The organism is Agromyces archimandritae (assembly GCF_018024495.1).
GTDB lineage: Bacteria > Actinomycetota > Actinomycetes > Actinomycetales > Microbacteriaceae > Agromyces > Agromyces archimandritae.
This window is the reverse complement of the sequence record NZ_CP071696.1, coordinates 2445230-2672561: the sequence shown is the minus strand read 5'-3', so window position 1 is coordinate 2672561 and position 227332 is coordinate 2445230. Positions and strand designations below refer to the sequence as shown.

Sequence of the window (227332 nt, the reverse complement as noted above, 5' to 3'; positions counted from 1 at the left end):
GGAGGGCCTGGATGCCGCTTCCGGTTCCGAGGTCGAGGGCGCTGCCGACCGGCTGCTGCAGCACCTGCCCGGCGAGGGTCGCCGAGGCGCCGCCGACGCCGAGCACGTGCCGTTCGGGCAGCGCGTCGCCGAGCTGCAGCTCGCCGAGGTCCGAGGCGACCCACCAGGCCCCCTCCCCCACGGCGTCCGTGAAGGCGTAGGGGCGTACGTCGATCGCGGCCCGCATGCCGCCGGCGACGGGCTCGACGATCCCGAGTGCGGATGCCGCGGCGCGCCCGCTCCGCGGCAGCGCCGCATCCAGTTCCCGCTCGTCGAGCGTGTCGCCGAGCAAGAACAGTCGCGCGAGCAGCGCCGCCGGCGTGCGGTCGTCGTGCAGCAGCCGCATCGCGGGCACGCGGGAGCCGCGTCGGAGCGCCGCACCGGCATCCACCCCCGTGGCCTCGTCGCGAAGCAGGTGTTCGAGCCCGTCGACCGTGTAGCCGGCTTGGGCGAGATCGGTGCGGAATGCGGCGAGCCCGGCCGCGGGCACCGAGCCTGCGTCCACGCCCCAGATGTCGGCGAACCCCATGCTTCGAGGGTATGGCACCGCCGCGCCGTATCCGTACGAGGCGTCGTCATCGGGCGCCATGCACCCGTAACCCCCATGTCACATGTTGCGCGTAGCGTGACGAACGCCGAGACTGGCGGAGGGGAGGTCGCATGGGGACCACGGTTCTGGAGCAGCTCAGGCGCGAGGCGCGCGACGAGCTCGCCGCGCTCATCGATCTGCGTTGCCGGCTCGGCGAGGATCCGTGGTCGTTCCTGCCCGACCTGCCGTCGGTGGACGAGCAGGTCGTCGCAACCCTGCGCGAGGAGCGCCTGCAGTGGGCCGAATGGTCGAACGCACGGGCACGGGCGTATCATCCGGCCGCCCGCGACGGCGAGGCCGAGCGGTTCGAGTTCGAGCTGCTCCGCGGTATCGCCACCGAGCATCCCGAGCTCAGCCCGGCCGTGTGGTCGTTCCTGGACCGCGTGCCCTCGCCCTGGTGATCGTCAGCCGGCCGCCGCAGCGCGCAGACCGGCCGCGTCGGTGACCGGCAGACGGCACACGAAATCACGGCACAGGTAGGCGGTGCTCGCTCCCCCGACGGCGCCGCGCCCGGCGAAGAGTTCGAAGCCGGCATCGGCCCATGCGCGCGCCTGCGCCTCGTCGACGACGGCCGCGATGGATGCCGTGGCGCCCCGCGACGCCCGAACGAGTTCGCCGCCGGCCTCGCCCTCCGCCGCCGTCACCGTCACGAGCTGCACGAGGGGTTCGGCGAGCCGGCGCGCGACCGCGAGGATCGCACCGTACGCGGCGGGCCGCTCGAGCGCCGGCGCCGTATGCGGCGCGATCGTCCGTTCGGCGGCATCGCGGAAACGTTCGCCGGCACCGAGCGCCCAGAGGCGGTAGGCCGCATCCGCGGCGGCGGCCGCCCCCGAGGGCACGGCCCCTTCGACGGCATCGTCCGCTCCGGCGATGCCGTGTGCGGCGAGCACCGGGTCGCGGCCGCCCCGCAGGCGCCCGTCGGTGCCGATCGCTCCGTCGAGCAGGCTTCGCGCCGTGACCGCGTGGCGCGGTTCGCCGCTCGCAAGCGCGAGGCGGATCAGGCCGCCGGCGAGCATGCCGGTGTCTTCGAGGGTCGCCGGCGCCGCCGAGGGCCGGCCGTCGAGGCTGGACCGGACGAGCGTGCCATCCTCCCGGAGGTGTGCGTCGAGGACCGCTTCGGCGGTGCGCCGGGCGATGACGAGGAGTTCGGGGCGCTCGAGCGCGACGGAGGCGTCGGCGAGTGCGCCGATCGTGAGTCCGTTCCAGCCGGTGAGCACCTTCCGGTCGAGTTTCGGCGACGGTTGCTCCGCTCGTTCCCGGGCGTTCAGCCGGTAGTAGCCGCCCTCGCTCGACCGGCCGTCGACGAGGCTCTCGGAGTCCTGGGCGCTCGCGAAGCAGCCTCCGGGCAGCCGCATGGTGGTGGTGAGGAATCCCGCGATGCCTTCGGCTGCGGTGCGCGCCCATTCGGCGCCGTCGCTCGCTGCGGGCAGCAGCAGGGCGAGGAGCTGCGCATTGTCGGTGAGCATCCGTTCGTAGTGCGGTACCGTCCAGTCGGCTCGTGTCGCGTAGCGGAAGAAGCCGCCTTCGACGGGATCGCGGAGCTCCGAAGCGCTCATGGCCTGGAGGGCACGGTCGACGGCGGCGCGCGCCTCGTCTCCCGAGCCGGCGAGGAATTCGAGCATGGGTGCGGCCGGGAACTTCGGGGCGCCGCCGAAACCGCCGTGCGCGCGGTCCTCACCGGCGAGGAGCCGCCCGGCGGCCGCGTCGAGCTGCTCTGCGGCGGGAAGGGCGAATGGTCCGGTGCCGGCTTCGGCCGCCTTCCGCAGCGCCTCCTGAAGCCCGTCGGCGGTTTCGGCGACCTCGTCGGGGCGTTCGGTCCAGGCTTCCCACACGGCATCCAGGACATTGCGGAACGAGGGCATGCCGTGCGCGGCACGGGGCGGAAAGTAGCTGCCGGCGTAGAAGACGGCGCCGTCGCCGTTCGCGAACGCGGTGAGCGGCCAGCCGAGCTGCGAGGTGAACGCGCCGGCGGCGGCGAGGTACGCGGCGTCCACTTCGGGGTGTTCCTCGCGGTCGACCTTGATCGCGACGAACCGTTCGCCGAGGAGCGCGGCGATCTCGGGGTCGGAGAAGCTCTCCCTGGCCATGACGTGGCACCAGTGGCACGTCGCATATCCGATGGAGACCAGCACGGGGACGTTGCGCCGCCGTGCTTCCGCGAATGCGTCTTCGTCCCACGGCCACCAATCGACGGGATTGTCGGCATGGGCGAGGAGATACGGGCTCGTCGACCCGCGAAGTCGTTCGGCCATGCCCTCAGCCTACGGCTGGGCGACCGGTTAAATGCAGAACGGGCACCCGACCTCGGGTGCCCGTTCTGAGAAAAGTTGTCCGGCGGTGTCCTACTCTCCCACAGGGTCCCCCCTGCAGTACCATCGGCGCTGTGAGTCTTAGCTTCCGGGTTCGGAATGTGACCGGGCGTTTCCCTCACGCTATGACCGCCGTAACTCTTGCCACCACCACACCTGTGTGTAGGTGAAACTTTCGTTACCACACCCACCCGGACCTGGTCCGGTATGAGTGTTTCACTGTTCTCTTGTATTCAACACTATTGTGTTGTTCCCTGTTCGTCTATCGGGAACCACAGAGTGGACGCGAGCAACCAATGCCACCCATCAAGCCTTTTGCAAACACTGATGAATGTAATGATTATCAAGTTATCGGCATATTAGTACCAGTCAGCTGCACACCTTGCGGTGCTTCCACATCTGGCCTATCAACCCAGTCGTCTGGCTGGGAGCCTCTCACCCCGAAGGGTATGGAAATCTCATCTCGAGGCCGGCTTCCCGCTTAGATGCTTTCAGCGGTTATCCATCCCGAACGTAGCTAACCAGCGGTGCTCCTGGCGGAACAACTGGCACACCAGAGGTTCGTCCAACCCGGTCCTCTCGTACTAGGGTCAGATCCTCTCAAATTTCCTACGCGCGCAGCGGATAGGGACCGAACTGTCTCACGACGTTCTAAACCCAGCTCGCGTACCGCTTTAATGGGCGAACAGCCCAACCCTTGGGACCTACTCCAGCCCCAGGATGCGACGAGCCGACATCGAGGTGCCAAACCATGCCGTCGATATGGACTCTTGGGCAAGATCAGCCTGTTATCCCCGAGGTACCTTTTATCCGTTGAGCGACAGCGCTTCCACAAGCCACTGCCGGATCACTAGTCCCGACTTTCGTCCCTGCTCGACCTGTCAGTCTCACAGTCAAGCTCCCTTGTGCACTTACACTCGCCACCTGATTGCCAACCAGGTTGAGGGAACCTTTGGGCGCCTCCGTTACTCTTTAGGAGGCAACCGCCCCAGTTAAACTACCCACCAGGCACTGTCCCTGAACCGGATCACGGTTCGAAGTTAGATATCCAGAGTGACCAGAGTGGTATTTCAACAATGACTCCACCGACACTAGCGTGCCGACTTCACAGTCTCCCACCTATCCTACACAAGCCACACCGAACACCAATACCAAGCTGTAGTAAAGGTCACGGGGTCTTTCCGTCCTGCTGCGCGTAACGAGCATCTTTACTCGTAATGCAATTTCGCCGAGTTCGCGGTTGAGACAGCTGGGAAGTCGTTACGCCATTCGTGCAGGTCGGAACTTACCCGACAAGGAATTTCGCTACCTTAGGATGGTTATAGTTACCACCGCCGTTTACTGGGGCTTAACTTCTCAGCTTCGCTCCGAAGAGCTAACCGTTCCGCTTAACCTTCCAGCACCGGGCAGGCGTCAGTCCGTATACATCGTCTTGCGACTTCGCACGGACCTGTGTTTTTAGTAAACAGTCGCTTCCCACTGGTCTCTGCGGCCTTCACGCCTTCGGCAGCAAGTGCCTACAACGATCCGGCCCCCCTTCTCCCGAAGTTACGGGGGCATTTTGCCGAGTTCCTTAACCACGATTCTCTCGATCTCCTCGGTATTCTCTACCTGACCACCTGAGTCGGTTTGGGGTACGGGCGGCTAGAACCTCGCGTCGATGCTTTTCTCGGCAGCATAGGATCACCCACTTTTCATCCGCGTCACGTCTCAGCCTGTATGAGTCGCGGATTTGCCTACGACTCGGCCTACACGCTTGCCCCGGGACAACCATCGCCCGGGCTGGGCTACCTTCCTGCGTCACACCTGTTAATACGCTCACTCCACCAGACTCGGGTCCCACGCTCCCCACACGGTGCCCTCCCGAAGGAGAACGGTGCATGGTTCGGATGGTTAGCATTGCTGGATTCATGTGGGCGGTTCTTCGCCGGTACGGGAATATCAACCCGTTGTCCATCGACTACGCCTGTCGGCCTCGCCTTAGGTCCCGACTTACCCAGGGAAGATGAGCTTGACCCTGGAACCCTTGGTCTTCCGGAGGACGGGTTTCTCACCCGTCTTTCGCTACTCATGCCTGCATTCTCACTCGTGTGCCGTCCACGGCTGGATCACTCCGCCGCTTCACCCGGCACACGACGCTCTCCTACCCATCACCACGACTGGACCACGAAGGCCTATCGATAATGGTAATGCCACGACTTCGGTGGCGTGCTTGAGCCCCGTTACATTGTCGGCGCGGAATCACTTGACCAGTGAGCTATTACGCACTCTTTCAAGGGTGGCTGCTTCTAAGCCAACCTCCTGGTTGTCTGTGCAACTCCACATCCTTTCCCACTTAGCACGCGCTTAGGGACCTTAGTCGGTGGTCTGGGTTGTTTCCCTCTCGACGATGAAGCTTATCCCCCACCGTCTCACTGCTGCGCTCTCACTTACCGGCATTCGGAGTTTGGCTGACGTCAGTAACCTGTTGAGGCCCATCGGCCATCCAGTAGCTCTACCTCCGGCAAGAAACACGCAACGCTGCACCTAAATGCATTTCGGAGAGAACCAGCTATCACGAAGTTTGATTGGCCTTTCACCCCTATCCACAGCTCATCCCCTCCATTTTCAACTGAAGTGGGTTCGGTCCTCCACGACGTCTTACCGTCGCTTCAACCTGGCCATGGATAGATCACTTCGCTTCGGGTCTAGGACCTGCGACTGAATCGCCCTATTCAGACTCGCTTTCGCTCCGGCTCCCCCACACGGGTTAACCTCGCCACAGATCACTAACTCGCAGGCTCATTCTTCAAAAGGCACGCTGTCACCCCAACAAGGAGGCTCCAACGGTTTGTAAGCAAACGGTTTCAGGTACTATTTCACTCCCCTCCCGGGGTACTTTTCACCTTTCCCTCACGGTACTTGTCCGCTATCGATCATCTGGGAGTATTTAGGCTTATCAGGTGGTCCTGACAGATTCACACGGGATTTCTCGGGCCCCGTGCTACTTGGGATACCTCTCCGGGCCGCCAGGCATTTCGACTACGGGACTCACACCCACTCCGGTTCGGCTTTCAATCCGATTCGTCTATACCCGACGCGTCACCGTGGCTGTCCGGCAGAACAGCCCGAAAGGTCCCACAACCCCGACCATGCAACCCCTGCCGGGTATCACACATGACCGGTTTAGCCTCATCCGCTTTCGCTCGCCACTACTCACGGAATCACGGTTGTTTTCTCTTCCTGTGGGTACTGAGATGTTTCACTTCCCCACGTTCCCTCTACCCGCCCTATATATTCAGGCGGGAGTCACCAGGTCACTCGAAAGGCCTGGCGGGGTTTCCCCATTCGGAAATCCTCGGATCACAGCTCGTTTATCAACTCCCCGAGGCTTATCGCAGATTACGACGTCCTTCTTCGGCTCCAGATGCCAAGGCATCCACCGTTTGCTCTTAGAAACTTGAAAATCACATGAGTTTTCAGAAACCACCAACCCCGAAGGGCCGGCGGTGACCAATGATTAGTCCAGACACCCAAACCCCGAAAGGCTCAGGCATCCAAGAACAAATCTTGTGACCAACACCCCAAAAAAGGGCGTCAATCTAAGATGCTCGCGTCCACTATGTAGTTCTCAACAGACGAACAGCACCCCCGCACCACCAACCAAACCAGTCAGCACCACGAAGGCCTGCAAGAAACCAACCCACACCCGAAGATGCGGCGTCCGGTCCCTCAGGACCCAACAGCGTGCACGCACCACCCCCGCAGAACCCCACCGTTCCAACCGTTCCCGGCGTACTAAATGCTGTCCCTCGAAGACGATGCCTATGTCAATGTTCCACCCATGAGCCACCGGCAGACACGTTCGGTCTGACCCGGCACTCCTGGAAGACCCGAAGATCTCCAGTGCTCCTTAGAAAGGAGGTGATCCAGCCGCACCTTCCGGTACGGCTACCTTGTTACGACTTAGTCCTAATCACCGATCCCACCTTCGACGGCTCCCTCCAAAGGTTGGGCCACCGGCTTCGGGTGTTACCGACTTTCATGACTTGACGGGCGGTGTGTACAAGGCCCGGGAACGTATTCACCGCAGCGTTGCTGATCTGCGATTACTAGCGACTCCGACTTCATGAGGTCGAGTTGCAGACCTCAATCCGAACTGAGACCGGCTTTTTGGGATTCGCTCCGCCTTACGACATCGCAGCCCTTTGTACCGGCCATTGTAGCATGCGTGAAGCCCAAGACATAAGGGGCATGATGATTTGACGTCATCCCCACCTTCCTCCGAGTTGACCCCGGCAGTCTCACATGAGTTCCCACCATAACGTGCTGGCAACATGCGACGAGGGTTGCGCTCGTTGCGGGACTTAACCCAACATCTCACGACACGAGCTGACGACAACCATGCACCACCTGTAACCGAGTGTCCAAAGAGTCCCCTGTTTCCAGAGTGTTCTCGGTCATGTCAAGCCTTGGTAAGGTTCTTCGCGTTGCATCGAATTAATCCGCATGCTCCGCCGCTTGTGCGGGCCCCCGTCAATTCCTTTGAGTTTTAGCCTTGCGGCCGTACTCCCCAGGCGGGGCGCTTAATGCGTTAGCTACGACACGGAAACCGTGGAAAGGTCCCCACATCTAGCGCCCAACGTTTACGGCGTGGACTACCAGGGTATCTAATCCTGTTCGCTCCCCACGCTTTCGCTCCTCAGCGTCAGTAAGTGCCCAGAGACCTGCCTTCGCCATCGGTGTTCCTCCTGATATCTGCGCATTCCACCGCTACACCAGGAATTCCAGTCTCCCCTACACCACTCAAGTCTGCCCGTACCCACTGCAGGCGCGAGGTTGAGCCTCGCGTTTTCACAGCAGACGCGACAAACCGCCTACGAGCTCTTTACGCCCAATAATTCCGGACAACGCTCGGACCCTACGTATTACCGCGGCTGCTGGCACGTAGTTAGCCGGTCCTTTTTCTCCAGGTACCGTCACCTTGCGGCTTCTTCCCTGACAAAAGCGGTTTACAACCCGAAGGCCGTCATCCCGCACGCGGCGTTGCTGCATCAGGCTTGCGCCCATTGTGCAATATTCCCCACTGCTGCCTCCCGTAGGAGTCTGGGCCGTGTCTCAGTCCCAGTGTGGCCGGTCACCCTCTCAGGCCGGCTACCCGTCGACGCCTTGGTGAGCCATTACCTCACCAACAAGCTGATAGGCCGCGAGTCCATCCCAAACCGAAAAAACTTTCCACCCCGCACCATGCGGTGCAAGGTCCTATCCGGTATTAGACGTCGTTTCCAACGCTTATCCCAGAGTCCAGGGCAGGTTACTCACGTGTTACTCACCCGTTCGCCACTAATCCCCCAAGTGCAAGCACCCGGGATCATCGTTCGACTTGCATGTGTTAAGCACGCCGCCAGCGTTCGTCCTGAGCCAGGATCAAACTCTCCAAAAAAAAATGGTTCCAGACACCCCCGAAGAGGCATCCAGGAGTTCAATCTCCGACAGAGAAACAACTGACTAAAAAATCAAATTGTCCATCAATCAAAGGAATCCCACCAACCGAAGCTGGTCGGGGTTCAAAAAATTGGCATTGAACATAGTGCACGCTGTTGAGTTCTCAAGAAACGGACGCACCGGGGTTGCGGCCTCGCGGCCTGCCCCCAGGGCAACCTCTTTACCTTACCACCTCTCAGACCGGCCGGGAGACGAAGCTCCACGTGCTGGGCTGATTCTCAGACTCCGGGCCGTGGCTCGAGAGCCGACCCGCTGGGTGAGGTGGGAAGTTCCATCCTAGGCTTGAAATCACCGAGTCGCAATGCGCCTTCGAGGTTATTTGGCTAGGATCTTCGTCGTCCGGCTGCGGAGCGCTTCTCGCTTTCTCCGGCTCGCCGCGGCGACATGTAAGAACTTACGCGGCCCCGGCGCCCCGGGCCAAATCGGCTCTGCATCCCGGGCGTGTCGCCGCAGGTCGGCGCGGCGCTCCGCGACGCGCCTCCTGCGGCAAGGCGGAGCAGGAGCGGGGCGACGCATCGCGTCGGACCGCGTCGCACCGCCCGCTTGACCGTCACTGGACCCCGAACCACCGGTGGGTACCAGCGGCGCTCCGCGACGCGCCTCCTGCGGCAAGGCGCCTCAGTTCACCTCGTCCGGGTGCGATCCCACGCGCCCGTCGCGTTCGAGCGCGGTGATGGCATCCATCTCGGCGTCGCTCAGTTCGAAGCCGAAGACGTCGAAGTTCTGCTCGATGTGGGCGCGGCTCGAGGCCTTCGGGAAGACGATGTGTCCGCGCTGCAGGTGCCAGCGGATGACGACCTGCGCGGGCGAGACGCCGTGGGCGGCGGCGGAGCCGGCGACCTCGGGCAGTTCGAAGAGCGGGTATTTGCCCTGGCCGAGCGGCCCCCAGGCTTCGATCGCGATGCCGTGCCGTGCCGCGAAGTCGGCGACGGCCGGCTGCTGCAGGTACGGGTGGAGTTCGATCTGGTCGACGGCCGGCACGACGTCGGTTTCGGCGAGAAGGGTCTCGAGATGGTGCACGAGGAAGTTCGAGACGCCGATGGATCGGGCCCGGCCGCTCTCCCGGATCTGCTCGAGCGCCTTCCACGAGGGCACGTAGAGGCCGCGTTCGGCGACGGGCCAGTGGATGAGATACAGATCGACGTAGTCGAGTCCGAGGCGATCGAGGCTGGCGTCGAAGGCGTCGAACGCGCTTTGCGTGCCCTGGTCGTCGTTCCAGAGCTTGGTGGTGACGAAGAGCTCTTCGCGCGGGATGCCGGAGGCCGCGATCGCGCGGCCGACGCCCTGTTCGTTCGCGTAGATGCGGGCGGTGTCGAGGTGCCGGTATCCGACGTCGAGGGCGTCGGCGACGATGCGATCGGTCTCGGCGGGGTCGACCCGGAAGACGCCGAAGCCGAGCTGCGGGATCGTGTTGCCGTCGTTGAGCTGGATGCGGGGAACGTTCGTCATGCTCTCATCCCACCACGGTGCGCTCAGGCGTGCACGAGCGCTTCGGCGAGCGAGGCTTCGAGGATGTCGAGGCCCGCTTCGAGTTCGGCGTCGGCGATGGTGAGCGGCGGCGCGATGCGGAAGACGCCGCCCATGCCGGGCAACTGCACGATGTTCATGTGCAGCCCGCGGCGCAGGCATTCGTCGGTGACGGCGGCGCCGAGCGCTTCGGCGGGTTCGCGCGTGCCGCGGTCGCGGACGAGTTCGATGCCCTGCAGCAGCCCCCGCCCGCGCACGTCGCCGATGACGTCGAACCGTTCCTGCATGGCGAGGAGGCGTTCGCGCAGCACGCCGCCGAGCACGGCGGCCCGCTCGACGAGTCCGTCGCGCTCGATGACGCGCAGGACGGTGCCGGCGACGGATGCGGCGAGCGGATCCGCTCCATGGGTCGTGAAGAACAGGTAGCCGAGCTCGTGCGCGCGTTCCTCGATCTCGGCGGAGGTGACGAGGGCGGCGACGGGCAGGCCCGCGCCGAGCGTCTTCGAGAGGGTGAGCATGTCGGGCACGACGCCGTCGCGCTCGAAGGCGTACATGGTGCCGGTGCGGCCGAGGCCGGTCTGCGCTTCGTCGAGGATCAGCAGCATGCCGCGCTCCTCGCATTTGCGCTTGAGCTCGGCGAGGTAGCCGAGGGGGAGGTCGATGATGCCGCCCGAGGAGAGGATCGGTTCGACGAGGCAGGCGGCGAGGCTGCCGCTGGACTGCGCGTCGATCAGCGCGAAGCCGTAGTCGAGCTCGCTGCGCCAGTCGTACGAGCCGTCGGGGTGGCGGAACGGCGAACGGTAGGCGTTCGGGGTCGGCAGGGTCAGGCTGCCGGGGACGGACGGGCCGTAGCCGTGGTGGCCGGCGGAGAAGGTGAGCGAGGCGGCGCCGGAGGTCATGCCGTGCCAGGAGCGGTCGAAGGCCACGACCTCGTAGCGGCCGGTGACGAGCTTGGCCATCTTGATCGCGGCCTCGTTCGATTCGCCGCCGGTGCTGAGCAGCAGCGTCTTGGAGAGGGCCGGCGGCAGGGTGGCCGCGAGCCGGGTCACGAGGTCGACGACGGGTTCGCTCAGCATGCCGCTGTAGAGGTGATCGAGCGTGGCGATGGAGTCCGAAACGGTGCGCACGATGTCGGGGTGCGAGTGGCCGAGCACGGCGCTCATCTGGCCCGAGGTGAAGTCGAGGATGCGGGTGCCGTCGGCGTCGATGACGTGGGCGCCGGATGCGCCCGTGATGATCCGGGGCGTGAATCGCGGGCCGTAGCGGACCAGGTGCCGATCGGCGTTCGCCCAGAACTCGGTTACGTCCATGTGTGCCTCCTTGCCGCCGGCGCGGCGCGCCGTTTTCGGCCCAACTCTATAGGCCGTTTATTTCGCGCCGGTAAACGTCCGTCCGGCACGATGTTCGCGCACGACCTCGCGCACCATCCGCACCGAGGCCGCATCGAGCACGTTGCCGTACTCGAGCACGCGCACCCGGCCCTCCAGGCGCCGTGCGAGGGCCGGCGATTCCGTCGGGACGACGACGAGCTCGACGCCCTCGAGCTCCGCGTCGTCGCCGGTCGTGAGCACTCGGAGATCCGTCACCCCGGCCTGGGCGAAGGAGTCGCGGACGCTCACGGCCTGATCCTCGCTCGTCCACCACACGCCGACGACACGCCCCTTGGGCAGCTGCGCGATCTCGACGAGCGTGCGCAGATGCGGGGCGACGACGATCGCGATGACCTCGGCGCCGGTGCCGCGGAAGCGGCGGCGCACCTCGGCGAGATGGAAGAACGTCGTGAGCACCAGCTCCGAGGAGACGCCGCCCGCCTCGAACTCCCCGAGCACGAGCGGGTCGACCGGCACGGCGAGTTCGGCGGCGAGCGCCCCGGCGAAATACTCCGCCCGGTCGCGGTTGCATTCGACGAAGGAGATCTCGGGCGCGGGCCCGGCCCCCGGGCCCGCGGCGCCGCCGAGCAGGGCCCGGATGTCGTCGTCGCCGAGGCCCAGCTCGCGGCAGCGGCCGACCGCCTCCTCGAGGATGCCGCGCCCCCGTTCGCGCGCCGACGACGCGGCCCGGGCCCGTTCGGCGCCGCAGACGACCATGCCGTTCCGGCCGCGCGGTTCGACGAGGCCGAGATCCCGGAGCTCCGCATAGGCGCGGGCCACGGTGTTGCGATTGATGCCGAGGTTGGCGGCCAGAAGCCTCGCCCCGGGCAGCCGGTCGCCGTCGAGCAGACGCCCGGCCTCGATCGTGAAGGCGAGCTGCGCGACGATCTGCCGGTAGACCGGCGTGTCCGAATGACGGGCGAGGCTGATCTCGGGTGCGGTCACGGGCGCCTCGCTCTCCGGCCGCGCACGAGCGGCCCGGCGAACAGCCTATTCGGCTGGGCCGATTCCGGCGGCGACCCCCGGTCGGCAGACACCGCACCGGCAGCCGGCCGGCACCGCGCCGGCACCGCGCGGGCGCCCCGCGCGGCCTACGATGGAGGGCTATGCCTTCCGCGATCACCTACCCGCCCGAGCTGCCGGTCTCCGCGCAGCGGGACGAGATCGCGCGCGCCCTCGAAGCGCACCAGGTCGTCGTCGTCGCCGGCGCCACCGGCAGCGGCAAGACGACGCAGCTGCCGAAGATCTGCCTCGAGCTCGGGCGCGGATCCATCGCCCACACCCAGCCCCGCCGCATCGCGGCGCGCACGATCGCCGAACGCATCGCCGACGAGCTCGGCGAAGAGGTCGGCGGGCTCGTCGGCTATCAGGTCCGCTTCACCGACCGGGTGAGCGAGTCGACGCGCATCAAGGTCATGACCGACGGCATCCTGCTGAACGAGATCCACCGCGACCGGCTCCTGCGCCGCTACGACACGATCATCATCGACGAGGCGCACGAACGCAGCCTGAACATCGACTTCCTGCTCGGGTATCTGAAGCGGCTGCTGCCGAAGCGGCCGGAGCTGAAGCTCGTCATCACGAGCGCGACGATCGACCCGGGCAGCTTCGCGGAGCACTTCGCGGATGCCGAGGGGCGGCCGGCCCCGGTGATCGAGGTCTCGGGGCGCACCTTCCCCGTCGAGATCCGATACCGGCCGCCGGCCGGCGCCGACGACGGCGACGAGGATGTGGATGCCGCACGGCCGGCGGGCGCGCGCGGGCGCGGCGGCGCGGACCGCGGCGAGGACGACCCGACGGATGCCGTGCTCGCCGCCCTCGACGAGCTCGACCGGGAGGCGGCGGGCGACGTGCTCGTGTTCTGCTCGGGCGAGCAGGAGATCCGCGACGCGGAGGAGGCGGTGTGCGGCCACTACGCCGGCCGCAGCGCCGGCTACGGCACGACGCAGGTGCTGCCGCTGTACGGCCGGCTCTCGGCCGCCGACCAGCACCGGGTGTTCGAGCCCGGCCGGGAGCCCGGCATCCGCCGCCGCATCGTGCTCGCCACGAACGTCGCCGAGACGAGCCTGACGGTCCCCGGCATCCGCTACGTCGTCGACGGCGGCACCGCGCGCATCAGCCGCTATTCGACGCGGGCGAAGGTGCAGCGGCTGCCGATCGAGCCGATCTCGCAGGCCTCGGCGAACCAGCGATCGGGGCGTTCGGGGCGCACGAGCGCGGGCATCGCGATCCGCCTCTACGCCGAGGACGACTTCGAGCGGCGCCCCGAGTTCACCGACCCCGAGATCCTGCGCACGAACCTCGCGAGCGTCATCCTGCAGATGGCCTCGCTCGGCCTCGGGCCGGTCGCCGACTTCCCGTTCCTCACCCCGCCGGACCCGCGGGGCGTGCGCGACGGCCTCGAGCTGCTCGCGGAGCTCGGCGCCCTCGAGGAGGGGCCTGCCGCCGACGCGGGGCCCCGCCTCACGCGCATCGGGCGGCAGCTCGCGCGCCTGCCGATCGAGCCGCGTTTCGGGCGGATGGTCGTCGAGTCGCGCGTGCACGGCGTCACCGAGGAGGTGCTCGCGATCGTCGCCGGGCTCACGGTGCAGGACCCGCGCGAGCGGCCGCTCGACAAGCGCGAGCAGGCCGATGCGATGCACGCCCGCTTCGTCGACCCGACGAGCGACTTCGTGACGCTGCTGAACCTCTGGAACCACCTCGAGGAGCAGCAGCGGCAGCTCGGTTCGAGCGCCTTCCGGCGGATGTGCCGCACCGAGTTCCTGAATTACCTGCGGGTGCGCGAGTGGCAGGACCTCGTGCGGCAGCTGCGGCGCGCGGCGAAGCCCCTCGGCCTGGGGGCGGGCGGCGAGCGGGGTGCGGATGCCGCGGGGCGCGCGGCCGGAGCGACGGGTGCGGATGCCGCGAGGCGCGCGGCCGGAGCGACGGGTGCGGATGCCGCGGGGCGCGCGGCCGGAGCGGCGGCCGACGGCATCCACCGCTCGCTGCTGGCCGGCCTGCTCTCGCACATCGGCCTGCGGGACGACCGCGCCGCCGCATCCACCGCGAAGAACCCGAAGACCCCGAAGGGGCCGCGGGCCAGGCCAGAGTTCCTCGGGGCCCGCGGCACGCGCTTCGCGATCTTCCCGGGGTCGGCGCTTGCGAAGAAACCGCCTCAGGCGGTCATGAGCGCCGAACTCGTCGAAACCAGCCGGCTCTTCGCCCGCATGAACGCCGCGATCGACCCCGCCTGGGCCGAAGCGCTCGCCGGCCCGCTCGCCAAACGCAGCTTCTCGAACCCTCGCTGGGACGAGAAGCAGGGCTCCGCCGTCGCCGACGAGAAAGTGCTGCTGTTCGGGCTGCCGATCGTACCGAAACGGCGGATGCGGCTGGCCCGGGCCGACCCGGAGCTCGCGCGCGAGCTCTTCATCCGCCACGCGCTCGTGCAGGAGGAGTGGGACTGGTCGAAGCTCGACCGGCGCGTCTTCGCGTTCATCGCCGACAACCGCCGCACCCGCCGCGAGCTCGGCGAGATCGAGGAACGCACCCGGCGCCGCGACATCCTCGCCGGCGACGAGGCGATCGTGCGCTTCTACGAGGCGCGCGTGCCCGGGCAGGCGACGGATGCCCGCAGCTTCGAACGCTGGTGGCGGGAGGAATACCGCACCCGGCCGGAGCTGCTCACCGTCACCCGTGCCGAACTGCTCGGCGAGGAGGCGGGCGCCCCGGACGCCGACGCGTTCCCCGAGCGCTGGCGGCAGGGCGATCAGGAGTACCGGCTCGCCTACCGTTTCGAGCCCGGCGCCGACGACGACGGCGTGACCGTGGTCGTCCCGCTCGTGCTGCTGCCGCGCCTGGACCCCGCGGGCTTCGACTGGCAGGTGCCCGGCCTCCGCGACGAACTCATCCAGGCGATGCTGCGCACCCTGCCGAAGGTCATCCGCCGCCAGGTCGTGCCCGCCGCCGAATGGGCCGCCAAGATCGCCGAGGAGCTGCCGGCCGGCCCCGAGGGCGGGGCGGAACGCGGACCGTTCGCCGCCGTCGTCGCCGCGATCGTCAAACGGCTCACCTATGCGCCCGTGACGGCCGAGGACTTCGACGCCTCGCGCATCCCAGGTCATCTGACGATGACGTTCCGCGCGGTGGATGCCCGTGGCAAGACGCTCGGAAGCGACACCGATCTCGGCGCCCTGCAGGCGCGCCTGGCCGAGCGGACGCGGGAGGCCGTCGCCCGCGCGGTCGGCGGGCCGGACGGCGGCCGCGCCCCGGGCGGCGGGCGCGGGCGAGGCCCGGGCGGCCGGCGCGGCGGGGCGGCATCCCCCGGCGACGTCGCGGCGGCGACCCCGACGGGCGGGCTGCCGGAGCGGAGCGGCATCACGGCATGGGAGTGGAACGAGCTGCCCGAGCACGTCGACCGCACCCAGGCCGGCAACACGGTACGCGCCTACCCGGCGCTCGTCGACGACGGCGACGCGGTGTCGCTCCGGATGCTCGCCACGGCCGCCGAACGCGACCGTGCGACGCGCCGCGGCATCCTGCGCCTGCTCGTGCTCGCCACCCCGACGCCCGTCGCCTACGTGCAGGAGCACCTCTCGAACGAGGAGAAGCTGACGCTCGCCGCGAGCCCCTACCCCGGCCCTCGAGCCCTGCTCGACGACTGCCTGCTCGCCTGCATCGAGGCCGAGCTGCGGGCCCGGCACCCCTCCGGGGTGCTCCGCACCCGCGCCGAGTTCGAGGCCGTGCGCGATGCGGTCTCGGCCGGCATCGTGGATCGCATGTTCGACGTGGTCCGCACCGTCACCTCCGTGCTGCGCGAGGCGCGCACGGCCGAGAAGGCGATCTCGAAGGCGTCGAGCCTCGCGCTCATGGCCGCGCTCGCGGATGCGCGAAGCGACCTCGAAGGACTCGTCCATCGCGGCTTCATCCGCGACACGGGGCTCGAACGCCTGCCGCGGCTGCCGCGCTACCTGCAGGCGATCACCGCGCGCGTCGCCGATCTGCAGGAGAACCCCGGGCGCGACCGGCAGCGCATGAACGAGATCGACGAGGCGCGCGAGGCGTACGAGCAGGCCGGGGGCACGATCCCGATCGACCCGGACGCGGACCCGCGGCTCGTGCGGGTGCGGTGGATGCTCGAGGAGCTCCGCATCGGGCTGTTCGCCCAGCGCCTCGGCACCGCCGAACCCGTCTCGGTGCAGCGCATCCGCAAAGCGCTGGCGGCCTGACCGGGCGGGCGCGGCATCCGCACCCGCCCGACCCGGCTCAGCTCGCCTCTGCTCGGCTCGCCCTGGCTCAGAGCACCTTGGAGAGGAACGCCTTCGTGCGCTCGTGCTGCGGGTCGGCGAGCACCTCGCGGGGGGCGCCCGACTCGACCACGACCCCGCCGTCCATGAAGACGAGCGAGTCGGCGACCTCGCGGGCGAAGCCCATCTCGTGCGTGACGACGATCATCGTCATGCCGTCCTCGGCGAGCTCGCGCATGACGTCCAGCACCTCGCCCACGAGCTCGGGATCGAGCGCCGAGGTGGGCTCGTCGAAGAGCATGAGCTTCGGTTCCATCGCGAGCGCGCGGGCGATCGCGACGCGCTGCTGCTGCCCGCCGGAGAGGTGGGCCGGGTAGTAGTCGGCGCGGTCGTCGAGCCCGACGCGGGCGAGGAGCTCATGCGCCTTCGCCCGCGCGGCGGCCTTCGACACGCCCTTGACGAGCACGGGCGCCTCCATGACGTTCTCGAGCGCCGTCATGTGCGGGAACAGGTTGAAGCGCTGGAACACCATGCCGATGTCGCGTCGCTGCTTGGCGGCCTCGCGCGGATGCAGCTCGTAGAGCTTGCCGCCAGACTCGCGGTAGCCGACGAGCAGGCCGTCGACCGTGAGCCGGCCGGCGGTGACCTGCTCGAGGTGGTTGATGCAGCGCAGGAACGTCGACTTGCCCGACCCGCTCGGCCCGAGCAGGCACAGCACCTCGCCGCGCTGCACCTCGAGCGAGACGCCCTTCAGCACCTCGTTCGAGCCGAAGCGCTTCGTCACCTGCTCGGCGCGGACCATCGGCTCGGCTCGCAGTGCGGCGTTCATCATGGTCTCGGTCATGGGGTTCGCCCTCCGCTCGGCTCCGGGCTGACGACGGCATCGGGCCCGGCGGGTTCGCCCGGCCGGCGCCGGGCCTCGGGCCGTTCGCCGATGCCGCGGCCGAAGCGCTTCTCGAGGAAGTACTGACCGACCATGAGGATCGAGGTGAACAGCAGATACCAGATCGAGGCGACGATGAGCAGCGGGATCGGGTTGAAGGTCTCGGCGGAGATATCGCGCGTGCGACTGTAGAGCTCGAGCGAGAACGGCACCGCGGTGACGAGCGAGGTCGTCTTCAGCATCGAGATGACCTCGTTGCCGGCCGGTGGGATGATGACGCGCATCGCCTGCGGCAGGATGACGCGGCGCATCGTCTGCCACCAGCTCATGCCGAGCGCCTTCGACGCCTCCTCCTGGCCCTTGTCGACGGCGAGGAGGCCGGCGCGGACGATCTCGGCCATGTAGGCCGACTCGTTCAGCGACAGGCCGATGACCGCGAGCCAGAACGGCCCGAAGACTTCCTTGGTCTCGAACGAGGCCCACGGTTCGGCGAACGGGATGCCGATGTCGATCGTCTGGTAGATGATCGCGACGAGCCCCCAGAACACGAGCTGCACGTAGACGGGCGTGCCGCGGAACACCCACAGGTACACCCAGGCGATCGACGTGACGACCGGGTTCGGCGACAGCCGCATGACGGCCAGCACGACTCCGAGGATGATCGCGATGATCATCGAGAGCACGGTGAGCTCGAGGGTGACGAGCGCCGCCTGCGAGACGCGCTGATCGAAGAGGTACTTGCCGACCGTCGGCCAGTCGTAGGCCGGGCGGCCGGCGGCGTCGATGATGAAGAGCGCCGCGACGGCCAGGAGCACGACGGCGAACACGTTGCGCCACGGATGCCGCAGGCGCACCGCCTTGATCGGCTCCCGGGACACGGCCGACGCCGGCACCGGGGCGACGCCCGGTGCCGGCGGGGTGGTGCTGGGATCGGGCACGATCAGTTGCTGCCCGCCGCGTTGATCGTGATCTCGTCGATGCCGCCGTCGGCGACGCCCCAGGCCTCGAGGATCTCGCCGTAGGTGCCGTCGTCGACGAGGGCCTGCATGGCCGCCTGGATCGCCTCGACGAGGCCCGAGTCCTTGCCGACCGCCACGCCGTAGGGCGCGACGTCGAACGACTCGCCGGCCGCCTGCAGCTTGTCGCCGGTCTTCGAGATCGCGTACAGGGTGACCGGGGAGTCGGCGCTCATGGCATCCACCTGCCCGAGGGCCACGGCGTTCGTCGCCTGGTCCTGCGTGTCGAACTGCACCTTGTCGATGGCGGGCTTGCCGGCGGCCACGCACGCCTCCGACTTCGCCGGCACCTCGTCGGTGTCCTCGTAGGTGGTGGCCTGCACGGCGACCTTCAGGCCGCACGCGTCTTCGGGGTCGACGTCGTTGCCGGCGGCCGAGGCCCACATGATGCCGGCCTCGTAGTAGTTGACGAAGTCGACCTGCTCCTCGCGCTCGACCGTGTCGGTGAACGAGGACATGCCGATGTTGAACTTGCCGCCCTGCACCGAGGGGATGATGTTGTCGAAGCTCGCGATCTGGATGTCGGCCTCGAGGCCGAGCTTCGCGGCGAGCGCCTCGGCGAGCTCCACGCCCCAGCCGGTCGGCTCGCCGTCGGCGTCCTTGTACTCGTTGGGCGGGTAGGCGCCGTCGGTGCCGACGATGAGCTTGCCGGACTCGGCGACCTCATCGGGCAGGAGGGCGGCTGCGGCCTCGTCGACGGTGACGGATCCGTTCGCGGCGGGCTTCTCGGACGCGTCGCCGGCCCCCGCGGAGTTGTCGACGCAGCCGGTGAGCAGCAGAGCCGCCGCGGCCAGGGCGGCCGGCACGGCGAGGAGACGGGTGTGACGCATGGGCACTTCCTCAGGGGTCATGGGACAGGGCGGCCGGCGAGACCCCGCACCCCTGGACGTCACCGACACGCCGAGACTAATACAGAGCCGGCCGAATGACGTTTCCGGCGGATAACGATTCGGGTGCGCCCGGGTTCGGCCGACTCACGGCATCCGCTCGCTACAGTTGGGGCAAGTGAGCGCTTACTCGGACATCCTCAAATCGCCCGGCGTCGCACGCATCGTCGCCGCGCAGTTGACCGCGCGGTTCCCGTCGGGAATGCTCTCGCTGGCGTTCCTCCTGCATGTCGAGCAGCAGACGGGTTCGTACGGCCTCGCGGGCCTCGTGCTCGCGGCCACCTCCATCGGGCAGGCCATCGCCGGCCCCTTCACGAGCCGGCTCATGGGCATCCACGGCATGCGTCCGGTGCTCTGGATCACCCTCGCCGTCTGCTCGGTCGCCGTCGTCGTCATCGGCCTCATCCCGCCGCTCATGCCCGTGTACCTCATCGTGGGGTTCATCGCCGGGCTGTCGTCGCCGCCCGTGCAGCCGGCCGTGCGCACCATCTATCCGAAGATGGTCAACTCCAAGCAGCTCACCCCGCTCTTCTCCCTCGACGCGAGCGCGCAGGAGATCATCTGGGTGCTCGGGCCCGTGGTCACGACGTTCGTCTCCACCCAGGTCGGCACCGTCTGGGGCATCCTGCTCGCCGCGGTCATCATGATCGGCGGCGGCCTCTGGTTCATCTCCTCCCCCGAACTCGGGCTCGTGCGCATCCCCCGCTCCAAGCGGCGCTTCGGGGTCGTGCTCGCCCGGCCCGCCGTGCTGCTCGGCACGATCATCGGCTTCCTGCTCGTCGGTGCGAGCGCCGCGATCGAAGCCGGCGTCGTCGCCGTCTTCGGCCACGGCGGCGCGGAAGCGGGCCTCGTCCTGGCCGTCTTCGCCGTCGGCAGCCTCGTCGGCGGCCTCTCCTTCGGGCACCTGCCGATCGGCCCGTGGGCCATGGCCCGGCGCATGTTCATCATCTTCGCCGGCACCGCCCTCGCCGCCTTCGTCATGGAGTTCTGGTGGCTGGCCGCGACCCTCTTCATCGCCGGCGTCGGCATCGCCCCCGTCTTCGCCGTCATCTTCGCGACCGTCTCGTCGAGCGTGAAGTTCTCCGACACCGCCGAGGCGTACGGGTGGGTCGGCACCGGCCAGCTCATCGGCGCCGCCATCGGCTCGGCCCTGGCCGGCTTCCTCATCGACGGCTCCGGCGCCGTCGGCGCGTTCTGGGTCGCCGCGGGCTTCGCGCTCGCCGGCTTCCTCGTGGCCCTCGGCGGCCGGCCGTGGACCCCGGACCTGCGCGGCCGCGACGCCGGGCCCATCCCCGACACCGAACCCGTCTCGATCCAGCCCGGATGACGCCGGCGCGGTGCGGATCCGCGCGCCACGGCATCCGCACCCGGCACGAAGGAGGACGACATGACCGCCCCGCTCCCGCCCGCTCCCCTCCTGCCCCTGGCCGACGGTGCCGTGATCCCGCAGATCGGCTTCGGCACGTACAAGATCCCGCCGGCCGACACCGCCCGCCTCTGCCGCACCGCGATCGACGCCGGCTACCGCCACCTCGACACCGCCGCCCTCTACGGCAACGAGGCCGAGGTCGGCGAGGCCGTCCGCACCTCGGGCCTGCCCCGCGACGAGCTCTTCGTCACGAGCAAGCTCTGGAACGACGACCACGGTTACGAGCGGGCCCTTCGCGCCTTCGACGCCACGATGGAACGGATCGGGCTCGAACGGCTCGATCTGTACCTCATCCACTGGCCCGTGCCCTCGCAGAGCCTCTTCGTCGAGACCTGGCGGGCGCTCATCCGGCTGCGGGACGAGGGCCGGGTCCGATCCATCGGCGTGTCGAACTTCCACCCGCACCATCTCCGCCGACTCATCGACGAAACCGGCGTCACCCCGGTCGTGGACCAGGTCGAGCTGCACCCGTGGCTGCCGCAGGACGAGGTGCGCGCCTTCGGCGACGCGCACGGCATCCGCACCGAGGCATGGTCGCCGCTCGCCCGCGGGCGCATGCTCGCCGAGCCCGTGCTCGCCGGCATCGCCGCCGACCACGACCGCAGCGTCGCCCAGGTCGTGCTGCGCTGGCAGGTGCAGCTCGGCAACATCGCCATCCCGAAAGCGTCGAGCGAGGCGCGCATCCGCGAGAACCTCGACGTCTTCGACTTCGCCCTGACGCCCGAGCAGATGGATGCCGTCGCCGGCCTCGCCAACGGCGAGCGGACCGGCCGCGACCCCGATCTGGACTGAGCGCCGACTGGGCGCCGGCGGCGGTTCCGGCCCGGCCCGGCGGCGTCGGAGGCCGGGCGTAGGCTTTCGACCATGAGCGCAGCCACGCCGGAGTCCCTGCTCGACGACGCCCTGCTCGACCGCATCCGCGAACGGGCGCCTCGATACGACCGCGAGAACGCCTTCTTCACCGAGGACCTCGCCGAGCTCGAGGCGGCCGGGTACCTCCGCGCCCTCGTCCCGGCCGAGCTCGGCGGCCACGGCTGGCGGCTCGAAGACGCCGTACGGGCGCAGATGCGGCTCGCCGGGGCCGCCCCGGCCACCGCGCTCGCCGTGAACATGCACCTCGTGTGGCTCGGCGTCGCGAAGGTGCTCCGGGATCGAGGCGACGATGCGCTCGAGTTCGTGCAGCGCGAAGCCGCCGCCGGCGAGGTGTTCGCCTTCGGCATCAGCGAAGCCGGCAACGACCTCATGCTCTTCGGCTCCCGCACCGAGGCGACGCCCGAAGAGGGCGGGATCCGCTTCCGCGGGCGGAAGATCTTCACCTCGCTCTCGCCGGCATGGACCAGGCTCGGCACCATGGGGCTCGATTCGACGTCGGCGGATGCGCCGAAGATCGTCTACGGCTTCGTCGACCGCGGCGACCCCGGCGTGAAGGTGCTGGACGACTGGGACACGCTCGGCATGCGCGCCAGCCAATCGTGCACGACCGTGCTCGACGGCGCCTTCGCACCCGCCGACCGCATCGTGCGGCGCCTCGACCCCGGCCCCAACGCCGACCCCTTCATCTTCGGGATCTTCGCGAGCTTCGAGATCCTCCTCGCATCCGTCTACGCGGGCATCGGGGCGCGCGCGCTCGAACTCGCCGTCGAGGCGGCGCGCCGGCGCACCTCCATGAAGACGGGCGCGAGCCTCGCCGACGACCCCGACATCCGCTGGCGCATCGCCGACGCCGCGATCGCGCAGGACGCCCTCGAACCACAGCTGACCGCCCTCGCCCGCGACGTCGACACGCTCGCCGACCACGGCGGCCGGTGGTTCGCCAAGCTTTCGGGGGTCAAGATCCGCTCGACCGAAACGGCCAGGCAGGTCGTCGACCAGGCGATCCGCGTCGCCGGCGGCGGCAGCTACTTCGCCGGAAACGAGCTCGGGCGGCTGTATCGCGACGTGCTCGCCGGCATCTTCCACCCCTCCGACGACGAATCCGCCCACGCGACGGTCGCGAACGCCTGGCTCGGCCCGGTCGGCGAGGCCCCCGCTCGATAGACTGGGGCGAGCCCGTCGAGGTGCGCCGGGCGGAAGGGCATCCCGCATGAACGCCGTACTCTTCGTGATCTCGCTGGCGCTGTTCGGCTTCGGCATGTGGCTCTTCGGGGTCGCACCGGGCGTCGCCGGCGCCGAGACGATCGTCTTCATCGCCGGCATCCTGTGCGTCACCGTCGCGCTCATGCTGCCCATCAACGTCTACGGCCGATCCGACCACTCCTGATGACGCTGCCCGCCGCCGACACCCGCGTCGTCTACCCGGCCGGCGAGCTCACCGCTCGCGCCCGGGTGCTGCACGTCGAGCCGCTCGGCGACGGCCGTGCCGCCGTGCTCACCGACGTCACGAGCGTGCATCCGCTCGACCCGGCCTGGCCCGACCAGCCGGCCGACCGGGCGTGGTTCGAGACCGCGGGCGGCGAGAAGATCCCCATCGTGGATGCCGTGGTCGCGGCCACCGACGGCCTCGCCCTCTTCGTCGGCGACGCCGTGCCGGTGCGGAAGGGCACCGAGAGCTGGGCGTTCGTCGTCGCCCACCTCGTGCCCGAGGACGCCGGGATCGCCGAGGGCGACGAGCTCACGACCGCGGCCGACGAAGCGTTCCGCGACGCCGTCTCGGCCGGGCACACCGCCTGCCATCTCGCCGCGCTCGCCCTGAACGCCGCCGTCGCCGAACGCTGGACGAAGGAGCCGCGACGCGACAGCCTCGGCAGCCCCGACTTCGACTCGGCCGCGAACTCGCGCTCGACGATCCTCGAATACGGCTCGCTCGACCGCTACCGGCTGAACAAGTCGCTGCGACGCGCCGGCTTCGACGCCGCCGGCTTCCTCGACGCCCTTCAGGGCCTCGACGCCGACGTCGAAGCACGCCTGGCGATCTGGGTCGGCTCGGCCGCACCCGTCCGCGTCGAGTGCGAGGGCGAGGGCCTCACCGACCGCCGCACCTGGGTGTGCGAACTGCCGGAGGGCACCGCGCGGATCCCGTGCGGCGGCACGCATGTGCGCGCGCTCGGCGAATTCGGCGGCATCCGCACCGGGTTCTCGGTCGGCGAGGAGGGCGGATCGACCGTCGTCGACATGTCGACGGCGGTGACGATGCGCTGACGCCCCCGCCGTCGATCGGGCTGCCGCCCGCTCAGGCGGCGAGGCCGCGCCCGGCGACGATGCCCTCCAGCTCGCCCCGCGAAAGCTCGCGGCCGAAGACGGGCCCGCCGGGCTCCAGCACCCGGCCGGCGGCGAGCGGCCCGGCATCCACCGGGTCGAAGCCGATCGCGTCGATGATCTCGGCGACCGCCGCGCGTGCCTCGGCGTCGTCGCCGGCGACGGCGAGCGCCCGCCGCAGGATCGACCCGGCCGGCAGCGCGTCGTCCTCCATGTCGTGGTAGCCGAGATGGTTCAGCGACTTCACGAGCCGCGCCCCGGGGTTCAGTGCGGCGTGGATCTCGCTCGTGGAGCGCGGGTCGGCATCCACCGCCTGGATGTTGCCGTCGACGGGCGGCCAGTAGTTCATGGCGTCGACGACGATCTTGCCGCCGAAGAGCGCCCACGGCACCGTCTGCGCCTTGCCGAACGGCACCGCGATGATGACGAGGTCGGCGGTTTCGGCGAGCTCCTCGGCCGAGGCGACCGTGGCACCGGGGGCGACGACGCCGACGAGGAGTTCGAGGGCGGTCTGCCTGGCCGAACCGGTCATGCGCACCTCGTAGCCGGCATCGTTGAGGAGCCGGGCGAGCGCCGTGCCGACCTTGCCGGCCCCGTAGATGCCGATGACGCTCACAGTGCTCCTCGCTCCTTCACGCGCCCTGGCGGGCGCATTCGAGTGGTGCAACGCCGGGCGCGGCCAGGGCATTCCCGCCCCGCTCCCCCGGGCGGATGCCCGGGCGCGGCCCGCCCGAGGGCATAGTCTCGGAAGGGACGCACACGGAACGGGGGACGCGCCATGCCGCAGTCGATCGAGTTCGGCCTCGACACCTTCGGCGATGTGACCAGGGGGCCGGACGGCGAACTCCTGAGCCACGCCCGGGTGCTCCGCAACGTCGTCGAACAGGGGGTCGCCGCCGATCGGCTCGGGCTCGACTTCTTCGGCATCGGCGAGCATCATCGCGCCGAGTTCGCCGTCTCCTCCCCCGAGGTCGTGCTCGCCGCGATCGCGGCACGCACCGAACGCATCCACCTCGGCTCGGCCGTCACCGTGCTCTCCAGCGACGACCCGGTGCGGGTCTTCCAACGCTTCGCGGAACTCGACGGGCTCTCGAACGGGCGGGCCGAGATCATCCTCGGGCGTGGATCGTTCACCGAATCGTTCCCCCTCTTCGGCTACGACCTCTCGCAATACCAGGAGCTGTTCGAGGAGAAGCTCGCCCTGTTCGCCGCCCTCATCACGCAGGAGCCGGTCACCTGGTCGGGGCGGCTCCGGCCCGCCCTCACCGAGCAGCTCGTATACCCGCCCGTCGAGCACGGGCGCCTGCGCACCTGGGTCGGCGTCGGCGGCAGCCCCGAATCCGTGGTGCGCGCCGCCCACTACGGCCTGCCGCTCGTGCTGGCCATCATCGGCGGCAGCCCCGCCCGTTTCGCGCCCCTCGCCGAGCTCTACCGCAAGGCCCTCGCCCAGTTCGGCAAGGATCCGCAGCCGGTCGCGATCCACTCGCCCGGCCATATCGCCGACACCGACGAGCAGGCCCTCGACGAGCTCTGGCCAAACTACCGCACCATCATGGACAGCATCGGCCGCGAGCGCGGCTGGGGCCCCATCACCCGCGAGCACTTCGCCGACGAGGCCGGCCCGCACGGCGCCCTCTACGCCGGATCCCCCGAGACCGTCGCGCAGAAGATGGCAGGCGCGATCCGCGCGATCGGCGCCGCGCGCTTCGACCTGAAGTTCTCGAACGGCACCCTGCCGCACGAACTCATGATGCGGAGCATCGAGCTCTACGCGACGAAGGTCGTGCCCCGCGTGCGGGAGCTCCTGGAAGACGACGCCGGCTGAGCTGCCGAACCTGTCTGGATCGCCGACGGCTTGCCGCCGCATGAAGCGCGACCGGCGGGCCGCGGCGGCGGGCTTACAGTTGACCTCATGCCCGCCCGCCTCACGGTGCGCCCCGACGTCGCCGACCGCCTCTCCCGCATGGTGCAGCTGCCCACCGTCTCCGCCGAGCTCGAGACGCGCGGCGCCGCGCCCTTCGAAGCGTTCGCGGAGCTCATCGGCGAACTGTACCCGCGGGTGGCCGCCGGGCTCGAACGCGAGCGCATCACCGACTTCGGGTTGCTGTACCGCTGGCGGGGCACAAGCGATGCCGCCCCCGTCGTGCTCATGGCGCACTACGACGTCGTCCCCGTCGACGAGCACGACGAGTGGACGCATCCGCCGTTCGCGGGCGTCGTCGACGCCGGCCGCGTGTACGGCCGCGGCACCCTCGACGACAAGGGGCCGCTGGCCGTCATCCTCGAAGCCGTCGAGAACCTCCTCGGCGCCGGCTTCCGGCCCGCCCGCGACGTGTACCTCTCCTTCGGGGGCAACGAGGAGAGCTACGGCGAGGCCGCGGCACGCATCGCCGACGCGTTCCGCGAGCGCGGCATCACCCCGTGGCTCGTGCTCGACGAGGGCGGGGCGGTGGTGGATGCCCCGCTGCCGTTCGTGCGCGTGCCGGCCGCGATGGTCGGCGTCGGCGAGAAGGGCGTCATGACGGTGCGGATGACCGCCCGCGGCGACGGCGGGCACGCATCCGCGCCCCCGAAGACGACGGCGGCAGCGCGGATCGCAGGCGCGGTCGGGCGGTTGTCGCGGCATCCGTTCCCGGTGCGGATGCCGGCATCCATCCGCTCCATGCTCGCGGGCTTCGTACCCCACACCCGCGGCCCGGCGAAGCTGCTGCTCGCCGCGCTCGCGGCACTGCCGCCGGTCACCGCCCGCGTGTTCGTGCGCATGGGCGGGGAACCTGCCGCACTCGTGCGCACCACGGTCGCCCCGACGATGCTCGCCGGCGGCACCGCCCCGAACGTGCTGCCCTCGCAGGCGAGCGCGACGCTCAACCTGCGCATCGCGCTCGGCGAGACCGTCGACGGGGCGATCGGCCGGCTCCGCCGCCGCGTCGCCGACCCGGGCATCGAGTTCGAACTGCTCGAGGGCAGCGAGCCCTCCCCCGAATCCCCCGTCGACACGGCGCAGTTCGCGGCGATCCGCGATGCCGTCGCCGTCGCCTACCCCGAGGCGATCACGGCCCCGTACGTGATGATGGCCGCCACCGACTCGCGGCACTTCCACCGCTTCGCGCCGGCCGTGTACCGCTTCGCGCCGCTCGCGATGGACGCGCGCCAACGGGCATCCATCCACGGCGTCGACGAATACGTCGAGATCGACAGCCTCGAACGGGGCGAACGTTTCCACCGGGCGCTCCTCGAAGCGCTCGTGGCCTGAGGAGCACCACCATGAAGCATTCGAATGCCGCCCGCCTCGGCACCGTCGCCGCCGTCGTCGGCTTCCTCGCCTTCGTCGAGTTCACCAGCGGCATCCTGCAGGGCTACTACACGCCCGTGCTCACCGATATCGCACGCCATCTCGGCATCCACGACGCCGACGTCAACTGGCTCGAAGGCTCGCAGCTCATGCTGTCGGCCCTCGTCGTGCCGGCACTCGCGAAGCTCGGCGACATGATCGGGCACAAACGCATCCTGCTGGTGTCGACGGCGATCACAGCGGCCGCGAGCCTCGTGCTGCCGTTCACCGACCAGTTCTGGGTGTTCCTGGCGGCGTGGGCGCTGCAGGGCTTCTACGTCGTCTGGCTGCCGCTCGAAGTCGCCCTCATCTGGTCGCGCAGCCGCACCGCCGAACGCCCCGCCGCGATCACCGCGAAGGCCGCCGGCCTCCTCGTCGCCGCCCTCGAAGCGGGGGCGATCACCGGCGCCCTGCTCGGCGGGGCGCTCATCGACGCGCTGCCGCTGACCGTCGTGCTCCTCATCCCCGCACTGGCCGTGGTCGCGTGCTTCGTCGTCGTGCTGTTCGGGGTGGAGGAGTCGCCCGATCTCGCCGGCGGCCGCCTCGACACCGTCGGGCTGACGCTCATCACCCTCGCCCTCCTCGCCCTCACCGGCGGTCTCAGCTTCATGCGGCTGAACGGGCCCGGCGACTGGCTGTCGTGGTCGCTCATCGTGCTCGGCGTGCTGGCCGTGTGGCCGTTCGCCCGCTGGGAGCTCCGCCACCCGGACCCGCTCATCGACGTGCGCCTGTTCCGCTCGCCGGCGCTGTGGCCCGTGTTCCTCACCGCCGGCCTCTTCGGGGTGAGCGTGCTCGGCGCGCAGGCACCGCTGTCGACCTTCGCCCGCACCGACCCGGCCGTCGCCGGGTACGGCCTGGGCACGACGGGGTTCGCGACCTCGCTCATCATCGGGATCTACCTCATCGGCATGATCTCGGGCGCCATGCTGTTCCCGTTCGTCACGCGCTGGGTCGCCCCGCGCATCGCGCTCGTCGGCGCGAGCGGCCTCGTCGCTGCCGGGTTCCTGCTGTTCCTGCCGTTCCACGACGCCTACGGGCAGGTCATCGCGAACATGGTCGTCGTCGGCCTCGGCTCCGGCGCGCTCGTCGCGGCCCTGCCGGCCGCGGCCGCCGCTGCGGCCCCCGCGCACCAGACGGGCGTCGCCACGGGCCTCACGAACACCGTGAAGACCGTCGGCGGCGCGGTCGCATCGTGCGTGTTCGGCATCGCCCTGCTCTCGCATGCGGGTGCGGATGCCGCGGCCTCCGCCTCATCGACGGCCGGCTCCTTCACCGGCTACGTCACGGTGTGGCTCGTGTGCGGGCTCACCGCGGCGGCCGCCGCGCTCGCCCTGTGCCTCGTGCCGAAGGGGGCGTTCTCCGACGGTTCGCGGGCGGATGCCGGCGCGGGGCATCCACTCGGGGAAGACGCCGCTACGACGCGATGACCCGACGGAGCCTGCGCCGGGACGTCAAGTCGACGACGCCGATCGCGAAGGCGATCGCGACGAGCACGGCGACCGCGGCCATGCCGATGCCGTAGGCGTGGTGGTAGACGGTGAGATCGGGCTCTCCGTCGGCCTCGCGGAAGATCGTCGCGTAGAACAGCGAGAGCGTCACCGCCGTACCGACCGCGGTGCCGATCCGCTGCCCGAGCTGGCTCACCGATCCGGCAAGTCCGCCCTGCCGCACCGGCACATCCGCCAGCTGCAGCGTCTGGTTCGGGGAGATCACGAGGCCGCCGCCGAAGCCGCCGACGATCATCGCCGCCGCCATCGCCCAGGGCGTCACCTCGGGCGGCATCGTGAGGGCGAGCAGCACCAGAGCGCCCATGCCGACGAGCACGAGCGCGAGGCCCCAGACGACGAGCGGCCGGCCGAGGCGGTCGACGAGGGTGCCGCCGAGCCACGAGGAGAATGCGCTCGTCAGCGCGAAACCGATCGTCACCATGCCGGCGAAGACCGGTTCGAGACCGAGGCCGTCCTGCAGGTACAGGGTCGTCAGCAGGAACGACGACGGCATCGCCGCGAAGTACACGGTCGCCAGCAGCGTCCCGTTGCGATACGAGGTGATGCCGAACAGGCCGAGCGGCACGAGCGGATCCTTGCCGCGACCGGCATAGCGGCGTTCCCAGACGATGAACGCCGTCGCCGCGAGCACGAACACCACGAGCAGCCACCAGCGGGCCGGGTCGTCGCCGGGCGAGCCCGTCGTGAACAGGAACGGCCACATGAGGGCCACGACCGTGACCGCGAACAGGGCGATGCCGACCGGGTCGAGGGAGACCTTGCGGCTCGAACGCGTGCGGGTCTCGGGCAGCAGCCATACGGCCAGCGCGATCGCGGCGAGAGCGAGCGGCACGTTCATCCAGAAGATCCACCGCCAGCCGTCGCTCGGCCCGCCGAGCGCGATCGCAAGCCCCCCGAGGGTCGGCCCGAACGCGGTGGCGATCCCGATCGTGGCCCCGAACAGGCCGAAGGCCCGGCCGCGTTCGCGCCCCTGGTACAGCTGCTGGATGAGGCCGAGCACCTGCGGCATCTGGATGCCGGCCGCGACGCCCTGTACGAGACGGGCGGCCAGGAGCACCTCGACGGTCGGCGCGAAGCCGGCGACGAGGCTCGTCAGCGTGAACAGGCTGAGGCCGACGACGAAGAGCGTCTTGCGGCTGCGCTGGTCGCCGAGGCGGCCCATCGGCACGAGGAACAGGCCGAAGGTGAGCACGTACCCCGAGACGATGAGCTGCAGCTCGGTCGAGCTCGACCCGAAGGCGTGCTCGATCGCCGGCAGTGCGACGTTGACCTTGGAGAGGTCGAGGATCGTGAGTGCGGCAACCGAGACGCATACCCAGAAGGCGCTCCGTTTATGCTGGGGGCTCAGCGGGATGTCCTGGGTCTGCGGTGCGGCGCTCACTCGGTTCAGCCTACGCCCGAGCCTTCCGTGCCTTTCGCGGCTCCACCATCCGCAGATACTTGCGGAGCACCGCGCGGTACTGCGCGACCTGTTCGAGGTGGACCATGTGCGTGCCGCCGGGGAAGACGGCGAGGGAGCTCTTCGGGGCCATGGATGCGAACCGCTTCAGGGTCGTCGGCCGCACCTCGTCGTCGCCGCCGCCGAGCCACAGGCTCGGCATGTCGAGCCGGCGGACGGCGTCGGTGCAGGAGACGCCGCGGAGGGTCCCGGTCGGTGCGAAGTCGCTCGCACCCCACATGACGCGCTGCGAGGCATCGCCCCGGTGGGTCATGGCGCGTTTCAGCGGCTCGGGCCGCGGAATGCTGCGGCAATAGTGCCGGCGGGTGTACTCGGCGCGAGCCGTGGCGAATCCGGGATGCCGGGGGCCGGCGCGAAGGGCCTCGCGATGCCGCGGCGGCAGGGCCGCGACGAGGGATGCCGCGTCTTCGCTCCAGGCCTCGGCGTCGACGAGCGGGCTCGCCATCAACAGGGAACGGACCCGTTCGGGGTACCGGTCGGCGTAGGCGAGGGCGAGCATCCCGCCCCAGGCATGGCCGAGCACGTGGAAGCCCGTGACCCCGAGGTGCTGGCGCACGAGTTCGAGCCGGTGCACGAAACGGTCCAGCTGCCAGGCCGAGTCGTCGCGGGCCGGCTCGGAGAGGCCGCAGCCGATCTGATCGTAGAGGATGACGAGGCGCTCGTCGGCGAGACCGGCGAGCGGTTCGAGGTAGTCGCTCGGGACGCCGGGGCCGCCGTGCAGCAGCAGGAGCGGTGCCGCCCCGGGCCGGGCCGATCCGACGGTGCTGCCGCGGATCCATCCGTCGCCCGTCGGGACGGCGAATCGGCGGCGGGAGGAGAGGATTTCGGGGTGCATGGGGGCCTCCTTCCAATGGCGGGAGGTCATCCTGTCACGAAATGTTTCGGCCGCGAACTCCACCCCCTGAACGGGGTTCACACGCGAATTTCCACGGTTCGACCGCCGTCGAATAGCGAGGTCCGCCCGCGAATATCCACGGTTCGACCGCCGTCGCCCCGGCCCGTATGCACCGCAGTGATCGGCCTCGGCTCAACCGGTCAGCCGAGCCGTTCGCCCGCGAGATGCCGACCGAAGTTGGTGAGCGCCTCGTCCCAGCCGTCGTACACGAAGCCGTCCCCCGGCGTCCCGTCGTACCCGCGTAGATGGAGGACGAATTCGGTGCGATCGCCGTCCGGCAAGAACGTGAGCGTGATGACGGGCGTGCCCTCGACGGGGGCGTCGGGTTCGCCCCACGTGAAGACGAGCCGGTCGAACGGTTCCACTTCGAGGAACTCGCCGCCGGTCGGGAAGCGTTCGCCCGTCTCGACGTTCGTCATCGTGTAGCGGTAGCGGCCGCCGACCCGCACATCGAAGGCGATGCTGTCGGTCGACACGCCGAACGGGTGCAGCCACTGGGCGAGTTCGGCCTCATCGGTCCAGGCCCGCCACACGAGTTCGCGCGGAGCGTCGAAGCTGCGGGTGATCGAGAACTGCGGGATCGCGGTGTTCATGATCCTTCCTCCTTGTTCGTTTCGGATCCGGTCTTCATGTGCTGCAGATGCGATTCGAGGGCGTCGAGACGCTGGTTCCATTCACGTCGGCACTCCACCACCCATGCCGATGCCCGGTCGAGGGGCCCGGCCTGCATCGAGAGGGTTCGCCACTGAGCCTGCGTCGTGCGCGTGACGAGCCCCGCACGCTCCAGCACCTTCAGATGCTGGGAGATCGCAGGAGCGCTCATCGGGAAGGGCGCGCCGATCTCGCCGACGGTCGCCGGCCCGGCCGCGAGCCGCGAGAGGATCTCGCGGCGCGTGGGATCGGCAAGCGCGGCGAATACGAGGCTCAATTCGTCGGAAGCAGGCATTTCATGATGTCCTTAATTAGGCTATTACTTCATTAAGGCACGGCGGGAACGCGTCGTCAAGGATCCCGAACCTGATGTGCAGGGAGACCCATGGACGGACGCGCCTGGCAGGTCACCGCCGACGCAGCAGACCCGACGTCGCAACCGAGAGGTTGATCAGCCGCCTCCCTGCCGAACGCGGCCGACACAACGAAAGAACCCTGCCCCGCGATGCGGGGCAGGGTTCGAACGGTGCAAATCGGTGGACCCAGGGGGATTCGAACCCCCGACCTTCTCATTGCGAACGAGACGCGCTACCAACTGCGCCATGGGCCCGAGCGACAACGAGCCTATCATCCCGGCGGGGGTGGTCATGACCATCGAGCGGACGCCCGATCCGACGCGACTGCAGGCTCAGCCGGCGGTGCGGCGGCGGCGCAGCACCGCATCGAGGTCGTCGATGCCGGGCTGCGCGTCGCCGACGATGCCCATACGCGCGTAGCGGCTGTCTGCGGCCGGGGCGGGGGCGGGGGCCTCTGCGGCTTCGGCGTTCTCCGCGACCGCTGCGGCTTCGGCGCGGCGCTTCTCGTCGAGACGCGGCAGCTCCGGTTCGAGGGCCGCGGCGCGCTGGGCGAGCTCCGCGTCGGCAGCGGCCCGCTTCAGGCGCTCGGCCTCCTCGATGGATGCCATCACCGTCGCGGCGATCGTGCCGCGGGAGAGGGTCAGCGGCTTGGGCAGCGGCTGCGGGGTCCACGGCACCGCCTCGGCGGGCGGCGCCTCGAACTCGATCGGTTCGAAGGGCTGCGACTCGGCGGGCGCGACGGCCGCCGGGGCCGCGGCCGGCTTCACCCCGGCGAGCGCGACGAGACCCGAGCATGCGGCGAGCATCGCGACGCCGCCGCCGACGGCCATCCACACGCCTGCACCCGTGCCGAGCAGTGCGAGGCCGACGACGAGCACCACGAGCCCCACGAGGAAGGCGAGGGTGCAGGTGCCGCGAGCACGGCGGACCCGCTTCACCCGGGCCCGGGCCTGCGCACCGAGCGGGGCCGGGCTTCGGGGGGCCGCAGGCTCCTCGGGCTCGGCGATCGCCTCCGGCGCGGCGACGGCGCGGGCGGCCGCGACCGCATGCGCGGCGGCGACTTCGGCGGCCTCGGCCGCGACGAGCGCTTCGGCGGCCTCCTCGGCCTCGCGTGCCTCGGCCTGCCGCAGCTCCGCCTCCCGCGCGAGCTCGCGCTCGCGGGCGATCCGCTGCTGGCGGGCGACTTCGCGCGCCGTGACCTCGACCTCGACGGTCTCGGGCGTCTCCGACGTCTCGGCGATGACGCGCAGCGCCTGCTGCAGGCGCACGACGTTGCGCTCCTCGGCGAGGTACTGCCGACGGCGGAACCAACTCGGCAGCAGGTACGCGATCCACAGCGCCGCGGCGACAGCCGCGAGCACTCCCCCGCCGATCACGTCCATGGCCCAACGCTACGAGGCACCGCCGACACCCGGCCGTTCCGCCGCGGGCGTGTCAACGATCGGGCAACCGCAGCGGGAAGCCCGCGGCGGCCCGGTCCTCGGCGTTCGGCACGGCGACCGACTCGTCGACGGCGCCGACACGCCAGCGATGCAGCACGCCGCGCGGCACCTCTTCGGCGACGAGGGCGAAGGAGTAGTGATCGCGCCACTCCCCGTTGATGTGGATGAAGCGACGCCTGAGCCCCTCGTATCGGAACCCGAGTTTCGAGACGACCCGGAGCGATGGGCCGTTCTCGGGGCGGATGCAGATCTCCATGCGGTGCAGACCGAGCTCGAAGAAGCAGTGGTCGGTCGCGAGGGCGACGGCGGCCGGCGTGATGCCGAGGCCGGCGAAGCGCTGCGCGACCCAGTACCCGATCGACGCGCTCGACAGGGATCCGTAGGTGATCGACGAGACGTTCAGCTGCCCGGCGAGTTCCCCGCGGTATTCGACGAGGAAGGGAAGCGCGGTGCCGGCTCGCGCATGCGAGAGCAGATTGCGGATGCTGCCGCGGGCATCCAGCACGGAGGAGCCGCCCGGATAGCTCGCCTCCCACTGCCGCAGCCACCCGCGATTGCCCTGCAGCTCGCGTTCGAGGGCCCGCGCGTCTCGCAGCCGCACCGGCCGGAGCACGACGTCCTCGTCGCGGAGGGTGGGCAACGGGTAGACCGGCACGGGCCTATTCTCGCTCGAAGCCGGCGACGAATCCGCTGAGCCACGCCCGCAGATCCGGGCCGAGGTCCTCACGCTCCGAAGCGAGCTGGATCGTGGCCTTGATGTAGTCGAGCTTGTCGCCGGTGTCGTAGCGGCGGCCGCGGAACACGACGCCGTACACGCCGCCCGTGCCGGCCACGTCGTCGGCCATCTCCATGAGCGCGTCGGTGAGCTGGATCTCGCCGCCCTTGCCCGGCTCGGTGCGCTCGAGCACCTCGAACACCTCGGGGCGGATGACGTAGCGGCCGATGACGGCGAGGTTCGACGGCGCGGCCTCTTTCGCGGGCTTCTCGACGAGGCCCGTGACGCGCACCACGTCGGGGTCGTCGGTGGCCTCGACCTCGGCGGCGCCGTAGAGGTGGATGGAGTCGGGGTCGACCTCGAGGAGGGCGATGACGGTCGCGCCGCGCTTGTCGTGCTCCTCGATCATGCGCGTCAGCAGCGGATCTCGCGCGTCGATGAGGTCGTCGCCGAGGAGCACGGCGAAGGCTTCGTCGCCGACGTGCTTCTTGGCCCGCAGCACCGCGTGCCCGAGCCCCTTCGGGTCGCCCTGGCGCACATAGTGGATGTCGGCGAGGCCGGTGGATTCCATGACCCGCTCGAGCTTGGTCTCGTCGCCCTTCTGCACGAGGGTCTGCTCGAGCTCGGCGACGCGGTCGAAGTGGTTCTCGAGGGCGTTCTTGTTGCGGCCGAGGATCATGAGCACGTCGTCGAGGCCGGCGGCGACGGCCTCTTCGACGACGTACTGGATCGCCGGCTTGTCGACGACCGGCAGCATCTCCTTGGGCAGGGCCTTCGTCGCGGGGAGGAATCGGGTGCCGAGACCGGCCGCGGGGATGACCGCTTTGGAGATACGTTTCGCCATGCGGACAGCGTAGCCGCAGCCGCCGACGGCATGCGGATCCGGCCCGGCGCCGTGAACCCTGAAGACGGGCCCCGGCAGGCCCCATAGGATGTGTGCCATGCCCGAGGACCTCGACGTCGAAAAGCGCATCATCCGTGCGGAGCTGCGCGAACGGCGCAAGAACATGTCGGCGCTCGAACGCGAACAGGCCACCGCCGGCATCACCTCGAACCTGCAGGACCTCGTCACCAGGTCGGAGGCGGGCTCGATCTCGGCCTACCTCTCGATGCCCGACGAGCCGAACACGCGGCCGTTCGTGAACTGGGCCGAGGAGCGCGGCATCCGCGTCCTCTTCCCCGTCTCCCGCGAGGACGGGCTGCTCGACTGGACCGTCGGCGAGGAGCACGAGGAGGTCGAGGGCCCCGTCGGCGCCCCCGAGGCGGTCGGTGAACTGCTCGGGCCGATGGCGATCAACGACGTCGACCTCATCATCGTCCCGGCCGCGGCGATCGACCGCACGGGCGTACGGCTCGGCTGGGGCCGGGGGTATTTCGACAAAACCCTCGGTTCGATGGAAAAATGTCCTCCGGTGTACGCCGTCGTCTTCGACGGCGAACTGCTCGAATCCCTGCCTCAGGAGATCCACGACCAGCCGGTGAACGGCGTCGTGACCCCGACCCGGGTGTTCGAGTTCTGATCACCGCCTGATCCACCCCGGGCACCGTCGCCCGGCTCCTCTTCCTTTCCACGGAGATGCTGTGCCCACCTACTCCTACCGCTGCACGCAGTGCGGCAACGCCTTCGACATCCAGCAGTCGTTCACCGACGACTCGCTCACCGTCTGCGACTCGTGCGGCGGATCGCTCCGCAAGCTCTTCACCTCGATCGGCGTGACCTTCAACGGCTCCGGCTTCTACCGCACCGATTCGCGAGCGGCGAGCGGCAACGCGGGCGGGGCGGCAGGCGGCTCCTCGGCCGCTTCGGCGAGTGGATCCGACTCCGGCTCCTCGGGCAGCGGGTCCAGCGGCTCGTCGTCCTCCTCCGGCTCGGGCTCGAAGCCGTCGGCGGCCTCGGCTAACGTGGCGTAGGTCGCGCGGGCCGCGCGGCCTCGCCACCGACCCGAGGGGGATTCGTGCTCAAGGGCTTCCGGGATTTCATCGCACGCGGCAACGTCATCGACCTGGCGGTCGCGGTCGTCATCGGCGCGGCGTTCACCGCCGTCGTCACCTCGATCGTCGAGAATCTCATCAATCCGCTGATCGGCCTCGTCTTCAACGCCGAGAGCCTGAACACCGCGCTCATCCTCGAGATCGGCTACGCGAAGTTCAAGTTCGGCGCCATCATCGGTTCGCTCATCAGCTTCCTCGCGGTCGCCGCGGTCGTCTACTTCGTGTTCGTGTATCCGATGAACACGCTCCGCGAGCACCAGGAGGCCCGGGCGAAGACCAAGGGCGCCCCCGAGGAGGATGCGCCGCCGCCGAGCGAGGCGCAGCTGCTCACCGAGATCCGCGACCTGCTCGCAGCCGATGCGCGGCGGGGGCGCGGCACGGGCGACTGACCCGCGCCGTTCCCTTCCCCGAGTGGATGCCGGGGTGCCGGCTCACCAGTGCGGAGGCCGCTCCCGGGTGATCCGTTCGTCGTCGGGCGATGCGGGGCCGCGCGAGCCGCGCCGGCCGTCGTCGCCCGGAACCTTCTCCTCGGGGCTCGGATCGCTGCCCGGTGCCGGCGTCAGCCGCGCGCGGCGTCCGCGCTTCGCGCGCTCCACACGCTGCCGCGGAGCCTCACCGGGTTCGCCATCGCCGGCATCCGCACCCGAAGCATCCGGAGCCGGCGCATCGGCGTCCGACGCGTCCTTCCCCGGCGCATCCGCGCGCCCCGCGCTCATCGCCGGGCTTCGATCGGCCCGGTCTCCTCGGCGGCGACCGGCGGCTTGCCGAGCAGCGTCGCGACCCGGTCGGCGACGCCCTCCGGGTCGCCGAACAGCTCGAAGCTGTGCACGCGCAGATAATGCCAGCCGAGGCGGCGCAGCACCTCCGGCCGCAGGCGGAGGGATTCGCGCAGGCTGAGGCCCCCGAAGGCGCGGTCGGTCTCGACGACGACGGCTTTGCCGGCGTGCGCGGCGGCCAGCGGCAGCTTGCCGCGGTGCCCGATCGTGACCCGGATGCCGCGGCGCCCGAGGCGCGAGGCGAGGTCGAGCAGCATCGCCTCGACGGGGGCGTCGGCGGGCCGGGCTGCCTCGCGTTCAGCGGTCGCGGTGAGGATCTCGGCGAGGGCCAGCACGCCGTGCCGCTGGCGGTCCCCGTCGATCTCCTCGGGCCGGAAGGCGACGACGATATCCATCGACCGTCGCGCCCGGGTCATGCCGACGGCCAGCAGCCGATCCCCGCCGGGTTCGCCGAGGGGGCCGAAGTTCGACAGGAGCCGCCCGTGGGGGGTGCGTCCGTAGCCGACCGAGAAGATGACCCGGTCGCGGCTCTGCGCGACCGCCTGCTCGAGCGTGAGCACCGTGAACGGCTCGGCACGGTCTTTCAGGATGAAGTCGGTGAGGTCGGTGCGTTTGGCGAAGGCGGCGAGCACGGCCTGGTAGACGCGTGCGGCGTGCCGCTGGCTCGCGGTGATGACCATGAGCGACTCGCGGGGCCGTTTGACGGCGTGCTCCATGACGAGTTCGACGACCTTGACGAGTTCGGCGTCGACGGATTCGACGGTGCCGGTCACGGCGTCGGGCAGGCCGTTGCCTTCGACGTAGTGCATGGCGAGGCTGCCGTGGCCGAGGAAGCTGCCGGCCCACGGCAGCGAGTCGATGCGTCCGCCGTAGAAGCGGTGGTTGACGAGTTCGGCGAGGTCTTCGCCGCCGGCCCGATAGCTGCGGGTGAGGGTGAGCGTCGGCAGCAGTTCGCCGAGGCGCGAGAGCGCCGAGTCGGCGTGCATGGCGTCGACGCCGAGCTCGGTCGCGACGGCGGATCCGCTGCCGCGGACGGCGATCTCGAAGTCGGACGGGGTCTGCGTGACGGGGTCGCCGAAGGCGACGACCTGCTTGGCCCGGCGGATGGCGCCGAGGTTCTCGGCGATGGTCGTCGCCCCGGCATCCACCAGCACGACCGTGTCGAAGGCGATGCGGTCGTCGATCGCGGGCAGTTCGTACGGCGAGGCCAGCCAGACGGGTGCGAGTGTGCGGAAGAGGTGCGGTGCGGCCTCGAGCACGGCGGTGGGGGTGAGGCGGTCGCCGCGCAGCACCTGTTTGAGCCCTGCGGCCTCTTCCGGGTGGTCGACGAGGCCGACGTGCCAGTTCTCGGCGAGCCGCCAGGCGAGGGCGGGGCCTGCGGCGGACGCATGGGCATCGTCGACGAGTCGGAAGTCGGCTTCGAGGCGGTCGAGCACGCCCGTGTTCGCGCCGAGCAGGGCGCGCTCCTCGGCGAGCATGAGTTCGAGCACCGACTGCCACCAGGCGAGCTCGAGTTCGGCGGCGACGCGCTGCTCGGGCACGTGGCGTTTCGAGAGGTCGACGAGCAGGGGATCGAGGCCGAGGTCGCGGAGCCGGCCGAGCACGGCGGTGCGCTCCTGCAGGTTCTGCAGCACCTCGGATTCCTCGGCGAGGCCGGCGAGCATCGTGGCGAGTTCGGCGAGCGGACGGTGCGCGAGCTGCCTCGGCGTGCCGGCGATGCCGAGCGGGGCGTCGAGGGCGGAGAGATCGCTCGTGACCTGCTGGTAGGCGACGTGCACGTCGTCGATGCCGACGGGCACGCTCGGGATCGCCCCGGCCTCCGAGTAGCGCTGCCAGAGGGTGCGCTGCTGCTGGATGCCGCGGAGCGCTTCGTTCAGGTCTGCGACGTGGACGCCGGGGCGCACGTATTCGAGGGCGTGGCGGCGGAGCCGGCGACGGTTGGCCCTGGTGATCGCTGCGGCGTCGCGTCGGGAGCCGGTCGCCGCGATGAGTTCGCCGAGAGGCCGGTCGTAGACGGAGGGCTGGAAACGGTCCAGGGTGTCTCGGATGTCGAGGAGAAGGCGGAGGAAGACGCCGAGTTCGGCGATGGATTCGAAGGGCCGCAGGCGGGTCTGCGCGATGAGGGCGCGGGCCCGTTCGACGAGCCGGGGCACGCCGGCCGCGTCGAGGCGCTTGGCGAGGGCGTGGGCTCGGTCGGCCTCCTCGGTGGAGGTGAAGGATGCGCCGTACCACGGCGAGTCGCCGGGCCCGTAGCGGAACTCGCCGAGTGCGGCCGCGCGCACGAGGTCGGCGGCCGCGGCCTCGCGGTCGGCGGCGAGCCGCACGAGGGAGTCGCGGCCGAGCCTCGAGGTCGTCGAGGGCGGGTCGGGCAGCAGGGCGAGGCGGGCGAGTTCGCCGAGGGCGTCGAGGGCGCAGACCCCGAGCTCCGGTTCGGCCTGCGTCAGTGCGGAGCGGTAGTCGAGCAGCACCTTGCGGAGCCGGACGAGGGCATCGTCGACGTCGGCGGTGCGGGGCCGCGCGGCCTTCTCGTTGCGCGAGATGGATTGGATGAGATCCCGCCGCAGGGTCTTCGTCGTGACCGATGCACCGCCGAGGCCGACCTGGGCGAGGCGATGCGCGATGCCCTCGAGGCTCGACCGGCGGGAGCCTGCGACGAGCACCCGGCGGTCTTTGGCGATGAGGGCGCCGATGGCGTTCACGATGGTCTGGGTGCCCCCGGTGCCGGGCAGGGTCTGCACGACGACGGATGCGCCGGCCTCGATCTCGGCGATGACGCGTTCCTGCTCGGGGTCGGCGTCGAGGAGGAGGGTGTCGGTGGACGGCGGCCTCACGTCCTGCTCGGCGAATGCGGCGGGCTCGCGTTCTGCGGTCGCGGCGGCCCGTGCGGCCGGGAGCCCGGCGATCGCGTCGATGACCGGGTGCGAGAGGTCGACGGCGTCGGCGGCGAGCGCCGGCCCGACCTCGGCGAAGGCGGAGACGACGAGGCGCGGGGCGACCGCGAAGGACGGCAGGTGGCCGGTGAGGCCTCGCAGCCGGTCGATGACGGGCTGCGGTTTGAAGACGCCGTTGGTGATGGCCAGGGCGACGAAGGCGTCGGCGTCGAGGGCGATGCCGAACTGGGCTTCGAGCTCGCGCGCGAGGGCGGGGTTCAGGAAGGGCTGGCCTTTCAGCTTCAGCTCGTAGTCGCGGCCGTAGCGGCGGATGGCGAGGGGCCGCAGGAGCACCGGTGCGAGGTGGTCCGTGCCGCCGTGCTGCCAGCGTGCGAGGCCGATGGCCAGGTGCACGGCGTCGATGCCGCGGACGCTGCGCAGTTCGATGCCCTTCTGGGTGATGGCGGATGCGGCGAGCTTGGCGCTGCGCAGGGCGAGGTCGTCGCGGATGAGGCTGGACAGCAGGGTGGATTTGCCGGTGATGAACTGCGGCAGTCCGCCCGGGTGGGTGGTGGAGAGTTCGATGCGGGTGCGGGGGTCGTCGTCGAAGCCGACGAGGGGCGAGCGCCCGCCGATGGCTGCGAGCTCTTCGCGCCAGCGCGACCGGGCGGGCTCGGCGACGCTGCCGGCGACGAGCTTGGGGTCGCCGGTGCTCACGCTGCCCGGGTCGGCGTGCTCGCCGCCCGCGGCGGGCAGCGCGGGGACGGCGTCATCCGACGGATCGGGCATGCCGTCCGCCGGGTCGTCGTGCTTGTCGAGCCTCCACACATCGACACCCTACGTCGCCGGGGCCCGGATGCCGGGCAGCAGCGCCGCGTTCGGGCGAGGTCGGCTGCGGCCCGGCATCCGCTCAGGCATACCCCAGGGGGTTTCGCTAGGCTGGCGTCATGCCCCACCCGAACCGCTCGAACCGCTCCGCCCGCACCGTGATCGTCGGCGGCGTGGCCGGCGGCATGTCCGCCGCCACGCGCCTGCGCCGCCTCGACGAGTCGCGCGAGATCGTCGTCGTCGAACGAAGCGGCGCCGTCTCCTTCGCCAACTGCGGCCTGCCGTACCACGTCTCCGGCGACATCGCCGAGCGCGACGCCCTCGAACTGCAGACCCCCGAACGCCTCGCCGAGCGCTTCCGCATCGACGCACGCGTGCGCACCGAGGCCGTCGCGGTGGATGCCGCGGCCAAGACCGTCACCGTGCGGAACCTCGACGACGGCCGCACCGAACAGCTCGCCTACGACGAGCTCGTCCTCTCCCCCGGCGCCGCGCCCCGCCGGCCGGCCGCCGACCCCGGCGCCCCGCTCTTCGCGCTGCGCACCCTCGACGACCTCGACCGCATCATTGAGCGCCTCGGCCAGCCGGGCGGCACCGGCCCCGCCGTCGTCGCGGGCGGCGGCTACATCGGCGTCGAGATGGCCGACGCCCTGCACCGGCGCGGCATCGCCGTCACGCTCGTGCAGCGCGGCACGAGCCTGCTCGGCCTCGACCCCGAGATGTCGGCGCCCGTCGCCGACCACCTCGCCGGCGTCGGCATCGACCTCCGCCTCGGCCGCGCCGTCGCACGCGTCGGCACCGATCACGTCCTCCTCGACGATGGGGAGCGCCTGCCCGCCGGGCTCGTCATCGCCGCGATGGGCGTCGTGCCCGAGACGGCGCTCGCGGCATCCGCCGGCCTGAAGCTCGGCCCCGCAGGCGGCATCCTCGTCGACGACCGGCACCGCACGAGCGACCCGTCGATCTTCGCCATCGGCGACGCCGCCGAGAAGGCCCACGCCGCCGGCGGCTCCCGGCTCGTCACGCTCGCCGGGCTCGCGAACCGCCACGGCCGCCAGGTCGCCGACGTCATCGCCGGGCGCCGCGTGCACGTCGCCCCCGCGCTCGGCACGGCGATCGTCGACGCCGCCGGGCTCACCGTCGCCTCGCTCGGCCTCGGCGAGACGCAGGCGCGCGCCGAAGGCCGCGCCGTACGCATCGTGCACGCGCACCCGCTCTCGCACGCCGGCTATTTCCCCGGCGCCCGCCCGATGTCGCTGAAGCTCGTGATCGACGCCGACGACGACCGCATCCTCGGCGCGCAGGCCGTCGGCACCGACGGCGTCGACACCCGCATCGACGTCATCGCGACCGCCGCCGGCGCCGGCGTCACCGCATCCGGCCTCGCCGACGTCGAGCTGGCCTACGCACCTCAGTACGGTTCCGCGAAGGACCCGGTGAACATGCTCGGCTACATCGCCGGCAACCTCGCCGACGGCGAGGACCGCACCGTGCAGTGGCACGAGCTCGACGGCGAGATCGCCCGGGGCGCCGTGCTGCTCGACGTCCGCGCCGAGGGCCAGCTCGCCGAGGGTACGATTCCCGGGGCCGAGTGGATCCCCGTCGAGCGCCTCCGCGAGCGGCACGCCGAGTTCGCCGGGCGGCCCGTCATCGTCCACTGCCGCGTCGGGCAGGGCGCGCACACCGCCGCACGCCTGCTCACCGAACTCGGCCACGATGTGCGCAACCTCGACGGCGGCTACCTGAGCTGGCGCGACGGACGCCGAGCGACCGAACTCGCCGGCGAAGCCCGCCGCGCGGCCTGACCACGACCATCCACCCCCGAACGGAGCACGACATGCAGCACATCACCCCCGCAGACGTCCACGCCAAGGGCGAGGACGCGCTCATCCTCGACGTGCGCGAGCCCGTCGAACTCGCCCAGGCCCGCCTCGACGGCACCCTGGACATCCCGCTCGGCGAACTCGTCGCGCGCCTCGGCGAGGTGCCGACGGACCGCACCGTCCACGTCCTCTGCCACTCCGGCGGCCGCAGCGCGCAGGCCACCGAGTTCCTCGCCGCCCAGGGCGTCGACGCCGTGAACATCACCGGTGGCATCACCGAATGGCACCGCCAGGGCCTGCCCGTCGTCATCGGCGGCCGCGAATGAACGCCCAGGCGCCCGACCGGCGCGTGCTGAACCGGTTGAAGCGCGCCCGCGGGCAGCTGAACGCCGTCATCGACGCCGTCGAGTCGGGCGGCGAGTGCCGCGAGGTCGTCACGCAGCTGGCCGCGGTGTCGAGCGCGCTCGACAAGGCCGGGTTCGCGATCATCTCGCAGGCGATGCGCGACTGCCTCGCCGAGCCCGCAGCAGACGCCGACGACGCAGTGGATGCCGGGCACGAACGCCTCACGGTCGACGAGCTCGAGAAGCTGTTCCTCACCCTCAGCTGACGGGCGCGGCGGCCGGCCCGGTCACAGCACCGCCTCGACCTCCAGCCCGTGCGCCGCGGCGACGCCCGCGTTCGCGATCCGGCCGCCGGATGCGTTCAGGCCTTTGGCGAGCGCGGGGTCGGCGGCGAGCGCCTCGCGCCAGCCCGCGTCGGCGATCTTCAGCACGTAGGGCAGGGTCGCGTTCGTGAGCGCGGGCGTGGAGGTCACCGGCACCGCCCCCGGCATGTTCGCGACGCAGTAGTAGACGGCGTCGTGCACCCGGAACGTGGGCTCGGCGTGCGTCGTCGGCCGTGTGCCCTCGAAGCAGCCGCCCTGGTCGACGGCGATGTCGACGAGCACGGCGCCCGGCCGCATCGCGGCGACCATCTCGTCGGTGACGACTTTGGGTGCCGCGGCGCCGGGGACGAGCACGGCCCCGATCACGAGGTCGGCGTCGCGCAGCTGCCTGGCGATCTCGTAGGGTGAGGAGGCGAGGGTGCGGATGCGCCCGCCGTAGCGGGCGTCGAGCTCGCGCAGACGCGGCAGGGAGATATCGATCACGGTGACGTCGGCGCCCATGCCGAGCGCGCCCGCCGCCGCCTGCTCGCCGGCGACGCCGCCGCCGATGACGACGACCTTCGCCTTCGCGGTGCCCGGCACGCCCGCGAGCAGGATGCCGCGGCCGCCCCGCTCCGAAGCGTGCAGCTGCGCAGCCCCTTCGAGGGGCGCGAGCCGGCCGGCGACCTCGCTCATGGGGGTCAGCAGCGGCAGGGAACGGTCGGCGAGCTGCACGGTCTCGTAGGCGATCGCGGTGACGCCCGACTCGAGGATCGCGCGCGTGAGGGGCAGATCGGCGGCGAGGTGCAGGTAGGTGAAGAGGGTGAGGTCGGGGCGGAGGTAGCCGTACTCGGGCCGGATCGGCTCCTTGACCTTGAGCACGAGCCCGGCCGCCCAGACGTCGCCGGCGTCGCCGACGATCTCGGCGCCGGCGGCGGCGTACTCGGCATCGAGATAGCCGGATCCGGCACCGGCGTCGTGCTCGACGAGGACGCGGTGGCCCCGGGCGGTGAGCGAGTGCGCACCGGCCGGGGTGATGGCGACGCGGAACTCGGTGTTCTTGATCTCAGCGGGCACGCCGATCAGCATGGTGGTCTCCGAACGCAGGCTGGGGTGGATGGCTTCATCGTGACCGGTCGTTCGTCGTTTCGGAAGACTCACCGCATAGAATTCGGTATGGATGCCTCCTTCGCGGCATCCATTCGGAACGGAGGCCGATGATGCCCGCTCTGCCGAACGACGACGCGCCGGCCGCACCCGCACAGCTCGACGCGATCGACCGCGAGATCATCGCCCTGCTGCACGAGAACGCGAGGATCCCGAACGTCGAACTCGCCCGCGCCGTCGGCGTCTCGCCCTCGACCTGCCTCGCCCGGGTCCGCTCGCTGCGCGAGCGCGGCGTCATCACGAGGTACACCGCCGAGATCGACCCCGCCGCCCTCGGCTTCACCCTGCAGGCGCTCGTGAGCGTGCGCATCCGCCCCGGCGCCAGGCACCTCATGGAGCAGATCTCCGACGAACTGCGCCGCGAACCCGAGGTCGCCCAGTTGTTCTTCCTCGGCGGCACCGAGGACTTCCTGATCCACGTCCGGGTGCGCGACAGCGCGCATGTGCGCCAGTTCGTGCTGAAGAACCTCTCGGCCAATCCGGCCGTCGCACTCACCGAGACGCACCTCGTCTTCGAGCATCACACCGCCCTCTCGGCGGGGCTGCGCACCCCGCTCTGAGACGAAACCGCAGGCCCGGCGCGATTCGGCGCGCGGCCCTGTCGGATGTCGGCGGTCTCGCCTAAGGTCGATAGCGGCCGGTCTCAGTGTCGAGCCGTCCATGAGGAGATGCGAATGCCCGAGAACGAGATGACGCGCGCCCGCCGACAGGCGAATGCGATCCACGGAGGCCCCCGATGAGCACCACGCTCCCGAGCCGCGACGCGCTCCCCCACCGGATCCCCGAACCCGTCCTGCCCTCCGTCGGCACCTGGTGGCCGGCCCTCGACCGCGAACTGAAGCGCGAGATCCTCGCCGACCTCGACGCACCCGTGCGCAGCGGCACGATCCTCCACATCCGCGAGCTGTGCGGCCTGCCGCCCGTGCCCGTGCCCGGCCGCGGCGTGCACCTCGGCCCGAACGACAAGGCGTACATCGCCGCCTGGCAGCGCGCGGCCGACTTCTCCTGAGGAGCCCGGCCGCGCAGCGCCCGCGTCGTACACTCGCCCTATGGGGGCGGCGATGTATCGCTACGCGCGCGATTCGCTCGAGTACGGCCGGGCGGTCGCCTTCTTCGACGCCGCATACGCGTTCGCCCTGACCCTGCTCGTCGTCAACGTCGAACCTCCTCCGGCCTCCGCCTGGGGTTCGCTTCCCGCACTGCTCGATGCCGGCCTCGGCGGTCATCTGCTGGGATTCGCCATGAGCTTCCTCGTCGTGGCCGTGTTCTGGCGCCTGAACCATTGGCTGCTTTCGGCCATGGCGGGGCTGACGACCCTGCTCATCGTCGTGAGCTTCGTCGCCCTCGCCTGTGTCGTCCTCATCCCCTTCACGACGCAGGGGCTCAGCGACCCTGCCACGTCCGGGACGCCACTGGCCGTCGCCCTCTATGCGATCGACGTCTCCGCGGCAGGCATCGCCAATTCCGCGCTCTACTGGTGCGCGCGGGCACAGGGCATGTTGCGGGTCCGGCTGTCTCCGCGGATCGAAATCCTCCGGCTCTTCGATGCCGTGTGCGCCGTCGGCGTCTTCCTCGCCTCGATCGGCGTCGCCTACATCTGGGGTGCGGATGCGGCGCGGTGGTCGTGGCTGACCCTCATCCCGCTCGCGGTGCTCTCGAGCGCCCTGCGCCGCCGCGAGGCGCGCCGCACCGCCCCGGGCGCATGAGCGCCGCCGAGGGCTGAGACCGGACCCCTACTGCACGAGCACGGTCGGCGCGACCATGTTGGTGAGCACCCCGTGGCTGACCGAGCCGAGGAACAGCCTGGCGATCGCCCCGCGCCCGTGCGTGCCGACGACCAGCAGCGCCCGCTGCCCGGCCGCCTCGGTGAGCGCGACGACCGGGTCGTCCTGCACGACGACCTTGCGCACATCCAGGCCCGGGTGGCGTTCGGCGAACCCCTCGAGGGCCGCGTCGAGCTCGGCCCGCGCCCCCTCGTCCAGGTCCTTCGCGTAGTCGGCCGTGTACGCGTACTCGAAGCCGTAGTTGTAGTCGGCCAGCAGCGGGATGGTCCAGGCATGGATCACGATGAGCGGGCCGCCGCGCCGCTCGGCCTCGCCGGCCGCGAACTCGAGCGCCCGCTGGGCGATCTCGGATCCGTCGACGCCGACGACGACGCCGGGTCGTTCGCCGACCTCGATGTCGGGCACGATCGCGACCGGCACGTCATGGCTGGTCGCCGCGAACCGCAGGCTCTTCGTGCCGCGTGTGGTGGGCCGTTCGCCGCCCGTCCAGTCGCTGCCGACGACGAGCAGCGACGCATCCTCCGCATGCTCGCCGATGATGCGGAACGGATCGCCTTGCTCGATCTCGGTCTCGATCGTCGCCTCGGGCGCGATGGACCGGGCGATCGCGACGGCCTCGTCGATGAAGGTGCGCGCCGCCGACTGGGCCGCGAGCAGGAAATCGGCATTGCCGGTCGCGCGGATCGCCTCGTCGACGACGTGCACGAACTCGAGGCTCTCGCCGGTCTCGGCCGCGCGGATCGCGGCCCACCTCGCGGTGCGCCGATCCGCGGGCGACCCGTTGACGCCGATGACGATTCGTGCGGACATCGTTCCCCCTCCGTGCCGCGCGCTGCGGCATCCACCCCCCAAGCTACGCCCTGGAGGCGGGCAGGTCGATGCCCCCGCTCGCGCGTCACCGCGCCGAAGCTGCGAAGTCCGGCGCTGCGGGGCGGCCGCTCCTATTCGCGGCGGCGGCGGTGGGTGGCCGTGGCGACGGCCGCGGCGACGAGCAGGATGCCGACGCACCACGCGAGGGCGATCCACAGCTCGGACCCGACCGGCTGCCCGGTCATGAGCGCCCGGACCGAGTCCACGATCGAGGTGACCGGCTGGTTCTCGGCGAACCAGCGCACCGGGGCCGGCATCGATTCGGTCGGCACGAACGCCGAGCTGATGAAGGGCAGGAAGATGAGCGGATACGACAGCGCGCTCGCCCCGTCGACGGTCTTGGCCGTGAGGCCGGCGATCACCGACACCCAGGTCAGCGCGAGGGTGAAGACGAGGAGGATCCCGCCGACCGCGAGCCATTCGAGCACCCCGGCGCCCGAGCGGAACCCGAGGAGCAGGGCCACGAGCACGACGAGCACGACCGAGACCGCGTTCGCCACGACGGAGGTCAGCACGTGCGCCCACAGCACCGACGATCCGGCGATCGGCATCGACCGGAAGCGGGCGAAGATGCCGCTCTGCCGGTCGAGGAACAACCGGTACGAGGTGTATCCGACGCCCGTGGCGATGGTGATGAGCAGGATGCCCGGCAGCAGGTACGCGATATAGGGCACGTCGCCCGCGTCGATCGCGCCTCCGAAAACGAAGACGAACAGCAGCATGATCGCGATGGGCGTGACCGCGGTCGTGATGACGGTGTCCATGCTGCGGGTGACGTGGCGCAGGGAGCGCCCGGTGAGCACGGCGGTGTCGCCGATGAGGTGCGTGGTCATGAGCGTGGTTTCCTTTCGGAGTCGTCGGCCTCGGCGCCGCGTTCGCCGGATTCGGGGCCGCGGGCGCCGACGAGGCTCAGGAACACGTCCTCGAGGCTCGGCTGCTTCTCGACGTACTGGACTTCGGCCGGCGGCAGGAGGCGCTTGAGCTCGGCGAGGGTGCCGTCGACGCGGATGCGCCCCTCGTGCAGGATCGCGATGCGATCCGCGAGCTGTTCGGCCTCGTCGAGGTACTGGGTGGTCAGGAGCACGGTGGTGCCGCCCGCGGCGAGCTGCCTGACGGCGTCCCAGACTTCGAGGCGGGCCTCGGGGTCGAGGCCCGTCGTCGGTTCGTCGAGGAAGATCACCGGCGGGTCGCCGATGAGGCTCATCGCGATGTCGAGCCGGCGTCGCATCCCGCCCGAGTACGTGCCGGCGCGACGGTCGGCGGCATCGGCGAGGGAGAATCGCGCGAGCAGCTCGGCCGCGACGGCCGCCGGCTCGCGCACATGACGGAGCCGGGCGACGAGCACGAGGTTCTCGCGGCCGGTGAGCACCTCGTCGACGGCCGCGAACTGCCCGGTGAGGCTGACGGACTCGCGGACCCGAGCGGGCTCGTCGGCGACGTCGAAGCCGTGCACGAGCGCGGTTCCGGCATCCGCATGGATGAGGGTGGCGAGGATCTTCACGAGGGTCGTCTTGCCGGCCCCGTTCGAGCCGAGCAGGGCGAGGATGCTGCCCGGTTCGACGTTCAGGTCCACACCGCGCAGCACGTCGAGCGTGCCGAAGGCCTTGGTGATGCCCGTCGCGGCGATCGCGGCGGTGTGCGAGGCGGTCGTGGTCATGGTCTGCTCCGTTCTTCGGATGGTTCGCCGCGTCGGCCGCTCAGTCATCGGCCCGGTGGATGCGCACATCGCCCCAGGTGGATCGGGCGCGGATCTCGAGCGGTTCCGCCTCGTCGGCGGCGGGCTGATCGGCCGCTTCGAGGCTGCTTCGCACCTGGCCGTGTTCGGAGGCGATGTCCAGCCACGTCGGGGTGCCGGCCGCGACGCCGACGCCGATCGAGCCGTAGGAGGTCTCGAGTCGGAGCTGCCCGCCGTCGGCGCGTTCCACGGTGATGCTTCCCGAAGCCGTCTTGGCGGTGACCCGGCCTCGTGCGCGGAGGATCTCGACGGCGGCGTGGGCGCCGTTGACGGTGAGGTCGCCGTCGCTGCGCCCGATGGAGGTCTGCCCGTTGGCGTTCTTCACGGTCGCTTCGCCGGCGAGTTCCCGGGCGCGGATGGTGCCTGCGGCCGAGGAGAGGGCGATGCGCCCGGTGGCCCGGCCGATGGCGATCTCGCCGGCCGCGGCGTGGAGGGTGAGGCCGTCGGCGCGGTCGATGCGCAGATTGCCGCCGCTCGAGCGGACGTCGACGGTGCCGAGCTCGCCCTCGGTTTCGAAGAAGCCCCAGCGCGTCGCACCCTGCACGCGGGATCCGGCGGGCACCTCGATCTCGATGTCGACGTGCTGGGATCCGCCGCCGAAGATGGCCGCGGAACGCCAGGTGCCGGCGCTGGAGACCCGGAGGACGCCGTCGGCGAAGGAGACCTCGGCGCGCTCGGCGGCCTGCACGTCGCCCTTCTTGGCCGGGTCGGCGGGGCGGAGCCCGACGCTTGCGCGGTCGCCGTCCGGTACGGCGACGATGCGGACGTCGCCGGAGGCGATGTCGAGCACCACGCGTACGGGGCCGTCGTGTGGGAATGCGGGCATGATGACGCTCCTCTGGGGTCGCTCGCGCCCCGGCGGGGTCCGCCGGTTCGTGCGAGATGTTCGGTGCGGTGTCGCCGGGTGCGCCTCAGCGCACCCAGCCGGTGAGATGCTGCCCGCGGCTCTCGCGGGGCGCTGCGCGCCGGTTCGAGGCGGGCTCGAGGGCGGCGGTGACCGCGCGCACGAGCCAGGTGTTGACCGAGAGGCCCTCGGCCGCCGCGGCGGATTCGACGCGGGTCTTGACGTGGTCGGGCAGGCGCAGGGTCGTGCGGGTGGTGGTCGCCGCGTCGTCGGCCTCGATGGATGCCGTGGGTGCCGCGGCGAGGGCGGCGGCCTCGGCCGAGGCGAAGTCGGGGCCGGCCGGCATGGTGACGACGAACTCGGGCTCGCGCCCGCGCAGTCGCACGTCGACCGAGCCCGGTGCGAGTTCGGCGGTGATCTCGCCGGCGGCCGCGGCGAGGGCCTCGAAGAGCACGAGCCGGACGGCAGCGTCGAGCGGTTCGCTCAACCGTCGGGCGAGGTCGCGGGCATCGTCGCCGCCCATGGCGGCCGCCGAGGCGAGTCGCTGCTGGAGGTCGTCGACGTATCCCGTGAGGTCCATGACACCATGGTGACACCATTCTGGTGTCACGTCAAGCATTCCGGTGTCATATCGACACCACCCGACACCATTCGGTGCCCCTGGAGGGACTCGAACCCCCAACCAGCTCCTTAGGACGGAGATGCTCTTCCATTGAGCTACAGAGGCTGACCGGTCGAGTCTAGCCGCTCGTCACCCCCGCACGGGGTCCCGTCCGGCCAGGCTCCGGTAACGTGGCGGTGGGGCGGGCGAGCCCCGGACCGACGCCGGCGAAGGCCGGCACGAGGCGGCCGAGCCGCAGGAAGTCGAGCGGACATGACCGAGGGCACGGATTTCTGGATCGGCGCATCGACGGCCGGCGTGCTCGGCGGCGTCGCGGCCGGCATCCGCCCGCTCGCCGTCGAAGCCGACGGCACCTGGTCGATCGGCGAGGCCACCGACGTCGGCCCCAACCCCATGTACCTCGAATGGTCCGAAGGCGTCGGCGTCCTCACCATCGTGCACGAACAGGCCGAGGGCCTCGTCAGCGCGTGGTCGCTCGGCGGCGGCGTGCTCCGCCCGATCGACGGCCCCGGCCGCACCGCGGCCGGGCCCTGCCATCTCCTCGCCGGCCCCGACGGGCAATGGCTCTTCGTCGCCAACTATGCCGGCGGCGCGCTTACCGCCCACTTCCTCGGCATGCAGGGCGCCGGCGACGCCGCCGTCACCGTCGCCTACACCGGTTCCGGGCCCGTCGCAGACCGCCAGGGCGCCCCGCATCCGCACCAGTGCGTCGTCGACGCCGCCCGCGGCACCCTGCTCGTGCCCGACCTCGGAACCGATCGCATCCACGTCCACTCCCTCGACGCGATCCCCGACTCCCTCGCCGACTACCGCGACATCGTCATCCACCCCGGCGCGGGCCCCCGCCACCTCGTCATCGACGGCAACCTCGCGATCGTCGCCAACGAACTCGACCGCACCGCGAGCATCGTCGACCTCGTCCGGGGCGAAGAACTGTGGTGGGGCTCCATCGGCGACGCCGAACCCCGCGGGCTCGGCTGCTCCGGCATCCGCCAGACCCGCACCGGCGTCGTCCTCATCGGCGACCGCGACCACGACGCGATCCGCGCGTTCCGACTCGTCCGCGATGCCGCAGGGCCCCGCCTCGAAGCCCTCGCCACCCTCGCCACCGGCGGGCGCCACCCGCGCGACCTGCAGTTGACCGAAGACGAGCGGTACCTGCTCGTGGCCGACCAGGGCTCCGACTCCATCGCGATCCTCGCCCTCGACGAAGCCGGCGTGCCCGTCCGCGTGCACGACACCGTTTCGACGCCGGCCCCTGCCTGCGTCATGCGGATGCCCTGGTGAACCCCGGCGCTCAGCCCGGCGGATAGAGGTAGAGCGCCTCGCCGGCCGGGATCGTGCGCACATGATACGAGTGGTCCGAGTTCTGGTTGTACTCCTCGATGACCACCGTGCCGTCGCCCGGCACCGATTGCACGTAGGCGACATGGTTGTACGGGAACCACGCGATCGAACCGACCACCGGCTCGGACGAGGTCGGCCATCCGTTGCCCGCCCACGCATCCGCCCACGAATACGCGCTGCCCGCCCCGCTCGACGACCAGCTGAAACGCCACGGCTCTCCCGTCGCGCCCGCATCGCGGTTCAGGCGCCAGGCCGCGAAGTCCACGCACTCGCGGAAGTAGTAGCCGAGCGGCGAAAGCCCGCCGCCGTAGTCGTCGGGCGTCTGATCCCACCACGGGTAATCGTCGCCCTCGGCCTGCACCGTCACGAGCGCATAGGCGCCGACCCCGCCGCGGGCCGCGAGCTCGGCACGCTCGGCGGCCTCCGCATCCAGACGCGCCTGCTCGATCTCGGCGGAGGTCACCACCGCATACCCGTCCGCCGAGATCGCCCGGTCGGTCACCCGGGCCGACACGTCCACGTCCTGCGCCTCGGCCGCGGCGAAACGCGACGCGGCCGGCCACCCGTCGCCGGCCGCGAACCCGTAGGCCGGCAGGGCGACCGTGGCGACGAGGGCCGGCACCGCGAACACCGCACCGAACACGCGGATCGGCGCCCGTTTGCCGTCGAGGGAACGCTCGCGGGCGCGCCGTTCGATGGCGGCGAGGCGGGCATCCACCCGCGCAGCACGGTCGGCTCGAGCTCCGGTCACCATCGGTTCATGCGGCGAGGTACGCCCCCCACTCGGGCAGAGGCCGCTCGAAGCCCCCGATGATCCAGCCTCGGCCGCCCGGACGCGTCGGCGCGCTCCGCAGCTCCCAGCCGAGCTCGGCGAGGGTCGCATCGCTCTTGCGGTTGTTGCAGCGCAGGCAGCAGGCCACCAGGTTCTCCCAGCTGCCGGCTCCCCCGCGCGAGCGCGGCACGACGTGGTCGATCGTCGTCGCATGCGCACCGCAGTACGCGCAGCGGTGCTCGTCACGGCGCAGCACGCCGCGACGCGTCACCGGAACCGGGCGGGTGTGCGGAGCCCGAACGTAGCGGTGCAGGAGGATGACGGATGGCCGCGGCCACTGCCCGCTCGCCGCGCACACCGGGTGCTCCTCGTCCTGGGCGAGCACGGCCGCCTTGCCGTGCATGACGAGCATCACCGCTCGCCGGAACGAAACCACCGCGAGCGGTTCATAGCTCGCATTGAGCACCAAGGTGCGCATGTGCCGCCTTTCGATCGAGACTGGATGGCTTCCAGCCGCGTGAAGGTCAGGTGTTGCGTGTCGGGTTCAGGCTAGAGCACGAATGGCGTGCCGGACGGATCCGGCACGCCATTCGACAGGCTCTGGGCTTGGCTCAGACGCCGATGCGCACGATCTGGTAGTCGCTCGTCCACAGCGGCTGGACTCTGACCGACGCCCCCTCGTACGGGGCGTGCAGGATCATGCCGTTGCCGGCGTAGAAGCCGTCGTGGCCGTCCATGATGACGAGGTCGCCGGGTACCGCATCGGCCTCGGAGATGACGCTGCCCATTGCGGCCTGGCCGGTCACCGAGTGCGGCATCGAGATGCCGAACTGCGAGAACACGTACATCACGAATCCCGAGCAGTCGAAACCGGCCGGGGTCGCGCCCCCGTACACGTAGGGAACGCCCTGGTACTGCGCGGCGACGTCGTAGACGCTCTGCAGGTCGTAGGCGGGGTACGGCGGGTTCGCGAGGTACTCCTCGACCGACGGGCCCTCGTACGAGGCGGCGTACGCGGCCATCTCGGCCTCGGCCGCCTGCCGGGCCGCCTCGGCCTCCGCCGCTGCGGCGGCGGCCTCGATCTCGGCGCCGCTCACGGCCGCATAGCCGTCGGAGGAGACGGTGGCCTCGATGACGTCGCCGTCGACGGCGACGGACTGCGCGCCCGTGCGGGTGGCCTTGCTCGCATCGGTCTCGCCGAACTGCGGGCCGCCGGAACCGGGAGCGAACGCGTACGCGGGCAGGGCGAGGGTCGCGACGAGTCCGGCGGACGCCGTCATCACGAGGACGTTGGCGACGCCACCGCGACGGAGCGGGCGGATCGAGGCCAGTTTCGCCGGGGCCGCGGCCGTGCGATCGGTGATGCGCCGCTCGGCCGGGGCGACAGCCCGGGTCTGGGTCTTGCGAGTGCGGTGGCGTCGGGTTGAAGCCAAAACAGTACCTCCGGCGCCCCGCAGCACTCGTCGCTGCTCCGTCTCCACGCACGTGGCGCATATGCGGGTCCCGGATCGAGAGACGGACAAGGAGGCGGCTCGATCCCGGGTTCCTCGGCTCGGGTGGTACTCCGAGGAACGGGATCGAGACTACGACAGCCGCCCGCGCTTGTCACACCCGATTTCACGTGAACGCGAGGAGTCTGTGAGGATTCTCAGGATTCGGCGGCGGCCGCGGGGGTCTCGATGAAGATGTGCGCGGCGACCTCTGCGGGCAATTCGAGGCTCGTCTCGGCACCCTCGACCTCGACCCGGACGAACGCGCCGGCCGCGGAGAACCGGGCCGTCGCACCGGGCATGACGCCCGCCGCCTTCAGGTCGACGAGCAGCTCGGGGTCGAACTGGACCGGCTCGGCGAGGCGCCGCACGACGGCGGTCACGGGCCCGTCGGCGGCCTCGACGGCGTCGAGGATGCCGATGACGCCCTCGAGGAACGGCGCAGCCGGTTCGAGGCCGAACTCCTCGAGGGCCGGGATCGGGTTGCCGTACGGCGACTCGGTCGGCCGGCCGAGGATCTCGATCAGGCGGCGCTCGACCTGCTCGCTCATGACGTGCTCCCAGCGGCAGGCTTCGTCGTGCACGTACGCCCAGTCGAGGCCGATGACGTCGGAGAGGAGCCGCTCGGCGAGCCGGTGCTTGCGCATGACGTGCACGGCCTTCATCCGCCCGGCCGGGGTGAGTTCGAGGTGCCGGTCGCCCGACACCACCACGAGGCCGTCGCGTTCCATGCGCGCCACCGTCTGCGAAACGGTGGGGCCCGAGTGCCCGAGGCGCTCGGAGATGCGCGCGCGCAGCGGCACGATGTTCTCCTCCTCGAGGTCGAGGATCGTCCGGAGATACATCTCCGTCGTGTCGATGAGATCGGTCAACCGCGTTCCCTCCGCTCGCCTGCTGCGCCGCACCAAGCTTACCGGCACCCGGCGACACGCCGGGGATCGCGGGCCGATCTAGAATCGATCCATGCCGAGCCTCGAGATCCCCTCCGCCCTTCTGCCCGCCGACGGACGCTTCGGCTGCGGCCCGTCGAAGGTGCGTGCCGAGCAGCTCGCCTTCCTCGCCGGCCCAGGCGCGGAGATCATGGGCACCTCCCACCGGCAGGCCCCCGTGAAGGACCTCGTCGGCCGTGTGCGCACCGGGCTCTCCGAGCTCTTCGCGCTGCCCGAGGGGTACGAGGTCATCCTCGGCAACGGCGGCTCGACCGCGTTCTGGGATGCCGCCGCCTTCGGCCTCATCGAGCGCCGCGCCCAGCTCGCGGCCTTCGGCGAGTTCGGGTCGAAGTTCGCCAAGGCCGCCGCAGCTCCCTGGCTCGAGGCGCCCGATGTCCGCCGCGCCGAGCCCGGCACGAGCGCTTCGCCCGAACCGCTCGCCGGGGTCGATCTCTACGGCTGGCCGCACAACGAGACCTCCACCGGCGTGCAGACCCGCATCGAGCGGGTCGCCGGCGACGAGGGGGCCCTGACGGTCGTCGACGCCACGAGCGCCGCCGGCGGCATCATGGTCGACCCCGCCCGGTTCGACGTCTACTACTTCGCGCCGCAGAAGAACTTCGCCTCCGACGGCGGCCTGTGGTTCGCCCTCGTCTCGCCCGCCGCCGCCGAGCGAATCGAGCGCGTCGCGGCGAGCGGCCGATACATCCCCGAGTTCCTGAGCCTCGCGAACGCGCTGGCCAACTCGCGCCTGAACCAGACGCTGAACACTCCGGCCCTGGCCACCCTGCTCCTGCTCGAGAACCAGCTCGAGTGGATGAACGGCAACGGCGGCCTCGCGTGGACGGATGCCCGGACCCGCGAGTCCAGCGGCGTGCTCTACGACTGGGCGGCCCGCACGGAAGGCGCGACGCCCTTCGTCGCCGACCCGGCCGACCGCTCGCAGGTCGTCGTGACGATCGACTTCGACGAGGCCGTCGACGCGGCCCGGATCGCGAAGATCCTGCGCGAGAACGGCATCGTCGACACCGAGCCGTACCGCAAGCTCGGCCGCAACCAGCTGCGCATCGCGACCTTCGCCGCGATCGAGCCCGACGATGTGCGCGCGCTCACGGCATCCATCGACTGGGTGCTCGAGCGCCTCGACTGACCACCACGCGAACAGGCCGAAGGGGGACGACGGCATGAGGTTCTGGCTGAGCGAACAGGAGCGACGGCCCGATCCCGAACCGGTGCGTGCGGATGCCCGGAAGGCGGTCGTCGCCGGCACCGTGCTCTGGCTCCTGGCGATGCTCGCCTGCTGGATCTGGCGCGAGCCGCTCGCCGAGGCCGGACTCGGGTGGTGGTTCACGACCTCCGCACTCGGCGTGGCGCTCGGCGTCGGCGGCTTCGCCGTCGTCCAGTGGCGGCGCCGCGAGGAGATCGCCAGGACGGCGGAGGCCGCAGCCGCAGCCGAGGCCCGCGACGAGCCGGACCCCGACGCCGGCTAGTCAGCCCGCTTCCGGCGCCTCGGCGTCCTCGGGCGCGGGGCCGCGCTCCGCATCGTCGGCATCGCTCGCGTCCTCGTCGGGCTCGCCTGCGTCGTCGTCGGCATCGTCGTCCGCATCCGCATCCGCATCGGCGTCGTCGGCGTCGTCCGCGTCGTCGGCGAGGGCGTCGATGTCGATGCCGTCGAAGCCCTCGTCGGCGTCCTCGTCGTCGTCGTCGAACTCGTCCTCGCTGTGATCCGCGTCGACGTCCTCGGCGTCCTCGTCGTCGGTGTCCTCTTCGGCGTCGTCGTCCGAGGCCGCGGCCTGCGCCTCCTGGGCGGCGCGGTAGTCGGCCATGCGCTCCGACCACGGCACCCAGTCGGGTGCGAGCAGGGCGCCGGCGGCCGGCATGAGCTCGGTCTCCAGCACGGTCGGCTCGGCGTCGCCGTCGGCGCGCGCGAGCGTCACCGTCCAGACCCAGCCGGGGTAGCCCTCCATGAGGGAGTGGAAGCGCAGCGTGAGCGCGTGCTCGCCCTCGACGGAGAAGCCGGCCTGATCGCCGATCGTGGCGGCCGGGGTGATCTCGAGCAGCGCCTCGCGCGCGAGACCGGCGGCGGCCAGCAGCACCGGATCGGCGGCCGGCGTCGGCTCCTCGGGCACCGGATCGGCGGCCGGGGTCGGTTCCTCGGGCATCCGCTCGTCAGGCATCGAGCTCGTCCGCGACGCGTCGCAGCAGCGCGGCGACCTTGCGCGCCTGCTGCCCCTCGGGGTACCGGCCCCGCTTCAGGTTCGTGCCCATGCCGTCCAGGAGCTTCACGAGGTCCTCGACGATGACGGCCATGTCGTCGGCGGGCTTGCGCGAGCGCTTGGCCATGCTCGGCGGCTGCTCGAGCACGCGCACCGAGAGGGCCTGCGGGCCGCGCTTGCCGTCGGCGATGCCGAACTCGATGCGGGAGCCCGCGCGCACGCTCACGCCGTCGGGCAGGGCCGAGGCGTGCAGGAAGACCTCCTGACCGTCGTCCGAGCTGATGAACCCGAACCCCTTCTCGTCGTCGTAGAACTTGACCTTGCCAGTGGGCATCGCAAACCTCGCTCGCATCGTTTCCGACGGCGCGGATGCAGCGCGCCGCCTCCCCCAGTCTAGGGCGGCGGGCCCCGGCGCACAGGGCCGGATCCGGCCGGTATCCTTGCAGGGTGGACGATGCGACCCCGATGACCGACAACCGTGCCGAGCGCGTGCTCGCGTACATGGTCGCGGCGACCATCGGGCTCTCGATCGCAGCCTTCCTCGCCGTGCTGATCGGCACCATGGCCGGCGCCGGCGCAGACGACGGCTTCAGCCAGGGCGTGTGGCCGTACGTCCTCATGCTGCCGATCTTCGGACTGCCGATCGGTTTCGTGCTCATCGTCGTGCTGCTCATCGTCAATATGACGCGTCGCCGTCGCGAGGGCGGGCCGGCGCGCGAGCGACGCTGAGCGAGATCCGCTCACTATCTTCGCGGCGGCGGGGTTAGTCTGGTCCAATGGCCCCCGACAACCCCCCGGCATCGATCTCCGGCTGATGCTGGGACTCGCCGCGCACCTCGACGCGCTTCCCCGGGAAGCGCTGCTCGACGGCCTGCGCCGGCGCAGCTTCACCGCGACGGGTGCAGTCGACGTCTTCGACCTCGCCGACGCCCTGCTCGCCACGGACGCCGTCGACGCCGCCCTCGAACGTCTCGGTCGGCCGACGCTGGCCGTCCTGGCCGCTGCGGCGCGTCGGGCGGATGCCGCAGGCGCCGCCACCGTCGACGGCATCGCCGCAGAGCTGGAAGCCCTCGGGGCCGGCTCCGCGGTGCGCGACGGGCTCGCGGCCGCCCTCGGCCTGCTCGAAGAGCTCTTCCTCGTCATCGGCACCGGCGGCGACGCGCTGCTCGTGCCGCCCCTGCTCGCGCGCCGGGTCCTCGACCGGCTGGGCGACTCGCTGCCGACGGCCGAAGCCCTCGCCGCATCCCCCTCGCCCATTCCGGTCGCCGGCCCCGACGGCGTCGACCGCCGCCTCGCCGAACGGCGCGCAGCCGAGATCGCCCACGCCACCGTCACCGGCCTCGCCGAGGTCATCGTCCAGCTCTCCACCCAGCCGGCGCGCGAGCTCGCCAAGGGCGGCCTCGCCCTCCCCGACGCCCGGCGGCTCGCCGAAGCCGCCACGATGGAGCTCGAGCAGCTGCCCGAGCTCGTCGGCATCGCCAAACGGGCCGGGTTCATCGTCCGCGAAGGCTCCGAATGGCTGGAGACGGATGCCGGCGCCGACTGGCTCCGCCTCGGCAACGCCGCCCGGTGGCGCGAGCTCGCCGAGATCTGGCTCCGCGGCATCCGCCCGCAACTGCTCGAACTCACGAACCGCCGCGGCGACGCCGTTACCGCCGAAGCCCTGCGCGAAGACGTCGCGTGGTTCTATCCTGCCGGGGGCACGCGCCTCCGCGAGGCCGCCGAAGCCGTACTCCGCGAGGCCGAGGCGCTCGGCATCACCATCGCCGGCGACCCCTCCGACGCCGGCCGCGCCGTGCTGGCCGGCCGCCTCGCCGAGGCCGAATCGGCGATGGCAGCGCTGTTCCCCGAGCAGGTCGACCGGGTCTACGTGCAGCACGACCTCACGATCGTCGCCCCCGGCCCGCTCGAGCCGGCGGTGGATGCGCAGCTGCGCGGCTTCGCCGACATCGAGGGGCGCGACCTGGCATCCAGCTACCGCGTCACGCCCGCCTCGGTGAACCGGGCTCTCGCAGCCGGGCAGACGGCCGATGCGATCCGCGCCTTCCTCGACCGGGTCTCGCTGACCGGCATCCCGCAGCCGCTCGAATACCTGCTCGCCGAGTCCTCGGAACGCTTCGGCTCGATCCGCGTCACCGAGGCGACCGCCGACGACGCGCCCGCGCGGAGCGTCGTGCGGGCCGACGACGCCGCGGTGCTCCGCACCCTCGAGGTCGACCAGGGGCTCGCGCCGATCGCCCTCATGCCGCTCGGCGACGATCGGCTCGGCTCCCGCTTCCCGATCGACATCGTCTTCTGGGCGCTCTCCGACGCCCGCTACCCGGCGGCGGCCGAGGACGCCGAGGGCCGCATCGTCCGCCTGCGCCGCAACCGGCTCGGCCGCATCGCGCAGCCGAAAGCGACCGTCGACCCGCTCGAACAACTCGTCGACCGCGTGCGGGAGGCCTCGGGCGAGGCCACCGAGGCCGGCTGGCTGGCCCGCCAGCTCGAATCCGCCGCCCGGTCGAAGGAGACCCTGACGGTCAGCGTGCGGATGCCCGGCGGCGAGGTCTCCGACTATCTGCTCGCCCCGTCGAGCGTCGCGAACGGCCGGCTTCGGGCGCGGGATCGCCGCACCGACATCGAGCGCACCCTGCCGCTTTCGGCGATCGCGGCCATCGCGCCGGCCATCGCGGAATAGCGTGCGCTTCCGGCCGCCGTGCGGCCTGCGGATGTAGACTGGGCGGTCATGTCCGACGGCCCCCTCATCGTCCAGAGCGATCGCACCGTGCTGCTCGAGGTCGCGCATCCCCTCGCGGAAGACGCGCGGCACGACCTCGCGGTCTTCGCCGAACTCGAACGCGCACCCGAGCACATCCACACCTACCGCATCACGCGGCTCGGGCTGTGGAACGCGCGCGCGGCCGGGCACAGCGCCGACGACATGATCGGCACGCTCGAGCGGTACTCGAAGTTCCCGGTGCCGGCGACGGTGTCGGTCGACATGCGCGAAACCGTCGGCCGATACGGGCGGCTCGTGATCGACCGCACCGACGACGGCGCCCTCCGGCTCCGGAGCGACGACGTCGCCGTGTTCACCGAGGTCACCAACGCCAAACGCATCGCCCCGCTGCTCGGCGAACCGATCGACGCCGGCAGCCGACTCGTGGCGGCGTGGGCGCGCGGGCAGCTCAAGCAGGAGCTCGTCAAGCTCGGTTGGCCGGCCGAGGATCTCGCCGGCTACACGCCGGGCACCCCGCATCCGATCGAGCTCGAGGAGGACGGCTGGCAGCTGCGCGACTACCAGCAGCATGCCGTCGACAACTTCTTCACGGGCGGATCCGGCGTCGTCGTGCTGCCCTGCGGCGCCGGCAAGACCCTCGTGGGCGCCGGTGCGATGGCCACGGCGAAGACGACGACGCTCATCCTCGTGACGAACACGGTCAGCGCCAGGCAGTGGCGCGACGAACTGCTGCGGCGCACGTCGCTGACGCCGGAGGAGATCGGCGAGTATTCCGGGCAGCTGAAGGAGATCAAACCCGTCACGATCGCGACGTACCAGATCCTCACCGCCAAGCGGAAGGGCGAGTACGCGCACCTCTCCCTCCTCGACGCCCTCGACTGGGGCCTCATCGTCTACGACGAGGTGCACCTGCTGCCCGCTCCCGTCTTCAAGCTCACCGCAGAGCTCCAGGCACGGCGCCGCCTCGGGCTCACCGCGACGCTCGTGCGCGAGGACGGCCGCGAGGGCGATGTGTTCAGCCTCATCGGACCCAAGCGTTTCGACGCGCCCTGGAAGGAGATCGAGGCACAGGGCTATATCTCCCCCGCCGCCTGCTACGAGGTGCGGATCGACCTGCCGCAGGGCGAGCGCCTGCAGTACGCCGCGGCCCCCGACGACGAGCGCTACCGCCTGGCATCCACCGCACCGGCGAAGCTCGGCGTCGTCAAGCGCCTCGTCGAACGCCACGCGGGCGAGCGGATCCTCGTCATCGGCCAGTACCTCGACCAGATCGAAGAACTCGCCGGAGCCCTCGGCGCCCCGCAGCTGACCGGCTCGACCCCCATCGAGGAGCGCGAACGCCTGTATCAGGAATTCCGCGACGGCACGACACCGGTGCTCGTCGTCTCGAAGGTCGCGAACTTCTCGGTCGATCTGCCCGAGGCCACCGTCGCGATCCAGGTTTCGGGTTCCTTCGGCTCGCGGCAGGAGGAGGCCCAGCGCCTCGGCCGCCTGCTGCGCCCCAAGGAGTCGGGCCTCTCGGCGAACTTCTACACCCTCGTCTCGCGCGACACCGTGGACCAGGACTTCGCGCAGAACCGACAGCGCTTCCTCGCCGAGCAGGGCTACAGCTACACGATCATGGATGCCGACGCCCTCGCGGCGTGAACCGCGTCGCCTCGTTCAGCCCCGCGCGTAGCGGGTGAAGAGCAGATCGCCCGCCGGCAGCGCGTGCACGAGCGCGAGCCGGGTGTCGAGCTCGGGGGCGCCGCGCAGGATGCGGCCGGCGGCGCCGCCCACGAGGCGCGGCGAGAGCGTCAGGCACAGTTCGTCGACCGCATCGGCTGCGGCGAGGGTGCCGAAGAGGTGCGGCCCTCCCTCGCAGAGCATCTGGGCATGGCCGAGCCCGGTGAGGATGCCGACCAGCCGCGTCGCCTCCACGGCATCCGCACCGCCGTCGAAGACGTCGGCGACCTCGGCGAGCGCCGCACGGCGTTCCGGGTCGGCCCGCTCGGTCGTGACGACGATGGCGCGCACGGGCGCCTCGGCGAACAGCGCGGCGGCCGGGTCGAGGTCGAGGGATGCCGAGACCACTGCGACCGGCGGGTGCGGCGCCAGCCCGGCATCCGTTCGCCATTCGGCATCCTCGTCGCTCAGCCTGAGCGCCCCGTAGCCTTCGGCGCGGATCGTGCCCGCCCCCACGATGACGACGTCGGCGAGGGATCGGAGCACCCCCATCAGCCGCTGGTCGTCGGGGCCGCCGATCCCGCCGCTCCGGCCGCCGACGGTCGCGGCGCCGTCGAGGCTCGCGATGAAGTTCGCCCGCAGCCGGGGCGCTGCCCGGTCGGCGACGGCGTAGGCCTCGCGCATGGCGGCGATGTCGAGGCTCACGGGTTGGCCTCGCCCATGTTGTGGCGGAGGTATGCGGGTTCCCGCCACCCTTCGATCGCCTCGATCATGCGCATGGCGTCGACGGTTTCGCGCACGTTGTGCACTCGGACGATGCGGGCGCCGCGCATGACGCAATACACGGCGGCGGCCAGCGAGCCGGGCAGCCGGTCCTCGCGTTCGCGGCCGAGGCTCTCGCCGATGAAGTCCTTGTTCGAGAGGGCGACGAGCGTCGGGTGGCCGAGGGAGGCGATCTCGCCCAGCCGGCGGGTGAGTTCGAGGCTGTGCCGGGTGTTCTTGTTGAGGTCGTGGCCGGGGTCGACGATGATGCGTTCGGGGGCGACGCCGTGGGCGAGGGCGAGGGCGACGCGTTCGGCGAGGAAGGCGCGGACCTCGGCGACGACGTCGCCGTAGGCCGGGCGGGGGTAGACGGTGCGCGGGGCGGCGAGGCTGTGGGTGACGACGATGCCCGCGTCGTGGCCGGCGACGACGTCGGCCATCTCGGGGTCGTGGATGCCGGTGGTGTCGTTGATGATGCTCGCGCCGGCTTCGAGAGCGGCCCGGGCGACGGCGGGATGGAAGGTGTCGACCGAGATCGCCGCACCTGCGCCGGCGAGGCGTTCGACGACGGGCACGACGCGGTCGATCTCCTCGCCGACGGGGATGGGCGGGCCGGGGGCGAATTTCGCGCCGCCGACGTCGATGATGTCGGCGCCTTCGGCGATGGCGCGTTCGGCCTGGGCGACGGCGGCGTCGAGGGCGAAGGTGGCGCCGCGGTCGTAGAAGGAGTCGGGGGTGCGGTTCACGATCGCCATGACGGCGATGCGCCGTTCGAAGTCGAAGTCGCGACCCCCGATGCGGCGGATGCCGGGGCGGGCCCGGGCCTCCGGGGCGCTCACTCGCCCTCGAGCAGCGATTCGAGGGGGACGTCGGGGTCGGTGAGCCGGTCGCGGTTCACGCGCCGGCCGGAGCGGATGAGCTGCTGCACGGTGTCGTTGACCTCCCACACGTTGACGTTCATGCCGGCCACCACCCGCCCTTCGTCGAGCCAGAAGCCGATGAACTCGCGGGATGCGAGGTCGCCGCGGATGACGAGGCGGGCGTGCGCCGCCCGTTCACCGTACCCCGAGTACTCCATGCCGAGGTCGTACTGGTCGGTGTAGAAGTAGGGGATCTCGTCGTAGGCGATGCGTTCGCCGGCCATGGAGCGGCCGGCGGCGTAGCCGGCGTTCAGGGCGTTCGCCCAGTGCTCGACACGGATGCGCCGGCCGAGGGTCGGGTTCAGAGTGCTCGCGGCATCGCCGACCGCGAAGACCTCGGGCGCGCTCGTGCGGAAGGCGGCGTCGGTCGCGATCCCGTCCTCGATGGTGAGCCCGGCGGATGCTGCGAGCGCCGTATTGGGGGCTGCGCCGATGCCGACGACGACGATGTCGGCCTCGTGGATCGCGCCGTCGGCGGTGAGGACGGCGTCGACGGCGCCGTCGGCTTCGCGGAGCCGGTCGACCTCGACGCCCATGCGGAGCTCGACGCCGTGTTCGCGGTGCAGTTCGGCGAACATCTCGCCGATGGTTGCCCCGACGGCGGCTTCGAGCGGGATCGAGCCGCGCCCGAAGACGGCGACCTCGTGGCCGTGGTGGCGGGCGGCTGCGGCGACCTCGAGGCCGATCCATCCGGCGCCGATGATCGCGACCCGCTTCGGCTCGCCCTCGAACGCGGTGCGGAGGGCGACGGCGTCTTCGATGCGGCGCAGGTGGTGGACGCCGCGGAGGCGGCCGCCGGGGCCGGGGAAGCGCCGGGGGCTCGCGCCGGTGGCGATGAGCAGGCGGTCGTAGCGGATGCGGCGGCCTTCGACCTCGACGCTGTGCGCGTCGGCGTCGAGCGCGGTGGCGAGGCTCGCGAGGTGGAGTTCGATGCCGTGATCGGCGTACCAGGCTTCGTCGTGGGGGAAGACGACGTCGAGTTCGTCGTCGCCGAGCAGGTAGCCCTTGGAGAGCGGCGGTCTCTCGTAGGGCAGTTTGCCCTCCGCTGCGACGAGGGCGATCGAGCCCTCGTATCCGGCGTCTCGAAGCCCTTCCGCGGCGCGGGCTCCCGCGAGTCCGCCGCCGACGATGACCGTCTTCCCCAGCTCAGACATGGTGCGAGTCTGGCACAGATCCGAGCTGTTCTCAGGAAAGACACAGGGCATACGCAGAGACTGTGATCATGAGCGACGGACCACGCATTCTCATCGTCGATGACGAACCGAACATCCGCGACCTGCTGACCACGAGCCTCCGGTTCGCAGGTTTCGCCGTCCGCGCCGTCGCCAACGGCGCGCAGACCATCTCCGCGGTCCTCGAAGAGGAGCCGGACCTCATCATCCTCGACGTCATGCTGCCGGACATGAACGGCTTCGGCGTCACGAAGCGGCTGAGGTCGGCCGGCTACACGGCCCCGATCCTCTTCCTCACCGCGAAGGACGATACCGAGGACAAGATCACCGGCCTCACGGTCGGCGGCGACGACTACGTCACGAAGCCCTTCTCGCTCGACGAGATCGTCGCGCGTATCAAGGCGATCCTGCGCCGCACGATGCATGCCGACGAAGACGCGGTCATCCGCGCCGGCGAGCTCACCATGGATCAGGACACGCATGAGGTGCTCGTCGGCGACACGCCCGTCGAGCTCTCCCCCACCGAGTTCAAGTTGCTGCGCTACCTCATGCTGAACCCCAACCGGGTGCTCTCGAAGGCGCAGATCCTCGACCACGTCTGGGAGTACGACTTCAACGGCGACGCGGGCATCGTCGAGAGCTACATCTCGTATCTGCGCCGCAAGCTCGACCAGCACTCCTCCGAGCCGCTCATCCAGACCAAGCGCGGCTTCGGCTACATGCTGAAGACGGCCAAGGCCTAGCCCGCGCCGGCACAGGCCGGATCCAGACTGCCGGAGCTAGACTCGCCGAGCCATGCATCAGACCCTGTCCGAGCGGTGGAACCGCATCTCGCTGCGCTCGAAGATCACGGGCGTGACGGTGCTGATGCTCACCCTGGGGCTGCTCGTCTCGGGCATCGGGACTGCGGCGATGCTGAGCTCCTGGGTCGAGCAGCAGCTCAAGCAGAAGCTCGTCACGATCGCCGACTCGAGCCTGGAGGAGTACTTCACCGACCTCGACGGATTCGACGGCCGCGAGATCCGGCAGAATGCCGCCGACGACGTCCTCGTCGTGCTGTACAACCCCGAGACGGGGGCGCCGGTCACGCATAACTGGGCGAATCGGCCGCGCGCCGAATGGCCGCAGTACCCGTTGAAACTCACCGTCGCCGAGGTCTACGGGGCGAACGCGAACGGGTATCGCGTCTTCTCGATGCCCGACGCCGACGGCGAGGCGAGTTTCCGGGCCGTCGCTTCGCTCGTCACGAGCGACAACAAGGGCAGCGTGTCGCCGGTCATCATCGCGATCTCGGCGCGCGACACCCAGCAGCTGCTCGCGGCGTACCTCACGATCTTCCTCGGCTTCGGGATCGGCGTCATCATCGTCGGCGCCCTGCTGACCCGGATGCTCGTCACGTCGACGTTCACGCCGTTGCGCGACGTCGAACGCACGGCCGCGGCGATCGCCGAGGGCGACTTCAGTCAGCGCCTCGGCGGGGCGACCCCGAACACCGAGGTCGGGCGGCTGAACCGCTCCCTGAACACGATGCTGAACCGCATCGACCGCGCCTTCCGCGACCGCGCGCGCAGCATCGAGCAGATGCGGCGCTTCGTCGGCGATGCCTCGCACGAGCTGCGCACCCCGCTCGTCTCGGTGCGCGGCTATGCCGAGCTGTACCGCATGGGCGCGCTGCAGAGCTCCGAAGACGTCGCGCAGGCGATGGACCGCATCGAGAAGGAGGCCATCCGTATGGGCCTGCTCGTCGAGGACCTGCTGACGCTCGCGCGCCTCGACGAGACCAAACCGCTCGAGCTCACGCCGGTGGATCTGGTGCCGCTCGCCCGCGACGCCGCCCTGGACGCGATGGCCGGCAATCCGGGCCGCACGGTGACGGTCATCAGCCCCGACCTCAGCGAGGACGTGCCCGGTGCCGCGCCGGCCGAGGTCGAGGTCGCCGAGACGGCCGGCGCCGACGAGACCGAGGAGTCCGTCGCACAGCCGGAGAAGAACGGCCGCTCGATCACCGGCCCGCTCTCGTTCGCGGGAGCCAGGCTGAGCCGCCTGCGTCGCCGCTCGAAGGACTCGGGCCCGACCCCCGTGGTGGATGCCGCAGGCCGCGGGCGCGGGCGGAACGGTGCCCGCACGGGCGCCGAGCCCGCCGCCCCGGCGCCGGCCGCGCCGGCCGACGCGCCCGTGACCGGCCCGGTCCGCGTCGTCGGCGGGCCGCACGATGCGGTCGTGCTCGCCGAAGAGAACAAGATCCGTCAGGTCATCACGAACCTCATGGGCAACGCCATGCGTTTCACCGCGACCGAGTCCCCCATCGAGATCCGCGTCTCGGTCGACGAGGCCGCCGAGCGCGCGGTGCTCGAGGTCATCGACCACGGCGAGGGGATCCCTCCGCAGATCCGGGAGAAGATCTTCCAGCGCTTCTGGCGGGCCGACACCTCCCGCACCCGCGAGACGGGCGGCACGGGCCTCGGCCTCGCGATCGTCTCCTCGATCATCGCCGCCCACAATGGCGTCGTGGATGTCGTCGAGACCCCCGGCGGCGGGGCGACGTTCCGCATCGCGCTCCCGCTCATGGGTTCGGCCGCCGCGCCGCAGCCGGTCGCCGCGCCCGAGTCCTGACCTCTCCTCCACACGCGGGTCGCCCGCCGGCGTTCTCCACGGCTTCGGGGAACGGGCCGGATCTCCGCCCGGCCGCCGCGTAGCGTGACGGCATCCGTCGCACCGGGCGACGGCGAACGCCGAGGAGGCAGCCATGACGAGATTCCAGGTCGACAGCATCGAGGTGCAGCAGGCCTCCCAGACCACGCGCGCCACGATCGACCGGATCCAGGCCGACGTCGGCTCGCTCATGGGGCAGCTGAACGCCCTGCAGGGCAGCTGGACGGGTCAGGCGGCCACCGCCTTCCAGGCCGCCGTCTCGGACTGGCGGGGGCTGCATCAGCAGGTCGAGCAGCAGCTCGCCCGGCTGCACGGTGCGCTGGGCATGGCGGCCACCCAGTACCTCGAGGCCGAGCAGGCGAATGCGCGCCTGTTCATGCGGTGACGCGATCGGGTCGACGACCGGCGGACGCCTGATGCGGACGGCCGGGCCGTCGGCCCGCGGAACGGCGAAGGGCGCCTCCCGGAACGGGAGACGCCCTTCGCGTCGTGCGGGGTCGGACTCAGAAGTCCATGCCGCCGGTCGGGTCGGCGACCGGGGCCGGGTTCTTCTCCGGCTTGTCGGCGACGACGGCCTCGGTGGTGAGGAAGAGGCCCGCGATCGACGCGGCGTTCTGCAGCGCCGAGCGGGTGACCTTCACCGGGTCGTTGATGCCGGAGGCGAGCATGTCGACGTACTCGCCGGTCGCGGCGTTCAGGCCCTGACCGGTCGGCAGCTCGGCGACCTTGGCGGCCACGACGCCCGGCTCGAGACCGGCGTTCAGCGCGATCTGCTTGAGCGGGGCCTCGATGGCGACCTTGACGATGTTCGCACCGGTCGCCTCGTCGCCCTCGAGGGAGAGCGTGGCGAAGGCCGTCTTGCCGGCCTGGATGAGGGCCACGCCGCCGCCGGCGACGATGCCTTCTTCGACGGCAGCCTTCGCGTTGCGCACGGCGTCCTCGATGCGGTGCTTGCGCTCCTTGAGCTCGACCTCGGTGGCCGCGCCCGCCTTGATGACGGCGACGCCGCCGGCGAGCTTGGCGAGGCGCTCCTGCAGCTTCTCGCGGTCGTAGTCGGAGTCGGTGTTCTCGATCTCCTGGCGGATCTGCGCGACCCGGCCGGCGATCTGCTCGGGGTCGCCGGCACCCTCGACGATGGTGGTCTCGTCCTTGGTGATGACGACCTTGCGGGCCTGGCCGAGCAGGTCGATCGTCGCGTTCTCGAGCTTCAGGCCGACCTCTTCGGCGATGACCTGGCCGCCGGTGAGGATCGCGATGTCCTGCAGCTGGGCCTTGCGGCGGTCGCCGAAGCCGGGGGCCTTGACGGCGACCGACTTGAAGATGCCCTTGAGCTTGTTGACGATGAGGGTCGCAAGGGCTTCGCCCTCGACGTCCTCGGCGATGATGACGAGCTGCTTACCGGTCTGGATGACCTTGTCGACGATCGGCAGCAGGTCCTTGATGTTCGAGACCTTGGAGTTCGCGATGAGGATGTACGGGTCCTCGAAGACGACTTCCTGGCGCTCGGGGTCGGTGACGAAGTACTGCGACAGGTAGCCCTTGTCGAAGCGCATGCCCTCGGTCAGCTCGAGCTCGGTGCCGAAGGTGTTCGACTCCTCGACGGTGACGACGCCCTCCTTGCCCACCTTGTCGATGGCCTCGGCGATGATCTCGCCGATCTGCGGGTCGGCGGCGGAGATCGACGCGGTCGCGGCGATCTCGTCCTTCGTCTCGACCTCCTTGGCGGCGGCCAGCAGCGCGTCGGTGACGGCGAGCGTCGCCTTGTCGATGCCGCGCTTCAGCGTGATGGGGTCGGCGCCGGCGGCCACGTTGCGGAGGCCCTCGCGCACGAGCGCCTGGGCGAGCACGACCGAGGTGGTGGTGCCGTCGCCGGCGACGTCGTCGGTCTTCTTCGCGACCTCCTTGACGAGCTCCGCGCCGATCTTCTCGTACGGGTCCTCGAGCTCGATCTCCTTGGCGATGGACACGCCGTCGTTGGTGATCGTGGGCGCGCCCCACTTCTTCTCGAGCACGACGTTGCGACCGCGCGGGCCGAGGGTCACCTTGACCGCGTCGGCGAGCGTGTTGAGGCCACGCTCGAGGCCGCGCCGGGCCTCCTCGTTGAAAGCAATGATCTTTGCCATGTGTGTTTCTCGTCCCTTCCCGGACGTCCGAAGAACCGTGGGGTTAGCACTCGAGAGAGCGGAGTGCTAAAGACGATTCTGGCACTCTGGGCACACGAGTGCAAGGCGGGCGCCGGCGCCCGCGCTCACCCCGAGAACGCGACCTCGCCGTTGTCGGGCACCAGCTCGACCCAGGTGTTGCCGGGTGCGAGCGGAAGCGCCCGGCCGTCGTCGGCGGTGAGGACGATCCGCCCGTCGCGGTCCTTCTTCTCCCACGTCCCGTGGGCCGTGCGGCCGGCCGACGACACCCACGCCTCTCCCGAACCGACCATCACCGTGCGCGGAACCTCGCCGCTCGTGTCGATCTCGACTCTGAGCGTCACGACGTTCACGGCGCGCACCCGGTCGCCGGACGCCTCGGCATCCGGCTCGCCCTCCTGCGAACGCAGCCACACCCCGGCGTCGGCGTCCCAGCCCCAGCTCGGGTAGCGGGCCGCCGAGAAGACGAGGTCGATGCGGTCGGTCGCAGCGGCCTCGAAGCGTTTCGCGGCCAGCGGATCGGCCGAGCCGTACCGGAACTGGATCGGCGGCGGCGCGAGATCGGCGTTCGCCGCCATCGCGGCCGGAGCGTCCAGCACGACGTTGTGGGGCGCTTCGCGGTCGTCGACGCGATGGAACAGGCCGCTCGTGTCGGTGTCGAAGGCGAGGTTGACGACCGGGGCGTCCTGCATCATCTCGACGAACTGCGGCTGGCCGCCCGAGTAGGCGATCATGCCGCCGAACGGCGAGACGATGTCGGGGTCCATGGGCCGGATCGAACGCACCGGCCCGATCTCCTCCGGCACATCCGAATGCCAGACGACGAGGTAGCGGGTGATGCCACCCTCGACGAGCTCCTCGAAGGCGATGTCGCTGCGATTCAGGGCGATCTGCGGGCGGGCGGCGCCGTGGTTGTCGATCTTCGCCGCGAGCGAGGGGCGCGCGAGGCTCCCGGGCTCCACGATGCGCCCGGTCAGCGGCGCGACGGCCACGGCCACCGGCGGCGCCGGGTCGTCCGGCACCGGTCGATCCAGGTCGGCGAGCGAGGGCCCGCAGCCGGCGAGCAGCAGCGCCGAGGCTGCGACGACGGCCGCCGTGGCGAGCCGGTGGATCCCCCTGATCCCCATGCAGCCAGCCTAGGCGGCTCGGCGGACATGCGCGAGGACGCCGTCGCGCGCGGCGACGACGTCCTCGGACGTTCCTGGCGGTGCCTAAGCCGGACGGACCGACTCGGCCTGCGGCCCCTTCGAGCCGGAGCCGACCTCGAAGACGACCTGCTGGCCCTCCTCGAGCACCTTGTACCCCGCCATGTCGATTGCGGAGTAGTGGACGAAGACGTCCTGACCCCCGCCGTCGACGGTGATGAATCCGTATCCCTTTTCAGCGTTGAACCATTTGACGGTTCCGTTCGCCATGCGTTGCTCCCATATTGCCGTGGTTCGATCAGCACGAGCCTGTCGCTGTACCGGGCCCCCTCGTTCGCGCTGACATGGACCCGCCTGAGCGGCGCCGCGAGATCACACGGGAATGAGCGACCAGTTCCAGATAGTAACGAGCCAGGGATTTCGCACAAGGGGCAGATCGGAGCGAATGGTCGCGAAATGGTCACGATTCCGCGATTCCGCGATATTCACGGCGTTTCTGTTCAGCCTCCGACGGCGGTCGCGTAGTCTCCGCCGAGCACCACGACGATCTCGGCGCCCATCTCGGCGAACGACTCCGCGTGCTTCACCTCGGACTCCGGCAGCAGCCCCGCGACACCGCGAGCGGCCCCCTCCAGCTCGGGGCGGACGTAGTAGACGACGGTCTCGGCGATGTCGCTTTCGTCGGCGTTGGCCGTCGAGGCGATCGTGATGCCCGAGCCGCCGAGCACCTCGGCGGCCTGGGCCGCGAGTCCGGCGGTCTCGGTGCCGTTCAGGACGATGACGGGCACGGCCGCGTCGATCGTGGGCTCGACCGTGGGCGAGGGGGAGCCGGTGCTCGCCGCCGAGGGTTCGGCGATGTCGAGCCGGTCGTTGAACATCATGACCGCGACGATGCCGGCACCGGCGAGCACGACGGTCGCCGCAGCCGCCCAGACGAACCCGACCCAGCCGCGGCGCCGGACCGGCGCGCGGTGCGCGCCGACCCGCTCGATGCCGCGCGGGACGGAATCGAATCGATCGCGGGGGAACTCTGGTTCGGCCATGGGTCCTGTCGATGGTCGGGGCCGAGCTCAGACGAGCGGGCGGCCGATCTGGAGCGTTCGGCGGTCGCGCGCGGCGCGACGGTCGTCGCGCATGCGCTGCAGCCGGTGGATGAGGATGGGGTCGTGGCGGAGCGCGGCCGGCTCGTCGAGCAGGGCGCCGAGCACCTGGTAGTACCGTGCGGAGGAGAGCCCGAATTCGTCTCGGATCGCCTCGTCCTTGACGCCCGGATGCTGCCAGGCGCGACGCTCGAACTCGAGGATGCGCGCGGAGCGGTCATCCAGGTCGTCCATCCCCGCACCTCCTGTCCTGCAACGGCCATTGCACATCCTAGGACGGCCTGCCCGAGAGGCGGCCGAGCGCGACGGCGCGCCTTGCGGGCGGCCCCGGGAACAGCCGGCGTCATCGTGACGTTGTACGGTTCGTCGGCGGAACACCGGCACGTAGGATGAACGGCGGAAGGGAGCATGCGATGGCCTACGAGGTATCGAAGTCCGAGGAGCAGTGGCGCGAGGAACTCGGGTCCGAGCAGTACTCGGTGCTCCGCGAGGCCGCGACCGAGCGCCCCTGGACGGGCGAGCTCCTCGACGAGGAGCGAGCCGGCGTCTACACCTGCGCGGCCTGCGGCGCAGAGCTCTTCAAGAGCGGCACGAAGTTCGATTCGGGATGCGGGTGGCCGAGCTTCTACGAGTCGGTGCGCCCCGAAGCGGTCGAACTGATCGAAGACACCTCGCTCGGCATGGTGCGCACCGAGGTGCGCTGCGCCCGTTGCGGATCGCACCTCGGGCACGTCTTCCCCGACGGGTTCGGCACGCCGACCGGCGACCGCTACTGCATGAACTCGGTCTCGCTCGGGTTCACGCCCGAGGCCTGAGGGCCGGCAGCACGCTCACGCCCGGGCGCGCCGGGGTGCCCATGAGCCGATCGCGACGGCCGCGAGGGCGAGGATCGTTCCGGCGATCGTGGCCGGTTCGAGGCCCTCGCCGGGCAACGGCGCCGCGAGGTCGAGCACGAGCGCGCCGAGCAGCTGGCCGGCGATCGTGGCCAGACCGAGCAGCAGCACGCCCGTCGAGCGGACGAGCACTGCGGTGAGCGCGATGAACACGCAGCCGATCGCACCGCCGAGATAGAGCCACGGTTCCGCAGGCGGCGGCGCCGGCGGGCCGACGATCGCCGCATGCACGATCGTCGCGACGACGAGCGCCGCGGTTCCGACGGCGAAGTTCACGAAGGTCGCCGTCAGCGCGCTGTCGGCGGCGAGGCGGACGCGGCCGTTCACGGCCTGCTGCCAGCCCATGCCGAGGCCCGCGAGCAGCGGCAGCGCCACCGTCCACCAGGCGGTGCCCGCGGCGAACTGCCCCGATACCGACCACACGACGGCCGCGAGGGCGACGGCCGCACCGAGCACGCGCGTGAGGGTGAGCGGATGCCGGCCGCTCGGCCCGAGCCCGATCCGATCGATCACGAGCCCCGAGACGGTCTGCCCGGCGACGATCGCGACCGTGAACAGCGCGACGCCGAGCGAGGCTGCCACGAGCCCCTGTGTGAGCACGAGGTAGGCGCCTGCGGCGCCGCCGCCCAGCATCCACCAGCTGAGCCGGCCCTCGCGCAGGGCGCGGGCGACTCCGGCGAACCCTCGGCGCCCGCGACGGGAGGCCGCGAGGCAGACCGCGAGGATGACGAGGCCGACGCCGAAGGAGACGACGGCCGCGGCGAAGCCGTCGTGCATGCGCTCGCCGAGTTCGCCGTTGATGCGGGCCTGCAGCGCCATCAGCGCGCCGCAGCCGGCGGCGACGACGAGGGCGAGCCAGACCGGGAGGTGGGGTGTCCTTCTGCTCATCTCACAAACACGAGCCGGCTGCGGGACTCGAACCCGCAACCACCGCTTTACAAGAGCGGTGCGCTACCAATTGCGCCAAGCCGGCCGGACGTGCGTCCAGTCGCCCATCCTAGCCCGCGCGTCAGCCGGCGGGGGTTTCGGTGGGCGCGGGCGACTCGGTCGGAAGCTGCTCGGAGTAGCTCGCGGCGGCGGCCTGCTGCACGAAGGAGCGGAACTCGTCGGGGTCGGAGATCGAGCCCTGGTACGGGAGCCCGTTGACGAGCACGGTCGGGGTGCCCGACAGGTTCTCGTCGGAGTTCGGCAGCTGCTCGGTCATCGCACGCGTGGTCGCGTCGTTCACCCAGCCTTTGAAGCGCACGTCGTCGATGCACGATTCGATCTCGCCGAGGGATCCGACGCCGGCGTCCTTCGCCCGCTGCTTGAGCTGGTCGTTCGTGAGGCCCGTGGAGAGTTCCTCGGGCTGGTCGGCGAAGAGCGCCTCGTTGAAGTCCAGGAACGAGGTGGGGTCGTATTCGGCGACGCAGCCGGCGGCGTTCGCGGCGCGCAGCGAATACTGGGTGCCGGCGGACTTGTTGTTGAGCATCGCGATCGGGTGGACTTCGACGGTCGCGGCGCCCTCTTCGACCATCGTGCGGATGGTGTCGGCGTTCGCCTGCTCGAACTGACCGCAGTACGGGCACAGGTAGTCGATGTACATGACGATGTTGGCGATGTCGCCGCTCGTGTCGGGCTCGGAGGGCGTCGGCTTCTCGCCGGCGGGGATCGCGGGGGTCTCCACATAGCCGACGCCGCCATCCTCGCCTGCGGTGAGGACGATGCCGTCGCTGGCCATGTTCTTCGGGCCGGGGCCGGCGGGCTTGACGCTCTGCATGATGAGCGTCACGACGAGCGCGGCGACGACGACGACGGCGACGATGATCCCGCCCTGCAGGAGGACCTTGTTGCGGCGCTCGCGCTTCTTCTGCTGCTCGCGGAGGGCGCGCGCCTTCTCACGGGCGGCATCGCGGCGCTGGTTCCGCGTGGGGCGAGGCTGATTCGGTCCGCCGTACGTCATGCTGTGGTCACTCCGGTCGACAAGGGTTGCGCGAGCATCCCAGGCCCGCGCCTCCACGATAGTAGGGCCGGTGTCTGGGAATCGTCCAAGGCGGAGCGGGCGGTGTTCGGATGCACGGCGGATGCTCGGCGAGAGCCGCCCCGGCCCGCCCCGACACGGTTGCACGGCCCACCAGGGATGGTGGCATACTGAGGGTCGCGTCGCCGATGGCGTCGGCGCAGATCATCCATTCACTACGGATCGTCCGGCACGTACCTGCCGGTGAAGGAGAACCCGATCATGGCATCCGTCACGTTCGACCACGCAACCCGCGTCTACCCGGGCGGCACCCGCCCCGCCGTGGACCAGCTGAACCTCGAGATCGCCGACGGCGAGTTCCTCGTGCTCGTCGGCCCGTCCGGCTGCGGCAAGTCGACCTCGCTCCGCATGCTCGCCGGCCTCGAGGAGGTCAACGAGGGCAATATCTTCATCGGCGACCGCAACGTCACCGATGTGCCGCCGAAGGACCGCGACATCGCGATGGTCTTCCAGAACTACGCGCTCTACCCGCACATGACGGTGGCCGAGAACATGGGCTTCGCGCTGAAGATCGCCGGCGTCGGCAAGGAGGAGCGGGCCGCACGCGTGCTCGAGGCCGCCAAGCTCCTCGATTTGGAGGACTACCTCGGCCGGAAACCCAAGGCCCTCTCGGGCGGCCAGCGCCAGCGCGTCGCGATGGGCCGGGCGATCGTCCGCCAGCCCCAGGTGTTCCTCATGGACGAGCCGCTGTCGAACCTCGACGCCAAGCTCCGCGTGCAGACCCGCACCCAGATCGCCTCGCTGCAGCGCCGCCTCGGCGTCACGACCGTCTACGTCACGCACGACCAGACCGAGGCCCTCACGATGGGCGACCGCATCGCCGTGCTGAAGGACGGCGTGCTGCAGCAGGTCGGCACCCCGCGCGACCTGTACGAGTCGCCGAACAACGTCTTCGTCGCGGGCTTCATCGGCTCGCCGGCGATGAACCTCTTCCCGGCCGACATCGCCGACGGCGGCATCCGCTTCGGCGAGGCCGTCGTCCCGGTCGAGCGCGAGGCGCTCGCGGCCACGAGCGCCCCGCAGGTGACGGTCGGCGTGCGCCCCGAGGACATCGCGGTCTCGACCACCCCCGGCACTGGCCTGGAGGTCAAGGTCGACCTCGTCGAGGAGCTCGGCGCCGACGGGTACCTGTACGGTCACTCCGAGGTCGAGGGCAAGCGCACCGACATCGTCGCCCGCGTCGACGGCCGCGCCCACCCCTTCGCCGGCGACACCGTCTACCTCGCGCCGACCCCGGGCCACGTGCACGTGTTCGACGTCGAGTCGGGCGAGCGCCTGGGCGGCAAAGTCGTCGCGGCGGCCTGATCGCACGCATCGCATGACGGCGGGCGGCTCCTTCGCGGGGCCGCCCGCCGTGCGGCATCCACCGGGGAGGACGGGATGAGCGGCTCGCTCTCGATCACGGCGGCGACGGTGGACTCGGCCCTGCTCGACCTGCCGTGGGATGTGCCCCTCGAAGCTTGGCCGAGCGAAGCGATCGCGGCCCTGCCGAAGGGCATCTCCCGCCATCTCGTGCGCTTCGCCCGCCTCGGCGACCACGTCATCGCGGTCAAGGAGACGACGGCGGAGCTCGCGCGCGGCGAGTACGAGATGCTGCGCGCCCTGCAGCGGCTGGAGATCCCCTGCGTCGAGCCGCTGGCGGTGATCACGAACCGCAGCGACGCCGACGGCGATCCGCTGAAACCCGTGCTCGTGACCCGGCACCTGCGGTTCTCGCTGCCCTACCGCGCCCTGTTCTCGCAGACCCTCCGGCCCGACACCGCCACGCGCCTGGTCGATGCGCTCGCGGTGCTGCTCGTGCGGCTGCATATCGTGGGCTTCTTCTGGGGCGACGTGTCGCTGTCGAACACGCTGTTCCGGCGGGATGCGGGTGCGTTCGCCGCCTACCTCGTGGATGCCGAGACCGGCAAGCTCTACGAGCACGGCCTCTCGGACGGACAGCGCGAGCACGACCTCGAGATCGCCCGGGTGAACATCGCCGGCGAGCTGCTCGACCTCGAGGCCGGCGGGCGGGTCTCCGACGAGCTCGACCCGGTGCGGATCTCCGACGGCATCCTCGAGGCGTACCGCAGGCTCTGGCAGGAGCTCACGGGCTCGGAGTCGTTCCCACGGGCCGAACGGTGGCGGATCGACGAGCGGGTGGCGCGGCTGAACGAGCTCGGCTTCGACATCGAGGAGCTGCAGATCAGAACCGACGACACCGGCTCGACGGTGCGCATCCAGCCGAAGGTGGTGGATGCCGGCCACCACCAGCGCCGGCTCATCCGCCTCACCGGGCTCGACACCGGCGAGAACCAGGCGCGCCGTCTGCTGAACGACCTGGACTCGTACCGCGCCGCCTTCGAGAAGAACGACCTCGACGAGGAGGTCGTCGCGCACGAATGGCTCGTGCGCGTCTTCGAACCGGTCGTGCGGGCGGTGCCGGTGGAGCTGCGCGGTAAGCTCGAACCGGCCGAGGTCTTCCACGAACTCCTCGACCACCGACGCCGGCTCTCGCAGGAAGCCGGTCGCGACGTCCCGCTCGCGGAGGCCGTGACGAGCTACCTGTCGACGGTGCTCGCGCACCGCCGCGACGAGGCGGCGATGTTCAACCCGCCGACGGGCACGGTGACGACCGCGCTGGACGCGATCGCGCCGGCGACGGGCACGGTGCCCGTCGACGACGACGACGAAGACGACTGGCGTTCGAAGGTCTGAAAGACCGGCCGCCTATTCGGAAGCGGCGGCCCGCAGCTTCGCGATCTCGTAGAGGGTCACCGAGGCGGCGATGCCCGCGTTCAGCGACTCGGTCGAGCTCTCGATCGGGATCGACACGATCGCGTCGCACGTCTCGGTGACGAGGCGCGAGAGCCCCTTGCCCTCGCTGCCGACGACGACGACGAGCGGCCGTTCGGCCCAGTCGAGGCCGGGCAGGCTCACGTCTCCCCCGCCGTCGAGGCCGAGCACGAACAGGCCGCGCTCCTTCAGCGCCTTCAGCGTCTGCGTCAGGTTCGGCGCCATCGCGACGGGCACGCGCGCCGCCGCACCGGCCGAGGTCTTCCACGCCGAGGCCGTCATGCCGACCGAGCGGCGCTGGGGCACGATGACGCCCTGGCCGCCGAAGGCCGCCGTGGAGCGGATGATGGCGCCGAGGTTGCGCGGGTCGGTGACGCCGTCGAGGGCGACGAAGAGCGGGGTCTGCCCGCGGGCGACGACCTCGTCGAGGAGTTCGACCGGGTGCGCGTACTCGTACGGCGGCACCTTGAGGGCGATGCCCTGGTGCACGCCGCCCTCGCCGGCGAGGCGGTCCAGTTCGGGGCGCATGACCTCGAGGATCGGGATGCCTCGGTTCGCGGCGATCTTCGAGGCCTCCTTCACGCGGTCGTCCATCTCGATGCGTGCGGCGAGGTAGAGGGTCTGGGCGGGGATCTTCGCCCGCAGCGCTTCGACGACCGAGTTGCGGCCGGTCACGATCTCGGACTCATCGCCGCTCTTGGCGCGCCGGGACGCTCCGGACGCGCCGCGCGGCGCCTGCCGGCTCCCGCCGCCGGGCTTGCCGCTGCCTCCTGCGGCGCGGTAGCGCTCGGCCGCGGCCTTGCGCTTGCCCGCGGGGTGCCAGGCGCGGTCCTCGGCCTTGGGCGTGGGCCCCTTTCCCTCGAGGGCCTTGCGGCCGTGCCCGCCGGTGCCTGCCTGCGAGCCCTTCTTCGTCTTGCGCACGGCTCCCGCGCGAGGCTTTCCGCTGCCCTTCATCCGAGGCTCCAATGCGTTCCGGTCTGACTGTCTTCGATGGCGATGCCCGCGTCGGCGAGCTCGGTGCGGATGCGATCCGCGGCCTGGTAGTCCTTGTCCTCGCGGGCGAGGCAACGTTCGGCGAGCAGGCGTTCGACGAGCACGCCGAGGGCTCCGGATGCCGGCCCGGCATCCGCCGCACGCCAATGCTCGTCGCGGGGGTCGATGCCGAGCACCTGCACCATGGCGCCGACGGCGCCGTGGGCCGCGGCGGCCTCGTGCAGCTCTTCGTCGTCGAGGGCCTGGTTGCCGGCGCGCACGGTGTCGTGCAGCACCGCGAGGGCCTGCGGCACGCCGAAGTCGTCGTCCATCGCCCGGCCGAACGCGTCGGGAACGACGGGGGCGCCTGCGCCGTCGAAGCGGGTGCCGGCCAAGCGGCGCTCGACGCGTTCGAGGAAGGAGGCGATGCGTTCGACCGCGGCGGCGGCTTCGCCGAGCGCGGCCGGGCTGTAGTCGATCGTAGACCGGTAGTGCGCGGCTCCCAGCAGGTATCGGACGGCCAGCGGCGTCTCGAGCGAGAGCAGTTCGGCGGCGAAGACGGAGTTGCCGAGCGACTTCGACATCTTCTGCCCGCCGACGTTCACGAGGCCGTTGTGCACCCAGTACCGCGCGTAGCCGTCGCCGGCCGCGGCCGACTGGGCGAGCTCGTTCTCGTGGTGCGGGAAACGCAGGTCGAGCCCGCCGCCGTGGATGTCGAACTCGGGCCCGAGGTAGCGGGTCGACATCGCCGAGCACTCGATGTGCCATCCGGGGCGGCCGTCGCCCCACGGCGAGGTCCAGACGGCTGAGGCGGGCTCGTCGGCCTTCCGCCCCTTCCAGAGCGCGAAGTCGCGCGGGTCGCGCTTGGCGCGCGGGTCGGCGTCGGCGGCGGCCTCCATGTGATCGCGGGACTGCCGGGTGAGCTCGCCGTATGCCGGCCAGGATCCCGAATCGAAGTAGACGTCGCCCGAGCCGTCGTCGGCGACGTAGGCGTGGCCGCGATCGATGAGGCGCGCGATGAGCTCCTGCATGCCGGGAACGGATGCCGTGGCGCGCGGCTCGTAGCTCGGCGCGAGGATGCCGAGCGTCTGGTACGCCGCGGTGAACTCGAGTTCGACGCGGTAGGCCAGCGCCCACCACTCCTCGCCGGTCTCGGCGGCGTTCAGGAGCACCTTGTCGTCGATATCGGTGACGTTGCGGATGTAGGTGACGCGCAGGCCCCGGTGCTCGAACCAGCGCCGCATGACGTCGTAGACGAGGGCGCTCCGCAGGTGCCCGATATGCGGGCTCGACTGCACCGTCGGGCCGCAGACGTAGATGCCGACGGCACCCTCCCTGAGGGGCACGAAGTCGCGCAGGGCCTGGGCCTTCGAGTCGTAGAGGCGGATCGTCACCCGTCAAGCCTACCGGCGGCGGCTGCGGCGACCCGCGGTGTGACGCGGGCGATGCGATCGCGAGCGGCCGGCGGTCCGGGCGGGCCCCCGGCCGCGAGCCGGCGACGGATCAGGCCGCGTGCACGATCGCGGTGGCGATCGCCGCGAGGCCCTCGCCCCGCCCCGTGAACCCCAGGCCGTCGGAGGTCGTCGCGGCGACGCTCACGGGGGCGCCGAGGACGCCCGAGAGCAGCGCCTCGGCCTCGGCCCGGCGGGTGCCGAGCTTGGGGCGGTTGCCGATCAGCTGCACGCTGACGCTGCCGACCCGGAAGCCGGCCTCGCCGACGACCCGGAGCGTCTCCCGCAGGAAGACCTCGCCATGGGCGCCGGCGAAGGCGGGGTCGGCGGTGCCGAAGATCGCACCGAGGTCGCCGCGGCCGGCCGCCGCGAGCAGGGCGTCGCACATCGCGTGGACCACGACGTCGCCGTCGGAGTGGCCGGCCAGGCCCGTCTGCCCCGGCCACTCGAGGCCCGCGATCCACAGGGGGACGGAGTCGTCGTCGGCGAAGGCGTGCACGTCCACGCCCGTGCCGATGCGGGGGGCGGATGCCGCGGGGCCGCCGAGCAGGCGCTCGGCCCGCTCGAGGTCGGCGGGGGTCGTGATCTTGAACGCGATCTCCTCGCCGGCGACGGCGCGGACGGTGCCGCCCGCGGACTGCACGAGGGCGGCGTCATCGGTGTGCTCGGCGCCGGCGACCGCAAAGGCGTGTTCGATCAGCTGCCGCGGGAAGCCCTGAGGCGTCTGCACGGCTGCGAGCTCGGAGCGGTCGACGGTGCCGAGGACGGCGCCTCCGGCATCCACCCGCTTGATCGTGTCGACGACCGGGAGCACGGGCACGACCCCGTCGCCGTGCTCGCGGACGGCCGCGGCGACCCGCGCGAACAGGGCCGTCGGCGCGAGCGCACGGGCGGCGTCGTGCACGAGGACGGTCTCGATGCCGGGCGCGACCGCCGCGAGCCCCGCGGCGACCGAACCCTGGCGCGTCGCGGCGCCGGCCACGACGACCGCGCCCTCGGTTCCGGCCCGGGCGGCGACCGCCCGGGCCTCGCCCAGCCGCTCCTCGGGAGCGACGACGACGAGTTCGACGGGCTCGGCGAGGGCTGCGACGCTCGCGCATGCCCGCTCGAGCATGGTGCGGCCGGATAGGTCGACGAAGGCCTTCGGCGCGTCGGCGCCGAGCCGGGTGCCGGAGCCGGCGGCGACGACGATCACGGCGAGATGGACGGTGCTCACCCTCCGAGGGTAACCGGCCCGCGAACCCCGCAGACGACGAACGGGCCGGCCACCGGCCGACCCGTTCGCGAGCTGCAGACGATTACGAGGCGAGCACCTCGTCGAGCAGGCCCGCGGCCTTCTCCTCGTCCGTCTTCTCGGCGAGGGCGAGCTCGGACACGAGGATCTGACGTGCCTTCGCGAGCATGCGCTTCTCGCCGGCGGAGAGCCCGCGATCCTGATCGCGGCGCCACAGGTCGCGCACGACCTCCGAAACCTTGATGACATCGCCCGAAGCCAGCTTCTCGAGGTTCGCCTTGTAGCGGCGCGACCAGTTGGTCGGCTCCTCGGTGAAGGGGGCGCGGAGCACCTCGAACACCTGGTCGAGGCCCTCCTTGCCGATGACGTCGCGGACGCCGACGAGGTCGACGTTCTCGGCCGGAACCTCGATGACGAGGTCGCCCTGGGTGACGTTCAGCTTCAGGTACAGCTTCTCTTCGCCCTTGATGATGCGTTTCTTGACCTCGGTGATCGTTGCAGCACCGTGATGGGGGTAAACGACGGTCTCGCCAACCTCAAAAAGCATGAATCGTTGTCCTTTCGGCAACTTTCAGGATACCACAGCGGCTTCGTGCTAAGGTTTGCGACCCTCGCCGGCGCGCGCCGCCGGGTAGGCTAGACTCGCTTCGTTCCCACCGTCGTGCGCCGATGTTCCGTGCGCCGACGTCCGTGATCTTGGAGGTTCTGTGAAGGCGCGTTTCGCGGCATCCATCGCTCTGGCAGCAGGCATCGCCATCGGCGCATCAGGGTGCACCTTCATCACCCCGCAGGCGACGACCGAGCACTATGCCGCCAGCGACGGCATCAACGCCGACATCGGTTCGGTGCACGTGCGCAACGCCCTGCTCCTCACCGATGACGGCGAGTCCGCCGCGCTCGCGATGACGGTGACGAACCCGACCGACGCCGACGTCGACCTCGCCGTGCAGTACGAGGACGCGACGGGCGAGCGCGTCACGCAGACGCTCCTCATCCCCGCCGGCACGTCGATCGTCTTCGGCGGCGCCGACGAACCCGCACTGCCGATCGCCGACCTCGGCGTCGCCGCCGGCGACTTCTCGGCCCTCTACTTCCAGTACGGCACCGCAGAGGGCGGCGAGCACCTCGTGCCCGTCCTCGACGGCGCCCTGCCCGAGTACGCGGCCGTCCTCGAGGCCGTGCCGGAGCAGACGCCCGAGCCGACCGCCGACGCGGACTGAGCCCCGCGCCGACTGGCCCTGCGCCGACGGGCCTCGCGCCCGGCCGTGGCTACCCGGAGACCGCTCCGGCGTACCCGGCCATGAAGCCGATCACGAACATCACGGCGGCGACCACGACGGCCGCGACGCACACGATGATGGCCGCGATCGCCGGCCACCGCGGACCCCGTCGTGAAAACGCCACGATCGTCACCGCGAACGCGGCGATGAGCAGCACCCCGCCGATGAGCTCGACGAGCATCCACGGCAGGGCGACGCCGACCAGGGCGACGACGGCCAGACCCAGGCCGATGAGGCCGAGCATCGGCGATCCCGCCTTCGCCGGAGCCTCTGCCGCCGTGGCGACCGAGGCTTGCCCGGGGTCGTCGACGAAGCGATCGGTCCACGCGGCGCCGTCCCAGTAGCGGGTGCGTCCACCCCCGTCGTCGTACCAGCCGGCCGGTGCGTTCGAAGTCATGCCTCGATGCTGGCCCGCCCGGTCCTGCGGCGCAAGGGCGAGGCGCCTCAGGCCTCGAACCGGTAGCCGAGCCCCCGCACGGTCACGAGCTGCACCGGCTCGGAGGGCACCTGCTCGATCTTCGCCCGGATGCGCTTGATGTGCACGTCGAGCGTCTTCGTATCGCCGAAGTAGTCGGCGCCCCACACCCGGTCGATGAGCTGGCCGCGGGTCATGACCCGGCCGGCGTTGCGCATGAGCAGCTCGAGCAGCTCGAATTCCTTCAGCGGCATGGGCACCGTCATGCCGTCGACCTCGACGGCATGACGGTCGACGTCCATGCGCACCCGGCCGGCCTCGAGCACGGCATCGCCCGCATCCGCCGCCTCGGTCCGCCGCCGCAGCACGGCGCGGATGCGCGCGAGCAGTTCCCGCGTCGAATACGGTTTCGTGACGTAGTCGTCGGCGCCGAGCTCCAGACCGACGACGATGTCGATCTCGGAATCCTTCGCGGTCAGCATGATGATCGGCACCTGCGAGTGCGTGCGGATCTGCCGGCACACCTCGGTGCCCGGCATGCCCGGCAGCATGAGGTCGAGCAGCACGAGGTCGGCGCCGCCGCGTTCGAACGCGGCGACCGCGGCGGGGCCGTCGCCTGCGATGCCCACCTCGTAACCCTCGCGTTCGAGCAGGAAGGCGAGGGGCTCGGAGATGGCCGTCTCGTCCTCGACGAGCAGGATACGGGTCACTGGCGGGTCTCCTCGGGTTCTGCGGCGGATGCCGGGTCGGATGCCGGGTCTGCGGGTGCTTCGGCCTCCGGCGGCTCCTCGGCCTCGGGCAGGCGGACGGTGAAGGTCGAGCCGCGGCCGGGCTGGGACCACACGCGCACATCGCCGCCGTGGTTCTGCACCGTGTGCTTCACGATCGCGAGCCCCAGCCCCGAACCGCCGGTGTTGCGGGCCCGGGCCTGATCCACCCGGTAGAAGCGTTCGAACACGCGATCGAGCTCGGCCGGCTCGATGCCGACGCCCTGGTCGGTGACGGCGATCTCGACCGCGCCGCCCGAGGCGGTCACCCCGACGCCTACCCGGCCGCCCTCCTCGGAATACGCGATCGCATTGGCGACGAGATTGTGCACGGCCACCGACAACAGCGCCGGGTCGCCGTAGACGCGGGCGCCGGTCTTCGCACGCACGGCGACCTCGACGTGCTTCGCCCCGGCCACGACGCGGTTCTGATCCACCGCAGCGGCCACGACCTCATCGACGTCGACGAGGCGCGGTGCGTTCACCGCCTCGCTGGCCTGCAGCCGCGAGAGCTCGATGACCTCGTTCGTGATGCGCGCGAGGCGCCCGGCCTCGGCGCCGAGCCGCTCGGCGAAGCGGCGCACCTGCTCGGGATCGTCGGCTGCCGAGTCGATCGCCTCGGCCAGCAGGCTCACCGAGGCGATCGGGGTCTTCAGCTCGTGCGAGATGTTCGCGACGAAGTCGCGGCGCACCTCGTCGAGGCGCTGCGCTTCAGTGCGGTCCTCGGCCAGCAGCAGCACGAACCTGGTGCCGAGGCGGGCGAGCTGCACGCTCAGCAGCATGGGCGCATCGGCGAACGGCCCGCGCGCGAGCTGCAGCTCCGCGTTCTCCGGCTCGCCCGTGCGCCGCACCCGGTCGACGAGTTCGAGAAGCTCGGGATGCACGACCGCCTGATTGCGCACGATCCCCATCGCGAGCGCCCCCGGCGATGCGCGCAAGACGTTGTTCGACGGGTCGAGCACGAGGCCGGCGGAGTCGAGCGCGTCGAGCACCTGATCCACCCCATCGGGCACCACGGGGTTCACGACCTTCACGGCATTGCTGCCGCGCAGCTCCGCCATGTGCAGCACGACCACGAACGCGGAGCCCACGAAGAGGCCGAGTGCCAGCGCGGCCAGCACCAACCAGGTGGAGTCCATGGCTCAACCATAACCAGGCGCCCTGCCCGTCACCGGCCGGAAAGGCCCCGTCCGGCGCTACGTTAGACAGTGTTCGCCATCCCGGCACCCGCTGTTCACCTTGCGCCGGGAGGATGGCCGGACCGCCCCGTGCGGGGCTCGACCGCGCCGCGGAACGGAAGAAGGACGTGAGAGACGATGCGTGAAGTGTTCCAGCAGGAGCTCGCCGAGGTGCAGGAGCGTCTCGTCGAGATCGCCGAACTCGTGGCGAACTCGATCGACAAGGCCACCCGCGCCTTCAACGAGTCCGACGTCGGTCTCGCCGAGGAGGTCATCGCCGACGACGACCGCATCGACGCCCGGGCCGTCGCCCTCGACGAGCTCGCGATCACGATCCTCGCCAGGCAGCAGCCCGTCGCCCGTGACCTGCGGATCGTCGTGAGCGCGCTACGCATCAGCGCCTCGCTCGAGCGCATGGGCGACATGTCGACGCACATCTCGCAGCTCGCCCGGTACCGCTTCCCCGACAAGGTCGTGCCGAAGACGCTCAGGCCGACCTTCGCCGAGATGGGCCGGCTCGACGTCGAGATCGCGCGCAAGCTCGTCGAGCTGCTGCGCACCGAGGACGTGAAGCTCGCCGAGGAGATCCGCAACGAGGACGACGAGATCGACGCCCTGCACCTCGACGTCTTCGACAAGGTGCTCGGCGAGACCTGGAAGGGCGAGGCCGTCGACACCGTCGACGCGACCCTCGCGAGCCGCTACCACGAGCGATTCGCCGATCACGCCGTCTCGATCGCGAAGAAGGTGCAGTACCTCGCGACCGGCGACTGGGTGCCCGACGACGCCTGAGCCGGCTGGGCGGATCGCGCGGCGCCCGGGAGCGGGCGCCGCCGACCCCTACTTCTCGCCCTGGGCGGCGACCGCGGCTGCGCCGGCCGCAGCGGCCTCGGGGTCGAGGTACCGGCCCGGGCCCTCGGGGCGGAAGTCGTCGCCGAGGCGGTAGACGAGCGGGATGCCCGTGGGGATGTTCAGCTCGGCGATCGCCTCGTCGGAGATGCCGTCGAGGTGCTTGACGAGCGCGCGCAGCGAATTGCCGTGCGCGGTGACGAGCACCGTCTTGCCGTCGGCGAGGTCGGGGATGATGTCGTCCTGCCAGTACGGCAGGAGCCGCTCGATGACGTTCACGAGCGCCTCGGTGCGGGGCAGCTCGTCGTCGGAGAGCAGCGCGTAGCGCGGGTCGCCGGCCTGGGACCATTCGCTGTCGTCGGCGAGCGGCGGCGGGGGCGTGTCGAAGGAGCGCCGCCAGGTCTGGAACTGCTCGGGGCCGTACTTCTCGAGCGTGTCGGCCTTGTCGAGGCCCTGCAGGGCGCCGTAGTGCCGCTCGTTCAGCCGCCACGAGCGCCGCACCGGGATCCACGCCCGGTCGGCGACGTCGAGCGCGAGGTTCGCCGTCTGGATGGCCCGGGTCAGCACCGAGGTGTGCAGCACGTCGGGCAGGAGGCCCGATTCGGCCAGGAGCTCGCCGGCACGCTTCGCCTCCTCCACCCCCTGCTCGCTGAGGCGCACGTCGACCCAGCCGGTGAAGAGGTTCTTGCGGTTCCATTCGCTGTTGCCGTGGCGGAGCAGCACGAGGGTGTACGACATGCTCCCAGCCTATCGGCGCGGCCGCTTCGGCCCCGCGCCCGCGTCTCTTCAGGAAACGTTCGGCGGCCGCTTGTGAGAATGCTCGGATGCCCATCGGCCGACTCACCCGCGGAACGACGAACACGAATCGTCTCAGACGCGTCGACCGCTGGATCGCCGACTCGGCCGTGCTGCGCCGGGCCGACGACCCCTTCGTCGTGGATCTCGGCTACGGGGCGAGCGCCGTGACCGTGCTCGAACTGCACCGGCGGCTCGCGCTCCGCCGTGCGGACGCGGAGGTGCTCGGGCTCGAGATCGACCCGGGTCGCGTCGCCCGCGCCCGCGAACAGCTCGCCCTGGTGCGCGAGGGCGGCACGGGCTTCGCCGCCGACGCCGCCGTTCGGTTCGGCCTCGGCGGCTTCGAACTGCCCACCGGCGGGCGGCGGCCGGCGATCGTGCGCGCCTTCAACGTGCTCCGCCAGTACGAGGAGCACGAGGTGCCGGCCGCGTGGGAGCGGATGACGGCCGCCCTGCAGCCGGGCGGGCTGCTCGTCGAGGGCACCTGCGACGAGCTCGGCCGGGTCGCCGCCTGGGTTGCGGTGACCGCCGCCGGCCCGCGCGCGCTCAGCGTGAGCCTGCGCCTCGAGGGCCTGGAGCGCCCCTCGATCGTCGCCGAGCGGCTGCCGAAGGCGCTCATCCACCGCAATGTGCCCGGCGAGGCCGTCCATACCTTCCTCACCGCCCTCGACCGGGCGTGGATGCATCACGCGCCGCTCTCGGTGTACGGCGCCTCGCAGCGGTGGATCGCGACCGTCGACGCGCTGCGCCGCGAGGGCTGGCCGCTGCTCGGGCCGCGCCGGCGCGCCAGGCTCGGCGAGCTCACCGTCGCGTGGTCGGCGGTCGCGCCGGGCTGATCGCGTCAGAGCGGGGCGAGCCGCCCCCTGGCCTCGTCGATGCCGAGGCCGGTCGCCTGCAGCAGGTCGACCGTGTAGGGCCGGAGCGCGTGCACGACGTTCTGCTCCGCGATCGCCTCGGCCGGCAGCATGCGGCCCGGGTCGAGGTGCTTGGCGATCTCGGAGAGCGACTGCCGGGCAACGGCCGCGAGCGAGACGTCGTCGAGGGAGTCGGCGAGGATGCCGGCGACGAGCCCGACCCGGCCGACGAGGTCGCCGAGTTCGGGTTTCGGGATTCCCTCGCGCGCCGCCCAGGCGGATCGGCGGGCGACCACGCGCAGATTGCGGGTGGCGAGATCCATCGCCGTCAGCATGCCGCGCTGGCGTTCGAGGTCGAAGCGGCGGCGCCTCGCGAACGGCGACACCCGGGCGATCGCGATGCCGGAATCCACCGCCGTCCGCCATGACTCGACCGCGGCGTCGATCGTGCGGGCCCGTTCGAGCACCGCTTCGACGGCGGGCGCGTCGCCGTGCGCCAGGGCATCCGCGAGGGCATCGAGCACCGCCGCATGCTCGCCGATGAGCCGCCGGCCGGCTCGCATCGCCGCCCGTCCCGCATCGCGCGGGATGAGGGCGGTCGCCGCGAGGGCCGCCGCACCGCCGATCAGGGCGTCGATCGTGCGCGTGAACGGCCCCCCGTCGGGCGCCGGCATGATCATGACGAGGGTGCACTGCACGGCCGCCGAGATCGCGAAGCCCGGCGTCGCCGAGACGAAGCGCGCCACCGAAAGGGTGAGGACGAGCGCGACGGCGTACTGCACGACGCCCGGGCCGAAGGCGATGAGGAGGAGCTCGGCGAGGGCGATGCCGAGGGTCATGCCCGCGACCGTCTCGAGCACGCGCAGAGGCCGCGTGTCCGCGACGAAGCCGAGCGCGGTGATCGCGACGACGGCCGCGATGATCGGGTACGGATGGCCGAGCACGTAGTGTGCGAACGCCCATGAGGCCAGCGCCGTCACCGAGATCTGCACGATCCCCGGGGTCGATTCGACGAGACGCCGCCACCCGGACGCGAGTGCGGGCGCCGGGCTCACGCGCCTCACGCCCGCGGGCCGAGGCGCGGGATGCGCGGCACGTCGACGGCCGATGCCGCGTCGGCCGGGACGATCTCCTGCTGGGCGGCGGCGACGTCGACGCCGTGCGCTTCGACGATGAGTTCGAGGCCGGCGGGCACGGCGCGCTTGACGACGGCGAGCGCGATCGGCCCGAGTTCGTGGTGCATGCCGGCGCTCGTCACCCGGCCGACCGTGCGCCGCTCCGGCTCCCCGTCGCCCTGATCCTTCAGCGCGACGACCGCGTCGCCCGGCTCCGGCAGGATCGTGTCGCTGCCGTCGAGGTGCAGCATGACGAGCCTGCGCGGCGGCCGGCCGAGATTCAGCACTTTCGCGACGGTCTCCTGGCCCTTGTAGCAGCCCTTGCCGAGGTCGACGGCGCTGCGCAGCCAGTCGAGCTCGTGCGGCACGGTCTTCTCGTCGACCTCGGCGGCCAGGCGGGGCCGCCACGCGGCGATCCGGAGCGCTTCGAGGGCGAGCGTGCCGGCGAGCCGCACACGCCCGGCCGCGGCCTCGGCGGCGAGCCCGTCGAGCGCGGCGGCGGGGACGATGCGTTCGCGCCAGCGCCATGCGGATGCCGGATGCTCCGCCTCGCGGGCGTACTGGTGGCCGCCGCGCTGCAGCGCGGCCCACGGGTCGGCCCAGTCGGGTGCGGCCCCGGCCGGGGCCTGGGCGAGGGCGTCGCCGAAGCCGCCGATCACGGCGAACTCGGCGCTGCGGTCGGCGACCTCGACGCGCAGCATGAACCGCATCCGGTCGAGGAAGCCGGCGAGCGCCGCCGCTTCGGAGCCTTCGACGACGAGCCAGGCGGTCTCGCCGTCGTCGACGAGGTGCACGGCGTGCTCGACGTGCCCGTTGGCGTCGAGGAAGAGCGCCTCGGCGCTCTCGCCGGGCGCGAGGTGCTGGAGGGCCTGGCTCGCCATGGAGTGCAGCCAGCCGAGGCGGTCGGGGCCGCTCACGGCGACGACGCCCCGATTCGAGAGATCGACGATCGCCCGCCCGGCCTCGAGCTCGCGCTGTTCGACGAGCGGGTTGCCGTAGTGGGCGGCGATGCCGGCGTCGCGACCCTCGGCGGGCACGGCGCCGGGGACGGACAGGAGCGGGGAGGCGGTCATCCGGCGGCCTTCGCGAGGCGGGCGGATGCGTGGCTGACGAGCGGGTTGCCGAGCGCGGCCATGTCCCACGCCCACAGGAGATGCCCGTCCACGAGGCCGTAGAGGCGGCTGGCCGCCGCGTACTCCTTCGCACCGGGGGCGCGCATGACGGCATCCGTCGCCAGGTCGATGCGCGGGCCCTTCACCTGGCCGAGGTACAGCTCGCCGACCCCGCCCGGCTGGACGATCTGCACCTGGAGGTCGAAGCCGCCGTCGGCGTTGCGGAGCCGCTCGACCGACTCGGCGTCGGGATAGGGGCGCTCGCCGCGGGCGGGGAGCATGCCGGGGCCGGGGTCGCCGGCCTCGAGCGGGCGGTCGAGGCGCCAGTACCCCGTTTCACCGCCGAGGGGCTCGGGCTCGGCATCGGCGCCGCCCTCGCCGTCGGCCGGCAGCAGCCAGGCCGAGGAGGTGTAGTTCAGATACGGCAGACCGTCATGGCCGAAGCTCAGCCGCTGCCCGAACTCGCGGGTGACGTGCACGCCCTCGTCGATCGCGTAGTCGATGACGCCCGTGCCCTCCCACACTCCGATGAGCCAGGAGAGCGGGACGAGCTCGGCCGGCAGATCGACGGGCAGCTCGATCATCGCTTAGCGCTGGCCCCGGAAGAGCTTGTAGACGACCACGCCGCTGATCCAGAGGATGGAGAGGGTCGCCAGGCCCAGCAAGCCGATGAAGAAGAGTTCGAGCGCGACGAGGGAAGACATGCTGAGAGTCTATCCCGCCGCGGACTACGCCGCCGCGAGGGCCGCAGGGGCCAGCGCGATCGCCCCGACCGCGATGATCGCGACCGAACCGCCCACGCTCGCCGTCGCCCGCAGCAGGTAGCCGGCAGGGCCGGCGACGAGCTGGACGAGGAGGGCCAGCAGCACCGTGATCGCCAGGACCACGCCGAGCGCCCCGTACATCCCGAGGTCGCGACCGGCGGCGATCCACTCCCCGCCCGCATAGGAGACGCCCACGACGACCGCGGCCCCGGCGAGCGCGAGCGCCCACACCAGCCCCGTCGCCAGCCGCCCGCCGCGGGGCGCTGCCGAATCCGTCGTCGTCACCCCGCCATTCTCCCATGCGGGGCGGGGTGCGTCTCGTACCCGCCCGTGCGAGGCGCGGCCCGCGCGTTCCCGTAGTATGTTCCCCACCTACCAGCTGGAGGTTCGCGTGGCGCAGTTGCTGATCCTGACGCCGGCCGCGAACAACGACGTTCTCCCGGCCCTGTCCCTGTTGACGCACCGGGTGCGCGTCATCCCCGCCTCACCCGAGCAGCTGGTGCGCGCCCCCGAATCGGATCTCGTGCTGCTGGATGCCCGCACGAACCTCGCCGGCATCAAGGCGCTCGCCCAGATCCTCCGCACCACGGGACTCTCGGTGCCGCTCGTCCTCGTCGTCACCGAGGGGGGCCTGACCGCGGTCACGCCCGACTGGGGCGTGGACGACGTCATCCTCGAACAGGCCGGCCCCGCCGAGATCGACGCCCGCATCCGCCTCGCGATCGGCCGCACGCAGACCGCGCCGCACAGCGAACGCATCCAGACCTCCGGCGTCGTCATCGATGAGGCTAGTTACTCCGCGAAGGTGCACGGCAAGCCCCTCGACCTCACGTACAAGGAGTTCGAACTGCTGCGCTTCCTCGCCGCCCACCCCTCGCGCGTGTTCACCCGCGAACAACTGCTGAGCGAAGTGTGGGGCTACGACTACTTCGGCGGCACCCGCACCGTCGACGTGCACGTGCGACGGCTGCGCGCGAAGCTCGGCGAGCTCGAGAGCCTCATCGGCACCGTGCGCAACGTCGGGTACCGCTTCAACGTGCAGGACGACGACAAGGTCGGCACCGCCTGAGGCGCGGCGCGCCCCGGCATCCGCACCCGCCGAAGACCCCTGCCGATGTCGGCGGGCCGCTGGCATGATGAGTGGATGACCGCCGACTCACCGCTGACCGAGGAACGGTCGTCGAGCGATTTCGACGACGACTTCGAGCCGCTCGACGAAGAGGGCGCGCCCGAACTCGCCAGCGACCGCTACCTCGACCGCGAGCTCAGCTGGCTCGCCTTCAACCAGCGCGTGCTCGAACTCGGCGAGGACGAGACGGTACCCGTGCTCGAACGGGCCAACTTCCTGGCGTTCTTCGCCTCGAACCTCGACGAGTTCTTCATGGTGCGCGTCGCCGGGCTGAAGCGCCGCATCGACACCGGGCTCGCCGTGCCCACCAACGTCGGCCGGGCTCCCCTGGACGTCCTCGCCGACATCTCCGCGAAGGCGCACGAACTGCAGGCCCGCCACGCGCGCGCCTACCAGGATGGGCTGAAGCCCGCACTCGCATCCGCCGGCATCCGCGTCGTGTCGTGGGACGAACTCGGCGAGACCGAGCGCGCGCACCTGCGCGACTACTTCGCACGCCAGATCTTCCCCGTGCTGATGCCGCTGGCCGTCGACCCGGCCCACCCCTTCCCCTACATCTCGGGGCTGTCGCTGAACCTCTCGGTGCGCGTGCGGAACAGCCGCACCGGGCGGCAGGAGTTCGCCCGCGTCAAGGTGCCGCAGATGCTGCCGCGCTTCGTGCGCGTCGCCCCCGCCGAAAGCGTCGTCGACGCCCGCTACATCACCCTCGAGGAACTCATCGCCAACCATCTCGGCGACCTGTTCCCCGGCATGGAGATCATCGAGCACCACGTCTTCCGCGTCACCCGCAACGAGGACGTCGAGATCGAGGAGGACGAGACCGAGAACCTCCTGCAGGCCCTCGAACGCGAACTGCTGCGGCGGCGTTTCGGCCCCCCGATCCGTCTCGAGGTCACCGACGACATGGACGAGGTCACCCTCGGCCTCCTCGTCCGCGAGCTCGACATCACCGAGCAGGAGGTCTACCGGCTGCCCGCCCCGCTCGACCTCGGCGGGCTCTTCGACCTCGGCCGCCTCGACCGGCCCGAACTCCGCTTCCCGCCGCACGTGCCGGCCACCGCCGCGCAGCTGCAGCCCGGCGAGGGCAAGATCCGCCCCGACGTGTTCGCCGCCGTGCGCCGCCGCGACGTGCTCCTGCACCACCCCTACGAATCGTTCGCGACGAGCGTGCAGGCCTTCCTCGAACAGGCCGCCGCCGACCCCGACGTGCTCGCCATCAAGCAGACCCTGTACCGCACCTCCGGCGACAGCCCCATCGTCGAAGCCCTCATCGATGCCGCCGAAGCCGGCAAGCAGGTGCTCGCCCTCGTCGAGATCAAGGCCCGCTTCGACGAGCAGGCCAACATCAGCTGGGCGCGCAAGCTCGAGAAGGCCGGCGTGCACGTCGTCTACGGCCTCGTCGGGCTGAAGACGCACTGCAAACTCGCCCTCGTCATCCGACAGGAGCACGGCGAACTCGCCCACTACAGCCACATCGGCACCGGCAACTACAACCCGAAGACGAGCCGCAGCTACGAGGACCTCGGCCTCCTCACCGCCGACGAGCAGGTCGGCAAAGACCTCACCCGACTCTTCAACGAGCTCTCCGGCTATGCCATCGAGAAGAAATTCAAACGCCTGCTCGTCGCCCCGCTGCACCTCCGCAAGGGGCTGCTGAAGCTCATCGCCGGCGAGATCCGCGCCGCCGAGGAAGGGCGACCGGCCGGCATCCGCATCAAGGTCAACGCGATGGTCGACGAGGCGATCATCGACGGCCTGTACCGCGCCTCGAACGCGGGGGTGCCGGTGGATGTCTGGGTGCGGGGCATCTGCAGCCTGAAGCCGGGCGTGCCCGGGCTCAGCGAGAACATCCGGGTGCGCTCGATCCTCGGCCGCTACCTCGAACACTCGCGCGTCTTCTCCTTCGCCGGCGGCGGGGATCCGCAGGTCTACATCGGCTCGGCCGACATGATGCACCGCAACCTCGACCGGCGCGTCGAAGCCCTCGTCCGGCTCACCGACCCCGGCCACCTCGCCGAGATCGCATCGCTCTTCGACCTCGCGATGGATGCCGGCACGAGCTCCTGGCACCTCGGCGCCGACGGGGTGTGGACGCGCCGCTCCGTCGACGATTCCGGGCATCCGCTCGCCGACCTGCAGAATAAGCTCATGCACGAGATCGCGGGCCGTTCCCGCACGGGGAAGCGACGGTGAGCGCGAGCGAGAAGGCGGTCTACGCGGCGGGGGCCGTGTGCTGGCGCGTGATCGACGGCAAGATGCACATCCTGCTCGTCCACCGCACCGCCTACGGCGACGTCACCATCCCCAAGGGCAAAGTCGACCCCGGCGAGACGCTGCCGCAGACGGCCGTACGCGAGATCGAGGAGGAGACCGGCATCCGCGTCGCCCTCGGCGCCCCGCTCGGCATCTCGCACTACACGCTGCCGAGCGGCCGGGAGAAGTACGTGCACTACTGGGCCGCCGAGGCCACCGAACGGGCGGTGCAGCACTCCACGTTCCGGCCGAACGCCGAGATCGCCGCGCTCGAATGGGTCACCCCGAAACGGGCCCGCGGCTACCTCAGCTACCCGCAGGACGTCGAGATCGTCGAGGCCTTCGAGAAGCTCCTCGCGCAGGAGATCACCCGGACCTTCGCGATCGTCGTCATGCGGCACGCCAAGACGGTCAGCCGGGGCGACTGGGACGGCCCCGACGCATCCCGGCCGCTCACCCCGCGCGGCGTCGAGCAGGCGGCGGCCCTCGTGCCGACGGTGCGGGCGTGGGCGCCGAAGCGGATCGTGACGAGCCCGGCCGTGCGGTGCGTGACGACCGTCGCCCCGCTCGCGGCCGCCGCCCGCCTCGAGGTCAGGCGCGACGAGGGCATCAGCCAGGACGCCTGGGAGACCGGCGACGACGAGGTGCGCCGAGTCATCGGCAAGCGCGTCCGCGTCGGCAAGTCGGCGGTGGTCTGCAGCCACGGGCCCGTGCTGCCCGGGATCCTCCGCGAGCTCGCCCTGGCGACCGCGACCCCGCTCGGCGGCTACGTCGACGAGGCGGCCGCCCTCGAGCCGGGCGCGTTCAGCGTCGTGCACCTGTCGGCGACGAACCCGGCATCCGGGATCATCTCGATCGAGACGTACCCCGCGCAGCGCTGAGGCGACGCTTCGCAGGCCCTTCCCAGCCCGGCACCACGCAGTGGATGCCCGGAGTTCACCTTCCGTTCACGCGCACGGGGGATGCTCGTCGCACGAGCTGCTTAGCGTCGCAGGCGGGCCGGCACCCGGCCCGGAACCTGCAATCGGAACCCCGGAAGGGAATCTCGTGAACCTCACACGCTTCGGTGCTCCCGCCGTCGTGGCGGTGGCCGCCGCACTCGCCCTCAGCTCCTGCGCGACGAACGAGGGCGGAGCCACAGCCGCCCCCGGCGACGACGCGGCGGCGCTCTCCGGCACCCTCGTCGGCGCCGGCGCCTCCTCGCAGGGCTCCGCCCAGGAGGCCTGGATCGCCGCGTTCCAGACCGCGAACCCCGACGTCACGATCGACTACGACCCGGCCGGTTCCGGCGCGGGCCGCGAGTCGTTCCAGAAGGGCGCGGTCGACTTCGCCGGAAGCGACCGCGCGTTCAAGGAGGACGAGCTCACCGGCGACTTCGCCGCCTGCACCCCGGGCACCGACCTCGTCGAACTGCCCCTCTACATCTCGCCCATCGCGATCGTCTTCAACCTCGACGGCATCGACTCGCTCGACCTCGATGCGGCCACCGTCGCGAAGATCTTCACCGGCGAGATCGCCACGTGGAACGACCCGGCGATCGCCTCGCAGAACCCGGGCGTCGAACTGCCGGACGCGGCGATCACCGCCGTGCACCGCTCCGACGACTCCGGCACCACCGAGAACTTCCTCGAGTACCTCGCGCAGGCCGCCCCCGAGGCGTGGACGGCCGAGCCCGACGGGGTCTGGCCGCTCGCCGGCGGCGAGGCCGCCCAGGGCACCTCGGGGGTCGTGGATGCCGTCACCAACGGCACCGGCACGATCGGCTACGCCGACGCATCCCGCGCCGACGGCCTCGGCACCGTCTCGATCAAGGTCGGCGACGAATACGTCGCCTACTCCCCCGAGGCGGCCGCCGCGATCGTCGACGCCTCGCCGCTTACCGCCGGCCGCGCCGACACCGACCTCGCGATCGAACTCGACCGGAGCTCTGCCGAAGCCGACGTCTACCCCGTCGTGCTCGTCAGCTACCTCGTGGCCTGCAGCGAGTACGCCGAGCCTGACAACGTCGAACTCGTCACCGAGTACCTCTCCTACCTCGCCAGCGAGGACGGGCAGGCCGCGGCCGCCGAGTCGGCCGGATCCGCCCCGATCTCCGACACGCTCCGGGAACGGATCGTCACCGCGATCGACACCATCGAGTAGTAGGTTCGTGCCCGACCCCCTCGTTCGCGTCGGGGTCGGGCACGGCCATGTCCCACGAAACGACACCGAGGAATGCGCCAGATGACCAGCACAGCCCCGCTGAAAGCGAAACCGCGGCCCGGGGATCGCATCTTCTCGCGCTCGGCGGTGTTCGCGGGCCTGCTGATCCTCGTCACGCTCGCCGCCGTCGCGATCTTCCTCATCGTCCAGTCGATCCCCGCCCTCTTCGCCACGAGCGAGGACGCCTCGATCCTGCCGACGAACTTCTGGGACTACGTCTGGCCGCTCCTGTTCGGCACCGTCTGGGCGGCGCTCATCGCCCTGCTCATGGCGCTGCCCGTCTCGATCGGCATCGCCCTGTTCATCTCGCACTACGCACCGCGGCGCCTGGCCTCCGTGCTCGGCTACGTCGTCGACCTGCTGGCCGCCGTGCCCTCGGTCGTCTTCGGCCTCTGGGGCATCGGCGTGCTCGCCCCGGCCGTGCAACCCGTCTACAGCTGGTTCGTCGAGCACCTCGGCTGGTTCCCGCTGTTCGCCGGGCCCGTCTCCGGCACCGGCCGCACCATCTTCACCGCCGCCGTGGTGCTGGCCGTCATGGTGCTGCCGATCATGACCGCCATCTGCCGCGAAGTCTTCCTGCAGACGCCCGTGCTGCACGAGGAGGCGGCCCTCGCGCTCGGCGCGACCCGGTGGGAGATGATCCGCATGGCGGTGCTGCCCTTCGGCCGCCCCGGCATCGTCTCGGCCTCCGTGCTCGGGCTCGGCCGCGCCCTCGGCGAGACGATGGCGGTCGCGATGGTGCTCTCGGCCACCGGCGCGGTCACCCTCCAACTGTTCACGAGCTCGAACCCGTCGACGATCGCCGCGAACATCGCCCTCAGCTTCCCCGAGGCCTACGCGCTGAACGTCAACGTCCTCATCGCCACCGGCCTCATCCTCTTCGTCGTGACCTTCGCCGTCAACGCCGTCGCCCGCTGGATCGTGAACCGCCGCAAAGACTTCTCGGGAGCGAACTGATGACCGCCACCGCACCCGCACCCGCACCCGCCCGCCAGACGGCGCCGATCCGCAACTCGCTGACGGCCGGCAAACTGCCGAACGGCGCCCCGTGGATCATCCTCGGATCCACCCTCGCGCTCGGCGCGATCGTCTTCGGCATCGTCGCCCTCGCCGACGGATCCGCCTTCAACTGGATCGGCACCCTCGTCGTCGGCGCCGTGCTCTACGTGCCCGTCGTCTGGGTGTTCTCGCTGCTCGTCGAAGGGCGGCGCCGCGCACTCGACCGCCTCGTGACGGCGCTCGTGACCGGCGCGTTCCTGCTCGCGATGATCCCGCTCGTGTCCGTCACCGTCACCGTCGTGGGCCTGGGCGCCGCACGTTTCGACGCCGACTTCTTCACGATGTCGATGCGCAACGTCACCGGCGAGGGCGGCGGGGCCCTGCACGCCGTCATGGGCACCCTGCTGATGACCGGGGCCGCCGCGGTGATCTCCATCCCGATCGGCCTGCTCACCTCGATCTACCTCGTCGAATACGGCCGCGGCCGCCTCGCCCGCGGCATCACCTTCCTCGTCGACGTGATGACCGGCATCCCCTCGATCGTGGCCGGCCTGTTCGCCTACTCGCTGTTCGCGATCTTCCTCGGCCCCGGCACCCGAACCGGCATCGCCGGCGCCGTCGCCCTCGCAGTGCTCATGATCCCCGTCGTCGTGCGCTCCTCCGAGGAGATGCTGCGGCTCGTGCCGAACGAGCTGCGCGAAGCCTCCTACGCGCTCGGCGTGCCGAAGTGGCTGACGATCATGAAGGTCGTGCTGCCGACCTCCATCGCCGGCATCACGACCGGCATCATGCTCTCCATCTCGCGCGTCATCGGCGAGACCGCCCCGCTGCTCATCGCCGCCGGCTTCACCGCGAGCATGAACTACAACGTCTTCGACGGGCGCATGCAGTCGATCCCTGTCTTCGTGTACACGCAGTACGCCAACCAGGGCAACCCCGCCGACGCCTACCTCGACCGTGCGTGGGCTGCGGCCCTCACCCTCATCCTCATCGTGATGCTGCTGAACCTCGTGGCCCGGCTCATCGCCCGCATCTTCGCGCCGAAACTCGGCCGCTGACCCCGCAAGCAAAGGAATCCCCCGTGTCCAAGCGCATCGAAGTCCGCGATCTCAACGTCTACTACTCGAAGTTCCTCGCCGTCGAAGGCGTCGACCTCGCGATCGAGCCGCGCAGCGTCACCGCGTTCATCGGCCCCTCCGGCTGCGGCAAGTCGACGTTCCTGCGCACCCTGAACCGCATGCACGAGGTCATCCCCGGCGCCCGCGTCGAGGGCGAGGTGCTGATCGACGGCGACAACCTCTACGACCCCGAGGTCGACCCTGTGCTCGTGCGCCGCCAGGTCGGCATGGTCTTCCAGCGGCCGAACCCGTTCCCGACGATGTCGATCAAGGAGAACGTGCTCGCCGGCGTCAAGCTCAACAACCGCCGCATCACGAAGTCCGACGCCGACGAGCTCGTCGAGACCTCCCTGCGCGGGGCGAACCTGTGGAACGAGGTGAAGGACCGCCTCGACCGGCCCGGTTCCGGGCTTTCCGGCGGGCAGCAGCAGCGCCTCTGCATCGCCCGCACGATCGCCGTGCGCCCGCAGGTGATCCTCATGGACGAGCCGTGCTCGGCCCTGGACCCGATCTCGACGCTGGCGATCGAGGACCTCATCGAGGAGCTGAAGACCGAGTACACGATCGTCATCGTCACCCACAACATGCAGCAGGCCTCGCGCGTCTCCGACAAGACCGCGTTCTTCAACATCGCCGGCACCGGCAAGCCGGGCAAGCTCATCGAGTACGACGACACCACGACGATCTTCTCGAACCCCGCGGTGCAGGCCACCGAGGACTACGTGTCGGGGCGCTTCGGCTGATTTCGCCGCCGCGTTCCGCGCGTGTACCAGCGCCGTTGAGCGGGCCAACCTCGGACATCCGGTGGGGGGGTTAGGGCCGCCGGTGACGGTTGGCGGGTAGGGGGTCGAGGTCCCCGAGTATGAGCACGCCACTATCCACGGGCCGGCTCGTCAGCACGACCCGTCGTGAAAGACGGTATGGCGGGCCCGACGCTCGGAGGCACCCCCTGACAGGGGGCATTCCGAAAGTTGACAGAGCACTAGACGTTCCAGTGGAATCACATCCACGTGCACGGCTACGCGAAGCACTCACGCCCTGACCTGACGGGGCGGTTCCTTCATAGGATCCACCGAACGATGTCAGGAAGTGCCGTTGTCGCGAAACAACCAAAGTACAAAGCCAGTTCACTGAGCGCCGATTCCCGGGCCGGGGTCAGCGAGAGAGGATCCATCACGAAGAAACCGAAGCGAACGTTGGCCACCGTCGTGGCCACCGTCGCGCTCGTTGCGGGCGGTGCAGCCGCGGCAAATGCCACGACGGTCACGACCACGATGTCCGATTGGACGACTGGGACCGTCGGGCCGTACCGGACGGCGTCCGCGTCCGTGACGCAGTCCATCAGAATGAGCGGCTGCGTCTGGTCCTACCTCACCGGGTCAGGGAACACCGTCAGCACGGTGCAGATGCAGTTCCAAAAGCAGAACGGCTCCCTCGCCCCGATTTCGTACGGGAACAGCACGGCGAGTTGCGGAACCACGATGTCGTGGGGATCAGGGCTCACCGGTAACTTCCGTTACCAGCTCAACGGGGTCACGGACACGAACGGCTACTACCACGGGTCGAAGGGGAGCTATCTGTTCTCCGCAAGCAGCGTCGTCATCAATCACTGAGAAGCATGTGGCGTCGGGTCATCTCGAACATGACCCGACGCCACTCCACCACAGTAACCTCAAGGAGCATCCATGCGGCTGCACCCGGTCGTCCCCTGGTGGTCGACGCCGGCCTACTGGGCATCCCCCGTCGTGATCCTCGCCATGGTCTACGTCTGGGTCAGCATTCTCCAGCCATTCCCGCCCCAACCTTCCTGGACCGCCTACGTCGCGCGAACCACGGACGGCTTCATGTACGCGCTTCCAATCGCTGCAGCAGCGGCCGCATGGACGATCAGCACCCGAATGCGCAAGAGCACGGCTGTATTGAGAGCCGGAGTCCGATGGCCAGTACGGATCGTCTGGGAGTACACATGGCCGCTCTTCGGGGCATGTGCGCTGGGCTTCATCTCCGTCCTGGCTCTCCAATCCGCTATCGCCCTGCCCGCACCCCCGAACACAAGCGCGGCGCTTCTCCTCGTCGTCGCGGTCGTGCAAACCGTCACAGCGATCAGTATCGGAGCTGCGCTAGGAATGCTCTTGCCGGCTCCTCTCGCCACTGGCCTCGCACTCTTCGGCCTACTCGCTTGGGCCGTCTATCCGAATACCGACCCTGAGAATGTCTCCTGGCGGAACATTACCGGATATGCCCTCTTCGGCTGCTGTGACAGCTTCGCCTATGCGCCAGACTGGAAGGCTCTTCTCGGCCCGCTCCTGGTCGGGCTAGCCGCTATTGCCGCATTTCTCTTCACGGCAGGAGGAACCCATCGGTCGGTCACAGCACCCAGCAGTGCAGTCGTGCTCTCCGCCGGAGTGATTGCGGCCCTCACGATCGTCTCAGGTACGGGCCCTACAGGTGCAACGGCGCGCACACCCAGTGACCTCGTCTGTCGAGGAACCGATCCTTCGATATGCCTGTTTCCAGAGCAATGGGCGTCTTCGAATGCCACCATCATCGAAGCCTCGTTCAGAGACGCCTACCGCTCCGCAACAGATCACGACATTGATATCCCTTCACGGGTTTCAGGAGCTATCCTCCACGCGGACGGTCGAGGCCCAGATTCGGAGACGCTCGTCGGCGTAGTGGATACGGCGGGGCGAGACACGATCATCAAGACGTATGCCGACGCTGTTATCGCATCCTCACGCACCTGCCCGGAATCCGATTGGGCCGAAGGACAACTCCCGCCTGAGACGATCTCTGGCTATGCCCTCGCCATGCTCATGGGCGGCGATGCCAGCGGGGTCCTACCCGACCAAGCCATTAGCGTGAACATGGAAGTCGGCACCGCGCTCTCGAGTCAGCAGGTGATCGACATGCTCGCCATCCGCTCGGTAAACGATGCCGAATCATCTGCGCGAGGTTGGTTCACGGCGCAAGCGATCTGCGCAGACTCAGACAAGGATTCGTGATGTTCATCGATGTAAAAGGTCTCTCGTTCGGATATGCGGGAAAGCGTGACGTATTCCGTGCCCTAGACATCGCAATACCCGAAGGGCCGGTCGTGCTTCTCGGCCCGAACGGCGCAGGCAAGACATCCCTGCTAAGTCTTTTGGCCGGGGTGCTCCGGCCACGCCGCGGCAGCATTCGAGTAGGCACAGGGGAAGACCTCGGCCCGGCTAGGCGCAGGGCTGAGGTCGGATGGTTGCCTCAAGACGTCCCAGTGGTGCCAGGAATGACGGTTGCACAGCAGATCGCTTACTCGGGATGGCTGAAAGGGATGACTATCCGCGCGGCTCGAAAAGCCGCACCCGCGGCAATGGAAGCCGCAAACCTGACGTCTCTTGCAAACCGGAAAGCCAGCCGTCTCTCTGGCGGTCAACGTCGTAGACTCGGCATCGGTCAAGCGTTGGTGAACAATCCCGCAGTACTATTGCTGGATGAACCCTACGCTGGACTAGATCCCGAACAACGGGCCAGCGTGCGCCAAACTCTGCTTCGGATCGCCCCTTCTACCGGCATCGTGGTTTCGACCCACCAAACAGAAGACATCGAGGATGTTTATCGGCAGACAGTCATACTCAGCGAGGGTCGAGTACGATATCAGGGAACGATCGACGAGTTCCTCGACCTGGCTGATTCAATCAGTCCTGGGCTCGGGCGAGCAGAATCCGCATATCGGGCGATCATGTCGCAGTACTCGGCCGTATGACGCTGTGGGCTAAGTCGCGTGGCATCGCGTGGTGGCTGATCTCCTTCGTCGTCTTGGCTTGCATAAGCCTGCTTGTCCAGGATTTCCGCTACGCCTTTCCGAGCCTCCGCGGCGGTATCGTCATGGTGCCCCTGGGCTTCACGTTGGCCCTTTTCCCTGCTTTGTTCTGGTACGTCCTGGTCTCGCGCGGTCGGTCCACCCTTGAACTGGTCGGGCGGAGGCAGGTCTCGGTGGCTTGGGCTGATCTGGGAGCAGCACTGCTCCCACCGTTGCTTGCACTGTTGCTCGCGTCGATGCTCGCTGAGGGCACAGCCCCCGGCACGGCCCGAAACGTCTTGCTGTTCGCCTCTCTCGCCACACTGGGCGCGGCGACCCGTTGGCCCTCACTCGCGTTCGTGATTCCGTGCGGATACTTTCTTGTGTGCGGTGCGATGGGTTTCGCATTCGGAGCGGCAGAACCTGATCCCTGGGCGGTCCCGTTGTCGTCGTGGGACCCGGACAGAGACTGGTGGCTCGTAGCCGCTTCGAGCGCTGCTGCAGCCGCGACACATCTTGTGCACAGGATGCTCAACCGCTTCCCCTAACCGATGCTTCTTGCGTTCAGCGAAAGATCGCGGGTTCTTACGCGGGTCGACGGCCCGCGAGTGGATGCCCCGGCGCGCTGCCGCTGCTAGCGTCGAGGCTCTCCGGCGCCCGGAACACCCTCCGCGCCGGCCTCGCGACGCATCCCGTGGCGAGCCAGAGCGCGACCGGTCGCACACCGACGGTCGCCAGCGAACCGCAGTCGACGCCCCGCCCAACGGCCGCTCGCGCGCCGACCCGGCCCCGCCCGTCCGGGGCGCCAGCGTGCGCCCCGCCGACCGAAAGGCTCGCGATGAGCATCCACGCACGCACCGACCGCTCCCCCATCTCCCTCACCGACGCCGAGATCTTCGCCGCGCACGAGGGCGGCAAGCTCGAGATCGCCCTCAGCGCCCCGCTCGAAACGCAGCGGGATCTCTCGATCGCCTACACGCCCGGCGTCGCCCGGGTCAGCCGCGCCATCGAGCAGGCGCCGGACGCCGCCGGCAGCTACACCTGGGCGAGCCGGCTCGTCGCGGTCGTCTCGGACGGCAGCGCCGTGCTCGGCCTCGGCGACATCGGGGCATCCGCCTCTCTGCCCGTAATGGAGGGCAAATCGGCGCTGTTCCGCCGCTTCGGCGGCCTGAACTCGATCCCGATCGTGCTCGAGACCAACGACGTGGACGAGATCGTCGAGACGCTCGTGCGGCTGCGCTCGAGCTTCGGCGCGGTGAACCTCGAGGACGTCTCGGCGCCGCGCTGCTTCGAGCTCGAGTCGAAGCTCATCGAGGCCCTCGACATGCCCGTCATGCACGACGACCAGCACGGCACCGCCGTCGTCGTCCTCGCCGCCCTCACGAATGCCGCACGCGTCGTCGGCCGCCCGCTCGAATCGCTCCGCATCGTCGTCTCGGGTGCCGGGGCGGCAGGCGTCGCCGTCTCGGAGATGCTGCTGCACGCCGGGGTCCGGGATCTCGTCGTGCTCGACTCGCGCGGCGTCCTCGGACCGGATCGGCAGCTCGATGGGGTGAAGTGCGGGCTCGCCTCGCGCACGAACCCGCGCGGACTCACCGGGGGCATCGACGTCGCCCTGGCCGGCGCGGACGTGTTCATCGGCGTCTCCTCCGGCACCGTGCCCGAGGAGGCCGTCGCCGCGATGTCGTCGGACGCCATCGTCTTCGCCCTCTCGAACCCCGACCCCGAGGTGCACCCGGAGGTCGCCGCACGCCACGCACGGGTCGTCGCCACCGGCCGCAGCGATTTCCCGAACCAGATCAACAACGTGCTCGCCTTCCCGGGCATCTTCCGCGGGGCGCTGGACGCCGGGGCGCGTCGCATCACCACGGAGATGAAGCTCGCCGCGGCGGCCGCCATCGCCGGCATGGTCGAGGCGCCGACCGCGGAGCGGATCGTGCCGAGCCCGCTGGAGGCCGGGGTCGCGGATGCGGTCGCGGCGGCGGTGATCGCCGCGACCGACTGAGGGGCGCGGCGACTGGCGGCGGCCCGCGGGCGCCGCTCAGTCGCGCGGGCTCAGCAGGTAGGCGTTGAAGGCGGCCGTCTCGGCGGCGTCGAACGGCACGGGCCGCCCGTCGAGCTCCACGACGGGCACGGCGAGCCGCACGCTCGAGACGAGCCAGACGGCGTCGGCGCGCGCGAGCTCTTCGGCTCGGATGTCGCGCTCCGTCGCGGTGGATCCGGCATCCACCAGGTGGGAGAACAGCGAACGCTGGGTCGTGCCCGGCAGGATCTGCCCCGTCGCCGCGGGCGTCGCGACCTCGTCGCCGATGCGCATGACGACGCTGGACGTCGGGCCCTCGAGCACGTATCCGTCGCTCGAGACGAAGATCGCGTCGTCGGCGCCGCGGCGCTTCGCCTCGCGCAGGGCGGCCATGTTGACCGCGTACGAGAGGGTCTTCGCGCCGAGCAGCAGCCAGGGGGCCCGCTCAGCGGCGCCGTGGTCGTAGCCGCGGTCGAGGGTGACGGCGCGGATGCCGTGCTCGCGCGCGGCCCGGTGGTCGGCGCTCGGGAAGCCCATGAGCCACGCCGTCGGCGTCGGGCCGCCCTCGATGCCACGGCTGAGAACGATCTTCACCGAGTACTCGCCCTGCGCGGGCAGTTCGCCGACCGCGCGGTGGATGGCCCGGCGCCACTGCTCGAGGTTCGGCTCGGGCAGGTCGGTGATGCGGGCGGATGCCCGGAGGCGCTCGAGGTGCGGGCCGACCTCCTGCGCGTGGCCGTCGACCACGGCGATCGTCTCGAAGATGCCGTCGCCGCGCTGCGTGGACAGTTCGGCGACGCGCAGCGCCGGAGCAGACGGCGCGACCGCATGGAACGTGGAATCGGGGTCGATGTCGTCGACGTCCGCCGGCAGCGGTTCGATGAGCAGCGTGACCGTGTGCGACATGCTCCGATGCTACGCGCATGGAAAAGCCGGGCCGCAGAACGCCTCTCGGCGCGAGGCCGCTCGAAGCGGCGAAATTTGGAGCCCGGGGTTACTGCGGCCCGGCCATTCGAGTGTAACGGAGGGTGCTGCACGGCTATTCCCGGGCGCGTCGCCGCGGACGGCAGGTGCGCGCGGGGGTCGCACGGCGGGGCGGGTGGATGCCGCGGCGCGGTCAGTCGAGGGACTCGCGGCGCCAGAGGCGCGCGCAGGCGGCGAGTTCGTCGGCGAGTTCGGCCAGGCGGAGGGCCCGGCGGGTCAGTTCGCGGGGGCGGTGCTCGTGCACGGCATCCGCGGCATCCGCATCGTCGGCGAGGCTCGTGAACCCGGCCGAGGCGACCCGGCAGAACGACGACGCCCGGTCGAGGGCGACGGCGAAGTCGCCCGTGAAGAGCCCGCGGAGGATGCGGTCGGCGAGCTCGCGCACCTCGGCCGGGCCCGTCGGGGTCGCCGCCCCTGCGACGACCTGGTCGATCGTCGTGGACACCTCGCTGCCGCGACGGAAGGCGTAGGCGACCGATTCCGCGTCCTGCCGGATGAGGGTGCGCAGCAGGTAGATGCGCCAGAGCGCCCCCGGCAGCGTCTTGGCGGGCGACTGCGACCAGAGTTCGGCGATCGCGTCGATGCCGTGCTCGTCGGTGTAGCGGACGAGACGGTCGACGATCTCGGGGTCGGGATCCTCGCGCACGCGCGAAAGGACCGCCGCGGCCGTGTCGTGGGCGGCACGGCTCAGCTCCGCCGGGTCCTCCGAGCCGATGTACGACTCGAACATCCCCGGCGGGAACCGGGTCGGACGGTGGAAGTCGGCGGCCATCCGCCCCACCCTACCCGTGCGGGCCGGGCGGAGGCGGGGCGTCGCGGTCGGCGAGGCCGTGCTTCGTACGCCCAGATGACGGCGTGCCCGCGATCGCGCAATCCGAGCTCGGCGAGGATCGCGGCGACATGCGTCTTGACGGTGTTGCCGGTCGGGTGCAGGCGGGCGCCGATCCGATGCTGCTGGCCGTCTGGGCGTATGCGGCGTTCCGCCGGGCAGGCGCACCCGTGTGAGATAGGCAGTGCCCGCTCACGGTATCGTGGACGGGCGGGCCTCTAGCTCAGTTGGCAGAGCAGCGGACTTTTAATCCGCGGGTCGTGGGTTCGAGCCCCACGGGGCCCACCGTTTCGGATCGCCCCGGCATCCACCGCGCCGGGGCATCCGCTCGCCGTCAGCCGACGATCTCGCGGAAGGCCGACATGAGCCGCACGCGCTCCTCGCCCGTCTGCGCGAGCGTCGTCACCGCGAGGGTCGTCACGCCCGCCTCGCGGAAGGCCGCGACACGGTCGGCGATCTCGGCGGGCGGACCGATGAGCGAGACCGCGCGGACCATCTCGTCGGTGACGGCGGCGATCGCCTCGTCCTTGCGGCCGTCGAGGTAGAGGTCCTGGATGCGATCGGCCTCGGCCCCGTACCCGAAGCCGGTGAAGAGCTCGTGGTAGAAGTTCTTGCCGCGCGCGCCCATACCGCCGATATAGAGCGCGAGGGTCGGCTTCACGAAGGGGTAGGCGCGCTCGGGCGCGTCGGTGATCGCCAACGGCGGGGCCGCGATCACATCCAGCGGCCCGAGGGACGGATCGCGCTTCGCCAGGCCCGCCGCAAGCGGCCCGCCCCATACGGCATCGGCGCCCTCGGGGCTGAAGAACATCGGCTGCCAGCCCTCGGCGAGTTCGGCGGTTTGCGCCACCGACTTCGGACCGAGCGCGGCGACGATGATCGGGATGCGCTCGCGCACCGGACGGTTGATGAGCTTCAGCGGCTTGCCGAGGCCCGTGCCCTCGCCCTCCGGCAACGGGATGCGGTACTTGCGGCCCTCGTAGACGACCGGTTCGCGACGCCACACCATGCGGCAGATCTCGATGATCTCGCGCATCCGGGTCAGCGGCGCGTCGTACGGCACCCCGTGGAAGCCCTCGACGACCTGCGGGCCCGACGCGCCGAGCCCCAGCGTGAAGCGGCCGTCCGAAACGAAGTCGAGGCCGGCGGCCGTCATCGCGGTGAGCGTCGGCGTGCGCGTGTACGTCTGCAGGATGCCGCTGGCCAGCTCCATCCGGCTCGTGCGGGCGGCGAGGAAGCCGAGCTGGCTCACCGCATCGAAGGAGTACGCCTCCGGCACCACCACGAGGTCCACGCCGGCCTCCTCGAGCCGGGCGACCTCGTCCGCGGCCTCGCGGAAGCCGCCCGCGTAGTTCAGCATCATTCCGACGCGCATCACGATCCCTCCTGCCGTGCGCGGCGGCACGGCCAGCGGTCAGCACCCTACCCGAACCCCGCGCATCCGCCGACGATGGATGCCGGAAGCCACAAGGGAACCCGCCGGTATCCCCCAGCGCTCGTGGAGGATCGTGCGCGAGGCTGGAACCCCCGCTCCGCCCGAGAGGACCCGCCCGTGGCCTGGACCCTGCTCATCGACGTCGTCATCGTCCTCGTCTTCATCGGCGCGCTCGTCAACGGGTTCCGCGCCGGGCTCCTGCGCACCGCGGCCGGCCTCGTCGGGCTCGTCGCCGGCGGCATCGCCGCGTTCTTCGTCATGCCGCTGACGATGTCGTGGATCCCGTTCCCCGAGTGGCGCGTCGCGGCATCCATCGCGGTCGCCGTGCTGCTGCTCATCATCGGCAGCTGGCTCGGCGCGGCCGTCGGCCGAACACTGCGACGCGGGGCGAAGGCCGTCAAGCTCGGGATGCTGGACCGCATCCTCGGCGCCGTCGGCAACCTGCTCGTCACCGCCCTCGTCGTCATGCTCGTCGGCACGGGCGTGCGGGCGATGGCCGTGCCCGTGCTCTCGCCGGCACTGTCGTCGTCATGGGTGCTGCGGAGCATCGAGGCGATCACCCCCGAACCCGCCCAGCGCTTCATCGCCGAGGTGCGCGGCGCCGCGACCGAGCAGGCGCTGCCGTGGCTGACCGAAGTGCTCGGCGGGCCGAAGACCGCGCCCGCCCTGCCCGACTTCGCCCTCGACAACCCCGCGCTCGTCACCGCGACCGACTCGGTCGTGCGGGTCACCGGCAACGCCTTCCAGTGCGGGCAGAACCTGTCGGGCTCGGGATTCGTCGTCGCCGACGACCGGGTCGTCACGAACGCGCACGTCGTCGCCGGCGTCGACGAACCCATCATCGAAGCCCCCGGCGAAGATCCCGTCGCCGGCCGCGTCGTCGCCTTCGACCCCGAGCACGACCTCGCCGTCATCGCCGCACCGGGCCTCGACGCCGACGCCCTCGACCTCGCCGACGCCCTCGGCGACGGATCGCCCGCAGCCGTCGCCGGCTACCCCTTCGGCGGCCCGTTCACCCTCGGCGCGGCCGAAGTGATGTCCACCGGCTCGCTCCTCGTCGAATCCGACGGCGTGCAGTCGTCGCGGGAGGTCATCACGCTCGCCGCGACCGTGCAGCACGGCAACTCGGGCGGGCCGCTGCTGACGATGGACGGCGACGTCGCCGGCGTGATCTTCGCCAAGTCGGAGACGGTCGACAACGTCGGCTATGCGGTGCCGATGTCGGAGCTGGCGCCGCTGGCCGCAGAGGCGCCGTCGCTCAGCGAGCAGGTCGGTTCGGGCAGCTGCGTGGGCTGAGGCCGGCGCTTCGCGCCGAGACCCGCCTCGGAACGAGGCAGCGTCTCAGCGCTCGGCGGGCGTGAACCCGGCGAAGCGGATCCCCCAGGAGAGCTCCCACTGCTCGCCCGGTCCGAGCCAGCGTAGGCCGCGGCCGGAATTGAACGCATCGGCCGGCGCGGTCATCGGCTCGATCGCGATCGCCGTGTCGCCGTCCTCGCCGGGGAACCCCCGCGTCGTGTACACCTGCACGAACGCGAAATCGGGGTCGGCCGTGATCGAGACGCTTCGACCGTCGGGGGCCGACAGCGTGTGCTCGATGCGGCCGGTGTCGGCATCCGCCCAGGTCTTGCCGAAGGCGTCGTCCAGGTGCAGCTGCCCGACCGTGCGACCCTCGCGCAGGTCCCACTCCGTGCCCTCGACGGGCACCTCGCCGGTCGGGAGCAGGCGGTCGTCGACCTCGAAATGGCTCTCGGCCGACAGGGTGAGGGTGAGCGAGTCGGTCGGCACATCGCCGATCTTCAGGAACGGGTGGGTGCCCACGGCGACCGGCGCCGCCTCCGCGCCGAGGTTCTCGACGAGATGGGTGACCTTCAGTCCGTCGGAGTCGAGTTCGTAGTGGACGGCCGTGCCGAGCAGGTACGGGTAGCCGAGCTGCGGATAGACCGTCGCGGCGAGGGTGACCGATTCCGGTTCGCGGGCGATCTGCCGGTACTCGGTGTAGCGCAGCAGGCCATGGATGGCGTTGTGCAGTGCCGGTTCGGTGATCGCGAGCTGGTGGACGGTTCCGTCGTGCTCCCAGCGGCCGTCGCGGATGCGGTTCGGCCACGGCACGAGGACGATGCCGGCCCCGCTCGGCGGCACTCGGTCGGCGGAGAACGACGCGACGAGATCCACCCCCTCGAGCTGCAGCTCCCGGATGCCGGCGGCCACGGCCGTGACGGTCGCGCGGAGCCGCCCGCTGGCGGTCTCGGTGACGAGTTCGAACTGTTCGCCGGTCGGGTCGGTCATGCCGACAGCCTACGGCGTGCCGGACGTGCCGGCACCGACCGGAACGGGGCTCTCGGAGGGCACGTCGGGGCTCGGCGCGTCGGGGGTCAGTGCGTCGGGGTTCGGCGCGTCGCCGGCGCGGACGACCTCGAGCCCGGCGTCCCCGAGATCGTCGATCAGGTCCGCCGAGGCGCGTTCGTCGGTGATGAGCAGATCGAACGCCTCGACCGGGCCGATGCGGCCGAGGTGCACGTCCCCGAGCTTCGACCCGTCGGCGACGACGATGCGCCGGGCGGCGCGGCGCAGCATGTGCGCTTTGACTGCCGCCTCGGGCAGGTTGGCGTTCGTGACGCCGCCCGCGGCATCCACCCCGTTGCAGCCGATGAACGCGAGATCGACGTGCACCTCGTCGAGCACGGTGCCCGCGAGCGGCTGCACGAGCGAGTGCTGGCGCGGGCGCAGCGTGCCGCCGGTGACCACGACGGTGAAGCGCGGGATCTCGGCTTCGAGCTCGAGGGCGATGGAGAGGCCGTTGGTGACGATCGTGACGTCGTCGAGCTCGTCGCGCTCGCGCAGGGCGCGGGCGATCGCGTGGGTCGTCGTGCCCACGTCGAGGATGATGCTCTGGCCGCTTCGGACCATCGCGGCCGCGGCGAGCGCGATGCGCCGTTTCGGGACGACGGAGGCTTCGAGGGCCTCTTCGAAGCTCGGCTCCCGCTCGGGGCGGCCCGCGGCATCCACCGGCACCGCCCCGCCGTGCACCCGGCGCACCGAGCCGTCGCGTTCGAGACTGTCGAGGTCGCTGCGAGCCGTCACGGTCGTCACGCCGAAGTTCTCGCTCAACTCGATGACGCTCGCGAAGCCGCGGTGGACGATGAGGTCGACCATCATCGCTCGGCGCGAGGGGGGATCGGTGGACATGCGAACATCCTCGCCGTTCCTCGCCGTATTTTCCAGTTCGAAAGCCGATTTGTTTCGAAAGCGAAAATCCGCGTAGGGTGTCCCCGTGGAACGCGACGCACGCATCAACCGGCACGAGGCCCGGCTCGCCGACGGGCGCGAGCTCTGGTACTTCGATGACGCCGACACGAGCCTCCCGCCCGAGCGCGCGATCGACGCCCGAGCGCTGCCCGAACGCCCCGCGACCGCGCGCATGCGGCAGGACGTGCTGACCGGCGAGTGGATCGCCATCGCCTCCGCGCGCCAGCACCGGGTCGTGCTGCCGCCGGCCGAACTCGACCCACTCGCCCCGCAGAGCCCGGGCAATCCGTCCGAGGTCCCCGCCCGCTACGACGTGGCCGTCTTCGAGAACCGCACGCCGTCGTTCGGGCCGGGGCTGCCGGCGGCGGATGCCGCGAGCAGCGAAGCCGGCGAACTCACCCGCATCGGCTTCGAACGATCCCGCCCCGCCTTCGGCCGCTGCGAGGTCGTGTGCTTCAGCCCCGACACCGAAGGATCCTTCGGCACGCAGACCGCCTCGCGGGCCCGCACCGTCATCGAGGCGTGGGCGGAACGCACGGCCGCCCTCCAGGCGCTGCCGGGCGTCGAGCAGGTCTTCCCCTTCGAGAACCGCGGGCGCGAGATCGGCGTGACCCTCGGGCATCCGCACGGGCAGATCTACGCCTACCCCTACGTGACGCCGCGAACCGAGCGACTCCTCGCGGCCGTCGACGCGGTCGGGCCCGGCCTCTTCGCCGAACTGCTCGAACGCGAGCGCGGCGGGCCGCGCGTCGTGCTCGCCGGCCGCCACTGGACGGCGTTCGTGCCCTTCGCCGCCCGCTGGCCGATCGAGGTCCACCTCCTCCCCCACCGCCACGTGCCAGACTTCGCGGCGACGAGCCTCGACGAACGCGACGAACTCGCCGGCCTCTACCTCAGGCTGCTCCGCGGCATCGACGCCCTCTACGAGACGCCGACGCCCTACATCGCCGCCTGGCATCAGGCCCCCGTGCACCGCGGCCGCGACGGGATACGGCTCATGCTGCAGCTGACGAGCCCCCGACGCGGCGCCGACCGGCTGAAGTACCTCGCCGGGTCCGAGGCCGCCATGGGAGCCTGGGTCGGCGACATCGAACCCGAGGCGCAGGCCGAGGCCCTGCGCGCCGCCGTCGAACGGAGCACCCGATGACCCTCACGGATCGAACCGTCGCCGCCTTCGCCGAACGGCACGGGCGGCAGGCCGCCGGCGTCTGGTCCGCACCCGGGCGCGTGAACCTCATCGGCGAGCACACCGACTACAACGAGGGCTTCGTGCTGCCCTTCGGCATCGACCGGCGAACCGCCGTCGCCCTCGCGCCGCGCGAGGACCGGCTCGTGCGCGTGACCACGGGGTTCGCGGACGGGGCGGCGGAGTTCTCGCTCGACACGATCGACCCCGACGCCGGGGCGGGCTGGCACACCTACCCGCTCGGGCTCGTCTGGGCGCTCGGCGAACTCGGCGCGCCGCCGGCCGGGCGCCGCGGCGTCGACGTGCACATCGAGAGCGACGTGCCCGCCGGGGCCGGGCTGTCGTCATCGGCCGCCCTCGAGGCGGCCCTCGCGCTCGCCCTCGACGAGCACTGGGCGCTCGGCCTGAACCGAGCCGACCTCGCCCGCGCCGGGCAGCTCGCCGAGAACCGCGTCGTCGGCGCGCCGACGGGGATCATGGACCAGTCCGCCTCGCTCCTCGCCGAAGCGGATGCGGCCGTCTTCCTCGACTGCCGCTCCCTCGAAGCGGCCACGGTGCCGCTCGGCTTCTCCGCCGACGGGCTCTCGCTGCTCGTGATCGACACGCGCGTCACCCACGAGCACGCCACCGGCGGCTACGCCGCACGGCGCGCATCGTGCGAGGCCGGCGCCCGGAGCCTCGGCGTCGCCTCGCTGCGCGAACTCGGCCCCGACGACCTCGCACGCGCGGCCGAGGTGCTGGACGATGAGACCTTCCGCCGCGTCCGTCACATCGTCACCGAGAACGGGCGCGTGCTCGACACCGTCCGGGCTCTGCGCTCGGACGGCCCGACCGCGATCGGCCCGTACCTCGACGCCTCCCACGCCTCCCTCCGCGACGACTTCGAGATCTCCACCCCGGAACTCGACCTCGCCGTCGGGACCGCGCAGGCCACGGGCGCGATCGGGGCCCGCATGACAGGCGGAGGCTTCGGCGGTTCGGCGATCGCACTCGTCGTCGACCCCCTCGTCCCGGTGCTCGAACGCGCCGTCGTCCGCGCCTTCGCCGAAGAGGGCTACGCCGAACCGGCCGTGTTCACCGTGCGCCCCTCGGCCGGTGCACGGCGGGAGCGATGAGATGACCGACGGACTGCGTGCGCGTCAGGCACGCCCCGAAGACGCGGCCGGAGTCGCCGCCGTGCACGTCGCCTCCTGGCGTGCGGCGTACCGGGGCATCGTCTCCCGTGAGATCCTCGACGGGCTCGACGGCAACACCCGCGCGATCCGCTTCTACGAACGGCACGGCTGGATCGCCGACGGCGGCGTGAAAACCGGCGAGGGCGGCAGCGCCGACGGGCTGCGCGAACTCCGGCACCGGCGCCGGCCGACGCCGGAACCCGCCTGACGGCAGCGCGGGCTCCGGGGCGTCGCCTACGCTGCAGCCGCGTCGGGTTCGACGGCGGTGGGCGTGCCGCCCGTGATCCGCACCAGTTCGTCGAAGCTCGTCGGGAACACGGTCTTCGCGTGCCCGGCGGCCGCCCACACCTCGTCATAGGCGGCGAGCGCGGTGTCGACGAACGTCCGCACCGGCGCCGGATGCCCGAGCGGGGCGACCCCGCCGATGACCTGGCCGGTGGCCTGCTTCACGAGCTCCTTCGACGCACGCCCGATCGTGCCGCCGATCCGCTCCCCGAGCCAGGCCGTGTCGACCCGGTGGGCGCCGCTCGTGAGCACGAGGATCGGCTCCCCATCGAGGGTGAACACGAGCGAGTTGGCGATCTGCCCGACCTCGACGCCGATCGCATCCGCCGCGAGCTGCGCCGTCGTCACGGCGTCGCCGAGCCACCGGATCTCCGGGGCCAGCCCGTTGCCGGCGAGGGCTTCGATGACGCGGTCGACGGCGGGGTGCGAGGGAGTGCTCATGCGTCGGATCCTACGGCAGCCGCTTCGCCGGCACCGCCGCTCGCGGGCTGCGCGGCATCCGCACCCGGCCTCTGCTCGCGCGGGCCGCGGAACAGGCCCGTCGCCACGAGCACCGCCACGAGCACGAGCGGCACGATCCACCCGGACCACCCGAGCAGCCCCGCCTGGGTCGGGTCGACGCTCGACCCCGCCGCGGCGAAGAGGAACACGGTGCCGGCCGAGGCGTTGATCGCCCCGTGCCCGAGCGCTGCCGGCAAGACGGATCCGCTGCGCTCCCGCACCCAGGCGAGCACACCGCCCATGACGATGCACATGCCGCACATCGACGCGATCGCCACCAGCGGATCCACCCCCGGGTAGTTGTAGCCGAGCAGCAGCAGCGGTGCATGCCAGACGCCCCAGATCACCCCCGAGACGAGGATCGCCGGCACGACGCCGAGCCTGCGGAGGCTCGGATACAGGTATCCGCGCCACCCGAGTTCCTCGCCGAAGGCCGGGAGCATGTTCACGAGCGAGCCCGGCACGATCATCGCCAGTTGCAGGCCGACGAGCAGCGCGATCGGCAGCGGGAAGCCCCCGGCGCCGCTCGCCGCGAGCTGGGCCGTGATCTGCTCGGCGAAGAAGCCGAAGCCGGCGAAGTCCGCCTCGTAGACGCCGAACAGCACGCCGAGCGGAAGCGCGGCGAACACGAGCGCGAGGCACACGCCCAGCGCGATCCCGAGCCAGGCGAAGAGGCGGCCGACCGGTCGCAACGGCCAGGCCCCGAGGGCGCGCCAGACTCCGCGACGCCCCTCGACGAAGCGCACGGTGATGAGCGCCGAGGCGCCCGGGGTCAGCATGACCAGCATCGCGATGAGCGGGAACACCGGGCTCGCGAGGCCGCCGGTGACGAAGAGGGGCGAAGCCACGAGCCACGCGAGCGCGATCGCGAGCGCCGAGAAGACGAGCGGCCCGAGCCAGGCGGGGCGCGAGGGTCGCTGCGGCACGAAAGGTCGCGGGGCCGGGACCTGCTGGGCGGAGTCTGGTGCGGGGATCATCGGGTCTCCTCATCGAGCTCGGACGGCGGACCCAGCGTATCGGCCGCGCCGCCGCGGTGGAGCGCTGCGCGACGGCTGCGCAGTGGTGGCCCCGCTCGACGGCAGTGCAGTGGTGGAGTCCGCGCGACGGCTGCGCAGTGGTGGAGCCTCGCGCGACGCCGCCGCCGCCGCCATCACCATCGCCATCGCCATCGCCATCGCCACGGAATCGGAGATCGCCACGGATTCGGATGGATCCAGCTCCTTCCATCCGAATCCGTGGCGATCTCCGGAACGGTGGCGGCAGCGGATGCCGCAGGCGTCGTCGCGGCCACCGCCACGGAATCGGAGATCGCCACGGATTCGGATGGATTCAGCTCGCTCCATCCGGAACCGTGGCGATCTCCGGAACGGTGGCGGCAGCGGATGCCGCCACCGCGTAGAGGGCCCGGGCGGAGGGTCGGGGGCGGGGGCGGAGGGTCGGGGGCCGGGGCGGAGGGCCGGCGCGGAGGGGCACACCTTAGGCTGGGGCCATGACCGCCGATCCCTCCGCCCATGTTCTGCCGCTCGCCGGTATCGCCGCTCCCGAGCTCGATGAGAGCGCCTTCGTCGCGGCCGGTGCCGTGATCGTCGGCGATGTGCATCTCGGCGCCGAAGCGAGCGTCTGGTACAACGCGGTGCTGCGCGCAGAGGCCGAACGGATCACGATCGGGGCGCGATCCAATCTGCAGGACGGCGTCGCCGGGCACGTCGACGCGGGCTTCCCGCTGACGGTCGGCGAGGGCGTCTCGGTCGGGCACCGTGCGGTGCTGCACGGCTGCACGATCGAGGACGACTGCCTCATCGGCATGAGCGCGACCGTCATGAACGGCGTCGTCATCGGGGCAGGCTCGCTCGTCGCGGCGGGCGCGGTCGTGCTCGAGGGCACGCAGGTTCCGCCGGGCTCGCTCGTCGCCGGCGTTCCCGCGAAGGTCCGCCGTGAGCTGAGCGCCGCCGAACGCGAAGGGCTCCAGCGCAACGCCGCCCACTATCTCGAGCTCGCGCGCGTGCACCAGAGCCCGGTCGACTGAGACGGCGGACCACCGATGAGCGACGACGACGACCCGAGCGCGGTGTTCGAACCCGCCTCATGGGAGGAGCGCTACGCCGGCGACGGGCGGGTGTGGGCCGGCTCGGCGAACCCGCAGCTCGAGGCCGCCGCTGCGGACCTGACGCCCGGAACCGCCCTCGACATGGGCTGCGGCGAAGGCGGCGACGTGCTCTGGCTCGCTGCCCGCGGCTGGCAGGTCACGGGCGCCGACTTCTCCGCGAACGGGCTCGCCCGTGCGGCACGTGCCGCCGAAGCCGCCGGCGTCGCCGAGCGCGTCGAGTGGATGCGGGTGGACGCCCGCGACTTCGACCCCGGCGAGCGCCGGTGGGACCTCGTCACGAGCCACTACCTGCACCCGGCCGCCGGGCGCATGGCCGAGGTACTGCCGCGCCTGGCGGCGGCCGTCGTCCCCGGCGGGCATCTGCTCGTCGTCGGCCACGCGCCCACGGGCGAGCACCGCCACGCCGACGGCCCGCAGCGGCGTGCGATGTTCTTCGCCGCCGATATCGCACGGCTGCTGCCGCCCGGGTTCGAGGTGCTCGCCGCCGAGGAGCGAGCCCGCATCCTCGACCACGGCGCCGGCCCGCAGCATGCGGACGACGCCGTGCTCTTCGCCCGCCGCACCGGCTGACCGGGCGCCACGGCATCCACCGGCGAACTCGCCTCGGCTGAGCCCGGCGAGCCGGGCGCCACGGCATCCACCGGCGAACCCGGACCGCGCACCCGCCCGCCCGAGACCGCCCGAGACCGCCTACCGGCCGCCGCCTCCGCCGCCGCCGAAGCCGCCGCCCGAGAATCCGCCGCCCACGCTGAAGCCCGAGGAGACGGCGCCGCCGTCGGACCCGCTGCCGCTCGCACCGTCGACCGGGGGTGCTGCGGACGCGGCGACGATCATGTGCACCAAAGCGCCCTGCGCGGCGACGGAGACGAGTGCCGCGTTCGAGGCGTCCGCCTCGGGGGCCGCCCCGAGCTCGGCGAGCACGCGCGCCCACTGCTTCTCCTGCTTGAAGAGGATGGCGTAGGGCAGCATCCGCTCGTAGACGTGCAATCGGACGAGTTCGGGGCTCTCGCAGCCGGCCGCGAGCACGCCGATGCGCGCGCCCCCGGCCTCGGCCGGCGCACCGGCCGGCACCGACGCGCTGCCGGAGGCCCCCGCGCGCACCGCGTCCGAGGGCAGCAGGCCGCCGACGCGGCGTTCCTCCGCCGTCGTCGGCGACTGCAGCATGCGCAGCCGCTCGGCCTCGGCGATGCGGATGTACTCGCGCATCCCCGCCAGATACTGGACGAGCTCGTGCCCGGCCGGGCTCAGCCGCACGGCCGAGGGACGCAGCAGGAACGCGACGACCGCGCACACGAAGACGACGGCAGCGGTGGGTGCGGCCAGCGACCAGGAGATCCAGCCGTCGTCGGCGAAGGCGGCGACGAACGCGGCGAGCAGACCGGAGACGACCAGGGCGCAGACGGCGGCCGCGACGAGGCCCGTACGGCGGCCGGCGACGTAGCCGAGGTCTTCGGCCATGACACGACTGGCGACGCGGTATTCCTCGATGCGTTCGCCGCGCTGCCGGCTGATGCGGTCGAGGCGGATCTTCGTCTTCGGGGTCGGCCCGGAGCCGAAGAGCGCACGGAGCAGGGCCTCGTCGTCGGCGCCCTGCTCGCTCGGGTCGACGCGCCGGGCGAGCCAGTGGTCGTGCGGATCGGTGCTGCGCACGGTACCCGGGCGGGTGCGGAACTCGAGGAGGCCGCGGACGGCGGCGTCGGTCACGACCGAGGGCAGCAACCGGTTCGGCCGGTTCAGCACGAAGGCGGCGACGCGGAGCGGCACGTCCTTCGGCGGCGTGTACTGGACGATGCGAGGCCGAGGCAGGGCCAGGCGGTCGCGGACGCGCACGATGAGCATGCCGGCGAGGGTCGCAACGGCGAGGACGGCCGCGATCAGGGCGAGCACGTGCGCCGCGACGGTCTCGCCGGCGGTTTCGGGCCGGGCGAAGGTGCCGGGTTCGAATCCGACGACGAAGGAGAGGTTCTCACCGGGTACGAGGGGGCCCGCGGTGACCTCGACGACGGTTTCCGTCGCGGGTCGGGAGGCGGCGTCCGCCGGCCAGTCCGCGGCGCCCGTGACGGGTTCGGCGATCTCGCAGGCGCCGCCGCGCGCGCCCTGCGTGCCCGTGAGGCAGTCCGCCCGGCCGTCCAGCAGTCCGTCGAGGGCGGCGGGATCACGGGCATCCGGCGCATCCGGGTACGCGGTCGACGTCTCGCCGGCGACGTGCAGGCGGGCGGTGACGCGCTCGAAGGACTGGGCCCACTCGGTTCCGTTGACGTCGGGGAAGAACTCGTCGCCGTCGGCGAAGGAACGGGCGACCTCGCTCATCCGATACGTGATCTCGTACACGGTCGGCCCGTGCTTGTAGGCGTCGTCGTCGATGACGAGGCGGGTGACGTCGCTCGGCGCCTCCTCGTCGATCGTGTACGGCACATCGCCGCCCTCGCCGTCGGTGACGCCGACGACCCGGAGCCCGAGGCTCTTCGCCCCGTCGCGGTTCGGGATGCTGCGGATGATGCCGCGGTTCTGATCGCGGTTCGGGAACTCGGCGACGAAGCGTTCGACGACGAGCAGTTCGGCGGTGTCGCGGATCTCGGCCCGGGAGAGGTAGTAGTCGACCTCGAGGGAGGAGAAGACGAAGTCCTCGACCGAAGCGGCCGCCGCCGGAGCGACGAGGGCGGCGGGAGCCGCGACCGCGGCGGGCGTCACGGCGGCCCGGGCAGCGGCCGGCGCGTCGAGCGCGCCCGGAGCCGCGGCGGCCGGCGCCGCCGGTCCCGCGAGCACCCCGATGACGCCGAGCGCCCCGAGGATCGCGCCGAGCAGGTGCTGCCGCCGGGTCATGCCGGAACCGAGCGCTCGGCGGCGTCGACGACGTTGCGCAGCAGCAGCGCCCGCGTCATGGGCCCGACCCCGCCGGGGTTCGGCGAGAGGAACCCGGCGACGTCGGCGACGCCCGGGTCGACGTCGCCGGCGAGCTTCGCCTTGCCGGACTCGGTGGTGCCGACGCGGGTGACGCCGACGTCGAGGACGGCCGCGCCGGGCTTCACCCAGTCGGGCTTCACGAGGTGGGGCACGCCGACGGCGGCGACGACCACATCGGCCCGGCGCACTTCGGCCGCGAGGTCGGGGGTGCGGGAGTGCGTGAGGGTCACGGTCGCGTCGGTGCCCTTGCGGGTGAGGAGGAGGCCGAGCGGGCGGCCGACCGTGATGCCGCGGCCGAGGACGACGACGTGCTTGCCGGCGACCGGCACCTCGTTCTGTGCGAGCAGTTCGAGGATGCCGGCGGGCGTGCACGGCAGCGGAGCCGGCACGGCCGTGGCGGGGTCGACGCCGAGGACGAGGCGGCCGAGGTTCGTCGGGTGCAGGCCGTCGGCGTCCTTGTCGGGGTCGACGGCTTCGAGCACGGTGTTCTCGTCGATGCCGTCGGGCAGCGGCAGCTGCACGATGAACGCGGTGACGGCGGGGTCTGCGTTCAGCCGGTCGACGGCGGCGAGGATCTCGGCCTGCGAGGCGGTCGCCGGCAGCTCCTCGCGCACGGAGTGCATGCCGACCTCGGCGGTGTCGCGGTGCTTGCCGGTCACGTAGGAACGGGATGCCGGGTCGTCGCCGACGAGCAGGGTGCCGAGCCCCGGAACGACGCCCCGCTCGCGGAGGGCGGCGACGCGCCGGGCGACGTCGGCCTTGACCGCGGCGGCCGCGGCGAGCCCGTCGAGCCTGGCGGCCGTCACTGCTGGAGCCCGGGGTAGAGCGGGAAGGCGCTCGTGAGGGCTTCGACGCGCGAGCGCAGCGCGGCCGTGTCGGAGCCCTGCAGGGCGAGGGCGATGATGTCGGCGACCTCGGTGAACTCGGCGTCGCCGAAGCCGCGGGTGGCCAGGGCGGGCGTGCCGATGCGGAGGCCGGAGGTCACCATCGGCGGGCGCGGGTCGAAGGGCACCGCGTTGCGGTTGACGGTGATGAGGGCGTCGTGCAGGAGGTCTTCGGCCTGCTTGCCGTCGATCTTCGAGTTGCGGAGGTCGGCGAGGACGAGGTGCACGTCGGTGCCGCCGGTGAGGACGTCGATGCCGGCGGAACGGGAGTCCTCGGCGGTGAGGCGCTCGGCGAGGATGCGGGCGCCGCGGAGGGTGCGCTCCTGGCGGTCGCGGAACTCGTCGCTCGCGGCGATCTTGAACGCGGTCGCCTTGGCGGCGATGACGTGCATCAGGGGGCCGCCCTGCTGGCCGGGGAAGACGTTCGAGTTCAGCTTCTTGGCCAGTTCGGTGTCGCGGCTGACGATGAAGCCGGAGCGCGGGCCGCCGATGGTCTTGTGCACGGTCGAGGAGACGACGTCGGCGTAGGGCACGGGCGAGGGGTGGATGCCGGCGGCGACGAGTCCGGCGAAGTGCGCCATGTCGACCCAGAGCTTCGCGCCGACCTCGTCGGCGATCGCGCGGAACGCGGCGAAGTCGAGGTGGCGGGGGTAGGCCGACCACCCGGCGATGATGACCTGCGGCTTGTGCTCGAGCGCGGCATCCCGCACCCGGTCCATGTCGACGAGCATGGTCTCGGGGTCGACGCCGTAGGCGACGGCGTTGTACAGCTTGCCCGAGAAGTTCAGCTTCATGCCGTGGGTGAGGTGGCCGCCGTGGGCGAGTTCGAGGCCGAGGATGGTGTCGCCGGGGGTGGTGATGGCCGAGAGCACGGCGGCGTTGGCGGTGGCGCCGGAGTGCGGCTGCACGTTCGCGTATTCGGCGCCGAAGAGCGACTTGGCGCGTTCGATGGCGAGGTTCTCGGCGATGTCGACGTACTCGCAGCCGCCGTAGTAGCGGCGACCGGGGTAGCCCTCGGCGTACTTGTTGGTGAGGACGGACCCCTGCGACTGCAGGACCGAGACGGGCACGAAGTTCTCGCTCGCGATCATCTCGAGGTAGTCGCGCTGGCGACCGAGTTCGAGTTCGAGGACTTCGGCGATCTCGGGATCGACGGCGGAAAGCGGCTGGGTGAAGACGGACTCGGCCAAGACTGGCTCCTTCGTGACATGCGGACCTGCGGGATGCTGCCTCGGCGACTCGCGCCCGAGGCGTCCGTCCCGGCCCAGGCGTGCGGTCGGTCCGTGCCAGTCGCTCCCCGATGGGTCTCCATCTCAACGCCAGTCGCGACGCTGGCAAGCATAGCAACGGGGCGCGGCGGATACGGCGATCGTGCCGGGATCGGGCGGGCGACCCGAATACAGTGGCTGTGATGAGCGAGACGACCGTCATCCACTCCGCCCTCGCGGTCAGCGGCGGCACCATCGTCGCAGACGCCTGGTTGCGCTTCGACGGGCCGGTGATCGCCGATGCCGGCGCGGGCGGTTCGTGGCGGGACGAGCCGGCCGCTCGGGTGGTGGATGCCGGGGGCGCGATCCTCACCCCGGGCTTCATCGACCTGCACGGGCACGGGGGCGGCGGCGCCGCCTTCGACGACGGCCCCGAGGGGATCGGGCGCGCCCTCGCGGTGCACCGCGCAGCGGGCACGACGCGCTCGGTGATCTCGCTCGTGACGGCATCCCCCGCCCGCCTCGCCGACTCCCTCGCCGGCATCGCCCGGCTCGCCGACGCCGACCCGCTCGTGCTCGGCGTCCACCTCGAGGGCCCCTTCCTCGCCCCCGAGTTCAAGGGCGCGCACGATCCGGCGCTCCTCGCAGCCCCCGAGCCGGCCGTCGCCGACGCCCTCGTCGACGCCGCCGCCGGCACCCTCCGGCAGATCACCCTCGCCCCCGAACTGCCGGGCGCCGCCGACGCGATCGGCCGCTTCACCGACGCCGGCGTGCGCGTGGCCGTCGGGCACACCGCCGCCGGCTTCGACGAGGCCCTCGCCGCCTTCGACGCGGGCGCCTCGATCCTGACCCATGCCTTCAACGGCATGCGCGGCATCCACCACCGGGCGCCGGGCCCCGTGCTCGCGGCCATGCACGCCGACCATGTCACCCTCGAGGTCATCGCCGACGGCATCCACCTGCACCCCGACGTCGTCCGTCTCGCCTTCGCCGGAGCCCCCGGCCGCATCGCCCTCATCACCGACGCGATGGCCGCCGCCGGTGCCTCAGACGGCGAGTACCTGCTCGGGGGGCTCGAGGTGCGAGTGGATGCCGGCGTGGCGCGCCTCGCCGACGGGACCATCGCCGGCTCGACCCTCACCCAGGATCAGGCGCTGCGCTTCGCCGTCGAGGTCGCCGGCATCGAACTGCCCGAGGCCGTGCGAGCCCTCACCGAGACGCCGGCGGCCGCGATCGGCCGCGCCCGCGATCTCGGCCGGCTCGAGGCGGGGTACGCGGCCGACGCCGTGCTGCTGGACGACGCGCTCGAGGTGCGCGCGGTGTGGGCGGCGGGCGAGCGGCTGCGCTGATCGCCGAACCCGCGCGACCGGGCCGCAGCCTCGGCCGTGGGCCCCCCGGCGGGGTCCGGCAGCCTGTTCCCTTTCCACCGGACCCTGCCACTCCCGGCCGGCCCTCGCGGACCGGCCGGGCGTCGGCGCCCCCACCGACAGACAGGGGTTGAACGCCCTGTCACCCAGAGAGATGTCATTCGAGGGAATTCATGACGCGGGTTCCGTGAAAATCTGTTGGAATGGTGTCCCGGCCTCCCCATGCCGGACTCCGACCCGAGGAGGCGCCGTGCCCGACTCCGATGCGCTCGCGCTCTCGGACCGCGAACTGCTGAGCCGTACGCGCGCCGGCGATCGCGATGCCTACGGCGAGCTGTGGCGCCGCCACGCGGCATCCGGCCGGACGGTCGCACGCTCCTACTCCTCGCTCGACGCCGACGATGTCGTAGCCGAGGCCTTCACGCGCATCTACCAGACCCTGCTCTCCGGTCGCGGGCCGCGCGACGCGTTCCGCCCCTACCTGTTCACCACCATTCGCAACACCGCCGCCGGCTGGGGCCGCGCGAGCCGCGAACACCCTCTCGATACGCTCGAGAGCGTGCCCGACCCGGCGAGCGGCGACGACTCCTGGCTCGTCGCCCTCGACGGCAGCGCGGCCGCGCAGGCGTTCCGGGCGCTTCCGCCGCGCTGGCAGGAGATCCTCTGGTACACGGAGGTCGAGGGCATGAGCCCGCAGGACGCGGCGCTGCTCATCGGCCGCTCGCCGAACAGCACCTCGGCACTCGCCTACCGCGCCCGGGAGGGGCTCAGGCAGGCGTGGATCACCGCGCACCTGCGCACCGTCGAGGGCCGCCCCGACTGCGAGTGGACCGTCGGCCGCCTCGCCGGCTGGGTGCGCGGCCGCCTCGGCGCCCGCGAGGTCCGCCGCCTCGAGGGGCACCTGGACGGCTGCACCGACTGCACGCTCGCGGCGGCCGAAGCGCGCACCACGGGCTCCCGGCTCGCGCTGGCCCTTCTGCCGCTCGTCGCCGGTTCGGGGGCCGCGACGGCATATGCCGAGTGGATGCGCCGGGGCGAGGCGGCGGCGGATGCCGTCGCCGCCGGCGCCCCGCCGTCCATCGTCTTCGAGGCCGGCCCGTCGCCGGTGCTGACCACGGCCGGCAGCGCCGCCGCCCCGGCGAGCGCGTCGGGAGCGCCGGGCGCGTCGGGGGTGCTGCGGCCACGGGGATCGGGGGCGCACGCGGCATCCACCGCCTCGTCGGGGCCCGGAGTGATTGGCTCGATCGCAGGCGTCTTCCTCGGCGTCTTCATCGCCGCAGCGACTGTGGCCGCGACCCTGAACCTGCCCTCGCCCGCATCCGCGCCGAGCATCTCGGCCGAGGCCGGCCCCGGCCCGGAAGCGATCGTGCCCGCAGAACCCGCCGAGCCGCCCGCCTCCGAGGAAGCGGCATCTGCGGAACCGCCCGCCGAGACGGCGCCCCCGGCCGCCGAAGAGCCCTCCGGCCCGGCCCCGGTCGATCCCGGGCCCGAGGCCCCGGAGCCCGCCCCGGCCGACTCCGGCGAGACGGACAGCCCCGGTGAGACGGAGGATCCCGCCGCGTCCGACCCCGAAGACCTGCCCGGAATCGTCGTCGCCCCGCCCGGCCCGTCGAAGCCCGAACCCCCTCCTCGCCCGAGACCATCGCCCCCGGCCCTGCGACCCCCGGCATCCACGGCGCCGACACCGGCGGCGGCCTCGTCGACCCTCTCGTGCACGGCAGCGCCGCACCCGACGCCGTGGTCGAACTGCAGGTCGCCGAACGCAGCTGGACGACCCGCGCCGACGCCGCCGGCGCCTGGAGCACGGTGCTCGACGAGCTCGGCGCCGGCATCCACACCATCGAGGCGCGTCAGTCCGATGCAGCCGGCACCGTCTCTGCGGCCGCGACCGTGGAGGTCGAGATCTCCGGGCCGCCGAGCTTGGTCATCGACCTCAGCGGCCGCGAGTGGATGCTGCGGGTCACCGGCGCCCCCGGCGCCGACGTGCTCCTCACCCTCTCGAACGGCCGATCCACGACGCTCACCCTCGACGCCTCCGGCGTCGCCGAGTTCGGGGGCCGCCCGTGGGCGCGGGCGCTGCCCGCCCCGCACGTCGCACTCCCCCTGCTCAGCGGCGCGACCGTGCGGCACGTCGTCGGCGACCGCACCGGGCCGGCCGGCACGGCCCTCATCGCTCCGGCGTCGGGCCCGTCCGAGGAGCCGGGGCACGAGGTCGGGTGAGTCACCTCGCCGCGCGCTCCATGATCACGTCGACGGCGAGCGCTGCCGTCCATGAGAAGGATCGCGTGCCGCGCGGCGTCCCGTCCCTCGGGTCGACGTACTCGGGGAAGCCGACCTCTGCGGCGACCTCGGTGAAGAGGGGGACGAGGCGCTCTGCGAGGTCTTCGCATCCGGCGCCCCAGAGGGCGCGGAGCAGCATCCAGTTCGTGTTGAACCAGGCGGGGCCGCGCCAGTAGAGGGCCGGGTCGAACTCGGGGGCGCTCGCGTCGCTGCTCGGCACGAAACGGCAGGAGCCGAGGAATGCCGGGCCCGCGAGAGTGTCGGTGAGGCGTTCCGCGTGCGAGATGCCGGGCAGGAGCAGCGGGATGAGGCCGTTGACGGTGCGCCGTGGCACGAGTTCGTCGTCGACCTCGTCGCGAGCGGTGAAGATGCCGAGCTCCTCGTGCCAGAGGGTTTCGTCGAGGGCTTCGGCGATCTCACGCCCCCGCCGTCGGTGCTCGGATCCGTCGCGGCCGAGCTCCTCGGCCATGCGGGCGAGGGCGAGCTCGGAGACGGCCAGGAGCGCGTTGAACTGCGGGCAGGCGAGCGCGAACGGGCGGTCGCCGCCGTCGCGGCATCCGCCCGCTCGGTATCGTTCGGCGAGCCAGTAGTACTTGGCGTATTCGCGTGCGCCGGGGCGTTCGCCGAGGCCCGCATGGTCGAGATCCGGGCGGGGGATGCTCGTGGACGATGCGGGGATGCGGGCGAGCGCCGCATCCCAGAGCGGGGAGTTGTCGGTGCCGGCCTCCCAGGGGTGGCGGATGACGACGAGGCGGCGGTCGCGTCGCGAGCGGCGGCGCTCGGCGAGGTAGTCGTGCCAGCGCACGAGCAGGGAATACGCCGAGGCGAGGAATCCGCTCGCCTCGGAGCCGACCGGGTCGGCCTCGTGCACGAGCCAGGCCGCCCAGGCGTGGTTGGGCGGCTGGATCAGGCCGGAACTCGGCAGCGGGCCGGCCTCCGGCAGCTCGCGCGAGCGCCAGAAGGCATCGCCGGGCGCATAGTCGTCATCGCGCGAGGGGTCGTAGACGATCTGCGGAAGGCGGCCGTCGGACCATTGCGCGGCGAAGAGGGAGCCGAGCTCGGTTCGGGCCCGTACCGGGTCGAGTCGTCGCAGGCCGATCGCGATGAATGCCGAGTCCCAGCTCCACTGGTGCGGGTAGAGGCCCGTCGCGGGAACGGTGTGGCCGCCCGTCCAGTTCGTCTCGAGGATCGCCCTCGCGGCATCCACCGGGCTCGAGGCCATGCGCACCCCTTCATGTCTAGTTCTTGTGCATCTTCTGCTCATACGTTATACATAAGTCTGCCGGCGCACCAGCCGTACTCGATGAAGAGGAGTGACATGAGCACCACGCACCGCAGCGCCCTCGCGCTCACCGCAGGCCTCGCACTCGCCGTTTCGCTCACCGCCTGCGGCTCGGGCGGCGAAGGCGACGACGGCAAACTGCTCGTCTGGTCCCTCGAGGTCCAGCCCGACCGCGTCGCTGCGACGCAGGCGGTCATCGACGCGTACACCGACGAAAGCGGCGTCGACGTCGAACTCGTGCCGGTCGAAGAAGCGCAGATCCCCCAGCTGCTCTCGGCCGCCGCCCTCGCCCACGAGATGCCCGACGTCATCGGAGCCCTCCCGCTCGGCCTCGTGCGCTCGTTCGACGGCGACGGCTACCTCGACCGCGAGGCGGCCGGCGCTGTCGTCGAGGCCCTCGGTGCGGACACCTGGGAGGCCTCCACCCTGGACCTCACCCGCGACGGCGACCAACAGCTCGCCGTGCCGGCCGACGCCTGGGCGCAGATCCTCGTCTACCGCACCGACCTCTTCGACGCCGCCGGACTCGAAGCGCCCGACGACTACGACGCGCTGCTCGAGGCCGCAGAAGCCCTCACCGCCGATGGCCGGTACGGGATCTCCATCGCGACCGACCCCGGCGACCCGTTCACCCAGCAGACCTTCGAATCGCTCGCGCTCGGCAACGGCTGCGAACTCGCGGACGACACCGGTGCCGTCACCCTCGACAGCGACGCCTGCACCGAGACGATCGAGCTGTACGGAGCCCTCGCCGGCGACGCGTCACCCGACGGGACCCAGAGCGTCGATTCGACCCGCGCCGCCTACTTCTCGGGGCAGGCGGCCATGACCGTCTGGTCGACCTTCCTGCTCGACGAGCTCGCCGGCCTCCGCAACGACGCCATGCCGTCTTGCCCCGAGTGCGCCGAGCCGGGCTGGCTCGCCGAGCACACCGGAATCGTCCCGCTCGTGACCGGCCCCAGCGCCGACGACGCCGGCTCCTACGGCGAACTCACCTCCTGGGCGATCACCGAAGACGCCGGCGACGGTGCGAGCGGCTTCGTCGAATACATGCTCTCGGACGGCTACGAGGGATGGCTCGCGATGGCCCCCGAAGGCAAGTTCCCCGCCCGGCTCGGCACCTCCGACGCCCCATCGGCGTTCGCGGACGCCTGGGCGAAGCTGGCGATGGGCGTCGACACCCGCGCGCCGCTCGGCGAGATCTACCCGGCAGAGACGGTCGAGGCCGTCCAGGGCGTGACCGCCGACCTCGCGCGCTGGGCGATCCCGCAGGGCCAGGGCCGGCTCGTCGGCCCGCTCACCGCCGAACTGCCGATCGCCAAGATCATCGCCGACCTCGCCGCCGGCGGCGTCGACGCATCCACCGCGCAGCAGCAGATGCAGGACGCCGTGCAGGAGATCGCGGACCGCTGACCATGACCGCGACATCGCACGCGGCGGCGAGGCACCCGCCCCGCCGCCGCACCATCCTCGGCCGCGAGAACCGCGACGGCCTCGTCATGGTGGGCCCGCTCCTCGTCATCATCACGCTCGTGATCATCGTGCCGATCGCGTGGACCTTCGTGCTCTCCTTCCAGGAGGCGCGCTACTCCGACATCGCCCGCAACGGGCTGTTCAACGCGCTCACCCTCGAGAACTACCTCGACGTCCTCACCTCGCCCGGGTTCTGGAAATCGCTCGGCACGACCGTCGTCTACACGGCCGGGTCCACGATCGGCTCGATCGTCCTCGGCCTCGTCGCCGCCCTCGCGCTGCGACGCCGCTTCCCCGCCCGCGGACTCGTACGCGCCGTCATGCTCCTGCCCTATGTGGCGCCCGTCGTCGCCGTCGCCTTCGTGTGGGAGGTGCTGCTGAACCCGCAATACGGGCTCGTGAACGCCGTGGGCACCCGCATCCTCGGCTGGGAGCACCCCGTCGACTTCCTCGGCACCGCCCCGCAGGCGCTGTGGACCGTGATCCTCTTCGAGACGTGGCGCTACTTCCCCTTCGCGTTCATGTTCCTCGCCGCCGCCCTCACCGGCCTGCCTCGCGAGGTCGAGGAGGCTGCGGTCGTCGACGGCGCGACCCCCCTGCAGCGGTTCCGGCTCGTCGTGCTGCCGCAGCTCATGCCGACGATCGCGCTGCTCACCCTGCTGCGCTTCGTCATGACCTTCAACAAGTTCGACGACGTCTACCTGCTCACGGGCGGGGCCGCCGGCACGCAGGTCGCCGCGGTGCGCGTCTACGACCAGCTCGTCGGTTCGAGCGACATCGGTGCGGCGAGCGCGAACGCGGTCGTCCTCGCCGCGTTCCTCGTCATCGCCCTGCTGCTGTACCTGCGGTTCTTCGTCCGACGCGAAGGGAACCCCTCATGAGCATCGTCCGCGCCCAGGAGCGCACCCTCGGCATCCTCCGCTGGATCGTCATCGCCGTCCTCCTCGTCGTCACCGTCTTCCCGTTCCTCTACATGCTCATGATGAGCTTCGTGCGCATCGAGGACCTGCTGCGGAACCCGCTCATGCTGATCCCGGATCTCGGCTCGGTCACGGTCGAGACGTATCGGCGAGTGCTCGCGCCCCTCGAGGAGGGCGGCTACGGCTTCGGCCGCTTCATGGCGAATTCGGCGATCGTGGCCACCGGGGCGACGCTGCTCACGATGCTCCTGACGATCCCGGCCTCGTACGCGGTCTCGCGGCTGCGCTTCTTCGGCCGCCGGCGGGTCTCGGCGCTGTTCCTCGCCGTCTACCTCTTCCCGACCATCATCATCGCCGTGCCGATCTTCGTCGGCTTCCAGGTGCTCGGCCTCGGCGGCAGCCTCTGGGGCCTCGTCATCGCCTACATCGCCCTCACGGTGCCGGTCTCGGTGCACATGCTGCGGAACTACTTCGCCACGATCCCCGAGTCGATCGACGAGGCAGCCCTCGTCGACGGCGCGAACCGCTGGCAGATCATCACGCGCATCACGATCCCGCTGGCGATGCCGACGATCATGTCCACGGCGTTGTACTCGTTCATGATCGCGTGGAACGAGTTCCTCTTCGCGCTGCTGTTCCTCTCGGCCAAGCAGGATCTCTGGACCGTGTCGCTCGGACTCACGCGCCTGGCCGACGGGCAGGAGGTCTCGAAGACTATCCTCATGGCTGGCAGCGTCTTGCTGACCGTACCGATCGTGGTGCTCTACGGGTTCGCCGAACGCGCCCTGACCGAGGGCCTCACGGCCGGCGCAGACAAGGGGTGAGACGTGACGAGAGGCCCGGGGGACATCCTTCGGCTCATCCGCAGCGGTGAGGCCGTCACGCGCGGCGAGCTCGGCGAGGCGACCGGGCTGTCGCGGCTGACGGTCGCGCAGCGGGTCGATTCCCTCGTGGATGCCGGGATCATCCGAGAGGCCGGTGCCGGCGATGCGACCGGGGGGCGCCGGGCGACCCGGTTCGTCTTCGATCCTGCCGACGCGATCGTGCTCGCCGCCGCGATCGAGGCCGACGGGGCGGTCGCCGGCATCCTCGACCCGCATGGGCACGTGCTCGCCACCCATCGCCTCGACGTCCGCGTCGAGGACGGACCGTCGCCGGTGCTCGACCGGGTACTCGACGGGTTCGACGCCCTGCTCTCCGATGCCGGCCTCGATCGAGCGCGCATCGGCGCGGCCGGGATCTCGGTGCCCGGCCCCGTGGACCCGGCTACGCACCGCCTCGCCGACCCGCCGGTCATGCCGGGCTGGGGCGACTGGCCGGTCATCGAGGCCGTCCGCGAACGCTTCGACGTGCCGGTTTCGCTCGAGAACGATGCCGACGCGATGGCGTACGGCGAGTTCGTCGAAGCCGGCGAGACGGCCGCCAACCCCTTCGTGCTGGTCAAGGCGTCGAGCTTCATCGGATCCGGCCTCGTGCTCGGCGGGCGCATCTACCGCGGCGTCGACGGCGGCGCCGGCGACATCGGCCATGTGCAGCTCGGCGGCGACGCCCTCTGCCGGTGCGGGCGACGTGGATGCCTCGCCGCCGAAGCGAGCGGCGTGGCCGTCCTCCGCCGCCTCGGCGAGGCCGGGGTCCCCGTCTCCGACGAGGGTGCGCTCGACGCCCTCATCGCAGCCGGTGATGCTGCGGCGAGCGCCGAGCTGACCCGCGCCGGCGAACTCATCGGGCGTGTGCTCGCCGCGGTCGTGGGCATCGTGAATCCGGCGACGATCACGATCGGCGGTTCGCTCGCGCATCCGGCGCTCATCGCCGGCGTGCGCACCGCGGTCTACGCCGGCTCGCTTCCGCGGGCGACGCGCCACCTCGACGTCTCATCGGCACGCCTCGGCGAGGACGCCGCCCTCATCGGGCTGTCGCGCGTCGCGATCGACGAGCTGTTCGCGCCCGAGGCGATCAACGCGCGCTTCGCGTGACCGCGGCGCCGGACGCCCTCGCGGCAGGCCGGCGGCGGCGCGCCGCGTAGGCTGTTCGGATGAGCAGCAGCGCGCCCGAGCACCGGTTCCACCGGGTCGTCACCTTCATCTGCGAAGATCGGCCCGGGATCGTGCACGCCGTCAGCGGCGCGATCGTGGCCGCCGCCGGCAACATCACCGAGAGCCAGCAGTTCACGAGTGCCGACACGGGGCGCTTCTTCATGCGCCTGCAGGTCGAATCGAGCGCGGACCGGGCCGCCTTCGAGGCGGAGCTCGCGCCGGTCGCGGCACGCTTCGACGCCGAGTGGAGCGTGGACGAGGTGGGGCGCCCGCTCCGCACGCTCGTGCTGGCATCCACTGCGGGGCACTGCGTGAACGACCTGCTGTTCCGGCAGCGGGCCGGCCAGCTGCCCGTCGACATCCCGCTCGTGCTCTCGAACCACGGAACGCTCCGCGAACTCGTCGACTTCTACGGGGTGCCGTTCGAGGCGGCGCCCGTCACCGATACCGCTGAGAAGGCGGCGTTCGAGGCCCGCGTGCTCGCCGCCGTCGAGGAGCACGACATCGAGCTCGTCGTGCTCGCCCGCTACATGCAGATCCTCTCCCCCGAGCTGTGCGATGCGCTCGCGGGCCGCTGCATCAACATCCACCATTCCTTCCTGCCCGGCTTCAAGGGGGCCAACCCCTACCGGCAGGCGCATGCGCGCGGCGTGAAGCTCATCGGGGCGACGGCGCACTTCGTGACGAGCGACCTCGACGAAGGCCCCATCATCGAGCAGAACGTGGTGCGCGTCGACCACACGCGGAGCCCCTCGCAGCTCGTCGCGATCGGGCAGGACGAGGAGAGCCGCACGCTCAGCCAGGCCGTGAAGTGGTTCGCCGAGCGCCGGGTGCTGCTCGACGGCGCCCGCACCATCATCTTCCGGTAGCGCGGGCGCCGCCTCGGCTCAGGCTGCGGCGACGGCCGCTTCGCGGTCGGGCTCGGCACCGCCTGCGGTACGGAAGTGGCCGATGAGCGAGCAGAGCGCCCCGGCGAGCGCCCAGGTGCCGAGCACGAGCCAAGGGAAGGATGCGTCGGCGGCCGGGAAGTACGAGAGGTCGCGGACGAGGGTGGCCGCGGCCCCCGGCGGGAACCATTGGCCGACCGCACCCCAGGGCTGGACGAGGAACTCCATCGGGAACGCCGCCGCCGAGATCGGGTTGGCCACGAGCATCATGACCACCGCGCCCAGGGCGAGGCCGGCCCGGCCCATGAGGGCGACGAGACCCGTGATGGGTGCGGCGATCGCGGCGAGGCCGAGGGCGATGCCGGCGACGTTCATCCAGGAGTCGCCCTGCAGCACGCCGAACCAGAGCTGCATGATCGACACGATCGCGATCGCGCCGACCGCGGAGTAGACGACGACCGCGAGCACCCGGCGGAGCGCTCCGAGGACGGCGAGCGAGATCGCGACGCCGCCGATGATGCCGCCGAGCACGAGCGGGAACATCGCCGCCGCAAGGCCGGTGCCGCGCTCGTCGGCCTCGGCGAGGGGCACCACATCGGTCACGGCGACGTCGATGTGCGGCGGGGCCTGCGGGGCGCCGGCTGCGGCCGCGGCCTGCTGGGCCTGGGCGTTCACGGCGGTCTCGAGCTGGCCGGCGACACCGCCGAGGAGCTGGCTGACGACCGTGCTCGCGGCGCCCGAGGTGAGGACTTCGGGTTCGGTGCCGAGCACGACGGCGCCGTACACCTCGCGCTGCGCGATGGCATCCACCGCCGCGTCGCGGTCGTCGACCTCGGTGAAGGCGATGACGCCGGGCTGGGCCTCGTCGACGTTGGCCGTGACGGCGTCGACGGCTTCGGCGGGACCGGAGACGGCGATGGGCAGGTCGCGCGGATCGGCCGTGATGGACGGCCAGGAGAAGGCGAGCACGATGACGCCCACGACGGCGGCGAGGCCGATCGCGAGGGCGATGACGCGGCCGATGGGGGTCCGGTCGGATGCGGACATTGGGGGCTCCTCAGAAAAAAGAACGAATGTTCCTTTTCAGTGTGCTCCCGGGACCGTAGGCTTGTCAACGTGCCGAAAGTGAGCGACGCCTACCGCGCCCGGCGACGCGACGAAATCCTCGACGCCGCCCAGCGATGCTTCTCGCGCGGCGGCTACCGGGGCACCACCATGGCCGACATCATCGCCGAATCCGGGCTCTCGGCCGGAGCCATCTACGGTCACTTCTCGGGCAAGCACGAGCTCTTCGCCGCCATGTCTAGGCGCACCCTCGGGCAGCGTTTCGCCGAACTCGACTCCCTCGGCAGCGACGGGCGCCCCCTCGCCCCCGCCGAGGTCATGCGAAGCGTCATGACCGGCATGCGCGATCACTTCGATCTGCGCATCCTCATCCAGCTGTGGGCCGACGCCGCCATCCACGCCGATGTGCGCGCCGAGATCGCCGGCCCCATCGGCGCCATCCGCGAAGCCTTCGGCACCGCCGTCCGGCCCTGGTTCGAAGCCCACCCCGAGCATGTCGTCGACGGCGACGTCGATGCCACCATCGCCGCGCTCATGCCCATCGCCCTCTCCCTCGGGCAGGGCTTCGTGCTGCAGCGCGAGATCTTCGACGACTTCGACGACGAGGCCTACTTCGCCCAGGCCGCCCGACTGCTGCCGCACTGACCGAGACCGCACGGGCAGCCCGCCCCGCACTGACCAGGACATTCGCCGCCGGCGGTAGAATGAAGCGGTGTCAGCACCACAGCCCGCCGCATCCGCACCGCAGACGGCCGCGCCGCAGACCCCCCGCATCGGCCCGAACGACATCCTCCGCTTCCTGCTGGAGATCTTCGCGTTCGTGAGCCTCGGCCTCTGGGGCTTCCTCGCGTTCCCGCTGCCGTGGCCGGGCATCGCCTTCGGCATCGGCGCTCCCGTGCTCGCGATCCTCGCCTGGGCGCTGTTCCGCTCCCCCAAGGCCGTCTTCCGCGTCGACGTCTTCGGCAAGGCGCTCGTCGAGGTCGCCACCTTCTCGGCCGCCGCCCTGGCCTGGTGGGACCTCGGGCAGCCGATCGTGGCCGTCGCCCTGGCCGTCGTGGCCGCCGTGAGCGGCATCATCAACGGCCTCAAGGAACTCGCCGCCTGAGGCACGCCGGCGCCTCCCGGAGGACGCGCGGAGGCGATGATGCGATCCGTGTACACCACCGACCCCGCGCGTCCCGCGGCAGTCTCCGGCCGGGCGCCTAGAGGCTCTGCCAGGACGGCTTGTTGGCCCAAGCGTAGCGGTAGTAGTCGGCGTTCTGCAGATCGGCGGCGGCCGCCTCGTCGACGACGACGGTGACGTGCTCGTGCAGCTGGATCGCCGACCCCGGCTGGCTGGAGGTCACCGGCCCCTCGACGGCCGCGGCCACGGCCGGAGCCTTGGCCGCGCCGAAGGCGAGCAGCACCAGGTGGCGGGCGTCGAGGATGGTGCCGATCCCCTGCGTGATGCAGTGCATCGGCACCTCGTCGATCGAATCGAAGAAGCGGGCGTTGTCGATGCGGGTCGGCTCGGTGAGGGTCTTCACCCGGGTGCGGGAGGCCATCGAGGAGCCGGGCTCGTTGAAGCCGATGTGCCCGGTGCGGCCGACGCCGAGGATCTGCAGGTCGACGCCGCCGGCCTCGCGGATGGCGCGTTCGTAGTCCGCCGCGGCGGTGCGGATGCCGACCGGCCGGCCGTCCGGCACGTGCACGAGCCCCGGGGCGAGCCCGAGCGGTTCGACGACCTCGCGGGTGATGACCGACCGGTAGCTCTCGGGATGACCGGGCGGCAGGCCGACGTACTCGTCGAGGGCGAACCCGCGCACCCGGCTCACGTCGAGCCCGGTCTCGGCGATGCGTGCGGCAAGTGCCCGATAGACGGGCAGCGGCGTGGAACCCGTCGCGAGGCCGAGCACGGCATCCGGTTTCCCGCCGATGAGCCCGACGATGGCGTCGGCGACGAGGGCGCCGGCTGCGGCTTCGTCGGGAACGATCACGACTTCGGCCATGCGATGCCTCCTACGAGTGCGGCGCCGACGGCGGCCGCGGGGAACCCGGGCGGGATGATCCGCACCCGCCCGGCGAGGTCGATCGAGCCGAGGAACGCGGAGCCGGCCGCCCATCCCTCGAGGATACGACGGGTGCCGCCCAGCAGCGGTTCGCCGAGCGCGGCCAGGCCGCCGCCGATGACGACCTCGTCCACGTCGACCGTGAGCACGAGCAGGCGCACCGCGGCGGCCACGCCGCCGACGAAGCGGTCACGCACCTCGATCGCAGCGCCGTCGCCCGCATCGGCGGCGAGGAACAGTTCCCGCGCCGGCAGCGGATCCGTGCTCGGCCAGGCCCTGGCGATCGCCGAGCCCGAGGCGACGGTCTCCAGGCAGCCGCGCTGCCCGCACGGGCATTCGAGACCGTGCGGGTCGACCGGGATGTGCCCGATCTCGCCGGCGATGCCGCGCGAACCGCGCAGCAGCCGGCCGCCCTGCACGATGCCGGCGGCCAGGCCCGTGCCGAGGTTCAGATAGGCCATGGATGCGTCGCGGGTGCCCGCGCCGTGCAGCAGGTGGTCGGCGCCGAGCGCTGCGGCCTTCACATCGTTCTCGACGCGCACGGCGACGCCCAGCCGGTCGGCCAGGCGTGGGCCGAGGTCGAGTCCGGCGACGCCGAGGTTCACGGCGTGCTCGACGCGGCCGGTGCCGGCATCCACCGCCCCCGGCACGCCGATGCCGATCGACTCGAAGCCGCCCGGCTCCAGGCCGGCGAGCTCGCTCATCCGTGCGACCGTGCGCAGCGCGGTGCCGACGACCTCCTCGGGGCCGAAGCCCGTGGGCATCCGCACCTGGTCGCTGAGCGTTCCGTCGGATCCGAGCACGACCGCAGCGGTCTTCGTCCCCCCGATGTCGATGCCGAGCTTCACTGCACCGCCGCCGGGTCGAGCACCTCGCGTAGGCGGTCGATGACCGCGCGCCCCATGAGCCGCGACGCGCCGAAGCTCGCAACGTCTGCGTACGCCCGGTCTTCGCCGGGCCAGCCCATGTCGATCGCCAGCACGTCGCCCCGCACCGCGCGCAGGGCGTCGATCGCCTCGCGCGCGAAGGGGTACCGGTGCAGATCCTTGCCGATCACGAGGACGGGGCCGGCCAGGCCCGCCGGGTCGCCGAGCACGCCGGCGCGGCCGCCGGGCTCGCGTTCGGACAGCGGCACGACGTCGGCCTCGTCGACCCAGTCGCCGGGGGCGGATGCCGCGAACACGCCCCACGGAACGTCGTCCCCCACGGCGATGTTCGCGATCGTGTCGATGCGCACGACGGTGCCGACGCGGCCGGCACCGGCGATGCGCGAGCAGGCGTCGCCGAGTTCGATGGATGCCGTCGCGCGCGGCAGGATCTCGGCCTCGAGCACGGCGGCGCCCGCCGCCAGACCGGCCGCCGCCGGGGCATCCGCCCCCGGATGCCCCGGCAGCCCGCGGACGCGGCCTGCGGCCCGCGCCACGTCTTCGGCCGCCAGACGGCCGTCGTCGATCGCCTCGTAGACCGCGTCGAGGATGTCGGCGAGCTGCTCGTCGGTGTTGTTCGCGCCGATGCAGAGCAGATCGCAGCCCGCGGCGAGGGCGCGCACTGCGGCCTCGGGGATGCCGTGCGCGCCGCTCGCCCCGTGCATGTCGAGGGCGTCGCTGACGACGACGCCCTCGTACCCGAGCTCGTCGCGGAGCAGGCGATGCAGAACGCGCGACGAGAGGGTGGCCGGATCGACCGCGTCCAGCTGCGGCAACAGGATGTGGCTGGTCATGATCGCCCGCGTGCCGGCGGCCACCGCCGCCCGGAACGGGACGAGCTCGCGGCCCTGCAGCGCCTCGAGGGGCAGGTCGACGACCGGAAGGGCCAGATGCGAGTCCGCCGAGGTGTCGCCGTGGCCCGGGAAGTGCTTCGCCGCGGCATCCACCCCCGCCGTCTGCAGGCCCCGGATCCACGCCGCCGTGTGCCGGGCGACGAGCCCCGGCTCCGCCCCGAAGCTGCGGACGCCGATGACCGGGTTCGCCGCGTTCGAGTTGATGTCGGCGTCGGGGGCGAAGTCCATCGTGCAGCCGGTCGCCGCGAGCGCCTCGCCGACGGATCGGCCGACGCGTTCGGTCAGCCCCACGTCGTCGATGCGGCCGAGGACGGCGTTGCCGGGGTACGGCGAACCCGCGCGGGCGAAGAGCCGGGTGACGTCGCCGCCCTCCTCGTCGATCGCGACGACGGCGTCGGGGTTCGCCTCGCGGATCGCCCCGGTCAGGCCGGCCAGCTGTTCGGGCGAGGCGATGTTCCCGGCGAAGACGCACACGCCGCCGAGGCCGTCGCGGAGCCGGGCGAGCAGCCACTCCGGCGCCGCGATGCCGCGGAAGCCGGGCATGAGGGTCGTGAGGATGTCCCGGCGGAGCGACGCTCCGCCGGCCTCGTCGTGCTCGGTCATCCCTTGACGGCTCCGCTCACGAGGCCGCCGACCATCCGCCCCTGCACGAAGAGGAAGAAGATGACCACGGGCAGGGCGATCAATGTGGCGCCGGCCATGACGGCGCCCCAGTTCGTCGCCTCGGTCGCCGACTGGAACGAGTTCAGCCACGGCGGCAGCGTCAGGTTGTACCCCTTCATCAGCAGCAGCGCCATCGTGAACTCGTTCCACGACTGGATGAAGGCGAAGATGCCCGTCGAGACGAGACCCGGCGCCAGCAGCGGGAAGGTGACCTTCCAGAACGCCTGCGACTTCGAGCATCCGTCGATCTGCGCGGCCTCTTCGAGGTCGGCCGGCACGCCGGCGACGAAGCCGCGCAGCGTCCAGATCGTGAACGGGACGACCGCGGCCAGGTGCACGAGGAAGAGCCCGAAGAGATGGTTCACGAGCTGCACGTCGTCGAGCATGTTGTAGACGGTGTACATCATCGCCTCGCCGGGCACCATCTGCACGATGAGCACGCTCACGATGAAGGTGTACCGACCGCGGAAGGCGAAGCGGGCGATCGCGATCGAGGCCATGAAGGCGAAGAGGGCGCAGATCACGACCACGCTGAGGGCGATGAGGAGCGAGGTACCGAGCGCGTGCGGGAAGTCGGTCTGGCCCGGCGCGGCCTCGCGCGTCCACGCCGTGACGTAGTTCTTCCAGGTGAACTCGGTCGGGAAGAAGCTCGGCTCGCGCGTGATGATCTTGTTCGTCGGGGTGAAGGAGGCGTTCACCATCCAGTAGACGGGGAACACCGAGCAGGCGATCACGACGGCGGCGATGGCGTTGAAGAGGACCTGCAGCCAGATCTTCTTCGGGCGCCCGTCGCGGGTCGCGCGACCGGCCGGGGCGACGGCGATCCGGCTCCCTGCGGTCACCTGGGTGGTCATGCGAGCTCCTCGCTCTTCAGGGTGCGGCGGACGTTGAAGTAGCTGAGGCCCATCAGCAGGATCAGCAGGATGACGCCGATCGCGGCGGTCACGCCGAAGTCGCCGAGACCCTGCCGGAAGATGAGCGTCGGCAGCACGTTCGTCTCGGAGACGATGCCGCCCTGTTGCTGCAGGGCGTATACCTGCGTGAAGATCCGCAGGTTCCAGATGATCTGCAGCACGAGCACGGCCGTGACGACGTTGCGCATGTACGGGGCGATGATGTAGCGGTAGCGCTTGACGGCGCCGGCGCCGTCGAGCTGGGCCGCCTCGAGCACCTCGCCGGGGATCTGGCCGAGCCCGGCGTAGAACGTGAAGGCGACGAACGGGATCGACTGCCACACGATGATGATGATGAGCACGCCGGTGAACGACCACGAGTTCGCCAGCCACGAATGGCCGTACCAGCGATCGCCCGTGAGGAGCGTCATGACGTGGTTCATGAGGCCGTACTCGGTGTCGAAGATCCACCCCCAGACGATCGTCGCGGCCAGCGGCGGCATCGCCCAGGCGATGAGGAGGGCGACCGAGACGGCGGTGCGCCAGGCGCGGCCGAGGCGCATCATGAGCATGCCGATGAGCATGCCGCCGGCCATGTTGAGGATCGTGAGGACGACCATGAGGGCGAGCGAGCGGCCGAGCACGGCCGGGAAGTCGCCCTTGGCGATGATGCCGATGAAGTTCTCCAACCCGACGAAGTTCGCCGGGATGTCGAGCATCTTGTTCTTGATCTGCAGGTCGGTGAACGACTGGACGATCATCGCGATCGTCGGGTAGCCGACCATGATGCCGAGCAGCACGATGCTCGGGGCCAGCAGCAGCCAGGGCGCGACGGGGAAGCGGCGCTTCTTGCTGCCGGCGGGTCGCGGCACGTCCGAGAGCGCCTTGCGCTTCGACTTCTTCGGCGGACGCGGCGGTGCGTCGGCTTCGGTGAGGGTTGCGCTCACGTGGCTGCTCCTCGATGGATCGCCGGAGGGGGGCCGGCTGCTGCGGATGCGGCGGGGCCGCGGAAGAGAGGGGTGAGGAGGGGGCGAGGGCGCCGCCCCCTCCTCTCATCCGAGCTCGGTCAGGAGTTCAGGATGTCTTCGATCTGCTTGTCCAGGCCGGTGGCGATCTCCGTGACATCGCCGCCCTGGGCGATCTTGACGAGCGCCTCCTGGATGATCTGGGCGGCCTCGACCTCGGCCCACTTCGGGGTCGTCGGGGTCACCTTGGAGTTCGCCAGCGCTTCGGCCTGGGCCTGGGCGACGGGCGTGTCCGGCAGCGCGGACGCGGCCGACTCGATGCCGGGGGTCAGGCCGGCCTCGGCCATGAGCTCCTGGTAGCCGGTGGAGGTCATGATGGCCAGGGCCTTCTCGGCCTGCTCCGGGTTCTTGCTCTTCGTGGCGACGCCGATGTTCGAACCGCCGGCGAAGATCGGGGCGGTCTCGCCCGCGGTGAGGCCCGGCAGCGCGAAGGCGCCGAGGTCGGAGCCGAAGGTGTCGGCGCAGCCGGGGTTCTCGGCGTCGGCGGCGGCCTGGATCGAACCCTGCACCCACGCGGGGGCCGACAGGAAGACGACCTCGCCGGCGCAGAACGGAACCTGCGGGTCGGTCTCGTCGCCGTCCTTGGCGGCGTTGGACGCGTTGGTGTAGACGTCCTGCAGCATGCTCAGACCTTTGATGCCGCCCTCGCTGGAGAAGCCGGCCTTCCAGGCGTCGCCGTCCTGCTCCGCGATGAAGCCGTCGTTGGCCCACACGTAGGCCAGCGCGTTGTACCAGTCGCGACCCGGGGCGTAGATGCCCGAGACGGTGTCGGTGTGGCGCGCCTTGCCGCTGGCGACGTACTCGTCGAGCGTCTTCGGCAGCGCGGTGTCGCCGAGGACCTGCTCCGAGTAGAAGACGATCCGGCCGCCGGCGTAGTACGGAGCGGCGTACAGGTCGCCGTCGTAGGTCGCGGAGTCCTCGAGGCCGCCGAGGAAGTCATCGCCGCCCAGCTCGTCGCGGAGGTCGGTGATGGGCTGGAAGAGACCCTGGTCCGCGAAGCTCGCGGTCTGCGTGTTGCCGACCTCGACGAGATCGGGCGAGTCGTTGGACTGCAGCGCCGCCGCGTAGGTGTCGCTGACGTCGGCCCAGGTCTTCTGCTCGACCGTGAGCTTCCAACCCTCGTTCTCCGACTCGAACGTGTCCTTCAGGTAGGCGCGTGCGGTGTCGGGGGTGTCGCTTCCGACGAGCCACACGGTGATCGTGCCGCCGTCGGAGCTGTTGCCGCCGTCACCGCCGGCACTGCAGCCCGCGAGGGTCAGCGCCGCCGCGGCGCCGAGCGCCACGATGCCGAGTTTCCTCATGTCGTGTGTGTTCCTTTCCTACGGAAGAGGTGGCCAGCCGGGTGCTGACGACCCTTGGTGCGCGGGGTCTAGGAGACCCCGAGTTGTCCGGACAGGACCATGACGGCCGCACCCTGCAGGACGATGTCCTGCCCGTGCGACGTCAACCGGAGCCTCAGATCACCGGTGAGCTGCGCCATCGTCCGGTTCCGGAGCGTTTCGACGGCCGCATCGAGGAGGGGGCCGTCAAGCAGGTCGACCGGGCCGCTGAGGACCAGCTCCGGCAGATTGAGGGCGCCGACCACGGGCGCGAGCACGACCCCGAGCCGACGGCCGGCCTCGGCGAGCACGAGCTCGCGGCCGGCCTCGTCGAGCCCGGCGATGCGGGTCGACAGGCGCGGTGCCGACAACCAGGACTCGAGGCATCCGGTCTTGCCGCAGGCGCAGGGATACCCCGCGTCGTCGCCGACGACGACATGCCCGATCTCACCCGCGGCGAAGGCGCTGCCGAGCACGAGGCGGCCGCCGAGCAGCACGCCGGCGCCGACGCCGTGGCCGACTTTGACCAGCATGAGGTCGTCGGTCTGTGCTCCGCGATGCTCGGCGAGCACGGCGACGTTCGCGTCGTTGCCCACGTGCGCCGGCAGGCCGAATTCGGCCGCCGCCAGGTCGCGGAGAGGAAGATCGGTCCAGCCGAGGTTCGGCGCGGCGCGTACGACGCCGTTCGGGTCGACGACACCCGGTGAACCGATGCCGATGCCGAGCACCGGGGTGCTCGTGAGGGCGAGGAGCCCGCCGATGAGGGCGAAGGCGCGGTCGATGGCGGCCTGACCGGTCGCGCCGTCGAGGGCGACTTCGTCGCGGGCGACGATCGTGCCGTCGAGGTCGCTGACCGCGCCGCGGAAGACGGCGTGCTCGGAGAGGTCGACGGCGATGATGTGGAACCCGGCGCGGTCGACGTCGATGAGCGTCGCGGGTTTGCCGGGGCCGGCCGATTCGCGCTGGCCGAGTTCGACGACGAGGCCTTCGCCGACGAGGTCTGCGACGAGGTCCGAGACGGTGACGCGGGTGAGGCCGGTCTCGCGGGCGAGGTCGGCACGGCTGCGGGGGCCGGCGGTGAAAAGCGTCTGGAGGACGAGGGCGCGGTTGTGGCTGCGCGCGTGCTCGGGGAGCACTTTGCGTGTGGGGCGGAGTTCGCGACCGAGCGTCACCCGAAGGCCCGTCGTCGCGGCTCCGGCGTCGAGCACCGGTGTCTCGGCCTGATCGGAAGCATCCATCGCTGTCACGTTTGTTAGGAAACCATACGAACAAATCCGGCGCAACCCTTCGCCCGGAATCCATCGGGGCGTTACCGAGTCGTGACCCGCGGTGGATGCCGCAGCGCGGCCGGCGCGCCACCGCATCCGCACACGACGAAGGGCGGCGGGCTCACGCCCGCCGCCCTCCCGATCGGCTCAGCCGATCAGCCGGTCATCAGAACAGCACCAGCAGATACTTCGTGTGGCTCTTCGCCGCCGCGACCGTGTCGGTGCCCGCGAAGGACGCCGTCACGCCGTGCAGACCCGAGCCGAGCTTCGGCAGCTTCACGCTCGCCTTGCCCTTCGCGTCGACCACCACCGGCACCTCGGTGCCGTTCACGGAGACCGTCACCTGCTGGCCCGCGACGTCGCCGCTCGAGGAGAGCGAGACCGTCGCCTTCACCGTGTTCCACGAGAACGCGATCGGCGTCGAGAGCTTCAGGTCCAGCTTCGCCGTGTGGGCGATGACCACCGCGGCCGACTCGGCCGACGCCGACGGCAGGCCCTCGGCGGATGCCGTGACCACGACGCTCAGCGAGGCGCCCGCGAGCTTCTTCGTCACCTGGAGCTTCGCCTGCTTCGCCCCCGGGATGTCGACCCCGTCGGCCTTCCACTGATACGCGAAACTCAGCCCCTCCGGCGTCCACTGCCCCGGCGTCGCCGTGAGCTTGGACCCGACCGCCGGCGTGCCCTCGATCGCCGGGGCGACCGTGTTGACCGGCGCGCCCGGCTCCGCGGCGGCACCCGAGGCGACCTCGACGAGCGTCGAACGCCCCGTGTCGCCGTAGTGCACGATGCCGAGATAGTCGGTCTCGGGGGTCAGACCCGACCAGTTCGCGGTGTACGAGACCGGTTCGCCCTGCGTGGTGGTCAGCGCCGCGGGATCCGTCTGGAACGAGCCTTCGCCCGCGCCCGGCGTCACCTCGAACGTCGTGAAGTCCCACGCCGTGGCGCCCGAGTACACGTCGACGAAGACGGCGTAGGTCGCCGCCGGCGGCGCCGGCAGATCCACCCGCTCGTCGGCCGAAGCCGTCGCCGACTGGTACAGCGCCACGGCCTGCCCGGCCGCGTTCAGCCGGTACACGAAGAGATCGAGATCGCTCGTGTCGTCGGCCGCGTCGAGGTCGAAGCGGGCGAACTCGACGCCCTCGCCGATCGTGACGTCGTAGCGGAACTCGTCGCCCGCCGTGCCCGAACCGCTGTCGCCGGCCTCGGGGTCGTCCGGGTTCGGGTGCAGGGTTCCGGCCGTCAGGCCCGAGGTCGCGAGCGGGATCTCCCCGTCGCTGCCCGGAACGACCTCGACGGCGACCTGGCCGTCGACGCCCTCGCCCGACACCGCATCCGGCGCGCTCAGCGCGACCGGCTGCACGACGATGGGGCTGCGCACCGTGTGCGTGCCGTCCGCCCAGGTGAGCGAACCCGTCGCGTACGCGTCCACAGCGGCCGTCGTGCGCTCGAAGGAGACCTGGTACGAGGCCGTCTCGCCCGCGGCGCCGAAGCTCAGCGTCGAGGGCGTGACCGTGGCCTCGATGCCCTCGAGCCCCTCGACCGAGACGGTGTAGTCACCGGCGGCGGTCGAGGTGACCGTGCGGGTCACCGTCTGCGGAGCCGTCAGCGAACCGATCGCGATCGAGGCGAGGTTCAGCTCGGTGCCCGTGATCGGCTCGAGCTCGGGGAACGTCGTCGGGTCGATGCCCTGCACGTAGCGCGCCCAGTCCTCGGGTCCGTTCAGGTACAGCAGGCCCGCGTCGAAGAAGCGGGTCGGGTCGACCTGACCGGCACCCTGCGCGAACGGATCCGTGACCCGGGCGCCGTCGCCGTCGACCGTGTCGCCGGCCGTCGTCATCATCGCCGACTTGATCTCGGCGGGCGTCGCGTTCGGACGCTCCCCGAGGTACAGGGCGGCCAGACCCGCGATGTGCGGTGCGGCCATCGAGGTGCCCGAGGCGAACATGAAGGTCGGCTCGGCACCCTCGGCGTTCGGGCCGTCGGCGAGGATCGCCACGCCCGGAGCCGCGATGTCGGGCTTCAGCAGGTTCGAGCCGTCGACCACGATCGGGCCGCGCGAGGAGAAGCCGGCGACCTGCGGGGTCGGCGGCGTGTAGTCCGTCGTGTTGTCGGGCGTGAACGTGGCCGTCGCACCCTCGGTCGCCGCATACGCGTAGGCGACGTCCCAGTACCGGTCTTCGAGGTGGATCGTCGGCACGCTGTGCTCGTCGGTGTCGATCGAGCCGGGCGTGCTGTTGACGAGCAGCGTTCCGATGCCGCCGGCTCGGGCGACCTCGGCCGACTTGGCGACGCGGTCGTAGACGCCGCGCTCGCAGAGCACGATCTTGCCGGTCGCCTTGGCCGGGTCCAGCGACCCCGGCGCGCACAGCAGCGCGTCGGCCGCATCCTCGAAGGTGTCGAGCTTGGCGAGATCGGCGCGCACGAGCTCGCCGCTGAGCGGCTCCTCGAGCGTGCGGTCCACCGTGATCGACGCGCCCGCGACGGCGGTGCCGTCTCCGAAGGTGGCCGTGGCCTCGTAGCTCGGGATCGTCGACGCCGCGACGGTCGTGATCCACGGCGCCGCGTTGTCCACGGTGGATGCCGTGGGGCCGTCGTTGCCGGCCGACGCCGAGACGAACACGCCGGCGGCCGCGGCGTTGAAGTATGCCTGGTCGCTCAGCTCGATCGTCGAGGTCGCCCCGCCGCCGCCGATGGAGTAGTTGATGACGTCCACGCCGTCGGAGACGGCTGCGTCGATCGCCGCGAGGATGTCGGTCATCGAGCAACCGTCATCGGTCGTGACCGTCGGGTCCGGACCGGTCCAGCAGACCTTGTACATGGCGACCTTCGCCGCGGGCGCGACGCCCGAGATCGTGCCGTAGTCCACGCCCGAGATCGCAGCGGGCACGCCGTTGTTGCCGGCGGCCGTCGAGGCGGTGTGCGAACCGTGGCCGTCGCCGTCGCGCGGCGAGACGTACTCGCCGAGCTCGACGCCGCCGAGGCGGTCCTCGCCGAAGCCGTCGACGAAGTAGCGCGCACCGACGATCTTCGTCGAGCAGTCGTCGGCGGCGAACTGCTCGCCCTCGACGCACACGCCCGTGAAGGTGTTGCCGTCGGCCTTCTCGAAGACGATCGAGTCGCCGTCGAGGTACGGGTCCGCGCCAGGCTCGGTACCGAGCGGCTCACCCGCGAACGACGGGTTCTCGGGGGCGATGCCCGTGTCGAGCACGCCGACCACGACGCCCTCGCCGGCCTGCTCCACGCCGCCGATCGACTCCCACACGCCGCCCTCGCCCTCGAGGCCGAGGAACTCGGTCGAGGGGGTCGCCGTCGTGTGCAGCAGCTCGTCGGGCACGAGGGTCTGCACGCGCTTGTCGCGCGCGAGACCCGCCGCCTGCTCGGCGTCGAGGTTCGCCGCGAAGGCGTTCAGCGTCAGCGTGTACGAGGCCGACACGTCGGCGCCGACGGCGCCTGCGACGTCCTCCTGCTGCGCGGCGAGGTAGTCCGTGTACTTCTCGACCGGCGCGGCCTGCGCGTCCAGCTGCTCCTCGGGTGCGGGCGCGGTCGCCTCGAACCCGGCGACGCCGCCCTCGTAGACCGCGGCGGGCTGCTCGTCGAGCACGACGATGTACCGCCCATCGGCGAAGTCGACCGCTGCGGCCGGTGCGGCCTCCTCGGCCGACGCCGGTGCGGCGAAGCCGACCACCGCCGCGGAAACGAAGACGGCACCGCTGAGCGTTGCCGCCGCGATGCCGTGGAGTCCGGCGGCCCCTGGCCGCCCTCTCCGGAATGTGTTCACGAACGCCTCCATCCCTGCAGAAAGCCCCGTACGGGGGCCACGATGGCTCCGAACCTATCGCAGGGTGGCACACGGTGAACAGTGGATGTTCACGCAGGATTCATGCATGTTTCGCACAATTCGCGCGTGGTTCCGTCGGGTGCGTCAGCGGGCCGGCAGTGCCATCCCGGCATCCACCGGCGCCTCGCGACGATCCAGCCGTCCGCCGATCGCCCGCAGCGCCGCGAGGATCGTCGCCAGATCCACGAGCTCCTGGATGATCGCACCGGCCGTCGCCGGGATGAAGCCGAACGCGGCGACGATCATCAGCAGGATGCTCACGATGATGCCGAGCCAGATCGACTGCAGGGCGATCCGCACCGTATCGCGGCCGACCTCGACCGCCCGCGCCACCCGCGAGATGTCGTCGACGAGGATCACCGCCCCAGCCGACTCGCTGGCCGCCGTCGCCCCCTTCGCCCCCATCGCGATGCCCACATCGGCCGCGGCCAGCACCGGGGCGTCGTTCACGCCGTCGCCGACCATGATCACCGGCCGCTCGGTGATCGAGGCCACCTCGTGCACCTTGTCGGCCGGCAGGCACTCCGCCCGCACCCGCGTGATCCCGAGCTCGGCGGCGATGTGATCGGCCGTCGCCTGCGCATCGCCGGTCAGCATCATCGTCTCGCCGATGCCGAGCTCCCCGAGCCGGGCGAGCATCGCCTTCGCATTCGGCCGCAGCTCGTCGGCGGCCAGCAGCGCACCCGCGAAACGACCGCCGACGCCCACGTAGATCGCCAGCTCGCCCGGGGCGATCTCGGTGCGCCGCGCCCCCGAGGCGTGCTCGGCGACGAAACGGAACTTGCCGACGACGACCTCCTCGCCGCCGATCCGGGCGACGACGCCGTTCGTGGCCTGCTCGCTCGCCGACTCCGCCTCCTCCAGCTCGACCCCGCGATCCTCGGCCGCATCGATCATCGCCTGCGCCAGCACATGCGAGGAGTACTGCTCCGCGCTCGCGACGAGCCCGAGCAGGCCGGCCTCGTCGAAGCCCGGCTCGGGCCGCACATGCGTGAGCCGGGGCCGGCCCATCGTCAGCGTGCCCGTCTTGTCGAACACCGCCGTCTTCGCCGCGTTCAACTGCTCGAGCACCCCGCCGCCCTTCACGATCACGCCGTTGCGGGCCGCCCGGCTCATACCGCCGATGAACGCCACCGGCGCGGCGATCAGCAGCGGGCAGGGCGTGGCGAGCACGAGCACCTCCGCGAAGCGCACCGGGTCGCCCGAGACCGCCCACGCCACCCCCGCAAGCACCAGCGAGAACACCGTGAACGGCACCGCATACCGGTCGGCGAGGCGCACCGTCGGCGCCTTCGACGCGCTCGCCTCCGCCACGAGCGCCACGATCTGCTGGTACTGACTGTCGCCGGCCACCCGCGTCGCCCGCACCCGCACCGCCTGCGGCCCGTTCACCGAGCCCGACAGCAGCGCATCGCCGGCATGCTTCTCCACCGGCGTCGACTCGCCCGTGATCGACGACTCGTCGATCGCCGTCTCATCCGAGAGCAGCTCGGCATCCACCGGCACGATCTCGGACGGCCGCACCAGCAGCTCGTCGCCGACGACGACCTCGTCGACCGGCACGTCCCGGATGTCCTCGCCCTTCAGCCGGTGCGCCCGCTGCGGCGCCCGGGTGAGCAGGGCGTCCAGCTCGCGCTTGGCGCGCTGGTTCGCATAATCCTCGAGCGCCGCACCGCCCGTCAGCATGAGCACCACGACGAGGGCCGCGATGTACTCGCCGACCACCACCGTCGCCACGATCGCCGTGACCGCGAGCACGTCCAGCCCGAAATGCCCGTGGATCATGTCGCGCACCATGCCGACCGCCTGCCACGCGGCCACGGCCAGCGAGAACACGCTGAACAGCCACGGCACGACCGCCCCCGCACCCGTGAGCGCCAGCACGATGCCGGCCAGCCCGACGAGGATCGTGACCGCGACGATCCAGTAGCGCTTCAGCATCCCCCAGACCTTCCCCATAGGGCCAGTCTGCCCGACGCCCGCCGCCGAAACGCGAAAGCGGGGCGGATGCCGACACGCATCCGCCCCGCTCGGGAACCGCCCTTACGCGCCGATGCGCGCCTTCAGGTTGTTCGCCAGGGTCTCGAGGAACTCCTCGGTCGTCTGGTAGCCCTGCTCGGGGCCGACGAGGAGCGCGAGGTCCTTCGTCATCGCACCCGACTCGACCGTCGTGATGACGACGTCCTCGAGGGTCGCGGCGAAGTCGATGAGCTCCTGGTTGCCGTCGAGCTTGCCGCGGTGCGCGAGGCCGCGCGTCCAGGCGAAGATCGAGGCGATCGGGTTCGTCGAGGTCGGCTTGCCCTGCTGGTGCTGGCGGTAGTGGCGCGTGACCGTGCCGTGGGCCGCTTCGGCCTCGACGATCTTGCCGTCCGGGGTGGAGAGCACCGAGGTCATCAGGCCGAGCGAGCCGAAGCCCTGCGCGACGGTGTCGGACTGCACGTCGCCGTCGTAGTTCTTGCAGGCCCAGACGTAGCCGCCCTCCCACTTCATGGCCGAGGCGACCATGTCGTCGATGAGGCGGTGCTCGTACGTGAGGCCGGCGGCCTCGAACTGCTCCTTGAACTCGGCGTCGAAGATCTCCTGGAAGATGTCCTTGAAGCGGCCGTCGTAGGCCTTCAGGATCGTGTTCTTCGTCGACAGGTACACCGGGTAGTTGCGCGAGAGGCCGTAGTTCAGCGAGGCGCGCGCGAAGTCGCGGATCGAGGCGTCGAGGTTGTACTGCACCTGCGCGATGCCGTCGCCCGGCGCCTGGTAGACCTCGAACTTCTGCGGCTCGCCGCCGTCCGTCGGGGTGAACTCGACGGTGAGGGTGCCCTCGCCGGCGAAGCGGAAGTCGGTGGCGCGGTACTGGTCGCCGAAGGCGTGGCGGCCGATGATGATCGGCTTGTTCCAGCCAGGGACCAGGCGCGGGATGTTCGAGATGATGATCGGCTCGCGGAAGATGACGCCGCCGAGGATGTTGCGGATCGTGCCGTTCGGCGACTTCCACATCTTCTTCAGGCCGAATTCCTCGACGCGGGCCTCGTCGGGGGTGATCGTCGCGCACTTGACGCCGACGCCGTGCTTCTGGATCGCGTGCGCGGCGTCGATCGTGATCTGGTCGTCGGTCTCGTCGCGCTTCTGGATGGAGAGGTCGTAGTACTCGAGGTCCACGTCCACGTACGGGTGGATCAGCGTGTCCTTGATGGCCTGCCAGATGATGCGGGTCATCTCGTCGCCGTCGAGCTCGACGACGGTGCCTTCAACCTTGATTTTGGACAAGAGGGTGTCTCCTTGGGATGCGGATTTCTGGGAGGCCGTGGGCGCCGGCATCCCGGGTCTCCGCGGGTGCGCGCACGCCGCGAGCCAGTCTAGCCCGTCCACGCCGATATCTCGACGTCGAGACAGTTCGGGGGTGGATGCCGCGGGCAGCCGAGCCCGCAGCTACCCTCTTCGGCGAGCACCGGGTTAGCCTTGCTGCATGGCTGAGCTGACCCTGGAAGAGCTGAACGCATCGAACGTCGCCGCGGCGAACGGACTCACGCTGAAGCCCGGCCAGGAGCAGTTCATCATGCCCGTGACCTACGCGGCCGAGACCACCGTGCTCTCCCCCGAGGCGCAGTGGCAGCGCGTCGCCCGCGACGGCGAGCACGTCGTCGGCTTCATCCACGGCAACTTCGACGCCGAGAACGAGCACGAGGAATTCCGCGCCTGCATCTGGCGCATCAACGTCGACGCCGAGGCGCAGGGCCAGGGCGTCGGCCGCTTCCTCACCGCCTCCCTCGCCGAAGAGGCCAAGCACCGCGGCTTCGACCGCATCACCGTCATGTGGGAGCCCGGCGTCGCCGGCCCCGAGGCCTTCTTCCACCGCATCGGCTTCATCGACATCGGCGAGAGCGCCTACGGCGACGTCATCGGCGCGCTCGAACTCTGACGCCTCCGTGGCCGGCGGTGTGCGGATGCCCGGGCGCGGTGCGCCCGGCGGGGCGCCCGGCACGGGCGCGCCCGCGGGGGCTTCCGGCGGCACCGCCCCGGGCGACTTCGGCGGGCTCGTGCTCGAACTCGTCGCCGACATCCCGCCCGGGTGCGTGCTGAGCTACGGCGACGTCGCCGCGATGCTCGGCTCGCGCGCCGCACGCGCCGTCGGCACCGTGATGGCCCGCTCGGGGGGCACGGTTCCCTGGTGGCGCGTCGTCCGCGCCGACGGCAGCCCGCCCGTCGGGCACGCCGAGCGCGCCCTCCCCCGCTACGAGGACGAGGGCACCCTGCTCCGCCCCGGCGGCCCCGCCGGCTACCGCATCGACCTCGCCGCCGCCCGCTGGCGCCGCTGAGCACCGCGCCCCCGGCATCCGCTCACCCCCGGCATCCACCGCCCTGCACATCCACCGCGCCCCGGCATCCACCGCCCGCATTTCCTGCGCAATGCAGGAAGCCGTACGGCGTGTCGCCGCGCCCATGCGGCGGAACGCCCCGCGACACGCGTGCACTCCTGCATTGCGCAGGGGGGACCCAGGGGAGGCGCCGCCCGCCGCACGCGCGACACGCGCGAAGAAGACACTCGAAATACGCACAGCCGACGCCAAGCTCTGCCATGATGCCGTGCATCCCCGTCCCCCCGTCCGGGGGGCATCCCGCTCCCGCACCACCGACACAACCGGAAATGAAGGAGAGCAACATGGCATACACGAAACGGGGGCGCCGACTCGGCAGAGCCCTCGCGATCGCCGCGGCGGCCGCACTGGCCGGCACGGTGATGGTCGGCCAGCCGGCGACGGCGCAGCCGGCCGATGACGGCACCGCCGCCGCATCCGGCTTCGCCGCGAACGCCAACCCGCAGGGCATCGACGTCTCGAACTGGCAGGGTTCGATCAACTGGACGAGCGTCCGGAACGCCGGCATCGAGTTCGCCTACATCAAGGCGACCGAGGGCACGAGCTACAAGGACCCGCGCTTCAACACCAACTACCCGAACGCGTACTACGCGGGCGTCATCCGCGGCGCGTACCACTTCGCGCTGCCGAACGTGTCCAGCGGCGCCACGCAGGCGAACTACTTCGTCAACAACGGCGGCGGCTGGTCGCGCGACAACCTCACCCTGCCCGGCGCCCTCGACATCGAGTGGAACCCGTACGGGGCGACCTGCTACGGCCTCTCGCAGACGGCGATGCGCAACTGGATCACCGACTTCTCGAACACGTACAAGTCGCGCACGGGCCGCGACCCGGTGATCTACACGGCCGCCTCCTGGTGGAACCAGTGCACCGGCAACTGGACGGGCCGCTCGGCGATCAACCCGCTGTGGGTGGCGCACTACACGACCGGCAGCCCGGCGATCCCGGCCGGCTGGGGCTTCTACACGATGTGGCAGTACACCTCGAGCGGAAGCGTCGCCGGCATCGCCGGCAACATCGACCGCAACGTCTTCAACGGCACGCGGGCCCGCCTGCTCGCGCTCGCGAACAACACTCCGTGAGGTCGGGGGGGGGCGGATGCCGGGGCGCGCGCCCGGGCATCCGCCCCGCTTCCATCCATCACCCCGAACCGAACGGAGCACACCCCATGAACGAGATCACCCGCCGCACCGCCCTCGCCGGCCTCGCCGCCGGAGCGGCCGTGCCGCTGCTCGGCGCCGCCGCCGTCCCCGCCCACGGGCCCGGGCACGGCCGAGGGCCGAAGGGCCCGCTCGTCGAGCAGCCGCGCATCTACTCCGGCGACGAATGGGGCGCCCGGCCCCCGTCGGCGACGCCGACCGTCGTGCACGCGCGGCCGAACAAGATCATCGTGCACCACACGGCGTTCCCGAACACCGCCGACCATTCGCTCGCGTACGCGTTCCAGAACTCGCGCGACATCCAGGACCTGCACATGGACCAGAACGGCTGGCTCGACTCGGGCCAGCACTTCACGAACAGCCAGGGCGGCTACCTCACCGAGGGCCGCGCCGGCAGCCTCGCGGCCCTGCAGCGAGGGCGATGGATGATCGAGAGCGCCCACACCGTCGGCCAGAACACGCAGTCCATCGGCATCGAGAACGACGGCAGCTACCACCTCGGCGCACCGGTGCCCGAGGAGCAGTGGGCCAGCCTCGTCCACTTCTGCGCGTACACGTGCCAGCAGTACGGCATCCCCGCCACCGAGATCTACGGGCACATGGACTTCAACGAGACCCTGTGCCCCGGCGGGCTGCACGATCGCCTGCCGGAGCTGCGCGAGCTCGTCGCGGGCCGGCTGCAGCGGCGCCGCTGAGCGCGCGCGCACCGTCGGGTGCGTGCCGCCGGCGGGCCGGCGCGGCATGGGCCGGGTGCGGATGCCCTGGGGCGACCCCGGGCATCCGCACCCGCATCTCACACGAGCGAGTCGCGCCAGGCCGCGTGCAGCTTCGCGAAGCGACCCGTGCCGCCGATGAGCTCGGCGGGGGCGCCGTCTTCGACGATGCGCCCGTGCTCCATGACGAGCACCCGGTCGGCGATCGCCACCGTCGACAGACGGTGCGCGATGATGACCGCGGTGCGGTCGGCGAGCAGGGTCTGCAGCGCCTCCTGCACGAGGCGTTCGCTCGGGATGTCGAGGGAACTGGTCGCCTCGTCGAGGATGAGCACCGCCGGGTTCGCGAGGAACGCCCGCGCGAAGGAGATGAGCTGCCGCTGCCCGGCGCTGACCCGCCCGCCGCGCTTGTTCACATCGGTGTCGTAGCCGTTCGGCAGCGACTCGATGAATGCGTGCGCGCCGACCGCCTTCGCCGCCGCGACGATCTCGTCGAAGGAGGCGTCCGGCCGGCCGAGGGCGATGTTGTCGGCGACGGTGCCCGAGAACAGGTACGCCTCCTGGGTGACCATGACGATCGCCCGCCTGAGGTCCTTCGGGTGCAGATCCCTGAGGTCCACCCCGTCGAGGGTGACGCGGCCGTCGCTCGGATCGTAGAAGCGGGAGATCAGCTTCGCGAGCGTCGACTTGCCGGCGCCGGTCGAGCCGACGAGCGCGATCGTCTGCCCGGCGGGGATATCCAGGTCGAAGTGGGGCAGGATGACCCGCTCCGGCGTGTATGCGAACTCGACGTCGTCGAAGCGGACGTGCCCCTCGGCCTTCCACAGGTCGACCGGCTTCACCGGGTCGGGCACGCTCGGTTCCTCCTCCAGCACGCCGGAGATCTTCTCGAGGGCGCTCGCGGCCGACTGGTACGAGTTGTAGAACATCGCGAGGTCTTCCATGGGGTCGAAGAAGCGGCGCGTGTACAGCACGGCCGCAAGCAGCGCCCCGATGGCGAGGCTCTCGTCGACGACGCGGAACGCGCCGAACAGCAGCACCGCGGCGATCGTGGTGTTGCCGATGAGCATGAGCCCCGGCTCGTAGGTGCCGAAGAGGCCGACGACCTTCGCATTGACGTCGCGGTAGTCCTCGACGACGCCGGCGAAGTCGCGCTCGTTGCGGCGCTCCTTGCGGAACGCCTTCACGGCGCGGATGCCGGTCATCGTCTCCACGAAGTGCACGATGAGCTTGGCCGACACGACCCGCGAGCGCCGGAACAGCACCTGCGAGCGCACCTGGAACCAGCGGGTGAGCATGAACAGCGGCACGAGGGCGACGGCGAGGATCAGCCCCGAAACGGGGTCCATCACGACGAGCATGACGGCCGTCATGCCCATGTACAGCAGGCCCTGCACGAGCGCGTTCACGCCCGAGTCGAGGAGTTCGCGGATCGAGTCGAGGTCGCTCGTCTGCCGCGAGATGATGCGCCCCGAGGTGTACGACTCGTGGAACTCGAGGCTGAGCTTCTGCGTGTGCAGGAAGACGCGCTTGCGCAGGTCGATCAGCACGGCCTGGCTGATGCGCGCCGAGAGGCGGATGTACCAGGCGATGAGAAAGCCGCCGACGAGGCCCGTGAGCAGATAGGCGCCGCCGGCGAAGGCGAGCGGGAACCAGTCCTGCTCCAGGAGCGCCGGCAGGCCCCGGTCGATGCCGTACGCGATGATCGCGGGGCCGGCGACCTGCCCGGCCGTCGAGATCAGCACGACGACGATCGTCAGCGCCAGGGTGGGCCTCATGGGCGACAGCAGCGAGCCGAGCAGCCGGAGCGAGCGGCGCCGGATGTGCCTGGACTCGGCCTTCGTGTATTCGTGGCGTTCTTCGCCCTGCACGCCGACGACGCTCATCGGGCCACCTCCTCGGTCTCGTCTTCGGTTTCGTCTTCGGTTTCGGCGCCCGTGGTGCGGATGCCGTCGTCGTCGCTGCGGCCGCGGCGCTCTTCGTCTTCGAGGCTCGAGATGACGAAGCGGTAGTGCTCGCTCTCGCGGAGCAGTTCGGAGTGCGTGCCGACCTCGGTGATCCGCCCGTCCTCGAGCAGGGCGACGCGGTCGGCGAGCATGACGGTCGAGGGCCGGTGGGCGACGATGAGCGCCGTGGTGGATGCGAGCACCTCGCGCAGCGCCTCTTCGACGAGCGCCTCGGTCTCGACGTCGAGCGCCGAGAGGGGGTCGTCGAGGACGAGCACGGCCGGGCTCGCGGCGACGGCGCGGGCGAGGGCGAGCCGTTGCCGCTGCCCGCCGGAGAGGCTCATGCCCTCCTCGCCGACCTTCGTGTCGAGCCCGTCGGGCAGTTCGTAGGCGAACCCGGCCTGCGCGATCGAGAGGGCTTCGGCGAGCACCCGGTCGGCCTCCTCGCGGCGGGCGTCGCCGTCGAACTCGGGGCGGCCGAGCAGCACGTTCTCGCGCACCGACGCCGAGAACAGCGTCGCATCCTCGAACGCCATCGCGATGTGCGTGCGGAGCTCGCCGCGGGTGAGGGCGCGGATGTCGACCCCGTCGATGGTGATCGCCCCGCCGGTGACGTCGTAGAGGCGCGTGGTGAGCGCCGTCAGCGTCGACTTGCCCGAGCCGGTGAGGCCGACGAGGGCCATCGTCTCGCCGGGCTCGAGTTCGAGTTCGATGCCGTCGAGGAGGTCGGGGGTGCCGGCCGGCGCGTCGGGGTAGCGGAAGTGCGCGTTCTCGAAGGCGAGGCGGCCGCTCGGCGAGCCGACCGTGCGGGGCTCGGCCGGGTCGGTGATGGTGTTCTCCGTCTTCATGACCTCGAAGAAGCGGTCGGTGGCGTTGCGGGCATCCACCGCGAAGGCGAGGAGGAAGCCGATCGACTCGATCGGCCAGGCCAGCGCCGTCGCCGTGCCGAAGAAGCGCAGGACCTCGCCGGCCGTGAGCAGCCCCTGCGCGGCGAGCCACACCGAGATCACGAGGCACAGCCCGAGCGCGACGGCCGGGATGATGAGCAGCCACGCCCAGATGTTCGAGTCGAGGCGGGCCTTCTCGATCTCGGTGCGGCGCAGCGTCTCGGCCTGCGCCGAGAAGGTGCTGAGGGCGTGCTTGCCGCGGCCGAAGGCCTTCAGCACGCGGATGCCGTGCACCGACTCCTCGACGGCGGTCGCGAGGTCCCCGGCCTGGTCCTGGCTCTGCCGGGACACGACCGAGTAGCGGCCCTCGAAGCGGTAGCCGATGACCCACAGCGGCACGCAGCAGAGGAAGAACACGAGCCCGAGCGCCCAGTTCATCGAGAGCAGGATGGCCAGGCCGACGACGATCGTGACGACGTTGACGACGATCATGACGAGGCCGAACGACATCCATCGGCGGATGCGGTTCAGGTCGCTGACGGCGCGCGAGAGCAGCTGGCCGCTCGGCCAGCGGTCGTGGAAGCTGACCGGCAGGTCCTGCAGCTTCGCGTACAGGGCGTTGCGCATGGTCGCCTCGACCTTCGTGCCCGGGGTGAGCACGAACCAGCGGCGGAGGGCGACCATGATCGCCTCGGCGGCGCCGATCGCGAACACGGCGAGGACGCCTGGCCAGATCATGGATGCGTCGCCGTCGGCGAGCGGGCCGTCGACGATCAGCTGCAGCACGAGCGGCATCGCCAGCGAGAAGAGCGCCGCCAGGAGCCCGGCGACCATGCCGAGGCCGAGGCGCGGCAGCGCGGGCCGCGCGTATTCGACGAGGCGCCAGAGCGACTGGGCGGCGTTCCGGCGCACGGGCGCCTCATCGGGATGGGGCGGGTGGGCGGGCATAGCGGGTCCTTTGCGAGAGGTGCGCCGTCGTCGATGCGTCGGGCGCGGAAACGTGGAAGAAGCGAGCCCGCGAGGAGCGCGGGCGTGCGGAGGCGAGGCGGGCCTCGCGGTGCGGATGCCGGGCGGTGCTACCGGACCGGGGCGTACCCGACGGAGCCGGCCGCGACGGCGCGGATGCCGCGGACGATCGGGCCCATCCCCGTGATCGTGTCTGCGTGCGTCATGGCTGCCTCCCGGTGTTCGTCCGTCATCCCCCGACCGGCGGCAAGCACTCCGCGCGGTCAGCCCTTCAGAATATGGCCAGGGAATAGTGGTGCGCAAGACCGGATGCGGAATAGGCTGACGAAGCTTCCGCCGACCCCGCGGGAGCGCTTCCGTCGGGCCGGTGCCGGCTCGTCGCACCCGAGGAGGTCGCGTGAGCGAACCGCGTCCGGGCCTCGCGAGGGCCCAGGCCCATGCCGGCGTGTTCGCGGCGTTCGCGGTCGTCGCGCTCGTGGTGACGGCGCTTTCGGGGGCGGTGCTCGGTGCGCTGGGCCCGAGCGGGGCCGCCGCGGTGCGGGAGTCCTTCGCGAACGCGGCGCCGGCCGATCGGGCCGCGCGCTGGCAGATCCGCGCCGCCGAGGACGCGGCCGGACAGGCCGAGGCGGCCGCGGCGATCCTCGACGAACGCCTCGGCGCGGTCGGCGTGCCGTGGCGGCGCGAGGTGACGACCTCGGCGGTGCGCGTCGACGACGCGAACGAGGCCGTCTTCCTGGCCGATGCGGCGTTCGCGGATCGTGCGCGGCTCGAATCGGGGTCGTGGCCGGCCCCGGGCGGGGGGTCGGGCGAGATCGAGGCGGCCGTGCACGCCGGCGCCCTCGAGGCTCTGGGCGTCACGGTCGGCGAGGTGCTGCACCCGGCCGAGGGCCCGGCGATCCGTATCGTCGGGGCGTGGATGCCGCTGGACGCCGCCGACCCCGTCTGGTTCGGCGATCCGCTCGCCGCGACCGGCGCATCCGGCACGCTCGCCGGCCCCTTCCTCGTCGCCGAGGACGCCCTGGCCGCGGTTCCGGCCGGCGCCTATGCGCGCTGGACGGCGCTGCCGGAGACCGAGCGGCTCGCCCCGGCGGATCTGGCCGGCATCCGCGAGGCGGTCGACTCGGTCGAAGCCCTCTTCCGCGCCGACCCAGCCGTCGGCACCGACGGCGTCACCGCGACCGGCGGGCTCTCGGCCGAACTGGCCGCGCTCGGCCGGGCGACGGCGGCCGTCGGCGCCCTGGCCCCCGTGCCGGTGCTGCTGCTGGCCGTCGCCGGCGCCCTCGCCGTGCAGCGCCTGACGGCCCTCCTCCTCGAATCCCGCGAGCGCGAAACCCTGCTGCTGCGGGCCCGCGGCGCCTCGGCCGGCTGGTTCACCGCCCACGCCCTGGCCGAGGCCCTGCTCGTCGCCGTGCCGGCCGCAGCCGCCGGCGGCGGCCTCGCGGCGGCCTTCCTCGCCCTCGCCGGCGGCGATGCGGCGGTCCTGCCGTCCGTGGCCGCGGCCACCGTCGCCGGCTGCGCCGCGATCGTCGCCGCCGCGACGTGGATCGACGCCCGCCGCCCCGCCGTCCGCGACGGCGGCGCCGCCTCCGGGCGCGTGCGCCGGGGCCTGGCCGCCGGCATCGCCGTCGTGCTCGCGGTGCTCACCGGGCTCGCGTTCCTGCGCTTCGCCCGCACCGGTTCACCGGTCGGGCCCGGAGGCACGATCGACCCGCTCGCAGTGGCCGCACCCGTGCTCGGGCTGCTCACGGCATCCGTCGCCGCCGTGCTCCTGCTTCCGCCGGCGGCCGCCGCCCTCGCCGGGCGGGCATCCCGTCGCGACGGCCTGCTGCCCGTGCTGCCGCTCAGGCAGCTCTCCCGCCGCGCATCCCTGCACCGTGCGGCCGTGCTGCTCACGGTGCTCGCCACCGGCGGAACGGTGCTCGCGGCATCCGTCGCGGGCACTTGGGCCGGCCTCGACCGGGCCGACACCCTGCTGCAGACCGGCGGCGAGGTGCGCGTCGACCTGCTCGGCGACCCGGGGTACGCCGGCGAAGACGAGCCGGCGGATCCGCTCGCCGGGCGCGAAGACGCCGACCGGGTCGCCCGCGCCCTGGTCGCCCCGGCCCGCGCCGGCTCGCTGCCGCTCGTCTTCGTCGCCGCCGACGGCATCGATGTCGCCGGTTCCGGCGGCGAGACCGGCGGGCGCCTGCCCGTGATCGTGACCGACGCCCTCGCCGAGGCCGTGGACGCCGAACCGGGCGACCCCGTCGATATCCGCCTGGCCGCCGGCGGCGGGGTGGTCGCCGCGGTCGTCGCCGAACGGCGCGCGACGCTCCCCCGTGTCGACGGCGCCGGGGCCGCCGTCGCCTACGACGACTTCGCGACGCACCAGACCGCCGCCGGCGAACGCGTGCCGCTGCCCGGCGAACGGTGGGTGGATGCCGAGGACCCGGCCGCCCTCGCGGCGGAGCTGAACCGGGAGCAGCCCGTCCCCCTCGTCGCCCGAGACCGGCAGGAGGCCTCCTCGGCGCCATTCACCGGCCCCGTCCTCGCGGCGCTCTTCGCCGGTGCGGCCGGCACCGCCGCCCTCGCCCTCCTCGGCCTCATCGCCCTCGGTGCCGCGCTCGCCCGCGAACGACACGCCGAAACGCTCGTGCTGCGCGCCGTCGGCCTGCCCGCACGCGCACAGGGCCGCTCCCGGGCGATCGAGCTCGGAGTCGCGTTCGCCGGCGCCGCCATCCTCGGCGTGGTCGCGGGCCTGGTCGTCTCGGCCGCGACGGCCGGCGGCCTCGCCCGGGCCGCCGTCGCCACGGCGCCCGCCGACCTCGCCGCCGCGCCCGGCTTCGCGTGGTGGCCGTGGCTGGCGATCACCGTCGTGTTCGCCGCTGCCGCGATCCTCGTCATCCGCACGGCATCCGCCCGCCTCTCCCGCGAAGCGGCCCGCCCAGGCATCCGCCCGGAGGAACCGTGACGCTCACCGACACCCGTCTGCTCGCCCGGCACCTGCGTTCGCGGGTGCTGGCCCCGGCCGCCCTCGCCCTCCTCGTCGCCGTCGCCTGCGCGCTGGCCGTCGCCGCCCCGCGCTGGGCCGCCGCAGTGCACGACGACGCCCTGCGCGCACGCCTCGAAGCCGCCCCGGCCCGCACCCTCGACGTCACCGCCCGCACGAACGACCGGCTGCCCGGCGACACCGACGCGCTCGCCGCGGTCGCCGAACGCATGGACCGCATCCGTGCCGAGCTGCCCGAGCCCCTCCGCGGCGTGCTCCGCGACGCGCGCGCCGCCGAGTCGGCCGGCCCGTACCCGGTCGCCCTCGCCGACCCGGCCGCGAGCGGTGCGAGCTACCGCGTGCTGCCGACCTTCGTCGGCGGCATCCGCGACGAGGTGCGCTTCGACGAGGGCCGGGCGCCCGCGCCCGTCGAGCGGGTGGATGCCGGCGACACGATCGACGTCGCGCTCTCGACCACGGCGGCCGGGCAGATGGACTGGGAGGTCGGCGAGGTGCGGCGGCTCGAACTGCCCTCGGGCGGGCACGGCATCCGCCTGAGCGGCACCTGGTCGCCCGTCGACACCGACGCCGATGTCTGGAGCCACGTGCTCTCGGCCCTCCAAGCGAACGTCGTCGAGGGGCTCGCGGCCCCCGAATACACGGCGACCGTGCTCCTCGACGAGACGAGCTGGCCGGCGTTCATCGACCTGCCCGGCGCGGTCGAGCTGACCGCCTGGTACCCGGTCGACCCGGCCGCGGTGACCGCCGGCGAGGGCCCGGCCCTCATCCGGCAGCTCGGCGAGTTCACGAGCGTCGCCCAGTCGCTCGGGCCCGGCAGCGCCTCGAACGGGCTGTACTTCCTCGTCAGCGGCGTCGAGTTCGAAAGCGGGCTCGGCCAGGCTCTGCGGCAGGCCGGCGATGCGGCCGCGGCGATGGATGCCGTGCTCGCGATGACCGCCTCGGGCCCCATCGGCGTGGTGGTCGCCGTGCTCGTCCTCGGCGCGCGCGTCGTGTTCGCCGGGCGCCGCTCCGCGCTCGAACTCGCCGCCGCACGCGGCGCGTCCCCGGCGGTGCTGCGCACCGTGCTCGCCGTCGACGGCCTCGCGATCGGCGTGCCGGCGGCGCTCGTCGGCGGACTCGCCGGCCTCGCCGCAACACCCGTCGACGTCGGCCCCGCCGGGTGGATCCTCGTCGCCGTGTTCGCACTGACCCCTGCGGCCCTGCTCGTCAGCCGCACCGGATCCCTCAGCCCGCTGCGGCGCGGTCGCAGCGATCTCGGCGGCCCGGCGGGCGCCCGGACCGGGCGCGCCCGATGGGTGGCCGAACTGCTCCTCGTCGTCATCGCGGTCGCCGCCGCCGTGCTGCTGCTGCAGCGCGGCCTGCAGACCGGCGCCGCCGACCACGGCGTCGACCTCCTCGTCGCCGCCGTGCCGCTGCTGGCCGCCCTCGCCGTCTGCGTCGTCGTCCTCCGGCTCTACCCGGTGCCGCTTCGCCGCCTCGCCCGGGCCGCCGCCCGCGGGCGCGGCCTCGTCGCCGCCCTCGGTTCGACGCGCGCCCTGCGCGATCCGGGCGCAGGCCTGGCCCCCGTGCTCGCACTCGTCGTCGGCGTCGCCGTGGCCGTTTTCTCGGGCGTGCTGCTGTCGACGGTGCAGGCCGGCGTCGAACGCGCCTCGGCCGAACGCGTCGGCGCCGAGCTCCGCATCGAGGGCCCGGCGCTGCCGGCCGCGACCGTGGATGCCGTGCGCGCCGCCGACGGGGTGCGGGCGATCGCCCCCGTCTACGCCGTCTCGCCGACCCGGATGGGCGCAGAAGGCCGCAACACGACGACGAACGTCGTCGTCGTCGACGTCGCCGAACTCGCCGCCGTGCAGGCCGGTTTCGCAGGCCGGCTCGAACTGCCGGCCGCCCTCACCGCCTCCGAGGACGAGGCCGGCGGCCTGCCGGCGCTCGTCTCGGGGGCCGTCGACGCCTTCCTCGGCGGCGCCGACGATGCGCGGCTCGACGGGCATCCGCTCGCCGTCGTCGGCGTGCACGACGGCGTCGTGCCCTTCACCGACCGGCCCAGCTGGGTCCTCATCGACCGCGCCGACGCCGACGGCATCGTCTCCACCCTCGTGCCCGACACGATCCTCGTCGCCCTCGACCCCGACGCCGACGCCGACGAGGTCGCCGCCCGGCTCGCCCCGCTCGTGCCCGACTCGACGATCAGCACGCCCGAGGGCCGCTCCGAGGCGCTGCGCGCGAACCCCACCATCGACGGCGTCACCGTCGCACTCGTCGCCGCGATCGTGCTCACCAGCATCCTCTGTGCGATCGCCGTCGCCCTCACCCTCGTCATCGGCCGCGCCCCGCGCGAGCGCCTGCTGACCGTGCTCGGCACCCTCGGCATCCGCCGCCGCGAAAGCCGCGCCCTCGTGATGTGGGAGATCGCGCCCGTCGCCGTCGTCGCCGCCGTCTTCGGCGGGCTCCTCGGCGCCGGCCTGCCCTTCATCGTGCTCGCGGGTGTGGATCTCACACCCTTCACCGGCGGCACCGTGCAGCCGCAGGTCGCCGCCGACCCGCTCATCATGGCCGGCGTCCTCGGCGCCTTCGTCGTCGCCGTCGCCGCCGCGACCTGGATCGCCGTGCGCTTCACACGCCGTGCGGGGCTCGCACACGCCCTGCGCGAAGAGGAGGAAGGATGACGGGTATGGAATCGCCGGTCGTCGAATGCACCGACCTCGTCCGCATCTTCACCGCGGAGGGCGTCGAGGTGCAGGCTCTGCAGGGTCTCACCCTGCGCATCGGACGTGGCGAGCTCGTCGCCGTCGTCGGCGCCTCCGGATCGGGCAAATCGACGCTGCTCACGATCCTCTCGGGCCTCGACGTGCCCACCGCCGGATCCGCCCGCGTCGCCGGGCACGACCTGGCCGCCATGGGCGGTCGCGAACGCGTCGACTACCAGCGGCACGTCGTCGGTTTCGTCTGGCAGCAGACGGCACGCAACCTGCTGCCCTACCTCACCGCCGCCCAGAACGTCGCCATGGCGATGGCCGTCGCCCGCACCCGCCGCGGCGCCGCCCGCACCGCACGCGTCGCCGAACTGCTCGAGCTCCTCGAGGTCGCCGAGTTGGCCGAGCGGATGCCGGCCGAGCTCTCCGGCGGGCAGCAGCAGCGCGTCGCGATCGCCGTCGCCCTCGCCAACGAACCCGAGGTGCTCCTCGCCGACGAACCCACCGGCGAACTCGACGAGGAGACGAGCGCGAGCGTGCTCGAAGCCATGCGGCACGTCAACCGCACCCTCGGCGTCACCACCCTCATCGTCACCCACGACCCCACCGTCTCCGAACATGTCGCCCGCACCGTGCAGATCCGCGACGGGCGCACCTCGACCGAGGTGCTGCGATCCACCCGCCTCGACGAACACGGCCGCGAGGAGCACATCGCCGAGGAGTTCGCCGTGCTCGACCGCGTCGGCCGCATGCAGCTGCCGCACGACTTCATGCAGAGCCTCGAGCTGCGGGATCGCGTGCGCCTCGCCCTCGAGGCCGACCACGTCGGCGTGTGGCCCGGGCACGAGGGCGCCGGCGCGGCCGATCGCGGCGCACCGCCACCCGGCCGCGGCGCGCCCGGCCACGGCGCGCCCGATCCCGGCCGCGGCGCGCCCGGCCCCGGCGCACCCGCGCATCCGCCCGCCACCGATTCGGAGATCGCCGCCGATTCGGATGCATCCGGTGATATCCATCCGAATCCGTGGCGATCTCCGAAAACGCGGCACGCGGGCGGGGCGGGGCAGGGGGCGGGTGCGGGTGCGCCGGGGCATCCACCCGCAGAGGATGCTCCGGGGCATCCACCCGCAGAGGATGCTCCAGGGCATCCACCCGAGGACGCGGACGAGGAGGAGACGAGATGAGCGCGGTCGAGGCGATCGGGGTCTCGCGCGTGTTCGCGACCGCCGCCGGCGAGGTGCGCGCCGTCGACGACGTCTCCCTCGCCGTCTCGCCCGGCGAACTGCTCGCCGTCACCGGGCCCTCCGGCGCCGGCAAGACCACCCTGCTGAACCTGCTCGGCGGCCTCGACCGCCCCACCGCCGGCCGCGTCGAACTCGCCGGCATCGACCTCGGCTCGCTCGACGAGGACGCCCTCGCCGAACTGCGCCGCGAACGGCTCGGCTACGTGTTCCAGTCCTTCGGCCTCATCCCCGTACTCTCGGCCGCCGAGAACGTCGAGGTGCCGCTCCGGCTCCGCCGCACGCCCCCGGCCGAACGCGATGCCCGCGTCGCCGAAGTCCTCGGGCTCGTCGGCCTCGCCGACCACGCCGCGCAACGCCCCTACGAACTCTCGGGCGGGCAGCAGCAGCGCGTCGGCATCGCCCGGGCCCTCGCCGCCTCACCGCAACTGCTGCTCGCCGACGAACCCACCGGGCAACTCGACAGCGGAACCGCCGCCACCGTCATGGACCTCATCGGCGACCTCGTGCACAGTCAGGGCGTCGCCGCCGTCGTCTCCACCCATGATCCGGCGCTCGTCTCGCGCGCCGACCGCGTCCTCGAGCTGCGCGACGGGCGCGCCGTCGCGATCGCGTGAGCACCGAGCTCGCACCGTGCGGTGTGGATGCCGGCGGCGGCGCGCCCCGGCATCCACACCCGAGCAGAGCTCAGCGCACGCGCACCGAGAGGCAGGTCACGCAGCCCTCGAGCTTCTCGAACTCCGAGATGTCGACCGTGACGACCCGGTAGCCGAGGCCCGAGACCAGCTCGGCGGTCTTCGGAGCCGACGCCGACATGAGCAGCGTGTCGTCGGAGAGGTGCACGACGGCCACGCCGGCACGCTCCGGCACCGCGAGGAACTCGCCGAACATCGCCGGGTCGACGAGCTCGGGGTCGCCGATGACCGAGCCATCGGGCAGCGCGGTCGCCGCGGACTTCAGGTGCAACGCCCCGCGGACCGGCACCCCGATGACGCGATAGCCGTGCGGGGCGAGGATCGCGCGCAGCTGACGGATGCCCTCTGCGTTCGTGCGCGAGGAGGCACCGACGTAGACGGTGTCGTCGACCTTGAGGACGTCGCCGCCGTCGAGGGTTCCGGGCTCGGCGATGCGGCGCACGCTGAGACCCGGGATCGCCTCGATCGTCGCCTCGACGCCGGCGATCTCTCCGCGCCGCGACTCCGCCCCGGGCCGGGTGAGCACCGCCAGATCGCCGAAGAGCACCACGGCATCCTCGACGAACACCGAATCGGCCAGATCCGGTGCCGCATCGACCTCGAGCGTGTCCCACCCCTCGGCGATGAGCGCCGCGCAATAGTTGTCCCACTGCCGGTCGGCGAGCGCCTCGTCGACCGGAGCCCGCTCGAGATGCGTCAGCTCGCCCTCGGCGAGATTGGATGCCGGGATGCGCACGAGCGCGAGCCGCCGTGCCGGCGCGGGCGGCGCATACCGCAGCACGCCGTCCAGCACCCGCGGAGCCAGCAGCATCTGCCCGAGGGTCGCCGTGATGATGAACACGAGGTTCACGCTCACGAGCGAGCCGACCACGAAGACGAATGCGTTGCCGTTCAGCGGGCCGCCGGCCGAGACCGTGAGGATCGTCGACAGCAGCGCGGCGAGCACCGCCGAGGTGAGCGCCGTGATGCCGCCGAGGAACCACCGCCTCGTCGCCCCCGCCGCGTTCGCGACGGCCAGCAGGGCCGCCAGCAGCACGGCGGCCACCCCGAAGTGCCCGGCGAGCTGCGCGATCACCTCGGGGTTCTGCCCGTTCCCGACGAAGAACGCGAGCAGGGCGACGGCGAACGCGAGCGCCGCGACCGCGACGGCGGCGGTCCCGATGGCGAAGATGCGGCGGCCGGTCGTCGGAACCGGGGTGAAACGGGCGGTACGCGGCCGGGCGGGCATCGTCATGGAACGAGCCTACCGGCGGGCGGCGGGGCCGCGCCCCGCGGGCACCGCGCCCGCTCGGGCGCGCCCCGCGCACCCCACCGCCCCGATCCACCCGCCGCGCCCCGCCGTCCCGCCCCGATCCGCGCAACCCTCTGCGCAATGCAGGAACGTGCACGGCGTGTCGCACCGCCCATGCGGCAGAACCCCCCGCGACACGCGCGCGCTCCTGCATTGCGCAGGACTCACGGCCGCGAACCCCTGCACGGATGCCGGATCCACCCGAGCCCTACGCCGATCCACCCGGCCCGCCATCTCGATCCGCCGATGCACCCGTCCGGTCCACCCGCCCCCGATCTGCACACCCCTCTGCGCAATGCAGGAACGTGCACGGCGTGTCGCACCGCCCACGCGGCAGAACCCCCCGCGACACGCGCGCACTCCTGCATTGCGCAGGACTCACGGCCGCGAACCCCTGCACGGATGCCGGATCCACCCGAGCCCTACGCCGATCCACCCGGCCCGCCATCCCGATCCGCCGATGCACCCGTCCGGTCCACCCGCCCCCGATCTGCACACCCCTCTGCGCAATGCAGGAACGCGCACGGCGTGTCGCACCGCCCATGCGGCGGAACCCCCCGCGACACGCGCGCGCTCCTGCATTGCGCAGGAGCATGGGACACGGCTGCGGAGCGTGAGCTGCGCTGCATGGATGCAGCGGGGTGCGGGCGCGGCGCGGCGCGGCCGCGGCGACGCCCGGGTGCGCTGCTCAGCGGGGTGCGGCCGAGGCTCAGCGGGCGGCGAGGCGGCGGGCGGCGATGCCCTCGGCGGCGGCGAGGGTGGTGACGCCCTGCTCGCGTGCGGCGCGGTAGACCTCGGCGAGTCGGTCGCCGATCGCCTGCACCTCTCGGCGCGCGCCCTCGGGGTCGTGCTGGCTGTGCGCGAGATGGATGACGCCGCCGGCGTTCACGAGGAAGTCGGGCGCCCACAGGATGCCGCGGTCGGCGAGCCGTTCTGCGATGCCCGGTTCGGCGAGCTGCGTGTTGGCGGCGCCGACGACGGCGCGCACCTTCAGCCGGTCGACGACGTCGGCGGTGAGCACGCCGCTCAGCCCGCAGGGCACGAACACATCCGCATCCACGTCGATCGCGTGGTCGGGGTCGGTCCAGTCGGCGCCGAGCTCGGCGGCGAGGGCGCGTTTGTCGACGACGTCGGCGACGGTGAGGCGAGCGCCCTCGCCGGCGAGCGCACGCGCGAGCCGGCCGCCGACCTGCCCGAGCCCCGAGACGACGAGGTGCCGGCCGGCGAGGGCGTCGTCGCCGAACGCTTCGCGCACGGTGGCGCGGACGGCGGCGAACACCCCGTCAGCGGTCGCGTCGGCGGGTTCGCCGGTGCCGCCCTCCTCGGGCGGCAACCCGCAGACATAGCGGGTGCGGCCGGCGACGATCGACATGAGCTCGGCGCTCGTGCCGACGTCTTCGGCGGTCATGTATACGCCGCCGAGGCTCTCGACGGCGTCGCCGAGGTCGCGCATGGCGTCGGCCTTCGTCGCCTCGTCGAGCACGGTGCCCTCGGGGATGCGGATGACGGCTTTGCCGCCGCCGTGGTCGAGGCCGGCGGCCGCGTTCTTCAGGGTCATCGCGCGCGAGAGGCCGAGTGCGTCGCCCAGGGCGTCGGTCCAGTGCGGGTAGTGCCAGAGCCGGGCGCCGCCGAGCGCCTGCCCGAGGCGGGTCGAGTGGACGGCGACGATGATCGTCAGCCCCGTCCTCGGCCCGGTGGTGATGAGGACGCGTTCGTGGTCGGGTGCGTCGCCGGCGGGTGCGTTCGCCGGGTGCGGGGCGGTGCGGGCGGGGGTCATCGTCATCGATCGTCTCCTGGGATCGCCGCCTCGTGAGCGGCTGCCTGCGGGCGCGGATGTGCGCCCACCCTCAGGCTATGACGATCGCCCGCCCTGCGGGCATGCCCCGACCGATCAGTGGAAGAAGTGCCGCTCGCCCGTCGTGTACATCGTGACGCCCGCCGCCTTCGCGGCCTCGACGACCTCGGCGTCGCGGATGGATCCGCCCGGCTGCACGACCGCGCGGATTCCGGCCTCGAAGAGGATCTCGGCACCGTCGGCGAAGGGGAAGAACGCGTCGGAGGCGGCGACGGATCCGGCCGCCCGGTCGCCGGCGCGGGAGACGGCGAGCCGGCACGAGTCGACCCGGTTGACCTGCCCCATGCCGACGCCGACGGCCGCGCCGCCTGCGGCGAGCAGGATCGCGTTGGACTTCACGGCGCGGATCGCCCGCCACGCGAACTCGAGGTCGCGTGCGGTGGCTTCATCGGCCGGTTCGCCGGCGACGAGGGTCCACTCGGCGAAGGGGGCGAAGTGCTGGTCGGCCTGCTGGGCGAGGGTGCCGCCGGAGACCTGCTTCAGCTCGACGGCGGTGCGGCGGAACCCGTTCGGCAGTTCGAGCAGCCGCAGGTTCTTCTTCTTGGCGAGCACCTCGAGGGCGGCCGGTTCGAAGCCGGGGGCGACGAGGACCTCGGTGAAGATGGGGGCGAGCTGCTCGGCGAGGGCGAGCGTGACGGGCCGGTTCGCGGCGACGACGCCGCCGTAGGCGGAGACCGGATCGGTTTCGTGGGCGCGCAGGTGGGCGTCGGCGATGGGGTCGGCGGCGTCGGCGCGGCCGACGGCGATGCCGCAGGGGTTCGCGTGCTTGATGATCGCCACGGCCGGTTCGTCGAAGTCGAAGGCGCTGCGCACGGCTGCGTCGGCATCGACGTAGTTGTTGAACGACATCTCCTTGCCGCCGAGCTGCCGGGCGCCGGCGATGCCGGGCGCGCCGCCCGCGGTCGTGTAGAGCGCGGCCGCCTGATGGCTGTTCTCGCCGTAGCGCAGGCTCGCCTCGCGGTGCCAGCTCGCGCCCATCCACGCGGGGAACGGGTCGCCGTCGGGTGCGACCTCGGAGCCGATCCAGGTGGCGACGGCCGTGTCGTATTCGGCGGTGTGGCGGAACGCGTCGCGGGCGAGCGCGGCGCGGACGGCGAGGGTCGTGCCCCCGGTGGATGCCACGAGGTCGATGATCTCGGGGTATCGCGCCGGGTCGACCACGATCGCGACGTTCTGGAAGTTCTTCGCCGAGGCGCGCACCATCGCCGGCCCCCCGATGTCGATCTGCTCGACGGCGTCGTCCTGCGAGGCCCCGGAGGCGACGGTGCGGGCGAACGGGTAGAGGTTCACGACGACGAGTTCGAAGGGGGCGATGCCGCGTTCGGCGAGTTCGGATTCGTGGTGGGCGAGGCGGAGGTCGGCGAGCAGCCCGCCGTGGATGGCCGGGTGCAGGGTCTTCACCCGTCCGTCGAGGAACTCGGGGAACCCGGTGACGTCGGCGGCGTCGGTGACGGCGAATCCGGCATCCCGGATCTTCTGCGCCGTCGACCCGGTCGAGACGATTTCGACCCCGGCTGCGGCCAGGGCTTCGGCGAGCTCGACGACGCCCGACTTGTCGCTCACCGAGATGAGCGCACGGCGCACGGTCACCTCGTCGCGGGGCCGGTAGAGGGACGGGTCGTGGCTGGGGCCGCTCATGCGTGGGAGTCCTCGAGGTTCAGTCGGCGGGTGGCGATGTCGCGAACGGCGTCGATGAGGAGGCGCCGTTCGACGGGTTTGATGCGGTCGTGCAGGCTCGTCTCGGTGTCGCCGGGCAGCACCGGTACGCGCTCCTGGGCGAGGATGGGGCCGCCGTCGACCGAGTCGTCGACGACGATGAGGCTGGCCCCGGTACGGTCGACGCCGGCGGCGAGCGCATCGCGCACGGCGTGGGCTCCGGGGAACTCGGGCAGGTAGGCGGGGTGCGTGTTCAGCAGCATCGGCGAGAACTCGGCGACGACCGCGGGCGGCACGAGCCGCATGAGCCCGCTCAGCACGACGAGGTCGGGGCCCCATCCGCGGATCTGCTCGATGAGCGCCTCGCCCCACGTCTCGCGATCGGGGTAGGCGGTGAACGGCACGGTGAAGCTCGGCACCCCGTACTCTTCGCCGAGCGCGAGCCCCTCGGCGTCGCGGTCGGCGCCGATCGCGACGACGCGCGCCGGGAAGTCCGGGTCGAGGGTGGCATCGAGCAGGGCTCGCAGGTTCGAGCCGGCGCCGGAGATGAGGACGACGAGATCGAGCACATCTCGAGCTTAGAGGGTGCAGCGCGTCGGCCCCTGCGTCCTTCGGCGCCCGTCGCGGCCCCGAGTGGATGCCGCGGCGCTCCGCGCCCGGCGGGCACCGCCCCGCGACGGCGCTCAGCGCAGGGTGATCGGCTCGGTCTGCGCGTCGCGCCCGGCGGCCTGGCCGGGCTCGCCGCCCGCCGCACGGGGCGCATCCGCCGCACTCGAAGCACCGCGCGCACCCGACGCATCCGCCGCGCCGCCGCGCCGCCAGCGTTCCCGGAACGGCACCGGATCCGTCGCGAACGCCCGGTGCGCCGCCCCGCAGCCGAGGATCGCCGGCACGCCGATCGCGAGCGCGGCGACCGCGCCGACCGCGAGCGCATCCGGCCCGACCGCGGCCAGCCGCCCCGGGCCGGCGGCCCCGCCGGACGCCGCCGCCAGGACCCCGAGCAGCAGGCCGCCGACGAGTCCCATGCCGAGGCCGGCGGCCACCGGCATCCACCACGGCTCGTCGTCGCGCACCGCGCGACGGAACACGAAGTACCCCGCGAGGAAACCGAGCACGATCGGCACCAGCAGTCCCAGGAATCCGAAGGCGAGCTCGCCGCGCGGCACCCCGCCGAGGATCGGCAGCCCCGGGATCGGGCCGAGCACCGTTCCGCCGGGCGAAACGGTCGTGCCCACCCCGATCGAGAAGCCCGGCCCGAGGAGCCATGACACTGCCCAGACGATGATGTTCGGCAGCACCGCGAGCTCGGCCAGGGTCAGCGCGATGCCGCCCATCACACCGGGCTGCAACGCCTGGTAGAGGCCGGCGATCGTCGCGTAGTCGGCGATGATGACGACGGCCACGGCCGCGGCGGCGACGCCGACGATCCCGAAGGCGGCTGCGACCCCGCCCGTGAACGCGGTGCGGATGCCGGTGACGGCCGTCGACGGCAGCCCGGCGAGCGGACCGGAGATCCACCCCCGGGGAGCATCGGGCGCGCGGCCGGCCTCGCGTTCGCCGCGCCCGGTCCACTCGTGCTCGCGCAGCCACTCGGCGCATGCCCCGATCGCGACGCCCGCCGCGATGACCAGGGCCGGCAGCAGCACGCCCTGCCACACGACCGGCCGGGCGATCGCCGAGCCGCTCGTGGCCGTCACGACGGAACCCGCGGCGGCGAAGACGACGACCGCGGCGGCGAGGCCGGCGAGCGGATGCCCGGCCGCGGCCGCCCGGGCGCCGATGCGGCGACCCGCCAGCAACGTGATCAGGGCGAAACCGAGCAGGGCGATGGTGATCGTGAACGGCTCGGCCGCGCCCGGCACGCCGAAGGAGGCCGCGAAGTCCGCGGCGAAGCGGATGCCGACGTCCACGCCGTGCCCGAGCAGCCACACGTTCCCGCTCGCCTCCCAGAACGCGCCGAAGGGCGCGGCCGTATGGAAGTCGAATGCCCAGAGCAGGGTGAGGGGCACGAATGCGAGCCCGATGCCGGCGGCAGCGGCGACGATCGCCTCGAGGGCGGAGAGCAGGACGGTCGGGGTGCGGTTCATTCCTCGTCGAGCGTACCGGGGCGCCGCCCGCCGGCGCCCCCGCCCCGCCGCGCCTGCGTATCGGGGGCCGTCCCGGCATCCACACCCGGGCACGCGAACGGCGCCGCACCCGGAGGATGCGGCGCCGTCATATGGGGCTCAGAGCCCGGCGATGATCTCGCGCATGAGGCGGGCGGTCTCGCTCGGGGTCTTGCCGACCTTGACGCCGGCGGCCTCGAGGGCCTCCTTCTTCGCCTGCGCCGTGCCGGCCGAACCCGACACGATCGCGCCGGCGTGACCCATGGTCTTGCCCTCGGGGGCGGTGAAGCCGGCGACGTAGCCGACGACCGGCTTGGTGACGTTGGCCTTGATGAAGTCGGCCGCACGCTCCTCCGCGTCGCCGCCGATCTCGCCGATCATGACGATCGCCTTGGTCTCGGGGTCGGCCTCGAACGCCGCGAGGGCGTCGATGTGCGTGGTGCCGATGACCGGGTCGCCGCCGATGCCGATCGCGGTCGAGAAGCCGAGGTCGCGCAGCTCGTACATCATCTGGTAGGTCAGCGTGCCCGACTTCGAGACGAGGCCGATGGAGCCCTTGCCCGTGATGTTCGCCGGGGTGATGCCGACGAGCGACTCGCCGGGGGTGATGATGCCGGGGCAGTTCGGGCCGATGATGCGGGTCTTCTCGCCCTTCGACACGTTGTACGCCCACGCCTCGGCCGAGTCCTGCACGGGAACGCCCTCGGTGATGACGACGAGCAGGCCGATGCCCGCGTCGACGGCTTCGATCATGGCGTCCTTCGTGAAGGCCGGCGGCACGAACGCGATCGACACGTCGGCGCCGGTCGCGGCCATCGCCTCGGCGACCGAGCCGAAGACGGGCAGCTCGATCGCGTTGCCGGCCTGGTCGGTGTGCAGCACCGTCGTGCCGGCCTTGCGCGCGTTGACGCCGCCGACGACCTGGGTGCCGGCCGCGAGCATCCGCGCCGTGTGCTTGGTGCCCTCGCCGCCGGTGATGCCCTGGACGATGACCTTCGAATCCTTGTTGAGGAAGATCGACATTGCTGTTTCCTATTCCGGGTCTGGTCGCTTACGCGGCGTTCGCGAGCTCGGCGGCCTTGTCGGCGCCGTCGTCCATGGTCGGCATCTGGGTGACGAGCGGGTGGTTCGCCTCGTCGAGGATACGGCGGCCCTCTTCGACGTTGTTGCCGTCGAGGCGCACGACGATCGGCTTGTTCGCGGTATCGCCGAGCTCGGCGAGCGCGCCCACGATGCCCTTGGCGACCTGGTCGCACGCGGTGATGCCGCCGAAGACGTTCACGAAGACCGACTTGACCTGCGGGTCGCCGAGGATGATGCCGAGGCCGTTGGCCATGACCTCGGCCGAGGCGCCGCCGCCGATGTCGAGGAAGTTGGCGGGCTTGACGCCGCCGTGGTTCTCGCCTGCGTAGGCGACGACGTCGAGCGTGGACATGACGAGCCCAGCGCCGTTGCCGATGATGCCGACCTCGCCGTCGAGCTTGACGTAGTTGAGGTCGAGGGCCTTGGCCTTCGCCTCGAGCGGGTCTGCGGCGTCCTTGTCTTCGAGCAGCTCGTGCTTCGGGTGGCGGAAGCCGGCGTTCTCGTCGAGCGAGACCTTGCCGTCGAGGGCGATGACGTCGCCCTCTTCGGTGAGGACGAGCGGGTTGACCTCGACGAGCGTGGCGTCTTCGCCGGTGTAGACGGCGTAGAGCTTCACGAAGACCTCGGCGACCTTGTCGACGAGTTCGGCGGGGAAGTTCGCGGCCGCGGCGATCTCGCGGGCCTTCTCGAGGGTGATGCCCTCGTTCGCGTTCACCTCGATGCGGGCGAGCGCCTCGGGCTTCTCGACGGCGAGCTGCTCGATCTCCATACCGCCCTCGACGCTGGTGAGCGAGAGGTAGGAGCGGTTGGCGCGGTCCAGCAGCACCGAGAAGTAGAACTCCTGGGCGATGCGGGCGCCGCCGGCGACCATGACGCGCTTGACGACGTGGCCCTTGATGTCGAGCCCGAGGATGGCCTTGGCGGCTTCCTCCGCCTCGTCGGCGTTCTTCGCGACCTTCACGCCGCCGGCCTTGCCGCGGCCCCCGGTCTTCACCTGGGCCTTGACGACGACCACGCCGCCGAGCTTCTCGGCGGCCGCGCGGACCTCCTCGGGGGTGTCGGCGACGATGCCCGGGAGCACCGGCACGCCGTACTCTTCGAACAGGTCTCTGGCCTGGTACTCGTAAAGATCCACGCTCTACTTCCAATCGATCCGCGCACACGGTTGCACAGGGGCTGGGTGGGTGACGGCCCGGGACACGCCGAATGTCTCGACGTCGAGAGAATTTGGGCCGTCTTCCATGCTACTCCCCGACTCTGCGGCCCCGAATCGGCGGGGTGGATGCCGTGGGGCACGGGGCGGGCGGGCCGCGGCATCCACTCGCGACCGGCCCTCGACCCTCGCCTCGGCGGCCGACGCATGCGAGACTGCCGGTATGGCCGCCGAACGCAGCGGGGTGGCCCGCGTCGGGGTGTCGGGGTGGGTGTACCCGGGCTGGCGCGGCGACTTCTACCCGAAGGGGCTGAAGCAGGCCGACGAACTCGCCTACATCTCCGAGCGGCTCACCTCGATCGAGATCAACGGTTCCTTCTACCGCACGCAGCGCCCCGAGAGCTGGGTCAAGTGGCGCGACACGGTGCCGGGCGACTTCGTCTTCTCGGTGAAGGGGCCGCGCTACCTCACGCATGTGCGCCGTCTCGAAGAGCCGGAGGGTCCCGTCGCGAACTTCTTCGCGAGCGGCGTGCTCACCCTCGGCGACGAGCTCGGCGCGGTGCTCTGGCAGCTGCCGCCGAGCTTCGATTTCGAACCGGTCGTGCTCGAACGCTTCCTCGCGGCGCTTCCGCACACCCGCGACGCCGCGTCGACGGCGGCGGCGGGGCACGACGAGTGGATGCAGGGGCGCACCGCCTTCGACATCGACGCCGACGGGCCGCTGCGCCACGCGGTCGAGGTGCGGCATCCCTCCTTCGAGACCGAGGAGTGGACGGAGCTGCTCGCCCGCCACGACGTCGCCGCGGTCGCCGCCGACACCGCCGGGAAGTGGCCGAAGATCGACGCCGTCACCGCCGATTTCGTCTACGCGCGGCTGCACGGCGACCAGAAGCTGTACGCCTCCGGGTACGACGAGGCGGGCCTCGATCGCTGGGAGGCCTGGGCCCGCGACCACCTGGAGGCCGGTCGCGACGCCTACGTGTACTTCGACAACGATGCGAAGGTGCGGGCGCCGTTCGACGCGATGGCGCTCATCGAGCGCCTCGCCTCCTGAGCGCGGCGCCTGGGGGTCTCGATACGCGCTTCGCGCTACTCGACCGACGAACGCGCCGGTCGAGTAGCGAGCGCAAGCGAGCGTATCGAGACCCTCCTTCGCCGGTCGAGTAGCGAGCGCAAGCGAGCGTATCGAGACCCTCCTTCGCCGGTCGAGTAGCGAGCGCAAGCGAGCGTATCGAGACCCTCCTTCGCCGGTCGAGTAGCGAGCGCAAGCGAGCGTATCGAGACCCGGGTTCCGAGGGTCTCGATACGCGCTTCGCGCTACTCGACCGACGAACGGCGCGCGGCGAGGGCGCGCGCGGCGAGGACGACGACGAGGCCGACGGCCGAGCCGATGACGGTCTCGAGCACCCGGTCGGCCAGCAGGAGGCCGAGCGGCTGCGGGTGGGCGATATGGGCGACGACGAGTGCGAGCGGGGTGATGCACAAGAGCGCCGCCCCGTAGTGGCGGCCGACGAGCACCTCGGCGCCGAACTGGCCGATGGCGATGACGACGACGAGCACCTGGATCGGCGGATCGGCCCAGAGCACGAGCCCGGTGATGACGACGCCGCCGAGGGTTCCGAGCACGCGGTGCACCGAGCGCGAGGTCGAATGCGCGGCCCCGGCCGGCGGCACGACGGCGACCAGGGTGACGACCGCCCAGTACGGGTGGCCGATGCCGAAGGCCAGTGCGATCGCGCCGGCCGCAGCGGCTCCGACGACGACCTCGACGATGTTCAGCCAGACGGCCGGGTCGCGCACGGCCTCAACGCGCACCGCCGGCTCCTTCGGCAGCGTCTTCAGCAGACGGGCGACACGCGCGCCGCCGAAGCGCCGCAGCATCCACCCCGAGAGGCTGAGGGCGAGCGCGAAGGCGGCGCTCACCGCCCCGACGAGGATGCGGAGGCCGACCTCCTCGGGCGGGGTCGGCGCCGAGGCGCACACGAGCAGCGCGAAGGTCGGGAAGATCGTCGTCGGCGGGCCGAGCCTGGCGACGTTCACCACGAGGATGCCGCCGACGAGCAGCAGCAGCAGCGCGAGGGCTTCGACGGCGAGCGATGCGCCGGTCGCGGCGATCGCCGTTCCGGCCGCGATCGCGGCGACGAGCATGACGGCGGCCGTCGAGACCGTGCGAGCGCGCACCCGATACCGCTCGCCGCGGCCGTAGATCGCCGCCATCCCGCCGAAGGCCGCATAGGGGGCGAGCTCGGGGCGGCCGATGGCGATGAGGATCGACAGGGGCACCGCTGCGGCGAGCGCCGCCCGGAACGCGACCTCGATCTCGAGCTGCCCGAGCGCCCCGAGCCTCGAGCCGGCGGCGCTCACAGCTTCTCGATGGGGGCGATCTTGATGAGGAGCTTCTTCGCCCCGGCCGAGTCGAACGCGACGTGCGCGACCCGTTTCGTGCCTTCGCCGGTGACCTGGGTGACCCGTCCCTCGCCGAAGTCGGTGTGGCGGATGCGGTCGCCGGGTTCGAGGCTGAGGTCGCCGTTGTCGCGGACGGTGCCGGTGACCTTGTTCGCCCATTCGGCCTTCGGCTTGGCCGACTTCGTGACGCTGAACCGGTCGAGGCCTTCCCGCTCCGCGCGCTGTCCGGATCCGCTGGAGCCCCAGCGCCCGCCGCGGCGGGCGTTCAGCGCCCGCGGCTGGGTGCCGCCGCGGGAGGTCGCCATGCCCGGTGACTGCTTCCAGTCGACGAGTTCGTCGGGGATCTCCTGCAGGTAGCGGCTCGGCATGGCCACGGCGACCTCGCCGAATTGGGCCCGGCTCATCGCGAGGGTGAGGTACAGGCGCTTGCGGGCGCGGGTGATGCCGACGTAGAAGAGGCGCCGCTCTTCGGCGGGGCCGCCGGGTTCGCTCGCCGACATCTGGTGCGGCAGCAGCCCCTCCTCGAGGCCGGTGAGGAAGACGGCCTGGTATTCGAGGCCTTTGGCGGTGTGCAGGGTCATGAGCGAGACTGTGCCGCTGGCGTCGTCGAGCTCGTCGGCCGCGGCGACGAGGGAGACCTGCGTGAGGAAGTCGACGAGGCCGGCGTCGGGGTTCTCGCGGTCGAAGTCCTTGGTCTGGGCGAGGAGTTCCTCGACGTTCTCGGCGCGCGCCTCGTCCTGCGGGTCGCGGCTGTTCCTGAGGGCGGCGACGAGCCCGCTGCCTTCGAGGAGGAAGGCGAGCACCTCGGAGACCTTCGCCCCGCGTGCGGTCGTCGGCCGCCCGGCCTCCGTGGCGGCATCCGCCGCGGCCGCCTCTTCGACGGTCGGCGGCACGAGCATCGCCGCCGCTTCGTCGAGCACGGTCGCCAGGGCCGTGATCGCCGTCGTCACCTTCGGCCCGAGGCCGAGGCCGGATGCCGCGCGCATCGCGGCCCGGAAGGTGATGCCGTTCTGCTCGGCGAAGCTCGCCAGCGCCGTCTCGGTCGCCGGCCCGATGCCGCGTTTGGGCGTGTTCAGGATGCGGCGGAGCGCGAGTTCGTCGGCGGGGTTCGCGACGGCGATGAGGTAGGCCATCGCGTCTTTGATCTCGGCGCGTTCGTAGAATTTGGTGCCGCCGACGACGCGGTACGGCACCGCGGAGCGCACGAAGATCTCCTCGAGCGCACGGGTCTGCGCGTTCGTGCGGTAGAAGACGGCCATGTCGCGGTAGGCCATGCCGTCGCGGTGCAGGGCGTCGATCTCGTCGGCGACGAACTGCGCCTCGTCATGGGCGGTGTACCCGGTGTAGCCGACGATTTTCTCGCCGTCGCCGTCGGCCGTCCAGAGCCGCTTCTCCTTGCGGTCGAAGTTGTGCGAGATGACCGCGTTGGCGGCCGAGAGGATGTTCTGGGTGGAGCGGTAGTTCTGCTCGAGCAGCACGACCTTCGCGCCGGGGAAGTCGCGTTCGAACTCGACGATGTTGCGGATGTCGGCGCCGCGGAAGGCGTAGATCGACTGGTCGGAGTCGCCGACGACGGTCAGGGACGCACCGGGGATCGCGCCGTCGTCGTCTCGCAGCGAACCGACGTGGAGTCCGTGCGCCTCCATCTCGTCGGCGAGCTCGGCCGAGACGGGCTTCGTGAGCTCGCGGATGAGGGAGTACTGGGCGTGGTTCGTGTCCTGGTACTCGTCGACGAGGATGTGCCGGAAGCGGCGCTGGTAGAGCGCGGCGACCTTCGGGAAGGCGCGGAAGAGGTAGACGGTTTCGGCGATGAGGTCGTCGAAGTCGAGCGCGCTGGCCTCCCGCAACCGCCTCGTGTACTGCCGGAAGATCTCGAGGAAGGCGACCTCTTGCGGGTCGTTCAGGTTCGCGCTGCGCGCGTAGGAGTCGGCGTCGGCGAGCTCGTTCTTGAGCTTCGAGATCTTCGCGGCGGCCCCGGCGGGCGTGAAGCCCATGGTGTCGGCGTCGAGCTCCTTGATGATGCGTTTCAGGATGACCCGCTGGTCGGCGGAGTCGTAGATCGTGAAACTGCCCGAGAGCCCGATGGTCTCGGCCTCGCGCCGCAGGATGCGCACGCACGCCGAGTGGAACGTCGAGATCCACATGCCCTCGGCGCCCTGCCCGAGCAGGGCCTCGACGCGTTCGCGCATCTCGGCGGCGGCCTTGTTCGTGAACGTGATCGCGAGGATCTGGCTCGGCCAGGCCTCGCGGTGCTCGATGAGGCTCGCGATGCGGTGGGTGAGCACGCGCGTCTTGCCCGAGCCGGCCCCGGCGACGATGAGGAGGGCGGGGCCCCGGTATTCGACCGCTTCGCGCTGCTGCGGGTTCAGGCCGTCGGTGAGCCGGTCCGACGTCTCGGGCGCGGCCTCGCGCCAGCCGGCCGGTTCGTCGGGGTCGAGGATGATCGTCATATCGCCCTCAAGTCTACGGAGCGCCTCCGACATCCGACTCCGCAGGCTCCGCCCCGGCGTCCGCCCGCCGCACCTCCTCGATCGCGTCGACCGCGAGATCCGGGTGATCGGCGAAGACGCCGTCGACGCCCGTGCGGATGATGCGGGCGAACTCGTCCGGCCAGCGCCCCCACGCCTCGCGCGGGCCGCGGCGGTACCGCTTGGCGAGGAAGGCGTTCTCGGGCCTGAGCGTCCAGGTGTAGACGAGGAGGCCGGCCTCGTGCGCCTGCCGGATGAGCGCCGCCCCGGTGAGGGGTGTGCGGGCATCGGGTGCGGATGCCCGGGGGCGCCCTGCGGCATCCGCCGCGGCACCGGCATCCACTCGCGCACCGGCATCCGCCCGCCCGTCCGCGGGCCCCGCGAGCAGCCGCGAGAGCGAGACGCTCACCCCGTCGAAGCGGCCCGCGAGGCCGGCCAGGCCCGCCGCCGTCATGAAGGAGTCGTAGGCCGGGGCCCGGGAACCGGCGCTCCGCACCAGGTCGGCCGGCGCGCCCGCGCGCTCGACGAGCAGCACGCGCGGCCCGGCGATGCCGGCCTCCCCCAGCCGGTCGAGGATGCCGGGCTCGAAGGCCTCCATGACGATGCGGCCGTCGCCCGTGCCCCAGCCGGCCGCGTCGAGCTCGGTGCGGAAGAGTTCGTCGAGCGGCAGCCCCTGCTCGGCGAAGTGGCTCGCGTGCTTGAACTCGGCGACCATCGCCGGGGTGCGGACGCCCGGGGTGCGGACGTCCGGGGCACGGATGCCCGGGGTGCGGATGCCGCCGCCCGCCGGGCACGCCTGGCGCCCATCGGCGGCGCGATCCAGCAGCCCGAGCAGATCCCGGAGCCGGAGGATCGGGTACCGCCCGTCGAAGCTCGCGCTCGCCCGGCGGATCGCCGGCAGCCGCTCGCGGGCCCGGAGCGTGGCGAGCTCGGCCCAGGTGAAGTCCTCGGTGAACCATCCGGTGATGCGCCGCCCGTCGATCTCACGGCTCGTGCGGCGGCTCGCGAACTCGGGGCGGGCGGCGACGTCGGTGGTGCCGGAGATCTCGTTCTCGTGGCGGAGCACGAGCACCCCGTCACGGCTGGCGACGAGGTCGGGCTCGACGGCGTCCGCGCCGAGGGCGAGGGCGAGTTCGTAGGAGCTCCGCGTGTGCTCGGGCCGGTAGCCGGGCGCCCCGCGGTGGCCGATCACGAGCGGCCGCAGCCCGTTCGCGGCTCCGGCGCCCGGTGCGCGCATGTCCCCGCCCATCCTCCGAGGCTACGCGTCCGGCGTCCGTCAGGGGTTCGCCCGCTCCCGCGTTCTCGGCGTGTTCTCGGCGTTTTCCGGTAGTTTGGGAGGCCACAGCGAGCGGATCTCCCGATTTGTTCCCCAGCACCCGACGACTCAGCCGAAAGCACGAGGAACCATGGCCATCGACAATCCTGCATTCTCACGCAACGACGCGTTCTCCAAGCAGCGCGTCGCCACCGTCTCCGCCACCGACCTGCAGGAGATGTACGACCGCCCGTCGGCGCCCGAGCCCGTGCGCGAGGTCATGACCGTCGAGGGCACGATCCAGAAGTCGGTCATCTCCTTCGGCGTCATGCTCGTCGCCGCCGCGATCGGCTGGTTCACCGCCGACATGTACCTGTGGGTGCTCGGCGGCATCGCCGGCTTCGTGCTCGCCCTCGTCAACAGCTTCAAGAAGGAGCCGTCGCCGGCCCTCATCCTCGCGTACGCGGGCACGCAGGGCCTCTTCGTCGGAGGCATCTCGGCCCTGTTCGGTGCCGTGGCCGACGGCGCCGTCTCGCAGGCGGTCATCGCGACGCTCGTCGTCTTCGGCGTGACGCTCGCGCTCTTCGCCTCCGGCAAGATCCGCGCCTCGAAGAAGGCGACGAAGATCTTCCTCATCGCGATGGTCGGCTACGCCGTGTTCTCGCTCGTGAACATCGTCCTGATGTGGACCGGCGTCTCGACCGACCCGTGGGGCCTGCGCGGCGGCGACTTCTTCGGCATCCCGATCGCGCTGCTGCTCGGTGTGCTCGTCGTCATCATGGCGGCGTACTCGCTCGTGCTCGACTTCGACTTCATCAAGCAGGGCGTCGACAACAAGGCGCCGGCGAAGTACCAGTGGACGGGCGCCTTCGGCATCATGGTCACCGTCGTGTGGCTCTACGTCGAACTGCTGCGCATGTTCGCGATCCTGCAGTCCAACGACTGACCTCGCCCAGCACGGAACGGCCGCCTCTCGGGGCGGCCGTTCGCGTTCCCGGGTGTGGATGCCGCGGCGCGCTCAGGCGTCGGCGGGCCTCCGCCCGCCGGTCGCGGCGGCCTTCGCGAGCAGCACGGCGCGTTCGCGCGCGTTCCGGGCCAGGCCCGCGGCCCGCTCGAACTCGGCGTGGGCCTCCTCGTCGCGCCCGAGCCGGGCGAGGAGCTCGCCGCGCACGCTCGGCAGCAGATGCGTGACCGCGAGCCGTTTCTCGCCGGCGAGGCCGTCGACGATCGCGAGCCCGGCCGCCGGCCCCTCGGCCATCGACACCGCCACGGCCCGGTTCAGCTCGATCACGGGCGAGGGCGCGAGCGCCGCGAGCCCGTCGTAGGCGGCGACGATCCGCGCCCAGTCCGTCGCCTCCACCGAGGTGGCCAGGTCGTGCTGTTCGGCGATCGCCGCCTGCAGCGCGTAGGGGCCGAGCCCGCGATCCCCGGCGATCTCCTGCGCCCGCGCGAGCGAGGCCCGGCCGCGCCGGATCGCGGCGCGATCCCACCGCCGCCGATCCTGCTCGGCGAGGAGGACCGGCTCCCCGTCGGCGCCGAGCCGCGCGGGGAACCGGGCCGCGGTGAGCTCCATGAGCGCGAGCAGGGCGTGCACCTCGGGTTCGCGGGGTGCGAGGCCGACGAGCACGCGCGCGAGCCGGACCGCCTCGAAACTCAGCTCGGGCCGCATCCAGTCGTCGCCGGCCGTCGCCGTGTGCCCCTCCGTGAACACGAGGTACAGCACGCCGAGCACCCCGCCGAGCCGCTCGTCGAACTCCTCCCGCGGCGGCACCTCGAACGGCACGCCCGCCAGTTGCTTCTTCGCCCGCACGATCCGCTGCTGCACGGTCGCGACCGGCTGGAGGAACATGCGCGCGATCTCCTCGCTCGTCAGGCCGCCGACGACCCGGAGGGTGAGCGCGACGCGCGCCTCGCGGGCGAGCACCGGGTGGCAGGCGATGAAGACGAGCCGCAGCATGTCGTCGTGGATCTCGTCCGGGTCGGACGGATCGGCGTCGACGGCGAGCCGCTGCTCCTCCTCGAGGTCATGGGCGATGACGGCGACACGGGCGTCTTGGCGTTCGCGGCGGCGCCACTGGTCGATCGCGCGACGCTTGGCGACGGCGGTGAGCCAGGCGCCCGGATGCCGCGGCACGCCCTCGGCCGGCCATTGCTCGAGGGCGGCGGCGAGCGCATCCTGCGCGAGATCCTCGGCGAACGCGAAGTCCCCGGTCATCCGGGTGAGCCCGGCGACGATGCGAGCGGACTCGATGCGCCACACCGCCGCAACCGAGCGCCGCACCGCCGCCGCGTCGGGCACGCTCAGTCGTCTCCGGCGGCGCGCGCGGCCTGCTCCTCGCGCCAGCCCTCTTCCTTCTTGATCCACTCGTTGTCCTGCGGGAAGTCCTCGGGGCCGTTCACCCGCCGCACCTCGAGGAACGCGCCCGGCCCGAGCGGCGCCCGCTTGGCCCACTCGGCCGCTTCCTCGCGCGTCGAGGCCTCGATGATCCAGAACCCGTTGAAGAGCTCGCGCGTCTCGCCGAAGGGGCCGTCGGTGACGAGCGGCTCCTCCCCCGAGAAGTCGACGACGAAGCCCTCGCTCGCGTCGCTCAGCCCCTCGCCGGCGAGCAGCACGCCCGCGTTCATCATCGCCTCGTTGTAGCGGCCCATCGCCTCGATGACCTGCTCGAACGGAATCTGCTCGTAGTTGGCAGCGCCGGTGTCGTCGGCGCGCATGATGAGCATGTACTTCGACATGATCGTCTCCCTGTCCACGGGTCGTCTCTCGACCCTCTCACTCCATGCGTCGAACGGGAAGAGCCGGAATCGACATGCGCCGCGAAAAACCTCTGCCATCCACCCTCCTGCGCCCTCGCGCTCCTCTGCGCCCTCGCCCTCCTCTGCGCATCACTCCGCGCAATCCTCTGCGCATTCCTCCGCGCATTCCTCTGCGCAATGCAGGAGTGCAACCGTGTCGCGACCCGTTCTGCCGCGTGGGCGCTGCGACACGCCGAGCGCGTTCCTGCATTGCGCAGAGACCGAGCGGACCGTCGAACCTGCAGGGTGCGGATGCCCGGGGCCTTGCGCTACCCAGGTGTGGACACGAGGCGGACCGGTCGGGTGCGGATGCCCGAGCGCGGTCGGAGTGAACCGGGTGCGGATGCCCGGGGCCCCGTGAACGCGGAACGGCCGCCCGAAGGCGGCCGCTCGCTCATTCCCACTCGATCGTGCCCGGGGGCTTCGAGGTGACGTCGAGGACGACGCGGTTGACCTCGCTGACCTCGTTCGTGATGCGGTTGGAGATCTTCGCGAGGACGTCGTAGGGCAGGCGGGTCCAGTCGGCCGTCATCGCATCCTCGGAGGAGACCGGGCGCAGCACGATGGGGTGCCCGTAGGTGCGGCCGTCGCCCTGCACGCCCACGGAGCGCACATCGGCGAGGAGGACGACCGGGCACTGCCAGATCTCACCGTCGAGGCCCGCGGCCGTCAGCTCGGCGCGCGCGATCGCATCCGCCGCCCGCAGGATCTCGAGGCGCTCGCGCGTGACCTCGCCGACGATGCGGATGCCGAGGCCCGGCCCGGGGAACGGCTGGCGCGACACGATCGCCTCGGGCAGGCCGAGCTCGCGGCCGATGGCGCGCACCTCGTCCTTGAAGAGGGTCCGCAGCGGTTCGACGAGTTCGAACTGGAGGTCTTCGGGCAGGCCGCCCACATTGTGGTGCGACTTGATGTTCGCGGTGCCGGTGCCGCCGCCGGATTCGACGACGTCCGGGTAGAGGGTGCCCTGCACGAGGAAGCGGATCGGCTCCCCCGCCTCGCGCGCCTCCGCGATGAGATCGGCCTGCGCCCGCTCGAAGGCGCGGATGAACTCGCGGCCGATGATCTTGCGCTTCTGCTCGGGGTCGCTGACGCCGTCGAGCGCGGCGAGGAAGGTGTCGGCGGCGTCGACTGTGATGAGCCGGACGCCCGTCGCGGCGACGTAGTCCTCCTCGACCTGCTGGCGCTCGCCGGCGCGGAGCAGGCCGTGGTCGACGAAGACGGCGGTGAGCTGGTCGCCGACCGCACGCTGGACGAGGGCCGTCGAGACGGCCGAGTCCACACCGCCGGAGAGGGCCGAGATGACGCGGGCGGATCCGATCTGCTCGCGGATGCGCTCGACCTGCTCGGCGATGACGTTGCCGGAGTTCCAGTCGGCGGGGATGCCGGCGGCGCGGTGCAAGAAGTTCTCGATGACGGCCTGCCCGTGCTGGGAGTGCTTGACCTCGGGGTGCCACTGCACGCCGTAGAACTTCTTCTCGTCGTTCGCGAACGCCGCCACCGGCGTCGACTCGGTCGAGGCGAGCACGTCGAAACCCTCGGGGGCGCGTGCGACCGAGTCGCCGTGGCTCATCCACACGGTCTGCGCGTCGGGCTGGCCGCCGAGCAGCGAACCGCCGGCATCCGTCAGCCGGGCATCCGTCGCCCCGTACTCGCGCAGGCCGGTGTGCGCGACCTCGCCGCCGAGCTGGCGGGCCATGACCTGGAAGCCGTAGCAGATGCCGAGCGTCGGCACGCCGAGTTCGAGGATGCCCTCGTCGAGCGAGGGCGCGCCGGCCTCGTAGACCGAGCTCGGCCCGCCCGAGAGGACGATGCCGACGGGGTTCTTCGCGGCGACCTCTTCGGCGGTGATCGTGTGCGGCACGATCTCGGAGTACACCGACGCCTCGCGCACCCGGCGCGCGATGAGCTGCGCGTACTGGGCGCCGAAGTCGACGACGAGCACGGGGCGCTGGGCGGTGCCGTTCGCGGCGGGCTCGCCCGGCTGCTGCAGCACGGCCGGCTGCTCGTCGGCGTCGGTGGTCACGGGCGCCTCGGGCGCGGTGTCGTCGTGGTGCCCGGTGGGCTCCGTCACGGTGTCTCCCGTCTCGTCGGTCATGCGGCGGCGTCCTGCGCCGCCTGGCCGGGGGTGGATGCCGCCTCGCGCTCGTCGAGGTAGGCGCGGACCTCGCGGGCGATGCGCCCCTCGAGGAAGAAGGAGAGGAACGGCACGACGCCGCCGAGCGCGATGACGATGAACCGCGTGAACGGCCAGCGCATGAGGCTCCAGAGCCGGAAGTCGGCGAAGAGGTAGACGACGTAGAACCAGCCGTGGGCGATGAGGATGCCGGTGGAGAGGTTCACGCCGGTGCCGGTCGATTCGAGGCCCTGGGCCGTTTCGAGGACCTGGGCGAAGGCGAGGAAGCCGGCGTCGCCGAACGCGAAGAGCTCCAGGTGGAACGCGTATTTCAGGATCATCTCGGCGCACAGCAGCAGGAGCATGACACCCGTGATGACCGACGCGACCTGGTAGAACTTCACGGCGCCGCGGATCCGCGGCAGATCGGCGGGTTTCGGCTCGAGGGGCATGCCTCGATTCTACGCGGTGGCTTTCGGAGAGAGTCCCGAGAGCATCCGTTCGAGCGTGGCGATGCCCGCGTCGATGCGCGCGGCCGCATCGCGGCGTTCCGCGGCGGCGAGGGCGAGTTCGTTCAGCGCGCCCGAGACCATCGTGGCGACCACGGCGAGATCGCCCTCGATGACGCCGGCCGCGGCGAGTTCGGCGACCCCTTCGTCCAGCAGCGGCACGCTCGTGTCGAGGTCGCCCTCGCGCCAGTCGGCCCAGCCGAGCACCGCGGGGCCGTCGACGAGCAGGATGCGGCGCACCTCGTGGTCGAGGCTCGCTTCGAGGAAGGCGCGGCAGCCGTCGAGGAAGCGGGCCAGGGCCGGGCCGTCGCCGTCGGCGGCGCGTTCGACGGCGCCGGCGACATGGTGCTGGGCGTGCTCGACGACCGCGCGGAACAGGCCCTGCTTGCTGCCGAAGTGGTGGTAGACGGCGCCGCGGGTGAGGCCTGCCTCGCCGACGACGTCGTCGAGGGCGACGCCGGCGTAGCCGTCGCGGGCGAAGCGCCGGGCGGCGATGTCGACGAGGGCGGCGCGGGTGCGCTCGCGCTGTTCGGCCTTGCCCACCACGGTCGTCTCCGCTCGTTCGCCTCGCACTTGACATACGTACTGTATGTCAACGTACGCTGGCAGAACACATACACACTGTATGTATCTTCCATCGGACGGAGCCGACATGAACCTCTACCCCGTGCTCGCCACGAGCGACCCCGCCGCCAGTGCCGCCTTCTACCGGGAGCACTTCGGGTTCGAACCGGTGTTCGCCGCCGACTGGTATGTGAGCCTGAGGCATCCGTCGGGCGCCGAGATCGCCCTGCTCGACGCCGGGCACGAGACCCTCCCCGCCGCGCATCGCGGGCGGACCGCCGGCGGCATGCTCGTCAACATCGAGGTGCCCGATGTGGATGCCGTGGCCCGCCGCCTCGCCGAGGCCGACGTGCCCGTCGTACAAGCGCTCCGAAGCGAGGCCTTCGGGCAGCGTCACGTGATCGTCGCCGACCCCGGCGGCGTGCTCGTCGACGTCATCACCGAGATCGAACCCGATGCCGCGTTCGCCGACGCGTTCACCGGCTGAGCCGCGGGGCGGAGACTCGGCCGGGCGCTCGGTCGGTGGGTGATCAGTCGGTCGGCGGCACCGCGGCATCCACCGCGTCACGCTCGGCGGCCTCAGCGGCCTCGGCCGCCTCCTGCTCCTCGCGCTCGACCGCGTCCTTCACGAGCCGGTACCAGAGGTACACCGCGAAACCGGCGAAGACGACCCACTCGACCGCGTAGAAGATGTTCAGCCAGTTCAGTTCGAACGGTTCCTCGGGCTCCGGGGAATCGATCGCGTCGAGCCCGGCGGGCGGATCGGCCATCGTCACATAAGCGAAGTACACCGGGCGGTCGTCGTAGTCCGCCCACAGGTTGATGAGCTGGGCGACCGCGACGGTCTGCATGCGATGCGGATCCTCGCCCTCGCCGGGCTCCTCCGGGGCCTCGCTCGGCAGGAAGCGGCCCGTGAACGTCACCGGGTCTCCCGCGGATGCGTCGAACTCGTCGGCTGCGGCGCGTGCGGACTCCGCATCCGGAGCCCAGCCGAGCGCGACCGGCAGCCCACCCGCCTCGGCGGAGGCGCCCTCGACCTCGAGGTGCGCGACCGGCCACACGCCGGCGACGCCGCCGTTCAGCCGCCCCTCGACGAGCACCGTGTCGCCCGGCACGAACCGGCCGGTCACCTCGACCATCTGACCCGTCGCGATCTGCGTGGTCGGACCATCGGGCTCCGCCGTGTCGGCCAGCGGCTGCACCGCCTCGGTCGTGCGCTCGACGGTGCGACCCTGCTCGATGGCCCGGTCGAGCTGCCACTGGCCGAGCAGCGCGAACGCGGCGGCGACGGCGAGCGCGAAGACGAGCGCGAGCACCCATCGCGGGCGGAGCATCATGCGGATCACAGGGGGCCTTCCGAGTCACCCGATTCTACCGGCCGTGGCGCTGGGAACCGGCCGAGCCGGGGCAGGGCGCGAAGCCGCGGCGGTGCGCTCCGGCATCCACTCGCGGACGAAGCGTCACCCGTGCGCGCGGCCGTTCAGCACCCCGCCCGACTCCTGCAGGTAGCAGACGCCGCAGAGCGACTCGTAGGAGACCAGGTCCTCGTCGATCGCGACCTGATCGCCGTCGAAGACGAAGCGCCCGTTGATGCGCCGGCCGTTGAAGATCGCCTTGCGGCCGCACCGACAGATCGTCTTCAGCTCCTCGAGGGCGTGCGAGATCTCGAGGAGGCGGCGGCTGCCGGGGAAGGCGACAGTCTGGAAGTCGGTGCGGATGCCGTAGGCGAGCACCGGGATGTCGTCGAGCAGAGCGATGCGCAGCAGATCCTCCACCTGCTCGGCCTCGAGGAACTGCGCCTCGTCGATGAGGAGGCAGCTGACGTCGCGACCGGCCGACTCGATGACGCCGGCGCGGTGCTGCTCGAAAACCGCGAGCACATCCGCCCCCGGCTCGATGATGTAGTCGACCTCGCGCGTGACGCCGAGTCGCGAGACGATGCGATGGTCGCCTTTGGTGTCGACGGCGGGTTTGGCGAGGAGCACGCGGTGGCCGCGCTCCTCGTAGTTGAATGCGGCCTGCAGCAGGGCCGTCGACTTGCCCGAGTTCATCGCGCCGTAGCGGAAATAGAGCTTCGCCATGTCACGGGCTCCCGTCGTCCAGGGGTGGATACGTCGCGACGACGTCGGACATCGTCACCCTGGTATTGTCCCGCGCCCGCGTGACCTCGACGTGCGCGAACAGCGAGCCGAGGACGACGGCGAAGCCGTCGAGCTCCCGGCGGAAATCGGGGGCGTCGGACTCGAGGGTCGCATCCACGACGACCTCGGGGCGGCCGCCCGCCCGGCCGAAATGCACCTCGATCGCCGTGAGCTCGGGCGTGCGGGCGCCCGCGAGCCAGCGGACGAGGGCCGCGACCCCGTTCGCCTGCCCGGTCGTCAGCTCCGTGGATGCGGCACCGACGTCGTCCACATGCATGCGGCGGCCCGCGGAGACCACCCGGCCGGCGAGCTCGGCGAGCCAGTCGCGGTCCGCGACGGTCTCGGGGACCTCTTCGAGGGCCTCCGCGAGCTCGCGGGCCCGGTCGACCTGTTCGACGCTCACCCGGGTGGCGCTTGCGATCTCGACGAAGAACGGCAGCACCTCGCCGACGAGGAGCCGGGCGCGGTCGTTCGGCCCGCGGCCCCCGCGGGCGCGGGCGGCGGCGATCATGGCCCGGTTGTGGGCGCGCTGCCTGGCGAGGACGTTGCGCACGATCGCCGCCGAGAAGCCGGCCGCGACGGCGGTGAGGGCGAGCAGCGGCGCGGTCGCCGCGATCAGCGACACCCCGGTGGGCGCCTGCGTCTGCTGGTAGCCGAGGGCGCCGATGACGACGACGAGCTGCAGGGCCGCCGCCCCGACCCCGGCGATCACGATCGACAGCCAGCCGACGAACGGGGCGAGCACGATGAGGAGGATGCCCGTCACGTACGGGCCGAAGTCGTCGTAGACGCGGGCGTTGTTGCCGGCGGTGCTCGCGAATTCGGCGATGGATGCGCAGATCGAGACGGCGATGACGATCCAGAGACGCTCGGGCCGGAACGGGTCGAACCTCGCCCGCGTCGCGATCACCGCCGCGATGCCGGCCGCGGCGACGAGAGCGACCGAGAGCACCGCAGGGATGGCCCGGTGCGCTTCGTCGAGGTGGCTGACGAGGGTGATCGCCGCAAGGACGACGCAGGCGATCGCACCGACGACGACGGCTGGGCGGGCGGCGTCCGCCCGTCGCGGGCTGATGTCCTGTTCGGTGAGCGAAGTGCGGCCCGGCATCACGCCTCCCCGATCGGGATGCGGATCGTGATCGCGGTTCCTTCGCCCGGGACGGAACGGACGGCGACCGAACCGCCGACGGACTCGATGCGCGCCTGCACCGAGATGCGGAGGCCCACGCGGTCCGGGCCGATCGCGGCGGCGTCGAACCCCGCCCCCTCGTCCGAGAACACGGCTTCGAGACAGCCGTCGTCCTCCCGTACGGACAGGGCGGCCTCGTTCACCCCGGCGTGCCTTGCGACGTTGACGACGCACTGGGCGAGCGCGGCATCCACCGCGTCGCGCGCGGGCGGCGGGAGGCGCCCGAGCAGGGCCGGGTCGCCGCTCCGGCGGACGAGGATCCCCACGCTCGACGCGGACGCGGCCAGCTGCGGCAGCCCGACCGCCACCGGTGCACGGCCTGCCTCGGCGAACGGCTCGCCCGCCGCACCGGATGGGACGCCTCGGGGGCCGGCGGGCGTCGCGAGCGCCCCGGCGAGTGCGCGCCAATCATGCCCGACGAAGCGTGCGAGGTCGCGGCGGATCTCGGCGCGCATCTTGGGATCGAGCGGCCCGGAACCGGACTCGGCGATCGCGCGGAGGTGCCCGGCGGCGACCGCGGCAACCGTAGCCGCCGCCTCGGTTCCGGGCGGGGTCGCGGTCGCCGGCACGCCACGCAGTGCGCCCACTCGACTGCGCACGCTCCACTCGGCGGCCCGGAAGCCGATGATCAGCAGGAAGGCCCCGAACGCTGCGACGTTCAGCGAGGCCGTGAGGCCGGTCAGCGCCGCTGCGACGAAGCCCGCGCAGGTGCCGAGCACGAACCCGGCCGCCGGCCACAGCAGCGCGGCGAGCATGCCGCCCGGGCCGCTGATGAACATGAGTGCGACGGCCGGCATGGCGATCGCGAGGCTGTTGGTGTCGGTGAAGCCGTGCTGCCAGGTCAGGATGAGCACGGTGAGGCAGGTGACCAGCGCGCTTCCGGCGATCAAGGCGATCACGGCGACCGGCACTCGTCGGACCCGGTGCGGCACCAAGACGGCGACCCAGAGCGCGACGAAGAGGACGATCGCGATGGGCGCGAGCGGCTCTTCCTGCTCGACCATGACGACGATGGCGATGCCGATGGATGCGGCGATCGCGACCGCCGCCCCCCAGAGGGCGGCCGAGCGAAAGGACGCGCTGAACGCCCCGTCGTCGATTCGCTCGCTGCTCGGCATCGACTCCCCGCATCCGGGCCGGTGTCGGAAGACGGTCGTCGTCTTCCGTCCCCGGAATTATCCCAGCAGGAACTCAGCTGAGCCAAGGATTTCGCGAGATGGCGTGGATCCGCCGCACAGCCCCGGTTCGAGGCGTACCGATGCCGTCGACGCTCGGTCGACCGTGCCGGCGGCGGCGCGTTCTGTCGGCGTTCACACGGGCGGCGCGCCCTCGCCGCGAGCGGGCCTGCCTGCGGCGACATCAGAACAGCACCCCGGGCTGCGCCGTCGACCAGCCGACGGCCGCCCCGGGGCCGGCTTCGAACGGGCCGGCGGGCGCCGGGGCGGGATCGCGGCCGAGCGCTCGGGAGCGGATGCCGCCCGTGACGGGGTCCTCCTCGCCGCGCGCGAGCCCGTGCGCACGGATGAGCGGGTGGATGCGCTCGGCGAGCCAGCGCCGGTACTCCTTCGGCGCGTAGGCGTTCTGCCCGTAGTACATGGAGCGGTACCTCGGGACGAGTTCCGGGTGCTCGCGTGCGAGCCACCGCATGAACCACGGCTTTACGGAGCCCCGCAGGTGCAGGGCGCTGTACAGGACCGTCGTCGCACCGGCCGCCTTCACCCTCCGGAGCGCTTCGTCGAGATGGGCCTTCGAATCGGTGAGGTACGGCAGGATCGGCATGAGGAAGACGCTGCAGTCGAAGCCGGCCTCGCGCACGGCCGTGACGGTCGCAAGGCGCGCCTTCGTGCTCGGCGTACCCGGCTCGACGGACTGCTGGAGATCGTGGTCGTAGATCGCGATCGACATCGCGAGGTCGATGGGGACGAGCCGGGCCGCCGCCTGCAGCCGCGGCAGATCGCGACGCAGCAGCGTGCCTTTCGTCAGGATGCTGAACGGCGTGCGGGAGCCGGCGAGCGCGTCGATGATGCCCGGCATGAGCTCGTAGCGCCCCTCGGCGCGCTGGTACGGATCGGTGTTCGTGCCGAGCGCGACCGACTCGTGGCGCCAGCCCGGCCGTGCGAGCTCCTTCCGCAGCACCTCGGCGACGTTGATCTTCACGACGATCTGCCGATCGAAGTCATCGCCCGAATCGAGATCGAGATACTCATGCGTGGGGCGCGCGAAACAATAAGCGCAAGCATGAGAACAGCCTCGGTAGGGGTTGATCGTCCAGCCGAAGGACATCTTCGAGGTGCCGGGGACGCGGTTCAGGGCGGACTTCGCGAGCACCTCGTGGAACGTCATACCCGCGAACTCCGGCGTCTCGACCGTGCGGACGAGGGTGTTCAGGCGCGCGAGGCCCGGCAGGGTGTCGTTCCGCCCGACGCCGAGTTCCTGACCGCTCCATCTCACACGATTATTCGAACACAGTTTCTAATTCAGGGCAAGTCGATGCACCTCGTCTTCGGAACTGCTCACGAGGAGTGCCGATCTCCCGCCGGAGGACCGGGAAGTCGGCACTCCGGCGGGAGATCGGCACTCCCAGGCCGCGTTCGACGGGAAACCGGCACTCCGGCGGGAGGGCGGGGTCTCGATACGGCGCTGCGCGCCTACTCGACCGGCGGGCGGGCGGGGACGGAGGGAGTCTCGATACGGCGCTGCGCGCCTACTCGACCGGCGGGCGGGCGGGCGGAGGGTCTCGATACGGCGCTGCGCGCCTACTCGACCGGCGGGCGGGCGGGGGTGAGGGGAGGGCGGAGCCCGACCAGCGGCGGCGGAGCCAGCGGTCGTGGCTCGCGATGACGACGGCGCCGGGGTAGTGCCCGAGGGCGTCTTCGAGCTCGGTCGCGAGGGCGAGCGAGAGGTGGTTCGTCGGTTCGTCGAGGAGGAACAGGTGCGGCGGTTTCGCGATCACGAGCGCGAGCGCGAGCCGGCGCTGCTGCCCGACCGAGAGGGCGCCGACGGGCCGGTCCGCATCGCGCGGGGCGATGAGGCCGAGGCCGGTGAGCGGCAGCTGCTCGGCGCGCCGCTCGCCGAGGACGCGTGCGTAGAGCTCGCGCGGGGAGGCGGCGGGGTCGGCGAATCGCACGTCCTGCTCGAGGATGCCGGTGCGGAGCCCCCGGCGGCGGTGCACCGACCCGGCATCCGCTGCCAGGCGCCCGGCGAGCACCGCGAGCAGCGTCGATTTGCCGGCCCCGTTCGCGCCCGTCACGAGGAGTCGGGCGTCGGGCTCGATCGAGAGGCGGTCGATCCCGAGCCTCCCGTCGACGCGGACGTCGGCGAGCTGCACGAGCGACCCGGCGGATGCGTCGAGGGCGTGCGACCCGGAGGGGATGCCGGCGAAGGCGAGCGGATCGCGGGGCCGGCGCACCTGCTCGCGTTCGAGGGTGGCGAGGCGCTGCTCGGCGTCGCGGACGCGGCGGGAGATCGCCTGATCGTTCCGGGCTCCCTTGAAGCGATGGATGAACTTGTCGTTGTCGCGCGGGCCGCGGCCGTGGGCGACGTGGCGGGCCGTGTCGGCGACCGCGAGGCGCAGCCTCGCGAGCTCCGCCTGCTCGTCGGCGTAGCGGCGTTCCCAGCGGGCCCGCTCGGCGTCCTTCTCGAGCAGGTAGTCGCTGAAGCCGCCGCCGAAGACAGCCGAGGCGCTCGCCCCGCCGGTGCCGGCGCGGGCCGGGTCGACGTCGAAGAGGGCCGTGGCGACCCCGTCGAGGAACGCCCGGTCATGGCTGGCGAACAGCACGGGGCCCCGCCAGGCGCGCAGCTGCGCTTCGAGGAAGGCCACCGCGTCGTCGTCGAGGTGGTTGGTGGGTTCGTCCAGCAGCAGCCCCTCGGGCGCCCGCAGCAGGAGTGCGGCGAGCGCGAAGCGGCTGCGCTGGCCGCCGGAGACCTCGCCCATGCGGCGCTCGCCGGGGATGCCGGCGACGCCGAGCCCGTCGAGCAGCGCGTCGCGGCGGGCCTCGGCCGACCAGACGTCGGCGCGTTCGGCGGCGTCCAGCGCGTCGGCGTAGCGGTTCGCGGATGCCCGGGTGCCGTCGGCCATGGCCGCGGCGGCCTCGTCGAGGGTGCGTTCGAGGGCACGCGTCTCTGCGAGGGCGGCCTCGAGCACGCCGGCGACGGTGTCGCCGGGTGCGAACGGCGGCTCCTGTTCGAGCAGGCCCGTGCGGGCGGGTCGGATGATCCTTCCGGACCCGTGACCGGATCCCGGACCGGACCCCGGCTCGAACCCGTGACCGGACCTCGGAGCGGCCACGGGCACGGTGTCCGGGCCGCCGGCGAGCAGCCGGAGCAGGGTGGACTTTCCGGCTCCGTTCTCGCCGATCAGGCCGATGCGCTGGTCGCCGGCGACGGTGAGCGCGAGGTCCGCGAAGACCCTGGTGTCGCCGTAGTGCCAGCCGAGGCCGTCGGCTGCGAGGTGGTGGGAATGGGTGATGGTGAGTGGCAAAACGGGACTCCCCTTCCGGGGCCGGTCCGGGTCGCCGGTGGATGCCGCGGCGCGCCGCACGGGGCGGTCACCGGCATGCAGGCCGGCGACCCGGACGAGGATGATTCCCGCCGGGCATTCGCCGCGCACGGAGGGGTCGCCGCTCAGCCGTCGCGATCAACTGAAGAGGAGCACCCCACGGGTCGACGGCGCCTCGGGCGCGGGACGGTGGAGTGTGCTCACTTCATAGCCCGACGACGCTATCACGGCACCGCGCGCTGCGGAACCCCGCACGGCGTGTCGCGCCGAGCAGGCCGTGGCTACGCCTGCAGCCCGAGCGTCTTCGCCGTCGCGGCGAGCGAGGCGGCCGCGGCCGCCGGGTCGTCGGAGAGCTTCGTGCCGTAGCTCGGGATCATCTCGCGCAGCTTGGGCTCCCACGCCTCGATCCGCTCGGGGAAGCAGCGGCGCAGCACGTCGAGCATGATGGGCGCCGCGGTGGATGCCCCGGGCGAGGCCCCGAGGAGGCCGGCGATGGTGCCCTCGGCGCCCGTGATGACCTCGGTGCCGAACTGCAGGACGCCGCCCTTGGCGCCGTCCTTCTTCATGACCTGCACGCGCTGACCGGCGGTGATGAGCTCCCAGTCCTCGGTCTTGGCGGTGGGCATGAAGGCGCGCAGCGCATCCATCTTCTTCTCGCGCGAGGCGAAGAGCTCGCCGAGCAGGTACGTGACGAGGTCGCCGTTGCGGAAGGCGACCTGCAGCATCGGCCAGATGTTGTGCAGGCGGATCGAGAACGGCAGGTCGAACCAGGTGCTCGTCTTCAGGAACTTCGGCGTGAAGCCGGCGTAGGGCCCGAAGAGCAGTGCGGTCTCGCCGTCGACGATGCGCGTGTCGAGGTGCGGCACCGACATGGGCGGCGCACCGACGGCGGCCTTGCCGTAGACCTTCGCCTTGTGCTGGGCGACGATCTTCGGGTTCGTCGTGCGGAGGAACTGGCCGGAGATCGGGAACCCGCCGAAGCCCTTGATCTCGGGGATGCCGGAGTGCTGCAGCAGGGCGAGCGCCCCGCCGCCGGCGCCGACGAAGACGAAGCGCGCCTTCACGTGCTCGACGTTGCCGCCGACGAGGCGGCGCAGGCGCAGCCGCCACCGGCCGTCCTTGCCGCGCTTCAACCGGGTGACCTGGTGGTTCGTGCGGAGCTCGCCGCCCTTGGCCTCGAGGTCGCGGAACAGGGCGCGGGTGAGCGCCCCGAAGTCGACGTCGGTGCCGGCTTCGATGCGGGTCGCGGCGATCTTCTGCTTGGGGTTGCGCTTCTTCGTGAGCAGCGGCGTCCACTCGCCGATCTGCTCCGGATCCTCGCTGTATTCCATGCCCGGGAAGAGGGGCTGGTCGGCGAGCACGTCGACGCGCTTGCGGAGGTAGTCGATGTTCTTGCGGCCCTGGACGAAGGTCATGTGGGGGGCCGTGTTGATGAAGGTGTTCGGCGTGGGCAGCTTGCCCTGCTCGACGAGGTAGGACCAGTACTGCCGGCTGATCTGGAACTGCTCGTTGATCGAGATCGCCTTGGCCGGGTCGACCGAGCCGTCCTCGCCCTCGGGCATGTAGTTCAGCTCGCAGAGGGCCGCGTGCCCGGTGCCGGCGTTGTTCCAGGCGTTGGAGGACTCCTGCGCGACCTCGCCGAGCCGCTCGTAGACGCGGATCTTCCAATCCGGCTGGAGCTCCGAGATCAGGGAGCCGAGCGTGGCGCTCATGATGCCCCCGCCGATCAGTACGACGTCGACCGTGTCCTCAGAATTCACGGATTCCAGTCTAGGCGCTGCCGGCGACCCCTCGGGACGGGGTGCGGATGCCGTGGGGCGCCGCCCGCGGGAAGTCGCTCGTCTCGGCGAGCGCCGTCACCGCGGCGGCGTGCCCGGCGCTCAGGCGCGCCGCGGCATCCGCACCCGACAGACGGGCGGCGAGGTACCCGGCCGCGAAGGCGTCACCGGCCCCGACCTCCTCGACGACATCGACCGGGATCGCAGGGACCTCAGTGCGCTGCCCGCCGTCGAACTCGGTCGCGCGCCGCGGCCCGTCCTTTACGACGAGCACGGCCGGTTCGGGCAGGAGCCGGCGCACCTCGTCGGCGGATTCGGCGCCCCAGAGCCGGGCGGCCTCGTCGAGGCCGACGAAGACGAGGTCGGCGGCGGCGGCGAGCTCGCGGAGGCGGGGCGCCGCGGCATCCGCCGCCCACAAGGCGGGGCGGTGGTTCACGTCGAAGGAGACGAGCCCGCCGGCCGCGTGCACGTGCGGGGCGAGGGCGCCGCTCATGGCGTCGCAGCCGGCCGATAGCGCCGGGGTGATGCCCGTGTGGTGGACGATGCCGGCGGCCGGCAGCGACGCGAGGAACGACGGCGACATCCGCGAGGCCGCCGAGCCCCGCCGATAGTAGAGGACGCCGTGGCCCGGATCCTTCACGTAGAGCCCGGTCGGCGCATCGGGGTCGCGTTCGACGTGCGCGGTGCCCAGACCGCGCGCGGCGAGTTGCCGGACGAGCCGCTCGCCCAGGGCGTCGGCGCCGACGCGCCCCGCCCAGGCGGCCACGCGGCCGAGGCGCACGAGGTGGCTGGCGACGTTGGCCTCGGCGCCTGCGGCGTCGAGCCGGAACTCCTCGGCGGATGCGAGCGGCTCGGCCCGTTCGGGCGCGACGAGCACCATGGTCTCGCCGACGGCGAGCACCTCGATCGCGGCGTTCACGGGCTCTATGCTGAGCCATGTGCACCGCACGCGCAAGCGTGTTGCAACATACGCAACCCGATGACAGGACGACGATGACGCACCAGGGCGACCCCATCGCCGCGCTCGCCGACGAGCGCCTCACCGGCCGTGAGAAGGGCCTGCCCGCCCGGGCCGCCGGCCTCACGGTCGCCGAGTTCCTCGCGACCGAGCCCCGCCTCGACGAATTCTGGACCCCGCTGCTCGTGCTCGACCGCGCCGCCCTCGACGCGAACGCCGCCGCGATCCAGGGCTGGGCCGGCGAACGCCGCCTCGAGCTCATGCCGCACGGCAAGACGACCATGGCGCCCGCCCTCTGGCGCCTCCAGCTGGACGCCGGCGCGAGCGGCCTCACCCTCGCCACCCCCGCCCAGGTGCGGACGGCCCGCACCTTCGGCGTCGCCAGGATCATGCTCGCCAACGCCCTCGTCGACCCGGCCGCGATCGCCTGGATCGCCGGCGAACTCGCAGACCCCGGCTTCGCCTTCGCCTCCTGGGCGGATGCCGTCGACACGGTCGATCGGATGGAGGCGGCGCTTCGGGCATCCACCCCCGCACGCCCCCTCGACGTGCTCGTCGAGCTCGGCGGCCCCGGCGGCCGCACCGGCGCCCGCGACCTCGAGACCGCGCTCCGCGTCGCGCGACGCATCGAGGCCTCCCCCGTGCTGCGGCTCGCCGGCGTCGCCGGCTACGAGGGCAGCCTCGGGCACGACCGCTCCCCGGCATCCACCGCCGCCGTCGCCGCCTACCTGGGCGAACTCGTCGCCCTGCACGACGCCGTGCGCGAGCTCGCCGGCGACCGCGAACTCATCGTGACCGCCGGCGGCAGCGCCTACCTCGATCTCGTCGACGCCGCCTTCGCCCCCGCCATCGCCGCAGGCCGGGCCGCCGGGCGGCCGACCCGCTGGGTGCTCCGCTCGGGGGCCTCGCTGGTGCACGACGACGGCTTCTACCACGGCATCTCCCCCATCGATGCACGGCTCGCGCCCGCGATGCGAGGGCTGGCGCGGGTCGTCTCGCACCCCGAACCCGGCCTCGCGCTGCTCGACGGCGGCAAACGCGACTTCTCCTACGACGAAGGGCCGCCGGTGCCGTTCGGCGTGCCCGGAGCCGCCGTCACCGCGCTGAACGACCAGCACGCGTACCTCCGATCCGACCAGGCCCTGCAGGGCCTCGCCGTCGGCGACCTCGTCGAGCTCGGCCTCTCGCACCCGTGCACGGCCTTCGACAAGTGGCGCTTCATCCCGGTGCGCGAGCACGCGGCATCCGCCCGCGTCGTCGACCTCGTGCGGACCTTCTTCTGATGCCGGCGCTTCTGATGCCGACGACGCTGATGCCGACGACGCTCATCACCGGCGGCCTCGTCGTCGACGCCGAGCAGGAGCCGCACGCCGCAGACGTGCTCGCCGACGGCGGGCGGATCGCGGCCGTCTCCGCCCCGGGCCGCCTCTCGCCGCGCGAGGCCGACGCGGTGGTGGATGCCGCGGGGCGCCTCATCATGCCCGGACTCATCGACGCCCACGCCCACGTCGACGGCCTGGTCTTCGACCCCGACGTGCAGCTCGCGCTGCTCCGGCAGGGCGTGACGAGCACGATCTGCGGGCAGGACGGCGTCGGCTTCGCGCCCGGCGACGGGCGGTACGCGGCCGAGTACTTCGCCGCGATCGACGGGGGCGACCCGCGGCGGCTGCGGGGTGCGGATGCCGCACGCCGCGCATCCGGCCCCGCACCCGACGGCATCGGCGCGCAACTCGCCGGCTACGACGGCCGCACCGCGGTCAACGTCGCCCTGCTCGTGCCCGCCGGAACCGTGCGGCACGAGGTGCTCGGCCGGGCATCCCGCGCCCCCGACGCCGCCGAACTGGCCGCCATGCGCCGCCTCGTCGAAACCGGCCTCGCCGAGGGCGCCGTCGGGCTGTCCACGGGCCTCGACTACGTGCCCGGGATCTTCGCCGACACCGCCGAGCTCACCGAACTCGCCCGCCCGCTCGCCGCGGCCGGCGCCGCCTACGTCTCGCACATGCGCGGCGGATACGAGGCGAACTCGGCCGCCGGCATCGCCGAGATCGCCGAGATCGCCGCCGGCAGCGGCGCCCGCGTGCACGTCTCCCACTTCCACGCCGCGGCCGACACCGTGCTCGGGCTGCTCGGCGAACTCGCCGCAGCCGGCGTCGACGCGAGCTTCGACGCCTACCCCTACACGCGCGGCTGCAGCCTGCTGTCGATGCCGTTCCTGCCGCCCGAACTCACCGTGCTGCCGGCCGCCGCCCTCATCCCCCGCCTCGCCGACCCCGCCGAACGCGCCCGGCTCCGCCGCGACTGGTTCCCGGAACTCGACGCCTACGCGAGCGTCGGCCCGCGCTGGCGCGAACTCATGACCTTCGCCCATATCGCCGCCCCCGAGTACGCCTGGGCGCACGGGCTGACGTTCGCCGAAGCGACCCGGCGGGCCGGCGCGGCCGACGAGATCGCATTCGGCCTCGACGTGCTCGTCGCCAGCCGCCTCGAGACGAGCATCGTCATGGCCGTGCCGGACGCGCGCCCGCCCGCCGAACTCGCCCGCATCTTCGCCCACCCCGGCCACCTCGGCGGATCCGACGGCATCTTCATCGGCGCCCACCCGCATCCGCGCGCCCGCGGCGCCTTCGCCAGATACCTCCGCGAAACCGTCCGCGAACTCCGCGCCTGGTCCTGGCAGGACGCCGCCGCCCACCTCTCGGCGCGCACCGCGGAACGCTTCGGCCTCGGCGAGCGCGGCCTCATCCGCGAGGGGTGGATCGCCGACCTCGCCCTCGTCGACCCCGACGGGGTCGCCGACACCGCCGACTACGACGCGCCACTCGGCCTCGCCCGCGGCATCGACGACGTGTTCGTCGCCGGCGTGCCGGTGCTCGCCGGCGGCCGGCTCACGGGCGCGACCCCCGGGGCCGGGATCCGTCGGCAGCCGGTGCGCCGGGGCATCCACCGGGGCACCCGTTCGGAGAGGAACTGAGATGTCGCAGAGCGTGACCCGCGCCGCCCGCATCATCGACGCGATCGCCGAACGGCCGCGCACCGTCGCCGAACTCGCCGAGGAGTTCGGGCTGCACCGGTCGACCATGTTCCGCGAACTGCAGAGCCTCGAAGCCGTCGGCTACGTGCGCCGCCGCACCAACGGGCGCTACGCGCTCGGACTCCGGCTCGTCGCCCTCTCCAAACAGGCCCTCGACACCCTCGACCTGCGCGAGGCCGGATCGGCCCACGTGCGCCGCCTGCACCGCGGCGTCGGCAACACCGTCCACCTCGCCGCCCTCATGGACGACGCGATCGTCTACGTCGACAAGGTCGAGGACGACTCGGGGGTGCGCATGTACTCGCGCATCGGCAAGGCCGTCATCCCGCACTGCTCCGCCGTCGGCAAAGCCATCCTCGCCGGGCTCGGCGACGTCGATCGGGACGCCGTGCTCGCCCGCACCGACTGGAAGCGCTACACCGACCGCACCATCACCACCCGCGACGGGCTCGACCTCGAACTCGGCCGCGCCGCCCGGGACGGATATGCCGTCGACGACCGCGAATTCGAAGGATTCGTGAACTGCCTCGCCGTGCCCGTGCACTCGTCGATGGGCGTCGTCGGCGCCCTCTCGATCACCGCGATCCGCATGGTCGCCGACCTCGACCGCCTGAAGACCCATCTGCCGCGCATGCGCGAGACCGCCGAGGCGATCTCGCGCGAGCTCGGCTGAACCGCCGCCCGCCGGCATCCACCGCCGGCATCCACCGCCGGCATCCACCCACCGGCATCCATCCGCCGGCATCCATCCGCCGGCATCAACCCACCGAAAGGAACCCGCCGATGTCCAAGACCGCCGTCACCCTCCAGAACGCCCCCAAGCCCGCCGGGCCCTACAGCCACGGCGTCGTCGCCAACGGCTTCCTCTTCACCGCCGGCTTCGGGCCGCAGGACCCGGCCACCGGCCAGATCGTGCCGGGCGGCGCCGCCGAGCAGACCCGCCAGGTGCTGAAGAACGTCGGCGCCGTGCTCGCCGAGTACGGCCTCGACTTCGACGACGTCGTGAAGGTCACCGCGCACCTGCAGGATCTCGCCGACTTCGCCGAGTACAACGGGGCCTACGCCGAGTTCTTCACCGAGCCGTACCCAGTGCGCACCACCGTCGGCTCGCAGCTGGCGGACATCCTCGTCGAGATCGACGTCGTCGCCGCCCTGCGGGACGCCTGAACACGGCGCGCCTCTGCCGCCGCCGCGGTGCGGTCCGCCCCGCCGCTCAGACGGCGGCGGCCTGGCGGGCGGCGACGAGTTCGGCGATCTGCACGGCGTTCAGCGCCGCACCCTTGCGCAGGTTGTCGTTCGAGACGAACAGGGCGAGCCCGCGGCCCTCGGGGGCGGACTGGTCCTGACGGATGCGCCCCACGTAGCTCGGGTCGGCACCGGCCGCCTCGAGCGGCGTCGGCACGTCCGACAGCGCGACGCCCGGCGCGTCGGCGAGGAGTTCGCGGGCCCGCTCGGGCGTGATCGGGTTCGCGAACTCGGCGTTGACCGACAGTGAGTGACCGGTGAACACGGGCACGCGCACGCAGGTGCCGGAGACCAGGAGCCCGGGCAGTTCGAGGATCTTGCGGCTCTCGTTGCGGAGCTTCTTCTCCTCGTCGGTCTCGCCCTCGCCGTCATCGACGATCGAACCGGCCAGCGGCAGCACATCGAAGGCGATGGGCTTCACGAACTTGTGCGGTTCGGGCAGTTCGACGGCCGATCCATCGTGCACGAGGCCCATGAGGTCGCCGGCGACGGCGGCACGCGCCTGCTCGGCGAGCTCCTCGGCGCCGGCGAGACCGGAGCCCGACACGGCCTGGTACGTCGAGACGACGAGGCGTTCGAGCCCGGCCTCCTCGTGCAGCACCTTCAGCACGGGCATCGCGGCCATCGTCGTGCAGTTCGGGTTGGCGATGATGCCCTTCTTCGCATCGGCGATGCGCTCGGGGTTCACCTCGCTGACCACGAGCGGCACCTCCGGGTCCATGCGCCAACCGCTCGAGTTGTCGATGACGGTGACGCCGGCGGCGGCGAAGCGGGGCGCCTGCTCCTTCGAGAGGGTCGCACCGGCCGAGAAGATCGCGATGTCGAGGCCTGCGGGGTCGGCGGTGGCGGCGTCTTCGACGACGACGTCCTCGCCGCGCCACGGCAGGGTCGTGCCCGCCGAACGCGCCGAGGCGAAGTAGCGGATCGACGCCACCGGGAAGTCGCGCTCGTCGAGCAGCCGGCGCACGACCGCGCCGACCTGCCCCGTCGCCCCCACGACGCCGATGTTCACCCGCATGTCGCCCACATCCACTCCTTCGCTCCGTGCCGTCTGCACGGGAGTCCTCGTTCCATCATCCCAGCCGGGCCTGCACGGCCGGTGGGCGGTCGGCACGGCCGGGTCAGCGCCCGGTGCCCGCGTAGACGACGGCGTCTTCTTCGCCGTCGAGTTCGAAGGCGGCGTGCACGGCGCGCGCGGCCCGATGCACGCTTTCGGCGCGGGTCACGACCGAGATGCGGATCTCGCTCGTCGAGATCATCTCGAGGTTGATGCCCGCCTCGTAGAGGGCCTCGAAGAGCTTCGCCGAAACGCCCGAGGCCGACCGCATGGCCGCGCCGACGAGGGAGAGCTTGCCGATCTCGTCGTCGTACTGCAGCGAGTCGAAGCCGATGTCGGCCTGCACTCCCGACAGGGCGGCGAGGGCCTTCTCGCCGTCGGTCTTCGGCAGGGTGAACGAGATATCGGTGAGGCCGGTCGCCGCAGCCGAGACGTTCTGCACGATCATGTCGATGTTGATGTTCGACTTGGCGAGGATCTTGAAGATCTTCGCGGCGACGCCCGGGACGTCGGGGACGCCGACGACCGTGATCTTGGCCTGGCTGAGATCGATCGCCACGCCGGCGAGGACGGAGTCTTCCACAGCTTCTCCTTCGGGAAGGCGCGAGGGGTCGTAGACGATCGTCCCCTCGGTATCGGTGAACGAGGAGCGCACATGCAGCGTCACCCCGTGGCGGCGCGCGTACTCGACCGCACGGATGTGCAGCACCTTCGCGCCGGAGGCGGCCAGTTCGAGCATCTCCTCGCTCGTGACCCGGTCGAGCTTGCGGGCCTTCGGCACGACGCGCGGATCGGAGGTGAACACCCCGTCGACGTCGGTGTAGATCTCGCACTGCTCGGCGCCGAGCGCCGCCGCGAGCGCGACGGCGGTGGTGTCGGATCCGCCGCGGCCGAGCGTCGTGATGTCGCGGGTGTCGCGGTTGAACCCCTGGAACCCGGCCACGATCACGATGGCGCCCTCATCGAGGGCTTCGCGCAGGCGCACCGGGGTGACGTCGACGATGCGCGCCGAACCGTGCGTGGCGTCGGTGATCATGCCGGCCTGGCTGCCGGTGAAGCTGCGCGCCTCGTGCCCCATGCTCTTGATCGCCATCGCGAGCAGCGCCATCGAGATGCGCTCGCCGCTGGAGAGCAGCATGTCGAGTTCGCGGGGTGCCGGAAGCGGCGTGACCTCGCCGGCCAGGTCGAGCAGTTCGTCGGTCGTGTCGCCCATCGCCGAGACGGCGACGACGACGTCTTTTCCGGCCCTCCGGGTCTCGACGACGCGCCTGGCGACCCGCTTGATGCTCTCGGCATCGGCGACGGAGGACCCGCCGAACTTCTGCACGATCAAGGTCACATGGACTCCAAGCGGGGATTGCGGGACGGTTCGGGGCCGCCGTCCAGTCTACGGCGAGCTGCCTGAGCGCCCTCGCATATGACGTTCGAGGGCCTCAGCCGACGATGCGGCGGCCCTCGAACGCGCGGCCGAGGGTGACCTCGTCGGCGTACTCCAGGTCGCCGCCGACGGGGAGGCCGGAGGCCAGGCGCGTGACGCGGATCTCGAGGGTGGTCAGCAGCCGGCTGAGGTAGGTCGCGGTCGCCTCGCCCTCGAGGTTCGGGTCGGTGGCGATGATGACCTCCTGCACCGAGCCGTCGGCGAGGCGCTGCATGAGCTGGCGGATGCGCAGCTCGTCGGGGCCGATGCCGTCGATCGGGCTGATGGCGCCGCCGAGCACATGGTAGAGGCCGCGGAACTCGCGGGTGCGCTCGATCGCGACGACGTCCTTGGCCTCCTCGACGACGCAGATGAGGCTTCCGTCGCGGCGCGGGTCGCGGCAGATCGAGCACGTCTCCTGCTCGGAGACGTTGCCGCAGATTTCGCAGAAGCGCACCTTGTCGCGCACCTCGAGGAGGATCTCGGCGAGCCGGCTCACGTCGAAGTGCTCGGTCTGCACGATGTGGAATGCGATGCGCTGCGCCGACTTCGGCCCGATGCCGGGGAGGCGCCCGAGTTCGTCGATGAGTTCCTGAACGATGCCCTCGTACACGCGTTACGCCCGTTCCCCGAACCCGGGGCGGTTCGTGATCTGCTGTTCCTCGAGGAAGGTCGCCCCGAGCACTTCCCGCACGACCGCTTCGCCGTAGCGCTGGATGCCGTCGCCCGCCGGAGCCGGGGTGCGCACGCCTCCGCGGCCCGCTCGCCCGGGCGCCTTCGCGGGGCGCGGTGCCGGCTCGGGCTCCTCGGGGGGCGCCTCGCCCTCCTCCGGCGGCGCATCCGCGTCGTCGGGCGGCGGGATCGCCGCCCAGGGGGTGTCATCGGGCTGCGCCTCGGGCGTTGCGGAGGGGTCAGGTGCCGCGTCGGGCGCCGCGGAGGGGCCACGTGCCGCGTCGGGCGCCGCGGGCGCGCCTGCGGGCGCCGGCTCCGGATCGGCAAGGGCCGTCGCCGTCGCCGGCTCACCCGCCGCCCGGAGGGCGGGATCGGCGTCGGGCTCGTCGCGCGGGATGGTCACGGTCGCCCAGGAGTTCACGGGGCCGGATGCCGGGCCGGCCGCAGCAGCGGACCCGGATGCCGGCTTCGAGGGCCGGGGGCCGCCGGGCGCCGGCGCAGCGGGCGCGGGATCGGCCGGCCGCTGCTCGGCCGCCGGGGAGGTGCCGGCGGGCTGGCCGGTGTCGGCGGACGAGGCCGAGCCGGCGGACGAGGCCGAGCCGGCGGGCGCCGTGCCCGGTGCGCCGTCGCCCGCGGACGCGGCGGGTTCGTCGGCGAACGCCGCGGCGGGCTTGGCGACGAACTTCACGCGGACGCCGAGCACCTCCTGGATCGCGTTCCGCAGGATCTCGCTCACGCTGTTGCCCGGGCCGCCCCGGAAGGCCTGCACATCCTGCTCGCTCGGGAAGGCGAGCACGAGCACCTCGCCCTCGCGGTAGTCGCGCACGGTCGCGGTGAAGACGACCATCCAGGCCGAGCGCTTGGCGCGCTGCACGGCGGCGAGCACCTCGGGCCAGGCATCCCGGATCTGCTGCGCCGTGACCGGGCCGTCCGGCACGGTGCGCGCGGGGGCCGCCGGCGCAGGCTCGTCGGACGGAGCGGCCGGCCCTGCCGAAGCGGGCGCCGCTGCAGCTGCGGGCGCGGCAGGCGGCACGACCGCAGGAGCGGGTTCGGCGACCGCCGCAGCGGGAACGGGGGCTGCAGCAGTCCCCGCACGCGCGGCGGCCGGTGCCGCGGACGCCGGAGCGGCGGCGCGCGGGGCGGGTTGCGCCACGGCATCCACCCCAGCAGCATTCACCCCAGCGGCATCCACCCCCGCCGGCACGAGCACGCGCGCGAGCATGAGCTCGAGCTGGAGCCTGGGCGAGGAGGCGCCGGTCATCTCGCTGAGCGCCGTGTTCACGATGTCGGCGACGCGCGACAGCTCGGCCGCGCCGAACGCGCGCGCCTGGGTCGCCATATGCGTCAGCTCGTCCTCGGGCACGCCGCGGAGCACCGCCGCGGCCGCCTGGGGCGAACTCGCCCCCACGATGATGAGGTCGCGCAGACGCTCCAACAGGTCCTCGACGAAGCGGCGCGGATCCTGCCCCGTCTGGATGACGCGGTCCACCGCGGCGAACGCGGCGGCCGCATCGCGCGCGCCCACGGCATCCACCACCTCGTCGAGCAGGGCCCCGTGCGTGTAGCCGAGGAGGGCGACCGCGCGCTCGTAGTCGAGCACGGTGCCCTCGGAACCGGCGATGAGCTGGTCGAGCAGGGAGAGCGTGTCTCGCGGCGAGCCGCCGCCGGCGCGGACGACGAGGGGCAGCACGCCGGGGGCGACCTCGACCCCCTCCTCGCTGCAGAGCTGCTGCACGTACTCGAGCATCGGCCCGGGCGGCACGAGGCGGAACGGGTAGTGGTGCGTGCGGGAGCGGATCGTGCCGAGCACCTTGTCGGGCTCGGTCGTCGCGAAGATGAACTTCACATGCTCCGGCGGCTCCTCGACGAGCTTCAGCAGGGCGTTGAAGCCCTGCGAGGTGACCATGTGCGCCTCGTCGAGGATGAAGATCTTGTAGCGGTCGCGGGCCGGGGCGAAGATCGCGCGCTCGCGCAGATCGCGGGCGTCGTCGACGCCGTTATGGCTGGCCGCATCGATCTCGACGACGTCGAGCGAGCCGCCGCCGCCGCGGGCGAGCTCCACGCAGCTCGGGCAGACCCCGCACGGCGTGTCGGTGGGGCCCTCGGCGCAGTTCAGGCAGCGCGCGAGGATGCGTGCCGAGGTCGTCTTGCCGCAGCCGCGCGGGCCGCTGAAGAGATACGCGTGGTTCACGCGATCGGTTCTGAGCGCGGTCATGAGCGGCTCGGTGACCTGTGATTGGCCGATCATCTCGGCGAAGGTCTCGGGCCGGTAGCGGCGATAGAGAGCGGTGACCACGGGTCCATGCTAATCGGGGCCTCCGACACTCCGGCCGGGTGGATGGATATCCATTCGAGCGTTCCTCGGTTATCATGACCAGTCAGGCGATGGGGGGAAACGTGGCCGGACGAGCGATGACCGCTGAACAGCAGGGCAAGTGGGCGACGCTGCTCACGAGCAAACGGGACGACACACTCGAATACGCCGAGCGACTACGCGCTTCGCTGGGGATCGCACGCGAAGCGCGCGCCGACGCGACGGCCGACGACGAGCACGACCCCGAAGGCCCGACGATGTCGCAGGAGTGGACGCAGCTGACCGCGCTCCTCGCCGACGCCGAGTCGGAGATCGACGACGTGGATGCCGCGCTCGCCCGCATCGACGCGGGCAGCTACGGCATCTGCACCAGCTGCGGCAAACCGATCACGAAGGCGCGCCTGCAGGCCCGGCCCACGGCCGAGCTCTGCATCGACTGCGCCCGGCTCGGGCGGTAGGCGGCTCGTCGGTCGAGGAGGCGCGCAAGCGCCGTATCGAGACCCGGTTCGGCAGTGGGTCTCGATACGCTCGCTGCGCTCGCTACTCGACCGGCGGTAGGGGCGGGCGGCGGTCGAGTAGGCGCGCAGCGCCGTATCGAGACCCGGTGCGACGGAAGGTCTCGATACGCTCGCTGCGCTCGCTACTCGACCGGCGGGGGGGGCGCTCGTCGGTCGAGGAGGCGCAAAACGCCGTATCGAGACCCGGTGCGGGGAAGGGTCTCGATACGCTCGCTGCGCTCGCTACTCGACCGGCGGAGGGGGGCGTTCGTCGGTCGAGTAGGCGCAAAGCGCCGTATCGAGACCGGTTCTGCGGAGGGTCTCGATACGCTCGCTGCGCTCGCTACTCGACCGGCGGAGGGGGCGCTCGTCGGTCGAGTAGGCGCGCAAGCGCCGTATCGAGACCCGGTGCGGGGAAGGGTCTCGATACGCTCGCTGCGCTCGCTACTCGACCGGCGGAGGGGCGGAGGCGCTCGCTACTCGACCGGCGGCGGGGCGACGACCGCGAGGGTCTGCCGGGCGATCTCGAACTCCTCGTCGGTGGGGACCACGAGCACCTCGACGCGCGAGTCGTCGGCCGAGATGCGGCGCGCGGCCTGCGAACGCTCCCGGTTGCGGTCGGCGTCGAGCAGCACGCCGAAGCCCTCGAGGCCGGCCAGCGACCACTCCCGCACGATCGCCGAGTTCTCGCCGACGCCCGCGGTGAAGACGATCGCGTCGACTCGGCCGAGCTGGGCGGCGTAGGCGCCGATGTAGGAGCGGATGCGGTGCGTGTAGACCTCGAGCGCGAGGACGGCATCGGCGTCGCCGGCATCCGCCGCATGCGTGAGATCGCGCATGTCGCGGTGCCCGCCGAGGCCGAGGATGCCGGACTCGGAGTTCAGCAGCCGGTCGAGCTCGTCGACCGACAGCCCCGCCCGCCGGTGCAGGTGGAACAGCACCGCCGGGTCGATATCGCCCGAGCGGGTGCCCATCACGAGCCCCTCGAGCGGTGTCATGCCCATGCTCGTCTCGACCGAACGGCCCCCCGAGACCGCGCATGCCGACGCCCCGTTGCCGAGGTGCAGCACGATCTGCCGGAGCTCCTCGACGGGTCGGCCGAGGAACTCGGCGGCGGCCCGCGACACGTACGCGTGCGAGGTGCCGTGGAAGCCGTAACGGCGCACCCGGTGCTTCGCGGCGAGCGCCCGGTCGATCGCGTAACTGTAGGCGGCCGGCGGCATCGTCTGATGGAAGGCGGTGTCGAAGACGGCCACGTGCGGCACCTCGGGGAAGGCGTGCTCGGCCGCCTCGATGCCCGCGAGGTTCGCCGGGTTGTGCAGCGGTGCGAGCGCCGACAGCTCGTCGATGTTGATCTTCACGAGCCGGTCGACGAGCGTCGGTTCGAAGAAACGCGCCCCGCCCTGCACGACCCGGTGCCCGACGGCGATCGGCGCATGCTCGTCGAGCGACGGGCCGTGGGCGGCGAACGCGCCGAGCATCACCCGGAACGCCGCCTCGTGGTCGGGCACGACGACCGCCTCGTCGAAGGAGGCGTCGTCGGCCGGGATGCGGTGCTGCAGATGCCCGTCCTCCATGCCGATGCGTTCGACGAGCCCCGCGGCGAGCGTGCGCCCGGCGGCGGGCTCGATGAGCTGGTACTTGAGCGACGAGGAGCCCGAGTTCACGACGAGCACGACCGCGTCGGTGTCGGGTGCGGATGCCGCTCGGGCGCTCATCCGGCATCCACCGCCGCGGCCTGCACGGCCGTGATCGCGACCGTGTTCACGATGTCTTGCACGAGGGCGCCGCGGGAGAGGTCGTTGACGGGTTTGCGGAGGCCCTGCAGCACGGGGCCGATGGCGAGCGCCCCGGCCGAACGCTGCACCGCCTTGTAGGTGTTGTTGCCCGTGTTCAGATCGGGGAAGACGAACACGGTCGCCCGGCCGGCCACCGCCGACTCGGGCAGCTTCGTCTTCGCGACCGCCGCATCCACCGCCGCGTCGTACTGGATCGGCCCGTCGACGGGCAGCTCCGGCGCACGCTCGCGCACGAGCTCGGTGGCCCGGCGGACCTTGTCGACGTCGGCACCGGAGCCCGACTCCCCCGTCGAATACGACAGCATCGCCAGGCGCGGGTCGATGCCGAACCACCGCGAGGTCTCGGCCGAGGAGATCGCGATGTCCGCGAGCTGCTCGGCAGTCGGATCGGGCACCACCGCGCAGTCGCCGTAGACGAGGACGCGATCGGCCAGGGCCATCAGGAACACGCTCGAGACGACATCCACACCCGGCCTCGTCTTGATGATCTCGAACGAGGGACGGATCGTGTGGGCCGTCGTGTGCATCGCCCCCGACACCATGCCGTCGGCCAGGCCGAGCTCGACCATCATCGTGCCGAAATACGACACATCGGTGACCGTGTCGCGCGCCTGCTCGAGGGTGACGCCCTTGTGCGCGCGGCGCCGCTGGTACTCCTCCGCGAAACGGTAGACGAGCACCGAGTCGTAGTTCGAGACGACCTGGGCGCGCGAGATGTCGAGGCCGAGGCCGATGGCCCGCGAGCGGATCTCGATCTCCTCGCCGAGGATCGTGAGCCGGGCGACGTCGCGCGAGAGCAGCGTCGCCGCCGCCCGCAGGATGCGGTCGTCGTAGCCCTCCGGCAGCACGATGTGCTTCTGCGCGCGGCGGGCCCGCTCGAGCAGCCCGTACTCGAACATGAGCGGCGTGACCACATCCGGCCGGCTGACGTCGAGGAGGTCGAGGAGCACCTGCCCGTCGACGTGCTTCTCGAAGAGCGCCAGGGCCGTGTCGCGCTTCCGTTGCGACTCGGCGGCCAGACGCCCGCGCGTGCGCGTGATCGCGAGGGCCGCGTCGTAGCTGCCGAGCTCGGTGCGGATGATCGGCAGCCCGACCTTCAGCCCCTCGACGAGCCTGGTCATCTGCTCCGACAACGGGAAGCCGCCGTTCAGCACCACCGCCGCGATCGACGGGAACGTCGCGCTCGAATGCGCCGTCAGCACCCCGAGGAGCACCTCGCTGCGATCGCCCGGCACGACCACGACGGAGCCCTCGATGAGACGCGCCAGCACGTTCTCCATCGACATCGCCGCGATCACGACGCCGAGCGCCTCACGGCCGAGCAGCTCCTCCTCGCCCGAGACGAGCTCGCCGCCCACGGCGCCCATCACCGAACGCACCGAGGGGGCCACCAGGAACGGATCCTCCGGGATCGCCCACACCTGCAGCGGCGCCCGGCCCGGCCGGCCCACGGCATCCGTCGCCGCCTGCCGCACCGCGGCCACGATGTCGTCGAGACGCTCGGGGTCGGCGCGGTTGGCGACGATGCCGATGAGGGTCGCATGCTCCCGGTCGAGCTCCTCGACGGCGAGCTCGGCGAGCTGACCGAGCTCGTCGGGGGTGCGCGGATCCGCCGCGCCCAGCCGTTCGCCGCGGCCCTCGCCGATGCGCCCGCCGAGCACGAGCAGCACGGGAACCCCGAGGTTCGCGGCGATGCGCGCGTTGTAGGCGAGCTCGGTCGGGCTGCCGACGTCCGTGTAATCGCTGCCGAGGACGACGACGGCATCGCACCGGGCCTCGACCGCCTTGAAGCGCTGCACGATCGTCGCGAGCGCCTGCTCCGGGTCGTCGTGCACGTCCTCGTAGCTCACGCCGATCGCATCCTCGTAGGAGAGGTCGACGACGCCCTCGTGCCCGAGCAGCAGCTCCAGGACGTAATCGCGCTCCGCGGTCGACCTGGCGATGGGGCGGAATACGCCCACCCGGGTCGCACGCCGCGTCAAGGTATCGAGGGTGCCGAGCGCGATGGTCGACTTGCCCGTGTTCCCCTCGGCCGAGCAGATGCAGATGCTGTGCGCCACGGCATCCAGCCTACGCGGCACCCTCCGACACGGCCCGGAGCCCCGACCGCCGCGCGTCCCCCGTTCGCGGGCGGGCGGCCGCCGCGTCGGCGGTTCGGTTTATGCTTGCCGGGCGACGCGCACCCCGACGCGACGCATCCTCGAGACACTGGAGTCTTCAGTGAACCGCATCGCCCTCATCGGCGCGGGCCCGTCCGGCCTCGCCGGCGCCCGCGCCCTCGACCGCGCAGGCATCCCCTTCGACGGCTTCGAGGCGGGCCCCGACGTCGGCGGCCTCTGGAACATCGACAACCCGCGCAGCACCGTCTACGACTCGGCGCACCTCATCTCCTCGCGCACCACGACCGAGTTCGCCGAGTTCCCCATGGACTCCACCACCGATTATCCCGGGCACCGCGAGCTCCTCGCCTACTTCGACGCCTACGCCGACGCCTTCGACCTCCGCCGGCACTTCCGCTTCGGCACGCGCGTCACCGACGTCTCGCGAGTGGATGCCGGCGCCGCACCCGACGGGCCGCGCGACCTCACCCCCGCCGCACCCGTGTGGCGGGTGACGGCCGTCACCGAGTCCGGCGAGACCGTCACCGGCGACTACGCCGGCGTCATCCTCGCCAACGGAACCCTCGCCGAGCCCAACATCCCCGCCTTCCGCGGCGAGTTCGACGGCGAGATCCGGCACACGAGCACCTACAAGTCCGCACGCGAGTTCGACGGCAAGCGGGTGCTCATCATCGGCGCCGGCAACTCCGGTTGCGACATCGCGGTGGATGCCGTGCACCACGCCGCATCCGTCGACCTCAGCGTCCGCCGGGGCTACTACTTCGTGCCCCGCTACCTCTTCGGCAAACCCGCCGACACCCTGAACCAGGGCCGGCCGCTGCCGGCCCCGATCAAGCAGGCCATCGACTCCCGCGTCCTGAAATGGTTCACCGGCGACCCGGTGCGCTTCGGCTTCCCGAAGCCCGACTACAAGATCTACGAGTCGCACCCCATCGTCAACACCCTCATCCTGAACCACCTCGGCCAGGGCGACCTGCGCGTCGTGCCCGACATCGACCGCTTCGACGGGCGCACCGTGCACTTCACCGACGGCAGCACCGGCGAATACGACCTCGTGCTGCTGGCCACCGGGTACCGGCTCGACTACCCCTTCATCGCGCGCGAACACCTCAACTGGACGGATGCCGCGCCGAAGCTCTACCTGAACATCTTCCCGCCCGCCTTCGACGGCGTGTACGTGCTCGGCATGATCGAGGCATCCGGCATCGGCTGGCAGGGCCGCGCCGAACAGGCCGAGCTCATCGCCGCCTACCTCGCCGCCTGCGAACGCGACCCCGCCGCCGCGACCACGTTTCGGGAGGGCGCGGCCGGGCGCTGGCCCGACCTCACCGGCGGCTACCGCTACCTCGGGCTCGACCGCATGTCGTACTACGTCAACAAGGACGCCTACCGGCGCACCGTCCGCCGCCTCGCGGCGAGCCTGCCGGCGCTGCCCGCGGGCGCGCCGGCCGCCGCGGCGGTCTCCTCCGAGGGAGTCTCGGCGTGAACATCGACGAGGTGATGCTGAACTTCACGCCAGGTTCGCTCGTCGCACTGAACGTGGTGCTCGGGCTCATCATGTTCGGCATCGCCCTCGACACCTCCGTCGACGACTTCAAGGCCGTGCTGAAAGCGCCCAAGGCCATGATCATCGCGCTCCTCGCGCAGATCGTCCTGCTGCCGGCCGTGACCTTCGGCCTCTCCCTGCTGCTGAACGTGCAGGCATCCATCGCCCTCGGCATGATCCTCGTCGCCTGCTGCCCACCCGGCAACATCTCCCAGGTGCTCACCTACCGCGCCCGCGGCAACGTCGCCCTGTCGGTGTCGATGACGGCCGTCGCCAACGTGCTCTACATCTTCGTGCTGCCGCTGAACCTGCTGCTGTGGGGCAGCCTCCACCCCACCGCTCGCGAACTCGTGCACACGGTGAGCCTGAACGGCTGGCAGATGCTGCTGGAGATCTTCCTCGTCATCGGGCTGCCGTTCGTCGTCGGCCTCTTCATCCGCGCCAGATGGCAGCGCTTCGCCGAACGCGTGCAGCCCTACGCCCGCTGGGTGAGCCTGGCCGGGCTCGTCGGCTTCATCGTCGCCGCCCTCGTCGGCAACTGGGAATTCTTCATCGCCTACATCGGCGTCGTCCTCCTCGCCGTGTTCCTGCACGACGCCGTCGCCCTCGGCCTCGGCTACGCCTCCGCACGCATCGGCGGCCTCGCCCCCCGCGAACGCAAAGCCATCACCTTCGAGGTCGGCATCCGCAACGCCGGCCTCGGCCTCGGCCTCGTGTTCACCTTCTTCGGCGGCCTCGGCGGCATGGCGATCGTCGCAGGCTGGTGGGGCATCTGGGACATCATCGCCGGGCTCGTTGTCGCCTCGCTGTGGTCGTGGCGGACCCGGCGGGCGGATGCCGCGGTGGATGCCGGAGGCGCGACCACCCCCGGCCAGGCCGCCGGCGGCCCGGCCCCGACCCTGCCCGGGGCCGGCTCATGAGCCGCGTCCTCGTCACCGGCGGCAGCGGATTCCTCGGCTCCCACGCCGTCGCCGCCCTCGCCGCTCATCCCGCGGTCTCGCTCGTCGTCTCCGCGGATGTGCGCGAGCCGGCATCCGCGCCCGACGGCGTCGTCGTCGAACGCTGCGACGTCACCGACGCCGCCTCCGTCGCCTCCGTCATCGAACAGCACCGCATCGACACCGTCGTGCACCTCGCCGCGATCGTGAACCCCGGCACCGTCGGCGAAGACGTCGAAGAACGCGTCGACGTCGGCGGCACCCGGAACGTGCTCGATGCCGCGATCGCCGGCGGCGTGCGCCGCATCGTCGTCTCCTCCTCCGGCGCCGCCTACGGCTACCACGCCGACAACGCCGAATGGCTCACCGAATCCGACCCGATCCGCGGCAACGAGGAATTCAGCTACTCGCGCCACAAACGCCGCGTCGAAGAGATGCTCGCCGCCGCCCGCACCCAGCACCCCGGACTCGAGCAGGTCATCCTCCGCATCGGCACCATCCTCGGCCCCGGCGTCGCCAACCAGATCACCGCCCTCTGGGACGGGCCCCGGCTGCTCCGCGTCGCCGGCAGCGACAGCCCCTTCGTCTTCGCCTGGGTCGACGACGTCGTCGGCGCCATCGTCGCCGGCGCCACCGGAACCGCCACCGGCGCCTTCAACGTCGCCGGCGACGGCCGCATGACCGTCTCCGAGATCGCCGCCGCCCTCGGCAAAGGCACCATCACCGTACCCGCATGGATGCTCTCGCTCGCCCTCCGCATCGGGCACGCCCTCAGGCTCACCGTCCACGGGCACGAACGCGTCGGCTTCCTGCAATACCGCCCCGTCCTCGACAACACCCGCCTGAAGACCGTCCTCGGCTACACCCCCGGCAAGACCAGCCGGGAGGCGTTCGACGCATACCTCGCCCTCCGAGCCGGACGGTCATCGACGGGGTCCCGGCTCGGGTAGACTGACTGCGGCTCCTCACGTGGCGCCATCCAGGCCAACTCCCCCAGGGCGGAAACGCAGCAAGGGTAACCGGGCTCTGGCGGGTGCGTGAGGGGTCCCCGGGAGGATTCGCCTAGTGGCCTATGGCGCACGCTTGGAAAGCGTGTTGGGTGAGAGCCCTCGGGGGTTCGAATCCCCCATCCTCCGCCGAATGCAACTCCAGCGGGTGCTCGCGCAGCACCCGCTCCGGGATCCGAATCCCCCACCCTCCGCCGTGTGATGACTCGGACGCGGGTGCTCGCGCAGCACCCGCTCCGGGGTCCGAATCCCCCACCCTCCGCCGTGTGATGACTCGGACGCGGGTGCTCGCGCAGCACCCGCTCCGGGATCCGAATCCCCCACCCTCCGCCGATTTCACGAAGAGCCCGGCCATCGGCCGGGCTCTTCGTCGCGCTACGAGCCTCGGCACCGGCATCCATCATCCGACCCAGAAGTGCCGATCTCCCGCAGGAGTGCCGACTTCCGGGCACTCCGGCGGGAGATCGGCACTCCTGCGGGCGGGCCTCACGGGAGATCGGCACTCCTGTGGGCGGGCCTCACGGGAGATCGGCACTCCTGCGTCGGGCCGCACGGGAGATCCGCACTCCTGCGTCGGGCCGCACGGGAGATCCGCACTCCGGCGGGAGATCGGCACTCCTGCGTCGGGCCGCGTGGGAGGCGCGCGGGCGAGAGCCGCCCGACGCGGGCGCGCAGGCGGACCCACGAGCATGGCATGACCCCTCCTCGGGTGTCAGTCCTCATTAATGCGGAATAGCGCGAATCCGGGATCACCGAGAACATTGCAGAGATGTCAGCGGCGAGAATGGGTATACGGAGTGGGGATGCAGGGGGCTCCGTCCATTCCGGCGCGGCAGAAGGGGACGACGGTCTCAGGGTGAGAACCCTGAGACCTCGTCGTTCCCTGGGCTGGGCTCTCGGGGCGACGATCGCCGCGCTGGGCGTTCCGGTTCTCGTCACCTTGCTGTGGGTGACGGCCGAACTGGGCGCATGGCCGACGATCGTCGCCGCGGGAGTCGTCGTGATCCTCCTCCTCGCCGCAGCCTGGTGGAGTTACCGGCGCACCGCGATCCGCATCGGCCCGAACGGCCTCTCGGAACGCGGCTTCTTCGGGCTCACGCACCGGGCCGAGATCGGCGAGATCGACGAGATCATCCGGCTCGAGCTCTACCGCGCGCACAGCCTGGACACCTCGCCGCAGTTGTTCATCGTCGGCCGCAACGGGCGACGGCTGCTGCGGATGCGCGGCGACTTCTGGGAGGACGAGGACCTCGACACGGTCTCACCGCTGCTCGGGATCCGCGAGTCCCGCCGGCCGACGCCCGTGACCCTCGCCGAACTGCGCTCGAGCGACCCGAAGCTGCTCTACTGGTTCGAGCGCATCGGCCCGAAGGCCTGAGCACGCCCCGCGGCCCGGCGCCGCGGCCGGGCTCGGTCAGCGCAGTTCGTCTCGGGTGCGGATGCCGAGGCGCGGCGACTCCGGCGTCGACGACGCCAGTTCGCGGAACCCGAGCCGCTCGTAGAAGCGGCGCGCCGAGGCGTTCTCGGCGGCGAGCCCGAGATGCAGCCCCCGCACCCCGCGTTCGGCGAGTTCGTCCAGGAGCCGCGCGATGAGCCGACGGCCGAAGCCCCGCCGCTGCACCTCCGGCAGCAGATCGATGTGCAGATGCGCGGGGTACTCGGCGAGTTCCGGGATGAGCATCCGCTCGGGCCGGGTGCCGTCGGCGATGAGATCGGCCTCCGAGTAGCGCGGGGCCGCGGAGCCCGCCTCATGCGAGGCGCCCACGGCATCCACTGCGGGGCGCGGATGCCGTTCGCGGAAGCCCGGCGACCACTCCCGCTCCCACCAGCCCACGAAATCTGCGGTATCGGCGATGCCCAGCACATAGCCGAGCACCCGGTCGCCGTCGGCGACGACGAAGGCGAGCGAAGGGTCGTAGTCGACGTAGGGCAGCGCGTAGACCTCGGGCATGAGGCGGTCGTCGGAGTACGCGCCCGTCGCGTCCTGGCCCGCGGCGGCGGTGCGGAGGCAGACGAGGCCGACGCCGTCGCGATCGCCGGGCCGGTACGGGCGGATGACGGCGCCGGGTGCCGCGGGTTCGGTGGGCATGCGGCGATCCTATGCGCCGCGGCGGTCGCGACGGCGTCGCCGCCGGTGCCCGGCGCTCCGCGAGCGGATGCTCCGGGGCGGGCGTCAGGGCGGGGCGGTGCCCGGCGCTCCGCGAGCGGATGCTCCGGGGCGGGCGTCAGGGCGGGGCGGTGCCCGGCGCTCCGCGAGCGGATGCTCAGAGGCGGGGCGTCAGGGCGGGGCGGTGCCCGGCGCTCCGCGAGCGGATGCTCAGAGGCGGGGCGTCAGGGCGGGGCGGTGCCCGGGGCATCCACTCGCGGGGGCGCGGCGAAGGCCGCGAAGACGGCCCATGCCACAAGGGCGGCGCCGGCGCCGATGAGGGCGCCGCCCGCGGTGTCGCTCAGCCAGTGCGCGCCGAGATAGGTGCGGCTCGCCGCCATGAGCGCCGTGTAGGCGGCGCCGAGCATCCACACCCACGCCTGCGGGAACAGCAGCCCGAGGGCGACCGCCATCGTCGCCGCGTTCGCGACGTGCCCCGAGGGGAACGATCCGTAATCCGAGACGACCAGGATGTCCTCGGGTCGCGCCCGGCCGAGCAGGTGCTTCAGCGTCTGCACGATCCCGGCGCTCAGGATCGACGCCGTCAGGAAGAACACCGCAGCCCACGGCCGCCTGGCGATGACGAGCGCCGCGGCCGCGATCATCGGCACGACGAAGACCGCGAGGATGCCGCCGCCGACGGTGTCGAGGCCGCGGGCGAGGGCCTCGCCGACAGGTCCTCGAGCGGATGCCGACCAGGCGCCCCACACAGCGTCGACCCCGAGCGGGAAGCCCGGCAGAGCGAGCACGAGCACGCCGAGGAGCGCGCCCGCCGCGATCGCGCCGAGCCCCCAGGCGCCGGCGGTCCAGTGCACCGCCCGGCGCCGCGCCCCGCCCGCCGCGTCCATCGTTCCACGGTAGCGGTGCGGGGCGGCTGCGGGGCGCTCGGGCATCCACCGCGGGCCTCTCCGAATGCGCAATGCAGGAAGCCGCACGGCGTGTCGCCGCCGTCATGCGGCAGAACCGCCCGCGACACGCCTCCGTTCCTGCATTGCGCAGAGGGTGCAGGGGCAGTGGTGGCGGAGCGCAGGACGCGGCGCGACCGAGGCCGGCGGCGCAGGAGCGGCGGCGGCGCAGGGGGCGCCGCCGCCGCCTCAGTCCTCCAGCGGCGGGACCGTGGCGGGGCGCACGAGCGCCCACAGGGCGGTGATCGCCACGGCGGCCGCGCACAGCATGACGAACGCCATCGGCACGGCGCTGCCGACGCCGAGGAGGCCGATGAGCGGCGAGATCAGGCCGGCGAGGCCGAAGTTCAGGGCGCCGAGGAGTGAGGCGGCGGTGCCGGCTTCGGAACCGTGGTTCGCGAGGGCGAGGATCTGCACGGCCGGGAAGGAGAAGCCGCACGCGGTGATGTAGAAGAACAGGGGGATCGCCGTGCCCCAGAATCCGGCGCCGCCGCTGTCGAGCACCATGATCGCGACCGCCATGGCGAGGTGGACGATCGTGGTGACGGCGAGGATCCACTGCGGGGCGACGCGGCCGCGCATGAGACGCGAGCCGGTCTGCACGCCGATGATCACGCCCACCGAGTTCACGGCGAACAGCACGCCGTACTGCTGCGGGGTGAAGGCGTACACCTCCTGGAACAGGAACGAGGATGTCGAGAGGTAGCCGAACAGGCCCGTGAACGTCATGCCGCCGATGACGGCCGCCCCGAGGTAGACGCGGTCGCGGAAGAGCGCGGCGTAGCGGTCGCGGAGGGTCGAGTGGCCGGCGAGGTGCCGGCGGGCGGGCGGCAGGGTTTCGACGATGAGGAACGCGACGGCTGCGACGACGGCGAGCCCGTAGCCGGCGAGGACCCAGAACACGCCGCGCCAGTCCATGACGGCCAGCAGCTGCGAGCCGATGACGGGCGCGAGCACCGGGGCGAGCCCGTTGACGAGCGCGAGCCGGGAGAGCATGCGCACGAGCGGCTTGCCGCCGAACAGGTCGCGCACCATCGCCATCGCGACGACGCCGCCGGCGGCCGCCCCGAAGCCCTGCAGCAGGCGGAACACGGCGAGCCAGACGATGTCGGGCGCGAGGGCGGCGGCGATCGAAGCGAGGATGTGCAGCACCGTGGAGAGGATGAGGGGCAGGCGGCGGCCGACCTTGTCGCTCCACGGGCCGACGATGAGCTGGCCGAATCCGAAGCCGACCATGGTGCCGGTCAGGGTGATCTGCACGGCGGCGGCGCTCACGCCGAGCTCGGACTGCAGCACCGGGAACGCCGGAAGGTACAGGTCGACGGTGAAGGGCCCGAGCGCGGTGAGCGCTCCGAGCACGAGCACGTAGACGAGGCGGCGGCGCGCGGTGAGCAGTTCGCCGGGGTGGGCGCGGGCGGCGCGGTCGGCGGGGGTGACGATGGGGATGGGGCTCGTGAGTGACATGCGCGTGCTCCGGGTGGCGGGCGGGGGCGCGCGTCCTCGGGCGCCGGTGTTCGGGGTGCGGATGCCGCGGGGCGGCGGTCCGGGCGGTGCGTGGATGCCGGGTCGCGGCCATCCGGGCGGTGCCGCCGAACCGGCGGCGTCCGGCTCCGGCGCGATGCGGTCGGGCCGATTCGAATCGATTCGACCCGATCGAGTGTAGCGGCTCCGGGCCTGTGCGGCGCCGGGGCCGCGCGATACGGTGAGTGAGGGGACGCGTCGGAAGGGGGACGGCGATGTCGAACTCGCGCGATGAGATCCCGGCGCGCATCGTCGAGGTCGTCGAGCGCGGCCACAACGTCGAGGTCGTCGGTGCGCCCGATTCGGGACGCAGCCACACCCTGCAACGGGTCGCCGCACGCCTGGTGGAGGCCGACCGGCCGCCGATCGCCGTTCGCGGCACGGCGGCGCTCCGGCAGCACACGCTCGCCGCGCTCCGCCTGGCGGGCATCGGCGCCGAGGTCGACCCGCGCCGCAGCTGGCCGGTGCTCAGCTCGATCGAGGACCTGCGCCGGCGCGCCGCCGAGCGGCCGGTGATCATCGTCGACGGCTGGGACGAGCTCGACGAGAGCTCGCAGGGGGTGCTCGTGGCGGCCAACCGCGAGCTGCACGTTCCCATCGTGTCGTCGTTCAGCCGGACGCGGATGCGCGGCGACGGCCCCATGCACACGCTCGTCCAGGTGCCCGACATGGCGTTCCGCTTCGAGCTCGACGAGGTCGGCTTCGACGAGCTCGAGGCGATCCTCACCGCCAAGTACGCCGCACCGGTCGATCAGGCGACGGTCAGTCGCGTGTACGCGAAGTCGGGCGGCAGCATCGGCACGGCGATCCGGATCGTGGATGCGGCTCTGTTCGACGGCCGGATCCGCCGCACGGACGGGCGGCTGACGGCGGTGCGGGATCTGTGGAGCCCGCTGCTGGCCGGCATCGTGCAGGCACGGCTGTCGGCGCTGCGCCCCGAAGAGCGGGCGGCGGTCGAGGTGCTCGCCCTCGTCGGCACGATCGACCTGGATTCGGCGGCGCGGCTCATCGGCGACGAGACCATCGAGATGCTGGAGGATCTCGGGCTCGTACGGCTGTTCCCGAGCGGCGATGCGGATCTCATCGCGATCTCGCCGCCGCTGTTCGTCGAGTACTTCCGCCACCGTGAGCGCCACGCCCGCCGGCACCGGCTGAGCATCGAGACCCGTGAGGTGCTCGGCGAGGTCGCGGGTGCCGTGACGGCATCCGTCGACCGCAGCGATTCGACGGCGGATCCGGTGTTCGTGCGGCTCGTGCTCGAGAAGCAGCGGGCGCGCCTGCTCGCGGCCCGCACCGCGTGGCGCAAGCATCACGACTGCGCGGCGGGCGTGCAGCTCGCGCAGGCGCTGCTCGCGGACTTCACGCCCAGCCACGAGGTCGACGAGCTGCTCGCCTCGGAGCCGCGGGTGAGCGATCCGGAGCATACGGCGCGGTGGATCTCGTTCAGCTGCTGGCATCGGGCCTACCGCGACGACGCCCTCGACGCCTCGCTCGCGGATTTCGAGCGGGCGGCCGCCGAGATGCCCGAGTGGGCGGCGTACCTGCGGGCGAACGCCGTCGAGCTGGAGTTCGTGATGCGGGGCGTGCCGGCCGATGCGGCCGAGCGGATCGGCGCGGTGGATGCCGACGCGCACCCCCGCATCGCGGCGCGCCAGCTGCGCGCGCTCGCGCTGCTCGCGACCGCCGACGGGCGCTTCTCGGAGTCGGACGCCCTCGTCGAACGGGCGGCCGCGCCGCTCGAGTTCGGGCTGTCGCCGAGCGTGACGCTGCTGACGGGGCTGAACATGATCGGCCGCGGCGAGCTGCGCTCGGCGCTCGCCTATGCGACGAGCCAGTTCGAGGACGCGCATGCCTCGCTCGACGCCGAGCGCTTGCGCGTCGCCGCCTACCTCGGCGTGTTCGCCACGCTCACGGTCGGCGGCCGGCGCGACATCGATCGCATGGTCGAGACGGTGCTCTCGCTCGGCGATCCGCCCGAGTTCCCGCAGCTGGCCCAGCTCGGGCTGCTCGCCGGCGCCGCAGCGAGCGCCGCGCGGCGGGGCCACCGATCCTCGCTCGACACCTATCTGCAGGCCCTCGACCGGCTGACGATCCACGAGGGGCCGTTCCCGGGCATGAGTCGCGCCTGGGCGCTCGCGCAGCTCGAGGCGGCGACGGGGCATCTGCCCGAGGCGGCCGACCTCGTGTGGAACGCGGCGCGCGAGCACGAGGAGCGCGGCTACGTGTTCTCGGCGGCGGTGCTCGGGCTCGGTTCGCTCGAGTTCGTGCCCGACCACGACCGCATCCGCGCGATGCGGGAGCGGTTGACGCGCGACGACGAGCTCGTGGCGCGGCAGCTGAAGTACCTCGATGCGCTCGACACCGACGACCCCGACGAGCTGCTCGACGCGGTCGATCCCCTCGTCGAGGAGGGCCGGCTCGGCAACGCGCGCTTCCTGCTGGCCCGAGCCCGGCGCCTGCTCGAGGAGGCCGGGCGGGTCGATGACGCCAGGATCGCGACGGCCAGACTGGATGCGCTCGCGCCGCAGCTCGACGCGGGTCAGACGGGGCAGGCGTTCGCGCACCCGATCATGGCGCTCACCGAGCGGGAGCGGGAGGTTGCCCGCCGGGTGGCGGCGGGCATGTCGAACCAGCAGGTCGCCGACGAGCTCGTCGTCTCGGTGCGCACGGTCGAGAGCCACTTGCACCGGGTGATGCGCAAGCTCGGCGTGGGCAGCCGGCGCGATCTCGCACGGTTCGCCGACGAGCTGGAGGACGAGCCGCGCTGAGCGGGGCGCGGATGCCCCGGGGCGCACGAAACGGCGGATGCCGCGCCCCTGCTCCCCAGCCTGGGCGCGGCATCCGCCGTGCGGCGGCATTCAGAAGCCGCCCGTTATCCATCTGTCCATCTGCGATCCGGTCGAACCCGAAACGATCGGATCGCGATGCCCGCCGCTCGAAGTGCTTTTCGGAAACCCGATTTCCGAAGAACCCTCCGTTGCGGTGTCGAGTACGACATTACGCGCCGGAACGGCCCGTGGGCGGGGTTTCCGGGGTGCCTACGTAGTCGAGGGGCGGGCTTTGCGTAGGCGGCGGATGCTGAGACCGCTCTCACGGATCGGCGGCGGCCCGGCATCCGTAGCGTGTCGAGGATTCCTCCGTTTCGATGCCGCGCTCGGCGCCCCGGCACCACGCCCGGGCACGCCCCCCTTACGGCACCTCGCCGGCCGCCCGGCACGCCGCGGAACCGGCGCCCCCGGCCGCGTCGGCGCCCGCAGCCTAAGCTGGCGATGTGGAACAGATCTCACTTCCCGCAGACCGCGATTCCGCCGCAGCCCTCGCCGAGCGGGGCCTGCGCTACGGCCTCGTCGACACCGCCGACCGCGACGCCTTCGCCGCCTGGCTGCAGGCCGACGCCCGCGGCTTCCACGATCCACGGCCGAGCCGTGCCACGCTCGACGCCGACCTGGGCGGCCTCGCCTACCGCCGCACCACCGGCGTCTGGGACGACGCCGGCCCCGCAGACGCCGTGCCCGTCGCGACCGTGTCGAGCTGGCCCGCCCGCCTCACCGCCTCCCCGGCCGCACCCTCGAAGCCTGGGCGATCAGCTCCGTCACCGTCGCCCCCACCCACCGCCGCCGCGGCATCGCCCGTGCGCTCCTCGAGGGCGAACTGCGCACCGCGCACGCCGCCGGCATGCCGCTGGCCATGCTCACCGTCACCGAGGCGACCATCTACGGTCGCTACGGCTTCTCGCCGGCATCCCTCTCCGCCGACCTCGCGATCGAACGGCGCCGCGTGCACTGGACCGGGCCGACCCCGCCCGGCCGCGTCCGCTTCGTCGAACCGGCCGAACTCGCCCCCATCGCCCTCGACGTCAGCAACCGCGCCGCGCTCCGCACCCCCGGCGAGATCGAACGCTGGCCGAGCGTCGTCGACCGCATGCTCGGCCTCGTCGAGCCCGACTCCGAGGCCTCCCGCCGCATCCGCACCGCCCGCTACGACGCCGCCGACGGCAGCCCGCAGGGCTTCGCCGTGTACCGCGTCGCCGAGCGCGACGGGGCCGACGCGAGGCTCGAGCTGCGCCACCTCGTCACCGTCACCGACGACGCCGAACGCGCCCTCTGGCGCTTCATCGTCGAGCACGACGGCATCGGCGAGATCCGCGCCGGCCAGCGCAGCATCGCCGAATCCCTGCCGTGGATGCTCGAAGACCGCCGCGCGGTGCGCATCGAACACGCCGGCGACGCCCTGTGGCTGCGCATCCTCGACCCCGTCGCCTCGCTGCAGTCGCGGCGCTACTCGACGCCGGGCGAACTGCTGCTCGCCGTCCGCGACGGCGCCGGCTTCGCCGACGGCACCTATCGCCTCGAGGCCGACGGCGACGGCCGGGCGCACGTCTCCCCCGTCGAACCGTCCTGGGACTCCGACCGGCCGACCCTGCGCCTCGGCGTCGGCGAACTCGGCTCGATCCTGCTCGGCGGCGTGCGCCCCTCGGTGCTGCACGAGGCCGGGCGGGTCGAGGCGAACAGCGCCGAAGTGCTCCGGCTCGCCGACCGCATGTTCGCCCCGGCGCGGATGCCGCACCTCGGGCTCATCTTCTGAGCCGAGCGGATGCCGCGATCAGGCGGCGTCCTGCCTCGGGAAGAGGACCTTCTCGATGATGATGATGAGCGAGGCCGCCACCGGGATCGCCACGAGCGCGCCGAGCACGCCGCCCAGGGTGCCGCCGGCGACCGCCGCGATCACGACGAGCGCGCCGGGCACCGCGACCGCACGGGTCATGATGCGCGGGCTGATCACGTATGCCTCGACCTGCATGTACACGAGGTAGTAGATGATCGACGCGAGCGCCGTCAGCGGGGAAGCGGCCAGGCACACGAGCGAGACGATGATCGCACCGGCCAGGGTGCCCACGAGCGGCACGAGCGAGCCGAGGAAGGCGATGAAGGCCAGCAGGATCGGCGCCGGCGCGCCGATGATCGACAGGTAGATGAAGCTCAGCACACCGTTGATGAGGCCGAGCGCGCCCTGTCCCATGACGTAGCGGCCGACGGAGCCGGTGATGTCCGCGGTGAGCTCCAGGAACTTCCCGCGCGAGGACGCCGGCACGAAGCGCGCCGCATAGCCCTTCATCGCCCGCAGCGACGCCATGAAGTAGAGCATCAGGATGAGCACGATGACGACGCCGGTGAAGCCGCCGGCGATGCCCGCGCCGACGGCGAGCACGCCGCCGCCGAGCGAGGCGAGGTGCGACGGGTCGGCGAGCCACGCCAGCGCGTCCTGGATCTGCGAGTTGATGTCGAAGTCGGCCGGCAGCAGGCTCTGCACCCAGGCGACGAAGGGGCTGCCGACGATGCCGGCGATGATCTCGTCCCAGTTGTCGACGACGGTCGTCGTCTGCTCGATGATGATCGGCACGATCGTCGCCACGAGGATCGCGACCACGCCGATGACCGCCGCGACGATGACGAGGATCGCGACCCAGCGCGGCATCCACTGCTCGAGCCAGCTGACCAGCGGGTCGAGGCCGAGCGCGAGGAAGACCGCGAAGACGACGTAGAGGATGACCGTCGACAGCTGGCCGAGGATGCTGCCGAGCAGCAGCGCCGCGAGCACCCCGAGGGCGCCGATGAAGCCGACGCGGAACGCGTGGATGCGAAGCTCGCCGGGCGGCTGCGCCGGCTGCGCCCCGCGCTTGCGGCCGTTGCCCTGCGGCTTCTCCGGCAGTGTGATGGCCGCCGTGCCGGTGCCGACGGCCTGCTTCTGCTCGGGTGCCGTCTCGGTTCTCCGGGATCCGCGCCGCTTCATGCCAGCGACCCTACGCCCCGCGGCGGGGGGATGCCAGGCGCCCCGCCGCGGTCGTGTGCGCGCCACGGCATCCACTCGCGGGATGACGAGCCGCACCCGGCCGATCAGGGCCCGAGGGAGGACGGCCCCGCGACCGTGCCCTCGCGGATGCGGCGCCAGCGCGCACGGTCGGCGCGGAACTCGGCGTGCGTCGTGAACCGGTAGCGGTAGGCGACTGCGCGCACGTACCTCGGGCGCTGCCCGTCGAAGGGATCGTGCGCGAGCATCCGGAGCGTGGCCGGATCGGCCTCGAGCAGTCGCATGAGGAACACCTCGAACCAGGGCTCCCACATGCGCCCGAGCGGCAGGAACCACATCAGCCAGTCGAGCCGCAGATGGTACGGCGCCCACTGCCGCGGGATCCGGTGCACCTCGCCGGGTTTGCCCCTGAATCCGTACTCGCGCCAGCCCGATTCGTCGCCGGGCTCGCCCGTCGTGCCCTCGACGACGATCTCGATGCGCTCCTTCGTGACCGTGCCGAACGCGCCGTATGCGTTCTGGAGCATGTATCGGTTGAAGGAGGCGTTCATGAGCTGCCGGCGCGAGAACAGGTTCCGGAGCGCCGGCCAGGCGAGCGCGACAAGGAGCGCCGTGACCGCGAGCGTGAGGATCAGCCACCAGAGCGGGAGCGGCCCGGCATCCGCACCCGGCCCGTTCGGGATCGCTGGGATCACCGCATGCCACGCCGAATCGCTGATCGCCGAAGCGGCGAGCACCACCGTGATCCAGTTCAGCCATGCGAAATTGCCGGTCAGGATCAGCCAGAACTGCGTGAGGATCACGACCGCGGCCGCCGTCGAGCCCACCGGGCCCGGCACGAACAGCAGGAACGGGACGCCGAGCTGGGCGATGTGATTGCCGACGACCTCCACCCGGTGGAACCACGCCGGCAGCAGATGCGCCTGCCGGCTGAGCGGCCCCGGCATCGGCTGCGTCTCGTGGTGGTACATGAGCGCGGTGAGGTCGCGCCATTCGCGCCCGCCGCGGATCTTGATCATCCCCGCCCCGAACTCCAGCCGGAACACGAGCCACCACACGAGGATCAGGATCGTCATCGGCGGCGCCTCGTGCACGCTCCCGAGCCACGCGACCGTGAACAGCGCCTCGCAGAGCAGCATCTCCCAGCCGAAGCCGTAGAAGGTCTGTCCGACGTTCACGACCGAGAGGTACAGGATCCACAGCACGAGGAACGCGGCCGCCGGCGCCCACGGCCCAGCGAGCTGCGGCACCCCGACGACGATGAGGGCCGCGACGGACATGCCGGCGACGGCGAGGGCGACGAGCCCCGCATCCGAGTAGCCGCGGGCGAAGAGCGTCGGGCCGCGGAGGCGCCTTCCCCGTCCCACGCGCGCGAGCAGCTCCGGTACCGGAAGCAGCCCGTGCTCGCCGAGCAGCGGGCGGAACTGGTTCAGGGTCGACCAGAACGCGACGAACGCCAGCGCCGCGACCCCCCGCTGCAGGATCCAGCGCGCGATCTCGTAGTCGGTCGCGGCGAACCACTCCACCCCTCCACGCTACGCCGCGAGGCGGCCGGCGCGCGCGGGGCCCCGGCACGTTCAGAGCGGCGGCAGCTCGATCCCGAAGCGATCGGCGAGCGCGAGGCGGGCCGCGAACCAGCCGTTCATGCCGTGCACCGCGGGCCCCGGCGGCGTCGCGCTCGAGCACAGGTAGACGCCCGGCAGCGGGGTCCGCCACGGTGCCGGCGAGACGACGGGGCGCTTCAGCATCTGCCGGAGCGTCAGCGCCCCCGTGTAGATGTCGCCGCCCGGGTAGTTCGGGTTGTAGTCGGCCAGGCCCGCCGCCGAGGTCGATGCCGAGGCGAGCACGGTATCGCGGAATCCGGGCGCGTGCCGTTCGATCTCGCGCACCACGAGTTCGGTCGCATGCCGGGTGGATCCGGCCGGCACGTGCAGGTACGCCCACACCGTCTGCGCGGGCGCCGGCGCCCGGCTCGGGTCGACCACCCCCGGCTGGGCGAGCAGGATGTACGGGCGCTCGGGCATCCGCCCCCGTGCCACCTCGTTCTCGGCGGCGGCGATCTCGGCGCGCGTGCCGCCGAGGTGCACCGTCGGGGCGAGGCCGACCGCGGCATCCGCCCACGGGATCGGGCCGCCGACGGCGAGGTCGACCTTCGCGACGCCCGAGCCGTAACAGTAGCGGCCCAGGGCACGCGCGTAGCCGGCGGGCAGCTCGGCGGTGCGCAGGAACTCGGGCGAGGTGTCGAGCAGGATCGCCCGCGAGGGTTCGAGTTCGGCGATGGATGCCGCGAAGCGCCCGGTCTCGACGGTGCCGCCGTGCTCGGCGAAGTCCGCGAGGAGCGCGTCGGCGATCGCCTGGGAGCCGCCGGCCGGAACCGGCCACCCCCCGGCGTGCGCGTGCGCCGCGAGCAGCAGGCCCGCGCCGGCCGAGGCGAGGTTCGGCATCCGCCCCGCCGCATGCGCGACGACCCCCGTGAACAAGGCCGGCGCGGTCTCGCCGCGGAAATCGGCGTTCCACAGCGGCCGCGTGCCCTGGTCGAGCACACGCACCGCGAATCGGAACGCCGCGACCGGGTCGGCCGGCCACCGCAGCAGCTGATGCCCGGTGAAGTCCACGACCCCCGCGATGCGGTCGACGAGGGGGCCGATGAGCTGCCGCCATGCCCGCCCGTCGCGGCCGAGCCCGTCGACCGTGCGGTCGAGATCGCGCCAGGCCAGGCCGGCCCCGCCCGGCAGCGGGTGGGCGTAGGAGAGCTCGGGCACGATCCACTCGAGGCGGTCTTCGAGGCCGATCGACGCGAAGAACGGCGACGCCGCCGCGGCCGGATGCACCGCCGAGCACACGTCGTGCCGGAAGCCGGGCAGGGTGAGCTCGGCCGTGCGCAGCCCGCCGCCGGGCACTGCCGCCCCCTCGATGAGGCGCACCTCGAGGCCCGCCCGCGCGGCGGTCACGGCGGCCGCGAGGCCGTTCGGTCCGCTGCCGACGACGGTGACATCCACCATGGTTCCAGTCTGCCCCCTCGGGCTCGTTCGCGGTCTGAGGGGGTGCCGCGGGGTTGGTGCCGGGGTTGGTGCGGGATTGGTGCGGGGTTGGTGCCGGGCTCTCGGCTTCGGCTCCCTGCGCCGGGCTCTGCTCCGCGCTCCCTCCTCCGCGCTCCCTCCCCGCGCTCTGCTCCGCGCTCCCTCCCCGCGCTCCCTGCCCCGGCGAGGCTGCGCAATGCAGGAACGCGCGCGTGTCGCCGGCCGTTCTGCCGCGTGGGCGGCGCGACACGCCGTGCGCGTTCCTGCATTGCGCAGGGGTGCGGCGGCCTGGGGCGACGGGCGCAGCGGGCGCGGCGAGCGCGGCGGGATGACCGCAGCACGCCCTACGGGCGGCGGAGGTAGAGCCAGGGGGTGCGGTCCATGAGCAGGCGACGGGCCGGGCCGGCGGGGTGCGCGTCGTCGGGGGTGGATGCCGCGGGGTCGCCCGGGGCCGGCGTCGCGTCGCTCTCGGGGTCGAGCGCGAACCGCTCGTCGCCCTCCCAGTAGAGGGCCAGGCGGTCGGCCCGGAACCGGCCGCGGAACGTCTCCACGCCGCCGATCCGCACCCGGTCGAGGGCCGCGGCGAGCGACGCATCGGCCGCGAAGGCGTCGAGGGTGACCCACGTCGGCGGGAACAGGATCAGCTCGCCCGCCGCATGCCTCGCAAGGGCGTCGGCCGGCCGGATCCACACCGACTCGACGAGCTCCGCCGCCGCGAGCGCGAGTTCCCCACCCGGATCGGGGGTCGCGAAGAACCAGGTCACCAGCGGTTTCGGTGCGCCCTTCGGCGGGAACCAGCGGGCGAACGGCACGAGCGCGACCGGGTCGGCGGCGAGCGCCGTCTCCTCGACGAGCTCGCGGACGGCGGCGGCGCGTGCGGCATCCATCGCGGGATCTTCGGTGCCGGCGGCCCCCACGCCCGAGCCGGTGCTGGCACGCGCTGCGGCGCGATCGGCCTCGTCGACCGCGCCGCCCGGGAACACCCAGGCGCCCGCGAACGACCCGTGATCGGGGCGGCGGGCCAGGAGCACCTCGGGGCCGGCGTCTCCGTCGCGCAGCAGCACCACCGTCGCGGCGGCGGGGTCGGGTGCGGTCGAGGCTGCGTCGTCGGGGGCCATCCCCTCACGATAGCCGCGGATACGCGGGTGCCCGCGGCATCCGCCGCCGGCCCCGCACCACCGCCCCGCGGCATCCGCACCGCGCGCGACGCCCGCGCGCGCCGCTGCCCGCGCACCGAAAGCAGGCCGGAATGACCGTGCGTCGCCGAAAGCAGGCCGCAGCGGGGGTTCCCCGCTGGCCGTGGCCTGCATCCGGTGCGTCGCCGCGCCGCCGCCCCGCGGCATCCGCACCCGGCCCGCGCCGCCGCCCCGCAGCATCCGCACCCGGTCCGCGCCGCCGCCCCGCGGCATCCGCACCAGGCCCGCGCCGCGGCGGCGGCGGCCGATACACTGCCCGGGTGGATGCCGCAGACGCCCTTCCCGGAACCCCCGCGAGCCGGTTCGCCCGCCTCGTCCTCGCGCCGAACCCGGGGCCGATGACCCTCGGCGGCACGAACTCGTACGTGCTCGCCGCGCCCGGCGCCGACGGGGTGGTCGTCGTGGATCCGGGCCCAGCCGACGACGCGCACCTCGCCGCCCTCGCAGCCCGCCCGGTCGAGCTCATCCTCATCACCCACCGGCACCCCGACCACGTCGAGGGCCTCGCCCGCCTGCGGGAGCTCACCGGGGCGCCGTCTCGCTCGGCGGACCCCGAGTTCGCGTCCGGCGCCGACCCGCTCGCCGACGGCGACGTCGTCGAGGCCGCCGGCCTCCGGATCGAGGCGCTCGCGACCCCCGGGCACACGGCCGATTCCGTGTCGTTCGTGCTGCCGGGCGACGGCGAGCACGGCGCCGTGCTCACGGGCGACACGATCCTCGGGCACGGCTCGACGGTCGTCGCCCACCCGGACGGTTCGCTCGGCGACTACCTCGCGTCCCTCGAACGGCTCGCCGGGTTCGGGCAGGCGACCGCGCTGCCCGCGCACGGCCCCGCCGGGGCGCCCGTCGGCGAGCTCGCCGCCGCCTACCTCGCGCACCGCCGCGCCCGGCTCGAAGAAGTGCGCGCCGCCCTCGCCCGGCTCGGCGACGGGGCGAGCCTCGAAGCCGTCACCGACGCCGTCTACCCCGATGTGGAACCCGCGATCCGTTTCGCCGCCGAAGCCTCGATGCGGGCGCAGCTCGCGTACCTGCGGGCGGTCGGCGCCGCAGGGTAGGCGCGCCGGCGGCATCCACCGCGGTCGACCGGAGGAGGCGCGTCCTGCCCGGCATCCGGCGGCTCGACGCTGCCGGCTTCTGCGCAATGCAGGAACGCGCACGGCGTGTCGCACCGCTCATGCGGCAGAACCGGGCGCGACACGCGCGCACTCCTGCATTGCGCAAGGGGTGCGCCAAGGGGGGCGGGAGGGCTGCCCGGGAGGGGCGGAGGAGGCGCGCCTGCCCGGGCATCCGGCAGCTCGACGCCGCCGGCTTCTGCGCAATGCAGGAACGCGCACGGCGTGTCGCACCGCTCATGCGGCAGAACCGGGCGCGACACGCGCGCACTCCTGCATTGCGCAAGCGGGGGCGCCAAGGGGGCGGGAGGGCTGCCCGGGAGGGGCGGAGGAGGCGCGCCCTGCCCGGGCATCCGGCAACTCGACGCTGCCGGCTTCTGCGCAATGCAGGAACGCGCACGGCGT

The 227332-nt window shown here is 71.7% G+C and carries 196 protein-coding genes, 5 tRNA genes, 3 rRNA genes, 1 other RNA gene, 2 pseudogenes and 1 riboswitch (1 of these 208 only partly in view); of the genes and pseudogenes, 88 read left to right on the top strand and 119 right to left on the bottom strand.

The genetic code is table 11. The features are described 5' to 3' along the window. On the bottom strand, positions 1–568 hold the 5' portion of the coding sequence (locus G127AT_RS12195; RefSeq protein ID WP_210897250.1) for a DUF7059 domain-containing protein. Its footprint begins 1001 nt before the window's first position; 568 of the gene's 1569 nt are visible here — the first part of the coding sequence; it begins with the start codon at positions 566–568; its stop codon lies beyond the left edge, outside the window. A gap of 131 nt (positions 569–699) precedes the next feature. Here G127AT_RS12195 and G127AT_RS12190 point away from each other — a divergent pair, with 131 nt between their 5' ends. Further along, positions 700–1029 (top strand): hypothetical protein, encoded by a 330-nt coding sequence (locus G127AT_RS12190; protein ID WP_210897248.1) that lies wholly within the window; start codon positions 700–702, stop codon positions 1027–1029. Positions 1030–1032: 3 nt separating this feature from the next. Here the strand turns inward: G127AT_RS12190 and G127AT_RS12185 are convergent, their stop codons facing one another. The 7 genes from G127AT_RS12185 to G127AT_RS12155 form a co-directional block, all read right to left on the bottom strand. Beyond that, on the bottom strand, positions 1033–2880 hold the full coding sequence (locus G127AT_RS12185; RefSeq protein ID WP_210897245.1) for a thioredoxin domain-containing protein: 1848 nt from the start codon (positions 2878–2880) through the stop codon (positions 1033–1035). Positions 2881–2957: 77 nt separating this feature from the next. Further along, positions 2958–3074 (bottom strand): 5S ribosomal RNA (gene rrf / locus G127AT_RS12180). 202 nt (positions 3075–3276) lie between these two features. Further along, positions 3277–6382, bottom strand: a 23S ribosomal RNA gene (locus tag G127AT_RS12175). 451 nt (positions 6383–6833) lie between these two features. Continuing rightward, positions 6834–8359 (bottom strand): 16S ribosomal RNA (locus tag G127AT_RS12170). The 16S, 23S and 5S rRNA genes sit together here, the layout of an rRNA operon. Before the next feature lie 680 nt (positions 8360–9039). Then, positions 9040–9870 carry an aldo/keto reductase gene (locus G127AT_RS12165; protein ID WP_210897243.1) on the bottom strand — a complete coding sequence of 277 codons (831 nt, stop codon included), beginning with the start codon at positions 9868–9870 and terminating at the stop codon, positions 9040–9042. A 23-nt stretch (positions 9871–9893) separates the two neighbouring features. After that, positions 9894–11198: an aspartate aminotransferase family protein gene (locus tag G127AT_RS12160; RefSeq protein ID WP_210897241.1), complete on the bottom strand. Its 1305-nt coding sequence runs from the start codon at positions 11196–11198 to the stop codon at positions 9894–9896. Positions 11199–11255: 57 nt separating this feature from the next. Continuing rightward, positions 11256–12203, bottom strand: coding sequence for a GntR family transcriptional regulator (locus tag G127AT_RS12155; protein ID WP_244857561.1), 948 nt, complete (start codon positions 12201–12203; stop codon positions 11256–11258). Positions 12204–12364: 161 nt separating this feature from the next. Between G127AT_RS12155 and hrpA the strand changes: the two genes are divergently transcribed. Next, positions 12365–16462 carry an ATP-dependent RNA helicase HrpA gene (gene hrpA, locus G127AT_RS12150; RefSeq protein ID WP_210897239.1) on the top strand — a complete coding sequence of 1366 codons (4098 nt, stop codon included), beginning with the start codon at positions 12365–12367 and terminating at the stop codon, positions 16460–16462. A 67-nt stretch (positions 16463–16529) separates the two neighbouring features. Here hrpA and G127AT_RS12145 read toward each other — a convergent pair whose 3' ends face one another. Genes G127AT_RS12145 through G127AT_RS12135 form a run of 3 tightly spaced genes read right to left on the bottom strand, consistent with a single transcriptional unit; the run spans position 16530 to position 19209 of the window. Then, positions 16530–17324 carry an amino acid ABC transporter ATP-binding protein gene (locus G127AT_RS12145; RefSeq protein ID WP_280527563.1) on the bottom strand — a complete coding sequence of 265 codons (795 nt, stop codon included), beginning with the start codon at positions 17322–17324 and terminating at the stop codon, positions 16530–16532. Then, positions 17321–18301: an amino acid ABC transporter permease gene (locus tag G127AT_RS12140; RefSeq protein ID WP_425305858.1), complete on the bottom strand. Its 981-nt coding sequence runs from the start codon at positions 18299–18301 to the stop codon at positions 17321–17323. Before G127AT_RS12140 ends, G127AT_RS12145 begins: the two co-directional genes overlap by 4 nt. Positions 18302–18303: 2 nt before the next feature. After that, positions 18304–19209 carry an ABC transporter substrate-binding protein gene (locus G127AT_RS12135; RefSeq protein WP_210897237.1) on the bottom strand — a complete coding sequence of 302 codons (906 nt, stop codon included), beginning with the start codon at positions 19207–19209 and terminating at the stop codon, positions 18304–18306. A 175-nt stretch (positions 19210–19384) separates the two neighbouring features. On the opposite strand from G127AT_RS12135, the gene G127AT_RS12130 reads away from it, so the two are divergent. From G127AT_RS12130 to G127AT_RS12110, 5 genes are all read left to right on the top strand, one after another. Continuing rightward, on the top strand, positions 19385–20593 hold the full coding sequence (locus tag G127AT_RS12130; RefSeq protein WP_210897235.1) for an MFS transporter: 1209 nt from the start codon (positions 19385–19387) through the stop codon (positions 20591–20593). A 60-nt stretch (positions 20594–20653) separates the two neighbouring features. Next, the gene (locus G127AT_RS12125; protein WP_210897233.1) at positions 20654–21487 is read left to right on the top strand and encodes an aldo/keto reductase; all 834 of its coding nucleotides are present in this window, start codon (positions 20654–20656) and stop codon (positions 21485–21487) included. Positions 21488–21559: 72 nt separating this feature from the next. Then, entirely contained in the window at positions 21560–22732 is a 1173-nt protein-coding gene (locus G127AT_RS12120; RefSeq protein ID WP_210897230.1) for an acyl-CoA dehydrogenase family protein, read from the top strand. 46 nt (positions 22733–22778) lie between these two features. Further along, positions 22779–22955, top strand: a complete 177-nt coding sequence (locus G127AT_RS12115) for a hypothetical protein (protein ID WP_210897229.1) — start codon at positions 22779–22781, stop codon at positions 22953–22955. After that, entirely contained in the window at positions 22955–23833 is an 879-nt protein-coding gene (locus tag G127AT_RS12110; RefSeq protein WP_210897227.1) for an alanyl-tRNA editing protein, read from the top strand. The genes G127AT_RS12115 and G127AT_RS12110 overlap by 1 nt, the downstream gene beginning before the upstream one ends. A gap of 31 nt (positions 23834–23864) precedes the next feature. On the opposite strand, the gene G127AT_RS12105 is transcribed toward G127AT_RS12110, so the two are convergent. Next, positions 23865–24578 (bottom strand): NADPH-dependent F420 reductase, encoded by a 714-nt coding sequence (locus G127AT_RS12105; RefSeq protein ID WP_425305857.1) that lies wholly within the window; start codon positions 24576–24578, stop codon positions 23865–23867. 90 nt (positions 24579–24668) lie between these two features. On the opposite strand from G127AT_RS12105, the gene G127AT_RS12100 reads away from it, so the two are divergent. The 3 genes from G127AT_RS12100 (at position 24669) to G127AT_RS12090 (ending at position 28648) form a co-directional block, all read left to right on the top strand. Next, entirely contained in the window at positions 24669–25715 is a 1047-nt protein-coding gene (locus G127AT_RS12100) for an LLM class flavin-dependent oxidoreductase (protein WP_210897223.1), read from the top strand. Positions 25716–25802: 87 nt separating this feature from the next. After that, on the top strand, positions 25803–27143 hold the full coding sequence (locus G127AT_RS12095; protein ID WP_210897221.1) for a M20/M25/M40 family metallo-hydrolase: 1341 nt from the start codon (positions 25803–25805) through the stop codon (positions 27141–27143). 11 nt (positions 27144–27154) lie between these two features. Beyond that, a complete protein-coding gene (locus tag G127AT_RS12090) occupies positions 27155–28648 on the top strand; it encodes an MFS transporter (RefSeq protein ID WP_210897219.1) in 1494 nt (497 codons plus the stop codon). On the opposite strand, the gene G127AT_RS12085 is transcribed toward G127AT_RS12090, so the two are convergent. From G127AT_RS12085 to galU, 8 genes are all read right to left on the bottom strand, one after another. Beyond that, positions 28635–30110: an MFS transporter gene (locus G127AT_RS12085; RefSeq protein ID WP_210897217.1), complete on the bottom strand. Its 1476-nt coding sequence runs from the start codon at positions 30108–30110 to the stop codon at positions 28635–28637. The genes G127AT_RS12090 and G127AT_RS12085 overlap by 14 nt on opposite strands. A gap of 10 nt (positions 30111–30120) precedes the next feature. After that, positions 30121–31023 carry a proline iminopeptidase-family hydrolase gene (locus tag G127AT_RS12080; protein WP_210897215.1) on the bottom strand — a complete coding sequence of 301 codons (903 nt, stop codon included), beginning with the start codon at positions 31021–31023 and terminating at the stop codon, positions 30121–30123. A gap of 200 nt (positions 31024–31223) precedes the next feature. Then, positions 31224–31676 carry an SRPBCC family protein gene (locus G127AT_RS12075; protein ID WP_210897212.1) on the bottom strand — a complete coding sequence of 151 codons (453 nt, stop codon included), beginning with the start codon at positions 31674–31676 and terminating at the stop codon, positions 31224–31226. Then, positions 31673–32029 carry an ArsR/SmtB family transcription factor gene (locus tag G127AT_RS12070; protein WP_210897211.1) on the bottom strand — a complete coding sequence of 119 codons (357 nt, stop codon included), beginning with the start codon at positions 32027–32029 and terminating at the stop codon, positions 31673–31675. The genes G127AT_RS12075 and G127AT_RS12070 overlap by 4 nt, the downstream gene beginning before the upstream one ends. Before the next feature lie 242 nt (positions 32030–32271). Then, positions 32272–32344, bottom strand: a tRNA-Ala gene (locus G127AT_RS12065). A gap of 78 nt (positions 32345–32422) precedes the next feature. Then, on the bottom strand, positions 32423–33472 hold the full coding sequence (locus G127AT_RS12060) for a hypothetical protein (RefSeq protein ID WP_210897209.1): 1050 nt from the start codon (positions 33470–33472) through the stop codon (positions 32423–32425). Positions 33473–33524: 52 nt separating this feature from the next. Next, positions 33525–34187 (bottom strand): GNAT family N-acetyltransferase, encoded by a 663-nt coding sequence (locus tag G127AT_RS12055; protein ID WP_244857560.1) that lies wholly within the window; start codon positions 34185–34187, stop codon positions 33525–33527. A gap of 4 nt (positions 34188–34191) precedes the next feature. Continuing rightward, positions 34192–35091, bottom strand: a complete 900-nt coding sequence (galU, locus tag G127AT_RS12050; RefSeq protein ID WP_210897207.1) for a UTP--glucose-1-phosphate uridylyltransferase GalU — start codon at positions 35089–35091, stop codon at positions 34192–34194. 97 nt (positions 35092–35188) lie between these two features. Here galU and G127AT_RS12045 point away from each other — a divergent pair, with 97 nt between their 5' ends. The 3 genes from G127AT_RS12045 (at position 35189) to mscL (ending at position 36628) form a co-directional block, all read left to right on the top strand. Continuing rightward, positions 35189–35767, top strand: coding sequence for a 5-formyltetrahydrofolate cyclo-ligase (locus G127AT_RS12045; protein ID WP_210897205.1), 579 nt, complete (start codon positions 35189–35191; stop codon positions 35765–35767). Between the two features lie 61 nt (positions 35768–35828). Continuing rightward, the gene (locus G127AT_RS12040; RefSeq protein WP_210897203.1) at positions 35829–36158 is read left to right on the top strand and encodes an FmdB family zinc ribbon protein; all 330 of its coding nucleotides are present in this window, start codon (positions 35829–35831) and stop codon (positions 36156–36158) included. A gap of 44 nt (positions 36159–36202) precedes the next feature. Next, entirely contained in the window at positions 36203–36628 is a 426-nt protein-coding gene (gene mscL / locus G127AT_RS12035; RefSeq protein WP_210897201.1) for a large conductance mechanosensitive channel protein MscL, read from the top strand. 42 nt (positions 36629–36670) lie between these two features. Here the strand turns inward: mscL and G127AT_RS12030 are convergent, their stop codons facing one another. Together G127AT_RS12030 and G127AT_RS12025 are read right to left on the bottom strand one after the other, a co-directional pair. Beyond that, positions 36671–36955, bottom strand: a complete 285-nt coding sequence (locus G127AT_RS12030) for a hypothetical protein (protein WP_210902239.1) — start codon at positions 36953–36955, stop codon at positions 36671–36673. Beyond that, on the bottom strand, positions 36952–40674 hold the full coding sequence (locus G127AT_RS12025) for an AAA family ATPase (protein WP_425305901.1): 3723 nt from the start codon (positions 40672–40674) through the stop codon (positions 36952–36954). The genes G127AT_RS12030 and G127AT_RS12025 overlap by 4 nt, the downstream gene beginning before the upstream one ends. A 158-nt stretch (positions 40675–40832) precedes the next feature. Between G127AT_RS12025 and G127AT_RS12020 the strand changes: the two genes are divergently transcribed. From G127AT_RS12020 to G127AT_RS12010, 3 genes are read left to right on the top strand one after another with little or no spacing between them, the layout of a single operon-like run. Next, a complete protein-coding gene (locus G127AT_RS12020; protein ID WP_210897197.1) occupies positions 40833–42518 on the top strand; it encodes an FAD-dependent oxidoreductase in 1686 nt (561 codons plus the stop codon). Positions 42519–42550: 32 nt separating this feature from the next. After that, positions 42551–42862: a rhodanese-like domain-containing protein gene (locus tag G127AT_RS12015; protein WP_210897195.1), complete on the top strand. Its 312-nt coding sequence runs from the start codon at positions 42551–42553 to the stop codon at positions 42860–42862. Further along, positions 42859–43146, top strand: coding sequence for a metal-sensitive transcriptional regulator (locus G127AT_RS12010; protein WP_210897193.1), 288 nt, complete (start codon positions 42859–42861; stop codon positions 43144–43146). Before G127AT_RS12015 ends, G127AT_RS12010 begins: the two co-directional genes overlap by 4 nt. Positions 43147–43167: 21 nt before the next feature. On the opposite strand, the gene ald is transcribed toward G127AT_RS12010, so the two are convergent. Then, on the bottom strand, positions 43168–44271 hold the full coding sequence (gene ald, locus G127AT_RS12005; protein ID WP_210897191.1) for an alanine dehydrogenase: 1104 nt from the start codon (positions 44269–44271) through the stop codon (positions 43168–43170). A 131-nt stretch (positions 44272–44402) separates the two neighbouring features. Between ald and G127AT_RS12000 the strand changes: the two genes are divergently transcribed. The 3 genes from G127AT_RS12000 (at position 44403) to G127AT_RS11990 (ending at position 46055) form a co-directional block, all read left to right on the top strand. After that, a complete protein-coding gene (locus tag G127AT_RS12000) occupies positions 44403–44909 on the top strand; it encodes an Lrp/AsnC family transcriptional regulator (protein ID WP_210897189.1) in 507 nt (168 codons plus the stop codon). A 176-nt stretch (positions 44910–45085) separates the two neighbouring features. Continuing rightward, complete coding sequence (locus tag G127AT_RS11995; protein WP_210897187.1) at positions 45086–45358, top strand: hypothetical protein; 273 nt, start codon at positions 45086–45088, stop codon at positions 45356–45358. A 40-nt stretch (positions 45359–45398) separates the two neighbouring features. Further along, entirely contained in the window at positions 45399–46055 is a 657-nt protein-coding gene (locus G127AT_RS11990; protein WP_210897185.1) for a TMEM175 family protein, read from the top strand. A 27-nt stretch (positions 46056–46082) separates the two neighbouring features. Here G127AT_RS11990 and G127AT_RS11985 read toward each other — a convergent pair whose 3' ends face one another. The 6 genes from G127AT_RS11985 to G127AT_RS11960 form a co-directional block, all read right to left on the bottom strand. Continuing rightward, entirely contained in the window at positions 46083–46943 is an 861-nt protein-coding gene (locus tag G127AT_RS11985; protein WP_210897183.1) for a universal stress protein, read from the bottom strand. Between the two features lie 131 nt (positions 46944–47074). Beyond that, the gene (locus tag G127AT_RS11980; protein WP_210897181.1) at positions 47075–47836 is read right to left on the bottom strand and encodes an ABC transporter permease; all 762 of its coding nucleotides are present in this window, start codon (positions 47834–47836) and stop codon (positions 47075–47077) included. Continuing rightward, positions 47833–48660: an ABC transporter ATP-binding protein gene (locus G127AT_RS11975; protein WP_210897179.1), complete on the bottom strand. Its 828-nt coding sequence runs from the start codon at positions 48658–48660 to the stop codon at positions 47833–47835. Before G127AT_RS11975 ends, G127AT_RS11980 begins: the two co-directional genes overlap by 4 nt. Before the next feature lie 40 nt (positions 48661–48700). Then, on the bottom strand, positions 48701–49564 hold the full coding sequence (locus G127AT_RS11970) for a DUF4097 family beta strand repeat-containing protein (protein WP_210897177.1): 864 nt from the start codon (positions 49562–49564) through the stop codon (positions 48701–48703). An 85-nt stretch (positions 49565–49649) separates the two neighbouring features. Next, positions 49650–50162: a histidine kinase gene (locus G127AT_RS11965; RefSeq protein ID WP_210897176.1), complete on the bottom strand. Its 513-nt coding sequence runs from the start codon at positions 50160–50162 to the stop codon at positions 49650–49652. A gap of 75 nt (positions 50163–50237) precedes the next feature. Further along, positions 50238–50309 (bottom strand) — tRNA-Arg (locus tag G127AT_RS11960). A gap of 147 nt (positions 50310–50456) precedes the next feature. Here G127AT_RS11960 and G127AT_RS11955 point away from each other — a divergent pair. Then, positions 50457–51491: a lactonase family protein gene (locus G127AT_RS11955; RefSeq protein WP_210897174.1), complete on the top strand. Its 1035-nt coding sequence runs from the start codon at positions 50457–50459 to the stop codon at positions 51489–51491. Positions 51492–51501: 10 nt separating this feature from the next. Here G127AT_RS11955 and G127AT_RS11950 read toward each other — a convergent pair whose 3' ends face one another. The 4 genes from G127AT_RS11950 to G127AT_RS11935 form a co-directional block, all read right to left on the bottom strand. Continuing rightward, the gene (locus G127AT_RS11950; RefSeq protein WP_210897171.1) at positions 51502–52302 is read right to left on the bottom strand and encodes a CHAP domain-containing protein; all 801 of its coding nucleotides are present in this window, start codon (positions 52300–52302) and stop codon (positions 51502–51504) included. A 7-nt stretch (positions 52303–52309) separates the two neighbouring features. Further along, complete coding sequence (locus tag G127AT_RS11945) at positions 52310–52801, bottom strand: HNH endonuclease (protein WP_210897169.1); 492 nt, start codon at positions 52799–52801, stop codon at positions 52310–52312. Positions 52802–52934: 133 nt separating this feature from the next. Next, a complete protein-coding gene (locus tag G127AT_RS11940; protein WP_244857559.1) occupies positions 52935–53756 on the bottom strand; it encodes a C40 family peptidase in 822 nt (273 codons plus the stop codon). Between the two features lie 215 nt (positions 53757–53971). Continuing rightward, positions 53972–54685, bottom strand: a complete 714-nt coding sequence (locus G127AT_RS11935; RefSeq protein WP_210897167.1) for an iron-dependent transcriptional repressor DtxR — start codon at positions 54683–54685, stop codon at positions 53972–53974. Between the two features lie 91 nt (positions 54686–54776). Between G127AT_RS11935 and serC the strand changes: the two genes are divergently transcribed. Both serC and G127AT_RS11925 read left to right on the top strand, forming a co-directional pair. After that, positions 54777–55892, top strand: a complete 1116-nt coding sequence (gene serC / locus G127AT_RS11930) for a phosphoserine transaminase (protein ID WP_210897165.1) — start codon at positions 54777–54779, stop codon at positions 55890–55892. 34 nt (positions 55893–55926) lie between these two features. Next, positions 55927–56232, top strand: coding sequence for a DUF2530 domain-containing protein (locus tag G127AT_RS11925; protein ID WP_210897163.1), 306 nt, complete (start codon positions 55927–55929; stop codon positions 56230–56232). Here the strand turns inward: G127AT_RS11925 and G127AT_RS11920 are convergent, their stop codons facing one another. Next, positions 56233–56919 carry a DUF3027 domain-containing protein gene (locus G127AT_RS11920; protein WP_244857558.1) on the bottom strand — a complete coding sequence of 229 codons (687 nt, stop codon included), beginning with the start codon at positions 56917–56919 and terminating at the stop codon, positions 56233–56235. It lies immediately after the preceding gene. Further along, positions 56912–57292, bottom strand: coding sequence for a cold-shock protein (locus tag G127AT_RS11915; RefSeq protein ID WP_210897161.1), 381 nt, complete (start codon positions 57290–57292; stop codon positions 56912–56914). Before G127AT_RS11915 ends, G127AT_RS11920 begins: the two co-directional genes overlap by 8 nt. A gap of 113 nt (positions 57293–57405) precedes the next feature. Between G127AT_RS11915 and G127AT_RS11910 the strand changes: the two genes are divergently transcribed. The 3 genes from G127AT_RS11910 (at position 57406) to G127AT_RS11900 (ending at position 61327) form a co-directional block, all read left to right on the top strand. Further along, positions 57406–57687 carry a hypothetical protein gene (locus G127AT_RS11910; protein ID WP_210897159.1) on the top strand — a complete coding sequence of 94 codons (282 nt, stop codon included), beginning with the start codon at positions 57406–57408 and terminating at the stop codon, positions 57685–57687. 85 nt (positions 57688–57772) lie between these two features. After that, complete coding sequence (locus tag G127AT_RS11905; protein WP_210897157.1) at positions 57773–59638, top strand: helicase-associated domain-containing protein; 1866 nt, start codon at positions 57773–57775, stop codon at positions 59636–59638. Between the two features lie 48 nt (positions 59639–59686). Beyond that, entirely contained in the window at positions 59687–61327 is a 1641-nt protein-coding gene (locus G127AT_RS11900) for a DNA repair helicase XPB (protein ID WP_210897155.1), read from the top strand. Positions 61328–61342: 15 nt separating this feature from the next. On the opposite strand, the gene G127AT_RS11895 is transcribed toward G127AT_RS11900, so the two are convergent. From G127AT_RS11895 to G127AT_RS11885, 3 genes are read right to left on the bottom strand one after another with little or no spacing between them, the layout of a single operon-like run. Further along, complete coding sequence (locus G127AT_RS11895) at positions 61343–62050, bottom strand: pyrimidine reductase family protein (RefSeq protein WP_210897153.1); 708 nt, start codon at positions 62048–62050, stop codon at positions 61343–61345. Beyond that, on the bottom strand, positions 62047–62946 hold the full coding sequence (gene folP / locus G127AT_RS11890; RefSeq protein ID WP_244857557.1) for a dihydropteroate synthase: 900 nt from the start codon (positions 62944–62946) through the stop codon (positions 62047–62049). The genes G127AT_RS11895 and folP overlap by 4 nt, the downstream gene beginning before the upstream one ends. Further along, positions 62943–64181, bottom strand: a complete 1239-nt coding sequence (locus G127AT_RS11885; protein ID WP_210897151.1) for an NAD(P)/FAD-dependent oxidoreductase — start codon at positions 64179–64181, stop codon at positions 62943–62945. The genes folP and G127AT_RS11885 overlap by 4 nt, the downstream gene beginning before the upstream one ends. A gap of 68 nt (positions 64182–64249) precedes the next feature. Here G127AT_RS11885 and G127AT_RS11880 point away from each other — a divergent pair, with 68 nt between their 5' ends. The 3 genes from G127AT_RS11880 to G127AT_RS11870 all read left to right on the top strand — a co-directional run bounded on the left by G127AT_RS11880 (position 64250) and on the right by G127AT_RS11870 (position 67236). Beyond that, the gene (locus G127AT_RS11880) at positions 64250–64942 is read left to right on the top strand and encodes a response regulator transcription factor (protein WP_210897149.1); all 693 of its coding nucleotides are present in this window, start codon (positions 64250–64252) and stop codon (positions 64940–64942) included. Positions 64943–64994: 52 nt separating this feature from the next. After that, the gene (locus G127AT_RS11875) at positions 64995–66812 is read left to right on the top strand and encodes a sensor histidine kinase (RefSeq protein ID WP_210897147.1); all 1818 of its coding nucleotides are present in this window, start codon (positions 64995–64997) and stop codon (positions 66810–66812) included. A 133-nt stretch (positions 66813–66945) separates the two neighbouring features. Further along, the gene (locus tag G127AT_RS11870) at positions 66946–67236 is read left to right on the top strand and encodes a WXG100 family type VII secretion target (protein ID WP_210897145.1); all 291 of its coding nucleotides are present in this window, start codon (positions 66946–66948) and stop codon (positions 67234–67236) included. Positions 67237–67354: 118 nt separating this feature from the next. Here the strand turns inward: G127AT_RS11870 and groL are convergent, their stop codons facing one another. The 5 genes from groL to G127AT_RS11845 all read right to left on the bottom strand — a co-directional run bounded on the left by groL (position 67355) and on the right by G127AT_RS11845 (position 71471). After that, positions 67355–68974: a chaperonin GroEL gene (gene groL / locus G127AT_RS11865; protein WP_210897143.1), complete on the bottom strand. Its 1620-nt coding sequence runs from the start codon at positions 68972–68974 to the stop codon at positions 67355–67357. A 125-nt stretch (positions 68975–69099) separates the two neighbouring features. After that, positions 69100–70119, bottom strand: a complete 1020-nt coding sequence (locus tag G127AT_RS11860) for a DUF3048 domain-containing protein (protein ID WP_210897141.1) — start codon at positions 70117–70119, stop codon at positions 69100–69102. Positions 70120–70203: 84 nt separating this feature from the next. Then, positions 70204–70407 carry a cold-shock protein gene (locus tag G127AT_RS11855; protein ID WP_210897139.1) on the bottom strand — a complete coding sequence of 68 codons (204 nt, stop codon included), beginning with the start codon at positions 70405–70407 and terminating at the stop codon, positions 70204–70206. Between the two features lie 230 nt (positions 70408–70637). After that, a complete protein-coding gene (locus G127AT_RS11850) occupies positions 70638–71180 on the bottom strand; it encodes a LytR C-terminal domain-containing protein (protein ID WP_210897137.1) in 543 nt (180 codons plus the stop codon). A gap of 27 nt (positions 71181–71207) precedes the next feature. Then, entirely contained in the window at positions 71208–71471 is a 264-nt protein-coding gene (locus G127AT_RS11845; RefSeq protein WP_244857556.1) for a DUF3263 domain-containing protein, read from the bottom strand. Between the two features lie 179 nt (positions 71472–71650). Between G127AT_RS11845 and msrB the strand changes: the two genes are divergently transcribed. Next, positions 71651–72052, top strand: coding sequence for a peptide-methionine (R)-S-oxide reductase MsrB (gene msrB / locus G127AT_RS11840; protein ID WP_210897133.1), 402 nt, complete (start codon positions 71651–71653; stop codon positions 72050–72052). 15 nt (positions 72053–72067) lie between these two features. Here the strand turns inward: msrB and G127AT_RS11835 are convergent, their stop codons facing one another. The 3 genes from G127AT_RS11835 to G127AT_RS11825 form a co-directional block, all read right to left on the bottom strand. Then, on the bottom strand, positions 72068–73018 hold the full coding sequence (locus G127AT_RS11835) for a DMT family transporter (RefSeq protein WP_210897131.1): 951 nt from the start codon (positions 73016–73018) through the stop codon (positions 72068–72070). Between the two features lie 12 nt (positions 73019–73030). Next, positions 73031–73103: transfer RNA gene (locus G127AT_RS11830), tRNA-Thr, on the bottom strand. Between the two features lie 36 nt (positions 73104–73139). Further along, the gene (locus G127AT_RS11825; protein WP_210897129.1) at positions 73140–74072 is read right to left on the bottom strand and encodes a DsbA family protein; all 933 of its coding nucleotides are present in this window, start codon (positions 74070–74072) and stop codon (positions 73140–73142) included. 279 nt (positions 74073–74351) lie between these two features. On the opposite strand from G127AT_RS11825, the gene G127AT_RS11820 reads away from it, so the two are divergent. Together G127AT_RS11820 and G127AT_RS11815 are read left to right on the top strand one after the other, a co-directional pair. Continuing rightward, positions 74352–75455, top strand: a complete 1104-nt coding sequence (locus G127AT_RS11820) for an ABC transporter ATP-binding protein (RefSeq protein WP_210897127.1) — start codon at positions 74352–74354, stop codon at positions 75453–75455. A 75-nt stretch (positions 75456–75530) separates the two neighbouring features. Continuing rightward, a complete protein-coding gene (locus G127AT_RS11815; protein ID WP_210897125.1) occupies positions 75531–76847 on the top strand; it encodes a DUF4032 domain-containing protein in 1317 nt (438 codons plus the stop codon). A 12-nt stretch (positions 76848–76859) separates the two neighbouring features. Here G127AT_RS11815 and rlmB read toward each other — a convergent pair whose 3' ends face one another. The 4 genes from rlmB to G127AT_RS11795 form a co-directional block, all read right to left on the bottom strand. Further along, the gene (gene rlmB / locus G127AT_RS11810) at positions 76860–77879 is read right to left on the bottom strand and encodes a 23S rRNA (guanosine(2251)-2'-O)-methyltransferase RlmB (RefSeq protein ID WP_210897123.1); all 1020 of its coding nucleotides are present in this window, start codon (positions 77877–77879) and stop codon (positions 76860–76862) included. Beyond that, positions 77876–79291, bottom strand: a complete 1416-nt coding sequence (gene cysS, locus G127AT_RS11805; protein ID WP_210897121.1) for a cysteine--tRNA ligase — start codon at positions 79289–79291, stop codon at positions 77876–77878. The genes rlmB and cysS overlap by 4 nt, the downstream gene beginning before the upstream one ends. A gap of 109 nt (positions 79292–79400) precedes the next feature. Beyond that, positions 79401–80564, bottom strand: coding sequence for a 2-C-methyl-D-erythritol 4-phosphate cytidylyltransferase (ispD, locus tag G127AT_RS11800; RefSeq protein WP_244857555.1), 1164 nt, complete (start codon positions 80562–80564; stop codon positions 79401–79403). Between the two features lie 82 nt (positions 80565–80646). Continuing rightward, positions 80647–81129 carry a CarD family transcriptional regulator gene (locus G127AT_RS11795; protein ID WP_210897119.1) on the bottom strand — a complete coding sequence of 161 codons (483 nt, stop codon included), beginning with the start codon at positions 81127–81129 and terminating at the stop codon, positions 80647–80649. Between the two features lie 160 nt (positions 81130–81289). Here G127AT_RS11795 and G127AT_RS11790 point away from each other — a divergent pair, with 160 nt between their 5' ends. Continuing rightward, entirely contained in the window at positions 81290–81802 is a 513-nt protein-coding gene (locus G127AT_RS11790; protein ID WP_210897117.1) for a DNA modification methylase, read from the top strand. Positions 81803–81851: 49 nt separating this feature from the next. Here G127AT_RS11790 and G127AT_RS11785 read toward each other — a convergent pair whose 3' ends face one another. From G127AT_RS11785 to G127AT_RS11775, 3 genes are read right to left on the bottom strand one after another with little or no spacing between them, the layout of a single operon-like run. Beyond that, a complete protein-coding gene (locus tag G127AT_RS11785; protein WP_210897115.1) occupies positions 81852–82259 on the bottom strand; it encodes a DUF2510 domain-containing protein in 408 nt (135 codons plus the stop codon). A gap of 47 nt (positions 82260–82306) precedes the next feature. Then, complete coding sequence (locus G127AT_RS11780) at positions 82307–82987, bottom strand: response regulator transcription factor (protein ID WP_210897113.1); 681 nt, start codon at positions 82985–82987, stop codon at positions 82307–82309. Next, a complete protein-coding gene (locus tag G127AT_RS11775) occupies positions 82984–84183 on the bottom strand; it encodes a sensor histidine kinase (protein ID WP_210897111.1) in 1200 nt (399 codons plus the stop codon). The genes G127AT_RS11780 and G127AT_RS11775 overlap by 4 nt, the downstream gene beginning before the upstream one ends. A 177-nt stretch (positions 84184–84360) precedes the next feature. Between G127AT_RS11775 and phoU the strand changes: the two genes are divergently transcribed. Then, on the top strand, positions 84361–85014 hold the full coding sequence (gene phoU, locus G127AT_RS11770) for a phosphate signaling complex protein PhoU (protein WP_210897109.1): 654 nt from the start codon (positions 84361–84363) through the stop codon (positions 85012–85014). 48 nt (positions 85015–85062) lie between these two features. On the opposite strand, the gene G127AT_RS11765 is transcribed toward phoU, so the two are convergent. Next, on the bottom strand, positions 85063–85809 hold the full coding sequence (locus tag G127AT_RS11765; RefSeq protein WP_210897107.1) for a phosphoglyceromutase: 747 nt from the start codon (positions 85807–85809) through the stop codon (positions 85063–85065). An 86-nt stretch (positions 85810–85895) separates the two neighbouring features. On the opposite strand from G127AT_RS11765, the gene G127AT_RS11760 reads away from it, so the two are divergent. Then, complete coding sequence (locus G127AT_RS11760; RefSeq protein ID WP_210897105.1) at positions 85896–86702, top strand: class I SAM-dependent methyltransferase; 807 nt, start codon at positions 85896–85898, stop codon at positions 86700–86702. Positions 86703–86707: 5 nt separating this feature from the next. On the opposite strand, the gene G127AT_RS11755 is transcribed toward G127AT_RS11760, so the two are convergent. The 4 genes from G127AT_RS11755 to G127AT_RS11740 all read right to left on the bottom strand — a co-directional run bounded on the left by G127AT_RS11755 (position 86708) and on the right by G127AT_RS11740 (position 89996). Further along, a complete protein-coding gene (locus G127AT_RS11755; RefSeq protein WP_210897103.1) occupies positions 86708–87775 on the bottom strand; it encodes an FUSC family protein in 1068 nt (355 codons plus the stop codon). A 5-nt stretch (positions 87776–87780) separates the two neighbouring features. Further along, on the bottom strand, positions 87781–88908 hold the full coding sequence (gene ygfZ / locus G127AT_RS11750) for a CAF17-like 4Fe-4S cluster assembly/insertion protein YgfZ (RefSeq protein WP_210897101.1): 1128 nt from the start codon (positions 88906–88908) through the stop codon (positions 87781–87783). Beyond that, positions 88905–89531 carry a heme-binding beta-barrel domain-containing protein gene (locus G127AT_RS11745; protein WP_210897099.1) on the bottom strand — a complete coding sequence of 209 codons (627 nt, stop codon included), beginning with the start codon at positions 89529–89531 and terminating at the stop codon, positions 88905–88907. The genes ygfZ and G127AT_RS11745 overlap by 4 nt, the downstream gene beginning before the upstream one ends. Positions 89532–89675: 144 nt before the next feature. Then, on the bottom strand, positions 89676–89996 hold the full coding sequence (locus G127AT_RS11740; RefSeq protein WP_210897097.1) for a hypothetical protein: 321 nt from the start codon (positions 89994–89996) through the stop codon (positions 89676–89678). A gap of 106 nt (positions 89997–90102) precedes the next feature. Here G127AT_RS11740 and G127AT_RS11735 point away from each other — a divergent pair, with 106 nt between their 5' ends. The 7 genes from G127AT_RS11735 to pstB all read left to right on the top strand — a co-directional run bounded on the left by G127AT_RS11735 (position 90103) and on the right by pstB (position 98155). Beyond that, entirely contained in the window at positions 90103–90780 is a 678-nt protein-coding gene (locus tag G127AT_RS11735; protein ID WP_210897095.1) for a response regulator transcription factor, read from the top strand. Between the two features lie 75 nt (positions 90781–90855). Continuing rightward, positions 90856–93033, top strand: coding sequence for an RNA degradosome polyphosphate kinase (locus tag G127AT_RS11730; protein ID WP_210897093.1), 2178 nt, complete (start codon positions 90856–90858; stop codon positions 93031–93033). Continuing rightward, complete coding sequence (locus tag G127AT_RS11725; protein WP_425305856.1) at positions 93030–93974, top strand: NUDIX hydrolase; 945 nt, start codon at positions 93030–93032, stop codon at positions 93972–93974. The genes G127AT_RS11730 and G127AT_RS11725 overlap by 4 nt, the downstream gene beginning before the upstream one ends. A gap of 166 nt (positions 93975–94140) precedes the next feature. Further along, a complete protein-coding gene (locus tag G127AT_RS11720) occupies positions 94141–95235 on the top strand; it encodes a phosphate ABC transporter substrate-binding protein PstS (RefSeq protein ID WP_210897091.1) in 1095 nt (364 codons plus the stop codon). Positions 95236–95316: 81 nt separating this feature from the next. Next, complete coding sequence (pstC, locus tag G127AT_RS11715) at positions 95317–96252, top strand: phosphate ABC transporter permease subunit PstC (protein WP_210897089.1); 936 nt, start codon at positions 95317–95319, stop codon at positions 96250–96252. Then, positions 96252–97352 carry a phosphate ABC transporter permease PstA gene (gene pstA, locus G127AT_RS11710; protein WP_210897088.1) on the top strand — a complete coding sequence of 367 codons (1101 nt, stop codon included), beginning with the start codon at positions 96252–96254 and terminating at the stop codon, positions 97350–97352. The genes pstC and pstA overlap by 1 nt, the downstream gene beginning before the upstream one ends. Before the next feature lie 23 nt (positions 97353–97375). Next, positions 97376–98155 (top strand): phosphate ABC transporter ATP-binding protein PstB, encoded by a 780-nt coding sequence (pstB, locus tag G127AT_RS11705; RefSeq protein WP_210897086.1) that lies wholly within the window; start codon positions 97376–97378, stop codon positions 98153–98155. 317 nt (positions 98156–98472) lie between these two features. Here the strand turns inward: pstB and G127AT_RS11700 are convergent, their stop codons facing one another. Further along, entirely contained in the window at positions 98473–98685 is a 213-nt protein-coding gene (locus G127AT_RS11700) for a hypothetical protein (RefSeq protein WP_210897084.1), read from the bottom strand. Between the two features lie 208 nt (positions 98686–98893). On the opposite strand from G127AT_RS11700, the gene G127AT_RS16265 reads away from it, so the two are divergent. The 4 genes from G127AT_RS16265 (at position 98894) to G127AT_RS11685 (ending at position 103198) form a co-directional block, all read left to right on the top strand. Beyond that, entirely contained in the window at positions 98894–99025 is a 132-nt protein-coding gene (locus tag G127AT_RS16265; RefSeq protein WP_280527562.1) for a hypothetical protein, read from the top strand. A 72-nt stretch (positions 99026–99097) separates the two neighbouring features. After that, a complete protein-coding gene (locus tag G127AT_RS11695; RefSeq protein WP_210897082.1) occupies positions 99098–100417 on the top strand; it encodes a hypothetical protein in 1320 nt (439 codons plus the stop codon). Next, positions 100417–101157 (top strand): ATP-binding cassette domain-containing protein, encoded by a 741-nt coding sequence (locus tag G127AT_RS11690; RefSeq protein WP_210897080.1) that lies wholly within the window; start codon positions 100417–100419, stop codon positions 101155–101157. Before G127AT_RS11695 ends, G127AT_RS11690 begins: the two co-directional genes overlap by 1 nt. An 874-nt stretch (positions 101158–102031) precedes the next feature. Continuing rightward, positions 102032–103198, top strand: a complete 1167-nt coding sequence (locus G127AT_RS11685; RefSeq protein ID WP_210897078.1) for an NAD(P)-dependent malic enzyme — start codon at positions 102032–102034, stop codon at positions 103196–103198. A 36-nt stretch (positions 103199–103234) separates the two neighbouring features. Here G127AT_RS11685 and G127AT_RS11680 read toward each other — a convergent pair whose 3' ends face one another. Together G127AT_RS11680 and G127AT_RS11675 are read right to left on the bottom strand one after the other, a co-directional pair. Next, positions 103235–104122 (bottom strand): aminodeoxychorismate lyase, encoded by an 888-nt coding sequence (locus G127AT_RS11680; RefSeq protein WP_210897076.1) that lies wholly within the window; start codon positions 104120–104122, stop codon positions 103235–103237. 211 nt (positions 104123–104333) lie between these two features. Then, the gene (locus G127AT_RS11675; protein WP_210897074.1) at positions 104334–104972 is read right to left on the bottom strand and encodes a DNA-directed RNA polymerase subunit beta; all 639 of its coding nucleotides are present in this window, start codon (positions 104970–104972) and stop codon (positions 104334–104336) included. Between the two features lie 83 nt (positions 104973–105055). Between G127AT_RS11675 and G127AT_RS16330 the strand changes: the two genes are divergently transcribed. Further along, complete coding sequence (locus G127AT_RS16330) at positions 105056–105205, top strand: hypothetical protein (RefSeq protein WP_210897072.1); 150 nt, start codon at positions 105056–105058, stop codon at positions 105203–105205. 36 nt (positions 105206–105241) lie between these two features. Next, positions 105242–105314, top strand: a tRNA-Lys gene (locus tag G127AT_RS11665). Between the two features lie 49 nt (positions 105315–105363). Here G127AT_RS11665 and G127AT_RS11660 read toward each other — a convergent pair. Then, positions 105364–106404: an LLM class F420-dependent oxidoreductase gene (locus tag G127AT_RS11660; RefSeq protein WP_210902096.1), complete on the bottom strand. Its 1041-nt coding sequence runs from the start codon at positions 106402–106404 to the stop codon at positions 105364–105366. A 177-nt stretch (positions 106405–106581) separates the two neighbouring features. Between G127AT_RS11660 and G127AT_RS11655 the strand changes: the two genes are divergently transcribed. Beyond that, positions 106582–107760, top strand: a complete 1179-nt coding sequence (locus tag G127AT_RS11655) for a MarP family serine protease (protein WP_244857554.1) — start codon at positions 106582–106584, stop codon at positions 107758–107760. 45 nt (positions 107761–107805) lie between these two features. Here G127AT_RS11655 and G127AT_RS11650 read toward each other — a convergent pair whose 3' ends face one another. After that, positions 107806–108750 carry an aldose 1-epimerase family protein gene (locus tag G127AT_RS11650; protein ID WP_210897068.1) on the bottom strand — a complete coding sequence of 315 codons (945 nt, stop codon included), beginning with the start codon at positions 108748–108750 and terminating at the stop codon, positions 107806–107808. 9 nt (positions 108751–108759) lie between these two features. After that, the gene (locus G127AT_RS11645; protein ID WP_210897066.1) at positions 108760–109650 is read right to left on the bottom strand and encodes a DeoR/GlpR family DNA-binding transcription regulator; all 891 of its coding nucleotides are present in this window, start codon (positions 109648–109650) and stop codon (positions 108760–108762) included. Between the two features lie 85 nt (positions 109651–109735). Here G127AT_RS11645 and G127AT_RS11640 point away from each other — a divergent pair, with 85 nt between their 5' ends. From G127AT_RS11640 to G127AT_RS11630, 3 genes are read left to right on the top strand one after another with little or no spacing between them, the layout of a single operon-like run. Then, on the top strand, positions 109736–110857 hold the full coding sequence (locus G127AT_RS11640; RefSeq protein WP_210897063.1) for a galactose-1-phosphate uridylyltransferase: 1122 nt from the start codon (positions 109736–109738) through the stop codon (positions 110855–110857). Next, on the top strand, positions 110854–112011 hold the full coding sequence (galK, locus tag G127AT_RS11635) for a galactokinase (protein ID WP_210897061.1): 1158 nt from the start codon (positions 110854–110856) through the stop codon (positions 112009–112011). The genes G127AT_RS11640 and galK overlap by 4 nt, the downstream gene beginning before the upstream one ends. A 1-nt stretch (position 112012) precedes the next feature. Beyond that, positions 112013–112279, top strand: coding sequence for a hypothetical protein (locus G127AT_RS11630; RefSeq protein WP_210897060.1), 267 nt, complete (start codon positions 112013–112015; stop codon positions 112277–112279). A gap of 26 nt (positions 112280–112305) precedes the next feature. On the opposite strand, the gene G127AT_RS11625 is transcribed toward G127AT_RS11630, so the two are convergent. Further along, positions 112306–112797: a YbaK/EbsC family protein gene (locus G127AT_RS11625; protein ID WP_210897058.1), complete on the bottom strand. Its 492-nt coding sequence runs from the start codon at positions 112795–112797 to the stop codon at positions 112306–112308. Then, positions 112794–113834 carry a CPBP family intramembrane glutamic endopeptidase gene (locus G127AT_RS11620; protein ID WP_210897055.1) on the bottom strand — a complete coding sequence of 347 codons (1041 nt, stop codon included), beginning with the start codon at positions 113832–113834 and terminating at the stop codon, positions 112794–112796. Before G127AT_RS11620 ends, G127AT_RS11625 begins: the two co-directional genes overlap by 4 nt. Positions 113835–114346: 512 nt before the next feature. On the opposite strand from G127AT_RS11620, the gene G127AT_RS11615 reads away from it, so the two are divergent. Next, positions 114347–114883, top strand: coding sequence for a gamma carbonic anhydrase family protein (locus G127AT_RS11615; RefSeq protein ID WP_210897053.1), 537 nt, complete (start codon positions 114347–114349; stop codon positions 114881–114883). Between the two features lie 15 nt (positions 114884–114898). After that, positions 114899–115534: a class I SAM-dependent methyltransferase gene (locus G127AT_RS11610; protein ID WP_210897051.1), complete on the top strand. Its 636-nt coding sequence runs from the start codon at positions 114899–114901 to the stop codon at positions 115532–115534. Positions 115535–115654: 120 nt separating this feature from the next. Here G127AT_RS11610 and G127AT_RS11605 read toward each other — a convergent pair whose 3' ends face one another. From G127AT_RS11605 to glyA, 3 genes are read right to left on the bottom strand one after another with little or no spacing between them, the layout of a single operon-like run. Continuing rightward, entirely contained in the window at positions 115655–117787 is a 2133-nt protein-coding gene (locus G127AT_RS11605) for a DUF2207 family protein (RefSeq protein ID WP_210897049.1), read from the bottom strand. Next, positions 117784–118674 (bottom strand): bifunctional methylenetetrahydrofolate dehydrogenase/methenyltetrahydrofolate cyclohydrolase, encoded by an 891-nt coding sequence (locus G127AT_RS11600; RefSeq protein WP_210897047.1) that lies wholly within the window; start codon positions 118672–118674, stop codon positions 117784–117786. Before G127AT_RS11600 ends, G127AT_RS11605 begins: the two co-directional genes overlap by 4 nt. Further along, positions 118671–119942 (bottom strand): serine hydroxymethyltransferase, encoded by a 1272-nt coding sequence (gene glyA, locus G127AT_RS11595; RefSeq protein WP_210897045.1) that lies wholly within the window; start codon positions 119940–119942, stop codon positions 118671–118673. The genes G127AT_RS11600 and glyA overlap by 4 nt, the downstream gene beginning before the upstream one ends. Positions 119943–120007: 65 nt before the next feature. Continuing rightward, a riboswitch (ZMP/ZTP riboswitch) is annotated at positions 120008–120089 on the bottom strand. 74 nt (positions 120090–120163) lie between these two features. Here glyA and nagA point away from each other — a divergent pair. From nagA to G127AT_RS16145, 3 genes and pseudogenes are all read left to right on the top strand, one after another. Then, complete coding sequence (gene nagA / locus G127AT_RS11590; protein ID WP_210897043.1) at positions 120164–121309, top strand: N-acetylglucosamine-6-phosphate deacetylase; 1146 nt, start codon at positions 120164–120166, stop codon at positions 121307–121309. 172 nt (positions 121310–121481) lie between these two features. Continuing rightward, positions 121482–122237: pseudogene (locus tag G127AT_RS16395) on the top strand (RNA polymerase sigma factor); the annotation flags it as partial. Positions 122238–123037: 800 nt separating this feature from the next. Then, positions 123038–123547, top strand: coding sequence for an Ig-like domain-containing protein (locus tag G127AT_RS16145; protein ID WP_244857553.1), 510 nt, complete (start codon positions 123038–123040; stop codon positions 123545–123547). 1 nt (position 123548) lies between these two features. Here G127AT_RS16145 and G127AT_RS11580 read toward each other — a convergent pair whose 3' ends face one another. Further along, positions 123549–124829 (bottom strand): MGH1-like glycoside hydrolase domain-containing protein, encoded by a 1281-nt coding sequence (locus G127AT_RS11580; protein ID WP_210897039.1) that lies wholly within the window; start codon positions 124827–124829, stop codon positions 123549–123551. Positions 124830–124925: 96 nt separating this feature from the next. Between G127AT_RS11580 and G127AT_RS11575 the strand changes: the two genes are divergently transcribed. The 5 genes from G127AT_RS11575 to purU are packed head-to-tail and all read left to right on the top strand — an operon-like array spanning position 124926 to position 130184. Beyond that, positions 124926–126302, top strand: a complete 1377-nt coding sequence (locus tag G127AT_RS11575) for an ABC transporter substrate-binding protein (protein WP_210897037.1) — start codon at positions 124926–124928, stop codon at positions 126300–126302. Between the two features lie 2 nt (positions 126303–126304). Next, positions 126305–127243 carry a carbohydrate ABC transporter permease gene (locus G127AT_RS11570; RefSeq protein ID WP_210897035.1) on the top strand — a complete coding sequence of 313 codons (939 nt, stop codon included), beginning with the start codon at positions 126305–126307 and terminating at the stop codon, positions 127241–127243. After that, entirely contained in the window at positions 127240–128106 is an 867-nt protein-coding gene (locus tag G127AT_RS11565) for a carbohydrate ABC transporter permease (protein WP_210897033.1), read from the top strand. The genes G127AT_RS11570 and G127AT_RS11565 overlap by 4 nt, the downstream gene beginning before the upstream one ends. 3 nt (positions 128107–128109) lie before the next feature. Continuing rightward, the gene (locus tag G127AT_RS11560; protein WP_210897031.1) at positions 128110–129255 is read left to right on the top strand and encodes an ROK family transcriptional regulator; all 1146 of its coding nucleotides are present in this window, start codon (positions 128110–128112) and stop codon (positions 129253–129255) included. Between the two features lie 59 nt (positions 129256–129314). Beyond that, entirely contained in the window at positions 129315–130184 is an 870-nt protein-coding gene (gene purU / locus G127AT_RS11555) for a formyltetrahydrofolate deformylase (protein WP_210897029.1), read from the top strand. An 18-nt stretch (positions 130185–130202) separates the two neighbouring features. On the opposite strand, the gene G127AT_RS11550 is transcribed toward purU, so the two are convergent. Further along, the gene (locus tag G127AT_RS11550; protein WP_210897027.1) at positions 130203–131249 is read right to left on the bottom strand and encodes a hypothetical protein; all 1047 of its coding nucleotides are present in this window, start codon (positions 131247–131249) and stop codon (positions 130203–130205) included. A 69-nt stretch (positions 131250–131318) separates the two neighbouring features. Here G127AT_RS11550 and G127AT_RS11545 point away from each other — a divergent pair, with 69 nt between their 5' ends. Both G127AT_RS11545 and G127AT_RS11540 read left to right on the top strand, forming a co-directional pair. Further along, positions 131319–131912 (top strand): TetR/AcrR family transcriptional regulator, encoded by a 594-nt coding sequence (locus G127AT_RS11545; protein WP_210897025.1) that lies wholly within the window; start codon positions 131319–131321, stop codon positions 131910–131912. A 67-nt stretch (positions 131913–131979) separates the two neighbouring features. After that, on the top strand, positions 131980–132372 hold the full coding sequence (locus tag G127AT_RS11540; protein ID WP_244857552.1) for a YrdB family protein: 393 nt from the start codon (positions 131980–131982) through the stop codon (positions 132370–132372). Between the two features lie 97 nt (positions 132373–132469). Here the strand turns inward: G127AT_RS11540 and G127AT_RS11535 are convergent, their stop codons facing one another. From G127AT_RS11535 to G127AT_RS11490, 10 genes are all read right to left on the bottom strand, one after another. Beyond that, positions 132470–133255 carry a glucosamine-6-phosphate deaminase gene (locus G127AT_RS11535; RefSeq protein WP_210897023.1) on the bottom strand — a complete coding sequence of 262 codons (786 nt, stop codon included), beginning with the start codon at positions 133253–133255 and terminating at the stop codon, positions 132470–132472. Then, on the bottom strand, positions 133240–134163 hold the full coding sequence (locus tag G127AT_RS11530; RefSeq protein ID WP_210897021.1) for an ROK family protein: 924 nt from the start codon (positions 134161–134163) through the stop codon (positions 133240–133242). Before G127AT_RS11530 ends, G127AT_RS11535 begins: the two co-directional genes overlap by 16 nt. Beyond that, positions 134160–135698: a glycoside hydrolase family 3 N-terminal domain-containing protein gene (locus G127AT_RS11525; protein ID WP_210897020.1), complete on the bottom strand. Its 1539-nt coding sequence runs from the start codon at positions 135696–135698 to the stop codon at positions 134160–134162. The genes G127AT_RS11530 and G127AT_RS11525 overlap by 4 nt, the downstream gene beginning before the upstream one ends. Next, a complete protein-coding gene (locus G127AT_RS11520) occupies positions 135695–136612 on the bottom strand; it encodes a carbohydrate ABC transporter permease (protein WP_210897018.1) in 918 nt (305 codons plus the stop codon). Before G127AT_RS11520 ends, G127AT_RS11525 begins: the two co-directional genes overlap by 4 nt. Then, positions 136609–137598, bottom strand: coding sequence for a carbohydrate ABC transporter permease (locus G127AT_RS11515; protein WP_210897016.1), 990 nt, complete (start codon positions 137596–137598; stop codon positions 136609–136611). Before G127AT_RS11515 ends, G127AT_RS11520 begins: the two co-directional genes overlap by 4 nt. A 119-nt stretch (positions 137599–137717) precedes the next feature. Beyond that, the gene (locus tag G127AT_RS11510) at positions 137718–138977 is read right to left on the bottom strand and encodes an extracellular solute-binding protein (RefSeq protein ID WP_210897014.1); all 1260 of its coding nucleotides are present in this window, start codon (positions 138975–138977) and stop codon (positions 137718–137720) included. A gap of 68 nt (positions 138978–139045) precedes the next feature. Then, complete coding sequence (locus tag G127AT_RS11505; RefSeq protein WP_210897012.1) at positions 139046–140233, bottom strand: ROK family transcriptional regulator; 1188 nt, start codon at positions 140231–140233, stop codon at positions 139046–139048. Positions 140234–140429: 196 nt separating this feature from the next. Further along, positions 140430–144041: a S8 family serine peptidase gene (locus G127AT_RS11500; RefSeq protein WP_244857551.1), complete on the bottom strand. Its 3612-nt coding sequence runs from the start codon at positions 144039–144041 to the stop codon at positions 140430–140432. A 144-nt stretch (positions 144042–144185) separates the two neighbouring features. After that, the gene (locus G127AT_RS11495; RefSeq protein WP_210897008.1) at positions 144186–146060 is read right to left on the bottom strand and encodes a heavy metal translocating P-type ATPase; all 1875 of its coding nucleotides are present in this window, start codon (positions 146058–146060) and stop codon (positions 144186–144188) included. A gap of 84 nt (positions 146061–146144) precedes the next feature. Continuing rightward, entirely contained in the window at positions 146145–147362 is a 1218-nt protein-coding gene (locus tag G127AT_RS11490) for an NADP-dependent isocitrate dehydrogenase (protein ID WP_210897006.1), read from the bottom strand. Between the two features lie 199 nt (positions 147363–147561). Between G127AT_RS11490 and G127AT_RS11485 the strand changes: the two genes are divergently transcribed. The 4 genes from G127AT_RS11485 (at position 147562) to G127AT_RS11470 (ending at position 150326) form a co-directional block, all read left to right on the top strand. After that, the gene (locus G127AT_RS11485; protein ID WP_210897004.1) at positions 147562–148014 is read left to right on the top strand and encodes a GNAT family N-acetyltransferase; all 453 of its coding nucleotides are present in this window, start codon (positions 147562–147564) and stop codon (positions 148012–148014) included. A 25-nt stretch (positions 148015–148039) separates the two neighbouring features. Continuing rightward, positions 148040–148411, top strand: a complete 372-nt coding sequence (locus tag G127AT_RS11480; protein ID WP_210897002.1) for an MGMT family protein — start codon at positions 148040–148042, stop codon at positions 148409–148411. 344 nt (positions 148412–148755) lie between these two features. Next, the gene (locus G127AT_RS11475; RefSeq protein WP_244857550.1) at positions 148756–149553 is read left to right on the top strand and encodes a lysozyme; all 798 of its coding nucleotides are present in this window, start codon (positions 148756–148758) and stop codon (positions 149551–149553) included. Positions 149554–149639: 86 nt separating this feature from the next. Then, positions 149640–150326, top strand: coding sequence for a peptidoglycan recognition protein family protein (locus G127AT_RS11470; RefSeq protein ID WP_210896998.1), 687 nt, complete (start codon positions 149640–149642; stop codon positions 150324–150326). Positions 150327–150424: 98 nt separating this feature from the next. Here the strand turns inward: G127AT_RS11470 and G127AT_RS11465 are convergent, their stop codons facing one another. Together G127AT_RS11465 and G127AT_RS11460 are read right to left on the bottom strand one after the other, a co-directional pair. Then, positions 150425–152230: an ABC transporter ATP-binding protein gene (locus tag G127AT_RS11465; RefSeq protein WP_210896996.1), complete on the bottom strand. Its 1806-nt coding sequence runs from the start codon at positions 152228–152230 to the stop codon at positions 150425–150427. Further along, a complete protein-coding gene (locus G127AT_RS11460) occupies positions 152227–154125 on the bottom strand; it encodes an ABC transporter ATP-binding protein (protein WP_210896994.1) in 1899 nt (632 codons plus the stop codon). The genes G127AT_RS11465 and G127AT_RS11460 overlap by 4 nt, the downstream gene beginning before the upstream one ends. A 415-nt stretch (positions 154126–154540) precedes the next feature. Here G127AT_RS11460 and G127AT_RS11455 point away from each other — a divergent pair, with 415 nt between their 5' ends. The 4 genes and pseudogenes from G127AT_RS11455 (at position 154541) to G127AT_RS11440 (ending at position 161677) form a co-directional block, all read left to right on the top strand. Further along, a complete protein-coding gene (locus tag G127AT_RS11455) occupies positions 154541–157093 on the top strand; it encodes a hypothetical protein (protein WP_210896992.1) in 2553 nt (850 codons plus the stop codon). Beyond that, positions 157090–159795: an FtsX-like permease family protein gene (locus G127AT_RS11450; protein ID WP_210896990.1), complete on the top strand. Its 2706-nt coding sequence runs from the start codon at positions 157090–157092 to the stop codon at positions 159793–159795. The genes G127AT_RS11455 and G127AT_RS11450 overlap by 4 nt, the downstream gene beginning before the upstream one ends. Next, positions 159792–160668: pseudogene (locus tag G127AT_RS11445) on the top strand (ABC transporter ATP-binding protein); the annotation flags it as partial. The gene G127AT_RS11450 and the pseudogene G127AT_RS11445, both read left to right, overlap by 4 nt. Before the next feature lie 331 nt (positions 160669–160999). Next, positions 161000–161677, top strand: coding sequence for an ABC transporter ATP-binding protein (locus tag G127AT_RS11440; RefSeq protein ID WP_210896986.1), 678 nt, complete (start codon positions 161000–161002; stop codon positions 161675–161677). 70 nt (positions 161678–161747) lie between these two features. On the opposite strand, the gene ddaH is transcribed toward G127AT_RS11440, so the two are convergent. The 7 genes from ddaH to sucC all read right to left on the bottom strand — a co-directional run bounded on the left by ddaH (position 161748) and on the right by sucC (position 170880). Then, positions 161748–162989, bottom strand: coding sequence for a dimethylargininase (ddaH, locus tag G127AT_RS11435; RefSeq protein ID WP_280527561.1), 1242 nt, complete (start codon positions 162987–162989; stop codon positions 161748–161750). 766 nt (positions 162990–163755) lie between these two features. Continuing rightward, the gene (locus G127AT_RS11430) at positions 163756–164823 is read right to left on the bottom strand and encodes a Glu/Leu/Phe/Val dehydrogenase family protein (RefSeq protein ID WP_210902090.1); all 1068 of its coding nucleotides are present in this window, start codon (positions 164821–164823) and stop codon (positions 163756–163758) included. Positions 164824–164937: 114 nt separating this feature from the next. Next, on the bottom strand, positions 164938–166539 hold the full coding sequence (gene purH, locus G127AT_RS11425) for a bifunctional phosphoribosylaminoimidazolecarboxamide formyltransferase/IMP cyclohydrolase (RefSeq protein WP_210896984.1): 1602 nt from the start codon (positions 166537–166539) through the stop codon (positions 164938–164940). Then, entirely contained in the window at positions 166536–167126 is a 591-nt protein-coding gene (gene purN, locus G127AT_RS11420) for a phosphoribosylglycinamide formyltransferase (protein ID WP_210896982.1), read from the bottom strand. The genes purH and purN overlap by 4 nt, the downstream gene beginning before the upstream one ends. 114 nt (positions 167127–167240) lie before the next feature. Further along, the gene (locus G127AT_RS11415; RefSeq protein WP_210896980.1) at positions 167241–168644 is read right to left on the bottom strand and encodes a cell division protein PerM; all 1404 of its coding nucleotides are present in this window, start codon (positions 168642–168644) and stop codon (positions 167241–167243) included. 138 nt (positions 168645–168782) lie between these two features. Beyond that, complete coding sequence (gene sucD / locus G127AT_RS11410) at positions 168783–169685, bottom strand: succinate--CoA ligase subunit alpha (protein WP_210896978.1); 903 nt, start codon at positions 169683–169685, stop codon at positions 168783–168785. Positions 169686–169713: 28 nt separating this feature from the next. Continuing rightward, complete coding sequence (gene sucC, locus G127AT_RS11405; protein ID WP_210896976.1) at positions 169714–170880, bottom strand: ADP-forming succinate--CoA ligase subunit beta; 1167 nt, start codon at positions 170878–170880, stop codon at positions 169714–169716. 241 nt (positions 170881–171121) lie between these two features. Here sucC and G127AT_RS11400 point away from each other — a divergent pair, with 241 nt between their 5' ends. Next, positions 171122–171952: a DUF72 domain-containing protein gene (locus G127AT_RS11400; protein WP_210896974.1), complete on the top strand. Its 831-nt coding sequence runs from the start codon at positions 171122–171124 to the stop codon at positions 171950–171952. A gap of 263 nt (positions 171953–172215) precedes the next feature. Here the strand turns inward: G127AT_RS11400 and G127AT_RS11395 are convergent, their stop codons facing one another. Genes G127AT_RS11395 through G127AT_RS11385 form a run of 3 tightly spaced genes read right to left on the bottom strand, consistent with a single transcriptional unit; the run spans position 172216 to position 177021 of the window. Further along, positions 172216–173262, bottom strand: coding sequence for an FUSC family protein (locus G127AT_RS11395; RefSeq protein WP_210896972.1), 1047 nt, complete (start codon positions 173260–173262; stop codon positions 172216–172218). Beyond that, entirely contained in the window at positions 173259–175754 is a 2496-nt protein-coding gene (locus G127AT_RS11390) for an ATP-dependent helicase (RefSeq protein WP_210896970.1), read from the bottom strand. The genes G127AT_RS11395 and G127AT_RS11390 overlap by 4 nt, the downstream gene beginning before the upstream one ends. A 13-nt stretch (positions 175755–175767) precedes the next feature. Further along, positions 175768–177021 carry a glycerophosphodiester phosphodiesterase family protein gene (locus tag G127AT_RS11385; protein WP_210896968.1) on the bottom strand — a complete coding sequence of 418 codons (1254 nt, stop codon included), beginning with the start codon at positions 177019–177021 and terminating at the stop codon, positions 175768–175770. A gap of 157 nt (positions 177022–177178) precedes the next feature. Between G127AT_RS11385 and G127AT_RS11380 the strand changes: the two genes are divergently transcribed. Next, positions 177179–177973, top strand: coding sequence for a Bax inhibitor-1/YccA family protein (locus G127AT_RS11380; RefSeq protein ID WP_210896967.1), 795 nt, complete (start codon positions 177179–177181; stop codon positions 177971–177973). Between the two features lie 72 nt (positions 177974–178045). On the opposite strand, the gene G127AT_RS11375 is transcribed toward G127AT_RS11380, so the two are convergent. The 5 genes from G127AT_RS11375 to G127AT_RS11355 all read right to left on the bottom strand — a co-directional run bounded on the left by G127AT_RS11375 (position 178046) and on the right by G127AT_RS11355 (position 183021). Next, entirely contained in the window at positions 178046–179326 is a 1281-nt protein-coding gene (locus tag G127AT_RS11375; protein ID WP_244857549.1) for an RNA polymerase sigma factor, read from the bottom strand. A 2-nt stretch (positions 179327–179328) separates the two neighbouring features. Beyond that, entirely contained in the window at positions 179329–179763 is a 435-nt protein-coding gene (locus G127AT_RS11370) for a YciI family protein (RefSeq protein ID WP_210896965.1), read from the bottom strand. A 454-nt stretch (positions 179764–180217) separates the two neighbouring features. Beyond that, entirely contained in the window at positions 180218–181921 is a 1704-nt protein-coding gene (gene guaA / locus G127AT_RS11365; protein ID WP_210896963.1) for a glutamine-hydrolyzing GMP synthase, read from the bottom strand. After that, positions 181918–182391, bottom strand: coding sequence for a DUF3817 domain-containing protein (locus G127AT_RS11360; protein WP_210896961.1), 474 nt, complete (start codon positions 182389–182391; stop codon positions 181918–181920). Before G127AT_RS11360 ends, guaA begins: the two co-directional genes overlap by 4 nt. Before the next feature lie 9 nt (positions 182392–182400). Further along, entirely contained in the window at positions 182401–183021 is a 621-nt protein-coding gene (locus G127AT_RS11355) for a TetR/AcrR family transcriptional regulator (protein WP_210896959.1), read from the bottom strand. Between the two features lie 79 nt (positions 183022–183100). Between G127AT_RS11355 and G127AT_RS11350 the strand changes: the two genes are divergently transcribed. Continuing rightward, entirely contained in the window at positions 183101–183499 is a 399-nt protein-coding gene (locus G127AT_RS11350) for a VOC family protein (RefSeq protein WP_210896957.1), read from the top strand. A 43-nt stretch (positions 183500–183542) separates the two neighbouring features. On the opposite strand, the gene G127AT_RS11345 is transcribed toward G127AT_RS11350, so the two are convergent. The 8 genes from G127AT_RS11345 to G127AT_RS11310 all read right to left on the bottom strand — a co-directional run bounded on the left by G127AT_RS11345 (position 183543) and on the right by G127AT_RS11310 (position 193537). Next, positions 183543–184349 carry an SURF1 family protein gene (locus tag G127AT_RS11345; RefSeq protein ID WP_210896955.1) on the bottom strand — a complete coding sequence of 269 codons (807 nt, stop codon included), beginning with the start codon at positions 184347–184349 and terminating at the stop codon, positions 183543–183545. 123 nt (positions 184350–184472) lie between these two features. Beyond that, complete coding sequence (locus G127AT_RS11340; RefSeq protein WP_210896952.1) at positions 184473–185093, bottom strand: thymidine kinase; 621 nt, start codon at positions 185091–185093, stop codon at positions 184473–184475. 1 nt (position 185094) lies between these two features. Continuing rightward, positions 185095–186261 (bottom strand): hypothetical protein, encoded by a 1167-nt coding sequence (locus G127AT_RS11335; RefSeq protein WP_210896950.1) that lies wholly within the window; start codon positions 186259–186261, stop codon positions 185095–185097. Further along, complete coding sequence (locus G127AT_RS11330; protein WP_210896948.1) at positions 186261–187460, bottom strand: sensor histidine kinase; 1200 nt, start codon at positions 187458–187460, stop codon at positions 186261–186263. Before G127AT_RS11330 ends, G127AT_RS11335 begins: the two co-directional genes overlap by 1 nt. Positions 187461–187701: 241 nt before the next feature. Continuing rightward, positions 187702–188793 (bottom strand): Rv2578c family radical SAM protein, encoded by a 1092-nt coding sequence (locus G127AT_RS11325; protein ID WP_210896947.1) that lies wholly within the window; start codon positions 188791–188793, stop codon positions 187702–187704. A gap of 253 nt (positions 188794–189046) precedes the next feature. Continuing rightward, a complete protein-coding gene (locus G127AT_RS11320; RefSeq protein ID WP_244857548.1) occupies positions 189047–190822 on the bottom strand; it encodes an ABC-F family ATP-binding cassette domain-containing protein in 1776 nt (591 codons plus the stop codon). Positions 190823–191121: 299 nt separating this feature from the next. Then, a complete protein-coding gene (locus G127AT_RS11315; RefSeq protein ID WP_210896945.1) occupies positions 191122–192600 on the bottom strand; it encodes a malate:quinone oxidoreductase in 1479 nt (492 codons plus the stop codon). Positions 192601–192610: 10 nt separating this feature from the next. After that, on the bottom strand, positions 192611–193537 hold the full coding sequence (locus G127AT_RS11310; protein ID WP_244857547.1) for a sugar kinase: 927 nt from the start codon (positions 193535–193537) through the stop codon (positions 192611–192613). 74 nt (positions 193538–193611) lie between these two features. Here G127AT_RS11310 and G127AT_RS11305 point away from each other — a divergent pair, with 74 nt between their 5' ends. From G127AT_RS11305 to G127AT_RS11290, 4 genes are all read left to right on the top strand, one after another. Continuing rightward, positions 193612–194859 (top strand): type III PLP-dependent enzyme domain-containing protein, encoded by a 1248-nt coding sequence (locus G127AT_RS11305; RefSeq protein ID WP_210896942.1) that lies wholly within the window; start codon positions 193612–193614, stop codon positions 194857–194859. Next, positions 194859–196547: an N-acyl-D-amino-acid deacylase family protein gene (locus G127AT_RS11300; protein ID WP_210896940.1), complete on the top strand. Its 1689-nt coding sequence runs from the start codon at positions 194859–194861 to the stop codon at positions 196545–196547. The genes G127AT_RS11305 and G127AT_RS11300 overlap by 1 nt, the downstream gene beginning before the upstream one ends. 1 nt (position 196548) lies before the next feature. Continuing rightward, entirely contained in the window at positions 196549–197280 is a 732-nt protein-coding gene (locus G127AT_RS11295) for an IclR family transcriptional regulator (protein ID WP_210896938.1), read from the top strand. Positions 197281–197390: 110 nt separating this feature from the next. Further along, complete coding sequence (locus G127AT_RS11290) at positions 197391–197774, top strand: RidA family protein (protein ID WP_210896936.1); 384 nt, start codon at positions 197391–197393, stop codon at positions 197772–197774. 46 nt (positions 197775–197820) lie between these two features. On the opposite strand, the gene G127AT_RS11285 is transcribed toward G127AT_RS11290, so the two are convergent. The 4 genes from G127AT_RS11285 to G127AT_RS11270 form a co-directional block, all read right to left on the bottom strand. After that, positions 197821–198870: an aspartate-semialdehyde dehydrogenase gene (locus G127AT_RS11285; RefSeq protein ID WP_210902082.1), complete on the bottom strand. Its 1050-nt coding sequence runs from the start codon at positions 198868–198870 to the stop codon at positions 197821–197823. Positions 198871–198973: 103 nt separating this feature from the next. Continuing rightward, positions 198974–200248 (bottom strand): aspartate kinase, encoded by a 1275-nt coding sequence (locus G127AT_RS11280; RefSeq protein WP_210896934.1) that lies wholly within the window; start codon positions 200246–200248, stop codon positions 198974–198976. A gap of 94 nt (positions 200249–200342) precedes the next feature. Next, positions 200343–200939 carry a recombination mediator RecR gene (gene recR / locus G127AT_RS11275; RefSeq protein ID WP_210896932.1) on the bottom strand — a complete coding sequence of 199 codons (597 nt, stop codon included), beginning with the start codon at positions 200937–200939 and terminating at the stop codon, positions 200343–200345. Between the two features lie 3 nt (positions 200940–200942). Further along, on the bottom strand, positions 200943–203294 hold the full coding sequence (locus G127AT_RS11270; RefSeq protein WP_210896930.1) for a DNA polymerase III subunit gamma and tau: 2352 nt from the start codon (positions 203292–203294) through the stop codon (positions 200943–200945). 116 nt (positions 203295–203410) lie between these two features. On the opposite strand from G127AT_RS11270, the gene G127AT_RS11265 reads away from it, so the two are divergent. Then, positions 203411–203770 (top strand): TraR/DksA family transcriptional regulator, encoded by a 360-nt coding sequence (locus tag G127AT_RS11265; RefSeq protein ID WP_210896928.1) that lies wholly within the window; start codon positions 203411–203413, stop codon positions 203768–203770. Positions 203771–204285: 515 nt separating this feature from the next. On the opposite strand, the gene G127AT_RS11260 is transcribed toward G127AT_RS11265, so the two are convergent. Both G127AT_RS11260 and pta read right to left on the bottom strand, forming a co-directional pair. Further along, entirely contained in the window at positions 204286–205527 is a 1242-nt protein-coding gene (locus G127AT_RS11260) for an acetate/propionate family kinase (RefSeq protein WP_210896926.1), read from the bottom strand. Next, positions 205524–207668 (bottom strand): phosphate acetyltransferase, encoded by a 2145-nt coding sequence (pta, locus tag G127AT_RS11255; protein ID WP_210896924.1) that lies wholly within the window; start codon positions 207666–207668, stop codon positions 205524–205526. The genes G127AT_RS11260 and pta overlap by 4 nt, the downstream gene beginning before the upstream one ends. Positions 207669–207828: 160 nt before the next feature. Here pta and G127AT_RS11250 point away from each other — a divergent pair, with 160 nt between their 5' ends. From G127AT_RS11250 to G127AT_RS11225, 6 genes are all read left to right on the top strand, one after another. Next, positions 207829–209214 carry a flavin-containing monooxygenase gene (locus G127AT_RS11250; RefSeq protein WP_210896921.1) on the top strand — a complete coding sequence of 462 codons (1386 nt, stop codon included), beginning with the start codon at positions 207829–207831 and terminating at the stop codon, positions 209212–209214. Continuing rightward, complete coding sequence (locus G127AT_RS11245; protein ID WP_210896919.1) at positions 209211–210194, top strand: bile acid:sodium symporter family protein; 984 nt, start codon at positions 209211–209213, stop codon at positions 210192–210194. Before G127AT_RS11250 ends, G127AT_RS11245 begins: the two co-directional genes overlap by 4 nt. Further along, positions 210191–211162 (top strand): NAD-dependent epimerase/dehydratase family protein, encoded by a 972-nt coding sequence (locus G127AT_RS11240; protein WP_210896917.1) that lies wholly within the window; start codon positions 210191–210193, stop codon positions 211160–211162. Before G127AT_RS11245 ends, G127AT_RS11240 begins: the two co-directional genes overlap by 4 nt. A 6-nt stretch (positions 211163–211168) precedes the next feature. Then, positions 211169–211265: signal recognition particle sRNA small type (ffs, locus tag G127AT_RS11235), an RNA gene on the top strand. Then, positions 211264–211348: transfer RNA gene (locus G127AT_RS11230), tRNA-Ser, on the top strand. Before ffs ends, G127AT_RS11230 begins: the two co-directional genes overlap by 2 nt. Before the next feature lie 727 nt (positions 211349–212075). Next, positions 212076–212597: a hypothetical protein gene (locus G127AT_RS11225; RefSeq protein ID WP_210896915.1), complete on the top strand. Its 522-nt coding sequence runs from the start codon at positions 212076–212078 to the stop codon at positions 212595–212597. 36 nt (positions 212598–212633) lie between these two features. Here the strand turns inward: G127AT_RS11225 and G127AT_RS11220 are convergent, their stop codons facing one another. The 3 genes from G127AT_RS11220 to G127AT_RS11210 form a co-directional block, all read right to left on the bottom strand. Then, positions 212634–213308, bottom strand: coding sequence for a GNAT family N-acetyltransferase (locus G127AT_RS11220; protein WP_210896913.1), 675 nt, complete (start codon positions 213306–213308; stop codon positions 212634–212636). A gap of 242 nt (positions 213309–213550) precedes the next feature. Beyond that, a complete protein-coding gene (locus tag G127AT_RS11215) occupies positions 213551–214213 on the bottom strand; it encodes a phosphatase PAP2 family protein (protein ID WP_210896911.1) in 663 nt (220 codons plus the stop codon). 246 nt (positions 214214–214459) lie between these two features. After that, positions 214460–215734, bottom strand: a complete 1275-nt coding sequence (locus G127AT_RS11210) for a multidrug effflux MFS transporter (protein ID WP_210896909.1) — start codon at positions 215732–215734, stop codon at positions 214460–214462. Between the two features lie 272 nt (positions 215735–216006). Here G127AT_RS11210 and G127AT_RS11205 point away from each other — a divergent pair, with 272 nt between their 5' ends. Both G127AT_RS11205 and G127AT_RS11200 read left to right on the top strand, forming a co-directional pair. Next, positions 216007–218559: a helix-turn-helix domain-containing protein gene (locus G127AT_RS11205; RefSeq protein ID WP_210896907.1), complete on the top strand. Its 2553-nt coding sequence runs from the start codon at positions 216007–216009 to the stop codon at positions 218557–218559. A gap of 37 nt (positions 218560–218596) precedes the next feature. Continuing rightward, the gene (locus G127AT_RS11200) at positions 218597–220375 is read left to right on the top strand and encodes a GNAT family N-acetyltransferase (protein WP_342344041.1); all 1779 of its coding nucleotides are present in this window, start codon (positions 218597–218599) and stop codon (positions 220373–220375) included. A gap of 18 nt (positions 220376–220393) precedes the next feature. Here G127AT_RS11200 and G127AT_RS11195 read toward each other — a convergent pair whose 3' ends face one another. The 4 genes from G127AT_RS11195 to G127AT_RS11180 form a co-directional block, all read right to left on the bottom strand. Further along, positions 220394–221581, bottom strand: coding sequence for an AI-2E family transporter (locus G127AT_RS11195; RefSeq protein WP_210896903.1), 1188 nt, complete (start codon positions 221579–221581; stop codon positions 220394–220396). Between the two features lie 104 nt (positions 221582–221685). Further along, the gene (locus tag G127AT_RS11190; RefSeq protein ID WP_210896901.1) at positions 221686–223125 is read right to left on the bottom strand and encodes a lipase maturation factor family protein; all 1440 of its coding nucleotides are present in this window, start codon (positions 223123–223125) and stop codon (positions 221686–221688) included. A 51-nt stretch (positions 223126–223176) separates the two neighbouring features. Then, positions 223177–224601, bottom strand: coding sequence for a phytoene desaturase family protein (locus G127AT_RS11185; RefSeq protein WP_210896899.1), 1425 nt, complete (start codon positions 224599–224601; stop codon positions 223177–223179). 362 nt (positions 224602–224963) lie between these two features. Next, positions 224964–225737 carry an NUDIX domain-containing protein gene (locus tag G127AT_RS11180; protein ID WP_244857546.1) on the bottom strand — a complete coding sequence of 258 codons (774 nt, stop codon included), beginning with the start codon at positions 225735–225737 and terminating at the stop codon, positions 224964–224966. Positions 225738–226075: 338 nt separating this feature from the next. Here G127AT_RS11180 and G127AT_RS11175 point away from each other — a divergent pair, with 338 nt between their 5' ends. Continuing rightward, on the top strand, positions 226076–226870 hold the full coding sequence (locus G127AT_RS11175) for an MBL fold metallo-hydrolase (protein ID WP_244857545.1): 795 nt from the start codon (positions 226076–226078) through the stop codon (positions 226868–226870). Positions 226871–227332: the final 462 nt, after the last annotated feature.

What these genes read in the sequence shown, in the direction of transcription:
- G127AT_RS12135 (WP_210897237.1), bottom strand. Translation starts at nt 19,209, where the DNA reads ATGCGTCACACCCGTCTCCTCGCCGTGCCGGCCGCCCTGGCCGCGGCG.
- G127AT_RS11210 (WP_210896909.1), bottom strand. Translation starts at nt 215,734, where the DNA reads ATGTCACTCACGAGCCCCATCCCCATCGTCACCCCCGCCGACCGCGCC.
- G127AT_RS11730 (WP_210897093.1), top strand. Translation starts at nt 90,856, where the DNA reads ATGACCGCCGACTCACCGCTGACCGAGGAACGGTCGTCGAGCGATTTC.
- G127AT_RS11985 (WP_210897183.1), bottom strand. Translation starts at nt 46,943, where the DNA reads ATGTCCGCACGAATCGTCATCGGCGTCAACGGGTCGCCCGCGGATCGG.
- G127AT_RS11885 (WP_210897151.1), bottom strand. Translation starts at nt 64,181, where the DNA reads ATGTCTGAGCTGGGGAAGACGGTCATCGTCGGCGGCGGACTCGCGGGA.
- G127AT_RS11860 (WP_210897141.1), bottom strand. Translation starts at nt 70,119, where the DNA reads ATGGGGATCAGGGGGATCCACCGGCTCGCCACGGCGGCCGTCGTCGCA.
- G127AT_RS11285 (WP_210902082.1), bottom strand. Translation starts at nt 198,870, where the DNA reads ATGCGGGTGAACATCGGCGTCGTGGGGGCGACGGGGCAGGTCGGCGCG.
- G127AT_RS11180 (WP_244857546.1), bottom strand. Translation starts at nt 225,737, where the DNA reads ATGGCCCCCGACGACGCAGCCTCGACCGCACCCGACCCCGCCGCCGCG.
- G127AT_RS11620 (WP_210897055.1), bottom strand. Translation starts at nt 113,834, where the DNA reads ATGATCCCCGCACCAGACTCCGCCCAGCAGGTCCCGGCCCCGCGACCT.
- G127AT_RS11870 (WP_210897145.1), top strand. Translation starts at nt 66,946, where the DNA reads ATGACGAGATTCCAGGTCGACAGCATCGAGGTGCAGCAGGCCTCCCAG.
- purH (WP_210896984.1), bottom strand. Translation starts at nt 166,539, where the DNA reads ATGAGCGGCCCCAGCCACGACCCGTCCCTCTACCGGCCCCGCGACGAG.
- G127AT_RS11550 (WP_210897027.1), bottom strand. Translation starts at nt 131,249, where the DNA reads ATGTCCGCATCCGACCGGACCCCCATCGGCCGCGTCATCGCCCTCGCG.
- G127AT_RS11645 (WP_210897066.1), bottom strand. Translation starts at nt 109,650, where the DNA reads ATGTCCACCGATCCCCCCTCGCGCCGAGCGATGATGGTCGACCTCATC.
- G127AT_RS11695 (WP_210897082.1), top strand. Translation starts at nt 99,098, where the DNA reads ATGCGGCTGCACCCGGTCGTCCCCTGGTGGTCGACGCCGGCCTACTGG.
- G127AT_RS11470 (WP_210896998.1), top strand. Translation starts at nt 149,640, where the DNA reads ATGAACGAGATCACCCGCCGCACCGCCCTCGCCGGCCTCGCCGCCGGA.
- G127AT_RS12160 (WP_210897241.1), bottom strand. Translation starts at nt 11,198, where the DNA reads ATGGACGTAACCGAGTTCTGGGCGAACGCCGATCGGCACCTGGTCCGC.
- G127AT_RS11260 (WP_210896926.1), bottom strand. Translation starts at nt 205,527, where the DNA reads ATGAGCGCCCGAGCGGCATCCGCACCCGACACCGACGCGGTCGTGCTC.
- G127AT_RS11835 (WP_210897131.1), bottom strand. Translation starts at nt 73,018, where the DNA reads ATGAGCAGAAGGACACCCCACCTCCCGGTCTGGCTCGCCCTCGTCGTC.
- G127AT_RS12115 (WP_210897229.1), top strand. Translation starts at nt 22,779, where the DNA reads ATGAACGCCGTACTCTTCGTGATCTCGCTGGCGCTGTTCGGCTTCGGC.
- G127AT_RS11215 (WP_210896911.1), bottom strand. Translation starts at nt 214,213, where the DNA reads ATGGACGCGGCGGGCGGGGCGCGGCGCCGGGCGGTGCACTGGACCGCC.
- G127AT_RS11485 (WP_210897004.1), top strand. Translation starts at nt 147,562, where the DNA reads ATGGCTGAGCTGACCCTGGAAGAGCTGAACGCATCGAACGTCGCCGCG.
- G127AT_RS11220 (WP_210896913.1), bottom strand. Translation starts at nt 213,308, where the DNA reads ATGCCCACCGAACCCGCGGCACCCGGCGCCGTCATCCGCCCGTACCGG.
- G127AT_RS11680 (WP_210897076.1), bottom strand. Translation starts at nt 104,122, where the DNA reads ATGTCGCACACGGTCACGCTGCTCATCGAACCGCTGCCGGCGGACGTC.
- G127AT_RS11820 (WP_210897127.1), top strand. Translation starts at nt 74,352, where the DNA reads ATGGCATCCGTCACGTTCGACCACGCAACCCGCGTCTACCCGGGCGGC.
- G127AT_RS11465 (WP_210896996.1), bottom strand. Translation starts at nt 152,230, where the DNA reads ATGAGCGTCGTCGGCGTGCAGGGCGAAGAACGCCACGAATACACGAAG.
- G127AT_RS12190 (WP_210897248.1), top strand. Translation starts at nt 700, where the DNA reads ATGGGGACCACGGTTCTGGAGCAGCTCAGGCGCGAGGCGCGCGACGAG.
- msrB (WP_210897133.1), top strand. Translation starts at nt 71,651, where the DNA reads ATGGCCTACGAGGTATCGAAGTCCGAGGAGCAGTGGCGCGAGGAACTC.
- ddaH (WP_280527561.1), bottom strand. Translation starts at nt 162,989, where the DNA reads ATGACGATGCCCGCCCGGCCGCGTACCGCCCGTTTCACCCCGGTTCCG.
- G127AT_RS11430 (WP_210902090.1), bottom strand. Translation starts at nt 164,823, where the DNA reads ATGACCCCCGCCCGCACCGCCCCGCACCCGGCGAACGCACCCGCCGGC.
- phoU (WP_210897109.1), top strand. Translation starts at nt 84,361, where the DNA reads ATGCGTGAAGTGTTCCAGCAGGAGCTCGCCGAGGTGCAGGAGCGTCTC.
- G127AT_RS11915 (WP_210897161.1), bottom strand. Translation starts at nt 57,292, where the DNA reads ATGCCCACTGGCAAGGTCAAGTTCTACGACGACGAGAAGGGGTTCGGG.
- guaA (WP_210896963.1), bottom strand. Translation starts at nt 181,921, where the DNA reads ATGACCGACGAGACGGGAGACACCGTGACGGAGCCCACCGGGCACCAC.
- G127AT_RS11360 (WP_210896961.1), bottom strand. Translation starts at nt 182,391, where the DNA reads ATGCCCCTCGAGCCGAAACCCGCCGATCTGCCGCGGATCCGCGGCGCC.
- G127AT_RS11195 (WP_210896903.1), bottom strand. Translation starts at nt 221,581, where the DNA reads ATGAAGCGGCGCGGATCCCGGAGAACCGAGACGGCACCCGAGCAGAAG.
- G127AT_RS11350 (WP_210896957.1), top strand. Translation starts at nt 183,101, where the DNA reads ATGAACCTCTACCCCGTGCTCGCCACGAGCGACCCCGCCGCCAGTGCC.
- galK (WP_210897061.1), top strand. Translation starts at nt 110,854, where the DNA reads ATGACCCTCACGGATCGAACCGTCGCCGCCTTCGCCGAACGGCACGGG.
- G127AT_RS11380 (WP_210896967.1), top strand. Translation starts at nt 177,179, where the DNA reads ATGGCCATCGACAATCCTGCATTCTCACGCAACGACGCGTTCTCCAAG.
- G127AT_RS12025 (WP_425305901.1), bottom strand. Translation starts at nt 40,674, where the DNA reads ATGCCCGATCCGTCGGATGACGCCGTCCCCGCGCTGCCCGCCGCGGGC.
- G127AT_RS11345 (WP_210896955.1), bottom strand. Translation starts at nt 184,349, where the DNA reads ATGATGCTCCGCCCGCGATGGGTGCTCGCGCTCGTCTTCGCGCTCGCC.
- G127AT_RS11370 (WP_210896965.1), bottom strand. Translation starts at nt 179,763, where the DNA reads ATGTCGAAGTACATGCTCATCATGCGCGCCGACGACACCGGCGCTGCC.
- G127AT_RS12080 (WP_210897215.1), bottom strand. Translation starts at nt 31,023, where the DNA reads ATGCACCCCGAAATCCTCTCCTCCCGCCGCCGATTCGCCGTCCCGACG.
- G127AT_RS11525 (WP_210897020.1), bottom strand. Translation starts at nt 135,698, where the DNA reads ATGACCGAGCACGACGAGGCCGGCGGAGCGTCGCTCCGCCGGGACATC.
- G127AT_RS11615 (WP_210897053.1), top strand. Translation starts at nt 114,347, where the DNA reads ATGACCGCCGATCCCTCCGCCCATGTTCTGCCGCTCGCCGGTATCGCC.
- G127AT_RS11265 (WP_210896928.1), top strand. Translation starts at nt 203,411, where the DNA reads ATGACCGCTGAACAGCAGGGCAAGTGGGCGACGCTGCTCACGAGCAAA.
- G127AT_RS11685 (WP_210897078.1), top strand. Translation starts at nt 102,032, where the DNA reads ATGAGCATCCACGCACGCACCGACCGCTCCCCCATCTCCCTCACCGAC.
- G127AT_RS11875 (WP_210897147.1), top strand. Translation starts at nt 64,995, where the DNA reads ATGCATCAGACCCTGTCCGAGCGGTGGAACCGCATCTCGCTGCGCTCG.
- groL (WP_210897143.1), bottom strand. Translation starts at nt 68,974, where the DNA reads ATGGCAAAGATCATTGCTTTCAACGAGGAGGCCCGGCGCGGCCTCGAG.
- nagA (WP_210897043.1), top strand. Translation starts at nt 120,164, where the DNA reads ATGAGCGAGACGACCGTCATCCACTCCGCCCTCGCGGTCAGCGGCGGC.
- G127AT_RS11475 (WP_244857550.1), top strand. Translation starts at nt 148,756, where the DNA reads ATGGCATACACGAAACGGGGGCGCCGACTCGGCAGAGCCCTCGCGATC.
- G127AT_RS12070 (WP_210897211.1), bottom strand. Translation starts at nt 32,029, where the DNA reads ATGCCTGCTTCCGACGAATTGAGCCTCGTATTCGCCGCGCTTGCCGAT.
- serC (WP_210897165.1), top strand. Translation starts at nt 54,777, where the DNA reads ATGCCGAGCCTCGAGATCCCCTCCGCCCTTCTGCCCGCCGACGGACGC.
- G127AT_RS11945 (WP_210897169.1), bottom strand. Translation starts at nt 52,801, where the DNA reads ATGCGCACCTTGGTGCTCAATGCGAGCTATGAACCGCTCGCGGTGGTT.
- G127AT_RS11460 (WP_210896994.1), bottom strand. Translation starts at nt 154,125, where the DNA reads ATGCCCGCCCACCCGCCCCATCCCGATGAGGCGCCCGTGCGCCGGAAC.
- G127AT_RS11290 (WP_210896936.1), top strand. Translation starts at nt 197,391, where the DNA reads ATGTCCAAGACCGCCGTCACCCTCCAGAACGCCCCCAAGCCCGCCGGG.
- G127AT_RS11975 (WP_210897179.1), bottom strand. Translation starts at nt 48,660, where the DNA reads ATGACCACGACCGCCTCGCACACCGCCGCGATCGCCGCGACGGGCATC.
- ald (WP_210897191.1), bottom strand. Translation starts at nt 44,271, where the DNA reads ATGCTGATCGGCGTGCCCGCTGAGATCAAGAACACCGAGTTCCGCGTC.
- G127AT_RS11495 (WP_210897008.1), bottom strand. Translation starts at nt 146,060, where the DNA reads ATGGGGAAGGTCTGGGGGATGCTGAAGCGCTACTGGATCGTCGCGGTC.
- G127AT_RS11855 (WP_210897139.1), bottom strand. Translation starts at nt 70,407, where the DNA reads ATGGCGAACGGAACCGTCAAATGGTTCAACGCTGAAAAGGGATACGGA.
- G127AT_RS11660 (WP_210902096.1), bottom strand. Translation starts at nt 106,404, where the DNA reads ATGCGCGTCGGAATGATGCTGAACTACGCGGGCGGCTTCCGCGAGGCC.
- G127AT_RS12100 (WP_210897223.1), top strand. Translation starts at nt 24,669, where the DNA reads ATGCCGCAGTCGATCGAGTTCGGCCTCGACACCTTCGGCGATGTGACC.
- galU (WP_210897207.1), bottom strand. Translation starts at nt 35,091, where the DNA reads ATGGCGAAACGTATCTCCAAAGCGGTCATCCCCGCGGCCGGTCTCGGC.
- G127AT_RS11610 (WP_210897051.1), top strand. Translation starts at nt 114,899, where the DNA reads ATGAGCGACGACGACGACCCGAGCGCGGTGTTCGAACCCGCCTCATGG.
- G127AT_RS11295 (WP_210896938.1), top strand. Translation starts at nt 196,549, where the DNA reads ATGTCGCAGAGCGTGACCCGCGCCGCCCGCATCATCGACGCGATCGCC.
- G127AT_RS11785 (WP_210897115.1), bottom strand. Translation starts at nt 82,259, where the DNA reads ATGACTTCGAACGCACCGGCCGGCTGGTACGACGACGGGGGTGGACGC.
- G127AT_RS11745 (WP_210897099.1), bottom strand. Translation starts at nt 89,531, where the DNA reads ATGATCGAGCTGCCCGTCGATCTGCCGGCCGAGCTCGTCCCGCTCTCC.
- G127AT_RS11605 (WP_210897049.1), bottom strand. Translation starts at nt 117,787, where the DNA reads ATGACCCGGCGGCAGCACCTGCTCGGCGCGATCCTCGGGGCGCTCGGC.
- G127AT_RS12020 (WP_210897197.1), top strand. Translation starts at nt 40,833, where the DNA reads ATGCCCCACCCGAACCGCTCGAACCGCTCCGCCCGCACCGTGATCGTC.
- hrpA (WP_210897239.1), top strand. Translation starts at nt 12,365, where the DNA reads ATGCCTTCCGCGATCACCTACCCGCCCGAGCTGCCGGTCTCCGCGCAG.
- G127AT_RS11510 (WP_210897014.1), bottom strand. Translation starts at nt 138,977, where the DNA reads ATGAGGAAACTCGGCATCGTGGCGCTCGGCGCCGCGGCGGCGCTGACC.
- G127AT_RS12000 (WP_210897189.1), top strand. Translation starts at nt 44,403, where the DNA reads ATGCCCGCTCTGCCGAACGACGACGCGCCGGCCGCACCCGCACAGCTC.
- G127AT_RS11505 (WP_210897012.1), bottom strand. Translation starts at nt 140,233, where the DNA reads ATGGATGCTTCCGATCAGGCCGAGACACCGGTGCTCGACGCCGGAGCC.
- G127AT_RS12185 (WP_210897245.1), bottom strand. Translation starts at nt 2,880, where the DNA reads ATGGCCGAACGACTTCGCGGGTCGACGAGCCCGTATCTCCTCGCCCAT.
- G127AT_RS12045 (WP_210897205.1), top strand. Translation starts at nt 35,189, where the DNA reads ATGCCCGAGGACCTCGACGTCGAAAAGCGCATCATCCGTGCGGAGCTG.
- G127AT_RS11330 (WP_210896948.1), bottom strand. Translation starts at nt 187,460, where the DNA reads ATGCCGAGCAGCGAGCGAATCGACGACGGGGCGTTCAGCGCGTCCTTT.
- G127AT_RS11965 (WP_210897176.1), bottom strand. Translation starts at nt 50,162, where the DNA reads ATGGACCTCACGGGATACGTCGACGACCTCCAGCAGCGACTCGCCTCG.
- pstA (WP_210897088.1), top strand. Translation starts at nt 96,252, where the DNA reads ATGACCGCCACCGCACCCGCACCCGCACCCGCCCGCCAGACGGCGCCG.
- G127AT_RS16265 (WP_280527562.1), top strand. Translation starts at nt 98,894, where the DNA reads ATGTCGTGGGGATCAGGGCTCACCGGTAACTTCCGTTACCAGCTCAAC.
- G127AT_RS11305 (WP_210896942.1), top strand. Translation starts at nt 193,612, where the DNA reads ATGACGCACCAGGGCGACCCCATCGCCGCGCTCGCCGACGAGCGCCTC.
- G127AT_RS11480 (WP_210897002.1), top strand. Translation starts at nt 148,040, where the DNA reads ATGCCCGGGCGCGGTGCGCCCGGCGGGGCGCCCGGCACGGGCGCGCCC.
- G127AT_RS12010 (WP_210897193.1), top strand. Translation starts at nt 42,859, where the DNA reads ATGAACGCCCAGGCGCCCGACCGGCGCGTGCTGAACCGGTTGAAGCGC.
- G127AT_RS11795 (WP_210897119.1), bottom strand. Translation starts at nt 81,129, where the DNA reads ATGCTTTTTGAGGTTGGCGAGACCGTCGTTTACCCCCATCACGGTGCT.
- G127AT_RS11340 (WP_210896952.1), bottom strand. Translation starts at nt 185,093, where the DNA reads ATGGCGAAGCTCTATTTCCGCTACGGCGCGATGAACTCGGGCAAGTCG.
- G127AT_RS11385 (WP_210896968.1), bottom strand. Translation starts at nt 177,021, where the DNA reads ATGGGCGGGGACATGCGCGCACCGGGCGCCGGAGCCGCGAACGGGCTG.
- G127AT_RS11970 (WP_210897177.1), bottom strand. Translation starts at nt 49,564, where the DNA reads ATGCCCGCATTCCCACACGACGGCCCCGTACGCGTGGTGCTCGACATC.
- G127AT_RS12165 (WP_210897243.1), bottom strand. Translation starts at nt 9,870, where the DNA reads ATGACGAACGTTCCCCGCATCCAGCTCAACGACGGCAACACGATCCCG.
- ygfZ (WP_210897101.1), bottom strand. Translation starts at nt 88,908, where the DNA reads ATGACCGCCTCCCCGCTCCTGTCCGTCCCCGGCGCCGTGCCCGCCGAG.
- pstC (WP_210897089.1), top strand. Translation starts at nt 95,317, where the DNA reads ATGACCAGCACAGCCCCGCTGAAAGCGAAACCGCGGCCCGGGGATCGC.
- G127AT_RS11765 (WP_210897107.1), bottom strand. Translation starts at nt 85,809, where the DNA reads ATGTCGTACACCCTCGTGCTGCTCCGCCACGGCAACAGCGAATGGAAC.
- G127AT_RS12060 (WP_210897209.1), bottom strand. Translation starts at nt 33,472, where the DNA reads ATGGACGTGATCGGCGGGGGAGTGCTCGCGGCTGTCGCCGCGGCGCTG.
- G127AT_RS11980 (WP_210897181.1), bottom strand. Translation starts at nt 47,836, where the DNA reads ATGACCACGCACCTCATCGGCGACACCGCCGTGCTCACCGGGCGCTCC.
- G127AT_RS11955 (WP_210897174.1), top strand. Translation starts at nt 50,457, where the DNA reads ATGACCGAGGGCACGGATTTCTGGATCGGCGCATCGACGGCCGGCGTG.
- G127AT_RS11625 (WP_210897058.1), bottom strand. Translation starts at nt 112,797, where the DNA reads ATGAGCACTCCCTCGCACCCCGCCGTCGACCGCGTCATCGAAGCCCTC.
- G127AT_RS11880 (WP_210897149.1), top strand. Translation starts at nt 64,250, where the DNA reads ATGAGCGACGGACCACGCATTCTCATCGTCGATGACGAACCGAACATC.
- G127AT_RS12075 (WP_210897212.1), bottom strand. Translation starts at nt 31,676, where the DNA reads ATGAACACCGCGATCCCGCAGTTCTCGATCACCCGCAGCTTCGACGCT.
- G127AT_RS11520 (WP_210897018.1), bottom strand. Translation starts at nt 136,612, where the DNA reads ATGACCACCCAGGTGACCGCAGGGAGCCGGATCGCCGTCGCCCCGGCC.
- G127AT_RS11815 (WP_210897125.1), top strand. Translation starts at nt 75,531, where the DNA reads ATGAGCGGCTCGCTCTCGATCACGGCGGCGACGGTGGACTCGGCCCTG.
- G127AT_RS12090 (WP_210897219.1), top strand. Translation starts at nt 27,155, where the DNA reads ATGAAGCATTCGAATGCCGCCCGCCTCGGCACCGTCGCCGCCGTCGTC.
- G127AT_RS12095 (WP_210897221.1), top strand. Translation starts at nt 25,803, where the DNA reads ATGCCCGCCCGCCTCACGGTGCGCCCCGACGTCGCCGACCGCCTCTCC.
- G127AT_RS12030 (WP_210902239.1), bottom strand. Translation starts at nt 36,955, where the DNA reads ATGAGCGCGGGGCGCGCGGATGCGCCGGGGAAGGACGCGTCGGACGCC.
- G127AT_RS11535 (WP_210897023.1), bottom strand. Translation starts at nt 133,255, where the DNA reads ATGGCCGAAGTCGTGATCGTTCCCGACGAAGCCGCAGCCGGCGCCCTC.
- G127AT_RS11575 (WP_210897037.1), top strand. Translation starts at nt 124,926, where the DNA reads ATGAGCACCACGCACCGCAGCGCCCTCGCGCTCACCGCAGGCCTCGCA.
- G127AT_RS11570 (WP_210897035.1), top strand. Translation starts at nt 126,305, where the DNA reads ATGACCGCGACATCGCACGCGGCGGCGAGGCACCCGCCCCGCCGCCGC.
- G127AT_RS12145 (WP_280527563.1), bottom strand. Translation starts at nt 17,324, where the DNA reads ATGACCGAGACCATGATGAACGCCGCACTGCGAGCCGAGCCGATGGTC.
- G127AT_RS11775 (WP_210897111.1), bottom strand. Translation starts at nt 84,183, where the DNA reads ATGGACTCCACCTGGTTGGTGCTGGCCGCGCTGGCACTCGGCCTCTTC.
- G127AT_RS11675 (WP_210897074.1), bottom strand. Translation starts at nt 104,972, where the DNA reads ATGGCCGCCGACTTCCACCGTCCGACCCGGTTCCCGCCGGGGATGTTC.
- G127AT_RS11690 (WP_210897080.1), top strand. Translation starts at nt 100,417, where the DNA reads ATGTTCATCGATGTAAAAGGTCTCTCGTTCGGATATGCGGGAAAGCGT.
- G127AT_RS11630 (WP_210897060.1), top strand. Translation starts at nt 112,013, where the DNA reads ATGACCGACGGACTGCGTGCGCGTCAGGCACGCCCCGAAGACGCGGCC.
- G127AT_RS11825 (WP_210897129.1), bottom strand. Translation starts at nt 74,072, where the DNA reads ATGACGTACGGCGGACCGAATCAGCCTCGCCCCACGCGGAACCAGCGC.
- G127AT_RS12125 (WP_210897233.1), top strand. Translation starts at nt 20,654, where the DNA reads ATGACCGCCCCGCTCCCGCCCGCTCCCCTCCTGCCCCTGGCCGACGGT.
- G127AT_RS11185 (WP_210896899.1), bottom strand. Translation starts at nt 224,601, where the DNA reads ATGGTGGATGTCACCGTCGTCGGCAGCGGACCGAACGGCCTCGCGGCC.
- G127AT_RS11580 (WP_210897039.1), bottom strand. Translation starts at nt 124,829, where the DNA reads ATGGCCTCGAGCCCGGTGGATGCCGCGAGGGCGATCCTCGAGACGAAC.
- G127AT_RS11845 (WP_244857556.1), bottom strand. Translation starts at nt 71,471, where the DNA reads ATGGACGACCTGGATGACCGCTCCGCGCGCATCCTCGAGTTCGAGCGT.
- G127AT_RS11300 (WP_210896940.1), top strand. Translation starts at nt 194,859, where the DNA reads ATGCCGGCGCTTCTGATGCCGACGACGCTGATGCCGACGACGCTCATC.
- G127AT_RS11995 (WP_210897187.1), top strand. Translation starts at nt 45,086, where the DNA reads ATGAGCACCACGCTCCCGAGCCGCGACGCGCTCCCCCACCGGATCCCC.
- G127AT_RS11850 (WP_210897137.1), bottom strand. Translation starts at nt 71,180, where the DNA reads ATGGCCGAACCAGAGTTCCCCCGCGATCGATTCGATTCCGTCCCGCGC.
- G127AT_RS11925 (WP_210897163.1), top strand. Translation starts at nt 55,927, where the DNA reads ATGAGGTTCTGGCTGAGCGAACAGGAGCGACGGCCCGATCCCGAACCG.
- sucD (WP_210896978.1), bottom strand. Translation starts at nt 169,685, where the DNA reads ATGTCGATCTTCCTCAACAAGGATTCGAAGGTCATCGTCCAGGGCATC.
- G127AT_RS12015 (WP_210897195.1), top strand. Translation starts at nt 42,551, where the DNA reads ATGCAGCACATCACCCCCGCAGACGTCCACGCCAAGGGCGAGGACGCG.
- G127AT_RS12120 (WP_210897230.1), top strand. Translation starts at nt 21,560, where the DNA reads ATGAGCGCAGCCACGCCGGAGTCCCTGCTCGACGACGCCCTGCTCGAC.
- rlmB (WP_210897123.1), bottom strand. Translation starts at nt 77,879, where the DNA reads ATGAAGGGCAGCGGAAAGCCTCGCGCGGGAGCCGTGCGCAAGACGAAG.
- G127AT_RS11920 (WP_244857558.1), bottom strand. Translation starts at nt 56,919, where the DNA reads ATGCCTGACGAGCGGATGCCCGAGGAACCGACCCCGGCCGCCGATCCG.
- G127AT_RS11415 (WP_210896980.1), bottom strand. Translation starts at nt 168,644, where the DNA reads ATGAACCGCACCCCGACCGTCCTGCTCTCCGCCCTCGAGGCGATCGTC.
- G127AT_RS11205 (WP_210896907.1), top strand. Translation starts at nt 216,007, where the DNA reads ATGTCGAACTCGCGCGATGAGATCCCGGCGCGCATCGTCGAGGTCGTC.
- G127AT_RS11565 (WP_210897033.1), top strand. Translation starts at nt 127,240, where the DNA reads ATGAGCATCGTCCGCGCCCAGGAGCGCACCCTCGGCATCCTCCGCTGG.
- G127AT_RS11400 (WP_210896974.1), top strand. Translation starts at nt 171,122, where the DNA reads ATGGCCGCCGAACGCAGCGGGGTGGCCCGCGTCGGGGTGTCGGGGTGG.
- purU (WP_210897029.1), top strand. Translation starts at nt 129,315, where the DNA reads ATGAGCAGCAGCGCGCCCGAGCACCGGTTCCACCGGGTCGTCACCTTC.
- G127AT_RS11650 (WP_210897068.1), bottom strand. Translation starts at nt 108,750, where the DNA reads ATGACCGACCCGACCGGCGAACAGTTCGAACTCGTCACCGAGACCGCC.
- G127AT_RS11760 (WP_210897105.1), top strand. Translation starts at nt 85,896, where the DNA reads ATGCCCATCGGCCGACTCACCCGCGGAACGACGAACACGAATCGTCTC.
- G127AT_RS11440 (WP_210896986.1), top strand. Translation starts at nt 161,000, where the DNA reads ATGAGCGCGGTCGAGGCGATCGGGGTCTCGCGCGTGTTCGCGACCGCC.
- G127AT_RS11240 (WP_210896917.1), top strand. Translation starts at nt 210,191, where the DNA reads ATGAGCCGCGTCCTCGTCACCGGCGGCAGCGGATTCCTCGGCTCCCAC.
- G127AT_RS11990 (WP_210897185.1), top strand. Translation starts at nt 45,399, where the DNA reads ATGGGGGCGGCGATGTATCGCTACGCGCGCGATTCGCTCGAGTACGGC.
- G127AT_RS11390 (WP_210896970.1), bottom strand. Translation starts at nt 175,754, where the DNA reads ATGACGATCATCCTCGACCCCGACGAACCGGCCGGCTGGCGCGAGGCC.
- G127AT_RS11900 (WP_210897155.1), top strand. Translation starts at nt 59,687, where the DNA reads ATGTCCGACGGCCCCCTCATCGTCCAGAGCGATCGCACCGTGCTGCTC.
- G127AT_RS12105 (WP_425305857.1), bottom strand. Translation starts at nt 24,578, where the DNA reads ATGCCCTGGCCGCGCCCGGCGTTGCACCACTCGAATGCGCCCGCCAGG.
- G127AT_RS11335 (WP_210896950.1), bottom strand. Translation starts at nt 186,261, where the DNA reads ATGCCGGGCCGCACTTCGCTCACCGAACAGGACATCAGCCCGCGACGG.
- G127AT_RS11905 (WP_210897157.1), top strand. Translation starts at nt 57,773, where the DNA reads ATGCTGGGACTCGCCGCGCACCTCGACGCGCTTCCCCGGGAAGCGCTG.
- G127AT_RS12110 (WP_210897227.1), top strand. Translation starts at nt 22,955, where the DNA reads ATGACGCTGCCCGCCGCCGACACCCGCGTCGTCTACCCGGCCGGCGAG.
- G127AT_RS11200 (WP_342344041.1), top strand. Translation starts at nt 218,597, where the DNA reads ATGCCGCGCCCCTGCTCCCCAGCCTGGGCGCGGCATCCGCCGTGCGGC.